This window comes from Streptomyces sp. NBC_01198 (genome assembly GCF_036010485.1).
Lineage (GTDB): Bacteria > Actinomycetota > Actinomycetes > Streptomycetales > Streptomycetaceae > Actinacidiphila.
In genome coordinates this window covers 2,360,687-2,591,372 of the sequence record NZ_CP108568.1, presented here as the reverse complement: position 1 = coordinate 2,591,372, position 230,686 = coordinate 2,360,687, and the positions used below count along the sequence as shown (strand labels likewise).

Below are 230,686 nucleotides of genomic sequence, written 5' to 3'. Positions count from 1 at the left end.
CCGCACCTGGTCGACCACCTGGTGCCGTACCCGCCGCCGCCCTTCGGCCCGCAACCGCCCCCCGCGGAGGCCGCGCTGGTGCGCGCGCTCGGCGCCGACGCCACGGCGACGCAGCGCGAGGTCTACGCGCGGGGCCTCGGCGGCTCGCTGATCCACCAGGTCAACATCGTGCACGCGGCCCTCGACGGCACCGGCCGCCGGCTCCACGGCAACCTGGAGCACAGCATGCAGTGGGCCGGCGGCAGCGCGGTCAGCTGCCGCTGGCGCCCCGACGACGACCTGGTGGTGGAGGCCAGCCATCTGCGGCTGCCGGCGCACCGGCGCTACCGCGAGACGCTGGAGTTCACCGGCACCGACTCGGTCGCCACGCTCACCCTTCCCTCGCCCTACGCCCGCGACGAGGGCGCGACCCTGCAGATCGACACCTGGGACGCCGACGGGACCTCCACCCGGCGCACCCACCGGGCGGCCGCGGCCAGGATCGGCTTCCGCGAACAACTGCGGGCCTGGACCCGCAGCGTGTCCTGGATCCCCAACCCCGGCCCCCGCCCGGCCCCCCGCCCCGGCATCTGGCCGCTGCCGGGCCTGCGCGAGGTGCGCGAGGACGCGCTGGCGGTACGGGAGGCGGCGCTGCGGCTCGGCTGACCCCGCCCGGCGCTGCGGCTCGGCTGATCCGGGCCCGCGCTACTCCGGCTCGGCCGCCAGCGCGGTCGGGTCGGGCACGTGCGGCAGGACGTCGGCGAGGTAGCCGGCGACGGCCGCCTCCAGGCCGACGTCGTGCCCGACGGCCTCCGACAGGTACCAGCGGTGCTCAAGCAGCTCGTGGTAGACCTGCGCCGGCTCCATGTGGCGGCGCAGCTCGGCCGGGACCATCCGGACCGCCGGCCGGAAGACCTGGCGCACCCAGCGGTGCGCAAGCACCTCGGGGCGGGCTCCGAGGGAGTCGCCTGGGGCGTAGTCGTCCTGGGTGGTCATCCAGGAGTCCAGGTCGTTGAGCAGGCTGCGGGCCTGGTTCTCCTCGGTGTCCAGGCCGGTCAGCCGCAGCAGCTGGCGCTGGTGGTGCCCGGCGTCCACCACCTTCGGCACGAAGGTCACGCTGTCGCCGCCGGGCGATCGCTGGATCTGCATCTCGGCGACGTCGAAACCGAGGTCGTTGAGGCGGCGGATACGGCGGTCGATGTAGTGCCGCTTGTCCGCCGGGTAGACCGACTCGCGGGTCAGCTCGTGCCACAGGTCGCTGTAGCGGGAGCAGATCGCCTCGGCGAAGGTCACCGGGTCCACCGACGGGTGCAGCGAGCCGCCCGCCTCCAGGTCCATCAGCTCGCCGGCGATGTTCACCCGGGCGAGCTCGATGTCGTAGTCCCGCTGCCCGGCGGTCAGTTCGGGCTGGATCTGCCCGGTCTCGGCGTCCACCAGATAGGCGGCGTAGGCCCCGGCGTCGCGGCGGAAGAGGGTGTTGGACAGCGAGCAGTCCCCCCAGGCGAAGCCCACCAGGTGCAGCCGCACCAGCAGCACCGCGAGCGCGTCGAGCAGCCGGCTGACGGTGCCGGGGCGCATCGTGGTCTCGAACATCGAGCGATACGGCAGCGAGCCGTTCAGATGCCGGGTGATCAGCGCCGGCTCCAGCGCCGAGCCGTCCGCGGCGACCCGCCCTGTGACCACCGCGATCGGGTCGACCGCGGGTATCGCGAGCCGGTCCAGGTCCCGCAGCAGCCCGTACTCGCGCACCGCCGCCCACTCGCTGACCTCCTTGACCGCGACCACCTGGTCGCCGGCCCGGGCGAAGCGCACCACGTGCCGCGAGATGCCGCGCGGCAGCGCGACCAGGGACTTGTCCGACCACTGTTCGAGCGGCAGGTGCCATTCGAGGTCGAGCAGGTCGGAGGGGTGGTCGGCGTCGAAGGCCCTGATCTGCAGCGGCATGGCGCGGCTCGTCTCTGTCGTCTGCGGTTCGGCAGCTCCGATGCTGCCATGCGCCTGCCGCGGGCTCCGGGGCCGGGTTGCGCCCGGGGCCCGCGCGGGCGGCCGCGGCCCGGGCGATTGTCTTACGCGGGCAGCGCCGACCGGGCGGCTGCCTTACGGGCGCCGCGGCCAGGGGCCGTCGTGTTACGCGGGCACCGCGGCCAGGGCGGTCGCGGGACGGGACGTGACCAGGAGGTCCACCAGCCGGCGTACGGCCGTCACGTCGCCGCCGACCGCCAGCTCGCCGCTCTGCGCGGCCTCGGCGATCGGGCGGCGGCCCTGGAGCACCTCCGTCAACGTCGCCAGGTCACCCGCCAGGGTGGCGTCCGGCCGCTCGGGCACCCCGCGCTCCACGGTGAGCCGGCCACCGCCGACCCGTACGGCGAAGCGGTCGTCGCCGATCCGCACCGCGAGGACCGCGGCGAGCTCCCCCCTGCCCTCGGCCGCGGCGTCCCCGGCGAAAGAGCCGAAGCGTGAGCACAGCCAGAGCAGCAGCGAATCCGCACTGCGGTAGGGGTCGGCGGTCGCCACCGGCGTCCGTCCGCCCCAGCGGCCGAGGCCGATCAGCAGCGGCTCCAGCTCCCGGCCCCACTCGGTGAGTTCGTAGATCCGCGCCCCGGTCGGCGGCCCCAGCGTCCGGCGCCGCAGCACCCCCGCGCCCTCCAGCTCGCGCAGCCGCTGCGCCAGCACGTTCGGGCTCACCCCGGGCAGCCCCGCGTGCAGCCCGGTGAACCGCTTCGGCCCGAGTACCAGCTCCCGCACCACCAGCAGCCCCCACCGCTCCCCGACCAGGTCGAGGGCGCGCGCGATGCCGCACCCGTCGCCGTAACTGCGCTTCGACGCCATGGAGATCAACTCCCGCGGTCGAGAAGAGCCTGCGAATCGAGAGGAGCTTCTTCCTCAAGACTAACCGCTGGCTTTTCAGGAGTCGCGGGCCGAGGCCTGCCGCCCTGGTGTGCGGGCCGGTCTAGGCTCGCCGCCACCCCCGGCGCCGGCCGGTAATGCGGTCGACAACGGGCGGCCCGATCGAAGACGATGCGTCCTCATGACCAGAACCGATGTGCCGGCCACCGGCGACGAGCGCGCCTCCCTCGTCACCTTCCTCGACTACGTCCGTGACACCGCCCGCATGAAGTGCGACGGCGTCTCCGCAGAGGACGCCCGCGGAGCCCCGCTCCCAGGGTCCCCGCTGATGACCCTGTGCGGCCTGATCAGCCACCTGCGCTGGGTGGAGGCCTGGTGGTTCGACGTCATCTTCCTCGGCGGCGAGGACCAGGGCCCCTGGACCGACGAGGACCCCGACCGCGAGATGACCATGGCCGTCGACATCCCGCTGGCCGAGCTGCTCGCCGACTACGAGACCCAGAACGCCCGGCACCGCGAGCTGGTGGCCGCGCACTCCCTCGACGAGCTCGCCAAGCGCCCCATCCGCGACGGCCGCCGGATGAATCTGCGCTGGATCCTGCTCCACCTGATCGAGGAGACCGCCCGCCACAACGGCCACCTCGACATCCTGCGCGAGCTGGCCGACGGTACGACCGGCTCCTGACCGCCGGGGCGGCGCCCGGCGGGCCCACTCCTTCCCGCCCTCGTCTTCTCCTGCCCCGACGGCACGGGTGTGCGGCGTGACCGCACGGGGCTCAGCTGTCGTAGCGGGGCGGGGCCTGGTCGGAGGAGGCCGGGACGACGTCGACGTCGGTCCTTGCGGTCAGCGACTCGATCGCCGCCGCGCTCGCGCCGATTCCCGCCCAGTGCGGATCGACGTCGCTGGTGAAGCACCAGCGGTGATCCGCCGGCCACACGAACGCCGGCGGTGCGCACGGCCGCCCGCCGCCGAACTCCGCCTCCCACCGCTCGATGTCCGCCAACTCACCGGCGAACAGCACGTATCGGCGGTGCGGCAGCACGAGCAGGGGGCCGTTGGCCAGCAGTTCCGGGTCGAGGAACGACCCGGAGTAGCCCTCCCACACGCAGAAGTAGCACCGCTCGGGCGCCTGAGTGTGCCCCGCCAGGCCCCGGAGTACAGCCCGCGCCTGCGCGATCTCCGACGGGTGGTCCTCGGGCAGCTCGACATCCGCCTCGGACAACCCCGGCCCGTCCGGGTCCGGAATGAAGCGCAGTCTCGCGTACGCCGCGAACCCTGCGGGCCCTAACGTGAGCAGGCGCATCGGATCGGCCCCGGTGCGGGTGAGCCAGCCGGCCGCTGACAGGTCTTCGCTGCGGTGCACTCTCGGTTCCTCCGCTACTGAGGGGGCGCAGGCGGTCGCTCGATGGTGAACGCGCGGGTGACCGGATTGACCCGGGCCGGCAGCACCGTCCCCTGCGTGGCACTGCCGAACCGGTACTTCGGGACTTCACTGCCGCACTCGAACGATTCGAAACCGGGGCCGCTGATTCGCATCACGAGCCGGACCTGCTCGTATTCGTCGTTGCTCGGCGGGGCGGCGGCGACCGCCAGAACCAGCGCGGTCGCGTCGACGCCGAGGGCGGCGAGCTGGAGCGTGGCCCGCCGATCCTCGCGGGCGCCGAGGACGGTGGACAACCCGACGCAGGCGACGAACGCCGCGACCAGGGCGACGCCCGCCCCGGCCCACACCCAGCCACTGCTGGTCTCCCCGACGTCGGCGGCAGTGCGGACGGTGGCATAGAGGGAGGCGCCTCCCGCACCCAGGAAGAGGACCGCGCCCACGGTGTACGCGACCGCTGTGATCGCCGGTCCCCTGGGGTCCAGCAGGACAGGTTCGTGGACGCGGGCGCTGGCCATGGTCGCACCCTAGTGCTCCGACCGAAGGAGTTCTCGGGGTGGGCTGCTTCGGGGGTACGTCAGAGGGCGCGGGCGAAGCTGATGAAGGTGGCCCACTCGGTGGAAGAGAAGGCGAGTTGGGGACCTTCCTTGTCCTTGGAGTCGCGGACGTGGACGACCTCGGGGCAGGTCGCGACCTCGACGCAGTCGCCGGAATCACCGCTGCTGTGGCTGGACTTGTGCCAAGTAAGGGCGACCTCAATGCAGTTGTCGCCCTGGCCGCTGCTGTAGCTGCTCTTGAACCAGGCCAGTTCGTCGGTGCTCATAGCTCTCCTCGCAGTCGCAACAGCAGGCTCTTGGACTCCTCGGGGCTGAGGGCCTGCGAGCGCAGTTTCGCATACCGCATCTGGAGGATGCTGACCACCTTGGGATCAGGGATGAGCTGCCCGGTCTGTTGCCCTTCGCCGTACGCGAGCCACCTGTTGTCAGGCGTCTCCAACAGCTGGATCGGGCCGTTTAGCCCGGGGTGCACGCTGGTAGCCAGCGGCAGCACCTGGCTCTCGATGTTCCTCCGCCGACTCACCTCAAGCACATGGTCGATCAGCTCTCGCGTCACCTCTACGCCGCCCGTCCGGCGTAGGAACAGATGCTCATCGAGCACAAAGCTAAAGGCGGTGTTGGGACGTTCGCTCAAGAATTGCTGACGCTCAGCCCGTGCAGCCCACTGACTCTCGATCTCCTCATCGCTCAACGGCGGCAGGCGCTCATCGAACAGCGCCCGCGCGTAGGCCTCGGTCTGAAGCAGCCCCGGGATGACGCGACACTCGTACGTGTACAGGCTGATCGCCGTCTCTTCCTTCTTCGCCCACTGGCGGAACCAGGTCGCGAGCCCCGGGCGCCGGGCAACGTGCTTGAGGGCATTGCGCAAGGCCCCCGTGTCGCCCAACACCGGCTCAGCCCGCTCAGCGAAATCCGGGTCGGGCATGCGCCGCCCCACCTCGATAGAGGTGACCGTGTGCTTCGAGAGGCCGATCAGGTGGCCGAACTCCTCCCGGCTCAAGCCGGCATGCTCCCGTAAGGCCTGGACGAACGCGCCGAACGTCCGCAAGCTGTCGGAGGGTTCGGGCTCGCCGCCGCCCGCGCTCGTACCGCTGCTGCTGCCGCCGCCGCCCGCACCGTTGGCCGTCATCGGCCACCTCCCGCGCCCTTGCCCCTGGGGTCACTCCCAACCGGGACATGCTTACGGTCGGTGATGTGTACTGTCCACCCTTGGTGCATGTACGCTCGCGCAGCGTACATGGCGAGGTGCTGGCAGGGCGGTGTTCGCGCAGGCCACATTGGGCATCATGACAACTCCAGCTATTCAGCAACTGCCGTGTACGGAAGGTGAGTTCAGCCAGCAGTTCAGCTCCACGCGGCGTGGTGCCCGGCTCGCACGGCACTTGGCGCTGCACCAGCTGAGCACGTGGGGAATCGCGTACGGCTCCGACGTCTTCGAGGCGGCCGAGACCGTAGTGGCCGAGCTGGCCGCGAACGCGGTGACGCACGGCTGCGTCTCCGGGCGGGACTTCGAGCTGCGGCTGGCGATCAGCCGGACCACGCTGCGGATCGAGCTCTCCGACACCCGTACCGAACGCCGGCCGCCGGGTCCCGGCGACCTGGCACCACCCGGGTCGCTCGCCGAGTCCGGGCGCGGGCTGCTGCTGGTCGAGGCGGTGGCCGACCGGTGGTCGGTGCTCGACCGCTTCCCGGTCGGCAAGACCGTCCGCGCCGAACTCGACCTGCCCGCCGCCGCGGACGGAGGCGGCGCGTGATGCCCGAGGACACCACGGCTCTGCGCCGCCGCCTTGAGCACTACCTGCACACCGCCGACGCGGCCAGAGCCTGGCTCGCACCCGCCGAACAACGCCTGCCCCTCAACGGGGCGCCCGTGCCCGCCTTCCCCGACTACGACGCGGCGGTCGACTGGGCCGAACGCGAACAGCCCACCCTCGGCGTCCTGGTCCGGGCCGCCGCGTCCGCCGGACTCGACCGGATGGCCTGGCAGTTGGCCGAAACGACATGGCACGCCTGGCCCTCGACAGCCGCCGACGCGGACTGGCTGGAAGTCGGCCGGGCGGGCCTGGCGGCAGCCGAACGGGAAGGGGACACGACCGGGCAGATCCGCCTGCTGATAAGCCTCGGCACGGCCTACCGGGCCGCGAACCGGCTGGACGACGGCCTCCGTACCCTCGCCCGCGCCCTCGAACTCTGCCGCGCCACGGACAACGCCCCGGACGAGGCCCACGCGCTCAACCTCATCGGCCTCCTCCACCTCCGCGCCCGCCGCCTGGACAGCGCGGCCGCGTGCTTCGAGTCGGCGCTGAGTACATTCCGTGAACTGGGCGAGGAGCACTGGGCGGCGGTCGTGCTGTCCAATCTGGCCTCGACGCGTTTCAGCGCGGGCCCGGCTGCTGATGCGCGGGACGCCGTGCGGCAGGCACTCGCCGCCCACCGTGCTCTGGGCAACCGGCGGGGCGAGGGCAATGTCCTGCGTATCGTCGCCGCTCTGCACAACGAGTGCGGGGAGCCCGACGAGGCGTACGCGGCCGCCCGTGAGGCACTGACGATCGCAACGGCCCTGCGTGACCGCACGCTGGAGGCGTACTGGCTGCTGCCCCTCGGCGACGTCCAGCGCGCCACGGCTGCGTACGGCGACGCGTTGATCTCGTACCAGCGCTCGGCGCCATTGCACCGCCGCCTGGGCGACCGCAGCCGCGAGGCACTGGCGTGGCGCGGGGCGGGACTGACGTACGCGGCCCTCGACCGCCCGGCCGAGGCGGCGGCCTTCCACCGCCGAGCCGCCACCGTCCACGCGGAACTGGGCGACGCGTGGGAGCACGCGCTCGACCTCACCCACCTGGCAACCGCCCTGGTCCCCACGGATCCCGCATCCGCCCGCACCCACGTGACCCAGGCCCGCGCCTGCCTGACCCCCTTCACCGACCCCCGCGCCGACGCCGTCCGCGCCGAGATCGACTGCCGCCTCAGCCAGCTCCCCTGACCTCCGCCCCTCCAGCTCCGGCACAGCAATGGCCGATTCCGCCCCGCACCCGGACCACCACTCCAGGTAACATCAACGAGCACAGTCTGTGACATCGGGGTTGCTGGGAGGCAGTCATGGCTCGCTCGTGGGAGGCCGACCCGTCGGCGTTATTCGTGCGGCGACTGGGCAAATCGGCTGCGGAGCTGGGGAATTCACAGGGCGACGACGACTGCCCCGACATCTGGCAACTGGACAACGGCGACATCGCGGTGATCGGCCGGGATCTGACCACGGCCTATGCGCCCCACCTGCCCGACGGCGTGACGCTGGGAACGGATGAGCGGCTGGTCGTGATCCCGGGCAACATGCTGAGTGCGGCAAGAGTGGACATCCCTGATGCTTGATCTTCGCGTGCCGTTGCTCCCGGCGGACCAGGGCGAACCACTCAGGCACGAGGAATATGGACGGGACTTCCGCACCCGTCGCGCGGCGCTCCGCGACAGCGAGTCGTGGAAGCTCGAACGGCGCCAGCACTTCGAGGAGTTGGCCAGCCCGAGCCGCGAAGCACTCAGGCAAGGGGACTGGCCGGAGGTCCTGCGCCAGTTCGAGGCACTGCGGGATGCCTCGCGGCAGATCGCGTCGACCGACACACGGCACCGCTCGCCGTTTCGTCGGCTGCGCGTGGTCGAGGAACCCCTGACGCCCTACGTGCAATGGGAGTTGTACTGGCTCCGGATGCGTGCGGAGGTCGGGAACCCCACTCGCGTCCTCCTCGCCGATGCCGTGTCCGCGGCGGAGGAACAGGGCCGGCTCCCGGAGATGGTCGTGCTGGGCGGCCGCACGCTCTACCAGGTGCTGTATTCCGAGGCCGGGGCCCCGTCCGGTGCGACCCGCTGGACCGATCCTGACGTGGTCGGGCCGTGGGACGCGTATATCCGTGACGCCTACGCGCAGGCCGAGGACGTCCTGTCGTACTTCGACCGGGTGGTGGCCCCCCTTCCGCCGCCTCCCGCGGCCTGACCACGATGGCGGGCGGCGTGGACGAGTCACGGAACGATCTGTCGGGGTCGTCCAGGGATGTGGTGCAAGCCGGGAACGTGACCGGGGACATCCACTTCCACCGCGGAGCTCCCGAGCGCGGGCATCCGACCCCTCGGCAACTGCCGGCCGACGTCCACGGCTTCGTCAACCGCACCGACGAACTCGGCCAGTTGGACGCGGTACTGACCGGCCGGGACGGCGGTCAGGTCGTCGTGTCGGTACATGTGCTCGCCGGGACGGCGGGCGGCGGCAAGACGTCGCTCGCGCTGCACTGGGCGCACCAGGTCAAGGACCGATTCCCTGAAGGCCAGTTGTTCGTGAACCTGCGGGGCTACGACCCGGGAGAGCCGGTCACCGCCGAGCAGGCGTTACGCGGCTTCCTGCGCGCACTGGGCGTGCCCGCCGCCGAACTGCCGGGGGATGTGGACGCCGCTGCCGCCATGTATCGGTCGCTGCTCGCCGAGCGGCGGGTGCTGGTGCTGCTGGACAACGCAGCCAGTGCGGGGCAGGTGCGGCCTTTGCTGCCCGGCGGCGGGGACAGTCTCGTGCTGGTGACCAGCCGCAGTCGCCTGTCAGGGCTGGCGGTACGGGATGGCGCACGACGAGTGACGCTCGGGACGCTCCCCGAGGCGGAGGCCGTGGCATTGCTGCAGGCGGTCACCAGCGGGTATCGGGTGGGCGACGCTCCGGAGCGGCTCATCGAATTGGCCCGCCTCTGCGCCCGCTTGCCTTTGGCCTTGCGGATAGCGGCCGAACGCGCGGCCAGCCACCCGCACATGTGCCTTGAGGAGCTGATAGCCGAACTACGGGACGAGTCGGCACTGTGGGACGCGCTGAGCACGGGCAGCGAGGACGAGGCGGACGCGGTGCGTACGGTCTTCGCCTGGTCGTATCGGGCGCTGTCCGCGCCCGCCGCCAGGCTGTTCCGGCTGCTCGGCCTGCATCCGGGGGCCGAGTTCGGGCTGCACCCGGCGGCCGCGCTGGCGGACCTGACGATCAGCCGTGCACGGCAGTTACTGGACGACCTGGTCGGCGCGCATCTGGTGGAGCAGACCGCACCGGACCGGTATCAGTTTCACGACCTGCTGCGGGCGTATGCCACCGAGCAGGCACAGACCGAAGAGCCTCCCGGGCAACGGGACGGGGCCCTGCGGCGGGTCCTGGACTGGTATCTGGGGACGGCTGCCGCCGCCCAGGGCTGGATCAAGCCACGCGAGCTCCGCCTGTCACTGCCCGAACCGGTCACCGCCGTGGAGCCGCTGGTCTTCGCGGACTACAACGCCGCCGTCGACTGGGCAGAGCGCGAGCATCCGACGCTGCCCGCTCTGGTCCGCGCGGCGGTTACCGCGGGACTCGATCAGCATGCGTCGTGCATGGCGGAGGCGGCGTGGCGGGCCATGTCGCCGTCGGCCGCCCGGACCGACTGGCTGGACAGCGGCCACCTGGGGCTGGAGGCCGCGGAACGGTCCGAGGACGCGGACGCACAACTCCGCCTGCTCACCTGTCTCGGAATGGTCTACCGGGAGGCGAACCGCTTCGAGGAGGGTCTGGAATGCCTGAGCCGCGCGCTGGATGTCGCGCGCCGGACAGGCGGGCGGTTCAGCGAGGCCCGCGTGCTGAACACCGTCGGCCTGATCCACCTGCGCAGGCGGCAACTCGGCCTGGCCGAAGACCATTTCAGCCTGGCCGGATCGATCCTCCACGAGCTGGGCGACCGCGGCCTGGCCGCAGCCGTGTTCGCCAACGTGGCGACCGCGGGCCACAAGGCGGGACGGCTGCCCGAGGCGTCGGCCGCCCTCGAACAGGCGATGGAGATCCAGCGGTCCGCGGGCGACCAGCCGGGCCTGGGCAACGCACTGCGCCTGTCGGCGTCGATCCAGCTGGAGTCCGGGCAGACCGACGCGGCCCTGCGGTCGGCTCAGGGGGCGTTGGACATCGCGCTCAACCTGCGCAACCACACGTTGGAAGCGTATTGGTTGTTGACCCTCGGCGACGCCCACCGCGCCACCACCGCCTACGGCGACGCCCTTGCGGCGTACCAGCGTTCAGCGATGCTGCACCGCCGCCTCGGCGACCGCAGCCGTGAGGCGCTGGCCTGGCGCGGGGCCGGGCTGACGTACGCGGCGTTCGACCGCCCTGCCGAGGCCGTCGACTTCCACCGGCGGGCCGCCGCCGTGCACGCCGAACTCGGTGACGGCTGGGAGCACGCGGTCGAGCTCGACCACCTCGCAACCGCCGTCCTCCCCACCGACCCCGGCGAGGCTCGCACCCATTGGGCGCAGGCGCTGGATCTGCTCACGCCGTACATCGACCCCCGGGCGCGGGCCGTTCGGGCGAGGATCGAGCGGGAGTTGACGGCGGGCGGGTGACGCCCGCCGCGGCCACCGGGGTAGTCGGTGTTACAGGCGAGCGTTACATCAGACCGGCTGGCCGGGCCGCGCCGCGGACGTTGCAGGAGCCTTGACACGTCAAGGCCCAGGCGGCTTTTCTGTGGGCACGCCCCGCCCGTTTCCGGAACGTTACAGGTGTTTCATGGCCGACGCACCGCCTAGGAGACCCCGATGAGACGCGCCCTGGGCGCGGCGGCCTTCACCGCCGCCGCGCTGTGCCTGACCTGCCTGCCGGCCACCGCAACGGCCACGTCGGCCCCGGCCCCCGCCCCGGCCACAGCAACCGCGGCCCCCGCCCACCACCCCGCGCCCCCGCCGCAGGCGAGAGTGTGGCTGACCACCGCGGACGACTCCGTCCAGCTCCAGCCGCAGGCTCCCGTCGCCTTCCACCCCGGTGCCTCCGACCTCACCACCATCACCGTCGACCCGAACCGGTCCCTCCAGCGGATGGACGGCTTCGGCGGCGCGATGACCGACTCCTCGGCCGCGGTGCTCAGTTCGCTGCCGCGGGGTGCCCGTGACGCGGCGATGCGGAAGCTGTTCGACCCGCGGAGCGACGACGGCACCCACTGGCGTACGGCCGCCACGGGCGCGGGCACGGGCCAGCTCACCACGGTCGACCTGCGGTCCGCTCGCGCCCGGTACGTCCGCGTGACGCAGACCGCCACCTCGCCCAACTGGTGGAGCCTGGCGGACCTCCGCCTCTACCGCTGACGGGGCGCCGGGGGGCGCCGCACAAGTCGGCGCCCCCCGCCACGGCGGCCGGAAACTGTCCCGGTCCTGCTGTCATCCGAGGGCGAGCCGGACGGGGTTGTGAAGGGTAGGGAGGTTCGCTCCTCCCGATGATCGCTTCGACCCGCAGGGAGTTCGTTCCATGACCCGAATGAAGCAGTATCTGGCCGCAGCGGCAGTCGCCGCCGCACTGGCGGTCAGCGCGCCGGCCATGGCCCAGGCCGTCAGCCCCGCACACGCGTCGGCCCGCCCGGCGCAGAACCGGTCCGCGTCCGTCCACCAGGGAGCCGGGAAGGCCGGATCCGCCTCCGCGGTGCGGGCGTTGGCCCCGGGTGAGCGGGTGGCCGTCGGGGAGGGGCTGTCGGTCTGGCTGACGGACGAGGGCAAGTACACCTCTTCGCCCTCCCAGGGGACGCAGTTCACTCCCAAGGCCGACGGTGGGCAGTCGAGCGGGGTGAACCTCCAGGCCGAGCCGGTGTCGGGGAAGTGGTTCGTCTCCGGCGTCTACCTCGGGCAGGGCACCCCGTCGAAGGTGGAGGTCACCACGACGAACGGCGGCGTACTGGCCGGTCACGCCCTGCAGTTGGCGGGCGAGGACACCTGGGGGGCCTTCTACCTCGACCCGACCAGCGCCCTGCCGGTCTCCACGAACCCCCACCCCCACCTGGGCATCGCGAAGGTGACCGTCTACGACGCCGCAGGACACGTCATCACCAGCAGCACCTTCCACGGCTGAGCCGTCCGACATCGGGTGGGCCCGGTCGATCCGGGCCCACCGCCGAATCCGACGCCGGCAGCGGCAATCTGGAAGGAAGCAGCCGCCTTGACGTACGAGCGCCACAGCGATCACACCGAGACCGCGGACTCGGCAGCCTTCGCGGCGTTCGCCGCCCAGGCGTGGCCGCGGCTGGTCCGCACCGCGCACCTGCTCACCGGTGACTTCCAGGAGGCCGAGGACCTGGTCCAGCACACCCTGGCCAAGGTGTACGGCCGGTGGCGGAGCATCCCGCGCGACGAGGTCGACACGTACGTGCGGTCCGCGCTGGTCAACAACAACCGCAGCCGCGTACGCAAGCGGCGGGTCACCGAGTTGCTCATGCCGTTCCTGGCCGGGCAGAGCGAACCGAGCGGGCAGAGCGAGCGGCCGCCTTCCGGACACAGCGACGCGCTGGACGAGCGTGCGGCCGTCCTGGAGGTGCTGAAGGTCCTCTCGGCCCGCCAGCGCACCGTGCTGGTATTGAGGTTCTACGAGGACATGAGCGAGCAGGAGATCGCCTGGACGCTGAACTGCTCGGTGGGCACCGTCAAGACACACACCCGGCGCGGCCTCGCAGCGATGCGCGCCCATCCCTCACTCTCCCGCAACCCGACTTCGGAGCCCGCCCGATGAACCGCGAATCCGAGACCGAACGGCTGCGTGCGGTCCTCACCCGGGCTGCCGAGGACATCTCCCCCTCACCGCTGCCGCTGGCGGCCATCGAGCGCGCCGGCCGCACGCGCCGGCGTGTCCGCACGGCCGGGACGGCCATCGGCAGCGCCGTGCTGGTGACGCCGGTCATCGCCGTCGCGATGCATCTCGGGTCCGCGCTGCCCTCGCCGTGGCACCGGCACGGGAACCCGCCCGCGGCAACCGGGAACGGCGCCACGGGCGTTCCCGCGGCGCGGGTGGTGGCCGCGGGTGAGCGGGTGGATGTCGGTCCCGGGCTGTCGGTCTGGCTGACGGGCAAGGGGAAGTACGTCTCTTCGCCGTCTGAGGGGACGCAGTTCACCCCGAAGGTCGACGGTGACCAGACCGGCGGGGTGAACCTGCAGGCCGGGCAGGTGTCCGGCAAGTGGTTCGTCTCCGGCGTCTATCTCGGGCAGGGCACCGCGTCGAGGGTGGAGTTCCGTACGGTCGACGGGCGCGTGGTCGCCGGTCACGTGCTGCAGTTGGCGGGCGACCGTACCTGGGGGGTCATCTACCTCGACCCGAGCGCGGTCCTGCCGGTCGCATCGGACCCCGAGCCCCGTCTGGGCGTCACCAAGGTGACCGTCTACGACAACGCCGGGCATGTCATCAGCACCGGTGCGGCCGGCGCCCGCAGCTGACCGGGGCCACGGCCCCGGGACCGGCGGCCTCCCCGCCCCCTGTCGTCGGCCTGGCCTTTGACGGACTGGGCGGCGGGGAAGGCCCGGCCGTAGTCGGCCTCCGCGTCACCGGCGCCGTCGCCCTGGCTGGGGTCCTCCGGGTCGGCGGTGGTGCCCTTGGTCACGCCGTTGAGGCAGGTGAGGTTCTTCGGGTCGAGGTTGCCGAAGGCGTAGTTGACGACGTCCAGCTTGGCGGCGGCGCCCGAGGTGTGGAGGTTCTTCACGAGGAGGGGAGGCCGGCCGGCGCGGTCGGCGGGACGGTGTCGGTCGCCGGGGCGAAGCTCGGCGCTGGGCTCCCCGGCGTTGCCGCGGCCGTCCTTGGCCCGCACGGTGAACTGGTAGGCCGTGGCCGGTGACAGGCCCTGGACGGTCGCACCGGTGGTGGCGCTGGACGCCACGACGGCCCCGGCGCGCAGCACGTCGTAGGAGGCCACCGGGAAGTCCTCGATGGCGGCCGCCGTCCACCGCAGGCTCACGGTGTGGGCGGTGGCGTCGGCGACGGTGACGCCGGTCGGCGCGTGCGGCGGCACGGCCGGGCTGCTGTCGCACTTGTCGCCGTTGACCAGCCAGCCGGTCGGAGTGCCCGGCGGGCCGGAGGCGGTGAAGGTGTAGGTGTACGGGTACGTCGAACCGCCCGCCGAGACGGTGGAGTTGTAGTAGGCGGGCGAGGCGACGACATGGGAGCCGCTGACGGTCGAGGTGCCGTACGTCTCGTCGGTGATCTTCACGCCGGCCGGCAGGTCGAACTCCAGGGTCCAGCCGTTCACCGCGGCGGCGGTGCCGTTCTTGACGGTGTAGGTGCCCGTCCATGACGAGCCGCTGCGGCTGCTGCTGAACTGCGCGGTGAGCGCGGCTACGGCCTGCGCGGCCTGCGCGGCCGGCGCGCCCAGGCCGGTGAGCCCGGCCAGCGCGAGCGCCGGCGTGGCCACGACGGCGGCCCCGGCGGCCGGCCACCGGCGTCTGCGGTCGGAGGTGCGGGACGATCTCCATAATCCCGGTCCGGGGGACACGGCTCTCCTCGGTGTGTGGGGGAAGAGCGAGGGCGGCTCTCCCAGGACAACCGAGATCCCCGGCGGCAATGCACCGAACGAGAATTGGACTGGACCAATCCCGAGGGCCGGGCGGCGTCGTCGCTGATGGAGTGGACTAGACCAACTCCGGTGATTTACCCGCACTTGACCCGGCGCCCGGGGTCAGTCCTCGGCGTCCCCGAGCGTCCGCGGCGGCGGCAGCGGCCTGCCGGACTCCCAGCTGCGCCGCCAGGACCCGGCGGCCGGCGGGCCGGCCGGCCGCGCGACCGCGGACTCCCGCGGCTCGCGCAGGGCGCCGTACCAGCCCAGCTCCTCCTCGTTCCACAGCCGCGCCACCGCCGTGGCCAGCCGGGTGTTGAAGTCCCAGGCGTTCTCGCCCGGTTGCGGGTGCAGTGGATCGCCGTAGCGCACCGAGACGCGCGGCCGGCCAGGGATCGGCCAGCCGCGGCCGCGCGGCATGGCGGCGTACGAGCCGCGGACCGCGATCGGCACCGCGGGGATGCCGAAGCCGCAGCACAGGTGGGCGCTGCCGGCCCGCACCCGGTTCATCCAGCCGTCCTCCGAGCGGGTGCCCTCCGGGAAGAGCAGCAGATTCCAGCGCTCGGCGACGAGTTGCGGCGCCAGGCTCCTGAGGCGGTTCGAGCCCTTGCGCTCCACCGGGAAGCCGTTGATGGCCAGCGCGGTCAGCACGGCACGCCACGGGGTGTCGAAGAAGTAGTCGGCGGCGGCGCCCACCGCGATCCTGCGGGCGAACCTGGGCGGCAGCGAGCCCAGGATCAGCGGGGTGTCCAGATGGCTTGCGTGGTTGGCGACGAAGACCACCGGGCCGCGCAGCCCTTCGAGCCGTTCGACCCCCTCGACGTCGGGCGCGCAAACCGACCAGGCGGTGGGCTTGAGCAGCCCGCGCTGCAACCCGTAACGCACCGCGCCCGCCACCGGCGTACGGGCCCAGGCGGTCGGGAAACGCGTGCGCTCCGGCGTCTCCTCCCACTCCTCGGCGGAGCGCGGCACCCTCGCCCGGCCGCGCAGGTCCCTGCCGTGCGCGAGCAGCCGCAGACTCCCGACGACGCCGGTGCCGCCGCCCGCGCCGCTTCCGCCGTTCGCCCGCAGGCCCTTCGCCGGGCGCCTCATCGGACGTCCGCCAGGGTGAGCGGCGGGCTGCGGTGGTAGGTGATGGACGGGCTCGACCCGACCGTCTCGCGGGCCATCTCCAGCGCGTCGCCGAGCGTGCTCGCGGTGCGGAAGCCCAGCCGGGAGGCGGCGCCGCGGTCGGCGCCGACGAAGATGACGTCGCCCAGGTGCTGCAACGCGTGCGCGCCCCAGTACCACATGTAGAGCGGGTGGACCCCGTGGTAGGCGTGGCTGGTGCGGTAGAGGTGGGTGTACCAGGGGTCGGTGGCGAACTGCTCCTCGTACTTCTCCTCGATCAGCGCCGGGTCCTTCGTCCTGGACAGCACCGACTCGTAGAAGTCGATGTAGCTGGGGTGGTGCACCGGATGGAACTCCTCCGGCATCGGGTGGTAGAAGATCCCGACGCCGCCCTGCCGCACGATCGGCTTGTTGCGGTAGAGGTTGAAGAAGTAGCCGAGGCCCAGCGACATGACCAGGATCGGGTTCATGACCGAGTTGACGTTGTAGGGGCAGATGAACGGCAGGCCCCACACCCCGATGTCGCTCTGCCCGTCGATCTCGGTGAGCTGCTGGCGGTGCACGTTGGCGAGCGTGTACGGGTGGACGTCGGCCGGCGCGCCCGCGTGGACCCCGGTGATGCCGTAGGGGGCGTAGCTGCGCTGCCACATCTGGCGCCGCATCTTGGCCGGCGCCATGCCGTTGAGCTTCCTGAAGGCCAGATACGACGCCAGGTCGGCCGGCGACCACTCCCACTCGCGCTTGTTCATGAAGCCGACCTGCGGCGGGTACGAGTCGCCGTTCACCGTCGACTCCACGGTGAAGACCCTGACGTGGTCGGCCAGCACGCCGGCCATCCGGTCGTAGGAGTGGTGCATCGCCGAGTTCGGCGGGTCGTTGAAGGACCGCGAGTGCCGCAGCGTGTGCACGTTGTGGTGGTGCCGCAGGCTGCGGTACGAGGCGAGCCCGACCGCGACCGACTTGCTGCCGCCGCTCATGCCGGTCAGCGTGATGTTGACGTAGACGATCAGGTCGCTCTCCGCGGCCCGCCGGTTGATCTCGACGACCTCGCCGTGCCGGGTGGTGCCGACCTCGGTGAGATTCGCCCGGTCCTCGGCGTCGTGGTTGTTAAGGCGGGCCGGGAAGAACGACCTGAACACCCGCTCGCCGACGGTCCGTTTGAGCTCCGCGGCGGTCATCCGCCGGTGCAGCGCGTTGGCGGCGAGCAGCTCGACGTCGTCCACCCCGGCGGCCGCGGCGAGTTCGAGCACCTGCTCGATGATCCGCTGCCGCATGTCGGGGGTGCGCATCTGCGGCAGCGGCAGCGAGATGTCGTCGAAGACGATCGTCAGCCGCATCCCCGGGCGCAGCAGGGTGGGCAGCGGGTCCTCGCCGTGCGGGTGCAGCAGCGCGTGCCGGATCGCACCGCCGACGTCCCTGATGCCGGGCAGCGAGTCCGGCGGATACACCACCCTGGTGCCCGGCGGGAACCGCTCCAGGCGGGCCCCCTCGCCCTCGTTGACCAGCAACGCCGGTGTGCGTTCGTCGACTTCGAGCACAAAACCCGGTCTGCCCACGTGGTGCTCCTAGCTCCGGTTCGGATCAAAAGCGACTTTGACGCTGCCCAGCCGGCCGGCGGAGAGCGCGTGCCCGATCGCCTCGCGCCAGCGGGCCAGCGGGTAGACCGCGTCGACGAAACCGCCCAGCGCCCCGGCCCGGCCGGCGAGTCGCACCGCCTCCGCGAAGTCCGGCGCGGAAGGCTCCGGCCGGTCGGCGCCCTCCGCGCCCGCCGGGCCGCCGGCCGACGCGTAGGAGCCGATCAGGTGCAGCTCCCTGAACCACACCGGCGCCAGGTCCACCGTCCCCGACGGCATTCCCGACATCACCACCGTGCCGCCGGCCCGCACCGTGCGCAGCGCCGTGTCGAGGCCGCCGGCGCCGCCCGTGCAGTCGAAGGCCGCGTCCACCCCGCCGAGCAGGAACTCCGAGCCGAGGTCGGGGTGTTCGAGGGTGCCGCCGGTCAGCATGCGCAGCGCCCGCGCGATCCGCCGCACCCCGAAGGTCTCGGTCGCGCCCAGCGCCTCGGCCATCGCCCGCTGGTGCGGGTGCTTGGCCACCACGTAGACCGGCCCGGCGGCGGTGAACTCGCGCAGGGCCAGGATCGTCAGCAGCCCGACCGTGCCCGCCCCGACGACCAGCACCGACGCGCCGGGAGTGATCGCCGCCCGCCGCACCGAGTGGACCGCGCAGGCCAGCGGCTCCACCAGGACGGCCGTGCGGTCGTCCAACGTGTCCGGAATCGCGTGCAGTTGGGAGACGTGCGCGACCACGGAACGGCTCCAGCCGCCGCCGGTGTCGGCGCAGAAGCCGGTCTGCAGACCGGCCTTGAGCGCGCCGGTGGTGATGTGCCCGCAGCGGTTCGGCCGGCCCGCCCGGCACTCCGCGCACGGCCCGGTGGCGCGGGCCGCGCAGGACAGCACCGGGTCCACGACCACCCGGCTGCCGGCCGGCAGCCCCCGGGCGTCCCCCTCGGTCACCGCCACGATCTCGTGCCCTGGCACGAACGGCAGCGAGGCCAGCGGCGTCAGATAGGGCGAGGAGTGGCCTCCGAGCAGCGACAGGTCGGACCCGCAGATCCCGGACAGTTGCGGCCGCAGCCGTACCCAGCCCGGCTCGTCGCGCCGCACCGCCGGCCGGTCCACCAGCCGCAGCGGCGACACGGAACCGGCGACCGCGCCGGCCAGCCGCCCGCCCGCACCGGTCGCGGCGATACCGCGGGCGGCGAGATAGCGGGCCGGCGAGCGGTAGAACTCCAGTGCCTGGCTCATCGCAGCGCCTCCGCCGGTCCCGACAGGGCGGTCAGCGCCGCGTCGATCCGGCCGCCGGTGTGCGCGCCCCACTCCTCGACCCGCCAGGCGCGCCGGGCCGCGTGCCGGTGCAGCCGGTGGTCGGGGTTGACCGCGACCGGGTTGCCGACCACGCCGAGCAGCGCGCTGTCGGAGAAGCTGTCGCCGTAGGCGTACGAGCGCTTCAGGTCGATGCCCGCCGTCTCGGCGTACCGCTTCGTCCAGGCCGCCCGCGCCTCGCCGACCACCGGCGGCCGCTCCAGGCGCCCGGTCAGCACCCCGTCGCGCACCTGGAGGCGGCTCGCGGCGATCTCGTCGAAGAGCGGGCCCAACGGCTGCACGAACAGGTCGGCGGTGCCGGTGATCAGGACGGTGCGGTGGCCGGCCGCCCGGTGCGCGCGGATGCGGCGGACGGCCTCGGGGAAGGACCGGTGCAGCAGCGCGTCGCCGATGCGGTGCCGCACCAGGGCCCGCAGTTCGGCCTCCGAGCAGCCGGCGTAGCGGCGCATGAAGGCCCGGACGAAGTCACCGCGGTCGCGGCGCTCGGCCTGCAGGTAGCCGGGCACCGACAGGGCCAGCGAGGCGATCTCGCCCGCCCACGACGAGCGCGGGCCGCCCACCAGCCGGGTCCACAGGAAGACCTCGACGAGGTTGGAGGCCAGCACCGTGCCCTCCAGGTCGAAGACCGCCGCGATGTCCTTGCCCGGCGGCAGCCCGTCGGAGCCGGCCCGCTTCCTGCGCGGCGCCGAGGTGCGCCGGGCCACCGCGGTGACCGCCGGGCAGTAGACCTCGCCGACGTAGTGCGGCCAGGAGATCCCGGCGACGTCGAAGCCGGGGCTGCCTTCCGGCCGGGCCCGGTGCAGCGCGATGACGTTGGCGTCGCCGTAGACCGCCTCGACCCCGCCGTAGCCGCCGTAGAGGTCGAGCAGCCGGCGCAGGGCCCGGGTGCGCTGGGTGTCGGCGCGGGCCTTGTCCACCCGGTCCCTGACCCTCGCGGTGGCCGGCAGCAGCGGCAGCGCCCTGTCGACCAGGCCGGCCGCCCGCTCGCCGGCCTTCAGCGTCCGTTCCACGGTGGCGGCGCCGGGGAAGCGCCACGGCGGCACCTTGACGTGGCCGCGTCCGGCGTCGGGCAGCGGGTGCGCGGTGAAGTAGCGCGCCACATGCCGGTGCAGTTCCTGCTGGGTCAGCGGGTTGCGGGCGCCGGTGCCGACGTGGAAGTACGCCGGTTCGCCGGGCGGGGGCGGTGCGGCGGCCACAGCGAGGGCGGCGGCGGTGACGAAGTCCACCGGCACGATGTCGACCACGCTCTCGGCGTGGACCGGGAATTCGGGGATCTCGCCGCGCCCGTAGGCGAGCGTGATCGGGTCCATCATCTTGTACGACTCGAACCAGCCGGGGTACGGGCGCTCCAGCGCGGCCTGCACGATCGTCGGCCGCAGCACCGACAGCGTCAGGCCCGCCCCGCGCGCGTACTCCTCGGCGACACGCTCGCCCAGCGCCTTGGTGAAGGTGTAGACGTCCGTCCACCCCAGGCTCTGCCCGCGTAACCGCCCGGCCGCGACCAGCCGTTCGTGCACCCAGTCGCGGCGGGCCCGCTCGGCGGCCTGCGCCGTCGCGGTCGCCCCGGCCTTGCCGTGCTCGGCGCGGGCCGCCGCCAGCAGCGGCCGCAGCACGCCGGACGTGCGCGACAGCTGCTCGGCCTCCTCTCGCGCGGCCAGCGCGTGCCGCAACTCGGAGCGCCAGTCGACGTCGTGGTCGAGCGCCCGCTCGGCGACGACGCCTCGGTGCAGCGCGGAGACGTACGCCGTCGAGACGTGCACCACGTGCGGCCGGCCGCCGCAGGCGGCGACCGCCTCGTAGAGGTCGCGGGCGCCCTGGACGTTGATCCGGAACGCCTCGTCCACCGGCGGGTCGAAGGAGACGGTGGAGGCGCAGTGCAGGACGCTGGTCAGCGTGCCGGGCAGCGCCGGCATCCCGCTGCCGAGGTCGCCCTCCAGGCTGTCCACCCGCTCGGCCAGCGCGGCCTGGACGCCGGCGTAGCCGATACGTTCGCGCAGCGTGCGGAAGACCGGCTTGCGTGCCAGACCCGCAAGCCGGTCGGCCGCCGAGGCGTCGCCGCGTCGCCTGGCCAGCACGGTGACCCGGGTGTCCGGGTGCTCGACGATCAGCCGCTCCAGCATCGCCTGCCCGAGGAAGCCGGTCGCGCCGGTGAGCAGGACATGGCCGCCGGGTGACGCGGGTCCCGCTGCCGGCGGCATCCCGTCCGGGACAGGTGGCGCCACGGCAGAACCTCCCTACGGATTCCATCAGGTGGGTGGGGCGGGCGGTGTTCCGGCCCGCACGAGGCCCTGGAGAGGCGGGAACACGTGAGGAGGTGCCGCCCCGTCGACGCGCTCAGGTTAGGCCAACGCTCGGAAGGGGGGCAATGGCCACCGCTCGCACGGGAGTCGGTGTCGCCGCAGGTCAGCGGCCGATCAGGGGGTGTTCATGGAACCCGACCTGAACACCTCCACGGTGACCGGGACATGGGCGAAGCCGGCCAGCCGGACCGCGTCCACCAGCGGCGGGTGGGCGGCCGGGTCGGCCGCGATCCGCGGATCCACCTCGATCCGCACCGCCTCGCCGAGGTCCCTGACCCGCACGTCGGTACGGTCCGGGTGCGGGGCCGGCACCTGGGGTGCCGCCCCCGGTGCCGCCGCCTGCACGGCCTGCGCGTCGCCCGCCAGGGACTCCCGCCCCAACGCGCGGCGTACCAGCGGGTCCTGCCCCAGCGTCTCGCGCACCAGCACCTCGGCGCGCTCGACCCGGGCCAGCCGCCCCGGAGTGATCTGCAGCCCGTACGCGATCCGGCTCGACAGGCAGGCCATCGCCGGCTTGTCCCAGGTCGGCAGCGACCACAGCCGGGCGACGTCGCGCACCGCCGCCTTGCCCAGGCCCGCGTCGGCCAGCGGTGTGCGTGCCCCGCGCCGGGCCGCCGCCGCGATGCCGGGGCGGAAGCGGTCCACCACGTCGGTGGCGTTCGTCCCCGTCGCCACGCACCCGAAGCCCAGCCGCGAGGCCACGTCGAGGGCCGCGTCCAGCAGGGTGCTCTTGCAGAAGAAGCAGCGCTGCGGGCCGTTGTCGCGATAGCCGGCGACGTCGAGCTCCCGGGTGTCCACCAGGTGGTGGGTCACTCCGAGGCCGTCGCAGAATCGTCGGGCCGCAGCGAGTTCCGCGGTGGGCAGGGCGGGGGAGACCGCGGTCACCGCCGCCATGCCGTCCGTGCCGAGCGCACGGGCGGCGGCCGCGACGACGACGCTGGAGTCGACGCCGCCGGAGAAGGCGACCAGGGTGCCGCCGTAGCCTGCGGTCTCGGCGAGCAGCGCACGCGCCGCGTCCGCCGCGGAACCGAACTCCACCACGTGCACCTCCGGAGAGTGGCAAACCGCGCCGGCCGGGGCCGGAACGAAGGGTCTGAAACACGATGGATCAGAAAGCCGCAGGCCACAAGCCGGTCCGGCCGGCTACCGGCGCGGACGGCCCCGGGCCGGTCCGGCCCGCGACGGCCGGCGCCGCCCGTCCCGAGCCGGTCCCGCCGCCGGGCGAGGCGGACCGCACGGTCCCGCGAGACCGCGAACTCCCGCCCGCCGGCGCCGAGGTGGACCTCGGGTACGCCAGGCTCGACGTCGACCGCGCCGCCCGCACCGGCGACCCCGAGGTCGTCTACGGCGCGGGCAAGACCCCGGCGCAGATCGTCGGCGCGATGGGCGCGCTGGCCCGGGCGCACCCCGACCGGCCGGTGCTCGCGACCCGGCTGTCGGACGAGGCGCGGGAGTGGTGCCGCCGCGACCTGCCGGGCGTCACGGTGGACGACGTCGGCCGTACGGCGACCCTCGGCCCGCCAGCGCCCCGCAACGGCCTGGTGGCGGTGGTGTGCGCCGGCACCGCGGACCTCCCGGTGCTGCGCGAGTGCGCGGCCACGGTGAACGTCTTCGGCGCCCACACCGACGAGATCGTGGACGTCGGCGTGGCGGGCCTGCACCGGCTGCTGGCGCAGCGCGACCGGATCGCCGCGTGCGACGTCGTCGTGGCGGTCGCCGGCATGGAGGCCGCGCTGCCCTCCGTCCTCGGCGGCCTGGTCGGCCTCCCGCTGATCGCCGTCCCGACCAGCGTCGGCTACGGCTGGCACCTCGACGGCCTGACCGCCTTCCTTGCCACCCTCAACACCTGCGCCCCCGGCGTCCTGTCGGTCAACGTCGACAACGGCTTCGGCGCGGGCGTGGCGGCCGCCCGCATCGCCCGCCGGGCGGGGGTGGCCCGGTGAGCCCGCTGCTGCCGGTGCCGCCTGCCGAGTGCGTGCCCGGCCCGCGCCGGGAGCGCGGGTCCGCCGCGGCCTCCGGGCCGTGCGCGGCGCACGGGCGGGGTGCCCGATGAGGACGCTGTGGGTCGACCCGGCCAACGGGGCAGCCGGGGACATGCTGCTGGCCGCGCTGCTCGACGCGGGAGCCGAACTCGCCGCCGTCGAGGCCGCGTTGGGCTCGCTTGGAGTCGAGGCGATCCGTCTGGAGCTGCGGGAGGTCAGGCGGCACGGCTTCCGGGCCGCCCACGCCGGCGTCAGCACCGCCGAGTCCGCGGCCCGCCGCGGGCTCGACGACGTCCTGGACGTCATCGCCGGCGGCGAACTGCCACCCGAGGTGGCGGACTTCGCCGAGGAGGTCTTCCGGCGGCTGGCCGCCGCCGAGGGCCGGGTGCACGGGATCGCCGCCGCGCAGGTGCACTTCCACGAGGTCGGGGCGCTCGACGCCATCGCCGACGTCGTGGGCTGCGCGACCGCCCTGCACAGCCTGGGGCTGCTCGCACCGTCCGTACGGCGGATCGTCGGGCCGGTCGCCGTCGGCGCGGGAAAGGTGGCCGGTGCGCACGGCACCATCCCGATCCCCGGGCCCGCCGTCCTGGAACTGCTCACCGCCGCCGGGGCGCCGATCGCCGCGCACCCGGCGGCGATGGAGCTGTGCACCCCCACCGGCGCCGCCCTGCTGTGCGCCCTGGCCACCGGGTGGGGGCCGCCGCCCGCGCTGACCCCGCTCGCGGTCGGCGTCGGCGCGGGCACCGCGGACCCCCGCACCCACCCCAACGTGCTGCGCGTGCTGGTCGGCGAGAGCGCCGGCGAGCCCGCGCACTGGGCGACCTCGGCACTGCACCGGGTGGACACCACCGTGGACGACCTCGACCCGCGGATCTGGCCCGACCTGCTGGACGCCCTGCGGGCGGCAGGCGCCGCCGACGCGTGGTGCACGCCCGCACTGACCAGGAAGGGCCGGCCCGCCCAGCTGCTCAGCGTCCTGGTGGACGCCGAACGCCTGGACCTGGTCTGCGGGTTGGTCTTCGAGCAGACGACGACGCTGGGCGTGCGGGTCTCCCCGGTGACCCGCCGCTCGCTGCCGCGCGACCGGGTGGAGGTCACCGTCGCCGGCAGCCGGATCGGGGTGAAGCGCGGCTATCTCGCCGGGCGGATCGTCACCGTCCAGCCGGAGTACGACGAGGCCGCCGCGGCCGCGCGCCGTGCCGGGCTGCCGCTCGCGGCCGTGCTGGACGAGGCCCGCCTGCTCGGCGAGCGGGCGGGCCCCGCCGCGCCCGCCGGAGGCTGAACCGGGCCGTGCAACCGCGGAAATTCCGACGTCGCACAACCTCGCCCCGCCCGCCGGGACACCGGTGTGCAACCGCAGGGACGGCGTGCCATGGGAGCGCGGCCCGTGCCAGGGTGACGGCCTGTAGGGACCTTCGTACAGGCATGCGGCCACGAATCAGGAGTCGGTGTGTTCGAGACGATACGTGACGCGGTCAAGGCCGCCTTGACCGAGATGAACTACGACGTCAGCGAGTTGACGGACACGATGGTGCTCGGCCCGGCCGGGCTCGACCTGGAGTCGCTCGCCGTCGCGGAGCTCGCGGTGCGCATCGAGGACGACTTCGGGGTGAAGTTCTCCGACGAGGAGCTGCCAGGGATGGCGGACCTGACCCTGGACGAGTTCTCCTCGCTGGTGGCCGAGCGGGTGGGTGCGACCTCGGCCGCGGGTCCCGCGGTCTGACATCGGAAGGCGGCGGGGGAGTGGACAGCACAGCACCGCGTGCGGTGGTGACCGGCATCGGCCTGGTCACACCGCTGGGCACGGACGTGGCGGAGTTCTTCGATGCGCTGTGCCTGCCGCGCTCCGGGCTCGTACGCCCGCCTGAGGGCCATGTGGCGGCCGGCATCATCGACTCGGCCGGCATCGCCCCCGACCTCGACCCCGCCCCCCTGGTGCCGCGGCACGACAGGGGCGTGGTCGACCGCTTCGCGCTGATGGCCGTCGCGGCCGCGGACGCGGCGCTCGCCGACTCCGGGATCAAGATCGGCGAGGACGTGGACCCCTACCGGGTCGCCGTCATCGCCTCCACCGGCGCCGGCGGCATGATCACCTTCGAGCGGCAGGCCCGCGCCTCGGGCGAGCGCGGCCACACCGGCGTCAGCTCGTACCTCTACTCGGCCTTCCTGCCGAACATGGCGACGGCCAGGATCGCGCTCAAGCACGGGATCCACGGCTTCAGTTCCACCATCACCACCGCCTGCGCGGCGAGCGCGCACGCCATCGCCGAGGCCTTCCGGCTGATCTCGGCCGGCGACGCCGACGTCGTCGTCTGCGGCGGCACCGAGGCCACCCTCGGCGGCCTCACCGGCATCGCGGGCTTCCGCAACGCCCGTGCGCTGGCCACCGGTTGGGCGGACGATCCGACCGCCGCGAGCCGGCCCTTCGACTCCCGCCGCAACGGCTTCGTCCTCGGTGAGGGCGGCGGCATGCTCGTGGTCGAGCGCGCCGACTTCGCCGACGCGCGCGGCGCCGCCGGATACGCCGACCACCTGATCATGCCCAACCCGGACGGGTCCGGCGTCGCCGCCTGCCTGCGCAGCGCGGTCAGCCGGGCCGGCCTCGACCTCGCCGACATCGGCTACGTCAACGCGCACGGCACCGGCACGAAGATCGGCGACATGGCGGAAGCCGCCGCCATCCGGCAGGTCTTCGGCGACGACCAGCCCGCGGTCAGCTCGACCAAGGGCGTCACCGGGCACCTGCTCGGCGGCTCGGGCGCGGTGGAGGCGGCGGCCACCATCCTGGCGCTGGCCGGCGGCACGCTGCCGCCCACGCACAACCTGGACGACCCGGACCCCGCGTGCGACCTTGACCACGTGCGCGGCACCGCCAGGCCCGCGCAGGTCAGGGCCGCCCTGTCGACGTCCTCGGCCTTCGGCGGCCACAACGTCGCCCTGGTCTTCCAGCCGCCGAGCACCCGGCAGGCCAGAACCGGCGGTACGGACCATGGGCGGTGAATCCGCCGGCCCGCCACCGGGGCAGGTTCCGCCACCGGTGCAGGTCCCGCCGCCCGCCGGGCCGCCAGAACCGCCGCTGAGCGCCGTCATGGTCGGCGAGCACGCGCTGCTCGCCGAATGCGTGCGCCTGTGGCGGGAACGCGGCCACCGCGTCACGGCCCTGGTCTCGCCCGAGGCGGCCTTGCGCGACTGGGCCGGGGAGCGGGGCATCACCAGCCTGCCGCGCCTCGACAGCCTGGAAGCGGCCCTGGACGGTGAGCCGTTCGACTACCTGTTCAGCATCACCAACATGCGGATCGTCCCGCAGCGGCTGCTCGACCTGCCGCGGCGGATGGCGGTCAACTTCCACGACGCCCTGCTGCCACGGCACGCCGGTGTGCAGGCCACCAGCTGGGCGCTGCTGGAGTCGCCCGCCGAGCACGGGGTGACCTGGCACGTGATGACCGCGGGCGCCGACGAGGGCGACGTCCTGCTGCGGCGGTGCTTCGACGTCGGCCCGGACGACACCGCCTACGACCTCAACACCGCCTGCTTCCAGGCCGGAACGGACTCCTTCGCCGAACTCGCCGACCTGCTCGCGGCGGGGCGGGCGGCGCCCGAACCGCAGGACATGCGGCTGCGCACCTACCACGGCCGCGGTGACGTGCTGCCGGGCGGCGGGCTGCTGCGCTGGACGCGCGGCGGCCGGGGGCTGCACGCGCTGGTGCGCGCTGCCGCCCTGGGCCGCAGCGAGAACGCCTTCGGCACGGCGAAGCTCCCGCTCCCGGGCGGCGGTTACCTGGTGGTCGGCCGCAGCCGGCTGTCCCCGGCCGCCCCCGGCGCCCGCCCCCCGGGCACGCTGCTGGCCGCCGACACCACCGGCCTCACGGTCTCCACCGCCGACCAGGCCCTCACGGTGGGCGACCTCCGCGACCCCGACGGCACGCCCGTCCCCGTCGCCGCCCTCCTCGCCCGCCACGCCCTCCGCCCGGGAGACCTGCTGCCCGTCCCCGACCCGGCCACGGTCGCGGCCCTGGTGTCGCGGATGGCGGCGACCCGGCCGGGGGAGTCCCGCTGGGCACGCCGGCTGGCGAGGGTCCGTCCGTACGAACTGCCCTACGCAGGCGGGGCCCGCGGGCCGGCTCACCCGTCCCCGGGTCCCGGGGACGCCGAGGGTTACGACCTGTCGGTTCCCGCCACGCTCGCCGCCGCGGCCGGCGGCGCCCCGCCCGAGGTGGCCGCGCTCGCGGCAGTGCTCCTCTTCCTGGCGCGGACCGCCGACGCACCCCAACTCGACGTTGGGTTCCGGCCGTCCGGGGCGCCGGATCCGTTCTTCGCGGCGACGCTGCCCCTGCGGGTACCGGCGGCGGAGCCGGGGCGTACGTTCGCCGACTACTGCGCCGAGGTCGCCGCCGCCACCGCGGCGGACGACACGCATCTGAGCGACCTGCCTGCCCGCCGGCCCGCGCTCGCGGGCGCGCCGGGGCGCGGGGGGCTGCCCGTGGTGGTCGGCATCGGCGGGACGGCGGATGTGCCCCCCGGGGCCTGCGCGCAGGTCGTGGTGGCCCCCGGCGGCGACCGCTGCCGGCTGCTGCTCGCCGCCGACCGGGTCGAGCCGGGGGCGGCGGACGCGCTGCGCACCGACATGGCGGCATTCCTCGGCGCGCTCTGCGCGGCACCAGGCGACGTGGCGGGTGTGCCGCTGCTGTCCGGCGCGCGCCGGACTCAGGTCCTTGAGGACTGGAACGCCACCGCGACCAGCACCGCGCCGGAGGCGTGCGTGCCCGCCCTGGTCTCCGGGCAGGCGCTCCGCCGCCCCGCGGCCACCGCGGTGGCCGCCGCCGACGGGACGCTGACCTACGCCCAACTCGACTCCCGGGCCGACCGGCTGGCGGCCGCGATGGCCGCCGCTGGCGTCCGCCGCGGCTCGCTGGTCGGCGTCTACCTCGACCGCTCCGCCGACCTGGTGGCCGCGCTGCTCGGCGTCATGAAGGCCGGCGCCGCGTACGTGCCGCTCGACCCGGTCTACCCGCCCGACCGCATCCGCGCGATGGCCGAGGACGCGGGCGTGAGCCTGTTGCTGACCGGCAGGGGGCTGCCGCTGCCGGACGCCGTGCGGGGCCTGGGCGTAAGGGAGTTGGACGTCACGCAGGCGGCCGCGGCCCCGCAGCCGCCTGCGGCCGCCGTGACGCCGGACCCCGGCGACCTCGCCTACGTCATCTACACCTCGGGCTCGACCGGCCGGCCGAAAGGCGTCCGCATCGCGCACCGCGCACTGGCCAACTTCCTGCGTGCGATGGCGGCGGAGCCGGGCTGCACGGACGCCGACCGGCTGCTGGCCGTCACCACGGTGTGCTTCGACATCGCGGGCCTTGAGCTGTTCCTGCCGCTGGTCACCGGCGGCTGCGTGGAGCTGGTGCCCGAACAGGTGGCCTCCGACGGATACGCGCTGCGCGCGCGGCTGGAGCGGTCGCGGCCGACCGTGATGCAGGCCACCCCGGCCACCTGGCGGCTGCTGATCGCCACCGGCTGGGAGGGCGACCCGGCGCTGCGCGCCCTGTGCGGCGGCGAGGCGCTGCCGGCCGACCTGGCGGCCGGACTGCTCTCCCGGGTCGGGGAGTTGTGGAACCTCTACGGCCCGACCGAGACCACCGTCTGGTCGGCCGCCGTCCGCATCCGGCCCGGCGACCGGGTCACCCTCGGCCGGCCGATCGCCAACACCCGCTGCTACGTGCTCGACCCGGGCGGGCGGCCGCTGCCGCCGTACGTGGCGGGTGAGTTGTACATCGGCGGAGCCGGGGTGGCCGACGGTTACCACGGGCGTCCCGAGCTGACGGCCGAGAAGTTCGTACCGGACGCCTTCGCCCGGAGCGGGCGCCTCTACCGCACCGGCGACCTCGTACGGTGGCTGGCGGACGGCCGGCTCGACTACCTGGGCCGGATCGACGACCAGGTGAAGATCGACGGCTTCCGTATCGAACTCGGCGAGATCGAGGCGGTGCTGCAGCGGCACGCCGGGGTGCGGCGGGCGGTGGTGGCGGCCCGCGAGGACACCGCGGGCACCAGGCGGCTGGTCGGCTACCTAATCCCCGAGGGCCCGGTGGCGCCCACCTCCGCCGAGCTGCGCCGCCACCTCGCCCGCGACCTGCCCGGCTACATGGTCCCTGCGCTCTACGTGCCGCTGGCCGAGATCCCGCTGACCCGCAACGGCAAGGTCGACCGCAAGGCCCTCCCGGCCCCGCCCCGTACCACCGCCCCCGTCCCCGCGACCGCCCGTCCCAGGCCAGGGACGGAGGAGGCGGTCGCCTCGGTCTGGCGCGCCGTGCTGGCCCGCGACGACATCGGGGTCGACGACAACTTCTTCGACGCGGGCGGCAATTCGCTGCTGCTGGTGGAGGCGGTCAAGCGGCTGAACGCGGCGCTGGCGCTGCGCCTGACGTCGGTCGACATGTTCCGCCACCCGACGGTCCGCACGATGGCGGCCAGCCTGACCGCCCCTGCCCCCGCCCCCGCCGCGCGCACCGGCACCCCGGCGCGCATCGACCGCACCCTCCTGCACCGCCGCCGCCACCGCGCCTGACCCCGGCCGGGCGGCTCCCCGCCAGGGTCCGGCACCGGCACATGCCGCGGCGGTCGCGCCCGGCGGGCGCGCCGGCGGCGACCGTGCCGCCGCATGCTGTTGCGTCCGCGGTGGGTGGCCGCTGTGTGGCTCGGCCCGGCCACGGACTGCGCCAGTGGGGCCGGCCTGCGTCGGCACGTATCGTCCCTGGATTCGTGCCCGGGCGTGGCGGCGCTCCCGCGTGCGCCGACACAGGCGCGCGGCGCGGCGGTCGTGCCCGGCGGGCGTGGGTGAGCGCTGGGTGTCCGGCTCAACACGTCGGCCGGCTCGGACCGCTGTGTCCGCGCCGGGCGTCCCCGGCCCCCGTTCGGGACCGGGGACCGTCGTTCCGGTGGGGACCGAGGTCAGTCAGCGATGGCGCCGGCCGCCTGCATCTCCTCGAAGAGGTTCTCCACGAAGGAGTCGATCGTCGGATAGTCGATGAAGCCGGTTGCCGGAACCGGGTAGGCGAGTTCGTCGCCGAGCTTCGCGGTCAGCTCGATCAGCATTAGCGACTCCGCGTTCAGGTCGAACAGTTCGGCCGCCGGGTCGGGCAGACCGTCCTCCGTGGGCTGGGGGCCCAGCGCTCGGCCGATCTCGTCGCGGAGGTATTCGGTGAGCAGGGAGATCTGGACCACGACCGGGCGGCCGGTCAACTGGTCGCGCAGGGGCGTGCGCTCGCTCGTGGCGGCGGCCGTGCGCGGGGCGGGGTCGTACCAGAAGCGCTCGCGTTGGAAGGGGTAGGTCGGCAGGGAGGTGCGCAGGAAGGGGCGGTCGGCGTAGAAGGCCGCCCAGTCCACAGCCAGGCCGGACAGCCAGGCCCGGCCCACCGAGGCGAGCAGGGCCGGCAGGCCGGGGGCGTGGGCGGAGTCGGGGGCCAGGTCGAGGCGGGTCCAGCCGGCGCCGTGCAGGGCGGCCTCGGGGGAGGCCGCGGCGCCACCGGGCGGACCGCCGGGGCCGGTCCAGCCCCCCGCCGACCACAGCGGCAGGGACGGACTCGGCGCGGAGGGGGGCGTCGCCGCCGGATCGAGCATGGTCGCCGGGGAGATGGCGCCCGCCAGACAGCCCGCCGCGCGCCAGGCCTCGGGCCCGACAGCGAGCACCGCGGCGGGCACGATGCCCCAGGCCCGCAGGACCTGCGCGGTCGCGTACTCGGCAAGCGCCGCAGCCACGGCGTCGCCCGCCGTAAGCACGGAACCCGCGACCGCCGGGTCAGCGCTCGCCTGCGCCAGGCAGTCGTCCACCGCCGTGCGGAAGGCCGGGGACTGCTCGTAGAGCGCCGCCGCGTGGGCGCCCCCGTCGGGGGAGGTGCCCGTGCAGAGGAAGGCCGCCGCCGTGCCCTCGGCGGTCGCCTCGCCCGCGGGTACGCGCTCGCGGCCGCCCACCGCGAGTGCCATGGCCGCGTCGCGCGGGTCGGTCGCCACGACGAAGCGCCGGTGCGGGTGGACGCGGCGGCCCAGCGCCAGGGTGCCGGCGATGTCCTCGAAGGGCGTGCCGCCGTGCCGCCGCAGGTGCCGGGAGAGGTCAGCGGCGGCGCGGTCCGCGGCCGCCGCGGTGGCCGCGGACACCAGCAGCAGCGCCGGGCCGCCGGGTCGGCCGGTGGCCGGCCGGAGCGGCGCGGGGGCCTCTTCGAGCACGACGTGCGCGTTGGTGCCCCCGATCCCGAAGGCGCTGACGCCCGCCCGCCGGGGCCCGGCCCCCTCCGGCGCCGGCCAGTCCCGCAGCTCCGTGTTGACCTCGAACGGCCCCCCGGCGAAGGGGATCTCCGGATTCGGCGCCTCGAAGTCCAGCGTCGGGACGAGCGTGGCGTGCCGCAGCATGAGCGAGGTCTTGATCAGTCCCGCCATGCCGGCGGCGGTGTCCAGGTGGCCGACGTTGGACTTCACCGAGCCCAGCGCGACGGGGTGCCGCGGCCCGGCCGATCCGCCCGCGGCGAACGCCTCGTTCAGCGCGGCGACTTCGATCGGGTCGCCGAGCGCCGTACCGGTGCCGTGCGCCTCGACGTAGCCGATCGTACCGGGCTCGCAGTCCGCGACGCCGAGCGCGTCGGCGATCACGGAGGCCTGCCCCCGGATGCTCGGTGCGGTGTAACTGGCCTTGACCGAGCCGTCGTTGTTGACCGCCGAGCCCTTGATGACCGCGTGCACCCGGTCGCCGGCGGCCAGCGCGTCGGTGAGCCGCTTGAGCAGTACCACCCCGACGCCGCTGCCGATGACCGTGCCCTGGGCCTTGGAGTCGAAGGCGCGGCAGTGGCCGTCGGGGGAGAAGATCATGCCCGGCTGGTGCAGGTAGCCCTGGTCCTGCGGGAAGCGGATGTACGCGCTGCCGGCCAGCGCCGCGTCGCACTCGCCGCCGAGCAGCGCCAGGCAGGCCAGGTGGACCGCCACCAGCGACGTGGAGCACGCGGTGCCGACGTTCACGCTCGGTCCGCGCAGGCCGAGCTTGTACGACACCCGGGTGGCCAGGAAGTCCTTGTCGGTGGCGATCATCAGCCGGTAGCGCTCGACCTCGGAGGCGTCCCGGTAGCGCTCGGCCAGCTGGTGCAGCGCGTAGGCGTTCAGCCCGACGCCGGCGTAGACGCCGATCGGGCCCGCGTGCCGGTCCGGGTCGCAGCCGGCGTCCTCCAGGGCGGTCAGTGCGCATTCGAGGAAGATCCGCTGCTGCGGGTCGAGGACTTCCGCCTCGTCGCGCGGGACGCGGAACAGCCCGGCGTCGAACTGGTCGATGCCGGGCAGGATCTGCCCGGCCTTCACGTACTGCGGGTCGGCCAGGACGCGCGGGCTGACGCCCGCGGCCAGCAGCTCGTCGTCGGTGAAGTACGTCGTCGTCCTGGTGCCGTCACGGAGGTTCTGCCAGAAGCGCTCGGTGCTCTCCGCCCCGGGGAAGCGGCAGGCCATGCCGACGATGGCCACGTCCGACTCCCGGACGTCGTCTGTAGGGTCCACGCTGGGTCCTCAGTTCTTGTCGTCCTCGGCTAACGGTGGTTGCCGCGCGGTCGCTTCACGGCAGCCAGATGCCCACGTCCGCGGCGACCTGGGGCATGTCGACGAAGCTCGTGGCGACGAAGCGCGCCGCGTCCTCGTCCGCGTCGAGGTCGCGGAAGATGCCGGTCACCTCGCGCAGTTGCTGCTCGCGGTCGCCCTGCCCTGCGGCGATCTCCAGGGTGACCTTGCGCAGCCGCTCCTCGACCCGGGTGATGTCCAGCACCTGCGGGAATTTGATGCTGAACGTCGAGCGCTCGGTCCCGGTGCCGTTGCGCCGGACCGCACGGGCGTGGCTGGCGGCGTTGAGCTTGTAGAACATGCAGTTCCAGTGCTTGAACGCGTAGTAGTTCAGCAGCGGGAAGAGCGTGCAGTGGGTCTCCAGCGGCGAGGACTCGTAGAGGCCCTTGGCCTTGAGCTCGGCGACGATCGCGTCCGGGTCGTAGTCGTGCCGCATGGCGATGAACGGGAAGACGATCCTGGGCAGTTCGTCGTCCTCGGCGAAGAGGATCCGCTCCAGCTCGCCGCGGAAGACCTCGTCGGTCAGCCGGTCGCCGAAGCGCTGGTAGAAGCCGCGGACGATCTCCCGGACGTTCGACTCCATGGTCAGGATCTGCTGCGGGTCGGCGCACATCGCGATGTACGGGATGCCGTTGCGGTAGGCGTGCAGGACCGCCCGCAGCACGAAGAAGGTCCGGCAGGAGGCGCAGGGCAGCTTCTCGTCCAGGTACGAGCCCGGCTTGGCCGGTGCGGGCCGGTTGAAGACCTCCCGCATCACCTTCTTGATGTTCTCGTCGTCGGCGTCCAGCACGAAGTCGGCGGCGATCTTCTCCCGCGCCAGCCGGATGTTGTCGGCGGCGTGCGCGCTCTCGAAGGGCACGTCGAAGGTGTAGGCGAGCACCCGCTTGCCGTATTCGTTGACGAATTTGTCCAGCATGTAAGTGCTGTCCTTGCCGCCGCTGTACATGAACAGGCAGTCGTAGCGTGCGTCGGGATCCGGCGGCGCCTGCTGGAATTCGGCGAATACCCCGCTGGTGTAGCGGAAGTTCACCAGCAGGTCGCCTGCGATATCGAGGCGGCAGAGATTGCACAGGCCGGTCGCGTCGACGCTGATTCCGGGGTGGTCGCCGCTCAGCGAGCAGACATTGCAGTTCGTCACGATCGCTCCTGGTGGGCGACGGGAAGTACGGTACGTGCCGTTCTGCCGACGGCGCGCACCAGACTAACCACGGACGGCACGCGGCCCGTGAGGTTCAACTGCGGAGGCCGCGCAGTCAAACGGGCCGGGGTAATTTCCGCTGGCGGCGCGGCGGTTGGTGAACAGCCCGGTCAGAAGAAGTCGGCGGAGGACCGCCGGGATGGGTTGCCGCGGACAACCCTCATTGGGTATTCTCCCTCCGAGGGTTGCGACGTACAACTACGGGAGTCGTCATGTTATCCACCTGGGGCCGCCTCCTGGTCAGGTTCCGCTGGGCGGCCATCGCGGCCGGTATCGCGGTCGTCCTGGTCGGCGGCGGGTGGGGTGGCGGCGTCTTCAACACCCTCAAGTCCGGTGGCTTCGACGACCCGGCCAGCGAGTCGGGGCGGGCCTCGGCGCGGATCGCGGCCGACCTCGGAGCGCGCGACGTCGACGTGGTCGTGCTGTACACCAGCCGCACCGCCACCGTGGACGACCCCGCCTTCGCCGACGCCGTCCGCTCCACCGTCACCGGCCTGCGCGGCCGCCCCGAAGTGGCGAACGTGACGACCTACGCCGACAGCGGACTGCCCTCGCTGCGGTCCAGGGACGGGCACTCCACCGGGGTCCTGATCACCCTGAAGTCCCTCGACCAGGACGTCAAGAACAAGCAGTACAAAGCCATCAGGTCCGAGCTGGCCGCACCCGGCCTGACCCGGCAGGTCGGCGGCGTCGTACCGCTCGCGGTCGTCACCGACGACATGGCCAAGAAGGACATCAGCAAGGGCGAGATGATCGCATTCCCCGCCCTGCTGGTACTGCTGATCATCATCTTCAGCGGAGTGGTGGCGGCCGGCATGCCGCTGCTGGTGGGCGTCCTGGCGATCCTCGGCGCGCTCACCGCGACCCGGGTGATCGCCGAGTTCACCGACGTGTCCACCTTCGCGGTGAACACCATCACCCTGCTCGGCCTCGGCCTGGCCATCGACTACTCGCTGCTCATCGTCAGCCGCTACCGCAAGGAACTGCTGGAGCACGAGCCCGCCGAGGCCATCGTCCGCACCATGGCCACCGCGGGGCGCACCGTCCTGGTCTCCGGGCTGACCGTGGTGCTCGCGCTGTCCAGCCTGCTGATCTTCCCGCTGGTCTTCCTGCGCTCGATCGGATTCGGCGGCATGTCCGCGGTCTTCGTGGCCATGGTCAGCGCGCTGACCGTGCTGCCGGCCCTGCTCGCGGTGCTCGGCCGCCGGATCAACGCCTGGCACGTCCCCCTCCCCGGGCGGCGGCGCCGGGAGGCCGCGGCCGGGAGCGGCGGCGGCAGCTGGGAGAAGATCGCGCACACCGTGATGCGCCGCCCGGTCGTCTACACCGTGGGGGTGCTGGTGGTCCTCGCGGTCTTCGCCGCGCCCTTCATGAAGGTGCACTTCGCCGGCAGCGACGAGCGGGTGCTGCCCAAGTCCACCGAGGCGCGGGTGGTCTCGGAGCGGCTGGCCGCGGACTTCCCCGGCGGCTCCGAGGCGCCGATCGAGATCTACGCCGGCCATGTCACCGACCCGCAGCTGACCGACCTCACCGCCAGGATCGGCAAGGTGGCCGGTGTCACCGACGCCAAGGTCGTGGCCCGCAAGGGCACCTCGGCGATGCTCAGTGTCGGCTACCGGGGAGCGCGTACCGGTGACACCGCCTACGACGCGGTGCGCGGCATCAGGGCGCTGGACGAACCCGCGGGCGTACAGGTGCTGGTGGGCGGCAGGCCCGCGATGGACGTGGACCGGCTGGCGACGCTCGGCGACGGGCTGCCCTGGATGCTGGGCATCATGGCGGCCGCCACCTTCGTGCTGCTCTTCCTGTCCTTCGGCTCGATCGTGCTGCCGCTGGTCGCCGTGGTGATGAACCTGGTCTCGATCGGCGCGTCCTTCGGCGTCATCATCTGGATCTTCCAGCAGGGCCACCTGTCGGGCCTGCTGCACTTCACCCCGACCGGATTCCTCGAACCCACCGTCCCGGTGCTGATCCTGGCCACCCTGTACGGCCTGGCCACCGACTACGAGCTGTTCCTGGTCTCGGCGGTACGCGAGGCGTGGCCGACGGGCGCCGAGGGCAAGGGCGGCCCGGGCGCGCAGCGGGCGATCGCGGGCGGCCTGCAGCGCACCGGACGGATCATCACCGCGGCGGCACTGCTGCTGGGCGTGGTGGACGCGGGCTTCTCCACCAGCGGCATCGTCTTCACCAAGATGATCGGCATCGGCATGGTCATCGCGCTGATCGTGGACGCCACGCTGGTCCGCGTGGTGCTGATGCCCGCGGTGCTGCGACTGCTCGGCCACGCGGCCTGGTGGTCGCCCGGCCCGCTGGCGAAGCTGCACGGCAGGGTCGGCGTCCGGGAGACCCAGGAGCCGGAGGAGCGAGTGGAAGAGCCCGACCTGGTATGACCCCATGAACCGACAGCGGCCGGCCCCTTCCCCCGGGGGGTCGGCTGCTGTCCCGCGTACATCCCGGGTACGTCCCGGCCGTTCGGGGGAACGGAAGCGGCCGCCGAGACGCGGCACGCTCCCCCTGAGATCACAGGCAGGTTCCAAAGTCCTGAAAATATTCGGACACGAGGGGTTGGGAACATGTTGGATCTGGTCCGGATGCCGGACGAGGACTACGCCGGAGTCATTCCGGGGCGCAAGGACGCGGCGCCCGGGATCTCGGTGGAAAGTCACCCGATCCGTATCATTGAAATAGACCGCCTGGTATTGATCGGCTCGCCGCGGTCCACCGGTGAGGATCCCGTGCACACCCGGGCGCTGGCCGAAATCGCCGACCTGCCGCCGGTCCTCGTGCACCGGGCGACAATGCAGGTGATCGACGGAATGCACCGGGTGCGGGCAGCGCTGCTGAACGGCCGGTCCGTCATCAAGGCCCGGCTGGTCGACTGCGATTCCGCGACCGCTTTCGTGCTCGCCGTGCGGGCGAATGTCACCCACGGCCTGCCGCTCTCGCCGCAGGACCGCAGGACCGCCGCCGAATTCATCATCGCCCTGCACCCCAACTGGTCGGACCGCGCTGTCGCGGCGGCCGCCGGGCTCTCCGACAAGACCGTCTCCGCGCTGCGCGCCGCGCCCGCCTCTGAGGCCCAGCAGCCGCGCGACCGGATCGGCAGGGACGGCAGGGTCAGGCCGCTCAACAGCGCGGCCAGGCGCCGCCAAGCGGCCGTGATGATCGCCGAGCGCCCCGACGCGGGCCTGCGGGAGATCGCCAGGGCGACGGGACTGTCGCCCGCCACCGTCAGGGACGTCCGGCTGCGCACCGACCGGGGCGAGGACCCGGTCCCGGCGAAGTACCGCGAGGCGCCCGGGACGTCGGGCCTGGTCCCGCGGGCCTGCCCGGAACCGCAGGAGGCCGCGCCGGAGGCTGCCGCCCCGGTGCGCCGGCCGACCAACGGGCCCGGGGTGGACGGCAGGGCGCTGCTGGCCAAGCTGATGAGCGACCCCTCGCTCCGGTTCAGCGAGGCGGGCCGGGTGGCGCTGCGCTGGCTGCACCACCATGCGGTGGACCTCGACAGCTGCCGCGGGGTCGGCGGGACCATTCCCGACCACTGGTCCGCCCCCGTCGCCGACCTGGCCCGCAGCTGCGCCACGGCGTGGCTGACGCTGGCCGACGAGCTGGACGAACGCCGCTGATATCGCGGCCAGTTGGGCCCGCCGACCTGTATTGACAGGACACTGTGTTTCGAAAGAGTGCGGGATCGCACGTGACCCGGCGCCGGCGCGGCCGGCGCCGGTCAAGGAAGGGAGCCACCATGGCCGTTGTCCCCGACCCGGCGGAGCGGCCCGCGCCGATGGGCAGGACGGCCCTCGCGGCGTCGCTCGAACAGGCCCACGAGCGGGCCCACGCAGAGGCCCGCGACCAGGCCGGTGACCAGCCTGACGACCGGGCCGGCGCGCCGGGCTCCGCGGACGGGCGGGCGGCCGGGCCGGCCGCGCCGCCGGAGACCCCGCCGGACGCGGTGACCATCGCCATGGAACTGCTCTCGCCCGACGGCCGGGCGAACCCGTATCCGCTCTACGCGGCGGCCCACCGGCTCGGCCCGGTCTCCGGGATCGGCGGCGGCTGGTTCGTGGTGGCCGGCTACGACGCGGTCAACCAGGTGCTGCGCAGGACCGACTTCGGGGTCACCGGGGCACAGATCACCCGCGAGCGGCGGGAGGAGCACGCCTCGCTCGGGCTGCTGGCCCAGTCGATCCTGGAGACCGATCCGCCCGAGCACACCCGGGTGCGCTCGCTGATCGGCTCGGTCTTCACCCAGCGCCGCGTCATGGCGCTCGAACCGATGATCGCCGCGGCCGTCGACGCGCTGCTCGACCGGCTCGCCGAGTCCGGCGCGGACGGTGAACCCGTCGACTTCATGGCGGAGTTCGCCTTCCAGCTGCCGGTCACCGTCATCTGCGATCTGCTCGGCGTGCCCGCCGCCGACCGGCAGCGCTTCCGTACGCTGGCCGCCGGGCTGACCACGGCGCTCGAGTTCATGTCCGACCCGTCCGGCCTCGCGCCCGCCGACGCGGCCGCGACCGAACTGGCCGGTTACTTCTCCGCGTTGATCGCCGACCGGCGCACCGGCAGCCGCACGGACGACGACCTGGTCGGCGCGCTGCTCGCGGCCCGCGACGCGGCGGACGGCCGGCTGTCGGAGTCCGAACTGCTGGCCAACCTCACCCTGTTGCTAGTGGCCGGCTTCGAGACGACGACGGACCTGCTGGGCAACGGGCTCGGCGTGCTCTTCGACCACCCCGACACCGCCTGCTGGCTGCGGTCGCCGGACGGCGACGTGGCGGCCTTCGTCGAGGAGGTGCTGCGCTACGAGTCGCCGGTCCAGCTGACCTCCCGGGTGGCGCTCACGGACGGCCTGGAGGTGGCCGGCATACCGGTCCCGGCCGGCTCCCGCCTCATCCTGCTGCTCGGCGCCGCCAACCGCGACCCGTCCCGCTACCAGGCCCCCGACGCCTTCGACCCCTCCCGCACCACGATCAAGCCGCTGAGCTTCGGGGTCGGCGCCCATGTCTGCCTCGGCAACGGCCTGGCGCGGCTGGAGGCCGCCGTCGCCTTCCCCCGCCTGCTGTCCCGCTTCCCGGCGCTCACCGCGGCGGCGGCCCCGACCCGCCGGGACCGCGCGGTGCTGCGCGGCTACCAGACCTTCCCGGTCCTGCTCGGCTGAGGCGCCCGCGTACGGCGAGCTGACCGGCGGCCTCCGTCAGCCGCGCTCCATCACCTGCTTGAGCCGGGCGAGGTCCTCGGTCACCGCGTCCGCATCACGGCGGAAGTCCTCCTCGCTCGTCCCCGCAAGCCGTCGCAGGGTGAAGACCACCTCGCAGCCGCCGCCGTCCGCGATCACCCGTACCGGGTTGTGCACGGTCTGCCCGGAGGGCAGCGTGACGTCGTGGTCGAGCACGCCGAAGTCGTTCCTGGGCGCGAAGGCGACCACCACCCGACCCATGGGCGACTCGGCGACCCACTCACCGTCGACCTCCTCGACGGACTTCCCCAGCCCGTGCGCCCATTCGGGCAGCCGGGAGGGCGCCGACGCGAAGTCGTAGACGTCCTGGGCGGATCGGTCGATATGCGTGCTGATGTGCCGTGATGCGGCGGCGGAAGTCTCCATGCCGGCGACGCTACCGATCCGCGCCGCACGGCGTCATGAACGAAACGGTCATCACCACGTCCCACGCCACGACCGTTCCGCTCGGCCGCGGCCATCGGCGGGGAGCCGGGAGCCGCGGCAGCGCGCGGGGAATTCGGGTGAATACGCGGGCGGGGCGGGTGCTGTTCAGCGCCTCGGGCGTCGGCTTCGTCACGTTGACCATGAAAGTTAGGGATGCCTAACCTAAGTCGCCCGCTTCCCCGCGTACTCACCGAGGTGGTTCCCCATGCCCCTGCCCGATCTGTCGCCGCACGTCATGACGCTGTCGGCGGCGGCGCCTTCCACCCCGCTCGGGCCCTTCGAGGACAGCGCCGTGACGTGGACGACCTGGGTGACGCTCATCGGCTTCGTCGGCCTGACCGCGCTGGCGCTGACCGCAGTCGGGCCCGCCGCCCGTGCGCTCGGGGCCGCGGCCCAGGGCGCGCTGACCGCCAGGCTCGCCCGGGCCGCCGTCGTCCTCGGCGTGCTCGCGGTGCCCGCCGTCCTCAGCGACCTCGCACACGGCGCGTCCGCGAGCGGCGGCTACGACTACACCGCCGCCCGGGACGCCCTCTACGACGGCAGCAACGGCGGCCGCCTGCTCGGTCTTGAGGTGACGCTGATCCTCCTCGGCGCCGCGCTGCTCGCACCGCTGACCATGCGCAGGATCGCGGCGGGCCCGGCCAGGACGTGGCTGCTGGCCGCCGGGCTCGGCGCCGGAGCCGTCGCGCTCGGCACCACCAAATTCCCCGACGCGGTGCCCGAGGACTGGGGGCGTACCAGCTTCGAGACCGTGATGTGGATGCTGCACCTGCTCGGCGGCTCGGTCTGGCTAGGCGGCCTGGCGGGGCTGCTCCTGCTGCTGCTGCCCGGCGCGCTGCCCGCGGCCGTGCCGGCCGCCGGCCGGGGCGCCTTCTGGTCCCTGGCGATACGCCGCTTCTCCGCCGCCGCCATGACCTGCGTGGCCGCGATAGCCCTGTCCGGGCTGTTCCTCTACTGGGAGCACGTCGACGGGCTGTCCCAGCTCACCTCCACCATGTACGGCCGGGTGCTCGGCGTGAAGATCCTCATCTTCGGCACCCTGCTGCTGCTCGGCGCCTTCAACCAGTTCTGGCTGCACCCGCGGATCGACGCGCTGCGTGCCGCCGGCGACGACCGGCCGCTGCACAGCATCCTGGTCAGGAGGTTCCCCGCCACGGTCACCGCCGAGACGCTGCTCGGCATGGCGGTCGTCTTCGTCGCCCCCTTCCTGCACGGCTCGGCGCGCAACCAGGCGTTCCAGGCCGACGCGGCGAAGCACGCGGGCGCGGTCTCGGCCGACGACCTGCCCAAGATCCCGGCCAAGGAGGTCAGCGCGTCGACCTGGGTGTGGGGCACCTCGGAGACCGTCGTGGTCATCGCGGTGATGGTCGCCGCCTACCTCGTCTCCGGCCGGCTGGCCCGCCGCCGCAACGCCCCGGTCACTCCGCAGCCGGCGGTGGCCGTGTCGTGACCGGCCCCCACGGGAGGCGGCCGCCCCGTATCGTCGGCGGTGTGGTGAGCGGAGCTCCGGGTGACGGGTGTGGCGGCCGGCGACACCCCCGTCCCGTCACATCGGCGGGTCCCCGGCCGTCATTACCTCGCAGGCACCGGTGAGAGAATGTGACGAGATGAACGAACACGACTGGCTGGTCGAACGATTCGAGAGCGACCGACCCCGCTTGCGGGCGGTGGCGTACCGCATGCTCGGCTCGCTGGCCGAGGCGGACGACGCCGTGCAGGAGTCCTGGATCCGGCTGAGCCGCGCGGACGTCGACGCCGTGGAGAACCTGAGCGGCTGGCTCACCACGATCGTCGCCCGGGTCTCGCTGAACATGCTCAAGTCCCGCAAGTCGCGCCGCGAGGACCTGGTCGACACCACCGAGCCCGGCGGGACGCACAGCGCTGACGTGACCGCCGACCCCGAGCAGGAGGCGCTGCTCGCCGACTCGGTCGGCCTCGCGCTGCTCGTCGTCCTCGACACGCTCACGCCGGCCGAGCGGCTGGCCTTCGTGCTGCACGACATGTTCGCCGTCCCCTACGAGGACATCGCGCCCATCGTGGACCGCACCCCCGCCGCGGCGCGCCAGCTCGCCAGCCGGGCCCGCCGCCGCGTCCAGCAGGCCGGCTCGGGCGCGTCCGTGGAAGCGGCCAGGAGTGACGACGCGGTGGACGGCGCCGGCCGGGCAGACCTCGTACGCGCCTTCCTCGCCGCCTCGCGGGACGGCGAGTTCGAGGCACTGCTCGCGGTGCTCGACCCCGACATCGTCGTCCGTTCCGACCAGGCCGCGGTCAACATGAGCGCCGGCGCGGCGGTGAGCGTCGCCGCTGAGATCCGCGGCGCCGACGCCGTCACCCGCGCCTTCCTCAACCGCGTGTGGGCGCCGGTACCGGCCCTCATCGACGGCCGGGCGGGGCTGGCCTGGGCGCAGAACGGCGAACCGCGGGCCGTCTTCCGCTTCACCATCGCCGGCGACCGGATCACCGCTATCGACATCCAGGCCGATCTGGCCGGCCTGGACATCGACCTGCCGTGAGGGGGGCGAAAGGCGGCAGTACGCGAGCGTGGGCGAAAGGCGTCGGTCCGCGGGCGCCGGCGAAAGGCGTCAGTCCGCGAGGGAGTCGAACGCCTTCAGCAACTTCCGCTGGATATCGCTGATCTGGTAGTACGAGCCGAGCTTGTAATACTCCTCGCTCGGCGAGAGCGTCAGGCCGTAGACGAGCGTGCGCTTCTCACCCGCGTACGCGTAGGGCGCGTTGTTGGCGTAGGTGGAGAACTGCGCCAGGTCCGCGTCGTCCTGCGCGGGGGCCAGCGTCGGGTCGGTGGATATCACGGCGAAGCAGAGCCGCTCGATCTTTCCGGAGTCCCAACTGAGCGTCGGATAGACCGCGAAGGAGCGCGGCGCGAAGGCCAGGCCCTTCTCGACCGGCAGGTGGAGTCCCATCTCGCGGACCATCGACAGGACGGGCCCGGCTTCGAGGAATTCCGGGTTCAGATTGCTGAAGTACAGATTCACCTGGCGTTTCTTGTAGTCCAGCGAGATCATCTGCACTTTGTCCAGGCCGTACCTGGCGAAGAGGTCCGCGTTCTCGGCCACGCTCGGCGGCATCGACGGGATGTCGATGAGCTCGGCGAGACCGGGCATGTCGCGGGTGGGAAAGAAGGCGTAGGTCTTCTTGAAGCCGCTGGTGACCTCGCCGTCGACGGCGAACATCGAGACGGGCAGTGCCTTCTGGGTGTCGGCGAGCAGGTTGCCGACCGGGTGGTCGGTTTCCGGAATGGCGCCGGTCGCCAGTGCGGCGGCATAGGGGTCACCGTGGTCGGCCGGCACCGAGATGCTGAAGTCCAGCTCGGTCGCGTGCCGCCCGCTCGCCATCGAGAAGACGATCACGCTGTCGGCGAGAACGTCCTCGAACGCGGTCAGAATCGGCCAGACCTTCTCGCGCGAGCAGGCGACATCCAGCAGCCCGGCCGCTTCCTCCATGGCCGCGTACACGCGCGCGACTTCACCGGATCCGGACATTGAATCCTCCACGCATAGATCGTGACGGTCGGTCGGTTCAGCATTCGTCACGAGCCTTGGCGGGGGCTGGGCGGCCGGTTGGTGCCGGCTTGGTGTCAGCGCGAGCCGAGGACCGCGTCCTGGCTGCCGCGGCCGGAGACCGCCTCGGTGACCGACCTGGCGATGTCCCGGCCGGTGAGTCCGGCCTGTTCGAGGATGTCGGGCCGGGTGTCGTGGGTGAGGAACTCCTGCGGGAGGCCGTAGGTGACCACGGGCGTGTCCACCCCGGCCGCGCGCAGCGTACGGGCGACGGCGTCGCCGAAGCCGCCCGCGACGCCGTTGTCCTCCACGGTGACCACCAGCCGCGCGTCGCGCGCCGCAGGGACCAGCGCCGGGTCCACCGGCTTGACCCAGCGCGGGTCGAGCGCGAGCGCGCCGATGCCCTGGTCGGCCAGCCGGCCCGCCGCGTCGGCGCAGACGCCGGCCATCACCCCGGCGCCGACCAGCAGGACGTCCACCTCGGTCCCCTCGGCCGGCCGCGCCACCACGTCCATGCCGCCGAGCCTGCCGAGGCCGGGGACCTCGCCGCCGGCCGGGGCCTTGGGGAAGCGCAGCAGGGTCGGCCCGGTGGAGTCCTCGACCGCCTCGCCGAGCAGCTCGGCCAGCCGGACCGCGTCCCGCGGTGCGGCGACCCGCAGCCCCGGTACGAGCTGGCTGAGCGAGCCGTCCCACATGCCGTTGTGGCTGGCGCCGTCCGGGCCGGTCACCCCGGCCCGGTCCAGCACGAAGGTCACCGGCAGCCGGTGCAGCGCCACGTCCATCAGCAGCTGGTCGAACGCCCGGTTCAGGAAGGTCGAGTAGAGCGCCACCACCGGGTGCAGGCCGCCCATGGCCAGCCCCGCTGCGCTGGTCACCGCGTGCTGCTCGGCGATGCCGACGTCGAAGACCCGGTCGGGGTAGGCCTTCGCGAAGGGCGCGAGGCCGGTCGGGTGCAGCATGGCCGCGGTGATCGCGACCACGTCCCGGCGCCGGCCGCCGATCCTCAGGATCTCGTCGGCGAAGACGTGCGACCAGGTGCGCCCCGCCGCCTTGACCGTGGTGCCGGTCAGCGGGTCGGTGCCCGCCGCGACCTGGTGCAGGCAGTCCTCGTCGTTGTTCTCGGCCGGCGGATACCCGTGGCCCTTGAGGGTCAGCACATGGACGATCACCGGCCCGCCGAAGCCCCGGGCGTGTGCCAGCGCCCGCTCCACCGCGGCCTGGTCGTGGCCGTCGATCGGGCCGACGTACTTCAGGCCCAGGTCCTCGAACATCACCTGCGGCTGGAGGACGTCCTTGAGCCCCTTCTTGATCCCGTGCAGCGTCTCGTAGAGCGGGGCGCCCACCAGCGGGGCCCGCGGCAGCGTCGACTTGACCGAGTCCAGGACGCTCTCGTAGCGCCGGGTGGTCCGCACCTGCGCCAGATGGGCGGCGATGGCGCCGTGGGTGGGGGCGTACGAGCGGCCGTTGTCGTTGACCACGACGACCACCCGGTTGCGCTGGTCGGCGGCGATGTTGTTCAGCGCCTCCCAGGCCATACCGCCGGTCAGGGCGCCGTCGCCGATGACGGCCACCGCGGTGCGGTCCAGCTCGCCGCGCAGCCGGAACGCCTTCGCCAGGCCGTCGGCGTACGACATCGACGTCGACGCGTGCGAGTTCTCCACGTGGTCGTGCGGCGACTCCGCGCGGCTCGGGTAGCCGGACATGCCGCCGGGCTGCCGCAGGGTGGCGAACTCCGGCTGCCTGCCGGTCAGCAGCTTGTGCACGTAGCTCTGGTGGCCGGTGTCGAAGACCAGCGGGTCGCGCGGCGAGTCGAACACCCGGTGCAGCGCGATGGTCAGCTCCACCACCCCGAGGTTGGGCCCCAGGTGCCCGCTGTTCGCCGACACCGTCGAGATCAGCCGGCTCCTGATCTCCGCGGCCAGCGACGTCAGCTCGTCCGGTCGGAGATCCTTCAGATCCTGCGGGCCGCGAAGCGAATCAAGGAGTGTCATACGGCAACACTCCTGGCGCCGGTGAAATACCGTCAACCGGTCGCCGGGGGCAACATATTGCCGCCGTTCCCCCGGATGACAGTTTCCTGTCACTCGACCTGGGCGCGACAACCGTATCCGGCCCCCGCCGGCCGCCCGAAGAAAACGGACCCCGAGGGCCTTCCCTCGCGAAACAGGACACCGTTCCCGTGCTGCCCGCTTAAGGTTCTTGGCCGGAACTCTCTGTCCACCAGAAGCGATTTATTCATTGCGCCGGGAATGGCATATGTGGGCGCCGCTACGGATTGTAAGTGACCCTTGACTGAGTATGGGTTCGCCGCTACACTCGCCCGGGCAGACTGGATAATGTAGCGCAGCGGGGGCGCGAAGTGCAATTATTTGGTGCATGGCTGGAACCCGACCGCGGGCGCAATGGCTGGAAGTTGACATTCTGGTGGCCCGGTCCGGTGGAAGTCGAAAGCAGCGGTTCTCCAGTCGCGGTTGCCGCTTCCGGCAACACATCGTGTCAGGGTCACGCATCCCATGAAGGGGTGCGTGACCTCTGGCTTGTTCCAGGCGTGGTGTGAGTGCGCTCTGAAAGTCGTCTCATGTGGACCGTTCGCGCGCGCTATACGGAGCGTTCGGTGACCGGATACTGCCTGGCCGAGGCGCCCGGCAGCCTGCCAGGCCGCAACCCGGTCCTGGTCGGGCGCCAGGATCAGGCGGTGAGATGTTGGGAGTTCGGGATGGCGAACGAGGAAATCAGCGTCGATAGGCCGGCCATAGGCATGGAGTTAGCCGGCGGCGGCCCCCCGCAGATCGATGGCGGGCGGCCGTCGGGAAGAGCCTACGGAGATGCGCGGCGCATCGCGGAGCTCGAACGCGAAGTGTGGGAGCTCCGCCGCACCAATGAGTTTCTGAAAGAGTATTACGCGAAGGATCTCGCCCTCGAAGCAAAACCTCCGCCGGCCGCCCGGGTAATGGGCGCAATCGGGGAGAGAAGTCCGGCGGAAGTCGTGGTAGCGCCCGCTGTCCAAGCGGGCGCGATCCGCTGGACGCCGGCGCAGTCCCCGCAGATTCCGGACACCCCGCGGCCCATGGCCGAGTTCCGGGCGCTCGGCCCGATCGAGGCGGTGGTCGGCGGCCGGCTGGTCGACCCGGGGGCCCCCAAGCAGCGCGCCCTGCTGGCGCTGCTGGTCAGCAAGGTGGGACAGCCGGTGGCCGTCGACATGATCGTCGAGGAGCTGTGGACCGGGAAGCCGCCGCCGTCGGCGGTCACCTCGCTGCAGGCCTACGTGGCCAACCTGCGCCGGGTGCTCGAACCCGGCCGGGTGCCCAGGACCCCGGCGACGGTGCTGCGCACCTACGGGCGCGGCTACCTGCTGGACAGCCGGGTGGTCGAGGTCGACGTGCACCGCTTCGGTGAACGCGCCGCCGCCGGCTGGCAGGCACTGGACTGGGGTGAACCGCAGCAGGCCGTCAGGGAGTTCGAGGCAGGGCTCGCGCTGTGGCGCGGCCAGGCCTACGCGGAGGTCGCCGACACCACCTACGTACGCCCGGACGTGGCCCGGCTGGAGGAGCTGCGGCTCTCGGTGGTCGAGGGGCGATGTGCGGCGCTGCTGGCCGTCGGCGCCCACGAGATGGCGGTGGCCGAACTGGAGGCGTTCACCCGGGCGCACCCCTTGCGCGAGTACGGCTGCGAGCTGCTGAGCCTGGCCCTCTACCGGGCCGGCCGGCAGGCCGACGCGCTGGGGGTGCTGCGGACCAACCAGAAGCGGCTGGCCGAAGAGCTCGGCATCGACCCCAGACCGGCGCTCCAGCACCTGGAGAACGAGATACTCAACCACGCCCCCGCCCTGGACTGGCGCCCGCACCCCCGGGTGGTCGCCAAGTCCGCCTGAGCCACCACCACCACCACCGCCGCCGCCGCCAAGCCGACGCCAACCTGCCGACCAGCGCGGGCCAACTCCCGCGGCTGATGCTGGGTGCCCTCAGCATCCGCCGCGGGAGTCGGTTCCTGCCGTCACGTCAGGAAAGGCCGAACATGGAGGCTATCGAGGTTCCGGTTCTGATCGTGGGCGGCGGCGGGTGCGGGCTGTCCGCGTCCGTCTTCCTGTCCGACCACGGTGTCGGCCACCTGCTGGTGGAGCGGCACACCGACACGTCGAAACTGCCGAAGGCGCACTACCTCAACCAGCGCACGATGGAGATCTTCCGCCAGCACGGCCTGTACGAGGCCGTCGTCGAACCGGCGGCGCCGCTGGAGAAGTTCGGCAAGGTCCGCTGGCAGACCACGCTCACCGGCGACGGACCGCTGGACGCCCGGGTGATCCACGAGATGGACGCCTTCGGCGGCGGCGCGCTCACCGAGACGTACGCGGCGGCCGGACCCGTACTGCCCATCAAGCTGCCGCAGCTCCGCCTGGAGCCGATCCTGCGCCGGCAGGCCGAGCAGCGCAATCCCGGGCGGGTGCTGTTCGGCCACGACCTGGTCGCCTTCACCGAGGACCCCGGCTCCGGCCGGGTCCTCGCCGAGATCCGCGACAGCGCGACCGGCGAGACCAGCACGGTGGCCGCCCGCTACGTCGTCGCGGCCGACGGCGGCCGCACCCTCGGCCCCGCGCTGGGCGTGCGGATGCAGGGCGTCTCGGCGATGGTCGACGTCACCACCGCGTACTTCTCCGCCGACCTGTCGCCGTGGTGGCACGAGGGCACGATCATCACCTGGCTGCTCAACCCCTACCGCCCCGACCTGTCGAGCACCCTGCTGGAAATGGGCCCCAGTTGGGGGAAGGCGTGCGAGGAGTGGGGACTGCACTTCATCCCCGGCGACGCCGACCGCTCCGACCCGCGGGCGGTCACCGCCCGGATCCGCGAGGTGCTGGGCTTACCCGGGCTGGATCTGACGCTGCACAAGGTGTCGCACTGGAGCGTGGAGGGCGTGCTCGCCGACCGCTACCGGGACGGCCGGGTGCTGATCGTCGGCGACGCAGCGCACCGCCAGCCGCCGACCACCGGCCTCGGCCTCAACGGCGGTATCCAGGACGTGCACAACCTGGCGTGGAAGCTCGCCGCGGTGCTGGCCGGCCACGCCGACGACGGCCTGCTGGACAGCTACGAGGGCGAGCGGCGCCCGCTGGGCAGGCGCAACGTCGAGTGGGGGCTGTCCACCTGGTTCCACCACCGGCTGATGACCGAGGCCGCCGTCGGGCTGGGCGCGCACATCCCGCCGGAGCGCCGGTCGTCGGCCTTCGCCGCGTACTTCGCCCCCTCACCGGTCGGCGAGGTGGTCAGGGCGCGGGCGGCGGAGATCTTCGGCACCCACCGCGCCGAATGCCAGGCGCACGACCTGGAGGTCGGCTTCGCGTACGAGGACGGCGCCGTCGTCCCCGACGGCAGCCCGCCGCCGGCCCGCTCCCCGATGGGCGACGCCCACCACCCCACCACCCGCCCCGGGCACGTGCTGGCGCACGCCTGGATCGAGCACCGGGGGCGCCGCCTGTCGACCCACGACCTGGTCGGGTCCGGGACCGGATTCGCCCTGCTCACCGGCGCGTCGGGCACCCCGTGGTGCGCGGCGGCCGCGGAGGTGGCCGAGAAGTTCGGCGTGCCGATCACCGTGGCCCGTATCGGCGACCCGGCGGACGGGGCGGAGTACACCGACGTCGAGGGCGGATGGGCGGCCGTCCGGGGGATCACCGACGCCGGCGCGGTCCTCGTACGCCCCGACAACCATGTGGCCTGGCGCTCCGCGGACGGCAGCGACAGCCCGGTGGACGTCCTGGGCCAGGCGCTCTCCCTGATCCTGGACCACCGGGCGACGGCCACCGCGGGGGGCCGGCTCCCCGCGGCCGGGACGGCCCGGTGACGGCGGAACCCACGTCACCGGGCACGGGCCCGGGCGGGGCGGGCCGCGTGTCACATCCGGTCGCCGCAGCCTGTCATACCGGCGGAGCCTGACGTCCTTTCACTGCGACTAGGAGACGACCATGTCAGCACGGAGCGCAGCCCCTGCGGCCGGACCGGGCTCGGGGGCGGCCGGGACCGCGGCCGGTGATTCCCGGCGGTGGCTGGTCCTCACCGTCATCTGCACCGCCTACCTCATGATCACCCTCGATGTGACGGTGATGAACCTCGCGCTGCCCTCCGCCCAGCAGGCGCTGGACTTCTCCAACGCCGACAAGCAGTGGATCCTCACCGCGTACGCGCTGTGCTTCGGCAGCCTGCTGCTCTTCTGCGGGCGGCTGGCCGACCTGGTCGGCCGCAAGGAGACCTTCCTGATAGGCCTGACCGGTTTCGCGGTCGCCTCCGCCGTCGGCGGCGCCTCTGGCAGCTTCGGCATGCTGGTGGCGGCCCGCGCCTGCCAGGGCGCCTTCGCCGCGCTGCTGGCGCCGACCGCCCTGTCACTGCTGGCCACCACCTTCACCGACCCCAAGGAGCGCGGCAAGGCCTTCGGCTTCTTCAGCGCGGTCGCGGCCAGCGGCGGCGGCCTGGGGCTGCTGATCGGCGGCGCGCTGACCTCGGGCCTGTCGTGGCGCTGGTGCATGTACGTCAACCTGGTCTTCGCCGCCTTCGCGCTGATCGGCGGCGCGACGCTGCTGACCCGGCAGCCAAGGACCGGCGCCAAGATGGACATCCCCGGCGTGATCGTGGTGTCCGGCGGGATGTTCTGCCTGGTCTACGGCTTCTCCAACGCCGCCACGCACAGCTGGCACGCGGCCTCCACCTGGGGGGTGCTCGCGGCCGGCGGCGTGCTGCTCGTGGCCTTCTCCTTCTGGCAGTTCCGCGCCCCGCACCCGCTGCTGCCGCCGCGCGTCGTCCTGGACCGAAACCGCGGCGGCGCCTACCTCACGGCGCTGATCGTCGGCGTCGGGATGTTCGGCATCCTGCTCTTCCTCATCTACTACATGCAGACCGACCTGGACTACTCGCCGATCACCTCCGGCGTGGCCCTGCTGCCGATGGTCGTGGTCACCGCGGTGGCGAGCAACGTCGGCAACATCGTGCTGATGCCGAAGGTCGGCCCGCGCCCCCTGGTCGGCGGCGGCATGCTGCTCAACGCGGCCGGCATGGCGTGGCTGACCCGGATCGCCCCGGACTCCGGCTACGCCTCGGCGCTGCTCGGCCCGACGATGGTGATCGGCCTGGGCATGGGCCTGATCTACGCGGCGGCGCTGCGTACCGGCACCGCCGGTGTGGCGCCGCACGACGCGGGCATCGCCTCGGCGGCGATCAGCACCGGGCAGCAGCTCGGCGGCGCGATCGGCACCGCGCTGCTCAACACCATCGCGGCCAGCGCCGCCACCGACTACCTGAGCAGCCACGCGCACGGCAAGCCGGGGGCGGCGCAGCTGCACCTGGCGACGATCCACGGCTACACCACGGTCTTCTGGTGGTGCACCGCGATCTTCGGCGTCGGCGCGGTCGTCTGCGGCGCCCTGCTGCGCGGCGGGCCGCTGCCGGCGCCCGCGTACGGCCCCGCCGCCAAGCCGGCCGCTCCGGCTGAAAAGGCGCGCTCCTGACCGCGGCGCAGCGCTGCGGACACGCCAGCGGGCCCGGCATCGTGCCGGGCCCGCCGTCGTGTCCGGCCGCCGGGCGTCCCGCCCGCGAGCGCCGGCCGGCCGCCACCGAGGGTCCCGGCGGACGTCGGTTTCGCGTCGCCGCCAAGTCGGCGCCAACTTGCCGAACAGTCCCGGCCAAGCGGCTTGATCAATGCTGAGGCGCCTGGAGCTGCGGGAAACGCGCCGGTCACCACCGTGACCGGGGCCGCCTTTCCGCGCCCCTTGCCGTTCATGCAGTCAGATCACCCGAATTCGGAGGAGCTGAGGCCAAGATGTGGCGTCTCAAAACGAGTCGGTTGCTGTTCGCCGGCGTGGCGGCGGCGACAGCGCTCGTCGGCGTGGGTGCAGGACCCTCAGGGCAGGAGGCCCAGGCGGCCGCCCATCCCGCCCATCTGACCAGCAACGCACCGGTCACCGTCGTGGCCAGTGGCCTGAACTCACCGAGGAGCCTGGTCTGGGGGCCGCGCGGACACCTCATCGTCTCCGAGGTGGGAGAGGCCCCGCCGACCTGCGTCGGCACCGGCTTCCCCACCCGGTGCTTCGGCTTCACCGGGTCGCTCGCCGACGTCTCCTCCGGCACCCCGGTGCGGATCGTGGACGGCCTGGCCTCCAACTTCAACCAGGAGGAGGTGGTCGGCGCCAACGGCCTGACCTACTCCGACGGGCACCTGTACGTCCTGGAGACCGGATCGTCGCAGCAGATCCCGGCCGAGATCCCCGCGGACCTGACCCAGCAGCTGCGCAAGCAGTACGGCGCCCTGCTCAAGGTCACCGGCCGGTCGGTGAAGGCGGTGGCGAACCCCGGCTACGTCGACTACGAGTGGACCCTGGCGAACACCGACCTCAACCCCGAGGACTTCCCCGAGGCCAACCCGTACGCGGTGACCACCAAGCCCGGCGGCGGCTTCTACCTGGTCGACGCGGCCTCCAACGTGCTGGACTCGGTCGACCGGTGGGGCAACGTCCACATCCTCAGCTACATCCCCGACACCTCGACCGGCCCGGACGCGGTGCCGTCCTGCGTCGCGGTCGGCCACGACGGCTCGGTCTACGTCGGCGAGATCACCGGCAAGCCCAGCTCGTCCACCGAGGCCAAAGTGTTCAAGTACAACCCCCGCAGCGGGCACCTGTCGGTGTGGCAGAGCGGCTTCAGCGCCATCAGCGGCTGCGGCTTCGGTGCCAACGGGGACTTCTACGTCACCGAGTTCGACACCACCGGCTTCCTGCCGACCGGTGACCCGATCGGCGACGTCGTCCAGATCGACCACCGCACCAACGCCCGCACCGTGCTGGCGTCGGGCAAGCTCTTCGCGCCCACCGGCTTCCTGGCCGGCCGCGACGGCGCCATCTACGTCGCCAACAAGACCATGATGTGGCCCGCCTGCGACGACGCCCCGGCGTGCACCACCGCCTCCGACGTCACCGCGCACGACGGCGAGATCGTCAGGATCGGCTGAGCCTGCCAGGTCACCCCGCAGCGGGCCGCGGCCGCGAGGTTCCGGCCGCGGCCCGCCGCGGGACCGCATGATCCGTTCGCTGTGTTCGCTGTGTTCGTGAGAGGACAAGAACGTGCGTGCTGGCATCTGGCTCATCGGCGCCCGCGGATCCGTCGCCACCACCAGCGTGGTCGGAGCGCTCGCGCTGCGCGCAGGACTGGCAGAACCGGTGGGCTGCGTCACCGCCCACCCCGACCTGGACAGCGCGGCACTTCCCGACTTCTGCGACCTCTACTTCGGCGGCCATGACGTGGCCACCGTACCGCTGGCCAAGAAGGCCGAGCAGCTGGCGGCCGCCGGCGTCGTACCCGCCCGGCTGGTCCAGGCCCTCGGAGCGGAGCTCGCCGAGGTCGACGCGGACCTGCGGCCGGCCCCGGAGGCCGCCACCCAGGCCGCCACGGCCGAGGCGATCGCCCGCGACCTCATGCGGTTCCGCACCCGCCACCGCCTCGACCGGGTCGTGGTGGTCAACGTCGCCTCCACCGAGGCCGCCGCACCGCCGCACCCCGCGCACGCCGGACTCGACGCGCTGAGCGCCGCGCTGAACGGCCCGGGCACGGTGCTGCCCGCCAGCTCGCTCTACGCCTACGCCGCCTTCACCGCCGGCTGCGGCTACGTCGACTTCACCCCCTCCACCGGCGCTCGGCTGCCCGCCCTGGCCGAACTCGCCGCCCACCGCGGCCTGCCCTACGCCGGCCACGACGGCAAGACCGGCGAGACGCTGCTGAAGTCGGTGCTCGCGCCGATGTTCGCCATGCGCAACCTCGCGGTGCGCTCCTGGTCCGGCGTCAACCTGCTCGGCGGCGGCGACGGCGCCACCCTGGTCGACCCCGGTGCCAACGCCGCCAAGTCGGCCAGCAAGCAGCGGGTGCTGCGCGAGACCCTCGGCTACGCCCCCGCCGGCGACACCCGGATCGACTACGTGGCCGACATCGGCGACTTCAAGACCGCCTGGGACCTGGTCACCTTCGCCGGCTTCCTCGGCACCGGGATGTGCCTGCAGTTCACCTGGCAGGGCTGCGACTCGGCGCTCGCCGCCCCGCTCGTCCTGGACCTGGCCAGGATCACGCTGGCCGCCCACGAGGCGGGGCACACCGGCCCGCTGGAGTCGCTGGCGTTCTTCTTCAAGGATCCGATGGGCGACGTCGACCACGCGCTGCCCGCCCAGTGGGAGGCGCTGCGCGGCTACCTGGCCGGGCTCGGCGGCGGACGATGAGCGCGCTGCGCGACCTCGCGGAACTGGTCCGCGCGCCCGCCGCCCTGTCGGTGCCCGGTGACGCCGTCGCCGGCGCCGCGTCCTGCGGTGTCCTCGGGCCCGCCACCGCCGGGCTGTCCGCGTCGGCGGTGTGCCTGTACTGGGCCGGGATGGCCGCCAACGACTGGGCCGACCGCGACCTGGACGCCAAGGAGCGCCCCGAGCGCCCGATCCCGTCCGGCCGCGTGTCGCCCACCACCGCGCTGGGCGTCGCGGCCGGCCTCTGCGCGGCGGGCCTGGCGCTGGCCGGACTGGCCGGCGGCCCGCGCGCGCTCGCGGTGGCGGTGCCGCTGGCCGGCGCGGTGTGGGCGTACGACCTGCGGTTCAAGGGCACGCCGGCCGGTCCCGCCGCGATGGCGGCCTGCCGCGGCCTCGACGTGCTGCTCGGGGCGACCTCGCGGCCGGGCCGGTGGTGGCCGGCGGTACTGCCCGCGCTCACCGTCGCCGCGCACACCTACGGCGTGACCGCGCTGTCCCGGCGCGAGGTCACCGGCGGCGGCCGCCTGCTGCCCGCCGCGACGCTGGCCGGCACCGCGGGCGTCGCCTACGCCGCCGCGCGGATCCCGGCCGCCGGGCCCGCGACGGCGCCGCGGACCTGGCTGCCGCGCGGGCTGGCCGGGTGGTACGCCGCCGCTTACGGGGCTCCGCAGGCGGGGGCGCTGGCCACACCGGACGCCGGCCGGACACGGGCCGCGGTCGGCGCCGGGATCACCGGACTGCCGGCCCTGCAGGGCGCGCTCGTCGCCCGCTCCGCCGGCCTGCTGCCCGCCGCTGCGGTGGCCGCCTGCGCACCGCTGGGCCGGGCACTGGCCAGAAGGGTGTCCCCGACATGAGCGTGCGCTTCGGCTACGGCACCAACGGCTTCGCCAACCACCGCCTCGACGACGCGCTCACCGTGATCGCCGACCTCGGCTACGAAGGGGTCGCGCTGACCCTGGACCACCAGCACCTCGACCCCTTCGCCCCCGGCCTGGCCCGCAGGACCGAGGCGCTGGCGGCACGTCTTGACCGGCTCGGGCTCGCCGTCGTCATCGAGACCGGCGCGCGCTACCTGCTCGACCCGTGGCACAAGCACGCCCCGACGCTGCTGGACGACGAACCCGGGGCGCGGCTGGACTTTCTGCGCCGGGCCGTCGGCGTCGGGGCGGACCTGGGGGCCGAGGCCGTCTCCTTCTGGGCCGGGATCCGCCCGGCCCAGGTCCCGGAAGCGGCCGCGTGGGACCGCCTGGTGCGCGGCTGCGACGAGGTGGTGGCGGCGGCGGACGCAGCGGGCGTGCGGCTGGGCTTCGAGCCCGAGCCCGGCATGCTGGTGCAGACGATCGCCGACTGGTCCACCCTGCACGGCCGGCTCGGCCGCCCCGGCTGCTTCGGCCTCACCCTCGACATCGGCCACTGCCGCTGCCTGGAGCCGCGGCCGGTCGCGGAGTGCGTGGCCAGGGCGGCCCCGCACCTGGTCAACGTGCAGATCGACGACATGCGCCGGAACGTGCACGAGCACCTGGAATTCGGCACCGGCGAGGTCGACTTCCCCGCGGCGCTCGGCGCGCTCGCCGCCGCCGGATACGGCGGGCTCACGGCCGTCGAGCTGCCCCGCCACTCCCATGCCGCCCCCGATGTCGCCCGCAGGTCGCTGGAGTTCCTCACCGGCGCCCTCGCCGATGCCCGGGTCGCGGGCGGACCCCGAGAACCCGAGGAGGCCGGACGGTGACCGGCGGACAGCTCGCGGACGTGCTCAAAGGCCGGGTCGCCGACCCGGCGTGGCTGGACGACGCGGTGGGCCGGGTGGCGCGTGACCCGGACGAGGTCGCCGTCCTCTTCCCCGCGGCCGGCCGCCGCTGCGGCCGCGGCCCGCTGCCCGACCCCGCACCAGGCTCCGACTACGGCCCGGCGCCCGCGGGTTGGACCGTGGACGACGCGGCCCGGGTGCTGCTGCTGACCGCGCTGCCGCTGCAGGGGACGGCGCTGGCCGCACAGGTCGGCGCGCTCTACCGGTACGGCAGCGCCGACGAGAAGCGCGCGGTGCTCCGGGCGCTGCCGCTGCTCGACGTCGGGGACGGCGGCCTGGACATCCTGCACGACGCGCTCCGTACCAACGACACCCGGCTGGTCGCGGCCGCCGTCGGGCCCTACGCCCGGCACCTGGAGATCCGGATGTGGCGGCAGGCCGTGCTCAAGTGCGTGTTCATGGACATCCCGCTGACCGCGGTGGCCGACCTGGACCGGCGGGCGGACGGTGAACTGGGCCGCATGCTGGCCGACCTGGCCGCCGAGCGACACGCGGCGGGGCGGCCGATGCGGGCCGACGCCGACGTCCTGCTGGCGCTGATCGGCGACCTGCCGGCGGCGGGCGGCGACCTCCCGGCTACCGCGGGCACCCCGGCGGGCCGGCCGGGCGAACGCGAGGGGAAGGCAGGCTGATGCGCATCTTCGACCCGCACATCCACATGACCTCACGGACCACCGACGACTACGAGCGGATGGCCGCGGCCGGCGTAAGGGCGCTGGTCGAGCCGGCCTTCTGGCTCGGCCAGCCGCGGACCAACGCCGGGGCGTTCACCGACTACTTCGACTCGCTGATCGGCTGGGAGCCCTTCAGGGCCGCCCAGTTCGGCATCCGCCACTACTGCGCCATCGGCCTCAACCCCAAGGAGGCCAACGACCCGCGTTGCCGCGAGGTGCTCGGCATCCTGCCGCGCTACCTGGCCAAGGACGGGGTGGTCGCGGTCGGCGAGCTCGGCTACGACTCCATGACGCCGGAGGAGGACGAGGTCTTCGCGGCCCAACTCGCCCTGGCCGTGGAGCACGAGCTGCCCGCGCTGGTGCACACCCCGCACCGCGACAAGCAGCGCGGCACCCTGCGCACCCTGGACGTGGTCAAGGAGTCCGGTATCGACCCCGGACACGTCGTCGTGGACCACCTCAACGAGGTGACGGTCGGCGCGGTGGCCGGCAGCGGCTGCTGGATGGGCTTCTCGATCTACCCCGGCACCAAGATGTCGCCCGACCGGATGGCGGCGGTGCTGCGCGAGTACGGCCCGGCGCGGATGCTGGTCAACTCCGCCGCCGACTGGGGCCGCAGCGACCCGCTGCTGACCCTGGCCACCGGGCAGGCCATGCTGGCGGCCGGCTTCACCGACGACGAGGTCGACCGGGTGCTGTGGCGCAACCCGGTGGAGTTCTACGGCCGGTCGGGGCGGCTGGATCTGTCCCCGGCGGACGGGCAGCCCGCCACCTTCGCCGGCAACTCCCTCGCCCGCGGGGGCAGCTGATGCGGCTGCGGCACCGCGACGGGCAGACAGTCCACCTCGGCTACTGCACCAACGTGCACGCAGGTGAGGAACTGCCCGAGATCATCGGCCAGCTGGACACCTACGCGGTCACCGCACGCCGGCTGCTGGGCGCCGACCGGCTCGGCGTCGGGCTGTGGCTGGCCGCACCGGTCGCCGCCCGACTGGCCGCCGACCCGGCCGAGGTGGCCCGGCTGCGCGACGAGCTGGACGCCCGCGGCCTCGACGTCGTCACCTGCAACGGCTTCCCCTATCGCTCCTTCCACGCCCCGGTCGTCAAGCACGCCGTCTACCACCCCGACTGGCTGACCGACGCGCGCATGGAGTACACCGTCGACCTGGCCCGGGTGCTGGCCGGGCTGCTCCCGGACGACGCCGTTCGCGGCTCGGTGTCCACCCTGCCGCTGGCCTGGCGCACCCCGTGGAGCGCACGGCACCGCGCGGCGGCGCAGGGGCGGCTGGCCGAACTCGCCGACCGGCTGGCGGCGGTGCACGCGAGCACCGGGCGGCTGGTGCGGGTGGGCTTCGAGGCGGAGCCCGGCTGCGTCATGGAGACCACCGAGCAGGTCGCCGAGAATCTGGCCGGGGCCGACACCCGCTACCTCGGGGTGTGCCTGGACCTGGCGCATCTGGCCTGCGCCTGGGAGGAGCCGGCGGCGGCGCTCGCCCGGCTGGCGCAGGCGGGCCTGCCGGTGGTGAAGGTCCAGGTGTCCGCCGCGCTGGGCGCCGAGCACCCGCAGGAGCCCGGTACGGCAGCCGCACTGCGCTCCTACGCCGAGCCGCGCTTCCTGCACCAGACCCGCTCCGCCGCGGGCCCGGCCGCCGACGACCTGGCCGACGCGCTCGACGCGGGGCTGCCGGGGCCGTGGCGGGTGCACTACCACGTACCGCTGCACGCGGCCCCGCAGCCGCCGCTGCACGCCACCGTCGAGGTGCTGCGGGCCGCGCTCGCCGAACTCGTCGGCGGCGAGCGGGCCGTGTGCGACCACCTGGAGGTGGAGACGTACACCTGGAACGTCCTGCCGCCCGGCCGGCGCCCGTCAGGCCCCGCCCAGCTCGCCGAGGGCATCGCCGCCGAACTGGCCTTCGCCCGCGACGAACTGCTCGCCCTCGGACTGCGGCCCCAGGGCCCGGACACCCCCGGCCCGGACACCCCCGGCCCGGACACCCCCGGCCCGGACGCCGCCCACGACCTGGCCGCCCCTGACCTGGCCGCCCACGACCTGGGCGAACGACCCGTGAGGGAGACGACCCGGTGAACCGACCGCCGAACCCGCTCGTCGTGCTCGACGTCGTCGGGCTCACCCCCCGGCTGCTCCGGCACATGCCGCGGCTGGCCGCGATCGCCGAGACCGGCTGGCAGGCCGGGCTCACCCCCGTGCTGCCCGCCGTCACCTGCTCGGTGCAGGCCACCCTGCTCACCGGCGCGCCGCCGCGCGAGCACGGCATCGTCGGCAACGGCTGGTACTTCCGCGACCTCGGCGAGGTCCTGCTCTGGCGGCAGCACAACGCGCTGATGGGCGGGGACAAGCTGTGGGACGCCGCCCGCCGCCGGCACCCCGGCTACACCGTCGCCAACATCTGCTGGTGGTACGCGATGGGCGCGGGCACCGACTGGACGGTCACCCCGCGCCCGGTCTACCACGCCGACGGCCGCAAGGACCCCGACTGCTACACCGACCCGCCCGAGCTGCACGACGAACTGACCGCGGCGCTCGGCACCTTCCCGCTGTTCAGCTACTGGGGCCCCACCGCGGGGCTGCCGTCGTCGGCGTGGATCTGCCGGGCCGCGCAGCAGATCATGGCCAGGCACGACCCGGACCTGACCCTGGTCTACGTCCCGCATCTGGACTACGACCTGCAGCGGTTCGGCCCCTCGGCCCCGCAGGCCGCAGCCGCCGCCGCGGAGTTGGACGCGGTCCTCGGCCCGCTGCTGGACATGGCGCGCGAGCGGGGCGCGACGGTGGTGGCGCTGTCGGAGTACGGCATCACGCCGGCCGCCCGGCCAGTCGACGTCAACCGGCTGCTGCGCCGGGAGGATCTGCTGCGCGTCCACACCCAGGCCGGCATGGAGTACCTGGACCCGTGGACCTCCCGCGCCTTCGCCGTCGCCGACCACCAGATCGCGCACGTCTACGTGGCCGACCCCGCCGACCTGCCGCTGGTGCGCAAGCTCTGCGCCGAACTCCCCGGCGTCGCCGAGGTGTTGGGCGAGGCGGAGAAGGCGGCGTACGGCCTGGACCACCCGCGCTCCGGCGACCTGGTCCTGGTCGCCGACGCGGATGCCTGGTTCACCTACTACTACTGGCTGGACGACGCCCGCGCACCGGACTTCGCCCGCCTGGTGGAGATCCACCGCAAGCCCGGCTACGACCCGGCCGAGCTGTTCTTCGATCCCGCCGCGCCCGGCGCCGCCAAGCGCCGGGCCGCGGTCGCGCTGGCGCGCAAGAAGCTCGGGATGCGCTACCTGCTGAGTGCCGTCGGCCTGGACGCGGGCGCCGCGGCCGTCCGCGGCACCCACGGCCGGCTGCCCGCCGACCCGCAGGACGGCCCCGTCCTGCTCTGCTCGGACCCGCACGGCGCCCGCGAGCGGTACGAGGCCACGCAGGTCAAGGACCTGCTGCTGGACCTCGCCTCGCACCGCCCGGGCCCGCGGTGACCGGCGCCGGCGGGCGGCGGGGTCAGGCGGTGATGACCTCCGGCTTGCCGGTGCGGCCCTCCGCGGTGGCCTCCTCCGCCAGCCGCATCGCCTCGTCGATGAGCGTCTCCACGATCTTCGACTCGGGGACGGTCGCGACGACCTTGCCCTTGACGAAGATCTGCCCCTTGCCGTTGCCCGAGGCCACGCCCAGGTCGGCCTCGCGGGCCTCGCCGGGGCCGTTGACGACGCAGCCCATCACCGCGACCCGCAGCGGCACTTCGAGCCCGTCGAGGCCCGCGGTGACCTCCTCGGCGAGCTTGTAGACGTCCACCTGGGCCCGGCCGCAGGACGGGCAGGAGACGATCTCCAGGCGGCGCTGCCGCAGTGCCAGGCTCTCCAGGATGGCGATCCCGACCTTGGCCTCCTCGGCGGGCGGCGCCGACAGCGACACCCGGATGGTGTCGCCGATCCCCTCCGCCAGCAGCACCCCGAAGGCCACCGCCGACTTCACCGTCCCCTGGAAGAACGGCCCGGCCTCGGTCACCCCGAGGTGCAGCGGGTAGTCGCAGGCCGCCGCGAGCTTGCGGTAGGCGGAGATCATCACCACCGGGTCGTGGTGCTTCACCGAGATCTTCAGGTCCTGGAACCCGTGCTCCTCGAACAGCGAGCACTCCCAGAGCGCCGACTCCACCAGCGCGTCCGGCGTGGCGCTGCCGTACTTGGCGAGCAGCCGCTTGTCCAGTGACCCGGCGTTGACGCCGATCCTGATCGGCACCTGCGCGTCGGCCGCGGCCTTGGCGATCTCGGCGACCTTGTCGTCGAACTCCTTGATGTTCCCGGGATTCACCCGTACCGCCGCGCATCCCGCGTCGATCGCCGCGAAGACGTACCGGGGCTGGAAATGGATGTCGGCGATCACCGGGATCTGCGATTTGCGGGCGATCTCCGGGAGCGCCTCGGCGTCGTCGGCCGACGGCACCGCGACCCGGACGATCTGGCAGCCGGACGCGGTCAGTTCGGCGATCTGCTGCAGCGTGGCGTTCACGTCCGCGGTCACCGTCGTCGTCATCGACTGCACGCTGACCGGCGCCCCGCCGCCCACCAGGACGGCCCGGTCGTCGTGGCCGAGTCTGAGCTGCCGGCTGACCCGGCGCGGGCCGAGGGACTGCGGGACGTGGGGTATGCCGAGATCCACCATCTGTGATCATCCTCTCCGTTCGGTCGTGCCGGGCCGGCACATCGGGTGCCCCGCCCGTTCCCGGTGGGCCGTCAGCGGCCCCGGTAGGCCACCTGCACTGCCATCTCGCCCAGGCGCTCCCGCCAGCCGTCCGCCAGCGCGGTCGCGTCCAGCGCGGTGCGGGCGCCCGCCACCAGCTGGTCGATCCGCTTCTCGATGTCCTCGCGAACGCCGGAGGCCAGCAGCGCGGCATGCAGCAGCGCCGGGTCGAAGTCGCCGTTCCTGCCCTCGTCGAGCAGCCGCGCCACCTCGGCGTCGCCGGTGGCGGCCAGGGCGAGCAGCAGGTTCATCTTGTGCTCGCTGACGTCCAGGCCGGCCGGTTTGCCGGTCGCCGCGGAGTCGCCGAACGCGTCGAGCAGGTCGTCGCGCAGCTGGAACGCCTCGCCCGCCGCGAGGCCGTACGCCTCGAACGCCGCCTGCAGGTCGGGCCGCCCGGCGATGGACGCGCCGAGGGAGAGCGGCCGGTGGATGGTGTAGCGCCCGGACTTGCAGACCGCGATCCAGCGGGCCAGCTCGGGGTCGGGCGAAGCCTCGGCGGCCAGCGCGATGTCGAGGTGCTGGCCGACCAGCATCTCGGTGCCCAGGTGCATCCAGATCTCCCTGGCCGCGGCGGGCAGCCCGCCGGCCAGCCGGTGGGCGTAGCTGAACGCCAGGTCCCCGGCCAGGATGGCGACGCCCTCGCCGAACCGGCGCGCCTCCCCGGTCCAGCCGAGTTCCGCGTGCACGCCGGCGTGCCTGGCGTGCACGGTCGGGACGCCGCGCCGGGTGGGGGAGTTGTCCAGGACGTCGTCGTGGATGAGCGCCGAGGCGTGCAGCAGTTCCAGGCCCGCCGCCGCGGCGACCACCGCGTCCGCGGCCGCGCTGTCGCCGAGGGAGCCGCCGGCCGCCAGGAAGCCGCTGACGCAGAAGGTGGGGCGCAGCCGCTTGCCGCCCGCCGCGACCAGTTCCCTGACCGCCTCGACCGGCACCGCCGCCCGGGCGTCCACCGAACCCCAGTGCGCGATCTCGGAGTTCAGCAGCTCCTCGATCCGCGCGCTGACCCGGTCGAGCAGTTCGGCACGGACGTCGTCGGCACCGTCCCCCGCCGCCGGCCGCTCCAGACCGGACGGCGGCCGGAAGACCACGTCCTCGACGGTGGTCACCTCGGTCTCGACGTCGGTGAAGCCCAGTGCCGCCAGCCGTTCGATGACCTCCTCGACCAGCACCTCGGGCGCGCTGGCGCCCGCGCTCAGCCCCACGGTCCGCACGCCCGCCAGCCACTCGGGGTCCAAATGGCCCGCGTCGGGCAGCAGTCGGGCCCTGGCGCCGGCGTCCTCGGCGACCTCCACCATCCGCACCGAGTTGCTGGAGTTGGCCGAGCCGACGACCAGCACCAGGTCGCTGCGCCCGGCGAGCGACTTCACCGAATTCTGCCGGTTCTGGCTGGCGTAGCAGACGTCGTCGGTGCCGGGGCCGGTCAGCCCGGGGAAGCGCTCGTGCAGGATGGACACGATCTCGGTGGTGTCGTCCACCGACAGCGTGGTCTGGGTGAGATAGCTGACCGGCACGCCCGGCGGCAGGTCGAGCCGCCTGGCCTCGTCGGCGTCCTGCACGATGACGGTACGGTCCGGCGCCTCGCCGAACGTGCCCTCGATCTCCTCGTGGTCGGCGTGCCCCACCAGGATCAGCGTCCGCCCGTCGCGGGCGTACCTGCGGGCCTCCTGATGCACCTTGGCCACCAGCGGGCAGGTCGCGTCGATGACCGTCAGACCGCGCTCGGCGGCGTTCGCGCGCACCTGCGGGGACACCCCGTGCGCGGAGAAGACGCACACCGCCCCGTTCGGTACCTCTGTCTCCGACTCGACGAACCTGGCTCCGCGCTCCTCGAGGTCCCGCACCACGTATTCGTTGTGGACGATCTGCTTGCGTACGTAGACAGGGGCTCCGTGGATCTCCAGGGCGCGCTCCACGATCTCCACAGCCCTGCGCACACCGGCGCAGAACCCGCGGGGCTCTGCCAGAATGACCTTCTTGCCGCCCGATTGCCGGTTGTTGTCCAGTGTGGTAGCCATATGGAAAAGGGTGGGGAACCGCGGAGACGAACACAAGGATCCCGGTGGGGCAGATTATTGTCACCCCGTCACAATGAGCTGACGTGTAAGCCGCGCCCGCGGAAGCCGTGCCCGGACTGTTCCGTGAGTTGGCAGCGGCTTGGCGGCATGCCCGCCCGACGGCAGCAGTGGTGGGCGCCGCCCGGTGCCAGATGCCGTGACCTGCGCCGACGAGATCGGGCCGGCATTTCCGCGCGCTGCCAAGTCGCCACCAAGCCGATCGCAAGTTAAATGGGAAACGATACGTTCCGTACACCCCGCAGGTGGCGGCATCTTTTACGCCGGCCTTGCTGTGACTCCGGGTGGGCAGTGTCGGGAGACTTCGGGGAAATCTCTACCCACAGAAGGTGGATGCCAGGCATGGCAACTCTGTGCAAGCCAGCGGTGAGCGTGCCGGAATACGTCATTACGATGGAAGACACCCTTGAATTCGCCAAGAAGGTGCACAAGGGAAAGCCACAGCTTCCGTTGGCGCTTCGGCTGATTCAGAAGACGGGGGTCAGGAAGCGGCATATCGTACAGCCCATCGAGAAGACCCTTCTCCACCCCGGTTTCGAGGAACGCAACCGCGTCTACGAGCTGGAGTCGAAGAAGAGGTGCCCCGCGGTCATCGAGAAGGCGCTGGCCAACGCCGGCGTGACCGCCCAGGACATCGACGCCATCATCTACGTGTCCTGCACGGGCTTCATGATGCCGTCGCTCACGGCCTGGCTGATCAACACCATGGGCTTCCGCTACGACACCCGGCAGATCCCCATCGCGCAGCTGGGCTGCGCCGCGGGCGGCGCCGCGATCAACCGCGCCTTCGACTTCTGCCAGGCGCACCCCGACTCCAACGTCCTGATCGTCTCCTGCGAACTGTGCTCGCTGTGCTACCAGCCGGTCGACGACAACGTCGGCTCGCTGCTGTCCGACGGCCTGTTCGGCGACGCGGTGGCCGCCGCCGTCGTCCGGGACACCGGCGGCACCGGCGTGCGGCTCGAGCGCAACGCCTCGTATCTCATACCGAACACCGAGGACTGGATCTCCTACGCCGTCCGCTCCACCGGCTTCCACTTCCAGCTGGACCGCCGGGTGCCGGGCACGATGGAGCCGCTCGCGCCGATCCTGCGCCAACTCGCCGCCGACCACGGCTGGAACGTGGCCGACCTGGACTTCTACATCATCCACGCCGGCGGCCCGCGGATCCTGGACGACCTGTGCAAGTACCTCAACGTCGACCGCAGCATGTTCCGGCACAGTTGGGCGACGCTGAGCGACTACGGGAACATCGCCAGCGCCGTCGTCCTTGAGGCGCTGCGCAGGCTGTTCGAGGAGGACGAGATGCTGCCGGGCGGCACCGGGATCATCGCCGGCTTCGGCCCCGGCATCACCGCCGAGATGGCGGTCGGCAGCTGGGTCGCGGACGTCCCCGCCATCCGACAGGCCGCACCGGTCGCCCTGTCCGCGACCCCCGTGGTGTGAGACCCGCGCACATGTTCGTTCCGACCGGAGCCCGCCGCACGCGGGCCCCCGGTCTCCTGAAGCGTCGCAGGAGGTGGCCACGTTGAACCCGATCCCCTTGGTTCACGCGAGTTTGGGCAAGCAGGAACTGGCGGCCGTCGAGGAGGTGTTCGCCTCGGACTGGACGGCAGGGCAGGGCCCGCGCGGCAAGGCGCTGGAGAAGGAGCTCGCCGAGCGCTACGGCGTCGCTGACGCGGTGACGCTCAGCAGCTGCGCCGCCGCGCTGCACCTGGCGCTGCTCGCGCTCGGCGTCCGGCCCGGCGACGAGGTGATCGTCGCCGACTACACCTTCCCCGCCCCGGCGCACGCGGCTCGCTACGTCGGCGCCGTCCCGGTCTTCGCCGACGCGCGCCCCGACACCGGCACCATCGACCCGCAGGCGGTCGCCGACCTGATCGGCCCGCGCACGGTCGGCGTGATCGCGGTCGACACGGTGGGCCTGCCCGCCGACTACGCCGAACTGCTCTCGCTCACCGAACGCCACGGGCTGTTCCTCATCGAGGACGCCGCCTGCGCGGTCGGCGCCACCTACCGCGGCCGCCCGGCCGGGGCGCTGGCACCGATCTCCTGCCTGTCCTTCCACGGCCGCAAGGGCATCACCAGCGGCGAGGGCGGCGCCCTGCTCGCCGCCGACCCGGCGATCGGCGCGGACGTGCGGCTGCGCTCGTCCTTCGGCATCGGCAGCATCTTCGACAAGTCGCAGATCGTCGGCCTGCCGATCCCGGAGTTCACCGAGATCGGCTACAACTACAAGCTCTCCGACATCGCCGCCGCGATCCTCCAGGTCCAGCTGGGCCGGATCGGCGAACTGCTGGAGCGCCGCAACGCGGTGGCCGCGCGCTACGCCGAACTGCTCGCCGGCGAAGAGCTGTTGACCCTGCCGCACGTCCCCGAGGACCGCACCCACGCCTGGCAGTCCTACCTGGTCGCACTCGACCCGTCCGTCGACCGCGCCGCCGTCGCCGCCGACCTGCGCGCCCAGGGCATCGGCTGCGGGCACGGTACGTGGGCGAGCCATCTGCAACCGGTCTACGAGTCCAAGCAGTCCTGCCCGGTCTCCGCCGACCTCTTCCGGCGGCAGCTCGCCATCCCCATGCACGCCGAACTCACCGTGGACCACGCGGAGCAGGTCGCGCACGCCCTGCGCGCCGCGGTGCGCGGCCACGCCGACCCGCGGCGGCGGTCCGCGGCCCCCGCCGAGAAGCAGCCCGCCACCCCGGGCGAGAACCAGGAAGGCACGTCATGACCAGCAGCGCCCCGACGTCGGACCGGATCATGCGGCTCATCACCGGCTACTGGGCCACCGGCATCGTCGGTGCGGCCGCGACCCACTCGGTGTTCACCCACCTGGAGGACGGCGCCACCACCGCCGACCAGCTGGCCGACCGCGCCGCGATCTCGCACCGGGGCGCCCAGGCCCTGCTGGACGGCCTGGTCAGCGTCGGCCTGGTCGAACTGCGGGACGGCCGCTACCACAACACCCCGGAGGCCTCCGCCTTCCTGGTCGAGGGCCGGCCCACCTGCCTGAGCGGCTTCGCCAAGCTCAAGGCCGGCCACATGGCCTCGCTGGCCGGGCTGCCCGACGTCGTGCGGGCCGGCGGCCCGCTGACCGACGCGGTGGTGGAGGTGGCCGACAACCCGCACTGGGAGGAGCTGGTCCAGGCCCTCGCCGCGCAGTCCGTCCCGGTGGCGCAGGCCGCCGCCGACACGCTGCGGATCGAGGAGGCCGGCGAGATCTCCATCCTCGACATCGGCGGCGGCTCCGGCGTCTACTCGGCCGCCTGGCTCGAGCGCAACCCCGCCGCCCGCTCCACCCAGCTCGACTGGGCACCGATCAACGCCATCGCCCGCCGGCTGCTCGCCGAGCGCGGCGTCGCCGACCGGGTCGACTACGTGGACGGCGACTTCCACTCCACCGACCTCGGCGAGGCCGCCGCCTACGACATCGTCGTCTACTCCAACATCGCCCACCAGGAGGGCCCCGAGGACAACATGGCGCTCTTCGCCCGGGTGCGCAGCGTCCTGAAGCCCGGCGGCACCCTGGTCGTCTCCGACTACGTGGTGGACGACGACCGCAGCGGGCCGCCGTACCCGCTGACCTTCGCCTCGGAGATGCTGCTCAAGAGCCGGCACGGCAGCACCTGGCGGCGCGCGGACTACCACGGCTGGCTGAGCAAGACCGGCTACGACGACATCACGTTCGAGACCACGCTGTCGCCGACCACGCTGATCTTCGCCCGGTAGCGGTCACCAGGGGTGAGAGCGGGGAGTCCGACGCACCACGGGAGGGCATGCGATGCCATGACCGGCGCCGTCACAGCTCCGACGAAAGGGCACGAGAACACCTCCGGCCTCGGCGACCTGCTGCTCAGCCGGATGACGACTCCTGCCGGATACATCGGCACCACCCCGACGGCGCTCCTCGGCCGCTCCCGCGACCTGGAGCGGCTGGCCGCCGTGACCGCCGCCCCGGACGCCGGCCTGGTCACCGTGACCGGGCCCGCCGGGGTGGGCAAGAGCCGGCTGGTGATGGAGTTCTTCCGCCACCGGGGGACCGGCCCCGGCGGCGGCGTCGAGGTCTTCGACTTCGCCCAGGTGAGCGACACCTCGGTGGCCGGCCTCATGCTCCGCCAGCTCAGGGAGCAGTGTTACGAGGGTTCGCCGGCCGTCAGGAAGGCCCTGGAGCGGGTCGCGGCGGGCAAGCACACCCTGCTCTTCGACCACTACGAGGACGTCGCCGACGACCTCGCGCCGCTGCTCGCTGAATTCCGCCGCTGCTGCCCGCAGTTGCGCATCGTCTGCGTCGGCACCGCCCGCCTCGGCCTGTACGGCGAGCGGGTCGTGCGGATCGGGCCGCTTGCGACCGGCAGCCCGGCGGAGGACATGCCGTCCGCCGTCGCCCGGATACCGGCCGTGGAGCTCTTCGTGCAGTGCGCGCGGTCGGTACGGCCCGAATTCGCCCTGACGCCGGAGAACTCGCGCTTCGTGCTGGCCCTGTGCCGGCAGGCCGGCGGGCTGCCGCTGGCCATCGAACTGGCCGCCTCCCAGGTCACGCTGGCCGAACCCGACCTGATCCTGGAGCGCTTCGAGCGCGGCCCCGGCGACCTGCACAGGATCGACCACCACCCGTACTCCCGGCACTCCAGCATCGGCGACATGGTCTCCTGGGTGTTCGCCAGGCTGCACCCCGACGAGCGCACCCAGCTGATCCATCTGGCCGTCTTCCAGGGCCCGTTCACCATGCGCGCGGCCGTCGGCGTCCTGGACGGCTTCCACCGCGCCGCCTACCGGACGATGGAAGGGCTCATCGACAAGAGCGTGCTGGTCCCCGACGAACGGCCGCGGGGCGAGCTGCGGTTGAGCGTCCCGCACGCCGTACGGCTGGCCGCGGCCGGCCTGCTGGCCCGGCTGCCGGTGCACGCGGCACTGCGGCAGGCGCACGCCGAGCACTTCCGCGCCGCCGCCGACGCCGCAGCGACCGGCGGCCGCCCGGCGCCGGGGCCCGAGACCCGGGCGGACCTGCTCGCGGCCTTCGACCACTGGCGCGAGGCCGGCGACGGCCGCGCGATGGCGGTGATCGCGCACGCCCTGCGGGCCCGGTGCGCAGGCCAGGCGCAGGCCCGGCAGTGCCTGCGGCTGACCGAGGAGGTGCTGCGCACCGGCGTCGACGACCCCCGCCTGCACGCCCGCACCCTGGAGGCGGCGGGCGCGCTGGCGCTGCGCCTGTGCGCCCCGGCCGCCCGCGACCACCTCACCCGGGCGTGCGACGCCCACCGCACGGCCGGCGACGAGCCGGGCGCGCTGCGCTGCCTCGCCCTGCTCGGCGAGGAGGCCTACGCGGCCGGCGACCTGGACCGGGCGCGGCGGCGCTTCGAGGACTGCCTCGCCTCGGACGCCGCCGCGCCCACCCGCCGGCACCTCACCCGCCGCCTCGCGGCCGTGCTGCGGGACGCCGGTGACCTGCCCCGCGCCGCCGAACTCGCCCTGACGGCGCTGGAAGCCGAGCTCGGCGGCGCGGCGGACGCGGGGGAGCAGGCCGGGGCCGCGCCGCCCGACGGTTACCGCGACGAGGCCGGCGGGGCGGTGCTCGCCAGATACGTCCTGGCGACCGTGCGCTGGCTGGAGCACGACTCCGCGCAGGCCCGCGCCCTCTTCGCCGACGCGGCCGGACAGATCGGCGCCCTGCCCGACACGGCGCCGGAGCGGCCCGAGTGCCTGGAGATCCTGGTCATCGCGCTGCGCAAGTGGCGCCGGGTCACCGACTGGCGGCTGCTCACCGCGACCCTGGCCCTGGCCGACCACCTGCGCCGCCACCAGGACGGCCCGCCCCGCCCGAAGCCCCTGCACGACCTGGTCGCCGGGACCCTCGCCCAGGCCGCCCAGCAGCTCACCGCCGCCGAATACGCCTGCGCCCGCCGGTCCGGCCCCGACCTCCCCTGGCAGACCCCGCTGCGCCTGATCCCGCCCGCCCCGGCCCCCTCGCCCGCCCCGCCGGTCCCCGGCGCACCCCGGGACGTACCTCCCGACGTCGCCGCCGCGCTGACCAAGCGCGAACTCGAAGTCGCCCTCCTGGTCGCCGAGGGCCTGACCAACCGCATCATCGCCCGCGACCTCGGCATCGCCGAGTGGACGGTGGTCAACCACCTCCGCAAGGTGATGCGCAAACTCAGCTGCCAGTCCCGCGTCCAAGTCACCCGCCGCCTCTCCGCCCCCTGACCCGGCCACCCGTCTCCTTGCCGGCTCCGCCGCCCGGACCCCCTCCGCCGCCCACGCCCCCCACCCGATCACCGCCGGTGATTTTCGGGTTGTGGCACTCGGGCCGGTAGGCGGGGTTCTAGGCTGATGTGCCCGACTGATCGCCGGTCAAGGAGGACACAGTGCTGGTCGAGGGATCGTTGGCGTTGGCGGCGGCGACCGGTGGCGCCGTCGTGCAGGCAGCCGGTACGGACGCGTGGAACGCGGTACGCGGTGGCATCGCCCGCGTGCTGGGCCGCGGCGAGGAGGCGGGGGAGCGGCGGGAGCTGGAACGCCTGGACCGGACCAGCGCCGTGCTGGAGGCCGCGGCCGAGGGCGAGGCCGAGCAGGTCAGGGCGGCGCAGGCGGCGGTGTGGCAGAGCCGTCTTGAGCTGCTGCTCGAGGAACTGCCCGAGGAGCAGCAGCAACAGGTCGCAGCGGAGCTCCAGGCGTTGATCGACCAGGCCGCCGCGGCCGCCCAAGGGCAACCCGTGCACAACGACTTCAGGGGATCGACCTTCGAGAAGTCGGCGGTGCAGGGCAGCGGCACGCAGCACAACACCTTCAACTGACGGGCGGGGGAGCGGATCCGGTGGGGGGCAAGAGCAACAGGTCCAAGGGGCGCAACCGGAAGAGCGGGGTTCCGGCCCAGCGTCCCGGCGCACGGCCCGGCAGCGCCCCGGTGCAGCGGGGCGGCTTCTCGGGCAGCCAGTTCAGCCACGCCGCCGCCCAGCAGCAAGGGACGCAGTACAACACGTTCGTCCAGCAGTACGCCCCCGCCCCCTCCGCGCTGGACGCGCTGCCGGACCTGCCGGCGGAGTTCACCGGCCGGGACGAGGACCTGGCGCCGCTGCTCGAACTGCTCGCCCCGGACTCCGCCGCCGGGCGCCCGGTGGCGGTGGTGTCCGGCATGGGCGGCGTCGGCAAGACGACGCTGGCCTACGCCGCCGGCCACGGAGTGCTGAAACGCGGGTGGTTCACCGGGGTGCTGCTGGTGGACCTGCGCGGCTACGACCCGCAGCCGGCCCAGCCGGAGCAGTCCCTGGACGCCCTGCTGCGCCGGCTCGGGGTGCCGCCCGAGCACATCCCGCCCACCGGGGCCGACCGGGAGGTCTTCTACCGCTCCCACCTCGCCGACCGCGGCCGCAGGGGCGAGCGGCTGCTGGTCATCGCCGACAACGCCTCCAGCGCCGCGCAGGTCAAGCCGCTGCTGCCGCCCGCACCGCACGGCCTGATCGCCACCTCCCGCCGGGCGCTGCCCGGTCTCGGCCGCCCGCGTACCCTGCACCAGCTCCAGCCCGAGGACGCGGTCGCGCTGCTCGACCTCGCGCTGCGCGAGGCGAACCCCGACGACCGGCGGGTGGCCGAGGACCGGGAGGCGGCCGAGCGGGTGGCGATGGCCTGCGGGTGCCTGCCGCTTGCGCTGCAGATCGTGGCCGCGCTCCTCGTGCAGGACTCCGGCCAGCCGCTCGCCGAACGCGCGGAACGCCTCTCCGCCGGCGAGGGCCGTCTCGACAGCATCAACGACGGCGAACGCGACCTGCGTGCCGTCTTCGACCAGACCTTCGACAGCCTGCTCCCGCAGCAGCAGGACCTGTTCCGGATGCTGTCGCTCAACGCCGGCCCCGACATCTCCACGGCGGCGGCCTCGGCCCTCACCCACCAGACCGAGACGGCGATCGACAACCAGCTCGGCCAGCTGGCCGCGGCACATCTCATCAGCCGCGGCAGCACCCGGGGCCGCTGGAAGATGCACGACCTGCTGCACGACTACGCCAAGGAGCAGACCAGGAAGCACCTGGACGGCAACCGCACCGGCCGCCGCAAGTACGACCAGGCCCGCGAACGCCTCGGCGACTACTACGCCAAGCGGGCCGAGAGCGCCAGAAGCCACATCGACTTCTCCGGCCAGTTGCAGCCGACCCCGGACTTCGGCGACCGGGAGGAGGCGCTGCGATGGGTGGACGAGGAGCGCGCCAACCTCATCGCCACCGCGCACGCCGAGGCCCCCTCGGTGAAGTCCGCGCGCCTGTGCTTCGCGCTGACCGAATACCTGCAGTACCGCGAACTGCACCATGACGCACTGGCGGTGAGCGCGCTGAGCCTGGACTCGCTGCGCGCGCTGAAGGACCACCGCAACGAGCCCGGAGCGTGGGGGAACCTCGGCTACGCCCTCCAAGGCCTGCACCGCTTCGACGAGGCCCTGGAGGCGCACACCACCGCCCGCACCCTCTACGAGCAGACCGGCGACATCAACGGCCAGGCCAGCGGCTGGGACAACATGGGCAACACCCTGGAGTTCCTGCATCGTTGCGACGAGGCCCTGGAGGCCCACACCACCGCCCGCGCCCTCTTCCAGCGGGTCGGGAACGTCAACGGCGAGGCCGGCAGCTGGAACAACGTCGGCGACACCTTGCGCCAGCTGCACCGGCACGAGGAGGCCCTGGAGGCCCACGCCACCGCCCGCGCCCTCTACGAACGGACCGGGAACATCAACGGCCAGGCGGGCGCCTGGAACAACACCGGCAACGCCCTTGAGATCCTGCACCGCTACGACCAGGCGCTCGCCGCCTACGCCACCGCGCGCACGCTCTTCGAGCAGACCGGGAACACCAACGGCCTGGCCGGCTCGTGGAACAACACCGGCGACACGCTGAGCCGGCTCTACCGCGACGAGGAAGCCTTCGACGCCTACATCACCGGCCGCACGCTCTCCGAGCAGACCGGCGACACCCGCGGTCAGGCGGCGGGGTGGGACAACATCGGCAGCGTCCTGCGGGGTCTGTTCCGCTACGAGGAGGCGCTGGAGGCGCACATCACGGCCCGCACCCTCTTCGAGCAGACCGGAGCCGTCGGCGGCCAGGCCGGCGCCTGGGACAACATCGGTACGGTGCTTGCCCTGCTGTTCCGCTATGAGGAGGCGCTTGAGGCGCACGTCACGGCCCGCACCTTCTACGAACGGTCCGGCGACGTCAACGGCCAGGCGGTCAGCTGGGACAACATCGGCAACGCGCTTGCCCTGCTGTTCCGCTACGAGGAGGCGCTTGAGGCGCACGTCACGGCCCGCACCCTCTTCGAGCAGACCGGCAACGTCCGTGGCCAGGCGTCCGCCTGCGACAACGTGGGCGACATCCTGGAGTTCCTGTTCCGCTACGAGGAGGCGCTTGAGGCGCACAGCAGGGCCCGCGCGCTCTTCGAGCAGCTCGGCGCCGTCCGCGGCCAGGCCGTCGCCTGGAACAACCTCGGTGACACGCTGCGGGGTCTGTGCCGCTTCGAGGAGGCCCTGGCCGCGTACACCACGGCCCGCACGCTCTTCGAGCAGGCGGGGGACATCAGCGGCCAGGCGGCCGCCTGCGACAACGTCGGCAACGCCCTGGAGGTCCTGTTCCGCTACGAGGAGGCCCTGGAGGCGCACGTCACGGCGCGCGCGCTCTTCGAGCGGAGCGGGAACGTCCGCGGCCTGGCGGCCACCCTGAGCAACTGCGGTGACGCCCTGCAGGGGTTGCACCGCTTCGACGAGGCACTGTCCGCCGCCGCCACGGCCCGCGCGCTCTTCGTGCGGTCCGGTGACAGGAACGGCGAGGCGTACGTGCTGACCAACAGCGGCGAGGCACTGCGGCGGCTGGACCGCCATGAGGACGCCCTGGCCGCCCACACCACCGCCCACACCCTCATGGACAGCGTCGGCAACGGAAACGGCCGGGCGAGCGCCCTGGACAGCATGGGGTCCGCGCTGCGGGAGTTGGGGCGCTTGGAGGAGGCGCTTGAGGCGCACACCACCGCCCGCACCGACTTCGAGCGCTTCGGCAACGTCCGCGGCCAGGCCTTCGCCGCCGACAACACCGGCCAGGCGCTGCGGGAGTCGGGGCGCGTCGAGGAGGCGCTTGAGGCGCACGCCACTGCCCGGGCCCTCTTCGAGCGGACCGGCAGCGTCCACGGCGTTGCCCTCACCTGGGACCACACCGGCATCGCGCTGCGGGACCTTCGCCGGTACGGGGAAGCCGAGACGGCCGCCCGCCGGGCGGTGGAAGTCTTCGAGGAGCTGGGGGACTTCACGGACGCCGCCGAGGCCTGGGGCGAGCTGGCGACCACCCTGGAGGCGGCCGGCGCCGACCCCGCGGCGGTACGGGAGGCCTGGCGGCGCTCCGCCGGCGCCTACGACACGGCCGGTGCGACGGCGAAGGCGGAGACGTCACGCGCGAAGGCGGCCGGCGACGCCTGACGCGGGAGCGCCGACTGCCCCGCTGAGGTGCGCTCTCCGCGGCGGAGACGGTGGTGACACGGCGGCCGCATCCGTACCAGGATGGCCCGCATGGCCAACCCCCGTACCCCCGGCGGCAGTCGCCTGCCCCGCCAGGTCGCCGACGCCTACGTCGACGCCCTGGTCGAACTGGACCCGATCACCGGCACCTTCCTCGGCGTCGCCGAGAGCTCCGGCCGGCTCCCCGACTTCTCCCCGGCCGGTCGGGAAGCGGTGGCCCGGCTCGCCCGCACGACGCTGGAGGCGCTGACCGCGGCCGAAGCCCAGCCGGGCGGTGACAGCGTCGCCGAGCGGCGCTGCGCCCGGCTGCTGCGCGAGCGGCTCACCGCCGAACTCGCGGTGCACGAGGCGGGCGAGGAGCTGCGTACGGTCAGCAACCTCAGCTCACCGCTGCACCGGGTCCGCGAGGTCTTCACGATCACCCCCGCCGACACCGACGAGGACTGGGCGGCGATCGCCCGGCGGCTGCGGGCCGTACCGGACGCGCTGGCGGGCTACCGGGCCGCGCTGAGCCTGGGCCTGGAGCGCAAGCTGCTCGCAGGGCCCCGGCAGGTCACGGCCGTCATCGGCCAGTTGGCGGAGTGGATCGGCACCGGCCGCGGCTGGTTCGCGGAGTTCACCGACCCCGGCCCCGACCAGTTGCGCGACGATCTCACCGCGGCCGCCGCGGTGGCCACCGCCGCACTGGCCGAGCTGCGCGAGTGGTTCGCCGGCACCTACGCCCCCGCCGTCGAGGGCGCACCGGACGTCGTCGGCCGCGAACGCTACGGCCGCCTCGCGCGCTACTACAACGGCGCCGACCTCGACCTGGACGAGGCCTACGCGTACGGCTGGGCCGAGTTCCACCGCCTGCTGGCCGAGATGCGGACCGAGGCGGCGAAGGTGCTGCCGGGCGCGGGGACACCCTGGGAGGCGATGGCCTGGTGCGACGAGCACGGCCAGGCCGTCGAGGGCGTGGAGGAGACCCGGCAGTGGCTCCAGGCGCTGATGGACGAGGCCATCGACGCCCTGGACGGCACCCACTTCGAACTGGCCGAGCGAGTACGCCGGGTGGAGTCGCACATCGCGCCGCCCGGCAGCGCCGCCGCCCCGTACTACACCGAGCCGTCGCTGGACTTCTCCCGCCCCGGCCGCACCTGGCTGCCGACGATGGGCGAGACCCGCTTCCCGGTCTACGACCTGGTCACCACCTGGTACCACGAGGGCGTACCCGGCCATCACCTCCAACTGGCCCAGTGGGCACACGTCGCCGGCAGCCTCTCCCGCTACCAGACCACCGTGGGCTGCGTCAGCGCCAACGCCGAGGGCTGGGCGCTCTACGCCGAGCGCCTGATGGACGAGCTGGGCTTCCTGACCGAACCCGAACGGCGGCTGGGCTATCTGGACGCGCAGATGATGCGGGCCATCCGCGTCGTCATCGACATCGGGATGCATCTGGAGCTGGTGATCCCGCCGGAGTCCCCCTTCCACCCGGGCGAGCGCTGGACGCCCGCCCTGGCCCAGGAGTTCCTGGCCGGGCACAGCAGCCGCTCGGCCGACTACGTCGAGAGCGAGGTCATCCGCTACCAGGGCATGGCGGGCCAGGCCATCGGCTACAAACTCGGCGAGCGCGTCTGGCTGTCCGGCCGGGACGCGGCCCGCGCCCGCCACGGCGCCGGCTTCGACCTCAAGGCCTGGCACATGGCGGCCCTCTCCCAGGGCTCGCTGGGCCTGGACGACCTGCTGACCGAGATCTCGACCCTCTGACCACCCCCGGGTCCCCGCCGCCCCCGCACCCCCGTTTACCGCGTGTGGGGCCCGGGCACGATGCGACCGTGCCAGGAGGCGTCCCCGTGCGTCGCGCGGACCGAACGACCTGGGACTCGATCCGGACCATCAGAGGTGGCGGGGAAGCGCGTTGGACGATGTCGTGGACAACGGACCTCTTCCGCCCTACCTGCAGGTCGCGGAAAGGCTCCGGGACGAGATCCGCAGCGGCCTGCTCCCCGTCGGATCGCGACTGCCGAACCATGCGGGCATCGGGCAGCGGTTCGGGGTGTCGCGTGCGACGGTGCAACGCGCGTTGCAGGAGCTCCGAAAGGACGGTTACATCGACTCGAGGCAGGGCTGGGGGACGGAGGTCCTGAACTGGGGGGAATCGGGGACGGCGGATCCCTACCGAGTGGCGCCGGCCTTCCAGATCCTCTCCGAGCGTGTGGCGGCAGGGTTCACCGCGCGCGACGTCACCCTCGACACTTTCTCTCTGACGACAGAGTCGCTCTCCGGCGCGTTGAACCCGGTGGTACCGGGGCTGTTGACCCAGGAGACCCCCATGCCCCGCTCAGCCACCCTGCGGATTCTGATCCCCAACCGCGACGAATCCGTGCTCCCGACACGCGTCGATGATCCCTCCGACGGCAGGCCCCGCCGGCGCCTGCTGCAGCTCCAGCGTGCCCACCTGGTCTCGTTGCGATCAGCCCTGTCTTCCCTTGAGCAGCTCAGGCCCGAATTGGCGGTGTCCGTCGAGTTCCGCTCGGTGCCGTTCACCCCCATGCAGAAGCTCTACATCATCAACAAGACGCTGGTCCTGCAGGCGTTCTACGAGGTGTTGCAGCGCGAGGTGATGCTCGGCGACGCAGAGCCGCAGGCCATCTACGACGTGGTGGGGATCAGCGCTCCGACCCGCGCCTACACCTCAGGCCCGGACAACACCGCCGAGCTGAATTCGGTCTTCGTCAGCCGGGCCCAGAGGTGGTTCGACTGGTGCTGGTCCCAGGCGGCCGGCCCGCTGACCCTCGAGTGAACGGAGTCTGCCGAGGGGGATTCGCGAAATTCGCCGACCGCGCCTGCTCAGCGCCCGGCGGAAGCTAGAGTTTCGTCTCTGCGGAGCCGAGCAAGGGGGGGCAATGCGGATCCTGTTCGTGCACGGCACCGGTGTCAGGCGCAAGCAATTCGACGAGTTGTCGGCTCTCGTGGGGAGCAGCCTGGCGGCGCACTTTCCCGGCGCCGAGGTCGAGGCGTACTTCTGGGGGGCCGAGTTCGGCGCGACCGTCACCGGCGGACTGAAGTCGGTCCCGGGCCGCGGCCGTTCCAGCCGGGCCCCGGCGGGCCGCACCGAGCCGGTGGACGAGGACGTTGCCGCCTGGTCACTGCTGCTGGCCGATCCGCTGTGCGAACTGCGGGTGCTCGCGCGGCTGCCCGAGGATCCGGAGGGGGCCGGTCCACCGCCGGGAATCGATCCGGCAGGGCAGGCCGTCGCCGACGACCTCACGGCCCTTTCCGACTCCGAGGCGCAAGCGGAGGAGGGCGGGGAGCTGGCAACGGCTCTGCAGGCGACCGGACTTGCGCAGGCGCTGCCCGAAGCGGCGCGGTTCGTGGCCGGCTCGGCGGAGTTCACCGAGGCCTGCGCCTCGGCGGACAGCGGGCCCACGGTCGCCGAACTCACCTACCGCACCGCCCGCGCGGTGACGGCCCGGCTTCTGGCGGAGGCCGACGACCAAGCGGTGGTCACCGCGGAGGAGCGCGAGCGGCTGGTCGAGTCGGTGGCCGGCGCCCTGGGCGGCATCGGGCGCTGGCCCGGCGAGCGGGTGGCGGCCGTGCTGGGGACCCTGGCGCTGCGGGTCGCCGTACAGCCCGCGCTCAACCACTGGCGCCAGCCGATGACGTACGGGTCGGCGCCCGCCCTGGGGGACATTCTGCGGTACCAGGCCCGGGGGGAGGCCCTGCGAGACCACCTGCTCGGCATCATCTCGGCGCGCGCCACGCCGACCGTCGTCCTCGCCCACAGCCTGGGCGGGATCGCCGCCGTCGACCTGCTGGCGATGGCGGCCGCCCGCCGCACACCGCTGGAGCACGTCGCCCTGCTGGTCACGGTGGGCTCCCAGGCGCCCTTCCTCCACGAGTGTGGGGCGCTGGCCGCCCTCGATCCCGGTTCTCCGCTGCCGCCCGGTTTCCCGCGCTGGCTGAACGTCTACGACCGGCAGGACCTGCTGGCGTTCCGTGCCGAGCCCGTCTTCGTCGGCGACGTACGGGTCACCGACCGGGAGGTGTCCAGCCGCCAGCCCTTCCCACTGTCCCACAGCGCCTACTGGAAGAACGATGCGGTCTACCAGGCGATGGCCGAGGCACTGGATCCGGGGACCACCGGGTGACCTCGGCCGAGCCGGTGCCCGACGTCGATCCCTCCCGCATGTACGCGCTGGTCGTCGGCATCGAGGACTATGCCGTCGGCCCGGACTGGCGGCTGCCTGGAGCGGTGGCGGACGCCGTCGGCTTTGCGACCTGGCTGACCCGCCCCGGGCAGGTACCGGTCAGGAACGTGCGGCTGTTCCTGTCCCCGGACGCCCGCACCGGCGGGCAGCCCGAGTTGGGTCCGCTGACCAGCAGGCCGCCGACCGAGAACGACATCTACGACGCGGCCGTCGACGATCTCCCCGCCTGCGACGGGGACCTGCTGTGGATCTTCTGGGCCGGCCACGGATTCCTCAACGAGCGCAACGAGGCGCTGCTGCCGTGCGGCGACGCGACGGCCAGGAACATGCACCACTGCAACCTGCAGAGCCTTCTGCGCTTCTGGGAGTCCGACATGGTCGACCGGGGCCGCTTCCCGAGCCAGGTCGCGATCTCCGACACTTGCCGTGTCGACCGGCGCCGGAACAACAGACTCCGCTGGCCGGTACGGGATCCGCCATTTAGCGGGAAGGTGCCCGGCCGCAGGCAGTTCGTGCTGTACGCGGCAGGGGAGGGGGAGACCGCGCGCAACATGCGGGACCGCAGCGCGGGCATGTTCACCCACACCCTGTTGGAGCAGTTGGAGACCATGACGGTCGCCGAGAGCGTCCCCGTGCTGGTGGAGACGGCACGCCGGGTGCAGGGCACCCTCGCGGCGTTGCGGGGTCAGCGGCCGCAGTTCGTCATCAACCGCAACTGGGATGGGTCCTCGCTCTTCGGCGACCATTGGGACACCGCCACCGGGACCGACGGACCCGCCCCCGACGGAAGCCCCGCGCTGGACCAGGTGGGGTGGAATCAGCTGGGGCCGCTCGTCGTCGGCCGCGCCCTGCCCGCGTATGCCTTCGAGGCCTACCAGTGGGCCTTCAAACAGGCCGAATGCGCCCTGCCGGCCACCCCCGGCCTGCCGGACGACGAACTCACCGAGGTCGTACGCGTGCTGGACGGCTATCAGGGGCGCCACGGGGCCTCCCTGGCGCTGCTGTTCCTCCGCCACGTCGCGGCGCACGCGGACGACCGGCCGTGGGGCGACGCGCTCGACGCGTGGGTGGACGTCACTCGCGAACGCCTCGGCGCCCGGCCGATCCCGCCTGCGCCGGTCAGACCCGCGCCCGCGCCGACGCTGTACGTCCGGCTGACCGAGTCCGCCCTCCCTGGCGCGTTCCTCACGCACGTGTGGCGGAGCGACGACGACGGCGCCTTCGAGCCTGTGTGGCGGTCGGACACGGCACTGGGCCTGGACGCCGTCCGCGGCCGACTGTCAGGCCTGCTGGACGCCTCGGCGGCCGGCGTCGGCCGGCCCGGCGTCGCCCGGCTGGTGTTCAGCGTCCCTTACGGCCTGCTCACTGAGGAGTTCGAGAACTGGGCGGTCGCCGGGGGCCGTTCGCCGTACCTGCTCGGCCATCGTCACGCCGTCCTCGTGTGCAGCCCCGCGGAACGCGACGGCACTCTCGCCCAGTGGCGAGAACGCTGGCAATGGCTGCAGTCCAACCGCGGTGGGAGCTGGCAGCCCTTCACCGCGGACGCGGACACCCCCCGCAGGCCCGTCCTGGTGCTCCAGGCCGACGCGGTCCCGCAGAGACTCGGCGACCAGCTCCAGGCCGACCGGCTGCCGGTCTGTCTGCTGGTGGAGGGCGGTCGGCAGGACACCGACACCGCTCTGAACGCGGCCCTCGACGCGGGCGTGCCCGTCGCGGTGTGGCGGCGCGGTGGCCCACCGCGGACACGTTCGGCGGACGGGGGACTGGTGGCGGCCCTCACCGGCGACAGCCCGTGGCTTGACCTCAAGGCGCTGCCCGACCGGCTGCGGCGGCTGCGGCTCGAAGGCAGTGCGGCGTCCTCGCAGCAGCAGAGCTGGCGCCACCCGCTGGCCGTGCTGTGGGACGAGCCGGACAGCGAACCGGAGTCACCCCGGCGATTGGGATGACACCACGGCGAGCGCGGCCGCCGCCTGGACGAACCGATCGGCACGACAGGAGAGGGCAACGTGGAGGACTGGTGGATCTACCGGGGTGCGGGAAGCACGCACGAGCGGCTGGCACGCCTGCGGTCGCACATCCCGCCGTGGCGGCAGTTCACCGGCAGCCCCGAACGCGAGCACCGGCCCGCGCGCACCGGCCCCGCCTGGCAGGAGACCCTGCGGCGCGGCCAGGGCTACATCCCCGACGACGCGGAGACCGACATCGTCAACACCGCGCTGTACCTGCGCCGCCCGCTGCTGGTCACCGGAAAGCCCGGGGTGGGCAAGTCGACGCTGGCCTTCAGTATCGCGGCCGACCTCGGGCTGGGACCCGTACTGCGCTGGCCCGTCACCAGCCGTACCAGCCTGACCGACGGCCTCTACCATTACGACGCCATCGGCCGGCTTCACGACGCCAACCTCGCGGCGCTGGAGACGAGGAGCACCGACGCGACGCGGACGGCCCACGCCCCGCGCGAGACCGAATCGACAGCCGGATACGTCCGCCTCGGGCCGCTCGGCACCGCGCTCGTCCCGCAGGAGGACCCCCGGGTCCTGCTCGTCGACGAGATCGACAAGGGCGACATCGACCTGCCCAACGACCTGCTGACGGTGTTCGAGGAAGGCGCCTTCGAGGTCATCGAACTGGCCAGGGCCGCACGCCAGGAGCCGCATCCGCGGGTTGGCACCGCCGACAGCCCCGACCCCACCGCCCACGTGGACCGCGGCTGGGTGCGCTGCGCGGCCTTCCCGATCATCGTGCTGACCAGCAACGGGGAACGCGACTTCCCCCCGGCCTTCAGGCGTCGCTGCATCCACCTGCAGATCCAGCCGCCGACTCGCGGAAAGCTCGAACAGATCGTCAGGAACCGTCTGGAGATCGACCCGGACGCCCAGAGCGACCTGATCGAGGCCTTCCTGGAACGGCGGACCGAGGGCGACCTCGCCACCGACCAACTGCTCAACGCCATTCAACTCCGCCTCAGCCGCGTATGGGAGGGCCCGGCCGACGCCGAACGGCTGCTGGACGCGATCCTCCAGCACCTGACGGGAGCCCCCGAGCTGTGACCCGCCGATGACACACCCGCGGCGTACGGACATCGGGCCGGAGGAAGTCGCCGACATCCTCTGGCTGGCAGGCATCGTCCCGCCCCGGCCGCGCACCGCCGGCCGAGCCGGCGGGACCCCGACGGTCCCGCCACCCGAGTCGCAGCCAGCCGCCGGCACCCTGCCGCCCACGCCCACACCGCTGTATGCCGCGACCCAACCGGCGGCGCCGTCCGTGCTGCCACCGCCATCCGGAGCGTCCACCGCACCGCGGGCCATCGCCGCCCGGGGCGTGCCCGTACGCGTGGCCCACGCCCCCTGGCTGGACGACCCCCTCGGCGTCATGCGCGCGCTGCGCCCCCTCGGCGCGCGCCGGATCCCCGGCAACCCCCTCGAACTGGACGAGGGCCGCACCGCGGCGGCCGGCATCGAGCAGGGGATCCTGATACCGGTCATGCGCCCGGCCCGCCGCAGGTGGCTCGACCTCACCCTCGTCGTGGACACCCACCACTCCATGGCGCTGTGGCGGGCGCTGGCTGCCGACCTGCACAAAGTCCTGCTTCAGACGGGGCTGTTCCGTACCGTCCGGCTCTGGTTCCTGCGCCCCGCCGCCGTTGCGGACGGCACGCCCTTCACGGTGTCGGCCACGCCCGGCGGAGCCGCGCGCGACCCGCGGGAGCTCGTCTCCGGCGGCCACAGCCTGATCCTGCTGGTCACCGACACCGTCCACGAGGTCTGGGAGCACCCGCGACTCCGTGCCGTGATCAAGCGCTGGAGCGCGCACAGCGCAGTGGCGCTGCTCGACCTGCTGCCCGAACGCCTGTGGCCACAGACCGCGATCCGTCCCGCACCCCAGTTGCTCCGCGTCACCTCGCCCGCGTCGCCGACCGCGTCCTGGCAGGTGGCGCCCACCTCGCTGGCCCGCCGCCGTGCCGGACGGTCGCGCACCGCGCCGCGTACCGTTCTTCCCGTCGTGGACACCCTGCCCTCGTCGCTGGCGGCCCTTGCGGCCCTGGTCGGCGGCGACGGAGGCTGGCACCAGATGTCGTGCCTGCCGTTGGACGACCACCCCGCACCGCCGCCCGGCCCCGGCGAAGCGCCGCCGCAGACGCCGCTGCAGGCGCTGCGCCGGTTCGAGGACAGCGCCTCGCCGACCGCGCGGGAACTGGCCGGCTACCTGGCCGCCGTACCGCTCACCTTGCCGGTGATGAACCTCGTACGGCACGTCATGCTGCCCGAGGCGGACCACGGGCACCTCGCGGAAGTGGCGCTCGGCGGCCTGCTCGAAGCCTGGCAGGCCACCGCGGCCACGGACATGGCACGCTTCGAGTTCCGCTACCTGCCCGGGGTCCGCGACATGCTGCTTGGCGGCCGGCTGCGCGGCGACATCACCGCAGTCCAGCAGATCGTGAAGACCTCGCTCGGCGCGTATCTGGCCGCGCCCCGCTCCGCCAGCGGCGACTTCGTCGCCATCCGGGTGGGGGAGCCGGGGCGCGGCATCGCCTCCGCCGCACCTTTCGCCGAGATCACCGACCTTGCCACCCGCACCGGCGAGGACCCTGCCCCCCGCAGCGTGGAGGCGGACGAAGCGGTCGCTCCGAGCGCGCCGGAAACCGCGCCCCCGCGCCCCGGTCCGGACGACCCCGGCGCCGCGGGCCACCCCGTCCCCGCGGTCGGGCCGCCGGGCCTGGATGGCGGCCCCGAGATCGACCTCATCGCCGCGATGGCCGCGGCGTTCGAGGTCGACCACATCACTGTCGACGCGCTCCTCCCGCACGCGGGCCCCCTGCTGAACGCGCTGTCGCCGCAGCTCACCCGCATCTCCCGCGGCGACCTGTCTCCGGCCTCGCTGCGCGTGCGGCTCGTGCTCGCCACCTGGCAGAGCGAACCGGCGCCGGCTGCGCCCACGTCAGCGGCGCAGGACACCCGCACCGCCTTGCGACTGATGACCGAGCCGCTGCGGGGCACTCCCGTGGACGTCACCATCGAGGTACGGGAATCGGCCGGGCTGCCCTTGGCCGTCCTCTACCTGCTCAGTGGTCGCACCACCGTCCTGACCTCGTACTTCTACCTCCCCGAGGAGGGCGGCGACAGCCCGTTGTACGCCCAGCCGGAAGAGCAGCGCCAGGAGACCGCCGACTGGTTCGAGTCCTGGTGGCACGTCTTGGAGAGCCCTGGCGGATGACGTGCGGTGCCGCCGTGCCCGGCGGATGGCTGCCGGCCGGTGTAGTTTAGCAGTGACTATAAATTCGACGCGGAACCGGGAGGCGGCCATGGCAGGGGGACGACCACGCACCTTCGACAGTGACGCCGCTCTCGACCGGGCGCTCGAGGTGTTCTGGCGGCAGGGCTACGAAGGCACCGGGATCTCCGACCTGCTCAAGGCGATGGGCATCAACAACGCGCCCAGCCTCTACAACGCCTTCGGGAACAAGGAGCAGCTGTTCCGCAAGGCCCTCGACCGCTACGCCGACGGCCCGGCCGGCTACATCCGCGAGGCGTTCGAGGAGCCGTCGGCGCGGGCCGCCGTGGAGACCCTGCTGCACGGCGCCGCCGACGCGACGACCAGTCCCGACCACCCGCGCGGGTGCATCACCGTGCAGGGCGCGCTGGCGTGCTCGCCCGGCGCCGAGGCCGCGCGGGACGAGCTGGTGGCGCGCCGGGCCGCCGGCGAGGCGGCGCTGCGCGGGCGGCTGGAGCAGGCCGCCAGCAGCGGTGAACTCCCCGCTGGTCACGACCCGGAAGGGTTCGCACGCTACTTCGCGACCGTCTACCAGGGAGTCGCCGTCCAGGCGGCGAGCGGCGCGACCCGGGAGCAGCTGCATCAGATCGTGGACATAGCCATGACCGTCTGGCCGCGGCAGCCGGCCTCCTCCTGACCGCGCCCCCGGCGCCGGCGGGCGCTTCGTCCCCGCGGCCGCCCGCCTGAACGGCGTCCGGCAGGCACACCTCACCCGCTGTTTGACATGCGTCCCTGGCTGACCTAGTTTTTTAGTGACCAGTAAAAATCCTGTTCGCGCCACGAGGAGCACCACCATGGGACAGCTTGAGGGCAAGACGGCCGTCGTGACCGGCGGCACCACCGGCATCGGCCTGGCCACCGCGGAGCGCTTCGCTGCGGAGGGCGCGTACGTCTTCATCACCGGCCGCCGCCAGGAGGCACTCGACGCGGCCACGGCCAGGATCGGCCACAACGCGGTCGGCGTGCGGAGCGACATCTCCGACCTGGCCGACCTGGACCGGCTCTACGCGGCCGTGGCCGAGCGGGACCGCCGTATCGACGTGCTCTTCGCCAACGCGGGCGTCGGCGAGTTCGCCACCCTGGAGCAGGTCACCGAGAAGCACTTCGACGAGACCTTCGGCATCAACGTCAGGGGCACCCTCTTCACCGTCCAGAAGGCGCTGCCGCTGCTGAACGACGGCGCCTCGGTCATCCTGACGTCCTCCACCGCGGGCAGCGTCGGCAACGAGGCCTTCGGCGTCTACGGGGCCTCCAAGGCCGCGATCCGCTCCTTCGCCCGCACCTGGGCCGCCGAGCTCAAGGGCCGCTCGATCCGGGTCAACGCCTTCAGCCCCGGCACGATCGACACCCCCGGCATCGACGGCCTCGCCGCCGACCCCGAGGGCGCCGAGCAGCTCAAGTCCCACCTGGTCGGGTCCATCCCGCTGGGCCGCATCGGACGGCCGGACGAGGCCGCCGCCGCCGTCCTCTTCCTCGCCTCCGACCAGAGCTCCTTCGTCACCGGCATCGAGCTCTTCGCCGACGGCGGAACCAATCAGGTCTAGCCACCGCCCCCGCCCCCCACCGGGCCGGGAGCCGGCTCACGGAACGGAACGCCGCCGTGCCGTGCGGGCTCCGCGGCCGGTGGGCGGTCACCACCGACAGCCGGCGACAAACCTTCGACGATGGGCCACACGACATGCGACTGGGACTGACGGGGATCTGGAGCATCGAGCTGCGGATGGCGGATCCGCACGAGATCGCCGACGCCGCCGCCGAGCTGGACGAGCTGGGCTGGGGCGCGCTGTGGATCCCGGGCCTGGGTGGCGGCGACATCCTCGGCGACTCCGAGCACCTGCTGCGGGCCACGCGCTCGGCGGGGGTGGCCGTCGGGGTCGCCGGCATCTGGCGCCACCCGGCGGCCGACATGGCCGCGGGCCACGCGCGCCTGCAGACTGCCTACGGCCGGCGGCACCTGCTCGGCCTCGGCGTGAGCGACCCGGCGGCCGCCCAGGACGCCGGACGCCCGTTCCGGCCGCTGGCCGACATGGCCGGCTACCTCGACAGCCTCGACCAGGCTCCCGTGCCGGTCCCGGCGGGGGAGCGGATGATGGCCGCGCTCGGCCCGAAGATGACCGAGCTGGCGGGCCGGCGCACCGCCGGGGTGCACCCGTTCATGGTCACCCCGGAGTATTCGGCCGCCGCACGGGAGCAGCTGGGCGACGGGCCGCTCATCGCCCCGTACCAGGCCGTCGTCCTCGAACGGGACCCGGCGAAGGCCCGTACCGCGGCACGCGACTTCCTCGGCGCCTTCCTCGGCATGGACCACTACGCCCGGAGCCTGCGCCGCCAGGGCTTCACCGAGGACGACCTCGCCGGCGGCAGCGACCTGCTGATCGACAGCGTCGTGGCCTGGGGCGACACCGACGCCATCGGCAGGCGCGTCCGCGCCCACCACCAGGCCGGCGCCGACCACGTCTGCCTGCACGTGGTGGGCGCCGGCTCGGGGATGCCGCTGCCGGAGTGGCGCGCACTCGCCCCGCTCACCGGAGCCCGGCCCTGAGGATCCGGCGCGGTGGGTCCGAGGGGGCGCAGGGAGGCCTGCGCACCGCGGCGACGCACCGCCTGACGGGCACCCCGCGGCGATACCGCAACCGCCCGGCGGCCGCACCGGCGGCGATCGTCACCGCCGGTCGCGGTCCCGGTCGAGGACGCGCGAGCGGAAGAAACCGACCGGATCGAAGCCGCCCTCGGCCCACCCGCCGGCGAGAGCGCCGACCGCGCCGACCACCGCCACGACCACGAACGCGCCGAACCCGACGAACCAGCCGGCGAAGCCGAGAGCGATGCCGTAGATCATCCCTGCCAACGCGTAGCTCATCCGGCGCTCTCCGTAGGTTCGGCACTCCCTGTCGCCCGCCGTGCGGCCCGCGCGGCGGGACCGGCCGCGCGCACGGCGCCCTGCCTCCCGCTACTGCACACGCTGCTCTCCGTCGTCGTCGTCCTGCTCGTCGGGGAGCTTCACATCGCCGATCGCGATGTTGACCTCGACCACTTCGAGCCCGGTCATCCGCTCGACCGCCGCGATCACGTTCTCCCGCACCTCGCGGGCGATATCGCTGATCGAGACGCCGTACTCGACGACGATGTCCAGGTCGAGCGCCGTCTGCACCTCGCCGACCTCGGCCTTGACACCGCGGGAGACCGAGGTCCTGCTGCCGGGCACCCGGTCCCGGACCGCGCCGAAGGTGCGGGTCATGCCCACACCCATGGCGTGCACGCCGGGCACCTCCCGGGCGGCCATGCCGGCGATCTTCTCCACCACGCTGTCCGCGACGGTGGTACGGCCGCGACTGGCCGGGGGGCCGAGCGCCTTACGGCCCGAGGCGCCCTTCTCCGCTGCCCTTCCCTCGGCGGGAGAGGGGCCACGGTCCTGCTCCTGCGTACCTCGCTGAGCGTCTGTCATCGCGAGTCCTCCCTGCGTCCGTACTGCTCCAGGCGCCACGCTAGGCCGATATGTCCCGTAGCGCTCCGGGGATACGGCCAGGAGGTGCCGGACCGCCCGCCGAACGGGTGGTGAGCGCGGAGCCGGCGGGACGCTGCGCCGCACGGCGGGGCCGGCACGGGTGGCCGGGCGACTCTGTCGCCGCCACGGGAGATATCCGCTCTCGGAGTGGCGTCGCGGCATGCGGTCGGATCTTCCGCGAGCCTTCGGCGGGCGCGGGCCGAGCGGAACGGAGGGGGGCCGCGGCGGGAATCCGCCCCCGGGTCCTGGCTGCATACGCCCGGGCGATGAGTAAATCTGACGTCCCAAGTACAGAAATCCCGGCGGGCCGCAGTGAGCCTTTTACGTCCCCGGCGGCATGGCAATCAAATTTCTGAACGCCACCACTCCCACGTGCTAAGGTTTGCATCAGTTGCAGTTGTGGTTCCCAAAGACTTCAAGTGCCCTCGCCGCCATCCGCAGTGGGAGCGCTTTTGTATTTCCGGTTGTTTTTTTCCGGATGGGGTAATCATCGCGGCGACGCGGCGTCCGCACAATGCGGATTCCGGGTACTGCCCCTGAAGGAGAATGTGATATGGCATCTGGCACCGTGAAGTGGTTCAACGCGGAAAAGGGTTTCGGCTTCATCGAGCAGGACGGTGGCGGCGCTGACGTCTTCGCCCACTACTCGAACATCGCCGCGTCCGGGTTCCGCGAGCTGCAGGAGGGCCAGAAGGTGAACTTCGACGTCACGCAGGGCCAGAAGGGCCCGCAGGCGGAGAACATCGTTCCCGCCTGACGCTGACGCGTTCAGCAGGCCGGGTCCCGCACCTAGGGGTGCGGGACCCGGCCTGCTGCTTTGGAGGGCGGCGGCCTTCGTACATTCATTTCCATCGGTTCGTTCTTGTGCTCCTGGTCGCGGCTTGCAGCCGCCCGGGATTCCTCGACGTACCGCATCGAGGAAAGGTTCTCCATGAACCGCACATACCGCACGACGGATCGAACTTCCCGTACCCGCTCCACCGGCTCGGGCTCCGGCTCCGGCTCAGGCCGTGGCGGCTACCGCGGCCAGGCCCCCAGCCGCTCCGGCGGCCAGTCCCGCTCCGGCGGCTACGGCGGCCGCAGGCCCTCGGCCCCGCAGGGCGAGTTCGCCCTGCCCGTCACCCTGACCCCCGCGCTGCCCCCGGTGGAGACCTTCGCCGAGCTCGACCTGCCGGCGGCACTGCTGACGTCACTGGGCAGGCAGGGGATGGCCGTGCCGTTCCCGATCCAGGGCGCGACGCTCCCCAACTCCCTGGCGGGCCGCGACGTGCTGGGCCGCGGCCGCACCGGTTCCGGCAAGACGCTGGCCTTCGGCCTGGCACTGCTGGCCCGTACCGCCGGTCAGCGCGCCGAGCCCGGCCGTCCGCTGGCCCTGGTGCTGGTCCCGACGCGGGAGCTCGCCCAGCAGGTCACCGACGCGCTCACCCCGTACGCCAGGGACCTGCGGCTGCGGCTGACCACCGTCGTCGGCGGCATGTCCATCGGCCGCCAGGTCAGTGCCCTGCGGGCGGGCGCCGAGGTCGTCGTGGCGACTCCCGGCAGGCTCAAGGACCTCATCGACCGCGGTACGTGCCGGCTGGACCAGGTCGCCATCACCGTGCTGGACGAGGCCGACCAGATGGCCGACATGGGATTCATGCCGCAGGTCACCGCCCTGCTCGACCAGGTACGCCCGGACGGCCAGCGGATGCTGTTCTCCGCGACGCTGGACCGCAACATCGACCTGCTGGTGCGCCGGTACCTCAGCGACCCGGTCGTGCACTCCGTCGACCCCTCCGCGGGCGCGGTCACCACGATGGAGCACCACGTCCTGCACGTGCAGAGCACGGACAAGCAGGCCACGACGACCGAGATCGCGGCTCGCGACGGCCGGGTGCTGATGTTCCTTGACACCAAGCACGCCGTGGACAAGCTCACCGCGCACCTGCTCCACAGCGGGGTACGGGCGGCCGCGCTGCACGGCGGCAAGTCGCAGCCGCAGCGCACCCGCACGCTCGCACAGTTCAAGAGCGGCCACGTGACCGTGCTGGTCGCCACCAACGTCGCCGCCCGCGGCATCCATGTCGACGACCTCGACCTGGTCGTCAACGTCGACCCGCCGAGCGACCACAAGGATTACCTGCACCGCGGCGGACGCACCGCCAGGGCGGGCGAGTCCGGCCGCGTCGTCACCCTGGTCGTCCCCAGCCAGCGCCGCGAGATGACCCGGCTGCTGGCCACGGCCGGCATCACCCCGCACAGCGCCCAGATCCACTCCGGCGAGGCCGAGCTGAGCCGTATCACCGGCGCCCGCACCCCCTCCGGTGTGCCCGTCACCATCACCGAGCCGGTCGCCGACCGCCCCAGGCGCAGCACGTCACCGTCCTCGCGCGGCCGCCGCAGCCGCCCCGCGCAGGCCAGGCGCGCCACCCGGCCGGCCCTGGCCACGGGTAACCCGCCGCGCCGCAGCGCCCTCAGCCCGGCGGCGTGAAATCTGCCGGGCGGCGCACCTCCCGGCCGCCCGGCTCCCTCCCGCCCCGTCCCCCGCCTCCTCCCCCTTCATCTGCGAGGTCCCATGCGCTGCATCATCGCCCGCTTCGCCTTCGACCTGACCAAGTCCGACGTGCAGGCGTCGATGAAGGGCGTCAAGCCCGAACTGATCACGGGGGAGTCCGTGATCATCAGCCGGCGGCACTACCCCGTCAAACAGGTGGGAGAGGTCATCACCCGCCAGGACCGGCGTGACTTCAGCGCCGCCGAGGTGACCCGCGCCCTCCACCGCCTCGGCTTCACCTGCCGCAGCACCGACGTGACCGCCGGGCTCGGCTGAAGCAGACCGCTTCCACGCGCGAGCCGTCCCCCCCCACGGTGTGCGCCCGCTTTCCCCGGCCCGAGTGCGGACAGACGACGAATTCCCCCGGAGACGCGCGACTCGCGAAGAACTGCCCACCGCACCTCGACAGCCCAGGAAGGTACAAAATGGCCACCGGTACGGTGAAGTGGTTCAATTCCGCCAGAGGTTTCGGTTTCATCGAGCAGTCGGACGTCGGTACGGACGTCTTCGCGCACTACTCGAACTTCGTCGACCGTGAGCTGCCCGGGCTGACCGAGGGCCAGAGGGTGACCTTCGACATCGCGCAGAACCCGAAGGGGCTGTGCGCGGAGAACATCGCCTGTTCCTGACACCGAGCGGGCGCGCCGAGCTCCGTGCTCGCGCCTGATGCGTTCAGGACCGGTCCTCCGGGTACTGGTCCTCCGAGCACTGGTCCTCCGAGCACTGGTCCTCCGAGCACTGGTCCTCAGGACCTCCCGGGAGCGATCTCGGCGAGCAGGCCCTCAACGAGCACCCTGATCGCGTCGCGGATCGGGCGCACGGCCTCGACGCCCTGCCCGGCCGGGTCGTCGAGCGTCCAGTCCAGGTAGCGCTTGCCGGGGAAGACGGGGCAGCTGTCGCCGCAGCCCATCGTGACGCACACGTCGGACTCGCGGACCGCGTCGGCGGTCAGCACCTTCGGGATCTCCGCCGAGATGTCGATGCCGACCTCGGCCGTCGCCGCCACGGCGGCGGGGTTGACGGCCTCGCCGGGAGCGGACCCGGCAGAGCGGACCTCGACGCGGTCGCCGCCCAAATGGGTGAGCCACGCGGCGGCCATCTGCGAGCGCCCTGCGTTGTGCACGCAGACGAACAGGACGGACGGCCTGCCGCCCGGGGTCCCGGACACGACAGTCCCTGCGGTGGTCCCGGGCACGAGCGGCCCTTCCGTGGTCCCGGGCACGAGCGGCCCTTCCGCCCCGCGGGCGGCACGGGCCACCCACGGCGTCAGCGCCCGCTCCCGTCAGCGGACGACGGTGTGACGGTATCCCGAGGTCCAGCCGGGACTTCCGGCGCACCTCGCCGAACGGGCTGCCACCGGCCCCGCTAATGCTCCTTGAGAGTGACCTTTGCGGGTGACCTTCCCCCCGCCCCCGTGTTGAGGCCCGCCCGGACGGCCGACGGTCACGAAGCTGGTGCGTCCCGCCTGCTGTCCCAGCGGGCGCCAGGAGAGATGGGGCGTGATGGGCGGAGAACACCTCGACACCCGACTGCTCGAGGAACTGACCGAGCAGTCGCAGGACCTGAACAGCGACGCCGTACGCATCACCCGAGCGGCGCTCGACGACTTCGCGGACGCCACTGGACCGCAGCCGCGGCGCTGGTGGCGGCGCGGCAGCACGGTCGCCGCCGCGGCCGGCGCCGCGGCCCTGACGACCTCGATGCGCGCCGCCGCGGCCACGTCGAACACCGACGTCATGGCGCTCCAGACCGCCGCGTCGATCGAGAACCTGGCGATCAGCGTCTACCAGACCGCCTCGGGCCTGCCGTTCATCAAGAACGGCAACAAGACGATCGCGGCCTTCATCACCAAGACCACCACCCAGCACCAGGCGCACCTGTCGGCGTTCAACGCCGCGGTCACCCAGGCGGGCGGCGCGACGCAGAACGCCCCGGACCCGAAGTACGCGGCGGTGGTGAAGAAGGCGCTGCCGACCCTCAAGACCTCCGCCGGCGTGGTGGCGCTCGCCATCACCCTGGAGGACGTGGCGGCGCAGACGTACACCAAGAACGTCAGCCAGGTCAGCAGCGCCCAACTGCGCAAGCTCTTCGCCTCGGTGGCCCCCGTGGAGGCCCAGCACCGGGCGACGCTGCTCGCCGTCCAGACACTGCTCGCCGACAACCTGGGCGACCTGATCGCCATCCCGACCGACGTCGCCAAGCTTCCCGCGGCGGTCGGCAGCGTCGGCTTCCCCGACGCCTTCTACCCGACCAAGAACGCCTCGCCGATCACCGAGGGGGCCGTGAAGTGACCACCGCACGCGACAGCTGGGAACTGCCGATCACCGAGGGCCAACTCGCCCGGCTCACCCGCGAGATGGAATCCGCCCACCGCGAGACGCTGCCCGCCATGCGCGCGGGTGCGGTGGATCTCGCCGAGGAGGTCCACGAGCGCGGCGCCCGAAGCGGCGACGGCCCGCTCGACGCGGGCCGGCGCCGCTTCCTGGCCGGCGCCGGCGGTCTGGCCGCAGCCCTTGCACTGGCCGCCTGCTCCAGCAGCGACAAGAACACCTCGTCGTCGGTCAAGGGCGTCGGCGCCGCCTCGACCTCGCCCTCCTCCTCCGGTGGCAGCACCTACACCGGTGACCTGAAGATCGTCGCCCTCGCGGTGGCCCTGGAGAACCAGGCGGTCGGCGCCTACCAGTCCACGCTGACCGCGGCCAAGGCGGGCACGCTCGGTACGGTGCCGCCCGCCGTGACCTCCTTCGTGACCACCGCGATGGCCCAGCACGCCGACCACGCCAAGGTATGGAACGCGGTGCTGACCGGCGCGGGCAAGCCCGCGATCACGAACGTCCCGCTGTCCAACCAGCCCGCCACCCTCGCGGCCCTGAACAAGGCCACAACGGTCGCCGACATCGCCAAACTGGCCCTGCAGCTGGAGAACCAGGCCGCGCAGACCTACCTCTTCGCCACCTTCAACGTGAAGTCCGCCGCCGGTATCGCCACCGCGGCGACCATCGCCCCGGTCGAGGCGATGCACGCGGCGATCCTGCACTTCGTCCTCGGCCAGTACCCGGTCCCCGACGACTTCCTCCCGACCGACAAGGCCGCCAGCCCCGCACTCCTGACCGTCTGAGCACGCCGGGCCCGTACGCATTGCTGCCCCGCCGGAGATCCGGCGGGGCAGCAATGCGTACGGGCCCGGGGGCCTTTTGCGGACACGGAGCCTTTTCCAACCTGCCAAAGGAGCTGCGCACTTGGGGTGACAGCGAGGTGAAGCCCCTGGTAGATGGGTTTTCGACCAAGAGAACCGTGTCCACCAGAGGCTTCGCATGCTTGTCTACCCGTCCGGCGTGGACGTGTCCAGTTCCGCTCTCCGCTTCCTTGCAGATCAGTTGCGGCGGCACCGCCGTGCCATCAACTCCCGCTGGCGGCGGCACCGCCGTGCCATCAACTCCCGCTGGCGGCGGCACCGCCGTGCCAGCAACTCCCGCTGGCGACGGCTGACCGCCGGCCGCCAAGCCCTTCTCACCCTCGCCCACCTGCGCGTCGGACACACCTACGCCCAGCTCGCCAGCGGGTTCGGCGTGGGGACCACGACGGCATACCGCTATGTCGCCGAGGCCGTCGACCTCCTGGCCGTCCTCGCTCCCACCCTGGCCGATGCCGTCCGCACCGCCTCGACGAAGGCGTTCGTGCTCCTGGACGGCACGCTCCTGCCGATCGACCGCACCGCCGCGGACCGGCCCTTCTACTCCGGGAAACACAAGAAACACGGCATGAACGCGCAGGTTCTCACCGATCCGTTCGGCCGACTGCTATGGGCCTCGCCGGCCCTGCCCGGAGCCGTCCACGACATCCGAGCGGCCCGCGAGCACGGCATCATCGACGCCTTCGATCGGGCCCACGTCACCTGCTGGGCCGACAAGGGCTACCGCGGCGCCGGCGGCACGGTCCGCATCCCGTACTGGGGCCGATGGGAGACGCTCTCCCCGGGACAGAAGGCGGTGAACCGCTCCCACGCGAAGATCCGTGCCCTCGTCGAACAGGCCATGGCGACCCTCAAGAGCTGGCGGCTCCTGCGCAAAATCCGGTGCTCCACCACCCGGATCACCGCCCTCGTCCAGGCCGTCCTCGCCCTGCATCTGGCCAGCTCAGACCGATGATGGAAAAGGCTCAGTTTCCGCCCAGAGCGACCGCCAGGGCCACGTCCAGCAGGATCTTGCCCGGATCGTGCACCGCCCTCGCGCGTCGCCACGGCGTCAGCGCCGCCGATATCGCCTGGTCAAGCCCCACCTTGCGAGCCGTTCCGATCGGCAAAACAGCCCCGGCCTGGGACACCACCTCCCGGCCACCGCCTCAACGCGGATACGCGGGTAGGACCCTATACGCTGCTTCACCTGGGAAGTGCCTCCGGCGATGGCGGGAACAAGGATCTCGACAATCCTCATTCTTGCTGGTCAGAGGCGCTTTCTGTTGTCCTGACCACCCGTCGGACAACCCGCTCATGAAAGCCCGAGGTTAGCGATCCGCCTCCGTGCCGTTGCTGTCAACGCTGCTGGCTTGACCGGACCTTGAGCCAACCGGGGACAGTGGCGATGTCGGGCCCGATTCGCCGGTCTCTCGACGGCGGTCCCGCCACTCGAAACCTTCGTACATCAGGACCCCGAAGACGAACGTACCGACTCCCCCGATCACCAGACCCCGCGCGTGAATGCCGCTCTCCCAGACGTTCAGGGCATCGATCCACACGGCCATGAGCAGAGCCCTGCCAACATTGGCCAAGCGCAACTTGCCACCCCTCTCCCATAGTTCAGATCGCGTCTCCGAGTCAGGCCGCCCGACCAAGGTCTCTCCGGCGGCGGGCCCCGCGCGCCTGGAGGCGAACGGGAGACCGCCAGGATGCCCTACTCGAATCGTCCGCGCTCTTGGAACACCGGCCCTCAGCCCTCCGGCGACGCTGAACCGTCAAGGACGCGATCACCGCCACCATCACGACGCTGCCCGAGCAACTGCGCAAATCGCTGACGTGGGACCGGGGCACGGAACTGGCCCAGCACGCCCAACTCCGCGTCGACGCCGGACTCCAGATCTTCTTCGCCGACCCGCACAGCCCCTGGCAACGGGGCACCAATGAGAACACGAACGGTCTGCTGCGGCAGTACTTTCCCACGTTCGCGTGTGAGGCAACTTTCCCGCTACCGGATGGCGTGGTCGGTGTGGGTCTGGTCGTACTGGTGTCGTGCCTCGGCAATGATGGCGCGGTGCGTGAGAGACCAGTCGGCGAGTGCTTTGACCAGGTGGGTCAGGCTGGCCCCGGTCTCAGTAAGGCGGTAGTCGACCTGGGCCGGGACGGTCGGGTACACGGTGCGGAGGACGAGTCCGTCGCGTTCCAGTCTGCGCACGGTGAGGGTGAGCATGCGCTGGGAGATTCCGTCGATCGCGCGCTGCAGCTCCCGGAAGCGGCGAGGCCCGCTGGCGAGTTCGACGATCACGAGTACCGACCACTTGTCCCCGATGCGGTCCAGGACATCGCGGATCCCACAGTCCGGGTGATCTTCGTGCCCGCAGGGATCGAGGTCGGCGGGTGCGGCGGTTACCTCAGTGTGCGTGGGTGACATCAAACTGCCTCCTTGTGGCTGGTACATGGGCGGATAAGGATCAAGCGTAGTTGCCGAAGAGAACCACAACGGAAGACTGTGACTGACATGATCTTGGTGACCGGAGCTAACGGGAACCTCGGCTCGGCCACTCTGGCAGCGCTGCGTGCCCGTGGTGCGACCGCTATAGGCGGCAGCCGCACCCCGGGTGACGGGATGCGGCGGCTCGATTTCGACGACCACTCCGGCATTGGCCTTGGCGGTGTATCGACCCTGGTGCTGATCTCCGCCGGCTATGCCGAGGACGACCAGGTCATCGGGCGGCACGCGGCTGTCCTGGACGCTGCCGCACGAGAGGGCGTCCGGCATGTCATCTACACGAGCCTGACCCATGCCGGCGACCATCTCGGTTTCGCACTGGCACACCGTGTGACCGAACGGCTCGTGTGCGCTTGCGGCTTGCCGTGGACGATCCTGCGCAATGGCCTCTACGCCGAACTCTTCGGCGGTCTGCTGATGTGGTCCGACAACGGGGTGGAGTCCGCATTCGGCGACGGTGCCCTGGCCGCGGTCGCTCGTGCGGACCTCGCCGAGGCTACGGCGATCATCTCAGCGGATCCGACACAACACAGCGGGCGCACCTACGATCTGGTCGGCACGCCGATCACAGCGGCGGACGTAGCCGACCGGCTCGGAGTCCCGCACCGGACCATCGGCCTTGGCGAGTACCGGCGCAGGCTTCTCAACGAGATGCCGGAGTTGCTGCCGTTCCAGCCGCCCATGCTCTCCTCGATTGCGACCAGCATCCGGCACGGCTTCCTGGACGGCATCAGCCCCGATCTCACTGACGTCCTCGGCCGCCCAGTTTGCGACCCACTGGCTACGGCTGTCGCAGCCGCTTCTGCTACGAGACCGGGGCCAGCCAGATAACGGCGGGCAGCACACGTCCTGCAACGACATGACTTCTCCCGGTGATCGTCCTGGGAGAACCCACGAGCGTCATCACGGAGTTGCTCACCACGACGAGGCCCGCCGTCCGTCCGCCGATCGTGGAACCGATCGGCATCCGGTGTTCCCCGTGACAGCCATGTGGTGCCTGCTCAGAAAGACACTTCATGCATCACTGCAGTCGGGTGGGCAAGGGCATACGTCAGGGGCGTGGGGTCGGCTCCCACTATGGCCGAGACGGGGGGAGGATCGCGCGGAGCAGCCCTGGAAACGAGGCTTCCATTTCCGCGGTGCGCAGCACGTTGAGGGCTTGCCCGCCTTGACGGTGGGTGGCGATGATGCCCGCTTTGCGGAGGATCTTGAAGTGGTGGCTGAGGGTGCTCTTGGCCACCGTGGTATCGAATCGGCCGCACGCGATCGCTGTGTCCGACCCACTTAGCTGCCGGACGAGATCCAGGCGCACCGGGTCGGCAAGGGCATGCAGGACAGTGGTGACCTCCAGAGAAGCAGAGGCCTGCGGGTCCGATGTCATGGTTCCTCCTCGGCTTTCAGACTACCCCCCTTGTTCCATGAACGTCGAACTCGCTCTAAAGTAGTTCTATGACTATAGAACTCCGTCGTGGTGTCGTGGTGCTCGCGCTGATCGCGGCCTTCATGGTCTTCGTCGACGGCACGATCGTGAACCTCACACTCGCTCAACTTGCCTCGCGCCTGCACGCCTCCCGCTCCGAGCTGGAATGGGCTGTAAACGCCTACACCCTTACCTTCGCTGCGGTAATGCTCGGTGCCGGCGCGATCACGGACACCCTCGGTGCGAAGCGGGCGTTCGTGACAGGCTTGCTGGTCTTCACCGCGTCCTCTGCGATCTGCGCGGCCGCCCCCTCGATGCTGGTCCTCAACGTCGCCCGACTGGTCCAGGGCGCAGGCTCCGCCCTTCTTCTGCCCAGTGCGCTCGTCCTGGCCACCGCATCCGCGACCGATGAGCAAGTACGGCACCGGCTCGTCGGCTGGTGGGCCGCTGCAGGGGGCATCGGAATGGCCGCTGGACCGCTGTTGGGCGGGGCGCTCGTCGCGCTCGCCGACTGGCGGGCCGTGTTCGCCGTCAACGTGGTCATCGGGATCCCCGCCGCAGTCTGGAGCATTCGCTCGATGCCTGCCATCGCGCGTGGCAGTCGGCGCCTCGACATCGCCGGCATGGGCGCCGCGACCGTACTGATCGGCGGGCTGGTCTTCGCGCTCATCGAAGCCCCCACGCAGGGTTGGCTGAGCCCCATGGCCATCACCTCCGCCGCGCTGAGCGGAGCCGGGCTCGCCGGCTTCGTCTGGGCCGAACGGTCCACCCGGACACCACTTTTGCCGCCGGGCGTCTACTCTGACCGCGGATTCGTCGCAACAGCCGCACAAGGCGCATTGTTCAACTTTGCCTTCTACGGGCTGCTGTTCGCGATGAGCCTGATGCTCCAGCAAGGCCGCGGGCTCAGCTCCCTGGTCAGCGGGCTGCTGTTTCTGCCTCTGACCGGCCTCATCTCGATCGGCAGCGTCTGCGCCGCCCCATTCGCCCAACGCATCGGACGTCGCGCTGTTCTGGGCATCGGCCAGGCCGTCCTGACCACCACGTTCCTCGCGATGGCTTGGGCCAGTACCTCACCCGCGCTGTGGCCACTGGTGCTTGCGCTTCTTCCCGCCGGGTTCAGCTCGGGACTGCTCGTGCCCACCATGACCTCGCGGTCCATCGCGGCCGTCGAACCCGCCCTGCACGGTGCCGCCTCCGCAGTGTTCAACACCTCCCGCCAGATCGGTGCAGCCATCGGCATTGCCACCTTCGGCCCACTCCTCGGCGCCACGCACAACCTCAGGGCCGGGTTCATCACCTGTCTGGTCGTCGCCGCCGCCGCCGCCGCGGCCTCCCTCCTACTGACCGCGCTTACACGGCCGGCCACCGTTGCCGCGCCCACAGGCAGCCTGAATGCCCAAGCACCATGTGCAACATCGGCCCATGACACTCCCGACAACCTGTCCGAACACGCCTGACAGTCCAAGAGGAACTGCGCTTGATCCGCTTTGACGGACATTCGAGATCAGGGGTTCTGCCCCGGGAGGATGTCCATCATGGAGAGCATGGGGAAGAAGAAGCCTCGCCCTCGCCGCTCGTTCACGCCGGAGTTCAAGGCCGAGATCGTGGAGCTTTGCCAGCGCGGTGACCGCTCGATGGGTCAGATCGCGAAGCTTAGATTCAACCGGTCGGAGCAACAGTGCTGGTTGAGGACGGTATACGTGGCGAGACTGGGTCGGCCGGGGATGTCGGACGAGATGAAGTCCGACCTGTGGCGGCGGTGGAGGGCCGGGGAGTCGATCAGCGTCATCTCACGGCAGATCGGCAAGCCGCCCGGCTCGGTGTTCACCGTCCTCAAGCACCACGGAGGAATCGCTCCAGCGGCTCGCAAGGCGCGGCCTGGAAGCCTGACCGTGGGCGAGCGGGTGTCGGCGTACAAGTGAACGTGCACCACCGCGTACGGATGAAAGTGCACCGTTGTTGATGCGGTGAGGTAGGTGTCGCGGGAGTCTTCTGTCGTCTTGTTCTGGGTCGGTGGAGGGCGGCGAGGGTGGTCTTGGATCCGCATCGCTGGTTGGAGCTGAGGCGGTTTCGCGGTCTGTATGAGTCCGGTGCGATGAGCTTGCGGGAGATCGCGAAGGAGACGGGGCTGAACCGTCGCACGGTCGGCAAGTACTTGTCGGGCGAGACGCCGGTCGCGCCGCCTCGGCGGGCTCCCAACGGTCAGACGTATCAGCGGGTGGTGGACGAGGTCGCGCCGTTGATCGACGCGATGCTGCGGGCCGAGATCCTGCTCAAAGGGGCGGTGATCCACGAGCGGCTGGTGGCGGAGTACGGGTTCACCATCAACTACCAGCGGGTCAAGATCTACTTGCAGGAGGCCCGGCCTCGGATCGCGGAGGAACTGGGCATCAGCCCGGGTGAGCTGGCGGGGCTGCACCGAAGGTTCGAGGTGGTGCCCTGGGCCCAGGCCCAGGTTGACTGGGGTGGTGCGACACGAGGTCTCGTATATGAGTGAACTCGCAGATTGGAGGCCGGTTATGCCGGTTGCGTAGTTCTCGGTCAGTGTTCGAGACCGATCTCCGCTCTGACGTGCGTTCGCGGGTCCTGCCCGTCGAGGGTGCGAAGCTCAGGGAAGACGCCCAAGGGCCCCCGATCCGTCAGGGGGAGCAACCGGGCAAGGAGAAGGCCGGACGGACGAACGCGAGTGAACCCCCTGTGATGCCTCGTCATCGACAAGCCCGGGAAGACGGGATGAATACCGGGTGATAGGACCTGGCCGCTGGAAGAGGCGGCGAGCGACGACCGGAGCCTGCCCCGTCGGTCGTGTGAACACCGCTGGTCCCGGGGTTTAGGGGGCGTCCTCCCCGGTCGCGTCTTGTATGCGTGGAACGTGGAAACCCCGTCGGGGTCCCGGCCCTGAGGCCGGGTAGGCCGATCGTGAGAGGGGCGTAAGTCCCCGGCGGGACAGGAAGTCCAAGAAGCGGATGCCGGCTGCCGAAAGGCAACGGGACTCGTGACATCACGGCTGCCCCTCCAGGCGGCTGTCACGGGGAACCGGCCGGATGCCGGTCGAGACGACCGGGCCCGAAAGGGCGCTGACGTGGACTGGTGAGCCTTTGAACGCCTAGTACTCCAGTTCGACTTCGTGATCTAGGTGGGCGAGAAGGCGGCAAGACGTCGTCGGTAGTGGCAGCGTCTGGCCTGTGCTTGGTGGCGTCTGCGCCAGATTGACCAGGCCAGCAGCGTGGTCACTGATGCGGCTGGTCGTTTCTGCAGGGCGCCGAGCAGGTGGCGGATCTCCGGGATGGTCAGGTCGATCGGGTCGCTGCTGCGGGCGGGACGGTTCGGATCCGCGCTTCTGGCGGGCTTCGTGCTGGCTGCGACGGCGGCCAGGAAGGCCAGCGCGAGCATGGCGAGTGTGATGTGGCGGTGCCAGGCGGTCCAGTGGCGGACCTGGTAGTGGTCCAGGCCGACCTGGCCTTTCGCGGCTTGGAAGCACTCTTCTATGCACCACCTGATCCCGGCGACGCGCACCAATGCTGACAGGGCTACTTGTCCCGGTGACCAGCACAGATAGAAGGCGAGTTCACCGGTTGCGGGGTTGCTGCGGATCAGCAGGCAGCGGTTGGCGTCGGGGCCGATCTGTACCCAGGCCCAGTCGTAGTAGCGCGGGCCCTTCGCCCCGGCGCCGGCGCTCTGTCGGTGCCAGGCGTCCGGGGGCAGGGCGGTTGCCGCGGCGTCGGCCCGCAGGACGGTGCGGTCCTGGTTGATGTGCACGCGGGTGGTGCAGGCGACCGCCAGGACGTAGCCGACCCCCCGCGCCTCCAACGCGGAGCGAAGCTGCGGGTCCTGGCCGTAGACCTCGTCGCCGGTCACCCAGGAGGACTGGCATCCCGCGTCCAGGGCAGCTTCGATCATCTGCAGGGCCAGGCGGGGCTTGGTCGCGAACTCGATGTCCTCGGGAACGCCGGAGCCCGAACGGCGCTCGGAGTCCTTGCACCAGGTGTGCTCGGGCAGGTAGAGCCGACGGTCGATCAGCGCCCTTCCCTGGTCGGAGGCGTAGGCGAGAAACACTCCGACCTGGGCATTCTCGATTCTTCCGGCGGTGCCGGTGTACTGCCGCTGGACGCCCGCCGAGCGGTCGCCCTTCTTCAGGAACCCCGTCTCGTCCACGATCAGCACCCCACCGCCGCCCAGGTGCTCCAAGACATAGGAGCGGACCTCGTCACGCACCTCGTCGGCATCCCAGCGTGCGCTTCGCAGTAGTCGCTGCATCGCGCCGGGGCGCTTGTGTCCTGCCTGTTCGGCCAGCAGCCAGCAGTTCTTGCGTTCGACGCCGGACAACAGTCCCAGAACGAACGCCCTTGCCGTCGCCCGGGGTTCAACGCGCTGGAACCGGCCCGCGATGCGGGCCATGGCCTGGTCGAACATCGCCCGCCAGCGGGCAGGGTCTACGCTATGGCCCGCGGCCACCGCACCATCCTCAGGAGTCCACACAACCTCTGATGATCATGCGGTGGCCGTACCTATTCCCAGCCCTGCTCCTGCGTCGCTTCGGACGTGATGCGACGCCGTGTCCTATTCGGAGCCGGGGCCGTCGAGGAAGCGATGCAGTACGGCGGCCTCCGTGCGGAGCCGCGCGGCTCGATCAGCGTGCGCGGGCGCAGTCAACTGCGCTGCAACCTCCAGTCGCTCGGCGGCCTCGGCGCGCACGATATCCACCACACTGCGCTCGCTCAGCTCACGCCGCGCTGCTTCGGTGGTGCCGACACCAGCCGGCGAATGCTCAAGGGCCACGCCGCGGAGCTCAGCTTCGTCGACGGGCACCGCCTCAGCGTTGCCCAGCGCAGCAAGCGTTGCGCGCAGGGCACTCACCGCGGCCTTGTCACGGGCGCGCATCGCTTCCGGCAGTGCTTGACGCATACGAAGACGTAGAGACATGCCGGTGACCTTATGGCGGCACCGCCGAACCCACAACGCGATATACGTGCGCCACCAGACTTCCCGCCAGGTGAGGCGCTACAGCCCCGACAAGATCGCAAAGTCAGACTGTAGTACTAGGCGATGACCTTCTGAGGTCGAGAAGAGCAACGGTCAGGAGACCGTGTGCGTTTTGGCAGGTACAAGAAAGGCTCTGACCGGCATCTCTGCTGGTCAGAGCCATTTTCCGGAAGTGCCCCCGGCAGGATTCGAACCTGCGCACACGGCTCCGGAGGCCGTTGCTCTATCCCCTGAGCTACGGGGGCGACGGGAAGAACAGTACCAGTTCGGGGAGGGTGGGCCCGACAGGGTTTGGGTGGGGTGGTGGGGGGTGCCGGGGGAGGGGGGTCACTCCTCGCGGGGAAGAAATGGGCAAAACGCGGACGCATCAGTAGTCGCCCGCTTACGCTTCGGGGTGTGGCGGGTGCGTCCGGCCGGGTGCTTGTTGTGGATGACAACAAGGTGATCCGGCAGTTGATCAGGGTCAACCTGGAGCTGGAGGGCTTCGAGGTCGTGACCGCGGCTGATGGTGCCGAGTGCCTGGAGATCGTGCACAGCGTGCGGCCGGATGTGGTGACGCTGGACGTCATGATGCCGCGGTTGGACGGGGTGCGCACGGCGGCACGGTTGCGGGCGGACGCGGATCCGTGGACGCGGGACGTCGGGATCGTGATGGTCAGCGCCGGGACGCTGCCGGAGGGGACCGGGGGGCCGCGTGGGGTGGACGCGTATGTGGGGAAGCCCTTCGAGCCGGCCGAGCTCGTGGAGACCGTACGGCGGTTGATACGGCGCGGGCCCGAGGCGCGAGAGCAGCCTGCGGCCGGCCAGGAACCCGATCCGGGGGCGGACGCGGACGCCGAGGCGGAGGCCGACGCGGATTCGCGTGGTCAGAGGGGACAGCGGGGACAGACCGCCGCCGCCCCCGGGGGCGGCTGAGCTCCCGGCGATCCGGGTAGCCACCCGGGCCAGCGACACCCCTCCGGGAAGGCGCCCACGTCGGGCACGTGCCTCGCCCGGCTGCCCGCCCGAGCGAGCCCCGCAACCGCTGGCCCGCACGAGCGAGCCCGGTTCCGCGCCCCCGCGCGCAGGACGCCGCCGCCGCAGGCGGCGCGCCCCGGGGGCCCGGGCCGACGCACCGGCACCCCCGGCGCCCGGGGGAAAACCCGGTCGCCGTCAGAGGGGTCGTCTCGCCTACGCTTTGAGCGTGACCCCCGCCGAACTGTCGTGGACCGTGCTGAGCACGGTCCGGCGTGCCGTCGCGGCGGAGGAGTTGCAGGTCGCGGTGCCGGAAAAGGTCGTGGTGCAGCGGCCGCCCCGGCCGGGGTGCGGGGACTACGCCACCAACGTGGCGCTGCAGCTCGCCGGGCAGGCCGGGCGGAGCGCGTACGAGGTCGCCGAGATCCTGGCCGTGCGGCTCGCGAAGGAGCCGGGCATCGCCCAGGTCGAGATCGCCGGCGCCGGCTTCCTGAACATCACGCTCAGCGCCCGGGCGTACGCCGACGTCGTCCGGCAGGTGCGCGAGCAGGGGGCGGGCTACGGGCGCGGTGACGCTCTCGCGGGTGACGCGGTCACGGTCGTGGCCGAGCCGCCGGGGGCAGTACGCGCCACCCTGGTCGCCGAGGCGGTCAACGCGCTGCTGCGGGCCGCGGGCGCCCCGCCCGGCGGCCGCCGGGAGAGCCTCAGCGTGGCCGAACCCGAACCCGAACCCGAGCCCGCCCGCCAAGAGCAGCCGCACGACCCCCACCGCCTCGGCCCGGACGCCGCCCGCTGGGCCCTGCTCCGGCCCCCCGCCGAGGACGCGCCCCGCCCCACCTCCGCCCTGCTCGACCAGCGCGAGGCGAACCCGCTCTTCCGGGTCCGCTACGCCCACTCCCGCACCCGCGCGGTGCTGCGCAACGCCCACGACCTGGGCGTACGCGTCGAGGCCGCGGCCCGGGACCCGTATCGGCACCCGGCCGAGACGGAACTGCTCGGGCTGATCGCCGACTTCCCCCGGGTCGTCGAGACCGCCGCCCGCCGCCGCGCGCCCGATCGGCTCGCACGGCATCTGGAGCGGCTGGCCGACGCCTATCTCAGGTTCCAGGACGAGTGTCCCGCGCTGCCCAAGGGGGACGAGAAACCCTCGGCCGTCCACGCAGCACGGGTACGCCTCGCCGACGCGACCGGCATCGTGCTGGCGGGCGGCCTGCACCTGCTGGGCATCAGCGCCCCGGACCACCTCTGACGCCCGTAGCCACCCCGCCGCTGCCCCGCTTCAGCCCCGACCACCTCTGACGAGTTACGCACCAGAACGAGAGAGCCAGCCGTGAGCCGATCAGCACACCCCGCAGGGCCCCGCCACGCCGACGTCCTGCCCGAGGGCCACTACGCCGCCCCGCCCGCCGACCTCAACCGGCTGGACGCGCACATCTGGTCCCGTACCGTCACCCGGAACGCGGACGGCGCCGTCGAGGTCGGCGGGATCGACGTACGGGATCTGGCGGCCGAGTTCGGCACGCCGGCGTACGTCCTGGACGAGGCGGACTTCCGGGCGCGCTGCCGGGCGTGGCGGGCGGCGTTCGGGCCGGACGCCGACGTCTTCTACGCCGGCAAGGCGTTCCTGTCCCGGGCAGTGGTGCGCTGGCTGCACGAGGAGGGGCTGAATCTCGATGTGTGCTCGGGCACCGAGCTGGCCGTCGCGCTGGACGCCGGGATGCCCGCGGAGCGCATCGCGATGCACGGCAACAACAAGAGCAACGCCGAGATCGACCGGGCGGTCGGGGCCGGGGTCGGCCGGATCGTGCTGGACTCCTTCCAGGAGATCGTCAGGGTCGCGGCGGCCGCCGAGCGGCACGGGCGGCGGCAGCCGGTGCAGATCCGGGTGACGGTCGGCGTCGAGGCGCACACCCACGAGTTCATCGCGACCGCCCACGAGGACCAGAAGTTCGGGCTCGCGCTGGCCGGCGGGCAGGCCGCGGAGGCGGTGCGCCGGGTGCTGAAGCTGGAGAGCCTGGAGCTGATCGGCATCCACAGCCACATCGGCTCGCAGATCTTCGACATGGCCGGTTTCGAGGTGGCCGCCCGCCGGGTGGTCTCGCTGCTGGCCGGGATCCGCGACGAGCACGGGGTGCAGCTGCCGGAGATCGACCTGGGCGGCGGCCTCGGCATCGCCTACACCGCAGACGACGACCCCGCCGAGCCGCAGCAGATCGCCAAGGCGCTGAGCGAGATCGTGGCCCGCGAGTGCGAGGCGGCCCGCCTCGACCTGCCGCGGCTGTCGGTCGAGCCGGGCCGGGCCATCGTCGGCCCGACCGCCTTCACCCTCTACGAGGTCGGTACGGTCAAGCCGCTCGAAGGCCTGCGCACCTACGTCAGCGTCGACGGCGGGATGTCGGACAACATCCGTACCGCGCTGTACGACGCCGAGTACAGCGTCGCGCTGGTCTCCCGGCGCAGCGACGCCGAGCCGATGCTCAGCCGGGTGGTCGGCAAGCACTGCGAGAGCGGCGACATCGTGGTCAAGGACGCGTTCCTGCCCTGCGACCTGGCGCCCGGCGACCTGATCGCGGTGCCGGCGACGGGCGCGTACTGCCGCTCGATGGCCAGCAACTACAACCATGTGCCGCGTCCGCCGGTGGTGGTGGTCGCGGACGGACGGCCGCGGGTGATCGTCCGCCGGGAGACGGAGGAGGACCTGCTGCGGCTCGACGTCGGCTGAAAGCGGCCGGACCGCGCCCACCAGTCGGTAAAGAGGATCTGCGGCAGGTGCGCGCCCGGCGCGACGAAACAGCGCGAGATCGCCGGGCGGACGGTAAATCTCACGGTCCGCCCGGCCGGTCTCGCAATCCGGACAAGGCGTGGCTTCTCCCATCCGGTGCGTGAGACTGGTTCCCTCCACGCTGTACGGGACCGGGGAGCCGGGACCGTACCCACGCGACACGAGAGTTGTACGAGAGACGAGGTCGGATGATGCGTACGCGTCCGCTGAAAGTGGCGCTGCTCGGTTGCGGTGTGGTCGGCTCCGAGGTCACGCGCATCATCACGACGCAGACGGCGGACCTCGCCGCCCGGATCGGCGCGCCCATCGAGCTGGCCGGTATCGCGGTGCGCCGCCCCAACCGGGTCCGCGAGGGCGTGCCCGCCGAACTGCTCACCACCGACGCCACCGCGCTGGTCAAGAGCGGCGACATCGACGTCGTGGTCGAGGTCATCGGCGGCATCGAGCCGGTGCGTACGCTGATCACCACCGCGTTCGAGCACGGCGCCTCCGTGGTGTCGGCCAACAAGGCGCTGCTCGCCGCGGACGGCGCGAGCCTGCACGCCAAGGCCGCCGAGCACGGCGTCGACCTCTACTACGAGGCCGCCGTCGCCGGTGCGATCCCGCTGATCAGGCCGCTGCGCGAGTCGCTGGCCGGCGACAAGGTCAACCGGGTGCTGGGCATCGTCAACGGCACCACCAACTTCATCCTCGACAAGATGGACTCCACCGGCGCCGGCTACAGCGAGGCGCTGGACGAGGCCACCGCGCTGGGTTACGCCGAGGCCGACCCCACCGCCGACGTCGAGGGCTTCGACGCCGCCGCGAAGGCCGCGATCCTGGCCGGCATCGCGTTCCACACCCGGGTCACCATCGACGACGTGCACCGCGAGGGCCTCACCGAGGTCACCGCGGCCGACATCGCCTCGGCGAAGAAGATGGGCTGCACGGTCAAGCTGCTGGCCATCTGCGAGCGCGCCCGCGACGGCCGCTCGGTCACCGCCAGGGTGCACCCGGCCATGATCCCGCTCAGCCACCCGCTGGCCTCCGTACGCGGGGCCTACAACGCCGTCTTCGTCGAGGCGGAGGCGGCAGGGCAGCTGATGTTCTACGGTCCCGGCGCCGGCGGTGCACCCACCGCCTCCGCCGTCCTCGGCGACCTGGTGGCCGCCTGCCGCAACAAACTGGCGGCGACCACCGGTGCCGGCGAGTCCGCTTACACGCAACTGCCGGTGAGCCCGATGGGGGATGTGGTCACCCGCTACCACATCAGCCTCGACGTGGCGGACAAACCGGGCGTCCTCGCACAGGTCGCCACGGTGTTCGCCGAGCACGACGTGTCCATCGACACGGTGCGTCAGCAGGGCAGAAATCAAGGCAGCGGCGACGACGCCGCGGTCGAGCAGGGCGACGCCGGGCGCCGCGGGGCCGGGGAGGCCTCCCTCGTCGTCGTCACCCACCGCGCGCATGACGCCGCCCTCTCGGCGACCGTCTCCAGCCTGCGGAAACTCGACACGGTGCACGGCGTCGCCAGCATCATGCGTGTGGAAGGGGAGTAGACCCGCAATGAACGGAACAATCGACCAGCCCCGAATGTCGGGCACCCACCAGTGGCGCGGCATCATCGAGGAGTACCGCGACCGGCTCCCGGTCGGCCCGGACACCCCGGTGGTCACGCTGCTGGAGGGTGGCACCCCGCTGGTACCCGCCCAGCTGCTGTCGGAGCGCACCGGCTGCGACGTGTACCTCAAGGTCGAGGGCGCGAACCCGACCGGGTCCTTCAAGGACCGCGGGATGACCATGGCCATCTCCAAGGCCAAGGAGGACGGCGCCCAGGCCGTCATCTGCGCCTCCACCGGCAACACCTCCGCCTCGGCCGCGGCCTACGCCGTACGCGCCGGCATGGTCTGCGCGGTGCTCGTGCCGCAGGGCAAGATCGCGCTCGGCAAGATGGGCCAGGCGCTGGTGCACGGCAGCCGCATCCTCCAGGTCGACGGCAACTTCGACGACTGCCTCGACCTTGCCAGGGGGCTCAGCGAGAAGTACCCGGTGGCGCTGGTCAACTCCGTCAACCCGGTGCGGATCGAGGGGCAGAAGACCGCGGCCTTCGAGATCGTCGACGCGCTCGGCGACGCGCCCGACCTGCACCTGCTGCCGGTCGGCAACGCGGGCAACATCACCGCGTACTGGCGGGGGTACCGTGAATACGCGGCGGACGGGATGGCCACCCGCAAGCCGCGGATGTGGGGCTTCCAGGCGTCGGGCTCCGCGCCGATCGTCAACGGCGCCCCGGTGCGCAGCCCGCAGACGATCGCCACGGCGATCAGGATCGGCAATCCCGCGTCCTGGCAGTACGCGGAGGAGGCCAGGGACGAGTCAGGCGGTGCGATCGAGGCGGTGACGGACCGCCAGATCCTGTCCGCGTACCGCCTGCTGGCGGCGAAGGAGGGCGTCTTCGTCGAGCCCGCCTCCGCGGCGTCGGTCGCCGGCCTGCTCAAGGCCCTCGAAGAGGGCCGCGTCGACCCGGGCCAGCGCATCGTCTGCACGGTCACCGGCAACGGCTTGAAGGATCCGGACTGGGCGGTGGCGGGGGCGCCGCGACCCTTGACGGTCCCCGTCGACGCCGACACCGCTGCGCGGAGCTTGGGCCTCGTCTGACCTGGCCCCTTCCGCCCCGGGCACCCATCCGCTGGCCGCGGCGGCCTGACGGTTCCCCTTCGCAGGGGGTGCCCTTCCGCGGGGCGCGGTGGCCGTGCGGTTCCCCTTCGGCAAGGGGGTGCCCATCAGGGGCGCGGGGAACTGCGCGACCAGCCCGCCACCGGGCGGTGGTCCGGATCGGACCGAACGGCCCCTTTGGGTCGGTGCCGACCCGCGCCCCCGGTGGGGGCTTGTCGCGCAGTTCCCCGCGCCCCTTGGGGTGGTGGCGGTCCGTCGCCACCCGACGGTCGTGGTGGGTTGCGCGCGCCGTTCCCCGCGCTCCTGGAGCGCACCGCCCTGCGTAAGGGCGGCCGGGGGAAGCGCACCGTCCTGCGCCAGGGCAGCCGGGGAAGCGCACCGCCCTGCGGAAGGGCAGCCGGGGGGAGGGCCCCCGGGGGAGAGGGGACGTACGGACGGGAACGCGGCCGGGGGAAGCGCGCCGCAGGCGAGGGGCGCACGTCGCCGCGTGCGACACGCATCAAGCGCTGTGCGTGCGCCCTATGTCGCAGGAGAACCTTCCTTCGATAAGCTGGGCCCAGCGGCACCGCAGTGTGCCCCGAATCCGGCGGATGCCACCCCGCATCGCCACTCCCCGCCCCGCCGCCCGGCAATGGTGCCGCGCCCGCAGGGCGAACCGCACAAGGAGATTCGTCGAAAGATGGCCGGTCCCGCGTTCCGCGCTGCCGCAGTACGAGTGCGCGTCCCCGCGACCAGCGCCAATCTCGGGCCCGGGTTCGACGCCTTCGGACTGGCGCTGGGGCTCTACGACGACGTCGTGGTGCGGGTCGCGGACGCCGGCCTGCACGTGGACATCGCCGGCGAGGGTGCCGACACGCTGGCGCGCGACGAGAAACACCTCGTCGTGCGCTCGCTGCGGACCGCTTTCGACCTGCTCGGCGGCCAGCCGCGCGGCCTTGAGGTGGTGTGCGCGAACCGCATTCCGCACGGCCGCGGCCTCGGGTCCTCCTCCGCCGCGATCTGCGCGGGCATCATCGCCGCCCGCGCGGTGACCATAGGCGGCCCGTCCGTCCTGGACGACACCGCGCTGCTCGAACTTGCCACCGAGATCGAGGGGCACCCGGACAACGTCGCGGCGTGCCTGCTCGGCGGCCTGACCGTGGCCTGGAGCGAGGGCGGTGCGGCCCGGGCGGTCCGGCTCGACCCGGCGGCCTCGCTGGTCCCGGTGGTTTTCGTCCCCGCCACGCCGGTGCTGACCGAGACCGCGCGCGGCCTGCTGCCGCGTACGGTCCCGCATGTCGACGCGGCGGCCAACGCGGGGCGGGCGGCGCTGCTGGTGGAGGCCCTGACCAGGCGCCCCGACCTGCTGCTGCCGGCCACCGAGGACCGGTTGCACCAGGACTACCGGGCGCCGGCGATGCCCGAAACCCTGGCGCTGGTCCACCGGTTGCGCAACGAGGGCGTCCCCGCCGTCGTGTCGGGCGCGGGACCCACGGTCCTGGCGTTCACCGACGAGGGGGCCGCCGACAAGGTCTCCCGGATCGCGGGTGAGGGCTGGGCGGCGAACCGTCTGGCACTGGACGCGTCCGGGGCATGTGTGCTGCCGCTCGCCGGGGGGCAGTGACACGATTGCCGGTCGTGAGAGGGGGAATGTTTGTTGGATCCGGTAGTGTTAACCTCAAGCCTGCATTCGATGCCCGATGGGCGCGATGCACTGTGTCCCTTCCGTGGGACCGCTTTTCTTCCGGGAGCCTCCCACACCGCATAAGGCAAGGTCCGAGCCGTCGGATTCTGCCCGAGCGGTGTTGAGCACGCTCCGGAGTTTCGGTACGAGTTCCCTCCGTGCCGAAGGCACGTATGTATTTCTGCCGCCATCAGGCGGACCACCGCCCCGGTTCTGAGCAGCGGAAACGCCCAGATCCGGACAGCACGACCGGTCGCCGAGCCAGACAGGCCGACGTCCGCTCCAGGGAAGGACCCTTCGTGAGCGACACCACCGATCTGATGGGCGTGCGCGCAGATGACACTGTCGCCTCGTCCGACGCCGCCGCGCCTGCTAACGGTGCTGCCACGGCCAGTGCGTCGCGGCGCCGCCGGACCGGGACCGGCCTGGACGGCATGGTGCTGGCCGAACTGCAGCAGCTCGCCTCAGGCCTCGGTATCAAGGGCACCGCGCGGATGCGCAAGAGCCAGCTGATCGAGACCATCAAGGAGCGCCAGGCCGGCGGCGGCACGTCCGCGCCCGCCGCACCCGTGGCCGCCGACAACGGCGTCGCGGACAAGCCCAAGCGGCGCACCACCTCGAAGGCCCGCATCGAGCAGACCGCTGAGGCGCAGGCCCCGGTCGCCGCGGCGACGACCACTGTGGCCCCCGAGCAGCGGCAGGAGCACAAGCAGATCGAGATCCCCGGCCAGCCGGCCGGTGAGCAGGCCAAGGCCGCGAAGACCGAGCGGGCCGACCGGGCGGCGGAGGCCGCCGCGGACACCGCTGAGGCCAAGGGCGACGGCAAGCAGCAGGGCGGCGGCGACGACCGCCAGGACCGCCAGCGCGGCCAGCGCGGCGACCGCAGGGAGCGCCAGCGGGACCGCCAGCGCAACCGCGAGGACGGCGCCGGCGACGGCGGCGGCAACCGGCAGGGCCGGGACCGCGGCGACCGCCAGCAGCAGGGCGGCGGCCAGGGCCAGGGCCAGGGCCAGGGCCCGCAGCAGGGCGGCCAGGGCGGTCAGGGCGGCGGCCCCCAGGACGACGACGAGTTCGGCGACGGCCGCGGCCGTCGCAGGGGCCGTTACCGCGACCGCAGGGGCCGCGGCAACCGCCGCGAGGAGTTCGGTGGCGGCGGCGAGCCGCAGGTCGCCGACGACGACGTGCTGATCCCGGTGGCCGGCATCCTCGACATCCTCGACAACTACGCGTTCATCCGCACCTCCGGCTACCTGCCGGGCCCGAACGACGTGTACGTGTCGCTGGCGCAGGTCCGCAAGAACGGGCTGCGCAAGGGCGACCACGTCACCGGTGCGGTGCGGCAGCCCAAGGACGGCGAGCGCCGCGAGAAGTTCAACGCGCTGGTCCGGCTGGACTCCGCGAACGGCATGGCCGCCGACTCCGGGCGGGGCCGTCCCGAGTTCAACAAGCTCACCCCGCTGTACCCGCAGGACCGGCTCCAGCTGGAGACCGACCCGGGCGTGCTGACCACCCGGATCATCGACCTGGTGTCGCCGATCGGCAAGGGCCAGCGCGGTCTGATCGTGGCACCGCCGAAGACCGGTAAGACCATGATCATGCAGGCCGTGGCCAACGCGATCACCACCAACAACCCCGAGTGCCACCTGATGGTGGTGCTGGTGGACGAGCGTCCTGAAGAGGTCACCGACATGCAGCGGTCGGTGAAGGGCGAGGTCATCTCCTCGACCTTCGACCGCCCGGCCGAGGACCACACCACGGTCGCCGAGCTGGCCATCGAACGCGCCAAGCGCCTGGTGGAGCTGGGGCACGACGTGGTCGTGCTGCTGGACTCGATCACCCGCCTGGGCCGTGCGTACAACCTGGCCGCGCCCGCCTCCGGCCGCATCCTGTCCGGTGGTGTGGACTCCACCGCCCTCTACCCGCCGAAGCGGTTCTTCGGTGCGGCGCGCAACATCGAGGACGGCGGTTCGCTGACCATCCTGGCCACCGCGCTGGTCGAGACCGGCTCGCGGATGGACGAGGTGATCTTCGAGGAGTTCAAGGGCACCGGCAACATGGAGCTCAAGCTCGACCGCAAGCTCGCCGACAAGCGCATCTTCCCCGCGGTGGACGTGGACGCGTCCGGTACCCGCAAGGAGGAGATCCTGCTCGGCGGCGAGGAGCTGGGCATCGTCTGGAAGCTGCGCCGGGTGCTTCACGCGCTGGACCAGCAGCAGGCCATCGAGCTGCTGCTGGACAAGATGAAGCAGACCAAGTCCAACGCGGAATTCCTGATGCAGATCGCGAAGACCACGCCGGGGCAGAACAACGACTGACCCGCCCCCGCGGTATCGCGCAGCGACGGCCCCGCCCGCCGGATTTTCCGGCGGGCGGGGCCGTTCGGCTTGGCCAGGGCTTTTCTTTGCCCAAAGTTGCCGTCGGTAAAACCTCCGAGCCTGGTACTTCCTCGATCGCCGGCCATATGATCGGCTCGCCGCAGGTGGGGGGGAATCCATCTCCGGGACAAGCCCCTGCGTCGGGTGGCGTTCTCGCCTGCCCGTGACCTGCGGCTCCCGGTGTTGCCGTACTCCGCTCCTGTCGGCTTCCTGCCGCTGCCCGCTGTGAATCCGCTGTGGGCGGCGGCTCATGTCCTCAACGACAGGAGTCGTGGATGTTCCCTGCTCGCAAGGGTGCCGGCCACCGACGACGACGGCGTGGTCCGATCGCCGTCGGCGTGGCCGCGCTCGGCGGCGGTACCGCCGCTGTGCTGCTGATGTCGTCGGCTCACGCCGGCACCGTGCAGCCGCCGGCGTTCCGCACCGCCGCGCACCCCAAGGCGCCGGCCTCGGCCGCGCTGAGCGCCCGGATAGCCGGCGCGGTGAAGGCCGACCACGGCCGCTCCCGCGCCTCGCTCTCCGCCCCGACCACCACGTCGGGCAAGGCGGCCACCAAGGTCGACCCGAAGATCATCGGCGGCACGCCGACGACGATCTCCACCGCACCCTGGATGGCCCAGCTCTGGTATTACGACGACAAGGGCACCGCGGACACCGCGGACGACGTCGGCTTCTTCTGCGGCGGCACCGTGGTGTCCCCGACGAAGATCCTGACCGCCGCCCACTGTGTGCACGGTTTCGACTGGTACGACTACGGGGCCGTGCTGACCGGCACCGACCAGCTGCCCACCGACAACGGCGACGGCACCAGCGACCTCCACGGAGGCACCGCCACCGCCGTCTGGCGTCAGTGGAATCACCCGTCGTACAGCACGGTCACCTACGACAACGACGTGGCCGTCCTGACCCTCGACGGTTCCACCACGGCCACGCCGCTGCCGCTCACCACGGCGGACGACAGCGCCTCCTACGTCGCGGGCACCAACGCGACCCTGTACGGCTGGGGCCGCACCACCTCGACCAACGAGGACCTGTCGCAGACGCTGAAGAAGGCGTCGCTGCCGATCACGTCGAACACCGCGTGCTCCGCGGAGTACGGCAGTGACTTCGTGGCCGGCCACATGGTCTGCGCGGGCGCTCCGGCGACCGGCTCGGACGCCGGGACGACGTCGGCCTGCAACGGTGACTCCGGCGGCCCGCTGGTGGTCAACGGGCGGATCGTCGGCGTGGTGTCCTGGGGTGTCCAGGACTGCGTCGAGGAAGGCGCGTACAGCGTCTTCAGCCGGGTCAGCACCTTCGCGGGCGCGATCGACCCCCGGCTGGACGACACGAACCTCAACGGCGACGACAAGGCGGACCTGTTCGCCGTGACGCCGGCCGGCGAGGGGTACGAGTACGACTCGACGGGCTCGAACTTCGCGGGTCGCGCGGACGCGGGCGCCTTCCAGGGCCTCTCCGTGGTGCGGCAGGCCGACATGAACCGGGACGACCTCCAGGACCTGCTGGTCCGCACCACCGGCGGTCAGCTGTACTTCCTCGGCGGCACCGGTTCGCAGGTGCTGATCGGCGGCGGCTGGAACTCGATGGCCTCCATCGTGATCCCCGGCGACCTCAACGGCGACGGATGGCCCGACCTGGTCGGCACCGACACCGGCGGCACGTCCTGGCTGTACCCGGGCAACGGCAAGGGCACCCTGGGCGCCCGCACCAAGATCGGCGCCGGCTGGAACACCTACAGTGGCGCGATCTACGGCAAGGGGGACCTGACCGGCGACGGCAGGCCCGACGCCGTGGCGCGCGACACCTCGGGCAACCTGTGGCTGTACAAGGGCACCGGCAACGCCGCGGCCCCGTGGGCGGCACGTATCAAGGTCGGGGGCGGCTGGAACACCTACAACGCCTTCGCCGCCGTCGGTGACATCACCGGCGACGGGCACGCCGACCTGGTCGCCAGGGACTCCGGCGGGACCCTGTGGCTGTACAAGGGCACCGGCTCCGCGTCGGCGCCCTACGCGGCCAAGGTGCGGATCGGCTCCGGCTGGAATGTGTACAACCTGTTCGGCTGAGCGAGCGCTTCGTCACCCTGCGTGACGAAAAAGTCGTCCGCGTACCCCCTGACCTGGGAGTACGCGGACGACTCGCGTTTCCCCCGGATGCCGACCCGGGCAGGAGCGGCGCACGATGGAGGAATGCCCGGTACAGCTGACCCCCAGCCGTCCCCCGGCGCCACCCCCCTCGGGGCCCGGCGCCGGCGCCGCGGCCTGCGGATCACCGCATGGGTCGCGGCCGGCGTGGTGCTGGCGGGCGCGGGCGGCGCCGGATATCTCTACTTCCGCCTCAACGGCAACATCCACAGCGTCGACATCGACCGGGCACTCGGCACCGACCGGCCGGTCAGGCTCGGCAACGGCTCGATGGACATCCTGGTGCTCGGCTCGGACTCCCGCTCCGGCGCCAACCGGGGCTACGGCCACGACAGCGGCACCGCCCGCTCGGACACCGCGATGATCGTGCACCTGGCCAGGGGCCACAAGAGCGCCAGCGTGGTCAGCATCCCGCGGGACACCCTGATCAACCGCCCGGCCTGCACCAAGCCCGGCGGCGGCACCGCGCCGGCGGTCCGGCAGGTGATGTTCAACAGCGCCTACGAGGTCGGCGGGCCGGCCTGCGCGGTCAAGACGGTGGAGTCGCTGACCGGGCTTCGGATGGACCACTACGTCGAGGTCGACTTCACCGGCTTCAAGGACCTGGTCAACAGGCTCGGCGGGGTGCCGCTGACCACCACCACGGCCATCGACGACACCAAGAGCCACCTGAAGCTGGCCGCGGGCACCCACCAGCTCGACGGCGACCAGGCGCTCGGCCTGGTCCGCACCCGGCACGGCGTCGGCGACGGCAGCGACCTGGGGCGTATCCAGCTGCAGCAGGCGTTCCTCAAGGCGCTGATGGACCGGATCAGCGGCCTGGGACTGCTCAGCAGCCCCACCAAGCTGTTCTCCGTCGCGGACACCGCCACCAGCGCGGTCACCACCGACACCGGGCTGGGCTCGGTCGGCAGGCTCATGGGCCTGGCGCAGAGCGTCCGCAACCTCAAGTCCGGCCACATCCACATGGTCACCCTGCCCGTGCGCTACGACCCCGCCGACCGCAACCGGGTGCAGCCCATAAACGCCAAGGCCGCGATGGTGTGGTCGGCGCTGCGCGCCGACAAGCCGATCCCCGCCTCGGCCCTCAAGGGCTCGGCGGCCGACAAGGTCGACGCGGGCAAGGTCGTCGACCCGCCGTCGGGCCCCGGCGCCGGCCGCTGACCGGCCCGCCCGCGCCACCGGCGGGGCGCCGCACGTACGCCGCCGGCCCGCGGACGAGCGGAACGGTACGGCGTGGGAATTATCCCGTCGGGGGCCTGGTTTTGGGAGATGCGGCCAGTGCTGGCAGACTGGTCCGCTGGCCCCGGTTCACGTGACGCAAACCCGCGGAGCGACCCGGCGCCCTCCCGAACCTAGGAGCATCCTTGAAGCGCGAGATCCACCCCGAGTACGTCGAGACCCAGGTCACCTGCACCTGCGGTGCCTCGTTCACCACCCGCAGCACCGAGTCGAGCGGTCAGATCCGCGCCGAGGTGTGCTCCGAGTGCCACCCGTTCTACACGGGCAAGCAGAAGATCCTCGACACCGGCGGCCGCGTGGCCCGCTTCGAGGCCCGCTTCGGCAAGGCGGCCGCCGGGTCCGCGAAGAAGTAGCGACCCGAAAGCGCCGGTTCCCGGTCGCCCGGCCCAGGGCGACCGGACCGGCGCTTTGTCGTCCCACCTACTCCTTCCAGACTCCTTCCAGCTAGGGACTGATGATGTTCGAGGCGGTCGAGGAACTGATCGGCGAACATGCCGACCTCGAAAAGCAGCTTGCCGACCCCGCGGTGCACGCCGACCAGGCCAACGCCCGCAGGCTCAACAAGCGGTACGCGGAGCTGACGCCGATCGTCAGCACCTACCGCGCCTGGCGGCAGACCGGCGACGACATCGAGACCGCGCGCGAACTCGGCGCCGACGACCCGGAGTTCGCAGCCGAGGTCAAGGAGCTGGACAAGGAGCGCGGCGACCTCACCGAGCGGCTGCGGCTGCTGCTTGTGCCGCGCGACCCCAGCGACGACAAGGACGTGATCCTGGAGGTCAAGGCGGGCGAGGGCGGCGAGGAGTCCGCGCTGTTCGCCGGCGACCTGCTGCGGATGTACCTGCGGTACGCCGAGCGGGTCGGCTGGAAGACCGAGATCCTGGACGCCAACGAGTCCGACCTCGGCGGCTACAAGGACGTCCAGGTCGCCGTGAAGGCCAAGGCCAGCCACGAGCCCGGCAACGGGGTGTGGGCCAGGCTCAAGTACGAGGGCGGCGTCCACCGCGTGCAGCGGGTGCCGGCGACCGAGTCCCAGGGGCGTATCCACACCTCCGCGGCCGGCGTGCTGGTCACCCCGGAGGCCGAGGACGTGGAGGTCGAGATCGGACCCAACGACCTGCGGATCGACGTCTACCGCTCGTCGGGGCCCGGCGGCCAGTCCGTCAACACCACCGACTCCGCGGTCCGCATCACCCACCTGCCCTCCGGCCTGGTCGTCTCCTGCCAGAACGAGAAGAGCCAGCTGCAGAACAAGGAGTCGGCGATGCGCATCCTGCGCTCCCGGCTGCTGGCCGCAGCCCAGGAGGAGGCCGAGCGCGAGGCGTCCGACGCCCGTCGCAGCCAGGTGCGCACCGTCGACCGCTCCGAGCGCATCCGCACCTACAACTACCCGGAGAACCGCATCTCCGACCACCGGGTCGGCTTCAAGGCCTACAACCTCGACCAGGTGCTCGACGGCGACCTGGACGCGATGATCCAGGCCTGCGTGGACGCCGACTCCGCCGCCAAGCTGGCCGCGGCCGGCGACGCGGGCTGAGGGGGCGGACGGTGAACCTGCTGCTCGCCGAGGTGGCGCAGGCCGCCCAGCGGCTCGCCGACGCCGGGGTGCCGTCGCCGCGTTTCGACGCCGAGGAGCTGGCCGCGTACATCCACGGCGTCAAGCGCGGCGAGCTGCACAGCGTCGCCGACAGCGAGTTCGACGCGCGCTACTGGGAGGCCATCGCCCGCCGCGAGGCCCGCGAACCGCTGCAGCACATCACCGGCCGGGCCTTCTTCCGCTACCTGGAACTGCGGGTCGGGCCGGGGGTGTTCGTGCCGCGCCCGGAGACCGAGTCGGTCGTCGGCTGGGCGATAGACGCGGTACGTGCCATGGACGTCGCAGAACCGCTGATCGTCGACCTGTGCACCGGCTCGGCCGCCATCGCGCTGGCACTGGCCCAGGAGGTGCCGCGCTCCCGGGTGCACGCCGTGGAGCTGTCCGAGGACGCGCTCGACTACGCCCGGGCCAACGTCGAGGGCAGCAAGGTGGACCTGCGCCAGGGCAACGCGCTGACCGCCTTCCCCGAACTCAACGGCCAGGTCGACCTGGTCATCTCCAATCCGCCCTACATCCCGCTCACCGAGTGGGAGCATGTGGCACCCGAGGCCCGCGACCACGACCCGGAACTGGCACTCTTCTCCGGCGAGGACGGCCTCGACACCATCCGCGGCATCGAGCGCACCGCGCACCGGCTGCTGCGGCCCGGCGGGGTCGTCGTGATCGAGCACGCCGACTCGCAGGGCGGCCAGGTGCCGTGGATCTTCAAGGAGGACGCGGGCTGGGCGGACGCGGCCGACCACCCCGATCTCAACAACCGCCCGCGCTTCACCTCGGCCCGCAAGGCCCTGCCGTGACCAGGCGGGCCCACCGGGCACCGGACCCGGCAGCACAGCATCTTTCGGAGGTCATCTCATGGCACGGCGATACGACTGCTCGGATGCGACCGACCGGGCGACCGGCCTGCGCGAGGCCACCTCGGCGATCAAGCGCGGCGAACTCGTCGTGCTGCCGACCGACACCGTCTACGGCATCGGCGCCGACGCCTTCGACGCCGAGGCCGTCGGCGACCTGCTGGAGGCCAAGGGCCGCGGGCGCAACATGCCCTCCCCGGTGCTCGTCGGCTCGCCGACCACCCTGCACGGCATCGTCACCGACTTCTCCGAGCAGGCCTGGGAGCTGGTCGACGCCTTCTGGCCGGGCGCGCTGACCCTGGTCACCAAGCACCAGCCGTCGCTGACCTGGGACCTGGGCGACACCCGCGGCACCGTCGCGGTACGGATGCCGCTGCACCCGGTCGCGATCGAACTGCTCACCGCCACAGGCCCGATGGCGGTCTCCAGCGCCAACCTCACCGGAATGCCCTCGCCGCAGGACTGCGACGCCGCCCAGGGCATGCTGGGCGACTCCGTGGCGGTCTACCTGGACGGCGGCCCCACGCCCGCCGCCACGCCGTCCTCGATCGTCGACGTCACCGGCAAGGTGCCGGTGCTGCTGCGGGCCGGGGCGATCAGCGCGGAAGAGCTGCGCAAGGTCGTACCCGACCTGGAGGAGCGCAATTGACGACGCCCGACGGGCGCGGCATATGGGGGCACACGCAGTACGTCCAGCGCGTCGTCCCGGGGGACAGCGGTGACGTCTTCCGCATCCTGCATGTCTGCACCGGCAACGTCTGCCGCTCGCCGATGGCCGAGCGGCTGACCCGGCACGGGCTGGCCCGGCGGCTGGGCGGCGGCGCGGCCGGCATGGTGGTCGAGTCGGCGGGCACCTGGGGGCACGAGGGCGCCCCGATGGAGGCGCACGCCGCCGCGGTGCTCGCCGAGTACGGCGCCGACCCGTCCGGCTTCACCGGCAGGGAACTGCTGGACGACCACGTCATCGACGCCGACCTGGTGCTCACCGCGACCCGCGACCACCGGGCCCAGGTCATCTCGATGGGGCACGCGGCGGGCCTGCGGACCTTCACGCTCAAGGAGTTCACCCGGCTGGTGCGGGCCATAGACACCACCACGCTGCCCGAGGGCAGCGTGACCGAGCGGGCCAGGGCGCTGGTCCGTGCCGCGGCCGCGCTGCGCGGCTGGCTGCTGGCCCCCAGCCCGGACGCCGACGAGGTGCACGACCCGTACGGCGCCCCCCTTTCGTACTTCCGCAGTATCGGCGAGGAGATCCACACCGCGCTGGACCCGATGGTGACCGCGCTGACAGGTGTCGGCGCCACCGTCCGGCCGTCCTGAAGCCGCTGTCGTGCCGACTGCAACCGCGCGGACTGCCTGTGAGTCTCACCAGGTGTTCGCCGTCCCGGCCCGGCCACCACTAGGGTGTGACGCTGTGAGGTACCACCCCCGGACGTGTGCGCAGCATCGCTACGCCCCCGAAACCGTCGGAGGCGGCTCGTGCGCGAGTATCTGCTGACCCTTTTCGTCGCTGCTGCGGTGACGTATCTGCTCACCGGGCCGGTGCGGAAGTTCGCCATCGCCGCCGGCGCCATGCCGCCCATCAGGGCCCGTGACGTGCACCGCGAGCCGACACCGCGGCTCGGCGGCATCGCCATGTTCGGCGGCCTGTGCGCCGGCCTGCTGGTCGCGGCGCACCTGTCCAACATCGGCGACGTCTTCTCGCTGTCCAACGAGCCGCGCGCGCTGCTGTCCGGGGCCGGGCTGATCTGGCTGCTCGGGGTGCTGGACGACAAGTGGGGCGTCGACGCGCTGGTCAAGCTCGGCGTGCAGATGATCGCGGCCGGCGTGATGGTGCTGCAGGGCCTGACCATCCTGTGGCTGCCGGTGCCTGGCATCGGCCCGGTCGCGCTGACCCCGGTGCAGTCCACGCTGCTCACCGTGGCGCTGGTGGTGATCACCATCAACGCGGTCAACTTCGTGGACGGCCTGGACGGTCTGGCGGCCGGCATGGTGTGCATCGCCTCGGTCGCGTTCTTCATGTACGCCTACCGCATGTGGTACGGCTACGGCGTCGAGGCGGCCGCGCCCGCCACGCTGTTCAGCGCGATCCTGATCGGGATGTGCCTGGGCTTCCTGCCGCACAACATCCACCCGGCGCGGATCTTCATGGGCGACTCGGGGTCGATGCTGATCGGCCTGGTGCTCTCCTCGTCGGCGATCTCCATCACCGGGCAGGTCGACCCCGACGCGATCACCTCCTTCACCGGATCGACCCGGGAGACCGTGCACTTCATGGTGCCGGTCTACATGCCGCTGCTGCTGCCGCTGACGATGATCGCGATCCCGGCCGCCGACCTGGTGCTCGCGGTGGTCCGCAGGACCTGGAAGGGGCAGTCGCCGTTCGCCGCCGACCGCGGCCACCTGCACCACCGGCTGCTGGAGATCGGCCACTCGCACAGCCGGGCGGTGCTGATCATGTACTTCTGGTGCGCGCTGTTCGCCTTCGCCGCGGTGGCCTTCTCGGTCAACTCCTCCAGCCTGTGGATCGTGCTGGTGATCGTCTCGCTCAGCGCGGTCGGCCTGGTCGTGCTGCTGCTGCCGCGCTTCAAGCCGGCCGCCCCCGACTGGGCGGAGTCCGTCGTCCCGCCGCGCTACCGGCGCCGCCGGCGGCGGCTGGCGGCCGGCGCGGCCGCCGCGGAGCGGGAGATGAGCGCGCCCGACCACCCGGCGCTGCACGGTTCGACGGCGATCGGTGACCGTTCGCGACTGCCCGATCGCAGGCCGGACCGGCGTTCCGACCGCAATCCGGACCGGCGCAGCCCGGTCGAGACCGGCAACTGAGGTCACGGCGGCGGACCGCACCCGGCACAAGTCCGGAAAATCGGACGGCGTGTCGGGAGCACAGTCCTGTGACAGGCAGCACATCTCCATGGTAAAGACCGCATCAAATACTTTGTGATACCGTTCACGAAAGCAGGGAACGTGCCGAAGGACCGGAAGAGCGGTCTTCCGGCGCGAGGTCACATCCTCGGTCCCTGACTACGCTCGTCTCCGACGACATCCGCTTGCCCCAACTCCCGCCGGAGGAGCCGATCATGCAGCAGAACGACGCCCGAATCCTCAAGGGAGCCGCGCTTGTCGCCGCCCCTGTCGGTGTTGTCGCCACCGTTGTCAGCGCCGTACTCGCAGGCGAACAGGGCCTCGTCGGCGGACTGGTGGCGATCCTGGTGGTGGGGGTGTTCTTCGCCTTCGGCTCCTGGGTGCTGATGACCATGACCGAGGACCGGCCCCAAATCGCCATGGCCGCAGGCATGCTGGTCTACGCCGTGCAGATCCTGATGATCGGCGTCTTCGTCGTCGTCTTCAAGGACACCACCCTCTTCAGCGGCCGCGCCTTCGGTCTGACCCTGCTCGCCACCGCGCTGTCCTGGGTGGGCGGCCAGGTCAAGCAGAGCCTCACCTCGCGGATGCTGTACGTCGACCCCGTTCCCTCCGTGCCTCCGGCCGAATGATGCGCGGTGCCAAGGGGCGGGTAAAGGGGCTGCAATTCCATCTGCTATCGTCCGGAAACGCATCTGGACGTGGAGGCCCCTCGCGCTTGAGGAAGGTGCTGCCCCCGCGCCCATCGGTGTACTCGGACCCGGGGCCGCGGACGCGGCGCGGAGCCCAGGTGCCCGGTCTTCGATGCGGGCTCCCAGCGGACCGTGGTGACTTCGCCACGCCTCGTCCGCCGTGCCGACCAGCGGCTTCACCAGCCGCGCTGACACACAAGGTTGCCGTTTCTTATGCGTCACGACGAAGGAGTCACGGGTGAGTGCCCACACGCTGCTCGCTGAGGCTGGATGTCACATCCAGCACGACTGCGCATTCCCCGCTCCTGGCCTCAACTCGTTCGACTTCAAGCCGATCTTCAGCGTCGGCAGCTTCGACTTCACCAAGCCGATGCTGCTGGCGGTCATCTGCATGCTGCTGGTGGTGGGCTTCTTCTGGGCCGCGTTCAGCCGGCCCAAGCTGGTCCCCGGGAAGCTGCAGCTGGTGGGTGAGGTCGGCTACAACTTCGTGGCCCGGAGCATCGCCCGCGAGGTGATCGGCAAGAAGGGCGACAAGTACGTCCCCTTCCTCACGTCGATCTTCTTCTTCGTGTGGATCATGAACCTGATGTCGATCATCCCGGTCGCGCAGTTCCCCTCCACCTCGCGCTTCGCGTATCCGGTGGCACTGGCCGCGCTGGTCTTCATCACGTACATGTTCCTGACGTTCAAGACCCACGGTTTCGGCGGCGGCGTCAAGAACCTGGTGTGGATCGACGGTCTGCCCAAGCTCCTGGTGCCGCTCATCGTCGTGCTGGAGTTCTTCACGAACGTGATCCTGCGGCCCTTCACCCTCGCGGTGCGGCTGTGGGCCAACATGTTCGCCGGGCACCTGCTGATCGTGATGTTCAGCGCCGCCAGCTGGTACCTGCTGACCCCCTCGCTGCTCACCGCGGTCGCCGGCGGCTCGTTCCTGCTCGCGATCGCCATGACCCTCCTGGAAGTGCTGATCCAGTTCCTCCAGGCGTACATCTTCACGCTGCTCGCCTCGATCTACATCAGCGGAGCGCTCGAAGAGGGTCACTGACCCCGCCGACGCCCCGCCGGATCCGCACCACCAGCCCCATCAGACTTCCGCTGGGAAGCCCCCCAACGGACCCCATCAACACAGGAAGACAGGGAAATGTCTGCCGAGCTCGTTAACCTCGCCGCCTCCACCTCCGTTGCGGGCCGTCTGGGCGCTGTCGCCTATGGCCTCGCCGCCATCGGTCCCGGCGTGGGCATCGGTCTGGTCTTCGGCCACTCGATCGAGGCCATGGCCCGCCAGCCCGAGGCCATGCCGATCATCCGCACCAACATGTTCCTCGGTTTCGCCCTTTGTGAGGTGCTCGCGCTCCTCGGCCTGGTCGTGCCGTTCGTCTTCAAGTCCTGACGCCCAGCCCGACAGCCACACTCGACGAAAGGTTCAGACATGATGTCCTTCCTGGCGGCGGAGGGAGCGCAGAATCCGCTCATTCCCGAGTCCTCGGAACTGATTGTCGGCCTGCTCTGCTTCTTCATCGTCTTCGGCGTCCTCGGAAAGAAGCTCCTGCCGAACATCCAGAAGACCCTCGCGGAGCGCCACGACGCGATCGAGGGTGGCCTGGAGCGCGCGGAGAAGGCGCAGACCGAAGCCAACCGCACGCTTGAGGAGTACAAGGCCCAGCTCGCCGAGGCCCGCCACGAGGCGGCCAGGATCACCGAGCAGGCCCGTGAGCAGGGCGCCGTGATCATCGCGGAGATGCGCGAGGAGGGCCAGCGCCAGCGCGAGGCCATCGTCGCCGCGGGCCACGCCCAGATCGAGGCGGACCGCCGGCAGGTGACCGTCACGCTGCGCCAGGAGGTCGGCAGGATCGCCACCGACCTGGCCGGCAAGCTGGTCGGCGAGTCCCTGGAGGACAGCGCCCGGCAGAGCCGCACCATCGACCGCTTCCTCGACAGCCTCGACGGTTCGGCAGGCGCCGGAGCGGGCAACGGGGCAGGCGCCGGGGCGGCACGATGAACGGCGCGAGCCGTGACGCACTCGCCGCCGCGCGGGAACGCCTGGACGCGCTGACCGACAACACGTCGGTGGACGCGACCGTGCTGGCCGACGAGCTGGCCGCCGTGACCTCGCTGCTGCACCGCGAGTCGTCGCTGCGCCGCGCACTGACCGACCCGGCGCAGTCCGGCGAGGCCAAGGCCGGGCTCGCCCGGCGGCTGCTGGGTAACCAGCTGGGCACGGACAGCATCGACCTGGTCAGCGGGATGGTACGGGCCCGCTGGTCGCGCTCGCGCGACCTGGTGGACGCCCTGGAGGAGCTGGCCGACACCGCCGACCTGACCGCCGCAGAGCGGGACGGCACGCTCGACGAGGTCGAGGACGAGCTGTTCCGCTTCGGGCGGATCACCTCCGGCAGCGTCGACCTGCGGGCCGCGCTCAGCGGCCGGGCCGGCGACGCCGGCGGCAAGTCGGCCCTGCTGCACACGCTGCTCGGCGGGCGCGCCAAACCGGTCACGGAACGGCTGGTCACCCGGCTGGTCACCGCGCCGCGAGGACGTAGCCTTGAAGGCGGGATCGAATCCCTGTCCAAGCTGGCCGCGGCCCGCCGCGGCCGGACGGTCGCAGAGGTGGTCTCGGCGACTCCGCTGAGCGAGGCGCAGAAGCGCCGGCTCGGGGACGCCCTGGCCAGGATCTACGGCCGCCCGGTGCATCTGAACCTGGACGTGGACCCCGAGGTCCTCGGCGGGGTCCGGGTGCGGATCGGCGACGAGGTCATCAACGGCTCCATCGCGGACCGCCTCGACGAGGCGTCCCGCCGGATGGCCGGCTGACAACAGCATCGACGGCAGCATCATCGGTACATCGACTAGCACTGCAAGCACTGACGGCCCGCGTTGGGCCGACGCCCCCCAAAGAAGACTTCGGGCCCAACAAGGAGAGCAGGGAACCCAGATGGCGGAGCTCACGATCCGGCCGGAGGAGATCCGGGACGCGCTGGAGACGTTTGTCCAGTCGTACCAGCCGGACGCGGCCTCGCGCGAGGAGGTCGGGACGGTCAGCGTTGCCGGAGACGGCATCGCGAAGGTCGAGGGCCTGCCCTCGGCGATGGCGAACGAACTGCTGCGGTTCGAGGACGGCACCCTCGGTCTCGCGCTGAACCTGGAAGAGCGCGAGATCGGCGCGATCGTCCTCGGCGAGTTCAACGGCATCGAAGAGGGCCAGCCGGTGCACCGCACCGGTGAGGTGCTGTCGGTGGCGGTCGGCGAGGGCTACCTGGGCCGGGTCGTCGACCCGCTGGGCACCCCGATCGACGGCCTCGGCGAGATCGAGACCGACGGCCGCCGCGCGCTGGAGCTGCAGGCCCCCACGGTCATGCAGCGCAAGTCGGTGCACGAGCCGATGCAGACCGGCCTGAAGGCCGTCGACTCGATGACCCCGATCGGCCGCGGTCAGCGCCAGCTGATCATCGGCGACCGCCAGACCGGCAAGTCCGCCCTGGCCATCGACACGATCATCAACCAGCGCGACAACTGGCGCAGCGGCGACCCGAAGAAGCAGGTCCGCTGCATCTACGTCGCTATCGGCCAGAAGGGCTCCACCATCGCCGGCGTGCGCGCCGCGCTGGACGAGGCCGGCGCGCTGGAGTACACGACCATCGTCGCCGCCCCGGCGTCCGACCCGGCCGGCTTCAAGTACCTGGCCCCCTACACCGGCTCGGCCATCGGCCAGCACTGGATGTACCAGGGCAAGCACGTCCTGATCGTCTTCGACGACCTGAGCAAGCAGGCCGACGCCTACCGCGCCGTCTCGCTGCTGCTGCGCCGCCCGCCGGGCCGCGAGGCCTACCCCGGCGACGTCTTCTACCTGCACTCCCGCCTGCTCGAGCGCTGCGCGAAGCTCTCCGACGACCTGGGCGCCGGCTCCATGACCGGCCTGCCGATCGTGGAGACCAAGGCCAACGACGTGTCGGCGTTCATCCCGACCAACGTGATCTCCATCACCGACGGCCAGTGCTTCCTGGAGTCCGACCTGTTCAACGCCGGCCAGCGGCCCGCGCTGAACGTCGGTATCTCGGTCTCCCGGGTCGGCGGCTCGGCGCAGATCAAGGCCATGAAGAGCGTCGCGGGCCGGCTGCGCGTGGACCTCGCCCAGTTCCGCGAGCTGGAGGCCTTCGCCGCCTTCGGTTCCGACCTGGACGCGGCCTCCAAGGCGCAGCTGGAGCGCGGCCAGCGGATGGTCGAGCTGCTCAAGCAGGGCCAGTACGCGCCCTACGCGATCGAGGACCAGGTCGTCTCCATCTGGGCCGGCACCACCGGCCAGCTGGACGACGTCCCGGTGGAGGACGTCCGCCGCTTCGAGCGCGAACTGCTGGACTACCTGCACCGCGAGAACAAGTCGCTGCTCACCGGCATCGTCGAGACCGGCAAGCTGGAGGACGGCACGATCGACGCCCTGACCTCCGCGGTCGCCGCCTTCAAGAAGCAGTTCGAGACGTCCTCGGGCACGCTGCTGGACGAGGGCTGATCGCATGGGCGCACAGATTCGGGTTTACAAGCGCCGGATCAGGTCCGTCACCGCCACGAAGAAGATCACCAAGGCGATGGAGATGATCGCCGCCTCGCGCATCGTCAAGGCGCAGCGCCAGGTGGCGGCCTCGTCCCCGTACGCGGATGAGCTGACCCGGGCGGTCACGGCGGTCGCGACCGGCTCCAACACCAAGCACCCGCTGACCACCGAGGCCGAGAACCCGACCCGTGCCGCGGTCCTGCTCGTCACGAGCGACCGCGGCCTGGCCGGCGGCTACTCGTCCAACGCGATCAAGGCGGCCGACCGGCTCATCGAGCGGCTGCGCGCGGAGGGCAAGGAGGTCGACAGCTACCTGATCGGCCGCAAGGCGGTGGCCTACTACGCCTTCCGCGAGCGCGAGGTCACCCAGTCCTGGACCGGCTTCTCCGACAGCCCGTCGTACGCCGACGCCAAGGCGGTGGCGACACCGCTGATCGCGTCGGTGCTCGCGGACTCGGCCGAGGGCGGCGTGGACGAGCTGCACATCGTCTTCACCGAATTCGTGTCGATGATGACCCAGACCCCGGTCGACCGGCGGCTGCTGCCGCTGGCGATCTCGGACAAGGCGGATCGCGGCGAAGGGGAGCAGTCCAAGCCCCAGGCGCTGCCGCTGTTCGAGTTCGAGCCGTCCGCGGAGGGCGTGCTGGACGCGCTGCTGCCGCGGTACGTCGAGAGCCGCATCTACAACGCCCTGCTGCAGGCCGCCGCCTCCGAGCACGCGGCCCGCCGCCGGGCGATGAAGTCGGCGACCGACAACGCGGAAGATCTGATCAAGTCGCTCACGCGGCTTGCCAACGCGGCCCGACAGGCCGACATCACCCAGGAAATCAGCGAGATCGTCGGCGGTGCCAGCGCTCTGGCCGACGCGAACGCGGGGAGTGACTGACCACTATGACCACCACTGTTGAAACCACCGCCACCGGCCGGGTGGCGCGGGTCATCGGCCCGGTCGTCGACGTGGAGTTCCCCGTCGACACCATGCCGGAGATCTACAACGCGCTGAAGGTCGACGTCGCCGACCCGACCGAGGCCGGCGCCAGCAAGACGCTGACCCTGGAGGTCGCGCAGCACCTCGGCGACGGCCTGGTCCGCGCCATCTCCATGCAGCCCACCGACGGCCTGGTCCGCCAGTCCCCGGTCACCGACACCGGCAACGGCATCACGGTGCCGGTCGGCGACGTCACCAAGGGCCGCGTCTTCAACACCCTCGGCGCGATCCTGAACGAGCCGGAGGCGGAGTCCGAGGTCACCGAGCGCTGGCCGATCCACCGCAAGGCCCCGGCCTTCGACCAGCTCGAGTCCAAGACCGAGATGTTCGAGACCGGCCTGAAGGTCGTCGACCTGCTGACCCCGTACGTCAAGGGCGGCAAGATCGGCCTGTTCGGCGGCGCGGGCGTCGGCAAGACCGTGCTCATCCAGGAAATGATCATGCGTGTCGCCAAGCTGCACGAGGGCGTTTCCGTCTTCGCCGGCGTCGGCGAGCGCACCCGTGAGGGCAACGACCTCATCGCGGAGATGGCCGAGTCCGGCGTGCTCCCGCAGACCGCGCTGGTCTTCGGCCAGATGGACGAGCCGCCGGGCACCCGGCTGCGGGTCGCGCTGGCCGGTCTGACCATGGCGGAGTACTTCCGCGATGTGCAGAACCAGGACGTGCTGTTCTTCATCGACAACATCTTCCGGTTCACCCAGGCCGGTTCCGAGGTCTCCACGCTGCTCGGCCGGATGCCCTCCGCGGTGGGCTACCAGCCGAACCTGGCCGACGAGATGGGCCAGCTGCAGGAGCGGATCACCTCGACCCGCGGTCACTCGATCACCTCGATGCAGGCGATCTACGTCCCCGCGGACGACCTGACCGACCCGGCGCCCGCCACCACCTTCGCCCACCTCGACGCGACGACCGTGCTCTCCCGGCCGATCTCGGAGAAGGGCATCTACCCCGCGGTGGACCCGCTGGACTCCACGTCCCGCATCCTGGACCCGCGCTACATCTCGCAGGACCACTACGACTGCGCCATGCGCGTCAAGGGGATCCTGCAGAAGTACAAGGACCTCCAGGACATCATCTCCATCCTCGGTATCGACGAGCTCGGCGAGGAGGACAAGCTCACCGTCTTCCGCGCCCGCCGCATCGAGCGCTTCCTGTCGCAGAACACCCACGCGGCCAAGCAGTTCACCGGTGTGGACGGTTCCGACGTGTCGCTCGACGAGTCGGTGGCGGCCTTCAACGCCATCGCGGACGGCGACTACGACCACTTCCCGGAACAGGCCTTCTTCATGTGCGGTGGCCTGGACGACCTCAAGGCGAACGCCGCCAAGCTCGGCGTCAACTGACCGGTGGCCGTGGCGTGAGGGGGGCAGACGGTCTCTGCCCCCCTCTCGCAGCCCTTATTCTTTGTCTTACGCACCTCCCTCACCCGGTGGGTGCCGACCCGAGGAGCCGTCTTGGCCGAAATTCACGTCGAGGTGGTGGCCGCGGACCGCAGCATCTGGTCCGGGGAGGCCGCCATGGTCATCGCCCGCACCATGTCCGGTGACATCGGCATCATGCCGTCGCACGAGCCGGTGCTCGGAGTGCTGCAGTCGGGTCCGGTGACGGTCCGCACCAGCGAGGGCGGCACCGTGGTCGTCGCTGTGCACGGAGGCTTCCTCTCCTTCGCGGACAACAAGCTGTCGATTCTCGCCGAGATCGCCGAGCTGGCCGAGGAGATCGACGTACAGCGCGCCGAGCGGGCGCTGGAGCGCTCCAAGTCCGAGGACGACGCCGCGGCCGAGCGCCGCGCGGAGGTCCGGCTCGCCGCCGCGGCGGGCGCGCACTGAACCACCACCGGCGCGGCGCCGTTCAGGACGGCGCCACCGCGCAAGCAGGACCACGGTGCCGCGGGCTGCCCCCAGGGGCGGTCCGCGGCTCCGGCACAGCGAGACCAGCACACACAGGGCGCGCGGTACGGGCGGCAGACGGCCCCAGGAGAGGAGAGCGGTGGACGTGATCCTCTCGGTCGAGGCGATCGGCGCGGTGGTGGGCGCGATCCTGCTCGCCCTGTTCGTCCTCGGCCTGCGCCGCCGGCTGATCCAGCGCCCCGGCGGCACGTTCGACTGCAGCCTGCGGGTGGCCCCGCCGGAGGGCGCGGAGCCGACCGGCAAGGGCTGGGTCTACGGGGTGGCCCGCTACAACGGCGACCGGGTCGAGTGGTTCCGGGTCTTCTCCTACGCCCCCAGGCCCCGCCGGGTGCTGGAGCGCCCCTCGATCGAGGTCGAGGGCCGCAGGGAGCCGCGCGGCTCGGAGGAGCTGGCGCTGCTGTCCGACGCGGTCGTGCTGACCTGCGAGCACCGCGGCATGCGGCTCGAACTGGCGATGAGCGACGACGCCCTCACCGGCTTCCTCGCCTGGCTGGAGGCGGCCCCGCCCGGCCAGCGGGTCAACGTGGCCTGAGCGGTACCGCCGGAAGGCCGCGGCGTCAGCGGTTCTCCCCGGGCACCCACAGCACGTCCCCGCGCTCCTTGTTCGCGCTCCTTGCCAGGATGAAGAGCAGATCAGAGAGCCGGTTGAGATACGTCGCCGTCAGCGGGTTCATCACCTCGCCGTGCTCGGCCAGCGCCGCCCAGGTGGAGCGCTCGGCGCGGCGGACGACCGTACAGGCCTGGTGCAGCAGTGCCGCGCCGGGCGTACCGCCGGGCAGGATGAAGCTGCGCAGCTTCTCCAGGCCGGCGAGGAAGGCGTCGCAGTCGGCCTCAAGACGGTCCACGTAGGACTGCTCGACCCGCAGCGGCGGATACTTCGGGTCGGGCACCACCGGGGTCGCCAGGTCGGCGCCGACGTCGAAGAGGTCGTTCTGCACGCGGACCAGGACGGCCGCCACGTCCTCGGCGAGTCCGCCGAGCGCCAGGGCGGCGCCGATGACCGCGTTCGCCTCGTTGGCGTCGGCGTACGCGGCGATCCGGGTGTCGGTCTTGGCGGTACGGCTCATGTCGCCGAGCGCGGTCGTACCGTCGTCGCCGGTGCGGGTGTAGATGCGGGTGAGATTGACCATGTGACCGAGCGTAGGGCCTGCGCGAGCGGCCATGTGCGACCAAGGACACACGGTGACGCGCCCGACATCATGCTGCGCCGGGCCCCGAACCGGCGCTAGGGTCCGGCCAGATACCCCGATGGAGAGGTGTGTGCCGTGGCGAAGAAGCTCGCCGTCGTAGGAGCCGGACTGATGGGCTCGGGCATCGCGCAGGTGGCGGCCCAGGCGGGCTACGAGGTGATCCTGCGGGACGTCACGGACGAGGCACTGGCCCGCGGCACGGACGGCATCAAGGTCTCCTACGACCGCTTCGTCGCCAAGGGGAAGCTCGAAGCAGCCGACGCGGCAGCCGCGTTGGGCCGGATCAGCACCACCACCGACCTCGACGCCGTCGCGGACGCCGACCTGGTGGTGGAGGCGGTCTTCGAGCGGATCGAGGTCAAGCAGGAGATCTTCCGCACCCTGGACCGCATCACCGGACCGGGCACGGTGCTCGCGTCCAACACCTCGGCGATCCCGATCACCAAGATCGCCGCGGCCACCGAGCACCCCGAACGGGTGGTCGGCACGCACTTCTTCTCCCCGGTGCCGATGATGCAGCTGTGCGAACTGGTCCGGGGCTACAAGACCAGTGACGACACGTTGGCCCGGGCGCGCGACTTCGCCGAGAGCGTCGGCAAGACCTGCATCGTCGTCAACCGGGACGTGGCCGGCTTCGTCACCACCCGGCTGATCTCCGCGCTGGTGGTGGAGGCCGTCAAGCTCTACGAGTCCGGGGTCGCCTCGGCCGAGGACATCGACGTCGCCTGCAAGCTGGGCTTCGGCCACGCCATGGGTCCGCTGGCCACCACCGACCTCACCGGCGTGGACATCCTGCTGCACGCCACCGGCAACATCTACGCCGAGTCGCAGGACGAGAAATTCGCCCCGCCGGAGATCATGCGGCGGATGGTGGACGCGGGGGACCTGGGCCGCAAGAGCGGCCAGGGGTTCTACCCGTACTAAGCAGCGTCACTCACAGGAGTGAATTCGGTATCGGTTCGCTCACAGACGGCAACTTCTCTTTGCGACAGACCGTCAGTTGTGTGAAGACATACGGACGGGTGCCGCGATTCTTCGGGAGCGACTATGCACATCAGGGGCGACCACGCCGAGCTGGTCGTCGGGGGCCGCCTCGACGTCCGCAGCGCGGCGGACGCCCGTACGGCCCTGCACACGGCGGTCGACTCCGGCCGCGGCGACCTCGTACTCGACCTGACCGAGCTGGACTCGTGGGACGCGACCGGCCTCGGGGTGATCATGGGCGCCCACCGCAGGGCCGGCCGGGCCAACCGCCGGCTGGTGCTGCGCAACGTCCCGCCGCAGATGCAGCGGCTGCTGGTGGCCACCCGGCTGCACCGGATCCTCGCGATCGAGGCCGAAAGGTGACGTAAGGGCTGCCAGGCACCCCTGCGCTTCATTGATACGGTGCGAGCCCTTAGAGTTTGGACTCGGATTGCCCGCAGGCGTGCCACCCCGTACGCCGGACCAGGGGAATCGGGCCGCCCCGCACGGGCGGCGGCCCGCAGCGCCCCTGACGTGACGCACATGGGGGCGTTGGACATGGACCAGCACAACGGCGAGCCCGGCGAGCGACCCGGGCAGGACGAACCGTTCGACGCCTTCGGCGTCAGGAGCGGCGGGACCGGCGGCGGGACCGCCGACCGGGGCGCGCTGGTGCCGTACGAGCCGCCGGCCCCCGACCCCTACTTCGACGTCCCCGCCGACCCCACCGCCTTCGACGGCCTGCGCCCGGTCGAGCCCTCGCTCTTCGACGCGGCCGCCCCGCTGCCCAAGGCGGTACGGCCGGCCCGCGAGCCGCTGGAGCTGACCGCGGGCACCAGCACGCCCAGCGGCGGCAGCGCGCGAATACGACGGATCGTCACCCCCGACTACGTGCTGACCGTCAACCCGGTCGACGGCACCGAGGTCGCCCCCTGCCCGCCCGACGAGCGCAGGACCCCGGTGCGGCGCACCCGCCAGGAACGCACCGCCCACCTCGCCGCCCAGCGCCCCTCCCCGCCGCCCGGCCCGCCCGCCCCCGAACTGCCGCTGCTGGAACGGGACGAGGAGCGCGAGCGGCTCATCCGCCTGCTGGCGCGCGGCCGTTCGGTGCGCGTCAACGGTCCCTCGGGCGCCGGCCGGACCGCGCTGCTGGAGTCGGTGGCCAACGCCTGCGGCGACCTGGCGCCCGACGGCGTGCTGTGGCTTTCCGGCTACCGCCGGACCGTCGGCGACGTGCTGCACGCGCTGTACAGCACCGTCTACGCCGGCGACGACTACCGCCCCAGCCGCGCCCAACTGCCCGAGCTGCTACGGGAGACCGGGGCGGTCGTGGTGGTGGACGACCTCGAGTTCGGCGGCGCCGCACTGGAGGAACTGCTCGCCGCGGCCCCCGAATGCGCCTTCCTGATGTCGGCGACGCCCGACGTCCCCGCGGCGCCGGCCGAGTCGATGGTCGAGGAGGTCTTCCTCTCCGGCCTCACCCGGGTCGCCTGCGTCGACCTGCTCACGCTGGCCGCCGGGCGGACCCTGGAAGAGGACGAGACCGCCTGGGCGGCCGACCTGTGGTTCGAGTCCGAGGGCCTGCCGCTGCGCTTCGTCCAGGCCGGCGCCCTGCTGCGGCAGCGGGACGTGCTGCGCTTCCCGCCCGAGCCCGACTGGGACGACTCGGTGTGGGACAACGGCACCCCGGCCGACGCCGCCGGGCCCGCGGCCGACCAGATACCCGACCTGACCGGCTTCGACGCCCCCGCCGGGTCCGCCGGCCCGGTGTCGCCGCCGGAGACGACCCCGCCGGCACTGCCGGCCCCCCGGGTGCCCACCGCCGACGTGCCGCTGCCGTCCCTGGCGGAGAGCGCCGCCCCCGCCGACCTGCTGGCCTCGCGGCTCAGCGAGGCCGCCCGCGAAGCACTCGCCTTCGCCGTCGCCCTGGACGGCGAATGCCCGCACCCCTCGCACCTGCCGGCCCTGGTCGGCGACACCCACGGCGACGCCGCGCTCGGCGAGATGACCGCGGTGGGCCTGGCCGTCCCGGTCGCCGCGCACTACCGGCTCGCCGCCGGTGTCACCCCGCAGCTCGCCGCCGCCTTCACCGCCGAGGGCGAGCTGAGCGAGGTCCAGGCGCACACCGCGGCCCTGCACTACGCCTGGTGGACCGGCCACCCCTCGGTCACCGCGGCCCGCGCCGCCGCCGAGTCCGAGGCGATCATCGCCGCGATGACCGCCTGCCGCGACAACGGCAACCCGACGGCCGCGGTCCTGCTGGCCCGCACCGTCGCCCCCGTCTTCGCCGCCGCCCTGCACTGGGGTGCCTGGGAACGCGCGCTGCGGATCGGCCAGGAGGCCGCGCGGCTGTCCGGCGAGGTCGCCGAAGAGGCGTACTTCCACCACGAGTTGGGTGTGCTGGCGCTCTGCAACGGCACGATGGACCGGGCGCGGGCCGAGCTCGAGGCCTCCATCGCGCTGCGCGGCGCCCTCGCCGACCGCCAGGGCACCGTCGTCGGCCGCCGCACGCTGGCGCTGGTCGCCGACGCGGAGCCCGCGGGCCCGCTCGAACTCCTCCCGGCCGCTCCCGCCGACGCCGAGCCGGTCACCGCGGTGAGCCCGCCGCTGGCCGTCATCCACCACCGGCCCCCGGCCCACGCGGCGCCCCCGCCGGGCCCGAAGCGGCTCGCCGTGGTCGGCACCCGGCGCAACATGGTCGCGGCCGGCACGGGAGTGCTGCTGGCCGCGGTGCTCGGCACGATCGTCACGCTGGGGGCGACGTCCGGGGCCGGCGGCGACTCCGACCAGAAGAACCAGGTCAAGCCGCTGGAGTCGTCGCAGGAGGATGTCCCGGACGACGAGTCCACGGTCGCCCCGGAGACGACCGCCCCGACGTCGACGGCCTCGCCGTCGTCCACGTCCCCGTCGGTGAGCACGACGGCGACAACCCCGTCCGCCTCCACCACCGGCGGCACCCAGGGCGGCACCTCCACGACACCCCCGCCCGCGTCGTCGGGCGGCGGTTCCAGCCAGCCCCCGCCGCCCCCGTCCCACCCGTCGGGCGGGCACGGCCACACCTCCAAGCCGCCGACGACACCCACCAAGTCGCCGTCTTCCACGCCAGCGTCGACCTCCCCGTCACCGTCGTCCACGGCGACGTCGCCAACGGATTCGCCGACCACGCCTACCGACACGCACTCCCAACCCATTCCGAGTTCTCCCTGGATCACCCACACGGCCGCCGCGCCCACCGGTGCGGGCAGCGCCAGCCCCGACGCGACCGGCAGCGCGACGCCGTAACACGCAAGCCGGCGCGGCGGCCACAGGGCCGCCGCGCCGGTGGTGCGGGATCGTACGAGGGGTCAGCTTGCCTGGCAGGAGAAGGACGGCCAGGTCGTGCGCCCGTTCTTCTGAATCGTCAGACCCCAGTTGTTGCCGCTGCCGTTGGAATGGGCGACGAGCACGTACTGGCTGGGATAGCTGGCGCTGATGTTCCAGGTGGACATGACCACCTCGGGGGAGGGCATGTTAGCGGTCACAGTCCAGGTGCTGGAACCGGAGACCGAGACGTTGAGGTTGTACCGGTCGCTCCACTGGTCGCCGGCGGTCACGTTCACGGTGCAACTTCCGCCGCCGCCACCGGTGGTGCCGCCGTTGGTTGTGCTACCCGTCGTGCCGCCGTTGTTGCCGCCGCCGTTGGTGGTACCGCCGTTGGTGGTACCACCGTTGTTGCTGCCACCGTTGCTGCCGCCACTGCTGCTGCCGACGGTGATGTTTGAGCTACCGGAGGATCCGTAGCCCTCGGTGGCGAGGATCTGGTAGTTCGGGGTGCCGAGGTTCAGGCCCGCTTGCGCCCACGCGTTGAAGAAGTTGGACACGGTGATGGTGCCGCCGGTGCGCTTCGCCTGGCGGACCGCCCAGTACTGGTAGAACGTCGCGGTGCCCTGGATGGACGGCTGGTTGACGCGCTGCGTCCGGTACAGGTCGTACGTGCTGCCGTCGCTGGAGACGGAGCCCAGCCGGGAGGAGCCGGAACTCGGGTTGTAGCTCCCGTAGTTGTCGACGATGTAGTACTCGATGAGCGGGTTGGTGGTCCAGCCGTACAGCGACAGGTAGCAGTTGCCGTTGCAGTTCCACGAGCCCGAGTAGGTCACCGGCGAGGTGTTGCCCGGGTTCCAGCCCTTGCCGGCCACGAAGTTGGTCACGTTGTTCCACTGGGTGCTGTACTGGCCGCCAGAGCCCATGGTCATGGAGGCCTGGCCGCTGTTCTGGCTCCAGAACGAGTAGAAGTACCCGTTGTTGGTGCCGGTGCTGTTCGACGTGACGGTCGTGTCGGCGCTGGCGGTGCCCGGGAGCACCAGGGCTGCCACACCTACCAGCGCGAGGGTGCAGAAGCTGCTGATGAGCAGCCGGAAGCGGCTGAGCGCCCGGAAGCGGCCGCTTCCGCGGCTCTTCGGCTGGGTGGGGGGATGGTTCATGTGCGTGCTTCCTCCTCGTGAAGGCCGGCGTGGGGACCGGACTGCGCCCGCAGCGCAGTAGGGATTGCTCTGCCGACGGCGACAGTGTTGAACCGGCCAGACGCAGTGTCAATACTTTCGGCAGTCGCGGCGAAAGCTGCGCTCGGCGTCGGCTACCCGTGAGGCGGATACGCCCAGGTCATCGGCCTGTCTGCGGTGCAAGGGTGGGAAGCACGGAAAAGGAGCCCTGATTTCGCGATCAGGACTCCTGCCCGATTCTCCGAAACTTTCGAAAATTTTCCGGGCCCTGGTGGACCGCCGGCGTCAGAACAGCCGGAGCTTGTCGTCCTCGATGCCGCGCATCGCGTCGTAGTCGAGAACCACGCAGTCGATCCCGCGGTCGGTGGCCAGGACGCGGGCCTGGGGCTTGATCTCCTGGGCCGCGAAGATGCCCCGCACCGGGGACAAGTGGGGGTCGCGGTTGAGGAGTTCGAGGTAGCGGGTGAGCTGCTCCACCCCGTCGATGTCGCCGCGGCGCTTGAGCTCGATGGCGACCGTGGCGCCCGACGCGTCCCGGCAGAGGATGTCCACCGGGCCGATGGCGGTGGGGTATTCGCGGCGGATCAGGGACCAGCCCTCGCCGAGCACCTCCATCCGGTCGGCGAGGAGCTCCTGCAGATGCGCCTCGACGCCGTCCTTGATCAGGCCCGGGTCGACGCCCAGTTCGTGCGAGGAGTCGTGCAGGACCTCCTCTATCGAGATGATCAGCTGCTCGCCGGCCTTGTTGACGACCGTCCAGACACCGTCGTCGCCCTCCTTGAGCGTGCAGGGCGGGGACATCCAGTTGAGCGGCTTGTAGGCACGGTCGTCGGCGTGCACCGACAGGCTGCCGTCGGCCTTGATCAGCAGCAGCCGGGTGGCGGACGGGAGGTGGGCGGACAGCCGGCCCGCGTAGTCGACGGAGCAGCGGGCGATCACGAGGCGCATGGTGGGCCACGCTACTGGACGCGGACGGCGCTTCGCGATCCGGCCCCGGGCCGCCGGGACGGTACGAGTTCGGCCGACTACGGTCCGCCGCGACAAGTTGGCCGGTTGTCGGTGCTACCTGCTGGTGCGCACAGCCATCCGTCCCTACGGTTGGAGGCCGGTGGCCGGCGTGCGGGAGAGCGGCCGCGGCTGCCGGGTCCCGTCCGTACGACCCCGTGCGCCCACGGGGTCACCGAGAGGAGTACCCATGTCGCTCGACGTCTCTCCGGCCCTCCTCGAACAGGCCGAGCGAGGCGAGGTCGACGAGCAGGAATTCGTCGACTGCGTCAGGACGTCCCTCCCTTACGCGTGGGAGATGATCAGCTCATTGGTGGCACAACTCAAGGTCGATGGAGGGAACTTCGCGGACAACCAGGTGCCGCCGCCGAGTGAGAAGGAGCGCGGGCAACTGCTCCGCGCGCTGGCGAGCGACGCGATACGGGGGGCACTTCAGCGGCACTTCGGGGTGCGGCTGGCGTTCCAGAACTGCCACCGGGTGGCGGTCTTCCCGCTCGACCCGGCGGTCGGCGAGAGCTACGAGAGGTTCACCTCGATCCGGTCGCAGGTGCTCAACCAGTCACCGGAGTTCCGGGACTGCTGACCGTCCCGCGCCGTCGGCGCGGCAGCCGTAGTCGGGCAACGGGGCCCGGCACAACGGGGCGTGCTCCCGACACCGGCCGTGCACATGTGATCAGGCCAGTTCCGGGAGCACGTCACCACCGAGGCGTGCGACGTTGTGCAGGGTCGCCGCGAGGTCGCCCGAGCCCTCGACCAGCAGGGCGAAGCGGGTGATACCGGTGGCCTCCGCGGTCGCCGCCAGGCGGTCGGCGCACAGCCGCGGCGGCCCGACCGGGTGCAGGCCGCACAGCAGGTCGGTGTACGCGTACGGGTCGCGCATCGCCCGTGCCTGCCCGTCGACCGTACGATGCGCCGCCAGGCCCTGCTGGAGCCAGCCCGGCATCGCCTTGAGCAGCGTCTCGACCGCTTCCGCGCGGGTGTCGGCGACCTGGGCGACCCCGGCCGACACGTGCCCGGCCGCGGCGACCGCGTCGGGGGAGTGGCCGGCGGCCAGCGCGGCACGCCGCCACAGGTCCACCATCGCGGCCTTGTCCTCGTCGCCGCAGTGCATGCCGAGCAGCATCGGCAGCCCGCGCTCGGCGGCCAGCCGCACGGTGCCGGGGGACGTGCACGCCACCACCACCGGCGGCCCCTCGCCGGCGCCCGTCCGCGCCAGCTCGTCGGGCCGCGGCACCACCGGCACCTCGCGGAACGCGTAGCGCGGCCCCTGGGCGGCCACCGTGGGCTCCCGCAGCCAGCGCAGCAGCAGATCCAGCGACTCGGGGAAGCCGTGCTCGTACGCGGCCCTGCCGCCGCCGAAGACCTCCAGGTCCACCCAGGGGCCGCCGCGCCCCACCCCGAGGGTGAAGCGGCCGCCGGAGGCCAGGTGCAGCAGCGCCGCCTGCTCGCCCAGCGCCACCGGGTGCGCGGTCGGCAGCACGCTGACCGCGGTGCCGACGCCGATCCGCCGGGTCCTGCCGAGCAGCAGCGCGGCCAGGGTCGCCGCCGACGGGCACACCCCGTACGGCACGAAATGGTGCTCGGCCAGCCACACCGCGTCCAGCCCCGCCGCCTCCGCCGCCTCCGCGGTCGATATCGCCCGGTGCAGCGGCTCCGCCTGGCCCTGACCGGGGAACTGAGCCGCGAGTACGAACGTCCCAACGCGCATCGCCCACTCCCTCCTTGGTCATGACTAACGCCTGGCACGTGCCAAAGGCACGGCCTTCTGCGGCGTTTTCATGATTTTCGGCAGTAACGCGGCGGATGCGACCGTTCGGGTACCCGGGGACTTCCCGCGTACCCTGGATGCCGTCCGCGAAGCCAGCAGAGCGCGAGGTGTTCCCGTGTCGCCGCGACGTAACCACCCGCACGGCGCCCGGCGCCCCGCGGAGGGCAGCCAGGAGTCCGGGGTCGGCGGGGCCGGCACCGAGGAGTGGCAGGGCGAGGAGTGGGTGGTGCGGCCGATCGCCGGCGCCGCGTCCGCCAAGCACTACCGGTGCCCGGGCTGTGACCAGGAGATCCCGCCCGGCGTCGGGCACGTGGTGGCCTGGCGGGAGTACGACGGCCTCGACGACCGCAGGCACTGGCACCGGGCGTGCTGGAACGCCAAGGACCGCCGCACCAGCAAGGTGCAGCGGTCCCGTAACGCGCCCAGGTACTGACGGCGCCTCGCTCCCGCGGGGGCGCGGGCGGAACGGCTCAGGCGTCGCGCTGCCTGAGCACCAGGTAGCCGCCGAGCAGCGCCACCACGACCCACACGGCCATGATGCCGATACCGCCCCAGGGGCCGTAGGACGCGTGGCTGTCGGTGTCGGGCACCACCTGGATGATCTTCTGGCCCGCCTGGTCGGGGAAGTAGCGCGCGACCGTCTTCACCTTCGGCACCGCCGACAGGATCGGCGAGACCAGGAAGAAGAACGGCATCAGGATGCCCAGGCCCAGCATCGGGCTGCGCAGCATCGAGGCGGCGCCCACGCACAGCAGCACCAGCAGCGTCATGTACAGCCCCGCGCCGACCACCGCGCGCAGCACCCCGGGGTCGCTGATGTGCGCCCGGTGCGAGCCCAGCAGCGCCTGGCCGAGGAAGAAGACCACGAAGCTGGTGGCCATCCCGACCACCAGCGCCAGCGCGCCGGCCACCGCGACCTTGCTGGCGTAGAAGGAGCCGCGCTGCGGCACCGCGGCGAGCGAGGTGCGGATCATGCCGGTGCTGTACTCGCTGGAGATGACCAGCACACCGAAGACGATCAGCGCGAGCTGCCCGAGGTTCATCCCGAAGAAGCCGACGGCGGTCGGGTCGAAGGTGGCCTGGTCCTCGGGCGACAGCGAATGGAAGGTGTTGTTGAAGACCAGGCAGATGATCGCGCCGAGGGCCACGGTCACGATGAAGGCGAGGGCGAGGGTCCAGATGGTGGAGCGGACGGACCTGATCTTCGTCCACTCCGACTGGAGGATCGCGGCCGGTGCAGCCATCTCAACGCCCCTTTCCGGAGTTGGGGTTGCGCCACTGGGAGCCCCACTGCTGGGCGCCGGGCTGCTGCGGCGGCTGCCCGGGCTGCGCCGGCGGCTGGCCGCCCTGCGGCGGTGGTGGCGGCGCCGGCACCTGCTGCCCGCCTTGCTGCCACTGCGGCTGCCCCTGCCCGACGGGCACCGGCGCGGGCGCGCCCGGCGTCACCTCGCCGTGCGCGTGGTATTCGACCGACTCGGCGGTCAGTTGCATGAATGCTTCCTCCAACGACGCCCGCTGCGGGCTCAGTTCGTGCAGGACCAGCTGGTGCTGCGCGGCCAGGTCGCCGAGTTCGGCGGCGTCCGTACCGGTGATCTCGAAGGCACCGTCGCCGGTGGTCACCACGGTGTGGCCGGCCGCGCTGAGCACGTCCTTGAGCCGCTCCGGCTGCGGGGTGCGCAGCCGCACGTAGGAGCGCGAGTTCTTCTCGATGAAGTCCGCCATCGAGGTGTCGGCCAGCAGCCGCCCGCGGCCGATCACGATCAGGTGCTCGGCGGTCAGCGCCATCTCGCTCATCAGGTGGCTGGACACGAAGACCGTACGGCCCTGCGCGGCGAGCCCCTTCATGAGGTTACGGATCCAGTGGATGCCCTCCGGGTCGAGCCCGTTGACCGGCTCGTCGAACATCAGGATCTCCGGGTCGCCCAGCAGCGCCGCGGCGATCCCCAGCCGCTGGCCCATGCCGAGCGAGAAGCCGTTGGAGCGCTTGCGCGCCACCGCCGTGAGCCCGACGGTCTCCAGCACCTCGCCGACCCGGTGGGTCGGGATGCGGTTGGACTGCGCGATGCACAGCAGATGGTTGTACGCGGTCCGCCCGCCGTGGATCGACTTCGCGTCGAGCAGCGCCCCGATGTGCTTGAGCGGCTCGCTGAGCTGTGCGTAGTGCCTGCCGTCGATACGGACGTCGCCGCTGGTCGGGGAGTCCAGGCCGAGCAGCATCCGCATCGTGGTGGACTTCCCCGCGCCGTTCGGCCCGAGGAATCCGGTCACCACGCCGGGGCGCACGGTGAAGGTCAGATGGTCGACTGCGGTCTTGTCCCCGTACCGCTTGGTGAGCCCCTGCAACTCAATCATGGGGGCGAGGCTAGCAAGACGCGGCGGAACCCTCGCACGCGAGCGTACGAGGGTTCCGCGAAAACCGGTGGAACAGCGCTTTTCCCCAGGAGATCCGGGGTCAGCGGGACTGCTGGGCCGGGACGCCGCGCGAGATCGGCTCGTCGTCCGGGGAGCCGGCCGCGGCGACGGCCGCACCGGTCAGCGTGGCCAGCATCTCGCGGACGTTGGTCAGCTGCGCGTTGATGCTGTCGCGGCGGTTGGTGAGCGCCGCCAGCTCGCGCTCGGACTCGCTGCGGATCCGGTCGGCCTTCGCGTTCGCGTCCGCGACGATGTCCTCGGACTGGCGCTGCGCGGTCTCCACCGTCTGGCGGGCCCGGCGCTCCGCGTCCGTACGCAGCTTCTCCGCCTCAAGGCGCAGCTGCTCGGCGCGGTGCTCGATCTCCGCCAGGCGCTTCTCCGCCTTGGCCTGACGCGACGCCAGGTCGCGCTCGGACTGCTCGCGGCGCTTGGCCAGGTTGGTCTCGAAGTCGGCAGCGGCCTGGGCCGCCTTGGCGCGGGTCTCCTCGAACAGCGCGTCAGCTTCCTCGCGCTTGGCCAGGGCGTCCTTCTGGGCGTCGCTGCGCAGCTGCGTCGCGTCACCCTTCGCCTTGTCGACGATCCGGGCGCCCTCGTCCTCGGCCTTGGACTTGCGGTCCGACGCGTAGGCCTCCGCGTCGTTGCGCACCTGCGCGGCGGCGGAGTCCGCCAGCTCGCGGTGCTGCTCGGCGGCGCGACGGGCCTCCTCGCGAAGGTCCTTGGCCTCCTCCTCGGCCAGGCGGAGGATCTTCTCCACCCGGGCGCCGAGGCCGGCGTAGGACGGCTCGGAGTCGTTCACCTGAGCCGCGGCGTTCTGGGTCTCGAGATGCAGTTCCTCGATGCGCTTCTCCAGCGCGGTGATCCGGGTCAGTGCACTGTCACGGTCGGCGACGAGCTTGGTGATGCGGTCGTCCACCTGTCCGCGGTCGTATCCGCGACGCACGAGCTCGAAGCCGAAAGGGGAGGAAGTGTCGCTCATGGGGTTCCTGTCGATGATTCAGACCGGTGAGGTGATAGAGGGAATCCTAGGGGGCTCAGCGGCGTGTCACCGAGCCATTGCGCATTCGGCAGGGAGAATGTCCGCTCAATCGAGTGGAGCATCGTCGTTGCGCTTGCCGCCCGTCCGAGTGGAACCGGCGGCCGCTCCCGCGGAGACCGTACTCTTCGTGGATTTGGCTGCGCCACCCGGTGCTTCGAACGATTCCAGCGCCTCCAGCACGTCCTGGACGCGGCCGATCTCCGCGTTGATGTCCTCGCGCCTGCGGACCAGGGTGTCCAGCTCGCGCCGGCCCTCGCTCACGATGCGCTCGGCCTCGGCACGCGCCTCCCCCTTGACCCGCTCCGCTTCCCGCTCCGCCTCGGTCTTGTTCTGCTCCGCCTCCTTGAGCAGTCCTTCGACCTTCTTCACCGCCGCGATACGGACCTTGCTCGCCTCGGACGTCGCCGAGGACTTGATCTCGGCGGCCTTCTGCTCGGCCTCCCGCAGCTGTTCGGTCGCCGCGGCGACCAGCTTGTCGACCCGTTCACCGACCACCCGCATCGCCTCGGCCGCCTCCTTGCGGGAACGGTCGTGCAGCGCCTCCACTTCCGACTCCACCCGGCGGCGCAGCTCGTCGGTGCGCTCCCTGATGGTGGTGGCGTCCCTGCGGGCCTCGCCGAGCAGCGTGTCGGCGTCGGTGCGGGCCCGCTCCACCAGCCCGTTGCCCTCGGCGGTGGCCTCGTTGACCAGCCGCTCCGCCTCGCCACGGGCCGCGGCGACCATCGTGTCGGACTGCTCCTCGGCGGACTCGGCGACACGCCGGGCCTCGGCCTGCGCCTTGCCGACCAACTCGTCGGCCTGCTCGGCCGCTTCGCTGCGGCGCTTGTTGGCCGCCTCCCTGGCCTCGTCCAGGATCCGCTGCGAGCCGGCCCGCGACTCCTCGGCCTCCCGCTCCGCGCCCTGCAGCGCCTCCCTGGCCATCCGGCCCAGCCGGTCGGACTCCTCGCGGGCCTTGCCGACCAGCTGGTCGGCCTGGTTCGCGGCGTCCGTCCGCATCCGGTTGGCGTCGTCACGGGCCTCGGACCGCAGCCGGTCGGCCTCCTCGATCGCCTCGGTGACCGTACGGTCGGCCAGCGACCTGGCGGCCTGCGACTCCTCCTGGGCCTCGGTGCGCATCCGCGACGCGTCCTGACCGGCCCGCTCCCGCTCGGAGTTGGCGTCCGCGTGCAGCCGGTCGGCCTCGCCCTGCGCCTCGGTGCGCATCCGGTCGGCCGCGTGCTCGGCCGCGGAACGCAGCCCGGCGATCTCCTGCTCGGCCTCCTGGTGCAGATGCGCGACGGAGTCCCGCACCTGCTGCGCGGTCGACTCGGCCGCCGCGACCAGCTCGCTCGCCCGCTGCTCCGCCTCGGCCGCCAGCCGGTCGGCCTCGGCCGCCGCGTCCTCGACCCGCTTGCGGGCCGCCGCGAGCAGCTCGTCGCTCTCGCCACGGGCCCGCGCCCGCTCCTGCTCGGCCTCGCCCCGTGCGGAGGCCAGCAGTTCCTCGGCCTCCCTGCGCCGCCTTGACGCCTCCTCCTGGGCCGCGGCCAGCGCTTCCGCCGCCTCCGCCCCGAGGCGTTCCGCCGCGGCCGCGGCCTCGGCGCGTACCCGGTCGGCGGTCTCCTGCGCCTCGGTCCTGCGCTGCTCGGCCTCCGCCGCCGCGTCGGCCTGGACGCGCAGCGCGACGTTCTCGCCCTCCGCGCGGGTCTGCGCAGCGTCGGCCGCCGCCTCGTCGCGCAGCCGTACGGCCTCCGCCTCGGCCTGCTCCTGCAGCGTACGGACCCGCTCGGCGGTCTCCTGGCGCAGCCGCTCGGCCTCCTCGGCCGCCTCGGCGCGGATCCGGTCCGCCTCGGCGGACGCGTCCCGCAGGGCCTGCTCGGCCGCGGTGACCCGGGTCTCGGCCTCCTCGCGCAGCCGGGCCAGGTCGACCTCGGCCTCCTCGCGCATCCGTGCCACGATCGTGTCGGCCTCGGCCCGCTGCTCGGCGGCGGCCTGCTCGGCGGCCTCCTTGACCGCGGCGCCCTGCCGCTCGGCCTCGGCGCGCAGCTCGTCGGCTTCCGCGCGGGCGCCGCGCAGCGCCTCCTCGGCCTTGGTGTTCAGCACCGAGGCCCGCTCCAGGGACTCGGTACGCATCCGCTCGGCCTCGGCCGACGCGCTCTGCCGCTGCTCGTCGCCGTCCGCCTTGGCCTTGGCCAGCAGCTCCTCGGCCTTGCTCGCGGCCTCCTCGATCTGCTGCACCGCCTCGCGGCGGGCCTCGCCGCGGATCCGCTCGCCCTCGGCGACCGCGTCGGCCCGCAGCTGCTCGGCCTCGCCGCGCAGCCGCCTGGCCTCCTCCTGGAGCTCGACCGTCCTGGCCCGATACTCCTCGGTGTCGTCCTGTGCGGCGCCGCGCAGCTCCTGCGCCGAGGCCTCCGCCTCGCTGCGCAGCCGCTCGGCCTCGGCCTCCGCCTCCCGGCGGATCCGCTCGGCCTCCTCGCCGGCGCCCTTGGTGGTGGAGCGGGCGTCCTCGGAGGCCTTGGTCAGGATCTCCTCGGCGGAGCGGGCGGCCTGCGCCAGCTGGGCCGCGGCGTCCTCGGCCGCGGCGGCCCTGGCAGCCTCCTGGGCGTCGCTGCGGATCCGCTCGGCCTCGGCCCGGGCGTCGGCGACGGTCTGCTCGGCCTCCGCCTTGGCGGCCTCCGCCTCCCGCGTCGCCTCGTTGACCATCCGGGCGATCTCGGCCCTGGCGGTACGGGTGCGCTGCTCGTTCTCCGTCTCGGCGGCCGCCAGCCGCTTCGCGGCGCCCGCAGTGGCCTCCTCGCGCAGCCGCTCGGCCTCCGCGGTGGCCGCCCGCAGCGCCTCGTCGGCCTCGCGGACCCGCTCCTCGGCCAGCCGGGACAGCTCGGTGGCCCGGATCCTGGCCTCGTCGGACTCGCTGCGGGTCGAGGTGCGCAGCTGCTCGGCCTGGCTGGTGGCCTCCTGCGCCTGGGTGGACGCGGCGGTCAGCAGCCGCTCGGCGTCGGTGCGGGCCCTGCGCAGCAGCTGCTCGGCCTCCGCGCGGGCCGCCTGGGCGTCGGCGGTCAGCCGGTCCCTGGTCTGCTCGGCGACCCGGGTGGCCTCGGCGCGGGCGGCGGCCAGCGCCGCCTCGGACTCCGCCCTGGTCTCGTCGAGCAGTCGGCGGGCCTGCGACTCGCTGCGGGCCCGCAGCTGCTCGGCCCACGCCACGTTCTCGTTGACGTGCGTCTCGACGTTGGCCCGGCGCTCGGCGAGCTCCTCGTCCAGCTGGCGCCGCCGGGCGATGGCCTCGGCGTGCCACTCGGCCTCGAAGCGCGACTGGTGCTCGGCCTGCTCCTGGAGCAGCCGCTGGGTCTGCGCCCGGGCCTCGCGCAGCTCGCGCTCGGCGTCGGTGCGCAGCTGGTCGGCCTGGATCTGCGCGTTGCGCAGCAGCTGGTCGGCCTGGTGCCCGATGTTGTCGTAGGCAGGACGGGACGCCAGCATGCGCCGCGCCTCGTGCAGCTTGGCGCGCAGCACCTCGACCTGGTATCCGAGGTCGTCGGCGTGATCGACCGCTTTGCCCCGCTCGGTACGAAGCCGGTCCATCTCGGCTTCGAGCTGAGAGAGCTGGTCGTCAGCCCGGTAGCTGTCGTTGCCCCGCACTCCGCGGTCCCATCGGTCTCCTGGCGTCCTCACCCGCCAACCGGGTGAGATTCTTCGCGGCCCTGCGTGAATCCAGGGCCATAGGAAGAATGGTGTCAGATCAACGGCGCGGAGCGGGAGCGTACCCAGAGCCCACCCCGGTCGGCCCGGTCACTCTACCGGGCAGGACGGGGGTTGGGTCAGTGGTCCTGAGGGTCCTGGACGACCGCGGGACCCTCCTCGGGCCCGGTCCGGCCGTGCGCACCCGTGTGCGTACCGGCCGCCGTCACCAGTTCGGTGAGCACGCCGTGGCAGTCCTTCGGATGCAGGAAGGTGATCCTGGAGTCCATGGAACCGCGCCGCGGCTCGTCGTAGAGCACCCTGACGCCCTTGTCACGGATGGCCGCGGAGTCCGTGTCCACGTCCGCGGTGCCGAAGGCGACGTGGTGCACGCCCTCGCCGTTCTTCGCCAGCCACTTGCCGACCGCGGAGTCCTCCCTGGTCGGTTCGAGCAGCTGCAGGTACGAGGCGCCGCCGTCCGAGGTCCCGTTGATCTTGAGCATGGCCTCGCGCACGCCCTGCTCGTCGTTCACCTCGCTGTGGAACACCTCGAAGCCGTACGTGGCACGGTAGAACTCGACGGTCGCGTCGAGGTCGAAGCAGGCGATCCCGATGTGGTCGATGCGAGTCAGCATGCTGACAGTGCACCGCACGGGCCGGTGATTACGCAACGTGCGCGCCATCACACGTTCCGCCGGATGACGCGGGCTTTACCCGCCAGTACATTGACGCTAACCCTCGTTAACCTCCTCTCGTCAGCCGAAGGGGCCGCACCATGACCAACAGGACGCGTTCGGTGATCGTCGCGGGTGCCCGCACCCCGATGGGCAGGCTGCTCGGCAGCCTGCGCGGCTTCTCCGGGGCCGACCTCGGCGGAATCGCGATCAAGGCGGCGCTGGAACGGGCCGGCATCGGCGGCGACCAGGTGCAGTACGTGATCATGGGCCAGGTGCTGCAGGCCGGCGCCGGCCAGATCCCGGCCCGCCAGGCCGCCGTCAAGGCCGGCATCCCGATGTCGGTGCCCGCCCTCACCGTCAACAAGGTGTGCCTCTCCGGCCTGGACGCCATCGCGCTGGCCGACCAGCTGATCAGGGCCGGCGAGTTCGACATCGTGGTGGCCGGCGGCCAGGAGTCGATGACCAACGCCCCGCACCTGCTGCCCAAGTCCCGGGCCGGCTTCAAGTACGGCGCCATCGAGATGCTGGACTCGATGGCCCACGACGGGCTCACCGACGCGTACGAGAACGTCGCGATGGGCGCGTCCACCGAGAAGCACAACGCCAGGCTCGGCATCGAGCGCGCCCCGCAGGACGCCTTCGGCGCGCGGTCCCACCAGCGGGCCGCCGCCGCCCAGAAGAACGGCCTGTTCGACGCCGAGATCACCCCGGTCGAGGTCGCCCAGCGCAAGGGCGACCCGGTGATCTTCACCAAGGACGAGGGCATCCGCCCGGAGACCACCGCGGAGTCGCTGGCCCGGCTGCGCCCGGCCTTCGCCGCGGACGGCACGATCACCGCGGGCACCGCCTCGCAGATCTCCGACGGCGCCGCCGCCGTGGTGGTCATGAGCCGCGCCAAGGCCGAGGAGCTCGGCCTGCCGTGGATCGCCGAGATCGGCGCCCACGGCAACGTCGCGGGCCCCGACAACTCGCTGCAGTCCCAGCCCTCGAACGCCATCGCCCACGCGCTGGGCAAGGAGGGCCTGACCGTGGCCGATCTCGACCTGATCGAGATCAACGAGGCCTTCGCCGCCGTCGCGGTCCAGTCCATGAAGGACCTCGGGGTGGAACCCGAAAGGGTGAACGTGAACGGCGGCGCGATCGCCCTCGGCCACCCCATCGGGATGTCGGGAGCCCGTATCGTGCTGCATCTGGCCCTTGAGCTGCGCCGCCGCGGCGGCGGCACGGGCGCCGCCGCGCTGTGCGGCGGCGGCGGCCAGGGCGACGCGCTGATCCTGCACGTGCCGGCGAACTGACCGGCCGGCCCGGCAGCTGACCGGCCGACCGGCCGGCAGAGCGACAGACCGACAGGGCGACAGACCGATGGACGAGGGAAGGGCAGCGGCGATGGTGGACGTCCGCTCACTGGTCGAGCAGGCCCGGGAGGGCAGGCCGCGGGCGGTGGCCCGGCTGATCTCGCTGGTCGAGGGGGCGTCCCCGCAACTGCGGGAGGTGATGGCCGCGCTCGCGCCGCTGACCGGCGGCGCGTACGTGGTCGGCCTGACCGGTTCGCCCGGCGTCGGCAAGTCCACCTCCACCTCGGCCATGGTCAGCGCCTACCGCAAGGCGGGCCGCCGGGTCGGGGTGCTGGCGGTCGACCCGTCCTCGCCCTTCTCCGGCGGCGCCCTGCTGGGCGACCGGGTGCGGATGTCGGAGCACGCCTCCGACCCGGGCGTCTACATCCGCTCGATGGCCACCCGCGGCCACCTCGGCGGCCTGGCCTGGGCCGCCCCGCAGGCCATCCGGGTGCTGGACGCGGCCGGCTGCGACGTGATCCTGGTCGAGACGGTCGGCGTGGGCCAGTCCGAGGTCGAGATCGCCGCCCAGGCGGACACCTCGGTGGTGCTGCTCGCCCCGGGGATGGGCGACGGCATCCAGGCCGCGAAAGCCGGGATCCTGGAGATCGGCGACGTCTACGTCGTCAACAAGGCCGACCGGGACGGCGCCGACGCCACCGCCCGCGAGCTCAACCACATGCTGGGCCTGGGCGAGGCCCGCGGCCCCGGCGACTGGCGGCCGCCGATCGTCAGGACGGTCGCCGCCCGCGGCGAGGGCATCGAGGAGGTGGTCCAGGCGCTGGACAAGCACCGCGCCTGGATGGAGGAGCACGACGTGCTCACCGAGCGCCGCCGCAAGCGCGCGGCCCGGGAGATCGAGACCATCGCGCTGACGGCCCTGCGGGCCCGGATCGGCGACCTGCACGGCGACCAGCACCTGCCGACCCTCGCGGCCCGCGTCACGGCAGGCGAACTCGACCCGTACGCGGCCGCGGACGAGCTGATCGCGGGTCTGACCGGATCGTAGGCACTGACCGGATCGTAGGGTCTGACCGGCAGGTGGGCGTCAGGCCGTCCGCACCCTCGGCATGCCCCGGGTGCGCCGCACCGAGCGCAGCACCAGCAGCACGCTCAGCGTGCCGCCCACGCCCGAACCCGCGATGACCGCGTAGGGCGGCGCCCATTCGGCCAGGGCGCCGCCGATCGTGATGCCCAGGCCCTGCAGGGTCATCAGGCCGGCGCCGAGCAGCGACATGGCCTGCCCGCGCATGTGGTCGGGCACGTCGTTGACGAACCACCGGTCCATGCCCAGCGCGTAGGCCGCGCACAGCCCGGTGAGGATCAGCAGCACCAGGGCCAGCGGCAGCGACGGGTCGAGCGCGAAGAGGATCAGCGGCAGCAGCGAGATCCCGGCGAGCGGCAGCACGATGCGGTCCCGGGCGGACGGCGACAGCATCGTGCCGGCCAGCACCTCGCTCACCGCGGTGCCGGCCGGCATCGCCGCGAGGAAGAGGCCGAAGCCGACCGTGCCGATGCCGGCCGCCTTGGCGAAGGGCGCGGCCAGGCCCTCGGCGACGATGAAGAACATCGGCGGCACCCACCACATCAGCAGCAGCGCCCTGATCCGCGGGTCGGCCATCAGCCGGCCCGCCGACGCGATCGACTCGCGCATCAGCCGCCCGCTGCCGGTGACCCGGGCCGGGCGGTCGGCGGTGCCCAGCCGCAGCAGCAGCGCGGACCCGGCGAACGTACAGGCCGTCAGCAGCAGCGCGGAGCGCGGGGAGAGCCACACCAGGACCAGGCCGCCGAGCCCGAAGCCGGCGATCTGCGAGCCCTGGGCCACGATCCGCACCAGGGACCGGCCGAGCACGTAGCGCTCGCCCTCCAGGATGTCGGCCAGGCTCGCCGCCCGGGTGCCGGTGAACAGCGGGGCGATCAGCGAGACGGCGACCCGCAGCGCGAACAGCACCGCCACCGGCGCGCCGGGTATCGCCATCGCGGCCACGCAGCCGCCGGACAGCACGTCGCAGGTCACCAGGACGCGACGGGACGGGTAGCGGTCGGCGATACCGGACAGCAGCAGGCCGCTGAGCGCGTAGGGCAGGTAGGTCAGGGCGAAGACCAGGGCCGACAGGACGGCCGAACCGGTCTCGGCGAAGATCAGGACGGCGAGCGCGACCTCGGCGAGTACACCGCCGAGCAGGGACAGCACGTGCGCGGCGAAAATCGGCCGGAATTCACGAACGGAAAAGACGGCACCGTATCCAATTGAGGTGTCGCTGTCGCCGCCGGGGGTGGTGGAGGCGTTCTCCGCGTTGTTCACGTGCTCTTCTCCGGCCGGCGAAGCGTGGTCGAGACCGCGTGGAGGGTGCTCGCTGTCCGTTGTCATGTCATCACCCTGGAGCCACAGGGACCCCACGTGTAGTCTTTCGCCTGCATCCGAATCTTGGGGGTCATGATGTCGCTTCGCATGCGTTTTGCGGCTGAGGACCTGCTGAGGTGCCGTTTTGCCATCTCGCCGCTGCGTGAGGCGCAGGGTGCGGTGCGCACCCTGTCCCGCCCCGACCGGCACGGCCACCACCTGCCCTGGCTGCGGCAGGTCAGAGCCGCAGCGGCCGGTCTCGACCTCGCCGCGCTGTGGCTGCTGGCCCCCGAGCACGGCTACGGCCCGGACTTCCTGCAACCCATACCGGACGTGCCGCTCGCCGGTCTCGACGAGGAACTGGACGTCGTCAGGGCCACCCGTCCCGACGTGGCCAGGCGGCAGATCGCCACCGCGCTGGCCCAGACCCCGGGCGCCGCCGAGACCCGCAGGGGCCGGGCGATGCTGGCCGATCCGGCGGCGACCGTGAAGCAGGTGGCGGGGCTGTACGAACACGTGTGGGCGGCGCTGCTCGCCCCGCACTGGCCGCGGCTGCGGGCGGTGCTCGAAGCCGACGTCGCCTACCACGCCAGGCGGCTCGCGGACGGCGGAATGCAGCGGCTCTTCACCGGGCTGCACCCGAAACTGCACTGGTCGGAGGGTGCGCTGACCACCGCGGGAGCGATGGGTCCGCTGCCCGAGCCGGGCGGGCGCGGCCTGGTGCTCGTGCCCAGCGTCTTCTTCTGGCCCGAGGCGGGCAGCGCCTTCGACCCGCCCTGGCAGCCGCTGGTGATCTACCCGGCGCGCGGCATCGGCGGCCTGTGGGCACCGGGCGGACCGACCGCGTCCACCACTCTCGTACGGCTGCTCGGCGCCAACCGGGCGGCGATCCTCAGCGGGCTCGACGCCCCCAGCACCACCACCGCGCTCGCGCACCGGCACGTGATGGCGATGTCGTCGGTGTCTGCCCATCTCGCGGTGCTGCGCGACGCGGGCCTGCTGACCTCGCGCCGCTACGGGCACCAGGTGCTCTACGAGCGCACCGCGCTGGGCATCGCCCTCGCCACCGGCGGGCCGCTCTAGACCGTGCCCAGCCCGTCTCCGGCACCTCCCGCCCGCCCGCGGCGAGTGGATCACCGTAGTCCGCTTGTAGTCCCCGCCCGGTTCGCGCGTGACGGAACCGTGACCGATGTGCTACGGGAAGATGTCCGGAAACGGACCTCATCCGGCCAGATAACGCTCCACCGTGGCGACCTTGGAGTCCAGGCCGGCCGTGACGCCGGGCCGCAGATCCGCCTTGAGGACCAGCGACACCCGCGGCGCCCGCTCCTCGACCGCGGCGACCGCCCGCTTCACCACGTCCATCACCTCGTCCCAGTCGCCCTCGACGGAGGTGAACATCGCGTCCGTACGGTTCGGCAGCCCCGACTCGCGCACCACCCGCACCGCGTCCGCGACGTATTCGCCGACCTCCTCGCCGACGCCCAGCGGGGTGATCGAGAAGGCGACGATCATGCGCCGACCGCCTGCTGGGCCTCCGCGCGGGCGGCGACGACCACGTCCTCGCACTCGCGGGCCAGCGTGCGCTCGGCGAAGAAGCCGCCGGTGGGCAGCACCGACAGCACGAGCAGCCACGCCGCCCGCAGCACGCCCCAGCGGGTCTGGTTCCAGGCCAGCGCCCACAGGACGACGTAGCCGATGAACAGCACGCCGTGCACCATGCCCATCACCGGCACCGCGTCGAAGTCGGTGGTGCGCTTGAGCACCGAGCAGACCAGCAGAAGCAGGAACGAGACCGCCTCCACGGCAGAGATCAGGCGCAGCCTGCGCAGAGCGCCGGCGGTCTTCAGATCCACGGGAACCTCACTGTCGGGACGGTGGGAGGAAAGCGGACAAGCGGACTGCCCGGATCCTGCGAGCACGATCTCTTGTGAACGTGATCACAAGGATCGTTCCATTATCACCGCCGGGAATCGATGACCGGCCCCGGGGGTAGGAAACCGCGTGGCGGGCGCTAGCGTCCATGTCCACGACATCTGTACGCACGCGACGGGGACCGGGACACGATGAGCATCGACTGGGATCGCAGACACTGCTCCCGCAAGGGTCACATCACCTACGCACCCGACGAGCTGCGGCTGCGCAGCCGGCTGCACGCCAGCACCGCCGTCGGCGAGGTGTGGCGCTGCCTGCGCTGCGGCGACTTCGTGCTGGGCGAGCCGCACGGCACCGGTCCCGCCGACCAGGCGCCGCTGGTGCCGCGCGGCCGGGCGCTGCGCGACCTGTTCATCCTGCGCTTCCTGGCCATCGAGCGGGTGCTGCGCGGCCTGCTGATCGTGATCGCCGCCTGGGCGGTGTGGAAGTTCAGCAACTCCCAGGACGCGGTGCACAAGCTGTTCGAGGACGACCTCACCGCCTTCAACCCGGTCGCCGACCACTTCCACTACGATCTGGACCACTCACCGGTCGTGGACACCATCCGCAAGACCTTCGACTACAAGAAGTCCACGCTGCAGGTGGTCGCCTCCGCGCTGCTCGGCTACGCGCTGATCGAGATCGTCGAGGGCTTCGGGCTGTGGTGGGCCAAGCGCTGGGCCGAGTACCTGACGGTCGTCGCCACCGCCGCCTTCCTGCCGCTCGAGGTCTACGAGCTCACCGAGAAGATCAGCTACTTCAAGATCGGCACGCTCGCGCTCAACGTGCTCGCCGTCCTCTACATCCTGCTCGGCAAGCGGCTGTTCGGCCTGCGCGGCGGCCACCGGGCCTTCGAGGCGGAGCGCCGCAGCGCCTCGCTGCTCGAAGTGCGGGACGCCGCCGGCGAGAGCGGCGAACCGCCCGAGCCGCTGCCGGTACGCCCGCGCACGACCGCCGACAGCGGCTGAGCCGTGGCGACCTTCCGGCTCCAGAGCACCCGGGTCCTCGCCGTCGACCTGGCCGGCGACGCGGTCAGGGCCAAGAAGGGCGCCATGGTCGCCTACGACGGCGAGATGACGTTCAAGAAGATGACCGGCGGCGGCGAGGGCCTGCGCGGCCTGGTCACCCGGCGGATAACCGGCGAGGCGATGGAGGTGATGGAGGTCAAGGGCCGTGGCACCTGCTGGTTCGCCGACCGCGCCACCGAGATCAACCTGGTGGGGCTGGCCGGGGACAAGCTCCACGTGGAGGCGAGCAACCTGCTGGTCACCGAGCCCTCGCTGCGGACCGGCACCACCTTCACCGGGCTGCGCGGCGCCTCGCAGGGCAACGGCCTGTTCACCACCACCGTGGAGGGCACCGGACAGGCCGCGATCATGTCCGACGGCCCGGCCATCGTGCTGCGGGTGACCGCGGGCACCCCGCTGGTGGTGGACCCCGGCGCCTACGTCGCCCACACCGGCAGCCTGCGCCAGCAACTGCGCTCCTCGGTCGGCCTGCGCACCCTGATCGGGGAGGGGTCGGGCGAGAGCTTCCAGATCCACTTCGAGGGCGAGGGCCTGGTCTACGTCCAGCCCAGCGAGCGGATCACCGTGGGAGGGCAGATCTAGATGGCCTTCACCCGTGTCAACTCCAAGCTGGTGGAGGCCCGGATCGTGCCCGGCCTGCGGATGTTCAGCCAGCGCGGCGCGATGCTCGCCTACCGCGGCGAGGTCACCTTCACCCCCAGCATCGTCGGCGGCCAGGGCGGGGTGATGTCGATGATCGGCCGCCGGGTGGCCAACGAGGCGACCCCGCTGATGACCGTGGAGGGCGACGGCCTGGTGATGTTCGGCCACGGCGGCCACCACATCCACACCGTCGACCTGACCGGCGAGACCCTCTACGTGGAGGCCGACCGGCTGCTCGCCTTCGACGGGTCGCTGGCCCAGGGCACCATGTTCATGGGCTCCCAGGGCGGGGTGATGGGCGTGATCCGCGGCCAGGTCACCGGCCAGGGCCTGTTCACCACCACCTTGCAGGGCAAGGGCTCGGTCGCGGTGATGGCCCACGGCGGCGTCTTCGAGCTCCCCGTCTCCCCGGGCCGGCCCGTGCACGTCGACCCGCAGGCCTACGTCGCCCACCGCGGCGAGCTGCGCAACAAGCTCGCCACCGCCGTCGGCTGGCGCGAGATGGTCGGCCGCGGCTCCGGTGAGGCCTTCCAGCTCGAACTCAGCGGCCAGGGCACGGTCTACGTACAGGCCTCGGAGGAGAAGCTGTGAGCCACCCCGAAGGCCCGGTCGTCCACGACCCGTACACGCTGCCCGCCAACGACAACGTCAACCCGTACGCCTTCAGCGTCGACCTCGACGGCCAGTGGTTCCTGCAGAAGGGGAAGATGATCGCCTACTACGGGCAGATCGACTTCCACGCCATCGGGCACGGCCCGCTGGACCACCTCGTCGCCGCGAACTTCCACTCCCCGCTGCACGCCACCGCCTGGGTCGTCGCGCAGGGCCGCGGCAAGATGCTGCTCGCCGACCGGGCGTACGACATCAACTCCTACGACCTCGACGACGGCAACCTCACCATCCGCTCCGGCAACCTGCTGGCCTTCCAACCGGGCCTGGCGCTCAAGCAGTCCATCATCCCGGGCTTCCTCACCCTGATCGGCACCGGCAAGTTCGTCGCCGCCTCAAACGGCGCGGTGTACTTCGTGGAGCCGCCGATCCGGGTCGACCCGCAGGCCCTCGTCGGCTGGGCCGACTGCCCGAGCCCCTGCCACCACTACGACCACGCGTACATGCGCGGCGTCCTCGGCGGCATCAGGGCGCTGACCGGTATCGGCGGCGCGTCGGGCGAGGAGCACCAGTTCGAGTTCACCGGCGCCGGGCAGGTCCTGCTGCAGTCCACCGAGGAGTTGATGGCCGCGACCGACACCGGCGGCGTCCCCGGCACCGCGGGTCCCGGCGTGCCGGGAGTGCCTGGCGGGCGCTGAGGGCCTCTCCGCTGCGGAACGTGACCGCCCCGCTACCCTGGCGGTCATCCAGCATTCAACGGACGGTAGAATTCCCGGTATGACAACCGAGACCGCGGACAGCGCCGCCACCTGGCTCACCGAGGACGAGCAGCGCGCCTGGCGCATCCACCTCGATGTCAGCCGGCTGCTGATGTACCAGCTGGAGCGCGACCTTCAGCCTTTCGGGCTGACCAACAACGACTACGAGATCCTCGTCAACCTCTCGGAGGCCGACGAGCGGCGGATGCGGATGAGCGACCTGGCGCGGGCGACGCTGCAGTCCAAGAGCCGGCTCTCGCACCAGATCACCCGCATGGAGGCCGCCGGATTCGTCCGGCGGGAGAACTGCGAGTCCGACCGGCGCGGGCTGTACGCGGTGCTCACCGAGCAGGGCTGGGAGACGATGCGGCAGGTCGCGCCGCGCCATGTCGCCTCGGTGCGCGAGCACTTCATCGACCTGATCCCGGGCGACGCGCTGGCCTCCTACCACCAGGCACTCACGCCGGTGGCCGCGCACCTGCGTGAGGCCCGCTCCCGCTGAGCGGGCGCCGCCCGCGCCCCGGGTGACGCTCACCCTCCGCGGCAGCGGGCACCGCCGGTCCGGGTACGCTCGGGGCCGTGTCAAAGCCGCTGAGCCTGCCCTTCGACCCGATCGCCCGCGCCGACGAGCTGTGGGAGCGCCGCTGGGGCGGCGTGCCGTCGATGGGTGCGATCACGTCGATCATGCGCGCCCAGCAGATCCTGCTCGGCCAGGTGGACGCGGTGGTCAAGCCGTACGGGCTGACCTTCGCCCGCTACGAGGCGCTGGTGCTGCTCACCTTCTCCAAGGCCGGCGAGCTGCCGATGTCCAAGATCGGCGAACGCCTGATGGTGCACCCGACCTCGGTCACCAACACCGTCGACCGGCTGGTCGCGGCCGGCCTGGTCGACAAGCGCCCCAACCCCAACGACGGCCGCGGCACCCTGGCCTCGATCACCGGCAAGGGCCGCGAGATCGTCGAGTCCGCCACCCGGGACCTGATGGCGATGGACTTCGGCCTGGGCGTCTACGACTCCGAGGAGTGCGGCGAGATCTTCGCGCTGCTGCGCCCGCTGCGGATAGCGGCAGGGGATTTCGACGGGGAGTAGCCCCGGAGGGGGCGGAAACGGGGGCCTGAAACGTACCGGTTAGGCTGCTTCGCATGAAACGAAGCGTGCTGACCCGCTACCGCGTGATGGCCTACGTGACGGCCGTCCTGCTGGTCGTGCTCACCCTCGGGGTCATCGGCAAGTACCTGCTGGACATCGGCGGGGCCGACGACCTCGTCCTCTACGTCGGCACCGCCCACGGCTGGCTGTACCCGGTGTATCTGATCTGCGCCTTCGAGGTGTGCTACAAGGCGAAGTGGCCGCTGGGCCGCATCGTGTGGGTGCTGCTCGCGGGCACCATCCCGACCGCCGCCTTCTTCGTGGAGCGCCGGGTCACCCGGGAGCTCACGCCCAGGATCGTCGAGCCGGAGACGGCCGAGCCGGTCAAGGTCTGAGTCACGGCTCACCCTGATGGTGGGCCGTGCCGCATCGACATTTACTTGGACGTCCTAGTAAATTCGAGGTATGGACGCTTCCGGGATCGAGACAGGCCGCCAGCGCTGGCAGGCACGGTACGACGCAGCCCGCCGGCGGGAGGCCGACTTCAGCACGCTGTCCGGGGACCCGGTCGAGCCGGTGTACGGACCACCGCCGGGCACCGACGTGCCCGGCTTCGAGCGGATCGGCTGGCCGGGGGAGTACCCCTTCACCCGCGGGCTGCACGCGACGGGCTACCGCGGCAGGACGTGGACGATCCGGCAGTTCGCCGGGTTCGGCAACGCCGAGCAGACCAACGAGCGCTACCGCACCATCCTGGCCAACGGCGGCGGCGGGCTGTCCGTGGCCTTCGACATGCCCACCTTGATGGGCCGCGACTCCGACGACCCGCGCTCGCTCGGCGAGGTCGGCCACTGCGGGGTCGCCATCGACTCGGCCGCCGACATGGAGGTGCTCTTCCGGGACATCCCGCTGGGCGACGTCACCACCTCCATGACCATCTCGGGACCCGCCGTCCCGGTCTTCTGCATGTATCTGGTCGCCGCCGAGCGGCAGGGCATCGACCCCGCGGTGCTCAACGGCACCCTGCAGACCGACATCTTCAAGGAGTACATCGCCCAGAAGGAGTGGCTCTTCGAGCCCGGCCCGCACCTGCGGCTGATCGGCGACCTGATGGAGCACTGCGCCAGGTCCATCCCGGCGTACAAACCGCTGTCGGTCTCCGGCTACCACATCCGCGAGGCGGGCGCGACGGCAGCGCAGGAGCTGGCCTACACCCTCGCCGACGGCTTCGGCTACGTGGAGCTGGGGCTGAGCCGCGGCCTGGACGTGAACGCCTTCGCGCCCGGCCTGTCCTTCTTCTTCGACGCGCACCTGGACTTCTTCGAGGAGATCGCCAAATTCCGCGCCGCCCGCCGGATCTGGGCGCGGTGGATGCGGGACGTCTACGGCGCCACCTCGGACAAGGCGCAGTGGCTGCGCTTCCACACCCAGACCGCCGGGGTCTCGCTGACCGCCCAGCAGCCGTACAACAACGTGGTGCGCACCGCGGTGGAGGCGCTGTCCGCGGTGCTCGGCGGGACGAACTCGCTGCACACCAACGCGCTGGACGAGACCCTGGCGCTGCCCAGCGAGCAGGCCGCCGAGATCGCGCTGCGCACCCAGCAGGTGCTGATGGAGGAGACCGGCGTGGCCAACGTCGCCGACCCGCTCGGCGGCTCCTGGTACGTCGAGGCGCTGACCGACCGGATCGAGCGGGACGCGGAGCAGATCTTCGACCGGATCAGGGAGCTGGGGGACCGCGCCGTCCCCAGCGGCCGGCACCCGGTCGGCCCGATCACCTCCGGCATCCTGCGCGGCATCGAGGACGGCTACTTCACCGGGGAGATCGCCGAGTCCGCCTTCCAGTACCAGCGCTCGCTGGAGAAGGGCGACAAGCGGGTCGTCGGCGTCAACTGCCACCTCGGTTCCGTCACCGGCGACCTGGAGATCCTGCGGGTCGGCCACGAGGTCGAGCGCGACCAGGTGCAGGTGCTGGCCGCCCGCCGCGCGGCCAGGGACGAGGCGGCGGTACGCGCCGGGCTGGACGCGATGCTGGCCGCCGCCCGCTCCGGCGGCAACATGATCGCGCCGATGCTGGACGCGGTACGGGCCGAGGCCACCCTCGGTGAGATCTGCGACGCGCTGCGCGAGGAATGGGGCACGTATACCGAACCCGCCCGCTTCTGAGCGCCCTCCGCGTCCCTCCGTCCGCCCCGTCCGGCGCTGACCTGGCGCTGCCGTCGCTCGGTAGATTCGTCGCCGACCGACCCGCTCTCCAGGAAAGGACGTGTGTGGCGCTCGAAGCGACCGTCGGCGACGACGGGATGGTCTACATCAGGGAGACAGAGCAGCCGGACGTGGTGGCGGTGACCACCGCGGCGAAATGGGAGGCGTTCGTCAAGGGCGTCATGGCGGGGGAGTTCGACCACTTCGTGGCGGGGGTGGCCGAGCCGGTAGGTGTGGCCGGAGGGGAGGCGGCTGCTCACCAGCGGACCTGTGGTGCCGTTCACCGGTCCTGAGCGGTGTGCAGGCCGGCGAGACCGACGACGAGGAGCACGGCGAGCCGGCCCGCCCACTCCTCGTCGACCGGCTCCGAGCTGACCATCACCCGGTGCACCACCGCGCCGGCGACCACGTCGAAGATCAGGTTGTCCCGCGCCGGCCCCCCGGCGCTGTCCTCCGCCGGGATCTCGCCGCGCTGCTGCGCCCGCTCCCTGCCGAGCACCACCAGATGCCTCTGCCGGTCCACGATCGCCTCGCGGATCCGCAGCCGCAGCGCGTCGTCGTGCGCGGCCTCGGCGATCACCGCCATCAGCGCGGTCCTGGTCTCCGGGCGGTTGAGCAGTTCCGCGAAGCGCAGCACCACGCCCTGGATGTCGGCCTGCAGGCTGCCGAGGTCGGGCAGTTCGAGCTGCTCCTCGAACAGCGCGGCCACCGCGTCGACCACCAGCTCGTTCTTGCCCGCCCAGCGCCGGTAGAGGGTGGTCTTGGCCACTCCCGCGCGGGCCGCGACATCGCCCAGGGTGAGCCTGCCCCAGCCCTGCTCAGCCAGCGCGGTCCTGGTGGCCGCCAGGATCGCCCGGTCCGCCTCGGCACTTCGCGGGCGTCCGGTGCGTTTGGTGATCGGGACGGGGCACATAGGGCGGACCATACCGGCCGGTAATCAGCGTGACGAGTGAGCGGTATCACAGCGGACGGCGCCGCGGCGAAGATCCCCGCCCAGTTACGCTACGGGTCGTAGCGAAACGTGACGCGGCACCCAGCGACGACCACACCGGTGCGGATGGGGATCCGTACCACCGCGGCAACGCCGCAGCATGACACGACCGGGTGGTCGGCGCCCCGCAAACCGGCGGGGAAGCCGGTCCTGATCCCGGGTCTGTGCACGTTCGGGTCCGGGAGGGGGGAGGATTGCTCCATGCAGCCACGGAACATGTCCATGAGCGGCGTGGTCGACCTCGCCGCGGTGAAGGCGGCCGGTGAGGCCAAGGTGAAGGCCGAGCAGGCCAGGGCGCAGCGGCAGGACGCCGGCGCCGACGCCACCACCGCTTCCCCGCTCGTCATCGAGGTGACCGAGGCGACCTTCGAGAGCGATGTCCTGCAGCGCTCCGCCGAGGTCCCGGTCGTCATCAGCTTCTGGGCCGACCAGGCCGAGCAGAGCAAGCAGCTCAACGCGGTACTGGAACGGCTCGCCGGTGAGTACCGCGGCCGGTTCGTGCTCGCCACCGCCGAGGTGTACGCCAACCAGCTGCTCTTCCAGCAGTTCGGCGTGCAGGGCGTGCCCGCGGTCTTCGCGGTGCTCGCCGGGCAGGCGATGCCGCTCTTCCAGGGCCTGGCGCCGGAGGACCAGGTCACCGAGGTCCTCGACCAGCTGATCGCGGTCGCGGAGGAGCGCTTCGGCATCGTCGGCGACGAGGTCGACCCCGGTACCGCGGTTCCCGCGGATGTCCAGGAGCCCGCCCCGCCGCGCCCGGCCACCCCGCAGGAGCTGGCTCTGACCGCCGCGCACGACGCGCTGGACGCCGGCGACCTGAGCGGTGCCATCCGCGCGTACCGCAACGTGCTGGCCGACGAGCCGGCGAACGCCGAGGCCAAGCTGGGTCTCGCGCAGGCCGAACTGCTCGACCGGGTCCAGGGTGTCGACCCGCAGGCGGCCCGCAGCGCCGCGGCCGACGCGCCGGCCGACGTGCAGGCGCAACTGACCGCGGCCGACCTGGATCTGGTGGGCGGTCACGTGGAGGACGCGTTCGCCCGGCTGGTGGACGCCGTCCGCCGGACGTTCGGTGACGAGCGCGACACCGTACGGGTGCGGCTGCTCGAACTGTTCGAGGTCATCGGCCCCGACGACCCCCGGGTGATCAGCGCGCGCACGGCGCTGGCCAGGGTGCTGTTCTGATCCCGGCCGGCCGGCGCCGGCTTCGCGCACCGGCTGGACGCGCGGGGATTTAGCGATACGGCGACCGCTCTTTATCAAACCGTGACAATGAGCGGTCGCCGTAACCATCGGTAAGACCTCGGCCCCGATTTGCCGGTCGATGGTCATATTTGCCGGACTTCACCACCCCCGATTCCACTACGCGGTGTGAGATCACTCCGCGTGGCGATCTCGCCTGCGACACGCATCCGTTACTCGCTAGTAATGAGCCCCTTGTGCGTCGGCCGGGAATGGACCACGATCGGCCAAGCTCGGTCCGTAGCCATTGCCCGGCAGCCAGTCGGCGCCACGGCCAACGGGTCCCCGCCGAGCGGGAGTGCGCGGCAACCGCCGCGCCTCCGGGACAGGGGGGTCTCCGTCCAGCGGATGGAACCGGATGGAGCCTGTCCAGCAGGTTGCGCGAGAGCGTGGCCAGTGGTTGTCGCTCGGGGGTGATCGCCGACGTCTCGGACGCCGCCGTCCGGACTCCGCAGGGAATCCCGCACGGGGCTCCCTTCCGGAGGGACGGCCTCGCCCGACGCGGCGCTCTCCTTCCCGAGGACGTAGCACTTCTCCCATCCCAGGCCAGGACCCGAACTCCCGGCCGGAGATGTACGTCCGAGAAGGAGGAAACATGGAATCGCATCTTCGTGGCGGTACCAGATGGCGGCGGTTCGCCGTCGTCATGGTGCCGAGCGTTGCTGCCACCGCCGCGATAGGCGTGGCGCTGGCTCAGGGCGCGCTTGCCGCGTCGTTCAGCGTGTCGGGCCAGCAGTTCAAGGTCACCGCGAAAACCCTCGATGGTCACGGGTTCGAGCAGTACGGCGCGCTGGACGTGCCCAGTGGCAAGGGTCCGGTGCCCGTCGCGGTGTCGGCGTTCACCGACGCCACCATCACGGGCCTGTGCCAGTCGGTGGTGATCCCGACGCCGATCGGCGACGTGACGCTCAAGCTGAAGGCCGGCAACGACAAGAACCACAAGGTCAAGGCGACCAATCTTTACATCGACCTCGACCAGCTCGACGCCAACGCGACGTTCTACGGCATCAACATCGGCGTCGCCGCCGGTTCCTCGACCAAGGGACCGGGGATCGACAACAAGAAGACCACGGACCCGGGTTCGTTCGCCCAGGAAGCCGACCGCGCGTACCTGACCGACGTGCGCCAGACCGCATGGGGCACCAGTGCGGGCACCTTCAAGCTCTCTGGCCTGAGCCTGCGCCTGCACATGGGCTCCGGCAAGGATGTCGAGTGCTACTAGGCACGGTCTGAGTGGCTTTGGGCGAGCCGCGCGGGGCGCGGCTCGCCCAGGCACCGACCACTTCTTCTGTACCGCCAGTTCCAGGGAGCTGTTTTCCATGAGCGCCGAGTCGACAGGGCTGAGTGCCCACCTGAGCCGCGGCCGTATCGCGTTCCGGCACTGGCGGTGGCAGCGTCCGTTCTGGGCGGGGCTGCTGACCATCCTGGCCGGCTTCCCGATCGGGTACCTGCCGTACAACAACGTGACGTTCGGTCAGCTGACCATCCGGATGGCCACCACCGCGGGAGCCGGCGCTCTGATCATCGGCGTGCTGCTGGTCGTGCTGGGACTGACCATGTGGTTCCAGTCCGCGGTACGCGTCTTCGCCGGTGTCGCCACCATCCTGCTCGGCCTGGTGTCGCTCCCGGTGGCCAACTTCGGCGGCCTCGTCATCGGCTTCGTGCTGGCCCTGTTCGGCGGGGCGCTGAGTGTCTCCTGGGCGCCCGGCACCCCGGTGTCCGACGAACCGGGTGAGAAGGCGGAGCTGCCCGACGGCGACCCGCACCCCGAGAGCGACGCGGCGGACCCCGACGCACCCGCCCCCACCGTGCCCGCGCCCGCGCTGCCCGCGGACCCGTTCACGCAGCCCGAGCCGGTGCACGCCGGTGCGCGGGCCGACGAAGAGACCACCGAGGAGAACGGGAGGCACCGTGCTGGGTGACGAGGCTCAGCCGGCCGGGAGCGACGTGGAGAGCAGGGCGACCGGGCCGCGGCACGCGGCCCCGCGCAAGTCCCTGCTGACCAAGCTGCACATGCCCGCGGGCAAGGCGGTGGCGCTGGCCGCCATGCCGACCGCGGTGCTGATGGGCATGGGCTTCACCCCGCACCTGGCGCAGGCGGACGAGCTGCCCAAGAGCCCGTTCAAACCGGGTCCTTGCGTGACGCAGTCGGACACTCCACCGCCCTCCTCGACGGACAAGGCCAAGACCGGTGAGCCGGGCAGGACGGCGGCCAGGCCGAAGCCCGATCCGACGACCAGCCCCAGCGCGTCGTCGAAGTCCACCAGCTCTTCGGCCGCGCACAAGCCGGCGGCGTCGTCCCCCCCGGCCGACACCGGCAAGCCGGCCGTCAAGGCGCAGCCCGAGTCCCAGCCCCGGACGCAGCCGAGTGCCGACCCGAGCCCGGCGCCGAGCTCCACCAGGGCCACCAACCCGCTGGACCCGCTGGGCCTCGGCGACGTACTCGGCGGCCTGCTGGGCGTGGGCGGCTCGTCCGGCTCCTCGACGCCCGCCCCGACGCCGACCACCAAGGCGCCCACGCCCGACCCGACCACCAGCACCCCGAAGCCCGCCGACCCGGTGAAGTCCACGGCGGACAGCGCGGGCAAGACGGTCAAGGACACCGCCAAGGGCGTCACGGACACGGCGAAGAACGTCGTCAAGAAGACGACCAAGAAGGCCGCGGACGGCGTCCACAAGACCGTGAAGACGGCCAAGGACACCGCCACCGAGCCCGCGTCCGGCGAGCAGGGCTACCCCTGCCCGACCACCGACGCGAAGGCGCTGGCCGACGCCGAGACGGAGCAGGGCATACCGCTGCTGCCGGACGAGCCGTGGACGCTCAAGAGCTCGCTGCTCACCCTCTACGGCCTTGAATACGACGGCATCGTGCAGGTCAAGACGCACAACGGCCACGTCAAGGACGTCCTGAAGTTCAAGGCCACCGGCGTGGACATCGGCGACCTGCACCAGATCGTGGACGGCCCGGGCGGCTCCAAGACCCACGTGACGGCCCGTTCCGGCTCCACGTCCACGATCCGCAACGGCACGGTGACGATGTACACCGAGTCGCTGAGCGGCAATCTGCTGGGCGCGGTGCCGATCACCTTCACGCCGAAGTTCCCGCCGCCGATCACCGTCCCGGTGCTCTTCTTCACCGACGTCACGGTCATCCAGGCCGGCCAGTTCGGCGGCGACCTCACCGTCCCCGGCATGAAGGTGCTGCCCGGCCAGTCCTCCTGACCCGCGGCCACACCGCGCGCCCGCCCCGAACAGCCCCGGGGCGGGCGTTCTCCGCTTGCGTCAGCCGCCCAGGTGGTGGACCCGGACCAGGTTGGTCGTGCCCGGGAGGCCGGGAGGGGAGCCGGCGGTGATGATGACCGTGTCGCCGTCTGTGTAGTCGGAGAGCTTGAGCATCTCGCGGTCGACGATCTTGACCATGTCGTCGGTGGTGTCCACGTGCTCGACGACGAAGGCCTCGACGCCCCAGGTCAGCGCGAGCTGGTTGCGGGTCGCCGGGTCGGTGGTGAAGGCGACCACCGGCTCGGGCACCCGGTAGCGGGCCAGCCGGCGGGCGGTGTCACCGGACTTGGTGAAGGCGACCAGCGTCTTGGCGTCCAGGAAGTCGGCCAGCTCGGCCGCGGCGCGGGCGACGGCGCCGCCCTGCGTGCGGGGCTTCTTGCCGGGGGCCAGCGGCTGCAGGCCGCGGCACAGCAGCTCCTCCTCGGCCGCCTCGACGATACGGGCCATCGTCTTGACGGTCTCGACCGGATACTTGCCGACCGAGGACTCCGCGGAGAGCATCACCGCGTCGGCGCCGTCCAGGATCGCGTTGGCCACGTCGGAGGCCTCGGCTCGGGTGGGCCGGGAGTTGGTGATCATCGACTCCATCATCTGGGTCGCCACGATCACCGGCTTGGCGTTGCGGCGGCAGAGCTCCACCAGCCGCTTCTGCACCACCGGCACCTGCTCCAGCGGGTACTCCACCGCCAGGTCGCCGCGGGCCACCATCACGGCGTCGAACGCCATGACGACGTCCTCCATGTTGTTGACCGCCTGCGGCTTCTCCACCTTGGCGATGACGGGGACCCGGCGGCCCTCCTCGTCCATCACCCGGTGCACGTCGCGGACGTCCTTGGCGTCGCGCACGAAGGACAGCGCCACCATGTCGACGCCCATCCGCAGCGCGAACCGCAGGTCGTCGATGTCCTTGTCGGACAGCGCGGGCACGTTCACCGAGGCGCCCGGCAGGTTGATGCCCTTGTGGTCGGAGATGACGCCGCCCTCGACCACCAGCGACCGCACCCGGGCGCCGTCGACCTCTATGACGCGCAGCGCCACGTTGCCGTCGTTGATCAGGATCGGGTCGCCCTGGGAGACGTCACCGGGCAGGCCCTTGTACGTCGTCCCGCAGACGGTCTTGTCACCGGCGACGTCCTCGGTGGTGATGGTGAACTCGTCACCCGCGACGAGCTCCACCGGGCCGTCGGCGAACTTGCCCAGACGGATCTTGGGACCCTGCAGGTCGGCGAGTACGCCGACGGCCCTGCCGGTCTCCTCGGCCACCTTGCGCACCCGCTGGTAGCGGTCCTCGTGCTCGGCGTGGCTGCCGTGGCTGAAATTCAGTCGGGCCACGTTCATGCCGGCCTCCACCAGTGTCTTCAACTGGTCGTAGGAGTCAACGGCGGGACCCAGGGTACAGACGATCTTGGCTCGGCGCATGGGCGCTATCCTATCGGTTTGTTCCGCTGCGGAATATTCCTGGGGGTTCGCGCGGCCGCGGGACGGTCAGCCATCCTGTTCCGCCAGTGCGTACGTCTCACGGGCGATCTCCAGCTCCTCGTCGGTGGGGACGACGGCCACGGCGATCCGCGACGAGTCGGCCGACACCAGGCGGGGCGCCGTGCCGCGCACGGCGTTGCGCAGCGGATCCATGGTGACACCCAGATTGTTAAGACCCGACAAAGCCGCTTCGCGAACGGCAGCCGAATTCTCGCCGACACCCGCGGTGAAGGTGATCGCGTCGACCCGGCCGAGCACCGCCGTGAAGGCCCCGACGTAGCGGCGGATCCGGTGCACGTACACGTCGAAGGCCAGCTGGGCGGCGCTGTCGCCCGCGGCCATCCGGCGGCCGATCTCCCGCATGTCGTTGTCACCGCACAGGCCGAGCAGCCCGGACTTCTTGTTCAGCAGGGTGTCGACCTCGTCGGTGCTCATACCGGCCACCCGCTCCAGGTGGAGGACCACCGCCGGGTCCAGGTCGCCCGAGCGGGTGCCCATCACCAGGCCCTCCAGCGGGGTCAGGCCCATCGAGGTGTCCACGCACACCCCGCCGCGCACCGCGGAGGCCGAGGCGCCGTTGCCCAGGTGCAGCACGATCACGTTGACCTCGGTCGGCTCCTTGCCGAGCAGCGCCGCCGTGGCTCGTGAGACGTAGGCGTGCGAGGTGCCGTGGAAGCCGTAGCGGCGGATGCCGTAGCGGTCGGCGGTGGCCAGGTCGATGGCGTAGCGGGCCGCGGCCTCGGGGAGGGTGGCGTGGAAGGCGGTGTCGAAGACCGCGACCTGTGGCAGGTCGGGCCGCAGCTCGCGGGCGACCTTGATCCCGGTGATGTTCGCCGGGTTGTGCAGCGGCGCCAGCGGCACCAGGTCCTCGATGCCGGCCAGCACCTCGTCGGTGATCAGCGTCGGCGCGGTGAAGCGGGTGCCGCCGTGCACCACCCGGTGGCCGACCGCGGCCAGCTCGGGGGAGTCCAGGCCCAGACCGCGGGCCTTGAGGTCCACCGCCGCCTGGCGCAGCGCCCGCGCGTGGTCGGCGACCCCGCCGGGCTCGCCGATCCGCTCCACCACCCCGGCGGCCAGCCGCTGCCCGTCCGCCATGTCGATCAGCTGGTACTTCACCGACGACGAGCCGGAGTTCAGCACCAGCACCCGTGTCGCGCCGCTCATTCCGCGTCCCCCTGCTGTGCCTGGATCGCGGTGATCGCGACCGTCGTGACGATGTCCTGGACCAGGGCGCCCCGCGACAGGTCGTTCACCGGCTTGCGCAGGCCCTGCAGCACCGGGCCGACCGCGACCGCGCCGGCCGAGCGCTGGACGGCCTTGTAGGTGTTGTTGCCGGTGTTCAGGTCCGGGAAGATCAGCACCGTCGCCTGCCCGGCGACCGCTGAGCCGGGCATCTTGGTGGCCGCGACCGACGGCGCCACGGCGGCGTCGTACTGGATCGGGCCCTCCACCAGCAGTTCGGGGCGCTGCCGCCGGACCAGCTCGGTGGCCGCCCGCACCTTGTCCACGTCGGCGCCGCTGCCGGAGGTGCCGGTGGAGTACGACAGCATCGCGATCCGCGGCTCGACGTTGAAGCGGGACGCGGTGGCCGCCGCCTGGATCGCGATGTCGGCCAGCTGCTCGGCGTCCGGGTCGGGGTTGACGGCGCAGTCACCGTAGACCAGCACCTTGTCGGCCAGGCACATGAAGAAGACCGACGAGACGATGGCCGCCCCCGGCCGGGTCTTGATGATCTCGAAGGCCGGCCGGATGGTCGCCGCCGTGGAGTGCACGGCGCCCGACACCATGCCGTCGGCCAGCCCCTCCTGGACCATCAGCGTGCCGAAGTAGGAGACGTCGGCCACCATGTCGTAGGCCAGCTCGTAACTGACCCCGCGGTGCGCCCGCAGCTCCGCGTACCGCTCGGCGAACCGTTCCCGAAGCGGCGAGGTCTGCGGGTCGACCACCTGCAGGCCCGGGTCGTCCAGCGTGATGCCGAGGTCGCCGGCCTTCTTGCGTACCGCGTCCTCCTCGCCCAGCAGTGTGAGCTCGCACACGCCCCGGCGCAGCAGCACCTCGGTGGCCCGCAGGATGCGCTCCTCGGTGCCCTCCGGCAGGACGATCCGCCGCTTGTCGGCCCGCGCCCGCTCCAGCAGCGCGTGCTCGAACATCATCGGGGTGACCCGGGAGGAGCGGGCCACCGACAGCCGCTCGGTCAGCTCGGCGGTGTCGACATGGGTCTCGAACAGCCCGAGCGCGGTCTCCGCCTTGCGCGGGGTGCCCGCGCCCAGCTTTCCGTCCAGGGTGAACAGCCGGGTGGAGGTGGTGAAGGAGTCGGTGGCGACCGCGAGCACCGGGGTGCCGGGGGCCAGCCGGTTCGCCAGCGTCAGGATGTCCTGGCCCGGCTTCTCGTCCAGCGTCAGCAGCACCCCGGCGATCGGCGGTGAGCCCGCCGAGTGCGCGGCCAGCGCGCCGACGATCAGATCGGCCCGGTCGCCTGGCGTGATCACCATGCATCCCGGGGTCAGGTTCGGCAGGAAGGTCGGCAGCATCGCCCCGCCCAGGACGAAGTCCAGCGCGTCCCTGGACAGTCCGGCGTCGTCGCCGAGCAGCACCTGCGCGCCCAGCGTCTCGGCGATCTGCGCGACCGTCGGCGCGGCCAGCGCGGGCTCGTCCGGCAGCACGTAGACCGGGACGTCGGGCGTGCGGGCGAGCCGCTCCGCGGCCTCCGCGACCTCGGCCGGGTCCACCCGGTTGGCGACCATCGCGATCACGTCGCAGCCCAGGTTGGTGTAGGCGTGGTGGGCGTTGCGCACCTCGGCGACCACTGACTCGGCGCTCTGCGCCCGGCCGCCTATCACCGGCAGCACCGAGGCGCCGCACTCGTTGGCCAGCCGGGCGTTGACCCCCAGCTCGGCCGGCAGGTTGGTGCCGGCGAAGTCCGAGCCGAGGATCAGCACGGTCTCGTAGTCCTCCGCGACCCGCAGATAGCCCTCGACCAGCCGGGCCGTCAACGCCTCCTGACCCTGCTCGGCCTGCAGCGCGGCGGCCTCCTCGTAGCCCATGCCGAACACCGTCGCCGGGTCCTGGACCAGCCGGTAGCGGCTGTGCAGCAGCTCGAAGATACGGTCGGGGGTGTCGTGCACCAGCGGCCGGTAGATGCCGACCCGGTCCACCTGCCGGGTCAACAGCTCCATCACCCCCAGCTCGACCACCTGCCGGCCGTCGCCGCGGCCGATCCCCGTGACATAGACGCTGCGCGTCACCCCATGACTCCGATCCCTCAGCCCCTGCGCGATGTACCTCATGACGCTAACGTGCCCGCCCGCGCCACGCCCGCCGAGTCCCCCGCCCGGCACGCCGGGGCGCCGCGGCCGTAGCGCGCCGCCCGGGTGCGGGCTGCCGGGGATCGCCGCACAGTGCACGTAGGGTGAGGGGGAACGAGCGAGGAGGGCCGTGCGATGGACGTCCTGGCCACCGGAGTGCAGCGCGACGAGCGGCCCCTGCTGGAGGCCGCGTTCGCCGGGCGGCACGACATCCGCTGCCTCGAAACCACCCTCACCGCCGACACCCTGCCGCTGGCCGCCGGCTACGAGGCGGTCTCCACCAGCGTCAACAGCGTCCTGGACGCACCCGTCCTGGAGGCGCTGGTACGGGGCGGCACCCGGCTGATCGCCCAGCGCTCCACCGGGTACAACAACATCGACCTGGCCCACGCAGAACGGCTCGGCATGACCGTCGCCCGGGTCGCCGCCTACTCACCGTACGCGGTCGCCGAATTCGCCTGGACCCTGGCGCTCGCCCTGAACCGCAAGATCGTCCGGGCCGCGAGCCGTACCCGCGACTTCGACTTCCGCCTCGACGGCCTGCTCGGCGAGGACTTCCACGGCCGCACCGCCGGCGTCGTCGGCACCGGCCGGATCGGCACCGCCTTCACCGCGATCGCCCGCGGCTTCGGCATGCGGCTGCTCGGCTGGGACATCACGCCGAACCCGGAGTGCGAGGAGCTCGGCATGCAGTATGTCGAGCTGGACAGGCTCTTCCGCGAGGCGGACCTGCTCACCCTGCACCTGCCGCTGATGCCGTCCACCCACCATCTGGTCGGCAGCAGGCGGCTGGGCGAGATGAAGGACGAGGCGATCCTCGTCAACACCAGCCGCGGCGCCCTGATCGACTCCACCGCCCTGGTCGAGACGCTCCGTGAAGGACGGCTCGGCGGAGTGGGCCTGGACGTGTACGAGGAGGAGGCGGGGGTCTTCTTCTACGACAAGTCGCTGGAGATCATGACCGACGACGTCCTGGCCAGGCTGCTGACCTTCACCAACGTGCTGATCAGCTCGCACCAGGCCTACTACACGGTGGACGCCGTCGAGGAGATCGTGGCGGCGACGCTGCGCAATGTGAACGACTACGTGGCCGGCCGGATCACCGACAGCACGCTGATCCCGCGCAGCCCGTGACCCACTTCCCGCTTCCTGGAGACACCCGCTCATGCGTATCGGAGTCCTCACCGCCGGCGGCGACTGCCCCGGCCTCAACGCCGTCATCCGGTCGGTCGTGCACCGCGCCCTGACCGGGCACACGGACGAGGTCATCGGCTTCGAGGACGGATTCGTCGGCCTGCTCGAAGGCCGCTTCCGCCCGCTCGACCTCAACTCCGTCAGCGGCATCCTGGCCCGCGGCGGCACCGTCCTCGGCTCGGCCCGGCTGCAGCGCGACCGGCTGCGCGAGGCGGCGGACAACGCCGACGACCTCTGCTCGCGCTACGGCATCGACGTCCTCATCCCGATCGGCGGCGAGGGCACGCTGACCGCCGCCCGGATGCTGTCCGACGCCGGCATGCCGGTGGTCGGGGTGCCCAAGACGATCGACAACGACATCAACGGCACCGACCGCACCTTCGGCTTCGACACCGCGGTCACGGTGGCGACCGAGGCGATCGACCGCCTGAAGACCACCGCGGAGTCCCACCAGCGGGTCATGGTCGTCGAGGTGATGGGCCGGCACGCGGGCTGGATCGCGCTGGAGGCCGGCATGGCGGGCGGCGCCCACGGCATCTGCGTGCCGGAACGCCCCTTCGACCCGGCCGACCTGGTCGGCATGGTCACCGAACGCTTCTCCCGCGGCAAGAAGTTCGCCGTCATCTGCGTCGCCGAGGGCGCCCACCCGGCCAAGGACACGATGGACTACGGCGTCGGCGAGATCGACAAGTTCGGCCACGAGCGCTTCAACGGCATCGGCACCACCCTGGCCCGCGAGCTGGAACGCCGCCTCGGCAAGGAGGCCCGCCCGGTCATCCTCGGCCACGTCCAGCGCGGCGGCGTCCCCACCGCCTACGACCGCGTGCTGGCCACCCGCTTCGGCTGGCACGCCGTCGAGGCAGCCCACAAGGGCGCCTTCGGCCACATGACCGCCCTGCACGGCACCCGCGTCGACATGGTCCCGCTGGCCGACGCCGTCACCTACCTCAAGACGGTCCCCGACGACCGGATGGAGGAGGCCGAGTCGGTCTTCTAGCCCGGCACGGGCGGGGCACCGTCCCCGGCTCGCCGGCCTGGTCCCCGCACCGGAGGGCCCCGCCGGTACCCGCTGCCGTCCACGCATGTCACGACAGGTCAGGGGAAGACGCCCGGCATGGGCATCATCGGATGGATCGTACTGGGACTTGTCGCCGGCGCCGTAGCCAAGGTCATCCTGCCGGGGCGTGACCCCGGCGGCGTGTTCGGCACCGCGGTCATCGGCTTCATCGGCGCACTGCTCGGCGGCTGGCTGTCGGCCAAGCTGCTCGACAAGCCGATTCCGCACCACTTCTACGACGGCAAGACCTGGTTGGCGGCCATCGCCGGCTCGCTGGTCCTGCTGATCGCCTACCGCGTCTTCTTCGGCGACTCCCGGGCGCCGTCCCGGTCGCGCTCCCGCTCCCGGTCCCGTCGTTCCCGCCGCTGACCCACCCAGGCCGGCCCGTCCGCTCAGCTGCCGCCCGCCCCGGGGACCTCCTCACCGAGGTTCCCGGGGCGGGCTCTTGCGCGGGTGGCCCGCCCCGGGGGCCGGTCAGCCGTGGTCGGGACGCAGCCACACCGTGGACAGCGGCGGCAGCGTCAGGGTGAGGCTGTGCGGGCGGCCGTGCCAGGGCGACGCCTCGGTCTTGATCTGGTCGGGAAGGGCCACCCCGCTGCCGCCGAAGCGCAGCTCGTCGGTGTTGAGCACCGGCGTCCACACCGCGGCGGGGGAGCCGAGGCGGTAGCCGTCCCTGACGACGGGGGAGAAGTTGCTGACGCACAGCACCGGTTCGCCGGCCGCGTCGAAGCGCAGGAAGGCGAAGACGTTGTCCTCCGCCGCGCCCCCCTCGATCCACTCGAAGCCGCCGGGGTCGGTGTCGCGCTGCCACAGCGCGGGCGTGGCCGTGTAGACGGTGTTCAGCTCGCGCACCAGGTCGCGCACCCCGCGGTGGTCGCCGGCCGCTGAGTACTCCGGGTCCACCAGCCACCAGTCCGGGCCGGTCTCGTGCGACCACTCCGAGCCCTGGGCGAACTCCTGGCCCATGAAAAGCAGTTGCTTGCCCGGGTGGGACCACATGAAGCCCAGGTAGGCGCGGACGGTCGCCCGCCGCTGCCACCAGTCGCCCGGCACCTTGCCGACCAGCGAGCCCTTGCCGTGCACGACCTCGTCGTGCGAGATCGGCAGCACGTAGTTCTCGCTGTACGCGTACACCATCGAGAACGTCATCTCGTTGTGGTGGTACTTGCGGTGCACCGGCTCGTGGCCGATGTAGCCGAGCGAGTCGTGCATCCAGCCCATGTTCCACTTCAGGCCGAAGCCGAGGCCGCCGAAGCCGGTGTGGCCCACATGGTGGGTGGCGCGGGTCACGCCGTCCCACGCGGTGGACTCCTCGGCGATCGTGATCACGCCGGGGCAGCGGCGGTAGACGGTGGCGTTCATCTCCTGGAGGAAGGCCACCGCGTCCAGATTCTCCCGGCCGCCGTGGACGTTGGGCAGCCAGTCGCCGCCCTCGCGGGAGTAGTCCAGGTAGAGCATCGAGGCGACCGCGTCCACCCGCAGGCCGTCGATGTGGAAGTCCTCGCACCAGTAGACGGCGTTGGCGACCAGGAAGTTGCGCACCTCGGTCCGGCCGAAGTCGAACTCCAGCGTGCCCCAGTCCGGGTGCTCGGCCCGGCGCGGGTCGGCCGGCTCGTACAGCGGCTCACCGTCGAACCGGGCCAGCGCCCAGTCGTCCTTCGGGAAGTGCGCGGGCACCCAGTCCATGATCACGCCGATGCCGGCGCGGTGCAGCGCGTCCACCAGGTGCCGGAAGTCGTCGGGCGAGCCGAGGCCCGGCATCGGTGCGTAGTAGGAGGTGACCTGGTAGCCCCACGAACCGCTGAAGGGGTGGCCGGCGACCGGCATCAACTCCACGTGCGTGAAGCCGAGGTCCGCCACGTAGGCGGGCAGCTGCTCCGCCAGCTCGCGGTAGGTCAGGCCGGGCCGCCAGGACGGCAGATGCACCTCGTAGACCGAGAAGGGGGCGCGGTGCACCGGGACGTCCGCGCGGCGCGCCATCCAGTCCGTGTCCCGCCACGCGTACGCCGACTCCGTCACGATCGACGCGGTGGCCGGCGGCACCTCCGAGGCGCGTGCCATCGGGTCGGCCTTCATGCCGTGCGAGCCGTCCGGGTGCGCGATGTCGTACTTGTACGCCGTTCCCGGCCCGACGCCCGGCACGAACAGCTCCCACACGCCGGTGGATCCGAGCGAGCGCATCGGCAGCGAAGTGCCGTCCCAGAAGGTGAAGTCGGCGGCGAGCCGGACGCCGCGGGCGTTGGGCGCCCACACCGCGAAGCGGGTGCCGGTGACACCGGCGTGCGTCATCGGCTCGGAGCCGAGGGCCTTCCAGAGCTGCTCGTGGCGGCCCTCGCCGATGAGGTGGAGGTCCAGCTCGCCGAGCGACGGCAGGAAGCGGTACGGGTCGTCCACGACGACCTCGCCGCTCTCGTACGTCACCGCCAGCCGGTACTCCGGCACGGGGCCCTGCGGGAGCAGGGCGGAGAACAGGCCGTCGCCCTCGTCGGTCATGGCGACGCGGTCGTCGCCGACGACGAGCGAGACGGCGCGGGCGTACGGGCGCAGCGCCCGTACGCGCACGCCCTTCCGCTCGGGGTGCGCCCCGAGCAGCGCGTGCGGGTCGTGGTGCTCCCCGGCCAACAGCCTCCGGCGGTCCTCCGCATCGAGGGCACCCTCGCGCTCCCGGGTGCCCCCGGTGGCGGGGGTGTCCTCGCGCTCCCGGGGACTTTCAGGGGCGCGGGGAACTGCGCGCTCGGCTCCCGCGGTGGCGCGGGTCGCCACCGGCCGGGCGGGGCTGTCGCGGTCGTCCCCGGACCACCGGCGGGTGGTGGGCTGGGCGCGCAGTTCCCCGCGCCCCTGGGACGTGTCCTCTGCGGCGGGTGCGCCGCTGGTACGGGGTGCGCTCCCGGGGGCGGAGGCCTCGCGGCCCTGGGACGTGCCCTCTTGGGCAGATTCGCCGCTGGTGCGGGTGGCGGTCTCCGGGGCCGGCGACGTCGGGCCCTGGGCCGCGGCGGGGATCGGCGGCCTGGGGGCGGTGCCCGAGGCGGCAGGGTGGGGCGTGGTGGCGTCGTAGCCGCGAGCCGCGGCCTCGGGGAGGTCGCCGCTGGCGGGGGTCGGTTCGGGGCTCACGGGCGGGGTCTCCTCGGGCTGCGGGTTCGATGCCTGCGGGGTCGGGGGCGGGTTCATCGCGGGGTGGTCGTGGACAGCCTGGCCAGGGCGGACAGCGGGATCGGGAGCCAGGCGGGCCGGTGGCGGGCCTCGTAGCGTGCTTCGTAGACGGCCTTGTCCGTTTCGAAGGCCCGTATCAGCACGGGCTGTTCACGCGGGTCGGTGCCCGAGACGTCGGCGTATCCGGTGCAGTAGGCGTCCCGGTGCCTGGCCGCCCAGGGGCCGTTGCCGCTGTGGTGGGCGGCGTAGTCGAAGGAGCGGAGCATGCCGGCCACGTCCTGCACCGGCGGTGCCGGCTTGCGGCGTTCCGCCAGCGGGCGGGCCGGCTCGCCCTCGAAGTCGATCAGCACCCACTCCCCGCCGGGCCGGCGCAGCGCCTGGCCGAGGTGCAGGTCGCCGTGGATGCGCTGGGCGGTGACCGCGTGGCCGGGCAGCGTGACGGCGCCGAGCTTGGCGAGGTCGTCGAAGGCGGAGCGCAGCGCGTCGGCGTACGGGCGCACCGCGGGTACCTCGGCGGCGGTCTCGTCCAGCCTGCGCGCCATGCCGGCGGCGATACTTTCCAGCGCCGCGCCGCCCAGCGCGCGTACCGGCAGTGCGGCGGCGAGCGAGGCGTGCACCTCGGCGGTGGCGCGGCCGAGCGCCGCCGCCTCGGCGCGGAAGTCGCCGTCCTCGGCGACCGAGGCCAGCGCGAGCGCCCAGCCGTCGGACGAGCCGGGCAGGAAGCGCTGCAGCACGCCGAGTGTGGTGGGCTCCTCGGCGGCGGGCCCCGGGCCGGGTTCCAGCGACTCGAACCACGCGACCGGCTCGGCGACCCGCCGCGACCCCGCCCTGGCCAGGGCCAGCGAGAGTTCGAGGTCGGGGTTGGTGCCGGGCGAGACGCGGCGGAAGAGCTTGAGGATATAGGTGTCGCCGTAGACCACCGAGGTGTTGGACTGCTCGGCGGTGGACACCCGCGGGGCGAGCCCGGGCGGGAAGACCGCGTGCGGCTCGGTGGTGAAGCGCAGCCGCCCGGTGCGGCCGGGCAGCCGCAGGCGTTCGAGCAGCAGCGAGGCCAGCCGGGGGTCGTGCGGGGCGTCGTAGAGGGTCAGCCCGTCGTAGGGGCCGCCGACGGCCGGGCCCAGCGCGGTCGGCACCAGGGCGGACGGCAGCAGCGGATGCGCGCCGAGCAGCAGTTGGTAGCAGTCGGCGGGACGCCCCGGCTGCTCGACGTCGATCAGCACGTGCAGCAGGCCGAGGGGTCCGAGCCGGCCGCCGGGAGGCATCAACTCGGTCGCCGCGGCCAGCCGGAAGCCGCCGATCGGCAGCCCCTTGCCGGCGAACCAGCGCTGCCGCGGCAACCAGCCGCGCAGCAGTGGTTCGAGGGAGCGCAGCAGTCCGGGCGCGGTGTCGTGCCCGCCAAGCGGCGACCCGGACGGCGTAACGGGGCTGTGAGTGGAGTGGGTGGTGGGAGTAGGGGACACAGGAGGGACGGAGGGCACGGGGGGAACACGGGTCCAGGAGCTGTCCGACATGACGTCCTTTCCCCGGGGAGTCGCGCACCCGGCCGCTTCGTCGAACGGCAGGGGCGCCAGCCTCCCGGATGACGGGTTCGGGCTGTCCGGCGACACGGGGAGCCTGCCCCGGGCGGGTGACAGGAAACCGCCGTACGGCCCGCCCGCGTAACGTTCCGGTTGCCACTTCGCGCACCGGTCGTGCGGTCGGCCCGGCGGAGCCTGGCATGCTGCGAACGAGGTACGTCCGGGTAAATCCCGGTTACGCCAGGATGCGTCTGGATACCTCTGGATACTGCCAAAGGTGCGTCAGGCCCGCTACTCGGGCGCGCTCCCCCGGGGTCCTTCGGGTGCGGGGGGCCGGACCGGCCGGCCCCCCGCCGTCATGACGGGTTGCGGCGCAGCCGGAACCAGTAGAAGCCGTGTCCAGCGAGGGTGAGCAGGTACGGCAGTTGGCCGATCGCCGGGAAGCGGACCCCGCCGATCAGTTCCACCGGGTGCCGGCCCGCGAACTGGCGCAGGTCCAGCTCGGTGGGCTGGGCGAACCGGGAGAAGTTGTTCACGCACAGCACGAGGTCGTCGCCGTCCTCCCGCAGGAAGGCGAGCACGGCCGGGTTGCTGGACGGCAGCTCGGTGTAGGAGCCCAGGCCGAACGCGCGGTTCTGCTTGCGGATCTCGATCATCCGCCGGGTCCAGTGCAGCAGCGAGCTGGGTGAGCTCATCTGCGCCTCGACGTTGGTGACCTGGTAGCCGTAGACCGGGTCCATGATGGTCGGCAGGTAGAGCCGTCCGGGGTCGCTTGAGGAGAAACCGGCGTTGCGGTCGGGCGTCCACTGCATCGGGGTGCGCACGCCGTCGCGGTCGCCCAGCCAGATGTTGTCGCCCATGCCGATCTCGTCGCCGTAGTAGAGAATGGGCGAGCCGGGCAGGGACAGCAGCAGAGCGGTGAACAGCTCGATCTGGTTGCGGTCGTTGTCGAGCAGCGGTGCCAGTCTGCGGCGGATGCCGATGTTGGCCCGCATGCGCGGATCCTTGGCGTACTCCGAGTACATGTAGTCGCGTTCTTCGTCGGTGACCATTTCGAGGGTCAGCTCGTCGTGGTTCCGCAGGAAGATGCCCCACTGGCAGGTGTCGGGGATGGCCGGGGTCTTGGCCAGGATTTCCGAGACCGGGTAGCGGGACTCACGCCGTACCGCCATGAAGATGCGCGGCATGACCGGGAAGTGGAAGGCCATGTGGCATTCGTCACCGCCCTTGTGGAAGTCGCCGAAGTAGTCGACGACGTCCTCCGGCCACTGGTTGGCCTCGGCGAGCAGCACGGTGTCCGGATACTGCGCGTCGATCTCGGCGCGCACCTTCTTCAGGAAGTCGTGCGTGCGCGGCAGGTTCTCGCAGTTGGTGCCCTCCTGCTGGTACAGGTAGGGCACCGCGTCGAGCCGGAAGCCGTCGATGCCGAGGTCGAGCCAGAACCGCAGCGCCGCCAGGATCTCCTCCTGCACCTGCGGGTTCTCGTAGTTGAGATCCGGCTGGTGGGAGAAGAAGCGGTGCCAGTAGTACTGCTTGCGCACCGGGTCGAAGGTCCAGTTCGACGCCTCGGTGTCGACGAAGATGACCCGGGCGTCGGGGAACTGCTTGTCGTCGTCGGCCCAGGTGTAGTAGTCGCCGTAGGGGCCTTCGGGGTCGCTGCGGGACTGCTGGAACCACTCGTGCTGGTCGCTCGTGTGGTTCATGACGAAGTCGATGATCACGCGCATGCCGCGTTGGTGGGCGGCGTCCACGAACTCCACGAAGTCGGCCAGGTCGCCGAATTCCGGGAGCACCGCGGTGTAGTCGGACACGTCGTAGCCGCCGTCGCGCAGCGGGGAGGCGAAGAACGGCGGCAGCCACAGGCAGTCGACGCCCAGCCATTGCAGATAGTCGAGTTTGGCGGTGATGCCCTTCAGGTCGCCGACACCGTCGCCGTTGCTGTCCTGGAAGGAGCGGACGAGGACTTCGTAGAACACCGCCCGTTTGAACCAGTCGGGATCACGGTCCTTGGCCGGGGTGTCCTCGAAGGTGTCAGGTACGGGTTCGTTGACGATCAACTGAGTGACCCTCCGATCGATGGAGACGGTCGCAGCGACAGGACGTGCGCGGGCGCGCGGCCCGGTTCAAGGCGCACATAGTTGTCTCTGCCCCAGTGGTAGGTCTCGCCGGTGAGCGCGTCGCGCACCGGGAAGGACTCGTGCCAGGAGAGGCCGAGTTCCGGCATGTTCAACGACACGGTCGCCTCCTGGGTGTGGAACGGGTCCAGGTTGACGACCACCAGTACGACGTCGTCGCCGCGGCGCTTGGAAAAGGCGAGCAGCGCGTCGTTGTCCACCGGATGGAATGTGATGTCCCGCAGCTGCTGGAGCGCCGGATGACGGCGGCGCAACCGGTTGAGCGTGGTGATCAGCGGGGCCAGCGAGCGCCCCTCGGCCTCCGCGGCCGCCCAGTCGCGCGGCCGCAGTTCGTACTTCTCCGAGTGCAGATACTCCTCACTCCCGGGCTTGGCGGGATCCGCCTCGCACAGCTCGAAGCCCGCGTAGACCCCCCAGCTGGGGGACAGGGTCGCCGCGAGCACCGCCCTGACCTCGAAGGCGGGGCGGCCGCCGTTCTGCAGATAGGCGTGCAGGATGTCGGGGGTGTTGACGAAGAAGTTCGGCCGCATCCAGGCCGCCTTCTCCCCGCTCAGCTCCCGCATGTAGTCGGCGAGCTCGGCCTTTTCTGTGCGCCAGGTGAAGTAGGTGTAGGACTGCTGGAAGCCGATCTGCCCGAGGGCGCTCATCATGGCCGGCCGGGTGAAGGCCTCGGCCAGGAAGATCACATCCGGGTGCGTGCGGTTGATGTCGGCGATCACCTTCTCCCAGAAGACCACCGGCTTGGTGTGCGGGTTGTCGACCCGGAAGATCCGCACCCCGTGCGCCATCCAGTGCCGCAGCACCCGCAGCGTCTCGCGGACGATGCCGGGGAAGTCCTCGTCGAAGGCGACCGGGTAGATGTCCTGGTACTTCTTCGGCGGGTTCTCCGCGTACGCGATCGTGCCGTCCGCCCGGTGCGCGAACCACTCCGGGTGCTTGGCGACCCAGGGGTGGTCGGGGGAGCACTGCAGCGCGAAGTCCAGCGCGACCTCCAGCCGCAGCTCCTTGGCGGTGGCCACGAAGTGGTCGAAGTCCTCCATGGTGCCCAGGTCCGGGTGGATCGCGTCGTGCCCGCCCTCGGGTGAGCCGATGGCCCACGGCGAGCCGACGTCGTCGGGACCCGCCGTCAGGGTGTTGTCGGGGCCCTTGCGGAAGGCTGCGCCGATCGGGTGGATCGGCGGCAGGTACACCACGTCGAAGCCCATCGCGGCCACCGCGGGCAGCCGCTGCGCGGCGGTGCGGAACGTGCCGTGCTGCGGCGGGGCGCCCTGCTGGACCACCGCGCCCTCCGAGCGCGGGAAGAACTCGTACCAGGACCCGAACAGCGCCCGCTGCCGCTCCACGTGCAGCGGCAGCGGCCGGGACGCGCTGACCAGTTCGCGCAGCGGGAAGCGGTCGAGCACCGCCACCACGTCGGGGGTCAGCGCCGCCGCGTGCCGGGAGGCGATCGGCCGGGCGGTGTCCCGCAGTGCGTCGGCCGCGGCCAGCACCACGGCCCGCCCGTCGGCCTTGGGCACCCCGGCGGCGGCACGCTCGTACAGCAACGCGCCCTCGGTCAGCACCAGGTCGGTGTCGATGCCGGCCGGGATCTTGATCCCCGCGGTGTGCCGCCAGGTCGCGACCGGGTCGGACCAGGCCTCCACCGTGTACGACCAGCGGCCCTCCGCGGTGGGGGTGACCCTGGCGCCCCACCGGTCGGTGCCCGGCTCCAGCTCGCGCATCGGGGTCCAGGGCCCCGACCGGCCGGCGGGATCGCGCAGCACCACGTTGGCGGCGACCGCGTCATGCCCCTCCCGGAACACGGTGGCGGTCACCTCGAAGGTCTCGCCCACCACCGCCTTGGCCGGCCGGCGGCCGCCGTCCACCAGCGGCCGGACATCGAGAACGGGAATGCGACCGATCATTTCCTCACCTGACAGCGCTGGGTACGGGACGACGACTTCCGCTCTTTTTAACTGTTCTTGGCGTTGTCGGCCTGCCTGCGTGGCCGCGGACCTCCGCGATCACCCGGGTGGCGGTGGCGGGGCCGTACGGGTGCCCCCGCCGGGGCCGGACGAGCCGTTCGGGCGCGGTGCACCGGGGAGCCTGCCCACGGTCTACGCGCGACACGCACCACCTGACGGCGTTTCGGGAGCGCGCCCCCGGTGCTCTGTTCTCTGCCCCCGCAACCCCGGTGGAACCAGGAGCGGGAGAGCGCCCGGGGCGTCCCGGCAGGTCCGCTTTGACACCCCTGTGCGCGCCGCTCATTGCGCCCCGTCGTGCGCCCCAGGCGGCCGCGGAGCCGCAGTTGTGCTCCCTGCGGGCCGTGTGATCCAAGCCATCAGCATCGCATCCACCGGCCGCGTGTGCACGGCTGTCCGCCCCTCTGACCGGCGGCCCGGCGCGCCCGAAACCCGCTGGACATTTCCCCGCCCCCTCTCGTACACCCGGCTGAACGCGCCCGCGCTCGCGCACCGGTGACGCTCACTCCCGTGAGCCGCCGTTCGAGCGTTTGAACCACCGGATCGGGGACTCCACCCGCGAGCCCCCCGCCCGCCGGGCTACGGTCGAAGGGTGAAGGCTATCCGTCGTTTCACCGTGCGCACCGTCCTGCCGGAACCTCTGCGCCCGCTGGGGGGTCTGGCCCAGAATCTCCGCTGGTCATGGCACCAGGAGACCAGGGAGCTTTTCCAGAGCGTCGATCCCGAGGGCTGGCGGGCAGCCCAGGGCGACCCCGTACGGCTGCTCGGCACGGTCGGCAAGGACCGGCTCGCCGCGCTCGCCGACGACCGGCGCTTCCTGCGCCGGCTGACCGCCGCCGCGGAGGACCTCGCCGACTACACCGGCAGCCCCCGCTGGTATCAGGAACAGAGCGACCTGCCCGCCGCCATCGCCTACTTCTCCCCCGAGTTCGGGATCACCTCCGCGCTGCCGCAGTATTCCGGCGGCCTGGGGATCCTCGCGGGGGACCACCTCAAGGCCGCCAGCGACCTCGGCGTACCGCTGATCGGCGTCGGCCTGCTCTACCGGCACGGCTACTTCCGCCAGACCCTCTCCCGTGAGGGCTGGCAGCAGGAGCAGTACCCGGTGCTCGATCCCAACTCGCTGCCCGTCAGCCCGCTGCGCGAGGCCGACGGCACCCCGGCCCGGATAAGCCTGGTGCTGCCCGGCGGCCGCGCGCTGCACGCCAGGATCTGGAAGGCCCAGGTCGGCCGGGTGCCGCTGCTGCTGCTCGACTCCGACGTCGAGGGCAACCAGGCCGCGGAGCGCGACGTCACCGACCGCCTCTACGGCGGCGGCAGCGAGCACCGGCTGCTCCAGGAGATGCTGCTCGGCATCGGCGGGGTCCGTGCGGTCCGCGCCTACTGCCGGATCACCGGCCACCCCGAGCCCGAGGTCTTCCACACCAACGAGGGCCACGCCGGCTTCCTCGGCCTGGAGCGGATCCGCGAGCTGTCCCTGGAAGGCCTGGACTTCGACGCGGCGCTCGAAGCGGTCCGCGCGGGCACCGTCTTCACCACCCACACTCCCGTCCCGGCCGGCATCGACCGGTTCGACCGCGAGCTGGTCGCCCGCCACCTCGGCGACGGGGGCGAGCTGTCCGGCGTCGACACCGGACGCATCCTCGGACTGGGCATGGAGACCCACCGGGGCGGCGACCCCAATCTGTTCAACATGGCGGTGATGGGCCTGCGGCTGGCCCAGCGCGCCAACGGGGTGTCCACCCTGCACGGGGCCGTCAGCCGGGGGATGTTCGCCGGCCTGTGGCCGGGCTTCGACCCCGAGGACGTGCCGATCACCTCCATCACCAACGGGGTGCACGCCCCCACCTGGGTGGCCCCCGAGGTGCTGCGGCTCGCCGCCAAGCAGATCGGCGTGCAGCGCGCCGAGGACGCGCTGATGATCGGCGGCACGGACCGCTGGGAGGCGATCGGCGCCATCCCCGACACGGCCGTCTGGGAGCTGCGCCGCGAGCTGCGCGAACAGCTCGTGGACGACGTACGCCGCCGGGTCCGCGCCTCCTGGCGGCAGCGCGGCGCCGGCGACGCGGAACTGGGCTGGACCGACCACGTCCTCGACCCGGACGTCCTGACCATCGGCTTCGCCCGCCGCGTCCCCTCCTACAAGCGCCTCACCCTGATGCTGCGCGACCAGGACCGGCTGATGGAGCTGCTGCTGCACCCCGAGCGGCCGATCCAGATCGTCGTCGCCGGCAAGGCGCACCCCGCGGACGACAGCGGCAAGCGCCTGGTCCAGGAGCTGGTCCGGTTCACCGACGACCCCCGGGTGCGGCACCGCATCGTCTTCCTGCCCGACTACGACATGCGGATGGCCCGGCTGCTCTACCCCGGCTGCGACGTCTGGCTCAACAACCCGCTGCGCCCGCTGGAGGCCTGCGGCACCTCCGGGATGAAGGCCGCGCTCAACGGCTGCCTCAACCTGTCGGTGCTCGACGGCTGGTGGGACGAGTGGTTCGACGGTGACAACGGCTGGGCGATCCCCACCGCCGACGGCATCACCGACGAGGACCGGCGCGACGAGCTGGAGGCGGCCGCGCTCTACGACCTGCTGGAGAACCAGGTCGCCCCGCGCTTCTACGACCACGGCTCGCGCGGCCTGCCGCAGCGCTGGATCGAGATGGTCAGGCACACCCTGGCCACCCTCGGCCCCAAGGTGCTGGCCGGCCGCATGGTCCGCGACTACGTCACCCGGCTCTACGCCCCCGCCGCCCGCTCGCACCGCGCCATACAGGGCTCAGCGGCGGCCGAGCTGGCCGAGTGGAAGGGGCGGGTGCGCCGCGAGTGGCAGCAGGTGTCGGTCGACCACGTGGAGACCGACTCGATCGAAGGCACGCCGGAACTGGGGTCCACCCTCACCCTGCGCACCCAGATCAGCCTGGGCGGGCTCGACCCCGCCGACGTCGACGTCCAGCTGCTCTCCGGGCGGGTGGACGCCGCCGACCGGATGGCCGAGCCCACCGTGCTGTCCCTCAAGCCGACCGGGCGGTCCGACATCGCGGGCAAGCACGCCTACGAGGGTCCACTGACCCTGGACCGCACCGGCTCCTTCGGCTACACCGTCCGGGTGCTGCCGGCCCACCCGCTGCTCGCCGGGCCGGCCGAGCTGGGCCTGGTCGCGGTGCCGGCCGAGACGGCCGGCATGACGGCGGGCATCCTGCGGTAGGTCCCGCCGGGGTCAGGCGGCGCGGGAGCCGCGGGCGCGGCGGCCCGCCGCGCCGCCGCGGCCCGCGGCCGCGCCGGGACCGGTGCGGCGCCCCGCGGGGTTGCCGGTGCGGCGGCGCTGGGGCGTACCGGCCGAGGCCTTCGGCTTCGCCGGTGCGGCCTGCTCGGGCGCCACCGGCAGCGCGACCGGCGTGCCGGACGGCTTGCGGGCGCCGGTGATCCTGACCAGGTCGGGGTCGCCGGGCCGCACCCGGGCGCTGGCCGGACGGATCCCGGCCTGCGCCATCAGCTTGGCGTTCTCCCGCCGCTGCTCGGGCAGCACGAGGGTCACCACCGTCCCGGACTCGCCCGCCCTGGCGGTCCGCCCGCCGCGGTGCAGGTAGTCCTTGGCCTCGGTGGGCGGGTCGACGTTGACCACCAGGTCCAGGCCCTCGATGTGGATACCGCGGGCGGCGACGTTCGTGGCGATCAGCGCGTCGGCGGTGCCGGTGCGGAACTGGTCGAGCGCCCGGTTGCGCTGCGGCTGGGACTTGCCGCCGTGCAGGGCCACCGCCCGTACGCCCTGGCCCAGCAGGTGCTTGGTGAGCCGGTCGGCGCCGCGCTTGGTGCCGACGAACATGATCACCCCGCCCTTGCGGGCGGCGATCTCCGCGGTGACCGCCCGCTTGGTGGCCTCGTCGACGTGCAGCACGTGGTGCTCCATCGTGGTGACGGTCGCCGCGGAGGGGTCCACCGAGTGCGTCACCGGGGCGTGCAGGAAGCGCTTGACCAGCTTGTCGACATTGCGGTCCAGCGTGGCCGAGAACATCATCCGCTGCCCGTCGGCCCGCACCTGCTCCATCAGCCTGGTGACCTGCGGCAGGAAGCCCATGTCGGCCATCTGGTCGGCCTCGTCCAGGACGGTCACCGCGACCTTGTCCAGCGAGCAGGCCCGCCGGTCGATGAGGTCCGCGAGCCGCCCCGGGGTCGCGACAAGCACCTCGGCGCCGGCCTTGAGCGCGGCGGTCTGCCGGTTGATCGACGCGCCGCCGACGACCGAGGTGATCCGCAGGCCGAGCACCTTCGCGTACGGGTCGAGCGCCTCGGTGACCTGCCCGGCCAGCTCACGGGTGGGCACCAGCACCAGCGCCAGCGGCTGCCTGGCCTCGGCCCGCCGCCCCGCGGCCTTCGTCCTGGCCAGCAGCGGCAGCCCGAACGCCAGCGTCTTGCCCGAGCCGGTCCTGCCGCGGCCGAGCACGTCCCGGCCGGCCAGCGAGTCGGGCAGGGTGGCGGCCTGGATCGGGAACGGCTCGGTCACCCCGTGGGCTTCGAGAGCGGCGACGAGCGCCGGGTCCAGCGGCAGCTGGGAGAAGAGCGTGACGGGCGACACAGGTGACACGGGCGTTTCCTTCCTCGGGCCGCCGGTGCGGCGGCTGCATGCGAGAGGCCCGCACCACGCGGTGCGGGCCTCCCAAGACCGGACGCAGCGGCCCGGTGACGCCGGTCAGAGCGCCCGGATGTTCTCCGCCTGCGGGCCCTTCTGGCCCTGGGTGACCTCGAACTCGACCTTCTGGCCCTCAAGCAGCTCGCGGTAACCCTGCGACTGGATGTTCGAGTAGTGGGCGAAGACATCGGAGCCGCCGCCGTCCTGCTCGATGAAGCCGAAGCCCTTTTCCGAGTTGAACCACTTCACGGTTCCGGTAGCCATAATCCATCTCCTACTGGTGGGGCAGTTTCCAGATCCGCACTGTACGGATCCGGGTCGCTGTAGATGATCACCCCACACCGGAGAATTCCGGCAAAAACAAAAGTGCGCCCGGAGATCGCAATCATCCAGGCGCACGCAAAGTTCTGGGTCCCACAACTGCAACAACGTCCACTCTACCAGACCCCCATGGGCCACCACCCGGACCGGCCACGGCGGGCCGGCCCGGGTGCGTTCCGCCGTTCGGGCGGATCGGCGGTGCCGTGTGTGTCAGCTGACGTTGACGGCGGTGTCGTCGATGAGGAACGAGGTGGCCAGGGAGGAGTCCTCGGTCCCGGTGAACTTCAGGGTGACGGTCTGGCCGATGTAGGGGGTGAGGCTGACGGTGCGCTGGACGTAGCCGGTGCCCTTGTTGATGTTGGAGTAGGAGGCCACGGTGGTGGTGCCGGCTGCGACGGTGAGCTTGTCGTAGGCGGTGGTGGTGGTGGTCTCGCTGGAGTCGACGTAGAGGTAGAAGGTGAGGGTGGCGCTGGTGCAGCCGGCGGGGATGGTGACGGGCTGGGAGAGGGTGTCGGTGTGGGTGGTGCCGTAGCCGTCGAGCCAGGCCTTGTAGGAGCCGGCGTGGGCGGGGGCGTCGGTGCTGCTGTCGATGACTCCGCTGGAGGAGGTCCAGCTGGTGGCGCCGCTTTCGAAGCCGGGGTTGGCCAGGAGTTGGCCGGCGGTGCAGCCGCCGCCTCCGCCGCTGCTGGTGACGGACCAGGTGAAGGACGCGGTGCCGGTGGCGTTGGTGGAGTCCTTCGCGGTGACGGTGACGCTGTAGGTGCCGGTGGTGGCGGAGGTGGTGCCGGAGATCAGGCCGGTCGAGGAGCTGATCGACAGACCCGGCGGCAGACCGGTCGCGGTGTAGGTCAGGGCGCCGCTGTTGCTGCTGGACGCGTGGATCTGCAGGCTGACCGCGGTGCTCACCTTGGTGGACTGGTTGCCCGGGTTGGTCACCGTCACGCCGGTCGGGGTGGTCACCCGGCTGCCGACGCCGATCGCCGCGAAGGTGTTGGCCACCGTGTTGTACGTGGCGCTGTTGGCGCCCCACAGGTCGGCCGCCGCCTGCAGCGACTGGGTACGGGCCGCCGCGTAGTTGGTGGTCGAGGTGAAGCGCTCGGTCAGTGCCTTGTACCAGAGCTTGAGCGCGTTGTCCCGGCCGATGCCCGGCACCGGCAGGTTGTCGTACGTCGGGCTGTTGTAGCTGACCCCGCCGACGACCTTGGCGCCGCTGCCCTCGGAGAGCAGGTAGAACAGGTGGTTGGCCGGACCGGAGGAGTAGTGGACGTCCAGGCCGCCGAGGCTGGAGGACCAGTAGTCCTTCGAGCCGCCGTCCTTGCTGGGCTTGTCCATGTACCGCAGCGGGGAGCCGTCACCGTTGATGTTGATCTTCTCGCCGATGAGGTAGTCGCCCGGGTCGGCGGAGGTGTTGGAGTAGAACTCCACACCGGTGCCGAAGATGTCGGACGTCGCCTCGTTCAGGCCGCCGGACTCACCGGTGTAGTTCAGGCCCGCGGTGTTGGCGGTGACACCGTGGCTCATCTCGTGGCCCGCGACGTCCAGTGCCGTCAGCGGGTGCGCGTTGCCGCTGCCGTCGCCGTAGGTCATGCAGAAGCAGGAGTCGTCCCAGAAGGCGTTGACGTAGCTGTTGCCGTAGTGGGTCCTGGAGTACGCCGCCCGGCCGTCGTCGGCGATGCCGTTGCGGCCGAAGGTGTTCTTGTAGAAGTCCCAGGTCTCCTGGGCGCCGTAGGCCGCGTCCACACCCGCGGTCTGCGCGGTGGTGCCGCTGCCGTCGCCCCAGGTGTCGTCCGCGTCGGTGAACAGGGTGCCCGTTCCTGACGTGGCGTGGTTCAGGTTGTACGTCTTGTGGCCGCCACGGGTGTTGTCGGTCAGCTGGTAGGTGCTGCCCGACAGCGTCGTGGTGATGCTCACCTGGCCGCTGTACTCACTGTTGCCGACGCCGGTCTCGATGCCCTGGTACTCGTAGAGCTTCGATCCGGTGGTGGCGTCGGTGATCACGTGCAGCTGGTTGGGGGTGCCGTCGTCCTGCAGGCCGCCGATCACCGACTCCCAGGCGAGCACGGGGGTCCCGGACCCGGCCCAGACCACCTTGCGCGGCGAGTTCACCGCGGTCGGGGCCTTGGCGCCGTCGGCCTTCGCCCGCGAGATGGCGAAGGACTTCGCCGAGTCGGCGGTCTTGACCGCGCTCGTCGAGGCCACCGCGATCGACGCGTTGGTCGCCTTCTCCACGCCGGTGGTCGCGCCCAGCGGGCTCTGGTGGACGATCAGGTCGCCGCCGAGCACCGGCAGTCCCTGGAACGTGCGCTCGTAGCGGGTGTGGGTGCTGCCGTCGGCGTCCTGGGACACCGACTTGACGACCAGTTTCTCCTGGGCGCCCAGATGCAGCGACGACGCGGTCGTCGCCGCCTGCGACGCGGCCCGCGCGGTGAGCGCGGCCTGCTGCGCGGGGGTCAGCGAGGCCGGCAGGGCGCCCGGCCTGGGCTGCGCATGGGTGTTCCCGGCCTGCGCCGAGCCGGTCTGTGCGGCGGGTTCTGCCGCCGCGGTACCGGCCGGCAGCGTCACGGCGACCATCGCCGCACCGGCGATCAGCGCGCCGACGGCTGCTGCCGTGCGGGCCGTACGGGGGGATCGTGCCACTCGTCACTCCTTCTGCGGCGGCCGCGGGTATGCGGCCGGTGACAGTCCCGGCGGGTGGGGTTGGTGATCCGTCCGGGTAGAGCTGTGGTTCTGCTGTGGAACGGGGCACAGAGTGGCACCCTTTACCTGTTCATGTCAGTCCTGTGGTGTCAACTTGGCCGAAATTCGTCCGGTGTCCGGAGGGTCGCGTCCGCATAACGGTGACATGTGAGAACCGTGTTGCGGGCGCAAGAAGTTTGCCCGAGATTTGACGCGGGGCAATCCCGGCCAACCCGGCCATTCGTACGGAGTGTGCGGCTCCGCTGTCTACAGTGGCCACCCTCGGCGGGGGCAGGGGCCCACGCCGGTGCGGCCGAATACCGAGGTGGCGATGTCCCGGATATCAGAACTGTCCAGCGAGTCCGGCCTGCCCCGTGCGGCGGAGGGCACGGGGCAGGCCGAACTCGCCGCGCAGACCAGGCTCTACATACCGGCCCACCCCCGGTATCCGGCCGACCCCGAGCAGCCGCCGGGCGTCGGCTTCGAGTTCCTGACCGAACCGGACACCGGCGCCCCGGTCCCGGTGGCCTTCACCACCCTCGATGCCCTGGTCACGGCGCTCGGCGAGAGCCAGCCCTGGATCGCGATGCCCGCAGGGCCGTTCACCGAGCTCATGCGCCGCAACGGCTTCGGCCGCGTCACGGTCGACCCGGCCGTCGCGCCAGGGACCGAGCCGTACTGGACCCCCGAGAACATCCGCGCCTACACCGAGGCGGTGCAGCGATGAGCGCCGGATACAACGTCATCCTGGGCGACCTGGCCGGTATGGCCTCCACCTTCCACACCCAGGCGACCGACTACGCCGCCCTCAAGGCGGACGTGGCGCCGCCGATCGCCGCGTCCGGCGACGCCGGACTCGACGACTCCATCGCCTCGATCATGGACGCCATCGCGGGCCTGCACGCCAAGCTCGCCGGCCGGATCGAGGAGCACGCCAACGGCCTGGACTACGCCCACGGCTCCTACCAGCGCCATGACATCGACGTACACGGCCTGTTCGAGGATCTGATGCCCGATGAGTGACAGCTGGATAGGCGGGGACATCGGCGGTCTCCACACCATGGGGACCACCCTGAGCGGCGCCAAGGAGCAGCTCGACGGCGTGGTCAAACCGCTCGGCGAAGGCGTCGAGACGCTGGTCTCCGACGCGGGCTGGAAGGGCGAGGCCGCCGAGGAGTTCCGGTCCCGCTGGGCGGAGGACTCGATGGCCGCCGGCGGCTTCGCCGAACTGGTCAAGGCCACCGGCGAGGCCATCACCGAGCTCGCGCACGCGCTCGGCGAGGCCAACAGCGCCCTGCAGAACGCCGCGGACGTCGCCACGTCCAAGGGCGTCCCGGTCGGCAAGATGGGCGAGCCGGGCAACATGGTGACCGCCAGGCCGCCCACCGCGGACGACCAGAAGGCGATCGGCGACCTCAACGAATACGCCGGCGTCTACAAGGAGATCATGCACAAGGGGCAGGCGGCCCGGATCGCCTGCGCCAAGAAGCTCAACGCGCTCTACGACTCGCTCGACCCGAAGGAGCCCATGCACAAGGGCGACAAGATCGTCGTCGCCGACTACCTGCGGGCGCTGTGGACCTCCAAGGCCGACGACGAGCGCAAACTCGGCCTCGACGCGGGCAAGAAGCTCACCGAGGCGGAGAAGAAGCACGAGGAGGCGCTCAAGGCGATGAGGGAGGAGGAGGCCAAGTTCCGCACCGCGGAGGCCGACCTCCCCAAGGCCTTCCGCCTCAAGGGCGAGTACCAGCGGCTCGGCACCCAGATCGACGCGCTGGACGCGGAGGTCGCGGCCAGCAAGAACGGCAGCCCGTTCCTGCCCTACGACCGGGTGCTCAACTACAAGGTCGCCGACGCGCTCAAGGGCTTCAGATTCGTCGAAGGAGCACCGGAGTTCCTCAAGGAGATCCCGGTGGTGGACGTCCTCGCGGTCGGCGCGATCGGCCTGGTGGAGGCCAAGGAGGACCACGACAAGGGCTGGTCCTGGAAGCACTCGGTGGCCGTCGACGTCGGCGCCGGAGTGGTCGGCCTGGCCGCGGGCGCGGCCGCGGTGGCGGCCGCCCCCGAGATCGGTATCGGCCTGGGCGCCGCGGCGACGGCGGCCACCGCCGGCGCGGTCTTCGTCGGCGTAGGGTATTTCACGGACGAGGCCTTCCACGAGCACTGGAGCGAGGACATCCACGACCACGGTGTCGTCGCGGGCATCGGGGACGGCACCTGGAACGTCACCAAGAACACCGGTGAGGACATGAAGAACCTGGCAGTGGGCACCGCCAAGGGCATCGGCAACGCCGGAAAGTCGGTCTGGCACCATGCCACCGGCTGGCTCTGACCCCGGCGTTCCCGCCGTCGAGCCGTTCCCGCAGCCCTTCCTCGGCACGAGCTGGCTGCACCGCGGGTTCGGCTACGGGGTGCGCCGCGGCCTGGTCGTCCTGGGCTCGCTGCTCTTCGTCGCCGTGGTGGGGCTGGTGGCGGTCGCGCTGTATCTGGGCTTCGTGTCGCTCTTCCCACCCCGGGCGCGGATCGTCATCCACGTCCTGGAGGGCGCCGCCGCGGTGGTGGCGCTGGTCGTCGGGTGGGTACGGCAGCGCCCGGTGAACCGGGTGCCGGTCACCCCGGCGCAGGTGGCCGAATCCCGGCACCGGGCAGCGCGCACCGGCGCCCGGGCGTACGGCAACCAGGGCCTGGCGATCCTGCTGGCGCCGGTGCTGCCGGCGATCGCCGCGCGGTTGCTCGGCAGCGTCCTCGCGGCGCTCTTCGTCCGCGAGACGCCCCGCGAGACCGGGGCGCGGCAGGACTACGAGCGCCGCCTCGCCGAGGCCGGAGGCGGCGCGGCACGGCAGATCCGCCGCGGCGCCGAGCGGCGACCGCCGCGCGGCGGCCCCGCCGGGCGCCGGGCCCGGCGCCAGATCCGGCGAACGGACACGTCCTAGGCGCCGCGGGCCAGGCGGGATCTGTCGGGCCCGGCCTAGGCCAGACCGTCCCGCCAGGCCGCGTCCAGCTGGGCGTAGTGGCCGTCACCCGCGATGAGTTCGGCCGGGGTGCCGTCCTCCACGACGCGCCCGTCGCGCATCACCAGGACGCGGTCGGCGATCGCCACGGTGGACAGCCGGTGGGCGATGATGACCGCCGTGCGGCCGGTGAGCACCGTCTGCATGGCGTACTGGACCGCGCGTTCGCCGGGGATGTCCAGGGACGAGGTCGCCTCGTCGAGGATCAGCACGCCCGGGTCGGCCAGCAGCGCGCGGGCGAACGCGACGAGCTGGCGCTGGCCGGCCGAGATCCGGCCGCCGCGCTTGCGGACGTCCGTGTCGTAGCCGTCCGGCAGCGCGGCGATGAAGTCGTGCGCGCCGATCGCGCGGGCCGCGGCCTCGACCTCCTCGCGGGAGGCGTCGGGACGGCCGATGGCGATGTTGTCCGCGACGGTGCCGGAGAAGAGGAACGCCTCCTGCGTCACCATGACCACCCCGCGGCGCAGGTCGACCGGTGACAGGTCGCTCAGCCGGACGCCGTCCAACAGCACCCGGCCGCCGCTCGGGTCGTAGAACCTGGCCAGCAGCTTGGCCAGGGTGGACTTGCCCGCGCCGGTCGCGCCGACCACCGCGAGGGTCTGCCCGGCGGGCAGCCGCAGGTCGAAGGCGGGCAGCACCTCGCCACCGGTCCGGTAGCCGAACCGCACCCGGTCGAAGACCACCTCGCGCCCCGGCCGGCCGCCGGCCGTCGGCGGCAGCGCGACAGGGTGCTCGGGCATCGGCACGGTCGGGCTCTGGGCCAGCAGGCCGGCGATCTTCTCCAGCGAGGCCGCGGCCGCCTGGTAGGAGTTCAGGAACATCCCCAGCCGGTCGATCGGGTCGTACAGCCGCCGCAGGTAGAGCACGAACGCGGCGAGCACGCCCAGCGCCATCCCGCCGCCGGCCACCCGGTAGGCGCCCCACACCACGATCCCGGCGACGGCGACGTTGGCGATCAGCCGGGAGATGACGACGTAGCGGGCCATCTCCAGGATCGCGTCGCCGTTCGCCCGGTACTGCCGGTGGTTGAGCACGTCGAAGGCCGCCTCGTTCGGCGTCTCGCGGCGGAAGGCCTTGACCGGGCGGATGCCGTTCATCGTCTCGGTGAACTTCACGATGACCGCCGCGATGGCGGTGGAGCGCCTGCGGTAGGCGACCATCGAGCGGCGCTGGAAGCGGCGGATCGCCAGATACAGCGGCAGGTACGAGACCAGCGTGACCAGGCCGAGCCGCCAGTCGAGGAAGACCAGCAGCACCGAGATGTAGACGACCGAGAGCACCACACCGATCAGCTCCTCCAGGCCGTCGGTGAGCAGTTCCCTGATCGACTCGACGTCGGAGGTGGCCCGGGCGATCAGCCGGCCCGAGGTGTAGCGCTCGTGGAAGTCCAGGTCCAGCGACTGGGCGTGCCGGAACATCCGGGCGCGCAGCTCGATCAGCACGTCCTGGCTGATCAGCGCGGCGACCCGGATGAAGGTGCGCTGCAGCGCGCCGGCGGCCAGCCCGCACCCCAGGTAGGCGCAGGCCACCACGACCAGCGCGGTGTGCCGCCCGTCGCGCACCTGCGGGATCGCGTTGTCGATGGCGTACGCGACCAGCAGCGGCCCCGCCTGCACCGCCGCCTGCTGGACCAGCAGCAGTACCGAGGCCAGCCAGACCCTGCGGGTGTGCGGGCGCAGCAGCGAACGCAGCAGCAGCACCTGGGCGTTCCTGGGCGCCGGCAGCTTGTCCAGGTCGAAGGCGTCGGGCTCCGGCGGCGCCGTCGCCGGGCCCGGGTCGCCGGCCGGCCGCGGGCCGGGCTCCTCCGGGTCGCTGAGCTGCTGCTCGGTGGCGGACGTCATCGCGCGTCGCTCCTTTCCCGGGGCTCCACGACGGTGTCGAGGCCCGACATCAGACGGCGGTATTCGGCGTTGTCCCGCAGCAGTTCGGGGTGGGTGCCGACCGCGGTGATCCGCCCGCCGGACAGCAGCGCCACCCGGTCGGCGAGCTGGACGGTCGACGGCCGGTGCGCCACGACCAGTGCGGTCGTCTCCCGCAGCACGTCGCGCAGCGCCGCCTCGACCAGTGCCTCGGTGTGCACGTCGAGCGCGGACAGCGGGTCGTCGAGCATCAGGAACTGCGGTCGCCCGACGACCGCCCGGGCCAGCGCGAGCCGCTGCCGCTGCCCGCCGGACAGGCTCAGGCCCTGCTCGCCGACCTGGGTGTCCAGGCCGTCGGGCAGCGCGTGCACGAAGCCGCACTGGGCGATCTCCAGCGCGCGCCGCACCTCCTCCTCGCCGGCGCCGACCGGCCCGGCGCCCATCGCCACGTTCTCCCGTACCGTCGCGGAGAACAGCGTCGGCTCCTCGAAGGCCACCGCGACCAGTTCGCGCAGCCGCGCGACCGGCATGCCCGCGGTGTCCACGCCGTCCAGGGTGATCCGCCCGCCGGTGGGCTCGTGCAGCCGCGGCACCAGCGCGGTCAGCGTGGTCTTCCCGCACCCGGTCGCCCCGACGAGCGCCATCGTCTCGCCGGACCTGATGTGCAGGTCCACCCCGTGCAGCAGCGCCGGGCTGCCGGCGGGGGCGTCGGGGTAGCGGAAGGCCACCCCCTCCATCCGCAGCCCGCCGGCCGCGCCGGCAGCCGGCGGCCCGGCCGGTTCCGTCGCCTCGCCGCCCTCGGCGCCGCTCGCGTCCATCGGCTCGAAGTAGCGGTCGGCGGCGGTGGCCGCCTCGTTGCTCATCGCCAGCAGGAAGCCGATCGACTCCACCGGCCAGCGCAGCGCCAGCGCGGTGGTCAGGAACGCCACCAGCGTCCCGGCCGAGAGCTTGTCGTCGGAGACCTGGAGCACGCCGATCACCAGGGCGACGCCGATGGCCAGCTCCGGCAGCGTCATGATCAGCGCCCACAGGTCGGACAGCAGCCGCGCCTTGTGCAGTTCGGTGCCGCGCAGCCGGCGGGCCTGCCGGTGGAAGGCCCGCGACTGGCTGCGGTGCCGCCCGAAGGCCTTGATGATCCGCACGCCGAGCACGGACTCCTCGACCAGGGTGGCCAGGTCGCCCGCCTGGTCCTGGGCGCGCCGGGCGGCCAGGGCGTACCGCGTCTCGAACCGCGAGGACAGCACCACCATCGGCACCGCGGGGCCGAGCAGCACCAGGGTCAGCAGCGGGCTCTGCGCCAGCAGGATGCCGAAGCCGAGCAGCATCGTGGTGGCGTTCACGAACAGGAAGACCAGCGGGAAGGCCAGGAACATCCGCAGGATCTGCAGGTCGGTGGTGGCCCGGGAGAGCAGCTGGCCCGACGCCCACCGGTCGTGGAAGGCCACCGGCAGGCGCTGCAGCCGCCGGTAGAGGTCGGCGCGCATCGAGGCCTCGACGCCGGCCAGCGGCCTGGCCACCAGCCAGCGCCGCAGCCCGAACAGGATCGCTTCAAGCAGCCCGAGCAGCAGCACAAGACCGCCGCCGAGCCACACCCCGGACGGGTCCTGGTCGGTGACCGGGCCGTCGACCAGCCACTTGAGCACCAGCGGGATCAGCAGGCCCATGCTGGAGGCGACCACGCCGACCACCGCCGAGGTCGTCAGCCGGCCGCGGATCGGGCGGACGTACGGCCACAGCCGCAGCAGCGAGCGGACCGAGGACCGCGGGCGGGCGGGGGACGCGGGGTCAGGGGAGGCAGCCATCACTCCTGACCCTACGGTTGCCCACTGACACGATTCACCTGGTTTTCGCCACCGCACCGCCTGCCCCGGAGCAGGCGGCCCGGGGCGCGCCCGGGGTCCCTGCGGTCAGACCGTGAAGCCGCCGTCCACGTGGACCGCCGCGCCGGTCACGTACGAGGCCGCGTCCGACGCCAGGTGCGCCACCACCGCGGCGATCTCGTCCGCCCCCGCGTACCGCCCGAGCGCGGTGAAGCCGCGGACGGTGTCCGCGTAGGGGCCGTCCGCCGGGTTGGAGTCGGTGTCGGTCGGGCCCGGGTGCAGCAGGTTCACCGTGATGCCCAGCGGGCCCAGATCCCTGGCCAGGCCCTTGGTCATACCGGTCAGCGCGGTCTTGGTCAGGGCGTAGAGAGTGTGGCCGGGGAAGGTGGTGCGGTCGGCGACGTTGCTGCCGATGCTGATGATCCGGCCGCCCTCGCGCATGTGCCGGGCCGCCGCCCGGGCCGCCAGATAGGGGCCGCGGACGTTGACCGCCACCGAGCGGTCGAACTCCTCGGCGCCCAGGTCCGCCACCGGGCCCACCACGTAGGCGCCCGCGTTGTTGACCAGGATGTCGAGCCGCCCCCACTCGGCCGCCACCCGGTCGACCGCGCCCTCGACCGCGGCGGGGTCGCCGCTGTCCGCGCGCAGCGCGAGCGCCCGGCGGCCCGTGCCGCGGATCTTGCCGGCGACGGCCTCCGCCGCCGGCTGGTTGTGCTGGTAGGTCAGAGCCACGTCGGCGCCGCCCTCCGCGAGCCGCAGCGCGACCGCCGCGCCTATCCCGCGGGCCGCCCCGGTGACCAGGGCGGTCTTTCCTTCGAATTCGGTGGTGTCCATGCCCATGATCCTGGTCGTGCCCGGCGGCGGAATCTGGCGGGAATCAGCCGTCGAGCCGTCAGGCCGGGCCGCCGCACCCCGGTTTGCCGGGGGCGGCCCGGCGCAGACCGCGTACCGCGGGGATCGACAGCAGGGTGGCGCCCACCACGAGGGCCATGACGCCGCCGGCCTGGAGCACCTGCCGGGTGCCGAACAGCGCGGCGGCCGGCCCGGCGAGCGCCTGGCCGACCGGGAACATCGCGACGGACCCGGCCACTTCGTAGGCGTGGATGCGGTTGAGGATGTCGCCGGGGACCTGGGTCTGCACGCTGGTCGCCCAGTTGACGCCCCAGAACGCCCCGCCGGCGCCCGCGAGGAACAGGCAGCCGCACAGGCCGGGCACCGGCAGGTCCAGGCCGACGGACGCGGGCATCAGGGCGACCGCGAAGATGCCGCAGCTGCCCGCCCGCAGCGGCCGGTCCGCGCGCAGCCGCATCGCCAGCAGCGCGCCGGCCGCGGTGCCGGCGCCGAGCGCCGAGTTGACCAGGCCGTACGCCCCCGCGCCGTGCTCGGGGATGATCTCGCCCGCCGCCAGTGGGGTGAAGGGGCCCATCACGCACAGCGTGTAGAGCGTCCACACCAGGATCACCGACCACATCCAGGTCCGCGCCCTGAACTCCCGCCACCCCTCGCCGAGATCCGCCCTGAAGGTGGGGCCCGTCCCGGCGCCGGTGACCCGCGGCGGCGCGGGAGCCAGCCGCAGCAGGATCAGGCACAGCCCGCTGGTCAGATACGTCGCCGCGTGCACCGCGAAGACCGCGCCCGCTGAGCTGAAACCGACCAGCACGCCGGCCAGCGCCGGCCCCGCCAGGCTCGCCGCCGACTCCGCGGTCCTGATCACCGCGTTGGCGCCGTGCACGTCGTGGGCGACCCGCACCACCGTGCTGGCCACGCCCGGCTGGAAGGCCGCAGCGCACGTGCCGTTGACCACCGCGATCACCAGCACCTCCCACAGCCGCACGCTGTGGGTCAGGAAGAGGACGGCGGCCGTCGACTGGGTGCACACCCGGATCAGGTCGGCGCTGATCATCAGGGACCGGGCGGCGAAGCGGTCGGCCAGCACCCCGCCGAAGATGACGAAGCCGGCGAAGCAGGCCGTGGTGGCGGCCATCACCAGCCCGATGTCACCGGCCGAGTAGCCGTAGGAGAGCAGGCCCGCGGACAGCGCGACGGGCAGCATCGTGTCGCCGAGCATCGCCACCGAGCGCGCGGTGAAGTACAGCCGGAAGTCCGGCGACCAGAGCGGTCCGGCCGGCGGCAGGTGCGCCGGCGGGCCCGGCACGGCCGCGGCGGCCTGCTCGGGGCCGGGTGCGGAGAAGGTCACCGGGCTCATAGTGGACTGGACCACTTGCGCAGTCCAGCCGATTCCCGGGCAGTCGGCCCGGCGGCCGCGCGCGCCGGCTCCCGGTGCCTCAGCGCCCTGCCGCCGCCCCCTCGCGCACCGCCCGGTAGAGCCGCACGGACCGCGCGGCGACCCGCACCGCGGTCCCGGCCGGGGCGGGCGGCACCGGCGGGGGCGCCGACTGGGGCTCCACGCCGGTGTCGAGCAGCAGCTCGTACGACGAGCCCCACGGCATGCCCGGCAGGGTGAAGGAGACCGGGCGGTGGTGGGCGTGCACGATCAGCAGGAAGCTGTCGTCGAGCACCGGCTCGCCGCGGGCGTCCCGGTGCGGGATGTCGGCGCCCGACAGGTACATCCCCAGCGTCGCCGAGCGGGCGAACCACTCCTCGTCGGTCAGCTCCCGCCCCTGCGCGCCGAACCAGGCCACATCCCGCAGCCCCTCGGGCGCCGAGGCGAGCCCGGAGAAGAAGCCGCCGCTGCGCAGCACCGGATGCGCCCGGCGCAGCGCGATCAGCCGTGCGGTCAGATCGCGCAGCGCCGCCCAGCCGGGCTCGTCAAGCAGCGACCAGTCCACCCAGCTGGTCTCGTTGTCCTGGCAGTAGGCGTTGTTGTTGCCGCCCTGCGTCCGGCCCATCTCGTCACCCGCGACCAGCATCGGCACCCCGGTCGACAGCAGCAGCGTCGACAGGAGGTTGCGCAACTGCCGCCGCCGCAGCGCCGCCACGGCCGGGTCGTCGCTCGGACCCTCCACCCCGCAGTTCCACGACCTGTTGTCGTCGGTGCCGTCCCGGCCGTCCTCGCCGTTGGCCTCGTTGTGCTTGCGCTGGTGGCTGACCAGGTCGCGCAGCGTGAAACCGTCGTGCGCGGTCACGAAGTTCACCGACGCGTACGGGCGCCTGCCGCCCCAGTCGTAGAGGTCGCTCGACCCGGACAGCCGGTAGCCCAGGTCGCGCACGTCGGAGGTGGCGCCCCGCCAGAAGTCCCTGACGGTGTCGCGGAAGCGGTCGTTCCACTCGGTCCACAGCGGGGGGAAGGCGCCCACCTGGTAGCCGCCGGAGCCGACGTCCCACGGCTCGGCGATCAGTTTCACCCGGCGCAGCACCGGGTCCTGGGCGATCACCGCGAGGAAGGGCGAGAGCATGTCGACGTCGTGCATGGAGCGGGCCAGCGCCGCCGCCAGGTCGAAGCGGAAGCCGTCGACGCCCATCTCGGTCACCCAGTAGCGCAGCGAGTCGGTGATCAGCCGCAGCACGTGCGGCTGCGTGACCGCCAGGGTGTTGCCGCAGCCGGTGTAGTCGGCGTAGCCGCGCGGGTCGTCGCCGAGGCGGTAGTAGGTGCGGTTGTCGATGCCGCGCAGCGACAGCGTCGGGCCGCCCTGGCCGCCCTCGGCGGTGTGGTTGTAGACCACGTCGAGGATCACCTCGATGCCGGCCGCGTGCAGCGCCCGGACCATTCGCTTGAACTCCCCGACCTGCTGGCCGCCCGAGCCGCTGGCGCTGTAGCCGGCGTGCGGGGCGAAGTAGCCGATCGAGTTGTAGCCCCAGTAGTTGCCCAGGCCCCGCCGCTCCAGGTGGTCCTCGTGCGCGAACTGGTGCACCGGCAGCAGCTCCACGGCCGTCACCCCGAGCCCGGTCAGGTGCGCGACCGCCGCCGGGTGCGCCAGGCCGGCGTAGGTCCCGCGCAGCTCGGGCGGGATGCCGGGGTGGCGGCGGGTGAAGCCGCGGACGTGCAGCTCGTAGATCACCGTGTCCGCCCACGGCGTTTTCGGGCGGTGGTCGTCCACCCAGTCGTCGTCGTCATCCACCACCACGCCCTTGGGGACGAAGGGCGCCGAGTCCCGGTCGTCGCGCACGGTGTCGGCGACCGCCGCCTCCGGCCAGTCGCGCGCGTGCCCGTACGTCTGCGGGACCAGCACGAAGTCGCCGTCCACCGCGCGCGCGTACGGGTCGAGCAACAGCTTGGCCGGATTCCACCGGGCGCCCGTCCACGGGTCCCAGCGGCCGCCGACCCGGTAGCCGTACCGCTGTCCTGGCAGCACCCCCGGCACGAAGCCGTGCCACACCTCGTGCGTCAGCTCGCTCAGCGGCGCCCGCGTCTCGGTGCCGTCCGGCGCGAACAGGCACACCTCGACGGACTCCGCGCCGCCCGCCCACAGCGCGAAGTTGGTGCCCGCCACGCCGTCGGGGCCGGCGTGGAAGCGGGCGCCCAGCGGCTGCGGCGAGCCGGGCCACACGGCGGCCTGCCGCGGCTCCGGGCGCGGGCGGCGCCCGCCGGGCGCCGGGGCGGTGCGCGGCGGCGGGGGAGCGGCGAGCGTGCCGGTGCCCGCACCGCCGCCCGGTATCCGGTGGCCGTCCCCGTCCTGGCCGTGGCCGACCGCCGGCTCCTGCACCGCGGCGGGCAGCGGGGAGGCCTGAGCCCACCCGGATACGCCGAATTCGCGCGTCTCCGACACGTGTTTCCTCCCGCGGCTCGGACACGGCTGTGGCTTCGCCTGGGCGTCCCGTGCCCGGCGGCCCGCCGTGTCCCTGCACCATTCCTTCCCACCGGCGGCCTCGGACTCACCCCCGGCGGCCGGCAGGCCGCACCGATACGCGCCGCGTGACGCGTTTCCCCGGCGGCGGTGCCGTCGTTGACGGGACGTGAGCAAAGCGGTGAGGCGCGCGCTGCGCGCGGGTGCGGGTGTGGGCGCAGTGCTGTGCGCGATGGCGATCGGCGGCTGCGGTGCGGGAGCCGGCGGCGGTGGCGGCCCCGACGCCAAACCGGCGGCCCGGACGACGACCGCGGCCTCCCAGCTGTCCGAGGCGGTGATCACCGTGGCGCCCGGCGACGGCGCCAGGGACGTCCCCGCCGACGGCGGCCTCGCCGTCACCGTCGACCAGGGCACCCTCACCCAGGTCACCGCGCAGACCGACGACGGCGCCACGGTGGCCGGTGCCCTGTCCGCGGACCGGCGCAGCTGGCGGCCGGCCGGCCGGCTCGCGCTGGCCACGCAGTACACGGTGGACGCCCTCGCGGTGGACCCGCAGGGCCGCGCCGCCGCCAAGCACGCGGTCTTCACCACGGTCGTGCCGCAGCACACCGTGATCGGCTTCTTCACGCCCGAGGAGGGCGCCACCGTCGGCGACGGCATGATCGTCACCCTGCGCTTCAGCCGCCCGGTCACCGACCGGGCCGCCGTCGAACGCGGCATCACCGTCGCCGCCCAGCCCGCCGCCACCGTCGTCGGCCACTGGTTCGGCGACCAGCGGCTCGACCTGCGGCCCGCCGACTACTGGCGGCCCGGCACCCGGGTCACGCTGCGGCTGCGGCTGCGCGACGTCCAGGCCGCCCCCGGCGTCTACGGCACCCAGTCCAAGGACGTGCACTTCACCATCGGCCGCGACCAGCGCTCCACCGTCGACGCGGCGGCGCACACCATGACCGTACGCAGGGGCGGCCAGGTGGTCCGCAGCCTGGACGTCTCCACCGGCGCCCCCGGGCACACCACGTACAACGGCGTCATGGTGATCGCCGAGAAGTTCGCGGTGACCCGGATGGACAGCAGGACCGTCGGCTTCGGCGGCGAGTACGACATCCCCGACGTCCCGCACGCGATGCGGCTGACCCGCTCTGGGACCTTCGTGCACGGCAACTACTGGTCGGCGCCAGGCGTCTTCGGCCGCACCAACGTCAGCCACGGGTGCATCGGGCTGCTCGACACCAAGGGCGGCGGCGCCGACACCCCGGCCGGCTGGTTCTTCTCCCACTCCCTGGTGGGCGACCCGATCCGGGTCGTCAACTCCCACGACGTCACCGTCGCCGCCGACAACGGCATGAGCGGCTGGAACCTGACCTGGCAGCAGTGGACCGCCGGTTCCGCCCTGTGAATTGCGCGGTGAACCTGTGAACTCCCGCCAGAGGGAACCGAATCACTCTTTCGTGCGTCGATCTTGACGACCAGGTGTTCGGATGCCGCAGCCTGCCGCGGCACCCGAAGCACACGGTTGTACCTGCACGACAGCACAAGGAGTGACGCACATGTCCTGCTCGAATCCGGACTGCCGGAAAATGGGGTGCAGCACCGACCCGAAGCCTCGCCCGTCCCAGCCGACCGGACCACGTAAGGGCTGATGACGGTCCCGAACCCGGTGGTCCGCACGTCCGTACGACCCGCCCCGCGGGGGCTGACACCCGCCGTGCCCGGGTACACAGCTGTCTGGGACGCGATGGTGACATAACAGGGTGCCCCAGCACGCTCCAGGTGTGGTTGTCTTGCGCCAGCCGGGGGAGTCCAGGGCAGTGAGCGCGGGCAGGGGAGCAGCAGAAGTGAAGCCGATAGGTGTGTCGCCTGGCATCAGGAGAAACGTGACGGCGCTCGCGCTCGGCGCGCTGCTGCTGCTCGCGACGGCATGCAGCGGCGGCGGCGGGAGTTCGACCGCCGGTGACGCCAAGGCGGCCGGCGGCGGCTCCACGGCCTCCGCGGACACCGTTGCCTCGACCGCGGTCGTCTCCATAGTGCCCGACGACGGCACGGCCGACGTCGCCACCACCGGCACCCTCAAGGTCGCCGCGGCCGGCGGCAAGCTGTCCGCCGTGGTGGTCAAGGACGGCAAGGGCACCGTGGTGCCCGGCCAGATCAGCGCCGACGGGCTCGGCTGGACCCCGACCGGCCATCTGGACACCTCGACGCAGTACACCGTGGACGCCACCGCCAAGGACCCGGCCGGCCGCGAGTCCGACAAGCACGCGACCTTCACCACGGTCACCCCGAAGGACACCTTCGTCGGCTACTTCACACCGGAGGACGGCTCCACGGTGGGCGTCGGCATGGAGGTCTACCTCAAGTTCAACCGGCCGATCACCAACAAGAAGGCCGTCGAGGACGGCGTCCGGGTGAGCGCGTCCCCGTCCGTCCCGGTCGCGGCCCGCTGGAACGGCAGCGAGGAGCTCTACATCCGCCCGGCCGACTACTGGGCGGCCGGCACCAAGGTCACCCTCGACCTGGACCTCAAGGGCGTCGAGGGCGCCCCCGGCGTCTACGGCAAGCAGCACAAGCAGGTGCACTTCACCATCGGCCGCCGCCAGGTGAGCATCGTGGACGCGGCGAAGCACTCGATGACCGTCTACCGCGACAACAAGGCGATCAGGACCATCCCGATCTCCTCCGGCGCCCCCGCGCACACCACCTACAACGGCAAGATGGTGATCTCGGAGAAGTACCTCACCACCCGGATGAACGGCGACACGGTGGGCTTCGGCGGGGAGTACGACATCAAGGACGTGCCGCACGCCATGCGGCTGACCACCTCGGGCACCTTCATCCACGGCAACTACTGGGCCGCGCCCTCGGTCTTCGGCCACAGCAACACCAGCCACGGCTGCGTCGGCCTACGCGACACCCGCGGGGCGGGGGACACGAGCACGCCCGCCGCCTGGTTCTACAACAGCTCGATGCTCGGCGACGTGGTCCAGGTCATCAACTCCAAGGACAAGACGGTCCAGTGGTACAACGGCCTCAACGGCTGGAACCTCTCCTGGAGCCAGTGGAAGTCCTGACCGTTCGGCCGGCAGCGCCCGGCGGTGCCCGCGGGTCGGCGCGACCTTCGTCGTAGTCTCACGGCATGACTGTGACCCTCGAAGTCGACGACGGCGTCGGCACCGTCCGCCTGGACCGGCCGCCGATGAACGCGCTGGACAGCGCCATGCAGGACCAGCTCAAGGAGGTCGCCCGGGAGGCCGGGGCGCGGCCCGACGTGCGGGCCGTGCTGCTGTGGGGCGGTGAGAAGGTGTTCGCGGCGGGAGCGGACATCAAGGAGATGCAGGCCATGTCGTACGAGGACATGGTCGACCGCTCGGGGCCGCTGCAGGAGGCCTTCACCGCGGTGGCCCGGATCCCCAAGCCGGTGGTGGCCGCGGTGACCGGCTACGCGCTCGGCGGCGGCTGCGAGCTGGCGCTGTGCGCGGACATCAGGATCGCCGCGGAGGACGCCAGGCTGGGCCAGCCGGAGATCCTGCTCGGGCTGATCCCGGGCGCCGGCGGCACGCAGCGGCTGGCGCGGCTGGTGGGGCCGTCGCGGGCCAAGGACCTGATCTTCACCGGGCGGATGGTGGGCGCCGCCGAGGCGCTGGCGATCGGCCTGGTCGACCAGGTGGCGCCGGCCGCCGAGGTGCACGCGAAGGCGCTGGCCTGGGCCGGACGGCTGGCCCGCGGGCCCGCCTACGCGCTGCGGGCCGCGAAGGAAGCGGTGGACGCCGGCCTGGAGACCGACCTGGACAGCGGGCTCGCACTCGAACGCGCGCTTTTCGCCGGGCTGTTCGCGACCGCGGACCGCGAGACCGGAATGCGCAGCTTCATCGAACACGGACCGGGCAAAGCCGAATTCCGCTGACCGGGAGTCGCGGGAGCCGTGTACGATTCCCGCACAGACGATCGAACGGCAGTAGCCCGCCGGTGGCGGCCCACCTTAAGACAGCCTTATGGCAGCCTTAAGGAATTTCGGGCCGCCACTGATCACCGGGATGGTTGGCTTTACCATCACCGCAGGCCGGACGGGTTGCGCGGCGATGATTTTTGCCACGGGAATATGCCGGAGTGACTGAATGGAACCGGGTATTCCCCTTCGCCAATTCCCTCAGTTGCGCCCCGCAACGCGGCGTCGGCGGCCATGATGAACCCATGGCGGGCAGGGGAGGTTCCGAGCAGCCGCAGCGGGTGGAATGCGACACCGCAGCGGTTGCCGTACCCGTACTCCCCGAGGACGGCACATGCGCCGCGAGCAGCGTGCTCGACCTGCTGGGCGACCCGTCGGTCCGCGAGGTGCACCTGACCTCGCGCCCCGAATCGGCCTCCACCGCCCGCCGGTTGGCGCTGTCGGTGATCGGGGTGTGGGGACTGCCGCAGTTCGGCGACACCGTGGAGCTGCTGGTCTCCGAGCTGGTCGGGAACGCCGTCCGGCACACCGGCGCCCGCAGCTTCGGGCTGCGGATGCGCCGGCGGCCGCGCTGGGTGCGGGTCGAGGTGCGCGACCCCTCGCGGGCGCTGCCGTGCCTGCTGCCGGTGCGCGAGCTGGACACCAGCGGACGCGGGCTGTTCCTGGTCGACCGGCTCTCCGACCGCTGGGGCGTCGACCTGCAGCCGCGCGGCAAGACCACCTGGTTCGAGCTGCGGGTGCCGGAGCGCTGAGTTCGCCGAGAACTGCGAAGAGGCCCTTCGCGTCGGGTTACGACGGCGGAAAGGGCCTCTTCGTGACCGCCGCGAAGCAGGGGGGGTGTGGTCCGCGGCGTTTGTGGAACGGCCGTGCTCGGGTCATGCGGCCGTTGCTCCGACTCTGGCACGCCACCCGCACCGAAGCAAGCGGTCATTTCCCTTATATCGGTCATAAGCCGCAACTCATCGAGTGATGTGCGGGTGACGTGTGACACTCACCTTGAAAATCACGGGAAATTCTCCTTATGGGCTTCTAATATTTTGACTGCTGATATGACTCAGGTCCGACCCTGAGACGGGGGTGGGGGTAGCCCCAACCCGCAATGGGGGATCCGCCGGATGGGCCGGGACCACCTGCTGCGACACAGTCGTCCATGAGCCGGTCGCCGCCCAGCGGCCGCCCCCGACCGAGGAGTTGACCATGGCCGCGCCGACGGCTCGCAGCGGACCCGTGGCCGCCTTCGTCCGCTTTGTGATCTGCGGCGGCGGCGTCACCCTGCTGGCGAGCGGCCTGCTGCTGCTGATCGGTCACCGGGTGCCCTTCGCGCTCGCCAACGCCGTGATCACCGTGGCCTCCACCGTCCTGGCCACCGAGCTGCACGGCCGCTTCACCTTCGGGAGCGGCCGGGCCGGCTGGAGCGACCACGCCGCCAGCGGGCTGACCGTCGCGCTGTCGTACGGCTTCACCACCGGCGCCATGCTCGCCTTCGACGGGATCCACCCGGGTGGCGGTGCGCTGCTGCGGCAGGGCGTCTACCTCGGCGCCTCCGGGCTCGCCGGGATCGCCCGGTTCCTGCTGCTGCGCCAGCTGGTCTTCGCCGCCCCCGGCGCCCCCCGGGTGCCCGAGCGGCTGCGGCGCGGGGCGGCGACGATGGGGAGTGCCGGGCGCAGTGCCGTCCCGTACCCCTCAGGTTCCCGACTGCTGCAAGGATCGTGAGACCCATGACCAAGGCCAAGGGCATCGCCTTCTCCGAGTTCGGCGCGGCCGACGTGCTGCGCCCGCTGGACCTCGACGTGCCGGACCCCGGGCCGGGACAGGTGCGGATCGAGGTGCGCGCGGCCGGCGTCAACCCGCTCGACACCAAGATCAGGTCGGGCGCGATGAAGCAGGCCTTCCCGGTGGAGCTGCCGCACGTGCCAGGCACGGAGGCCTCGGGAGTGGTGGAGTCGGTCGGCGCGGACGTCACCGGTCTGGCGGTCGGCGACGAGGTCTTCGGGCCGACCGCCTCCGGCGCCTACGCCGGGCTCGCCCTGGCCGAGGCGGTCAAGCTGGCCGTGAAGCCGCCCTCCCTCGGCTTCCCCGAGGCAGCCGCCCTGCCGGTCGCCGCGGAGACCGCTTTCCGCGGCCTGGACGAGCTCGGCGCCCGCGCCGGGGAGACGCTGCTGGTGCACGGCGCCGGGGGCGGCGTCGGCACGGTGGCCGTGCAGTTCGCTGTCGCCCGCGGGCTGCGGGTGATCGGCACCGCGAGCCCGGCCAACCACGACCGGCTGCGCGCGCTCGGCGCGAACCCGGTCACCTACGGCGCCGGGCTGGTCGACCGGGTACGGGCGGCGGCTCCCGAAGGGGTCGACCTGATCTTCGACACCACCGGGCTCGCCGAGTCGCTGGCCGCCTCGATCGAGCTGATGGACGGCACTGAGCGGGTGCTGAGCATCGGCGACGCGGTGACCGCCGGCCAGTACGGCGTCCCGTTCAGCGCGAGCGGCGGGCACGGCCAGGACGCCTTCGCCGAGGCGCTGGCGCTGCACGCGGAAGGCACCCTGGACGTCGCGATCCACCAGACCTACCCGCTCGCCGAGGCGGCCGACGCCCAGCGCGCCAGCGAGGCCGGGCACCTGGCCGGCAAGATCATCCTGCTGCCCTGACACCCCCGGTACGCCGAAGGGCGGGCCGGACACCGGGTCCGACCCGCCCGTCAGGCGGGGCTCGCGCTGCTCAGCCGATCACGGCGGGTCAGCTGCCGAACACCTGGAACTCGTACAGCGAGTATCCGTACGCGGTCGCGCGCTGGGTGCCGTAGACGCGCACGTAGCGGCCGGTCCCGCTGACGTTGAGCGTCTGGTTGCCACCGGTGCCGGTGGTCGTGCTGTAGACCGTCGTCCAGCTGGTGCCGTTGGCCGAGGTCTGGATCTGGAAGGCCTTGCCGTACGCCGCCTCCCAGTTGAGCTTCACCTGGCTGATGGTGTGGCTGGCGCCCAGGTCGACCTGGATCCACTGCGGGTCGCTGAACGCGCTGGACCAGCGGGTGCCCGTGTTGCCGTCCACGGCGTCGGCGGCCGGGAAGCTGCCGTTCTCGGTGGAGGACGCGGTGGCCGGCTTGCCCTGCGACAGGTTGCCGCCGGACGGCGGCGGGGTGGTGCTGCCCGGGCCCTTGTTGTAGACGGCCACGTAGTCGACGTTCATCTGACCGCCGGAGACGGTGGCCGAGTTCGGGCCGCCACCGAAGGCGTCGGGGAAGCCGCCGCCCATCGCCAGGTCGTAGATGATGAAGAACGGGTGGTCGACGGCGCTCGCCCAGGTCGCGGCGGGCACCTGGGTGGAGTTGACGGTGAAGTAGTTGTTGCCGTCCAGATACCAGCGGATCTGCTCGGGCGAGACCGAGCGGTCGATCTGCACCGCGTAGGTGTGGTAGCCGGTCTGGCAGCCGGAGCAGGCGCGTTCACCGCTGCCGATGCCCGTCGACTCGTTGCAGGGGCCGCCAGGGCTGGTGCCGCAGTGCAGGGTGCCGAAGACGGAGCTGCGGGAGTTGATGTCCTCCAGGATGTCGACCTCACCGGAGGTCGGCCAGCCCACGCCGCTGCGCAGCGTCGAGCCGAGCATCCAGAACGCCGGCCAGTAGCCCGCGCCGTTCGCGGTCGTCAGGTTCGGCTGCTGGATCGACGACTGCATCATCACCACGCCGCCGGCCGGCGCACCGAAGGTCGCCGCCTGCGTCTCGATCCGGCCCGACGTCCATCCCGAGCGGGGGTCGCTGCCGCTGTGCAGGGCCTTCAGTACGAGGTGGCCGTTGCCGTCCTGGTAGACGTTGGACGTGCTGTTGGTCATCGTCTCGATCTCGCCGGTGCCGAAGCTGCTGCCGGGGCCGGTGTCGTACTTCCAGTCGCCGGTGTTCACGCCGGTGTTGGCGGCCCCGGTGAAGTCGTCGCTCCACGTGGTGGTGAACCCGCTCGGCGGGGCCGGTACTGCGGCGGGCGCCAGCGCCTTCGCGGCCGGTGCCTTCGCGACGGCGGCGGAGGCGGCCGGGGTGGCCGCGCCGCCGGGCGCCGCGGTGACCGCGAGGCCCGCCAGGCTGAGGGCGCCTACGGTGAAGGCGGCCAGGCTCAGCCGCGCCTTGGTGCGCAGCCGGCGGTGGCCGGTGGGGGGTGTTGGTGCGTGTCCGCTGGACATGCGTGGTCTCCTGTCCCGATGTGCCCGATGTGGGGGGTGCGAGGCAATCCGCTGGGACTTGCGTGAAAGCGCTCTCTACTGCGGCCTGAGAGCGCTCTCTTCGAGCAGGAGTTTTCTAGTACCTCGCCGATGCGGCGTCAAGGTCTTGCACACGATGCCCCCTCCCGGGGGGTCACCCGACGACGCACCCCGGCCCACCACCGGCCCGGCGCCCCCGGGTGGCTCCCCTCTACGGCAGGCGGCGCCCTTCGGGGGCGTGGGGAACCGCGGGCGGTTTCTAGGGGTCGTCACCGGCCGGGAGGGGCGTACGGCGGGGGATCAGGCGGCCTCACGTTGCGCCTGCGACGTCGCTGCGTCCGGATCGGGCGGCGTACCGTAGAGCCACCATCCTTTACCGGGGGGTAGACGTGGGCGTATTCGAGTCCGGAATGGGCGACCGCATCGCCGAGCTTCGGCTGCGGCGCAGCCTGTCCCAAGAGGGCCTGGCTGACAAGGCAGGCCTTTCGGTCGACGTCGTACGGAAACTGGAACAAGGTCAGCGGACTTCAGCAAGGCTGACCACGATCAATGCTCTGGCCAGGGCGTTGGACACCGAACCGTCGGTTCTTGTCGGCCAGCCCTCGACGTTCGAGGGTTCTCACGCAGTGGAGGCCGAGCCGCCCTCGGTGCTCGCGTTGCGCCAGGCGGTGTCCCCGCTGACTGACCTCCTGGGGGGCGAAGTGGACCCGGAGGATCCACCCTCTATCGCTGACCTGCAAGCCTCGCTTGTCTCGACCGAGGTCATCCGGCGAGAAGGACGTATGGGCGAAATCGGCTCTCTGCTTCCCCAGTTGATCCGTGACGCCCGTGCCGCTGTGCATGCCTACACCGGTGTTGACGCTGCCGCCGCCCAGTCGGTGCTGGCGGTGGCGTACCAGGTGGCGGCCACGACGCTGACGGCGCTGGGTAAGGAGGACGCCGCGTTCACGGCGATGGAACGTTCGTGGGCTGCTATCAGGTGCTGCGATGACCCGGACCTTGAGACGCTGGCCGCGTCGACGCTGTCGTGGGTCTTCGCCAAGCAGGGGCGCCTTGAAGACGCCGAGCGTGTTGCGCTGGTTCGCGCCGAGCAGATTGAGCCGGGCTTCCGGTCCTCGCCGCGGGAGCTGGCGCTGTGGGGGGTTCTGCTGTTACGTGCCGCTACCGCTGCCGTACGACAAGAACGCCAGGTGAGCGACCTACTGAATATGGCGACCGGCGCGGCGGCCAGCATCGGCGAGGATCTGATGGTGTACGCAACGCCTTTCGGCCCGACCAATGCCGGAGTCGCCAAGGTCAACTTCCTTGTCGAGTTGGAGCGCAGTGACGAGGCGATCCGCGTTGCTCGTACCGTGCCGGGCCTCGATTCGCTGCCGCCGACATGGCGGGCGCGCTTCCACGTCGACCGAGCGCTGGCCTACTCGGATCTCGACAACGACGCGGCTGCGACCCGGGCTCTGCTGTCCGCTGAACGCGACGCTCCCGAGTGGATGAGCTACCACTCGACGTCGCGGCGCTTGGTTGAGGACCTGCGTGGCAGGGCACGCCGCCGAGATGCCCCGGTGCTGGCGCTCGCTGACCGTCTCGGTCTCAACAGGTAGGACGCCGCGTCCTACCTGATCGCAAAGGTAGGGCGGTTCGTCACTGTGGCGCTGAAACAGGCGCTCCTAGCGTGAGCTGCGGCAGACCCCCGCGACCGTGCTGTCGGCCGGGGGGCGTGGTTCAACGCTGGATTGGAGCGTCAAGCATGCGTGACTTCATCGGACTTCGGTTCGGGGAGTTAGGGATCACTGTCCGCCCGGCCCTCTCTCTTGTCGGGGCGGTGGCCTGATGGGAATGCGCCTGTTGCCGTGGGTCGGCGAGGCCGGTCAGTCCTGTTACCTGAGCACCGAACGAGGGGACTCATTCATGTCGCATCTGGCCGACGACCTTGAATCCGACCACCCGGACACGGCTGAAGACCTTCCCGACTGCGCCGGGACGAGGGCAGAGGAAAGGCGGCAGGCTGAGGCCACGGACGCTCCAACGCCGAGTCGACGTGACCTTCGCAGCGACTTGCCGCCGACCCTGGTGTACCGGTGGCGGCGTGACCCGGTCATCGCGGCCAGGGTACGGCGGCTGCTGGTGTGGCATTTGGCCGCGTGGGGCCTGCAGGACCTGGCCGACGTGGCCGAACTGGTGGTCTCGGAGCTGGTCACCAACGCTGTACAGCATGCCCACGGACCGGAAGACACTCTGCTTGAGACGCGGTTCGAGCGGCTGCCGGGGGGTGATCTGCGGATCGAAGTGCACGACGCGAACGAGAACAAGCCGGAGCTTCGGCAACCGTCCGCGGATGCCGAGTCAGGGCGTGGCCTGGCGCTGGTGGATGCGCTCACCGGTGGGCGCTGGGGGGCGAGCGGCCGCGAGGGGGTCGGGAAGGTCCTGTGGGCCGAATGTTCAGCCGGGGACGGCTGCCAGGACCGCCGCTGAGGGACCAGCCCCCACCGGGCGCGCGGGTCGTCGCCGGCCGAAAGGGGCTGTTGCTGTCGATCTCGGACCACCGGCCGGTGGTGGGTTGCGCGCGCAGTTCCCCGTGCCCCTGGGGGCCCCTGCCGCAGCGGGACCGTAGCCCCCGCGGCAGCGGGGTTGGCACCCCCCTGCCGCAGCGGGACCGCGCCCCCGCGCCGGCGGGAGTTGCGCCGGCGCGGGGGCGGGGTGCGGGGCGGTGACCCGGGGGAAAGGGGAGGTTACGGGCGCAGGCGGACGACCTGCGGATCGTGGTCGCTGGTCTGCGCGGCGAATTCGGAGTTGATGTGCACCACGTCGTAGTCGACGTGCTTCCCCAGCGCCGGGCTGACCAGGATGTGGTCGAGGACCTGCGAGTTGCCCTCGTAGACGTATGAGTACCGCTCCTTGGCCGGCAGCGTGTTGACCAGGTCGGTCAGCACCGTGCCGTTCCCGGTGAGGCTCTGGACCGCCGGGGAGAACTGGTAGTCGTTCAGGTCGCCGAGCACCACCACGTCCGCCTTGGGGTCGGCGGTCTCCAGCTGCTGGACGAAGTCGTGCTCGACGATCGCCTGGCGGACCCGCTGCACCTCGGAGCTGCGGACCGGCGGCTGCAGGTGGCTGTCGATGCCCTGGTCGCCGCCCTTGCTGTCGAAGTGGTTGGCGATGACGAACAGCTTCTTGCCGCGGAAGGTGAACTCGCCGGCCAGCGGCTTGCGGCTGCTGTTCCACGCCTGGTCGGCGGGCGCGATCCGGCCGGGGGAGGCGGTCAGCGAGGTGCCGGCGCCGGTGCCGGTGATGCCGACCGGGGTGGTCGAGTCGCCGCCGGGGATGTCGACGAAGCCTGCACGCTGCGGGTTGAACAGGAACACCGACCGGATGTTGCCGCCCGGCTCGCCGCCGTCCTTGTCGTTGACCGGGTCGATCTCCCGCCACTGGTAGCGGGGGCCGCCGGCGGCGACGATCGCGTCGGTGAGCTTGGTCAGCGTCTGGTCGGCGGCGACGGTGCCGTCGTCGGTGGCGCCGTTGTTGTCCTGGATCTCCTCCAGGGCCACGATGTCGGGCGAGCGCAGATTGTGCACCAGGCCCTGGGCGAGCGCGTCGAACTTCGACTGCGGGTTGCCCGGCGCCAGGTTCTCCACGTTGTACGTGCCCACGGTCGCCTGGTCGGACGACGCCTTGGCGGTGACCTCGGGCTGCAGGCCACCGCTCTTGACGGTGCCGAGCGTGCGGGCCTGGAGCGCGTACGTGCCGGCGAACTGGTTGTAGTCCAGCGGGCCGGCGGTCGTGCCGCGCAGGGTGTCGCCGACGTTGGCGGTCGGGAAGGCCGAGGTCGCGGTCGGGATGAGCGACTGCACCATCAGGCGGCCGGAGTTGGGCTGGTCGTAGCCGGTGTAGAGGGTGCCGCCGCGCTTGGTCGGGTTCTGCTGCGGCTTGACCGTGACCCACAGCTCCGAGTACGCGTCGGACGCGCCGACCACCCGGCTGTCGTCGATCTGCACGTTCATGCCTTCGAGCGACGCGTAGAGGTCGAGCGCGTACTCCGTGGGCCGCAGCGGCAGGTCCTCGATGCTGCCACCGCCGGCGCTGGGCACGAAGGCGTCGGGGACGCTCTTGTCGTCGAGCACGACCGGCGCGGGCAGCGGGTTGCCCGAGGACACCTTGGTCACGGTGGGCTTGGTGAGCTCGGTGATCGGCTGCGCACCGGTGTCGGCGCCGCCCGGGTAGTACTGCGAGACGGTGCCGGCCACCGACACGCTGTCGCCGACGGCGACGGTCGGGCTCGCGCTGGTGTAGACGAAGATGCCCTCGCTGGTACGGGGGTTGGCGTCCGGCTTCGGGTCCTGCATCCAGAAGCCCTTGGACGAGCCGTAGTCCCGCACGCCGGTGACGACGCCGGTCGCGCCGGTGACCGCCTTGCCGGCGAAGGGCGAGTTGCGGGTGTCGCCCTGGATGTCGTGGATCTTCGCCTCGGTGCCGGTCGGCGGCGAGGTGGGCGGCGTGGTCGGCGGGGTGGTGGGCGGCTGCGTCGGGCCGCCGCCGCCACCGGAGTTCTGCGGGGTGGGCGCGCCGGCGGTGAAGTCGGCCGCGTTGTCGTCGGTGTCGGCGAGGGTGGCGCCGCGGGTGACCGAGTCGCTGTTGCTCGCGCCTGCCGCCGGGCCGCTGCCCTCGCGTACCAGCGCGGTGCCGTAGCCGACCAGGTCCTTGACCCGCGGGTCGGCGGCGCAGTCCGCGGCGGTCAGGCAGGTCAGCGGGTCGGCGCCGGAGACCAGCGCGACGGTGCCGGTGGTGCCGGACATGTTGATGGCGCCGCTGGCGTCGGGGGTCGGCAGCGCGGTGCTGCCGCCCGTTCCCGCGCCCTCCTGGACCAGGTAGCGGCCGCCGCCGGCCAGCGAGCCGGTGAGCGCGGTGGCCTGCCACTTGGACGTCGGGGACGGTGCTCCCGGCAGGTACTGCACGCTGTAGGCGCTCAGGTCCACCGGCGCCGCACCGGCGTTGGCCAACTCCACGAAGTCGTTGGTGTAGGTGGCGCCGGAGTTGCCGCCGCCCCCGTAGACCTCGGCGACCAGCGCGTCGGCGGAGGGCGCGGCGAAGGCGGCGTGCACGCCGAGCCCGGCGAGCACCATGGCACCGGCTATGCCGATCGGCAGGAATCGCTTGCGGAGCCCCGGGTTGAGGGGTCTGGTGGGGCGGGGTGATGCCTCGGCGGCCTCAGAGGGGTGCGACACCGGAGGGGTTCTCCTTCTGGGGGAGCGGCTGATGGTGACGGCACGTCACCCCGGGCGGGGGCGGGCGCGATCGGCCCTCAAGATACGCGCGTAGATCCGGTCACAGAAGGAGTTCTGAGGTTAAATCTGGGTGTTGCGTGCCGTGCCCGTGCCTTACCGGCTGATACGTCCGGCTGATCGCGGGTGACCGCCTGTCACAGCCACCCCTGGTGCCCGGGCGGGCGCTCCACCGTTCGGCGTAGGGTCAGTGCGCGGCGGCGGCCTCGGCCCGGGCGGCGTCCCGGATGCCGGTGACGATCAGGTCCACGCCCCGGTCGAAGTACAGCTCCTGGTCGGCGCAGGCCGCCAGCGCGTCTGCGGCGGCGACGATGTGCGGGTAGCGGCGGGGCGAGAGGGCGAGCAGGGTGGCGCGCCTGGCGCGTACGGCGTCCTCGTTGGCCTCAGGGTCCGGGCCGAGGTCGCGCCCGGGTTCGGCGATGGCCAGCGCCACCAGCGAGCCGAGGATCTGGCTGGCGGTCTCCGCGCTGCGCTCCACCGACATGCCGCCCTGGGCCATCAGGGCGAGCGCCCGCTCGGTGACGGCCAGGCCCGGCTCGGTGGTCACCATGCCGTTGAAGACCAGCACCGCCGCGTTGGGGTGCGGCCGCAGGGCGTCCAGGAAGCCGCTGAGCACGTCGCGCAACTGCTCGTGCCAGGGCCGGTCGTCGGGCTCGGGCACCACGGCGCCGGCCAGCAGCCGCTCCGCGAGGGCGAGCAGCAGGCCATCCTTGTCGGGGAAGTGCCGGTAGAGGGCCATCGGGGTGACGTCGTGGAGCTGGGCGACCCGGCGGATGGTCACCGCGTCGAGCCCCTCGGCGTCCGCGACGGCCAGCGCGGTGGTGATCAGCTCGTCACGGTTCAAACGCTTCTGGGCCGCCATGTCCGCCCAACCCTTCCGTCGCCATCCGCCCCCCGGTGTGGTGTACAGCGTACACATCCAACTCGTGTGTACAAAGTAAGCAATGCCTGTATGGTGTCGCCGTAAGCATACGCCGTAAACATCCCTTCCGAGGTTGCTATGCGACGAAGTCCCTGGGCCACCCTGACCGTGCTGGCCCTCGCCCAATTCATCGTGGTGCTCGACGTGACGATCGTGAACGTCGCACTGCCGCACATCCAGGACGACCTCGGCTTCACCGCCGACGGCCTGCAGTGGGTGATCAGCGCCTACACGCTCGTCTTCGGCGGCTTCCTGCTGCTCGGCGGCCGGGCGGCCGACCTGCTGGGCTCCCGCCGGGTGTTCGTCACCGGCCTGGTGCTGTTCGGCGTGACCTCGCTGGCCGGCGGCCTGGCAGGATCGCCCGGGCTGCTCATCGCGGCCCGTTCCCTGCAAGGCCTCGGCGGGGCGCTGCTGTCGCCGGCCGCGCTGGGCATCCTCACCGTGACCTTCCCGCACGGCAAGGAGCGCAACATCGCCATGGGCGTCTGGGGCGGCCTGGCCGGTCTCGGCGGCACCCTCGGCGTGGTCGCCGGCGGATTCCTGGTCGACTCGCTCAGCTGGCGCTGGGTCTTCATCGTCAACGTGCCGATCGTCATCGCCCTGGTGATCGTGACCCCGCTGATCGTCCCGCACGTCGCGCCGCACGCCGGCCGCCGCGTCTTCGACGCGCTCGGCGCGGTCCTCGCCACCAGCGGGGTGCTCGGCGTGGTCTACGCCGTCGTACGCGCCGAGCCGCTGGGCTGGACCTCGGCCGAGGTCATCGGCTGCCTGGCCGGCGGGCTGCTGCTGCTGGCCGCCTTCCTGGTGGTCGAGACCCGGATCGAGGCGCCCCTGGTGCCGATGCGGCTGCTCAGGTCGCGCGCCCTGAGCAGCGCGGGCGGCACCGTCGCGCTGACCGGCGCGGCCTTCCTGTCGATGTTCTTCCTGACCGCGATCTTCCTCCAGCAGGTGCGCGGCGACACCGCCCTGCGGGCCGGGGTGGAGTTCCTGCCGATGGGCGGGGCCGCCATCGGCGCCGCGGTACTCGCCACCCCGCTGATCACCCGCTTCGGCACCCGGCCGGTGCAGACCGCGGGCACCCTGCTCAGCGTGGCCGGCCTGCTGCTGCTCTCCCGCGCCGACGCCACCGGGCCCTACGCGAGCCAGATCATGCCCGGGATCATCCTGTTCGGCGTCGGCGTCATCGCGGTGTCGGTGCCGGCCCAGATCGCCGCGGTGGTCGACGTCACCCACGCCGACGCGGGCGCCGCCTCGGGCGTCTTCACTGCCTTCCAGCAGGTCGGCGGCGCGGTCGGGCTCGCCGTCGTCACCACTCTGGCCACCTCGCGCACCACCCACGCGCTGGCGGGCGGGGCGTCGCAGTCCGACGCCCTGGTGGACGGCTTCCACCGCGGCCTGCTGGTGGCCGCCGCCTTCACCGCCGGCACGTTCGTGATCACCCTGCTCTCGCCGCGGCTGGCACCGAGCGCCGAGCAGATCGCCGGGGCGGCTGCGGCGGCGTGATGAACGCTCCGCGGGCGGGGGATCCGCCGCTGCCCGGCGCGGCTGTGCAGAGCAGCCGCGCCGGGCACGGGCGTCGCCCTAGCCGGTCGACGAGCCGGTCGTGCAGACCGGTAGGGGCAACGGGGAGCCGGGCGTCCCGGTCGCGGTGAAGCCGAAGGAGACCGAGGCCCCGGGCGAGACGGCGCCGTTGTAGGGGGCGTTGGTGACGGTGACCGCGGCGCCGCTCTGCGCGAGGGTGCCGTTCCACAGGCTGGTGATCGTGGCGCTCGGCGCCGACCAGCCGACCCGCCAGCCGCTGAGCGCGGACGTACCCGGGTTGGCGACGGTCACGTCCGCCTGGAAGCCGCCGGACCAGGAGTTGGTGACGGTCAGCCGGGCGGTGCAGCCGGTTCCGGTGGGCGGCGGGGTCGTCGGGGGCGGCGTGGTGGGCGGGGGAGTAGTCGGGGGCGGGGACGTGGGCGGCGTCGTCGTGGCGTACGTCAGCCCGTAGCCGTACGGGAAGAGCGGCGTCTTGCCGTCGCCGTCGTTGACCGGCTCCTGCGACGCGCTCTGCATCCACGACACCGGCAGCTTCCCGGTCGGCGCGTAGTCGCCGAAGAGCACGTCGGAGACCCCGTTGCCCTCGGTACCCGGCAGCCACGCGGCCACCAGGGCCTTCCAGTCGGGGAGTTGGGCGGCGATGTCCAGCGGCCGGCCCGACACCAGCACGGTGACCACCGGCACGCCGCTGGCCTTGAGCTTGGCCAGCACGGCCAAGTCGGCCTGGTCCAGCCCCATCGCGCCGGTGCGGTCGCCCTGGCCCTCGGCGTACGGGGTCTCGCCGACGACCGCGATCGCGGCCGCGTAGGACCCGTCGACGCCGTCGCCGGTCTTGTTGTACGTCACCTGCGACGGGCTGTTCACCGCCGCCTTGATGCCTTGCAGGACGGTCGTCCCCGGAGTGATGGCACCGCTCGAACCCTGCCAGCTGATCGTCCAGCCACCGCTCTGGTTGCCTATGTCGTCGGCGGACTTGCCGGCCACGAAGACCTTCGCCGACTTGGCCAGCGGCAGCACGCCGCCGTCGTTCTTGAGCAGCACCTGCGACTCGCGCACCGCCTGCCGCGCGACGGCCCGGTGCGCGGCGGACCCGACCGTGGAGGTGTACGACCGGTCGGTCAACGGATGCTCGAACAGGCCGAGTTCGAACTTCCTGGTGAGGATCCGCCGGTTGGCGTCGTCGATCCGCGCCACGGTCACCGCGCCGCTGTTGACGTCGCTCTTCAGGTCCGCGACGAAGGACTTGTAGTCGGTGGGCACCATCACCATGTCGATACCGGCGTTGACGGCGGTTGCCACCTCGGCCGCCGTGAAGCCGGTCCGCCCGTCGATCTTGTCGACACCCGCCCAGTCCGACACCACGAAGCCGGAGAAGCCGAGCTCGCCCTTGAGCAGGTCGGTGATCAGGTAGCGGTTGGCGTGGTCCTTGACACCGTTCCAGCTGCTGTACGACACCATGACCGCGCCCACCCCGCGGTCGACCGCGGCCTTGAACGGCGGCAGGTGGATCGCCCGCAGGTCCGCCTCCGACAGCGTCGCGTTGCCCTCGTTGACCCCGCCGTCCGTACCGCCGTCGCCGATGTAGTGCTTCGCGGTGGCCAGCACCGACGCCGGTCCGCCGAGCGTCGTGCCCTGCAGCCCGGTGATCTCGGTGGTCATCTGCGAGGGCAGGTCCGGCGTCTCACCGAACGACTCGTACGTCCGCCCCCAGCGGTCGTTGCGTGCCACGCACAGGCACGGTGCGAAGTCCCAGTCGACCCCGGTCCCCGACACCTCCTCCGCGGTGACCCGCCCGACCAGCTGAACCAGCGCCGGGTCGCGGGTCGCGCCGAGCCCGATGTCGTGCGGGAAGACGGTGGCGCCGTAGACGTTGTTGTCGCCGTGCACCGCGTCGATGCCGTAGATCATCGGGATGCCCAGCGGCGTGCCGAGCGCGGTCCGCTGGAAGCCGTCGTACATGTCGGCCCAGCTCCCCGCGTTGTTCGGGCTCGGCGCCGACCCGCCGCCCGACAGCACCGAGCCGATGCGGTACGCCGCCAGGTCCGCCGGGGCGGCGGCCAGCGCGGTCCTGTCGACCTGGGTCATCTGCCCGACCTTCTCGTCGAGCGACATCCGGGACAGCAGGTCGTCCACCCGCTGCGACACCGGCAGCGAGGGGTCCTGGTAGGGCAGTCCGGCCGCCTGCGCGGCGGCGCGGCCGGCGGTCGTGGCGGCGGTGGCGTTCACCGCGGCGTTGGTGAGGGAGAGCATCGCGAGGACGGCGCCGGCGGCGACGCCCGCTCTGCGGAGGCTGGGTCTGGGCATGGGGACTCCGGGTGGGGGGAGGCCGTGGGGGGCCTGGGAGTGTGGCGCTGGGGGTGGGACCGGCAGTGGGGGAGTGGGAGCGCTCCCATAGATGAGGCCAGCGCGGACGGAGCCCTGTCAAGGGTGCCGACGCCGATCCGGGCGGCGGCGGCAGCCCGTACGGCGGCGGCCGGCCGCTCGCCGCTTCGTGGGCGTAGCCTGAAAGGAATGGAGCAGGTCACCGGGAGGTCCGCGTGTTCAACATCCTCGACGACTTGTTCGCGCCCGGGCGCAAGCACACCGACGACGAGCGCAACCGCCTGGAGCTCTTCCGGGACGACGAGAGCAGCGGCGACCCGTCCCGCGGCCCGATAGACCTCGCGTCCGGCAAGGTCGTGGTCCGCCCGCCCCGTACGTCCCCCGAGGGCTCCGGCAGCTGAGACGGCCCGACTGGGGGTGCCGCGCGGCGGCAGGTGGCGTTCGGGTTCGGAACGCTCAGAACGGTCAGGTACCGGGCCGGGAATGCCTGCTCCAGGCGCGTGCACGGCGTGTCGTGCGCGTGCGGGACGAGGGCGGGGGTGAGAGAAAGGGCGCATGTCGGATCGCGAGTCAGCCCATCGCGAGCTGGTGGAGGAGATCACCCGCCAGTTCGAGGAGTCCCCCGAGGACGAGGACACCAGGCTGGCGCGGCTGGTCGAGGACATGCTCGCCATCGGTGGGGACCTGGACCTGGAGTCCGTCCTGCAGCGTGTGGTGGAGGCGGTGGCCCGTGCGGTCGACGCCCGCTTCGGCGCGCTGGGCGTGATCGACGCGGAAGGCAACTTCACCGACCTGTTCACCACCGGTGTCGACCCGGGCGTCCGGGCCGACGTGGGCCACCTGCCGCACGGCGAAGGGCTCCTGGGCGAGCTGATCCGCGAGCCCGCGCCGATCCGGGTGGCGGACCTGGCAGCCGACCCGCGCATCGTGGGATTCCCGCCGGGCCACCCGGCCATGCACAGCCTGCTCGGCGGTCCCATCCGGATCCGGGACACCGTCTACGGCAACCTCTACCTCACCGACCGCCGCGACGGTGAGCCCTTCAGCGCCGCCGACGAGAATCTGCTGACCGCCCTGGCGAAGGTCGCCGGCGGAGCGATCGAGAACGCCCGCTACCACGAGCGGCTCAAGCTCGCCGCCGACGAGTTGCAGCGTCACCTGCTCCCCGAGCTGCCCGACCTCGGTCCGCTCCAGGTCGAGGCCCGGTATCAGCCCGCCCACACCACCCCGCAGGTCGGGGGCGACTGGTATCAGGCGTTCCCCGGCCCCGCGGGCGCCTGGTCCATCGTCGTGGGCGACGTCATGGGCCACGACACCGGCTCCGCCCTGACGATGTTCCAGCTCAGCAGCATGCTGAGCGTGCTGGCCATGGACGATCCGCGCGCACCGGCCCGGATCGTGCAGCGCCTCGACCAGGCACTGCACCACGGCGGCTCGGAGACCATGGCCACCCTCGTGGTGGCGACCCTCCACCCGCGGCCCGACCACTCGTGGAAGCTGCGCTGGACCAACGCCGGCCATCCGCCTCCGCTGCTGCTCGGCCCCGACGGACGGGCGTCCTTCCTCGCGTCGGACGAGGCGCAGGGCATCATGATCGGCGTCGACCACACCCGCCCGCAGCCCGAGCACACCTCCACCCTCATGCCGGGCTGCTCCCTGCTCCTCTACACCGACGGGCTGATCGAGGATCCGGACAGGTCCATGACGGAGTCCCTGGACGCCCTCGCACGCCTGGGGGAAGCACTCGCCGGCGCGCCCCTCGACCGGCTCTGCGACGACCTCATCGCCGCCCGCCCCGACCGCCTGTACCGCGACGACGCGTGCCTGCTCGCCCTCCGGGTCCCCGGCCCGGTCTGACGCCCGGCTGCTGCGCCGTCAGCCCGCAGGGCGGCCGGTGTCCTCGGCGATGCGCTCCCCGAACCCCCGCGTTCGCAGGGGGAGTTGTCGAGCCGGGCGGGCGGGCATAAGGTCCCGGCGAGGGCGTTGTGGCGGGCGGCGCGGGGTCGTGGGCGGGCGGCGCCGGTCGGGAGACGAAACGTGCGGCGCAACGACGGGATCTCGCTGCCCCAGCCATTCTCCGGAATCGCGCAGAGCCGGCGCATGGGCGGGCTCGTGCGCGCCATGAGCGGCGGCTCGGGCTTCCAGGCCTGGCGCAACAAGCTGCTGGTGGTCGCCGTGTACGAGCAGGGCAGCGTGGTCGGCCTCGCCGACGACCCCGGGCCCTTCCACTTCCGCTACGACGAAGTGGCCCGCTTCGTCGTCCACGTGGCCAAGCGGTACGTCAACCAGAGCTATCGCGGCCTCGTCACGAACTGCTGGGTCGGGCTCGAGGACGACCGCAACCACCGGTTCCAGGGGCAGGGCACCAGGAACGAGCTGAGCGTCGTCGAGGACTTCCGGCAGCTCGTGGACCCGCGGATCGCCGCGGCCCAGCTCCCCAGGATGCTCGGGGCCCTCCGCCAGGGCCGGCCCGTCGACTTCGGCGCCTACGTGCTCGACCAGCGCGGCATCACCACCGGGACCGGCAACAAGCAGAAGCAACTGCCGTGGGCCCAGGTCGGCCAGGTCGGGGTGGACCTCGGCTCCGTCGAGGTGAAGGAACGCGACCGGCGTCGCGCCTGGGCCACCGCCAACACCACCAGAGTGCCCAACCTCACCGCGTTCCTGACGTTGGCGCGGGAAGCGCAAAGGGGCCTGTGACCGTTCGGTCGTCCGTCGATCGTTCAGGGTACGGACGAGCGTCCACGCCGTGCGCCTCCAACCGGGCCGAGGGGGAAGGCCGGTCCGCACCTGCCCCTGCTACCAGCTGCTCAGCAGCAAGTGGTTGACGAGGAGCGCGACGACCGCCTGGGCGGCCAGCCAGGCGCGATGGTCACGGCGGGGGAGGAGGGCGGCGGTGGCGGGGAGCCAGAGGACGAAGGGGAGCCAGATCCGTTCGGTCTCGGCCTTGCTCATGCCGGACAGGTCGGCGACGAGCATGGCGAGGAGGAATCCGCAGGGGAGCAGGACGCCCGCGACCGCCCGGCGGTCCCCGCGCAGCCACCAGCCCCGTAGCTCCCTGGCCGCCCCGACGGGCGTGCGGTCCCCGCCCGCCCACCAGTTCCGCACTCCGCCGGGCGCCCCGGCCAGCGTCCTGCGCAGTCCGGCCGCGGAGGCGAGCCCGGCCGACACCACCAGGGTGGCGAGGTCCCCGAAGAACCAGTAGCTGTACGGGCGTACGCCGCCGTAGCCCTGGTAGTAGCGGGTCCTCAGCAGTCCGTATGCCTCCCACCAGTCGAAGCCCACGGCGGTGAACGCGGCGGCCACCGCGGCCGCCCCGGCGAGCACGTACGGGACTGGGCGTGCGGTCCGCGCGCACAGCAGGATCACCAGGCCGGGGACGGCCAGCAGGGTCAGGCCGTAGGAGAGGTAGGCGGCGGCGCCGAACAGCAGACCGGCGCCGACGCCCGCGACGGCCGTCCCCCAGCGGGAGGCGCGGGTGGCCGCGATCGCGAGCAGCGCCAGCGCCCACGCGGCGACGGCGGCGAAGTAGCCGTCCGCGGAGACGCCCACCCAGACCGCGCCCGGGGCGAGCGCGACGAAGGGCGCCGCGGCCCGCGCCCGCTCCTCGCCGGTGAGCAGGCGCAGCGTCAGCAGGACCGCCGCGGCCAGCGACGTGCCCACGGTGATGGTGAAGGCGGCGGCGAACGCGCCGCCGCCCAGCCCGATCCGGTCCAGGCCGACGAAGGTGAGCACGGCGCCCACCGGATGCCCCGCGACGTGGGTGGCCCAGCGGTCCGGTGAGTTGATCAGGATGTGGTCGGTGAAGGTCCGTACCGCCGGGCCGGCGTCGCGGAAGCGGGGGACCTCCGTCAGGTATTCGCTGGAGACGGTGAGCCGCCCGGCGACGCCGCGCTGCCATCCGTCCACCAGGGCCAGCGACCATGTCCACGCCATCGCCGTGCCCCACGCGGACCACAGCAGCCCGCGCCAGGGCAGCCGGGCGGCGAGGCCCGGCCCGTAACCGGCGACGAGCAGCGCCACGACCACGGCCAGCGGGGTGCCGGGTCCGGCGTGCGGCTGCCACCAGGCCTCCAGCGGTGGCCACGGCGACTTGAGCAGCGAGCTGTCGCGTTGCAGCCAGGCGCCGATACCCGCCATGACCAGGAAGAACAGCGCTGCCGCACCGGCCGCCAGCACGTCCGGACGCCGGGTGGACGACGTCGCTGGGCCGTCGTCGTCGAGTGGGTGCGGGCCGGCGCCGTGCAGCGGGGAGGGGGAGAGAGTCACGCGTCGCACCCTAGGCAGCGGCCGGCCCGCTGCGGCTGTGTCGCGGCAGGACGTCAGAGTTTCGTCATGAGTTGCCGACCCTGAAGGCCCTCCTGACGGCCCTAGTGTCGCCAGGCATGAAAGTTCCCTCCCGCCTCCCTCCGGGTCCTTGGCGCAGTCCGCTGCGCGGCCCGTGGCTCACGTCGGTCCTCGGGCTGCTGCTGCTCGTGGGCGTCCCGCTGCTGTTCGTCACCGGCCTGCTGTCGTACGCCGCGTACAACCCCGGGCTGTCGCCTTTCAACGACAAGACGCCCGGCAAGGGCCTGCTCGGTTTCTACCTGTTCTCCTGGCCCACCCACCCGTACTGGCTCTACCGCTTCACGCAGGGGCTTCATGTCACGCTCGGAGTGGCGCTGGTCCCGGTGCTGCTTGCCAAGCTCTGGTCGGTGGTGCCGAAGCTCTTCGCGCTGCCGCCGGTGCGCTCGATCGGGCACGCCCTGGACCGGCTGTCGCTGCTGCTGCTCGTCGGGGGCGGGATCTTCGAGTTCGTCACGGGCCTGCTGAACGTCCAGCTGGACTACATCTTCCCGGGGTCGTTCTACCGTCTGCACTTCTACGGTGCGTGGGTCTTCGTGGGGGCGGTGTCCGCCCACGTCGCCCTGCGCATGCCCCGGGTGGTGCGGGCCCTGCGCAGCCGGGACTTCCGCGCGGAGCTGCGTACGCCGACCTCCCGGACGGAGCCCGAACCCGCCGACGACAGCGGCCTGGTGTCCACCCACCCCGCCGCCCCCACGATGTCCAGGCGCGGCGCGCTGGGCATGGTCGGCCTGGGCTCGCTCGTGCTCTTCCTGGTGACCGCCGGCCAGAGCATCGGCGGACCGCTGCGCGGGACCGCCCTGCTGGCACCGCACGGCCGCAGGCCGGGCGACGGCCCCAACGGCTTCCCGGTCAACAAGCCCGCCCTGGCCGCGCACGTCCGCCCGCAGGACATCGGTGAGAACTGGCGGCTGACGGTCCGTGGCGCGTCCGGCCGCAGTGTGGACCTCACCCTCGACCAGCTCCGGCGCCTGCCCCAGTACGGCTCCGCGCTGCCCATCGCCTGCGTCGAGGGATGGTCCACGGAGAACCAGCACTGGCAGGGCGTACGGCTGCGGGACCTCGCCGCACTCGTGGGGCACGAGGCAGACCCGCCAGGGGTGTTCGTGGAGTCCGTGCAGCTCGCCGGGTCCTTCCGGGCGGTGGCGCTGCGCGCCAACCAGGTACGCGACGGCCGCTCCCTGCTCGCGCTGCGGGTCAACGGCGCCGAGCTCTCCCCGGACCACGGCCGCCCCGCCCGGATCATCGTGCCGGACGCCCCGGGCGTGATGAACACCAAATGGGTACGCCGACTGACCTTCGGCGCACCGGACGTCGGGGCGCGCGCATGAGACGCCTGTTCCGCGCCGTGTACGGCGAGTCCGTCCTCCACCTGCTGGTCCTGCTCGCCTCCTTCGCCCTGTGCGGATACGCGATCACCCGGCTGCTGGAGCGCGACGCGTGGGGCGTGGCGGAGTGGGTCGTCGGCTCGGCGCTGATCCACGACGTGGTGCTGGTGCCGCTGTACGGCGGCGCCGACTGGCTGCTGCACATGGCGGCCCGAGGCCGCCGGCCGGGATCACCGGCGCGGATCGCGCTGGTCAACCACATCCGCGTCCCCACGTTCATTTCCCTGCTGTTGCTGCTCGTCTACTGGCCGCTGATCTCGCACGACGCCGGGGCGACGTACCGGAACGCGACACTGCTGTCGCCCGGAGTGTTCCTCGGCCGCTGGCTGCTGATCACCGCCGTGCTCTTCGCCGCCTCCGCCCTGCTCCTGGTGTTCCGCAGGTGGCGGGCGGCTCGCGGGAACCGCGGGTGAATCCTTACGAACCTGTGGTGCCCGTGGTGGTGATGCCCCGCCAGGCCACTGGTCACCCTAGGGTCCGATCCATGCGCGTACTCGTCACCGGCGGCGCCGGCTTCATCGGATCCCACATCGTTGCCGCCCTCGCCGCCCGCGGCCACGAACCGGTCGTCCTCGACGCCCTGCTGCCCACCGCCCACGCCGTCCCCCCGACCCGGCCGCCGGCCGGGACCGCCGAGTTCATCGCCGAGGACGTGCGGAACCCCGAGGCCCTGTCCCGTGCGCTGCGCGGTGTACAGGCGGTCTGCCACCAGGCCGCCATGGTGGGTCTCGGCAAGGACATCGCCGACACCCCCGCCTACGTCAGCTGCAACGACCTCGGCACTGCCCACCTCCTCGCCGCCATGGCCGCCGCCGGTGTCAAGGACCTGGTGCTCGCCGGATCCATGGTCGTGTACGGAGAGGGCCGCTACGACTGCCCGCGGCACGGCAGGGTGACCCCCGGGCCGCGCACGGTGGCGGATCTGGACGCCGGGCGCTTCGAACCCCGCTGCCCGCAGTGCGGCGCCGACTTGACGCCGGGGCTCGTCGACGAGGACGCCCCCCTCGACCCGAGGAACGTCTACGCCGCGACCAAGCTCGCCCAGGAACACCTCGCCGCAGCCTGGGCCAGGGCCACCGGCGGACGGGCCGTCGCGCTGCGCTATCACAACGTGTACGGCCCCGGCATGCCCCGCGACACCCCGTACGCGGGCGTCGCCTCCTTCTTCCGCTCGGCCCTCGCCCGCGGCCAGGCACCGCAGGTCTTCGAGGACGGCGCCCAGCGGCGGGACTTCGTCCATGTGCGGGACGTGGCCGAGGCCAACGTCCTTGCGCTGGAGAGCATGGCGACCCGTCCGGACGGAGCGCTGCGCGCCTACAACACCGGCAGCGACACCCCGCACACCATCGCGGACATGGCGACCGCCCTCGCCGCCGCTCACGACGGACCGGACCCCGAGATCACCGGCGCATACCGGCTCGGCGACGTCCGGCACATCACCGCCACCTCCGGCCGGCTGCGCGCCGAACTGGGGTGGCGGCCCGAAGTGGGCTTCGCCGAGGGCGTCACCGAGTTCGCCCACGCGGCTCAGCGGGAGGGGCTGCCGGTGCCCGCCACGCGCTGACCGCCGAGGTCCCGCCCGCTTGTCCGTTCCGCCCCACCCCGATCCCTCGAAACGACTGGACCCCTCGTGAACCCCATCGCCGACGTCGTCCTGCCCTGTCTCGACGAAGCCGAGGCCCTGCCCCGGGTGCTGGAACGCATCCCGCCCGGCTGGCGGGCCATCGTCGTCGACAACGGCTCCACCGACGGCTCCGCGCGCATCGCCGCCGATCTCGGGGCGAGCGTGGTGCACGAACCGCGCCGCGGCTTCGGCGCCGCCTGCCACGCCGGACTCCTGGCAGCCCAGGCCGACTTCGTGTGCTTCTGCGACTGCGACGCCTCCCTCGACCCGGCCCTGCTGCCCGACTTCGTCGGCCGGCTCCTCGCGGGAGAGGCCGACCTGGTCCTCGGCCGCCGCCGGGCGGTCGCCCGCGGCGCGTTCCCGCCGCACGCCCGCGCCGGGAACATCGCCCTCGCCCGCATGCTGCGCCGTCGTACGGGTCTGCGGCTGCACGACCTCGGACCGCTGCGGGCCGCACGACGCGAGGCCCTGCTCGCCCTCGGCCTGACCGACCGGCGCAGCGGCTATCCGCTGGAAATGGTGGTCAAGGCCGCTGACGCGGGCTGGCTGATCACCGAACGCGAGGTCCCCTACCACCCGCGCACCGGCCGCTCGAAGGTCACGGGTACCTGGCGGGGCACCTGGCACGCGGTACGGGACATGCGGGCGGTGCTGGGGGCCCCGCCGGCGTCCGGAAGCCGGCTGGCCGGTGCGGTGCCGGGGAAGGCCCTGGATCCGCAGGGTGCGACCCCAGCTGTGGTGACCGGCCCTGCGGAGGCCCGGTGACCACGCTGATGGTGATCGCCAAGGAACCGCGGCCCGGACGGGTCAAGACACGGCTGACCCCGCCGTACACGCCCGAGGAGGCGGCCGCGCTGGCCGAGGCGTCACTGGCCGACACCCTCGCGGTCGTCGTGGCGAGCCCGGCGGAGCGGCGGCTGCTCATGCTCGACGGGCGTCCCGGCCGCTGGCTGCCGGACGGTATCGAGGTGATCCCGCAGACCGGCGGCGGGCTGGACCAGCGGCTCGCCGCCGCCTTCGCGCTGTGCGACGGCCCGGCGCTGCTCATCGGCATGGACACCCCGCAGATCACCCCCGAGCTGCTGCGGCCCGCGCTGCTGGCCGGCGAGGACCCGGCCGACGCGTGGTTCGGGCCGGCCGCCGACGGCGGGTTCTGGGCGCTGGGCCTGCGGAAACCCGACCCGGTCCTGCTGCGCGGAGTGCCGATGTCCACCCCGGACACCGGTCGGGTGCAGCGCGGCCGGCTCACCGGCGCAGGGCTGGTCGTCCGCGACCTGCCCGAGCTGCGGGACGTCGACACCGCGTCCGACGCCGAGGCCGTCGCCGCGCAGGCGCCCGGCAGCCGCTTCGCCGCGGCTGTCGCCAGGTTCGCCCCGGCGGGCACACGGTGAGCGTGCCCGTCGCGGTGCCCACGGCCCGGGCCTGGTCGACCGCCGACCCGTACGCCACCGCGCTGCGCACCGGCCGCGGCCCCCTCTTCCTGCGCCGCTCCGACGGCTGGTTGCTCCCGCTCGACGTCGAACGCTGGTGCGCGCAGCCCGACGCGGCCGACCGGTCCGCGCTCAGCGCATGCCACGGGCCGACGCTCGACATCGGCTGCGGCCCCGGGCGCCTCGTCACCGCCCTGGCCGCGCAGGGCCTGCCCGCCCTGGGCATCGACGTCAGCCCCGAAGCCGTGCGCCGCACCCGGGCCGGCGGCGGTACCGCTTTGCTCCGCTCGGTCTTCGACCCCCTGCCCAGGGAAGGCCGCTGGCAGACCGCGCTGCTCGTCGACGGCAACATCGGCATCGGCGGAGACCCCGTCGCGCTGCTCACCCGGGTGCGCGGCCTGCTGCACCCGCACGGCAGGCTCATCACCGAGGCGGCGCCCTGCGGCATCGCCGACGACCTCGACGAGCACTCGGTGGTCCGTCTCCACGACGGCACCGGCGTGGACGGCGTCACTTTCCCCTGGGCCCGGGTCGGACCCGCCGCCCTCGACCGGCACGCCGCCGCGGCCGGCTGGGTCAGGGAAGCGGCATGGTCGGTCGAGGGCCGCCGCTTCGTCCAGCTGCGCGGGCGGCACCTCGCCGGGCGGCCGGCGGAGATCTGACCGGCATCCGGCCACTGCTCGACCAGGGGCGCTCGGCGGTCGGCGCTGCCGTGGGCGGTGTCCGCCGGTGACTGCCCCCGGTCAGCCGCCCACCGCGGCCAGCAGGCCGTCGAAGTCCTCTGCGCAGGGCCCGCAGGCGCGCAGGTGGGCCGCCACGCCGGGATAGCGTGCCTGCGCGCCGCCACCGGCCGCCGCCAGGTCGACGTAGATGTGCAGCATCTCCATGGCCTGCTCGCAGCCGACGTCGCGGGGATCGGTGCGCAGGAAGCGCTCGATCCGTGCCGTTGACTCGTTCACGTGTCCTCTCCCTTCCGGTCCAGGGACCCGTTCTTCCCGTCCAGGTACCCGTTGGCGACGAGTTGGGCCCGGAGCTTACGCCGCGCGTCGAAGACGGTTTTGTAGATCGCGTTGCGGTTGGTGTCCCAGCGCACCACCAGGGCGTCGAGGGGAGTCCCGTCGAGCACCACGGCGACGAAGACCTGGCGCTGGTGGTCGGTGAGCACGTCGTCCACCGCCTGCCGGAAGGCGCGTATCAGCTCGCGCCACTGCGATTCGCCGGCCGGGTCCAGGCCGAGGCGGTCGGGCAGCTGGTTCCAGTCCTCCGCGGCCAGTGCCTCGGTCGGTCGGCGCCAGAAGTGGCGGCCGAGCTTGGCGGAGACCTCCAGGATCACGAAGCGGTAGGCCCAGGTGGTGAAGCGGCTGTCCCCGCGGAAGTCCGGCAGTTTGCGGGTGACGGCCAGCAGCGCGTCGGCGGCGGCCTGGTGGGCCAGGTCATCCAGTTCCGGGCCGGTGATCCGGGTGTCGGAGCCGCGGCGGCGCAGCTCGCTCCTGGCAATGCGGAGCAGCAAGGCGTGCAGACGCTCGTACGCCTCCTCACGCGTCCTGGCGGAGGTGTCGCCCAGCGACGCCACCCACGCGGCGGACTCCGGGTCGAGGCCCGACACCGCGGTGGTGGTACCGCCGCCTTCGAGGTCCCTGTGTCCCATGGCGGCAACCGTAACAGCGGCCCCCACGGCCCCGGCGCCGGCGCTGTGGCCCATGGGGAAGGTCAGTTGGCACCTGTCCACCAGCGCACGGGTCGAGAACCCGCACGGCACCGGGCGCGAGAGTCTGTGGGGAAACGCTGTCCGGTTGTGCGGGTGGGAGCGTGCGGTGCCAGAGGCTGGGGTGATGACACAACCTGTTCACGCACCGGGTGGGCCAGAGGGCAGGGCCACGTCGTTCGGCGCGCAGCGCGACCCCTCCCGGGTGCTCGCGTTCAGCGACGGTGTGATCGCCATCTCCATCACGTTGCTGGTCCTGGAGATCCGGCCGCCGCGGGACACCCGCCACCTGCTGGAGGGCCTTGGCAGGCTCTGGCCGTCCTACCTGGCCTACATCCTCACCTTCCTGCTGATCGGGCAGGTGTGGGCCAACCACCACATCATGTTCGACCATATCCGCAGCGCGGACCGGGTGGTGCTCTTCCTGAACACCCTGGTCCTGATGGACATCGCGTTCCTGCCGTTCGCCGCCTCTGTGCTGGCCGAGGCGTTCCGGGACGGACACGGGCAGCGCACGGCGGTCGTCCTGCACGGGGCGGCCTTCGAACTCCTGGCCGTGCTGTTCAACACGATCTGGTGGTGGGTCCGCCGCGACCGCTGGCTGCTCAACGACACCATCGACGACGCCGGGGTGACAGCCGTCACCCGGCGCTTCCGGCTCGCCCTTGTCTGGCTCGCCGCCGGAACCGCGCTCGGTGCTGTGATTCCGGTGCTCGGCCTGGCCTCCATCGGTGCCTTCATCGTCTACTACTGGCTTCCCGTCGCCGGCGAGATCTCCGAGGCGAAACGCCGGCGCCGGCGCGGACACCGCGCGTGAGCGCCCATGTCCGGCGGCCGCCTTGCGGAAACGAGCGCAGGTGGCGGTGACGCCGGTCGGCGGTCGGCGGCGCGAGCGCGGCCGGCGTAAGGGTTGCGTTATGTAAGAGGGAGGCCCCGGCAGGCAGCAGACGAGGTGATGGGGAACGGCGCCCGCCGCCGACTCCCCGGATCCGCCTTCCGAAAGGGACGATCATGACCTCCACCGCATTCCGCGCCGCGGGCCTCCTGACCGCGGCCCTCGCCTCCGCCGTGGTCTTCGCCGGCCCGGCCAGCGCGCACTCCCCGCACGGCGGCTCGACGGTGTTCGTCCAGACCGACAACCTCCAGGGCAACTCCGTCGTCGCCTACGACCAGTCCGCCGACGGCTCGCTCGTCCAGGCGGGTAGGTATCCCACCGGCGGCCTCGGCGGCCAGCAGCCCGGCACCGGCCCTGACCACCTGGCCTCCCAGGGCGCGCTGACCTACGACCGCGCGCACCACCTGCTGTTCGCGGTGAACGCGGGCAGCGACACCCTGACCGTCTTCTCGGTGGACGGCGACCGTCTCATCCGGCGTCAGACCCTCTCCTGCGGCGGCAGCTTCCCGGTCAGCGTGGCCGTCCACGGCAGTGCCGTCTACGTCCTGAACGCCGATGGCGGCGGCTCCGTCCAGGGCTACCTGAGCGTCGGGGGCCTGCTGGTCAAGGTGCCGTCCTGGCACCGCGGGCTCGGCCTCCCCTCGGGCACCACCCCCGGCCAGGTGGGCGTCACCCCCGACGGCGGCAAGCTCGTCGTCACCACCAAGAGCGGCAACAGCATCGACGTCTTCCCGCTGGGCCTGCTCGGCCCCGCCGCCAAGCCCGTGGTGACCAGCACCCCCGGGCAGGGGCCGTTCGGCTTCACCTTCGACGCCGCCGGCCGGGTGGTCGTCACCGAGAGCGCCACCAACTCCGTGGCCACCTTCACCCTCGACCGCGACGCCAAGCTCACCAAGGTCTCCGAGGCCCCCACCGGCCAGGCCGCCACCTGCTGGGTGATCGGCTCCGGCGACCACTTCTACGCCTCCAACGCCGGCAGCGGCACCCTCACCGGCCTGCGCGAGGACCAGCACGGCTCACTCACGGGCATCGGCAACACCGCCACCGCGGCGGGCACGGTCGACGCGGCGGTCACCTCCGACGGGAAGTTCCTCCACGCCCAGACCGGTGCCGGCGGCGGCATCGACAGCTTCCGGATCAACTCCGACGGCTCCCTGACCAGGACCGGCACCGTGACGGTGCCGAACGCCGCCGGCGGCGAGGGCATCGTCGCCCCCTGACCCCCCGACCCCCCGACCCCCCGACCCCCCGACCCCCTCGGCAGGGCCGGGGCCCGTGGTGTCGCCCAACGCACCACGGGCCACCGGGGCCCCCGGGCCTGCCAGCCGAACGGCGTCGCCTGCCGGACGCCGCTCGGCTGGCCTCTTCCGCAGGGCCCCGGGGAGGGTTGGGGTAGCGTCCGTCACCATGCCGTTTCCCGATGAGCGTCGTCAGGTCGCAGTGGTCGATCACCGGCCGGAGTGGACAGCGGAGTTCGAACGGTTGGCCGAGCAGTTGAGCGGGGTGCTGGGCGACCTGCCGGTGGCCATCGACCACGTGGGGTCGACCTCGGTGCCGGGTCTGCCGGCCAAAGACTGCATTGATGTGCAGGTCCGGATGGAGTCCATCGACGAGGCCCGGGATGCGGGGCTGCTTGCCGCGATCGGCTTCCGATGCCGACCCGAGCCGTGGAATCGCTCCGAAGTCTCACGCGGGATCCACTGCCACAAGCTCGTCTTCGCTCCGCCGGCCGCTGCCCGTTCCTGCAACGTCCACCTCCGGGAGAGCACCGGCCCCAATGCCCGCTATGCGCTCCTGTTCCGCGACTAGCTGCGCGCCGACGAGCCCGCTCGCCGCGCATGGGGTGCGTTCAAGCAGCGGCTGGCGGTGAGCGTTCCGGACCTCATGGACTACGGACAGATCAAGGCTCCCGCCACCGACATCCTGATGGCTGCGGCAGAGCGCTGGGCGAATGACACCGGTTGGAACGTCATGTGACCTCCTGCTTGCCTTCCGGGCGGCGGCGCTGCCCGGCAGGATCGCAGGCAGTCGCCCACGTCCGAACTCGTCGGTTCTTCCACCGCCCGGGACGTCGCAGCCGCCCTCGTTACGCCGTGCCCCGGGGGTGACGACCACGACGCTGCTGCTGGCACACTCATCGTGCGGCTCGACGCCGACATCGTCCTCTCCTGACGTGCGCCCCGTGACGATCAGGGCCTAGGATCGCCTGACATCCGGGGGTTCCGCATTAAGCGAGCAGCAATTGCACAATCTCGTCGATCCCATTGCGATGGAGAAATAGCGTGACCAGCTCTGCCGCATTCTACCTGTCCGACAGTCAGCACACAGTGCTTTCCGGCACTTTGATCGCCGCCATACCGATTGCGATGCTCGCAGGACTGGTCTCCTTCTTCTCTCCGTGCGTGCTTCCGCTCGTGCCTGGATACCTCTCGTACGTGACGGGAATCGCTGGGAGCGATCTTGCTGAGGCCAGACGCGGTCGGATGGTTGCCGGTGCGTTCTTGTTCGTGCTCGGGTTCAGTGCGGTCTTCGTCTCCACTGGTGCACTGTTCGGCAGCTTCGGTTGGGCGTTGCAAACTCACCGGCAAGCGCTGACCAGAATTTTCGGAGTGCTTACCATAATTCTGGGTCTGGCATTTATGGGTGTCATTGGTGGCATCACCCAGCGCGAACTACGCTTCCACTACAGGCCGAGCGTGGGCTTGTTCGGTGCACCCCTGCTCGGCGTGTTGTTCGGTCTGGGATGGGCTCCCTGTACTGGGCCGACACTGGGCTCGGTAGAATTCCTCGCCAGTAGTAACGGCGGCGCGGGGCGCGGGGCGCTCCTGATGGTTTTTTACTGCCTGGGCCTTGGTGTTCCGTTCATGGTGGGAGCGGTTGCCTTCAGGCGCACACTCGGCGCTTTTGGATGGATAAAGCGCCATTACGCGTGGGTTATGCGACTGGGTGGCGGAATGCTGGTAACGGTTGGCGTTCTGCTGGTGACCGGCGTATGGGACCACATCACCTACCAGATGCAGATCTGGACCTCGAACTTCCAACCAGGAATTTAGAACTCCGCCTCCTCCGGGGCCAGGGTGAGCTGGGGCCAGGCGTGGGGTCAGCCATTTTCCCGGCCCGGCAGGGGCGCGCCCTCCAGGAAGGCGTGGTAGGTCTCGACGGCTTCCGGCTCGATTTCAGGGCTGGAGGGGCCGTAACGGGTGTCGGTGCGGTCCCGCTTGGGCCCGGAAACCCAGAACTCCTCATCGGTCTGCACGTCGTAGAAGTTCGCATCGAACAACCCCGGTGCCCGGCGCAGCGTCCTGCCGTGGAAGTACGCAGTGCTCCAGGTCTTCGAGAAGTCCACCCACCCGATCCACGAGGGGCCGCGGTCGGTGTTGAAACCAGTCTTCAACTGCACGAACATCAGACGTCGAGGCATGCGCTCAGGGTCCTGCACAGGACGCACCCGCGACCAGCCATTTGCGGGCGCCGCAGGTCAGGGCCTATCGCGTCAGCACTCGATGA

General features: G+C 72.1%; 197 protein-coding genes, 1 tRNA gene and 2 pseudogenes (2 of these 200 cut by a window edge). 135 read left to right on the top strand and 65 right to left on the bottom strand.

Annotation, left to right across the window (positions count from 1 at the left end; translation table 11 throughout):
• Window positions 1-645, top strand: the 3' portion of a protein-coding gene (locus OG702_RS11465) for a Gfo/Idh/MocA family protein (RefSeq protein ID WP_327288763.1). Its footprint begins 603 nt before the window's first position; only the last 645 of its 1,248 coding nucleotides appear in the window; its start codon lies off the left edge, out of view; it ends in the stop codon at window positions 643-645.
• Window positions 646-684: 39 nt separating this feature from the next.
• On the opposite strand, the gene OG702_RS11460 is transcribed toward OG702_RS11465, so the two are convergent.
• Together OG702_RS11460 and OG702_RS11455 are read right to left on the bottom strand one after the other, a co-directional pair.
• Window positions 685-1,923 carry a DUF4032 domain-containing protein gene (locus tag OG702_RS11460; RefSeq protein ID WP_327288762.1) on the bottom strand — a complete coding sequence of 413 codons (1,239 nt, stop codon included), beginning with the start codon at window positions 1,921-1,923 and terminating at the stop codon, window positions 685-687.
• 183 nt (window positions 1,924-2,106) lie between these two features.
• On the bottom strand, window positions 2,107-2,808 hold the full coding sequence (locus OG702_RS11455) for a winged helix-turn-helix transcriptional regulator (RefSeq protein WP_327288761.1): 702 nt from the start codon (window positions 2,806-2,808) through the stop codon (window positions 2,107-2,109).
• A 199-nt stretch (window positions 2,809-3,007) separates the two neighbouring features.
• Here OG702_RS11455 and OG702_RS11450 point away from each other — a divergent pair, with 199 nt between their 5' ends.
• A complete protein-coding gene (locus OG702_RS11450) occupies window positions 3,008-3,511 on the top strand; it encodes a DinB family protein (RefSeq protein WP_327288760.1) in 504 nt (167 codons plus the stop codon).
• A 91-nt stretch (window positions 3,512-3,602) separates the two neighbouring features.
• Here the strand turns inward: OG702_RS11450 and OG702_RS11445 are convergent, their stop codons facing one another.
• From OG702_RS11445 to OG702_RS11430, 4 genes are read right to left on the bottom strand one after another with little or no spacing between them, the layout of a single operon-like run.
• Window positions 3,603-4,190, bottom strand: a complete 588-nt coding sequence (locus tag OG702_RS11445) for a hypothetical protein (RefSeq protein WP_327288759.1) — start codon at window positions 4,188-4,190, stop codon at window positions 3,603-3,605.
• Window positions 4,191-4,204: 14 nt separating this feature from the next.
• On the bottom strand, window positions 4,205-4,726 hold the full coding sequence (locus OG702_RS11440) for a hypothetical protein (RefSeq protein WP_327288758.1): 522 nt from the start codon (window positions 4,724-4,726) through the stop codon (window positions 4,205-4,207).
• Window positions 4,727-4,785: 59 nt separating this feature from the next.
• Window positions 4,786-5,031: a DUF397 domain-containing protein gene (locus OG702_RS11435; protein ID WP_327288757.1), complete on the bottom strand. Its 246-nt coding sequence runs from the start codon at window positions 5,029-5,031 to the stop codon at window positions 4,786-4,788.
• Window positions 5,028-5,894: a helix-turn-helix domain-containing protein gene (locus OG702_RS11430; protein ID WP_327288756.1), complete on the bottom strand. Its 867-nt coding sequence runs from the start codon at window positions 5,892-5,894 to the stop codon at window positions 5,028-5,030. The genes OG702_RS11435 and OG702_RS11430 overlap by 4 nt, the downstream gene beginning before the upstream one ends.
• Before the next feature lie 157 nt (window positions 5,895-6,051).
• Between OG702_RS11430 and OG702_RS11425 the strand changes: the two genes are divergently transcribed.
• From OG702_RS11425 to OG702_RS11385, 9 genes are all read left to right on the top strand, one after another.
• Complete coding sequence (locus OG702_RS11425) at window positions 6,052-6,519, top strand: ATP-binding protein (RefSeq protein WP_327288755.1); 468 nt, start codon at window positions 6,052-6,054, stop codon at window positions 6,517-6,519.
• Window positions 6,519-7,748, top strand: coding sequence for a tetratricopeptide repeat protein (locus OG702_RS11420; protein ID WP_327288754.1), 1,230 nt, complete (start codon window positions 6,519-6,521; stop codon window positions 7,746-7,748). Before OG702_RS11425 ends, OG702_RS11420 begins: the two co-directional genes overlap by 1 nt.
• A gap of 116 nt (window positions 7,749-7,864) precedes the next feature.
• Window positions 7,865-8,134: a hypothetical protein gene (locus tag OG702_RS11415; RefSeq protein ID WP_327288753.1), complete on the top strand. Its 270-nt coding sequence runs from the start codon at window positions 7,865-7,867 to the stop codon at window positions 8,132-8,134.
• The gene (locus tag OG702_RS11410) at window positions 8,127-8,750 is read left to right on the top strand and encodes a DUF6879 family protein (RefSeq protein ID WP_327288752.1); all 624 of its coding nucleotides are present in this window, start codon (window positions 8,127-8,129) and stop codon (window positions 8,748-8,750) included. The genes OG702_RS11415 and OG702_RS11410 overlap by 8 nt, the downstream gene beginning before the upstream one ends.
• Before the next feature lie 5 nt (window positions 8,751-8,755).
• Window positions 8,756-11,140, top strand: coding sequence for an ATP-binding protein (locus OG702_RS11405; protein WP_442814383.1), 2,385 nt, complete (start codon window positions 8,756-8,758; stop codon window positions 11,138-11,140).
• 192 nt (window positions 11,141-11,332) lie between these two features.
• Window positions 11,333-11,875 carry a hypothetical protein gene (locus OG702_RS11400; RefSeq protein ID WP_327288750.1) on the top strand — a complete coding sequence of 181 codons (543 nt, stop codon included), beginning with the start codon at window positions 11,333-11,335 and terminating at the stop codon, window positions 11,873-11,875.
• Window positions 11,876-12,035: 160 nt separating this feature from the next.
• Entirely contained in the window at window positions 12,036-12,629 is a 594-nt protein-coding gene (locus OG702_RS11395) for a hypothetical protein (protein ID WP_327288749.1), read from the top strand.
• Between the two features lie 87 nt (window positions 12,630-12,716).
• Window positions 12,717-13,283, top strand: a complete 567-nt coding sequence (locus tag OG702_RS11390) for a SigE family RNA polymerase sigma factor (protein WP_327288748.1) — start codon at window positions 12,717-12,719, stop codon at window positions 13,281-13,283.
• Window positions 13,280-13,981 carry a hypothetical protein gene (locus tag OG702_RS11385; protein WP_327288747.1) on the top strand — a complete coding sequence of 234 codons (702 nt, stop codon included), beginning with the start codon at window positions 13,280-13,282 and terminating at the stop codon, window positions 13,979-13,981. Before OG702_RS11390 ends, OG702_RS11385 begins: the two co-directional genes overlap by 4 nt.
• On the opposite strand, the gene OG702_RS11380 is transcribed toward OG702_RS11385, so the two are convergent.
• The 6 genes from OG702_RS11380 to OG702_RS11355 all read right to left on the bottom strand — a co-directional run bounded on the left by OG702_RS11380 (window position 13,927) and on the right by OG702_RS11355 (window position 22,423).
• Window positions 13,927-14,949 carry a cellulose binding domain-containing protein gene (locus OG702_RS11380; RefSeq protein ID WP_327288746.1) on the bottom strand — a complete coding sequence of 341 codons (1,023 nt, stop codon included), beginning with the start codon at window positions 14,947-14,949 and terminating at the stop codon, window positions 13,927-13,929. The two genes, OG702_RS11385 and OG702_RS11380, sit on opposite strands and share 55 nt — an antisense overlap.
• A 264-nt stretch (window positions 14,950-15,213) precedes the next feature.
• Window positions 15,214-16,182 (bottom strand): lysophospholipid acyltransferase family protein, encoded by a 969-nt coding sequence (locus tag OG702_RS11375; protein ID WP_327288745.1) that lies wholly within the window; start codon window positions 16,180-16,182, stop codon window positions 15,214-15,216.
• On the bottom strand, window positions 16,179-17,756 hold the full coding sequence (locus OG702_RS11370; protein ID WP_327288744.1) for a lactate racemase domain-containing protein: 1,578 nt from the start codon (window positions 17,754-17,756) through the stop codon (window positions 16,179-16,181). Before OG702_RS11370 ends, OG702_RS11375 begins: the two co-directional genes overlap by 4 nt.
• A 9-nt stretch (window positions 17,757-17,765) precedes the next feature.
• On the bottom strand, window positions 17,766-19,007 hold the full coding sequence (locus OG702_RS11365) for a zinc-dependent alcohol dehydrogenase (RefSeq protein WP_327288743.1): 1,242 nt from the start codon (window positions 19,005-19,007) through the stop codon (window positions 17,766-17,768).
• Complete coding sequence (locus tag OG702_RS11360) at window positions 19,004-21,307, bottom strand: HAD-IB family hydrolase (protein ID WP_327288742.1); 2,304 nt, start codon at window positions 21,305-21,307, stop codon at window positions 19,004-19,006. Before OG702_RS11360 ends, OG702_RS11365 begins: the two co-directional genes overlap by 4 nt.
• 192 nt (window positions 21,308-21,499) lie before the next feature.
• A complete protein-coding gene (locus OG702_RS11355) occupies window positions 21,500-22,423 on the bottom strand; it encodes an asparagine synthase-related protein (protein ID WP_327288741.1) in 924 nt (307 codons plus the stop codon).
• 65 nt (window positions 22,424-22,488) lie between these two features.
• Between OG702_RS11355 and larB the strand changes: the two genes are divergently transcribed.
• The 5 genes from larB (at window position 22,489) to OG702_RS11330 (ending at window position 29,929) form a co-directional block, all read left to right on the top strand.
• Complete coding sequence (larB, locus tag OG702_RS11350; protein ID WP_327288740.1) at window positions 22,489-23,328, top strand: nickel pincer cofactor biosynthesis protein LarB; 840 nt, start codon at window positions 22,489-22,491, stop codon at window positions 23,326-23,328.
• Window positions 23,329-23,434: 106 nt separating this feature from the next.
• Entirely contained in the window at window positions 23,435-24,652 is a 1,218-nt protein-coding gene (gene larC, locus OG702_RS11345; protein ID WP_327288739.1) for a nickel pincer cofactor biosynthesis protein LarC, read from the top strand.
• 168 nt (window positions 24,653-24,820) lie between these two features.
• The gene (locus OG702_RS11340) at window positions 24,821-25,093 is read left to right on the top strand and encodes an acyl carrier protein (RefSeq protein WP_327288738.1); all 273 of its coding nucleotides are present in this window, start codon (window positions 24,821-24,823) and stop codon (window positions 25,091-25,093) included.
• A 20-nt stretch (window positions 25,094-25,113) separates the two neighbouring features.
• On the top strand, window positions 25,114-26,370 hold the full coding sequence (locus OG702_RS11335; RefSeq protein ID WP_327288737.1) for a beta-ketoacyl-[acyl-carrier-protein] synthase family protein: 1,257 nt from the start codon (window positions 25,114-25,116) through the stop codon (window positions 26,368-26,370).
• Window positions 26,371-26,407: 37 nt separating this feature from the next.
• Entirely contained in the window at window positions 26,408-29,929 is a 3,522-nt protein-coding gene (locus OG702_RS11330) for an amino acid adenylation domain-containing protein (RefSeq protein ID WP_327288736.1), read from the top strand.
• Between the two features lie 383 nt (window positions 29,930-30,312).
• On the opposite strand, the gene OG702_RS11325 is transcribed toward OG702_RS11330, so the two are convergent.
• Together OG702_RS11325 and OG702_RS11320 are read right to left on the bottom strand one after the other, a co-directional pair.
• Entirely contained in the window at window positions 30,313-32,892 is a 2,580-nt protein-coding gene (locus tag OG702_RS11325) for a type I polyketide synthase (protein ID WP_327288735.1), read from the bottom strand.
• A gap of 55 nt (window positions 32,893-32,947) precedes the next feature.
• Window positions 32,948-34,087, bottom strand: a complete 1,140-nt coding sequence (locus tag OG702_RS11320; protein ID WP_327288734.1) for an OzmP — start codon at window positions 34,085-34,087, stop codon at window positions 32,948-32,950.
• Between the two features lie 272 nt (window positions 34,088-34,359).
• Between OG702_RS11320 and OG702_RS11315 the strand changes: the two genes are divergently transcribed.
• From OG702_RS11315 to OG702_RS11305, 3 genes are all read left to right on the top strand, one after another.
• Window positions 34,360-36,537, top strand: coding sequence for an MMPL family transporter (locus tag OG702_RS11315; protein WP_327288733.1), 2,178 nt, complete (start codon window positions 34,360-34,362; stop codon window positions 36,535-36,537).
• Between the two features lie 183 nt (window positions 36,538-36,720).
• The gene (locus OG702_RS11310; RefSeq protein WP_327288732.1) at window positions 36,721-37,773 is read left to right on the top strand and encodes a ParB N-terminal domain-containing protein; all 1,053 of its coding nucleotides are present in this window, start codon (window positions 36,721-36,723) and stop codon (window positions 37,771-37,773) included.
• Window positions 37,774-37,892: 119 nt separating this feature from the next.
• Window positions 37,893-39,305, top strand: a complete 1,413-nt coding sequence (locus OG702_RS11305) for a cytochrome P450 (protein ID WP_327288731.1) — start codon at window positions 37,893-37,895, stop codon at window positions 39,303-39,305.
• A gap of 36 nt (window positions 39,306-39,341) precedes the next feature.
• Here the strand turns inward: OG702_RS11305 and OG702_RS11300 are convergent, their stop codons facing one another.
• Complete coding sequence (locus tag OG702_RS11300; RefSeq protein ID WP_327288730.1) at window positions 39,342-39,749, bottom strand: SRPBCC family protein; 408 nt, start codon at window positions 39,747-39,749, stop codon at window positions 39,342-39,344.
• Between the two features lie 265 nt (window positions 39,750-40,014).
• Here OG702_RS11300 and OG702_RS11295 point away from each other — a divergent pair, with 265 nt between their 5' ends.
• Entirely contained in the window at window positions 40,015-41,259 is a 1,245-nt protein-coding gene (locus OG702_RS11295) for a copper resistance D family protein (protein ID WP_327288729.1), read from the top strand.
• A 157-nt stretch (window positions 41,260-41,416) separates the two neighbouring features.
• A complete protein-coding gene (locus tag OG702_RS11290; RefSeq protein ID WP_327288728.1) occupies window positions 41,417-42,322 on the top strand; it encodes a sigma-70 family RNA polymerase sigma factor in 906 nt (301 codons plus the stop codon).
• 69 nt (window positions 42,323-42,391) lie between these two features.
• Here the strand turns inward: OG702_RS11290 and OG702_RS11285 are convergent, their stop codons facing one another.
• Window positions 42,392-43,309: an aromatic prenyltransferase gene (locus tag OG702_RS11285; protein ID WP_327288727.1), complete on the bottom strand. Its 918-nt coding sequence runs from the start codon at window positions 43,307-43,309 to the stop codon at window positions 42,392-42,394.
• A 95-nt stretch (window positions 43,310-43,404) separates the two neighbouring features.
• On the bottom strand, window positions 43,405-45,318 hold the full coding sequence (gene dxs, locus OG702_RS11280; RefSeq protein ID WP_327288726.1) for a 1-deoxy-D-xylulose-5-phosphate synthase: 1,914 nt from the start codon (window positions 45,316-45,318) through the stop codon (window positions 43,405-43,407).
• A 1,076-nt stretch (window positions 45,319-46,394) separates the two neighbouring features.
• Between dxs and OG702_RS11275 the strand changes: the two genes are divergently transcribed.
• From OG702_RS11275 to OG702_RS11225, 11 genes are all read left to right on the top strand, one after another.
• The gene (locus OG702_RS11275; protein WP_327288725.1) at window positions 46,395-47,198 is read left to right on the top strand and encodes an AfsR/SARP family transcriptional regulator; all 804 of its coding nucleotides are present in this window, start codon (window positions 46,395-46,397) and stop codon (window positions 47,196-47,198) included.
• Window positions 47,199-47,341: 143 nt separating this feature from the next.
• The gene (locus OG702_RS11270) at window positions 47,342-49,165 is read left to right on the top strand and encodes an FAD-dependent monooxygenase (protein ID WP_327288724.1); all 1,824 of its coding nucleotides are present in this window, start codon (window positions 47,342-47,344) and stop codon (window positions 49,163-49,165) included.
• A gap of 121 nt (window positions 49,166-49,286) precedes the next feature.
• Entirely contained in the window at window positions 49,287-50,819 is a 1,533-nt protein-coding gene (locus OG702_RS11265) for an MFS transporter (RefSeq protein WP_327288723.1), read from the top strand.
• A gap of 311 nt (window positions 50,820-51,130) precedes the next feature.
• The gene (locus tag OG702_RS11260) at window positions 51,131-52,315 is read left to right on the top strand and encodes a ScyD/ScyE family protein (protein ID WP_327288722.1); all 1,185 of its coding nucleotides are present in this window, start codon (window positions 51,131-51,133) and stop codon (window positions 52,313-52,315) included.
• Window positions 52,316-52,427: 112 nt separating this feature from the next.
• Window positions 52,428-53,570 (top strand): inositol-3-phosphate synthase, encoded by a 1,143-nt coding sequence (locus OG702_RS11255; protein ID WP_327288721.1) that lies wholly within the window; start codon window positions 52,428-52,430, stop codon window positions 53,568-53,570.
• On the top strand, window positions 53,567-54,442 hold the full coding sequence (locus OG702_RS11250) for an SCO3242 family prenyltransferase (protein ID WP_327288720.1): 876 nt from the start codon (window positions 53,567-53,569) through the stop codon (window positions 54,440-54,442). The genes OG702_RS11255 and OG702_RS11250 overlap by 4 nt, the downstream gene beginning before the upstream one ends.
• Window positions 54,439-55,317 carry a sugar phosphate isomerase/epimerase family protein gene (locus OG702_RS11245; protein ID WP_327288719.1) on the top strand — a complete coding sequence of 293 codons (879 nt, stop codon included), beginning with the start codon at window positions 54,439-54,441 and terminating at the stop codon, window positions 55,315-55,317. The genes OG702_RS11250 and OG702_RS11245 overlap by 4 nt, the downstream gene beginning before the upstream one ends.
• Complete coding sequence (locus OG702_RS11240; protein WP_327288718.1) at window positions 55,314-56,027, top strand: EboA domain-containing protein; 714 nt, start codon at window positions 55,314-55,316, stop codon at window positions 56,025-56,027. Before OG702_RS11245 ends, OG702_RS11240 begins: the two co-directional genes overlap by 4 nt.
• Window positions 56,027-56,878: a TatD family hydrolase gene (locus tag OG702_RS11235; protein WP_327288717.1), complete on the top strand. Its 852-nt coding sequence runs from the start codon at window positions 56,027-56,029 to the stop codon at window positions 56,876-56,878. The genes OG702_RS11240 and OG702_RS11235 overlap by 1 nt, the downstream gene beginning before the upstream one ends.
• On the top strand, window positions 56,878-58,155 hold the full coding sequence (eboE, locus tag OG702_RS11230; RefSeq protein ID WP_327288716.1) for a metabolite traffic protein EboE: 1,278 nt from the start codon (window positions 56,878-56,880) through the stop codon (window positions 58,153-58,155). Before OG702_RS11235 ends, eboE begins: the two co-directional genes overlap by 1 nt.
• Complete coding sequence (locus OG702_RS11225) at window positions 58,152-59,555, top strand: alkaline phosphatase family protein (protein WP_327288714.1); 1,404 nt, start codon at window positions 58,152-58,154, stop codon at window positions 59,553-59,555. Before eboE ends, OG702_RS11225 begins: the two co-directional genes overlap by 4 nt.
• Before the next feature lie 22 nt (window positions 59,556-59,577).
• On the opposite strand, the gene ispG is transcribed toward OG702_RS11225, so the two are convergent.
• Both ispG and ispH read right to left on the bottom strand, forming a co-directional pair.
• On the bottom strand, window positions 59,578-60,735 hold the full coding sequence (ispG, locus tag OG702_RS11220) for a flavodoxin-dependent (E)-4-hydroxy-3-methylbut-2-enyl-diphosphate synthase (RefSeq protein WP_327288713.1): 1,158 nt from the start codon (window positions 60,733-60,735) through the stop codon (window positions 59,578-59,580).
• A gap of 71 nt (window positions 60,736-60,806) precedes the next feature.
• Window positions 60,807-62,825, bottom strand: a complete 2,019-nt coding sequence (gene ispH, locus OG702_RS11215; protein ID WP_327288712.1) for a 4-hydroxy-3-methylbut-2-enyl diphosphate reductase — start codon at window positions 62,823-62,825, stop codon at window positions 60,807-60,809.
• A 399-nt stretch (window positions 62,826-63,224) separates the two neighbouring features.
• On the opposite strand from ispH, the gene OG702_RS11210 reads away from it, so the two are divergent.
• From OG702_RS11210 to OG702_RS11140, 15 genes are all read left to right on the top strand, one after another.
• On the top strand, window positions 63,225-64,328 hold the full coding sequence (locus OG702_RS11210; RefSeq protein ID WP_327288711.1) for a type III polyketide synthase: 1,104 nt from the start codon (window positions 63,225-63,227) through the stop codon (window positions 64,326-64,328).
• An 82-nt stretch (window positions 64,329-64,410) separates the two neighbouring features.
• Entirely contained in the window at window positions 64,411-65,613 is a 1,203-nt protein-coding gene (locus OG702_RS11205; RefSeq protein ID WP_327288710.1) for a DegT/DnrJ/EryC1/StrS family aminotransferase, read from the top strand.
• Window positions 65,610-66,611: a class I SAM-dependent methyltransferase gene (locus tag OG702_RS11200; RefSeq protein ID WP_327288709.1), complete on the top strand. Its 1,002-nt coding sequence runs from the start codon at window positions 65,610-65,612 to the stop codon at window positions 66,609-66,611. Before OG702_RS11205 ends, OG702_RS11200 begins: the two co-directional genes overlap by 4 nt.
• Window positions 66,612-66,668: 57 nt before the next feature.
• Window positions 66,669-69,083 (top strand): helix-turn-helix transcriptional regulator, encoded by a 2,415-nt coding sequence (locus OG702_RS11195; RefSeq protein WP_327288708.1) that lies wholly within the window; start codon window positions 66,669-66,671, stop codon window positions 69,081-69,083.
• Window positions 69,084-69,244: 161 nt separating this feature from the next.
• Window positions 69,245-69,673, top strand: coding sequence for a hypothetical protein (locus OG702_RS11190; RefSeq protein ID WP_327288707.1), 429 nt, complete (start codon window positions 69,245-69,247; stop codon window positions 69,671-69,673).
• A 20-nt stretch (window positions 69,674-69,693) separates the two neighbouring features.
• A complete protein-coding gene (locus tag OG702_RS11185; RefSeq protein WP_327288706.1) occupies window positions 69,694-73,323 on the top strand; it encodes a tetratricopeptide repeat protein in 3,630 nt (1,209 codons plus the stop codon).
• A gap of 81 nt (window positions 73,324-73,404) precedes the next feature.
• Entirely contained in the window at window positions 73,405-75,108 is a 1,704-nt protein-coding gene (locus tag OG702_RS11180) for a DUF885 domain-containing protein (protein ID WP_442814382.1), read from the top strand.
• A gap of 151 nt (window positions 75,109-75,259) precedes the next feature.
• Entirely contained in the window at window positions 75,260-76,144 is an 885-nt protein-coding gene (locus OG702_RS11175) for a winged helix-turn-helix domain-containing protein (protein ID WP_327288704.1), read from the top strand.
• A gap of 103 nt (window positions 76,145-76,247) precedes the next feature.
• Window positions 76,248-77,492 (top strand): hypothetical protein, encoded by a 1,245-nt coding sequence (locus OG702_RS11170; RefSeq protein ID WP_327288703.1) that lies wholly within the window; start codon window positions 76,248-76,250, stop codon window positions 77,490-77,492.
• The gene (locus OG702_RS11165) at window positions 77,489-79,498 is read left to right on the top strand and encodes a VMAP-C domain-containing protein (RefSeq protein WP_327288702.1); all 2,010 of its coding nucleotides are present in this window, start codon (window positions 77,489-77,491) and stop codon (window positions 79,496-79,498) included. The genes OG702_RS11170 and OG702_RS11165 overlap by 4 nt, the downstream gene beginning before the upstream one ends.
• 60 nt (window positions 79,499-79,558) lie before the next feature.
• Window positions 79,559-80,599 carry an AAA family ATPase gene (locus OG702_RS11160; protein WP_327288701.1) on the top strand — a complete coding sequence of 347 codons (1,041 nt, stop codon included), beginning with the start codon at window positions 79,559-79,561 and terminating at the stop codon, window positions 80,597-80,599.
• A 7-nt stretch (window positions 80,600-80,606) separates the two neighbouring features.
• Window positions 80,607-82,763: an SAV_2336 N-terminal domain-related protein gene (locus OG702_RS11155; RefSeq protein WP_327288700.1), complete on the top strand. Its 2,157-nt coding sequence runs from the start codon at window positions 80,607-80,609 to the stop codon at window positions 82,761-82,763.
• Window positions 82,764-82,851: 88 nt separating this feature from the next.
• A complete protein-coding gene (locus OG702_RS11150) occupies window positions 82,852-83,457 on the top strand; it encodes a TetR/AcrR family transcriptional regulator (RefSeq protein WP_327288699.1) in 606 nt (201 codons plus the stop codon).
• Between the two features lie 157 nt (window positions 83,458-83,614).
• Entirely contained in the window at window positions 83,615-84,364 is a 750-nt protein-coding gene (locus OG702_RS11145) for an SDR family oxidoreductase (protein WP_327288698.1), read from the top strand.
• A gap of 134 nt (window positions 84,365-84,498) precedes the next feature.
• Entirely contained in the window at window positions 84,499-85,362 is an 864-nt protein-coding gene (locus OG702_RS11140; protein ID WP_327288696.1) for a TIGR03620 family F420-dependent LLM class oxidoreductase, read from the top strand.
• A 120-nt stretch (window positions 85,363-85,482) separates the two neighbouring features.
• Here the strand turns inward: OG702_RS11140 and OG702_RS11135 are convergent, their stop codons facing one another.
• Window positions 85,483-85,680: a hypothetical protein gene (locus tag OG702_RS11135; RefSeq protein WP_327288695.1), complete on the bottom strand. Its 198-nt coding sequence runs from the start codon at window positions 85,678-85,680 to the stop codon at window positions 85,483-85,485.
• A gap of 90 nt (window positions 85,681-85,770) precedes the next feature.
• Window positions 85,771-86,265: an Asp23/Gls24 family envelope stress response protein gene (locus OG702_RS11130; RefSeq protein WP_327288694.1), complete on the bottom strand. Its 495-nt coding sequence runs from the start codon at window positions 86,263-86,265 to the stop codon at window positions 85,771-85,773.
• A gap of 613 nt (window positions 86,266-86,878) precedes the next feature.
• Here OG702_RS11130 and OG702_RS11125 point away from each other — a divergent pair.
• The 4 genes from OG702_RS11125 (at window position 86,879) to OG702_RS11110 (ending at window position 89,487) form a co-directional block, all read left to right on the top strand.
• Entirely contained in the window at window positions 86,879-87,082 is a 204-nt protein-coding gene (locus tag OG702_RS11125) for a cold-shock protein (RefSeq protein ID WP_033176054.1), read from the top strand.
• A gap of 174 nt (window positions 87,083-87,256) precedes the next feature.
• Window positions 87,257-88,795: a DEAD/DEAH box helicase gene (locus OG702_RS11120; RefSeq protein ID WP_327288693.1), complete on the top strand. Its 1,539-nt coding sequence runs from the start codon at window positions 87,257-87,259 to the stop codon at window positions 88,793-88,795.
• Window positions 88,796-88,879: 84 nt separating this feature from the next.
• The gene (locus OG702_RS11115) at window positions 88,880-89,134 is read left to right on the top strand and encodes an SCO5918 family protein (protein WP_442814380.1); all 255 of its coding nucleotides are present in this window, start codon (window positions 88,880-88,882) and stop codon (window positions 89,132-89,134) included.
• Between the two features lie 149 nt (window positions 89,135-89,283).
• Window positions 89,284-89,487, top strand: coding sequence for a cold-shock protein (locus tag OG702_RS11110; protein ID WP_327288692.1), 204 nt, complete (start codon window positions 89,284-89,286; stop codon window positions 89,485-89,487).
• Window positions 89,488-89,603: 116 nt separating this feature from the next.
• Here OG702_RS11110 and OG702_RS11105 read toward each other — a convergent pair whose 3' ends face one another.
• Window positions 89,604-90,026 (bottom strand): arsenate reductase ArsC, encoded by a 423-nt coding sequence (locus tag OG702_RS11105; protein WP_327288691.1) that lies wholly within the window; start codon window positions 90,024-90,026, stop codon window positions 89,604-89,606.
• 334 nt (window positions 90,027-90,360) lie between these two features.
• On the opposite strand from OG702_RS11105, the gene OG702_RS11100 reads away from it, so the two are divergent.
• From OG702_RS11100 to OG702_RS11090, 3 genes are all read left to right on the top strand, one after another.
• The gene (locus tag OG702_RS11100) at window positions 90,361-91,149 is read left to right on the top strand and encodes a ferritin-like domain-containing protein (RefSeq protein WP_327288690.1); all 789 of its coding nucleotides are present in this window, start codon (window positions 90,361-90,363) and stop codon (window positions 91,147-91,149) included.
• Entirely contained in the window at window positions 91,146-91,976 is an 831-nt protein-coding gene (locus OG702_RS11095) for a ferritin-like domain-containing protein (RefSeq protein ID WP_327288689.1), read from the top strand. The genes OG702_RS11100 and OG702_RS11095 overlap by 4 nt, the downstream gene beginning before the upstream one ends.
• Before the next feature lie 196 nt (window positions 91,977-92,172).
• Entirely contained in the window at window positions 92,173-93,006 is an 834-nt protein-coding gene (locus tag OG702_RS11090; RefSeq protein WP_327288688.1) for a transposase family protein, read from the top strand.
• A 13-nt stretch (window positions 93,007-93,019) separates the two neighbouring features.
• Here OG702_RS11090 and OG702_RS11085 read toward each other — a convergent pair.
• Window positions 93,020-93,240: pseudogene (locus tag OG702_RS11085) on the bottom strand (transposase); the annotation flags it as partial.
• Window positions 93,241-93,807: 567 nt separating this feature from the next.
• Between OG702_RS11085 and OG702_RS11080 the strand changes: the two are divergent.
• Window positions 93,808-94,011 (top strand): annotated as a pseudogene (locus OG702_RS11080) (IS30 family transposase); the annotation flags it as partial.
• 27 nt (window positions 94,012-94,038) lie between these two features.
• On the opposite strand, the gene OG702_RS11075 reads toward OG702_RS11080, so the two are convergent.
• Complete coding sequence (locus OG702_RS11075; RefSeq protein WP_327288687.1) at window positions 94,039-94,461, bottom strand: winged helix-turn-helix transcriptional regulator; 423 nt, start codon at window positions 94,459-94,461, stop codon at window positions 94,039-94,041.
• A gap of 87 nt (window positions 94,462-94,548) precedes the next feature.
• Here OG702_RS11075 and OG702_RS11070 point away from each other — a divergent pair, with 87 nt between their 5' ends.
• Window positions 94,549-95,370, top strand: a complete 822-nt coding sequence (locus OG702_RS11070; RefSeq protein ID WP_327288686.1) for an NmrA family NAD(P)-binding protein — start codon at window positions 94,549-94,551, stop codon at window positions 95,368-95,370.
• A 244-nt stretch (window positions 95,371-95,614) separates the two neighbouring features.
• Here OG702_RS11070 and OG702_RS11065 read toward each other — a convergent pair whose 3' ends face one another.
• The gene (locus tag OG702_RS11065) at window positions 95,615-95,920 is read right to left on the bottom strand and encodes an ArsR/SmtB family transcription factor (RefSeq protein ID WP_327288685.1); all 306 of its coding nucleotides are present in this window, start codon (window positions 95,918-95,920) and stop codon (window positions 95,615-95,617) included.
• 68 nt (window positions 95,921-95,988) lie between these two features.
• Between OG702_RS11065 and OG702_RS11060 the strand changes: the two genes are divergently transcribed.
• The 3 genes from OG702_RS11060 (at window position 95,989) to OG702_RS11050 (ending at window position 98,459) form a co-directional block, all read left to right on the top strand.
• Window positions 95,989-97,419, top strand: coding sequence for an MFS transporter (locus tag OG702_RS11060; protein WP_327288684.1), 1,431 nt, complete (start codon window positions 95,989-95,991; stop codon window positions 97,417-97,419).
• An 87-nt stretch (window positions 97,420-97,506) separates the two neighbouring features.
• Complete coding sequence (locus OG702_RS11055; RefSeq protein ID WP_327288683.1) at window positions 97,507-97,884, top strand: transposase; 378 nt, start codon at window positions 97,507-97,509, stop codon at window positions 97,882-97,884.
• Window positions 97,885-97,991: 107 nt separating this feature from the next.
• Window positions 97,992-98,459, top strand: a complete 468-nt coding sequence (locus OG702_RS11050; RefSeq protein WP_442814379.1) for a hypothetical protein — start codon at window positions 97,992-97,994, stop codon at window positions 98,457-98,459.
• Window positions 98,460-99,094: 635 nt separating this feature from the next.
• Here OG702_RS11050 and OG702_RS11045 read toward each other — a convergent pair.
• The 3 genes from OG702_RS11045 to OG702_RS11035 form a co-directional block, all read right to left on the bottom strand.
• On the bottom strand, window positions 99,095-100,375 hold the full coding sequence (locus OG702_RS11045) for an IS701 family transposase (RefSeq protein ID WP_442814378.1): 1,281 nt from the start codon (window positions 100,373-100,375) through the stop codon (window positions 99,095-99,097).
• A 147-nt stretch (window positions 100,376-100,522) separates the two neighbouring features.
• Window positions 100,523-100,843, bottom strand: coding sequence for a hypothetical protein (locus OG702_RS11040; protein ID WP_327293184.1), 321 nt, complete (start codon window positions 100,841-100,843; stop codon window positions 100,523-100,525).
• A 275-nt stretch (window positions 100,844-101,118) separates the two neighbouring features.
• A tRNA-Arg gene (locus OG702_RS11035) sits at window positions 101,119-101,190 on the bottom strand.
• A 151-nt stretch (window positions 101,191-101,341) separates the two neighbouring features.
• Between OG702_RS11035 and OG702_RS11030 the strand changes: the two genes are divergently transcribed.
• From OG702_RS11030 to OG702_RS10910, 25 genes are all read left to right on the top strand, one after another.
• On the top strand, window positions 101,342-101,860 hold the full coding sequence (locus OG702_RS11030; protein ID WP_327288682.1) for a response regulator transcription factor: 519 nt from the start codon (window positions 101,342-101,344) through the stop codon (window positions 101,858-101,860).
• A gap of 268 nt (window positions 101,861-102,128) precedes the next feature.
• Window positions 102,129-103,148 carry an ArgS-related anticodon-binding protein NrtL gene (nrtL, locus tag OG702_RS11025; protein WP_327288681.1) on the top strand — a complete coding sequence of 340 codons (1,020 nt, stop codon included), beginning with the start codon at window positions 102,129-102,131 and terminating at the stop codon, window positions 103,146-103,148.
• A gap of 81 nt (window positions 103,149-103,229) precedes the next feature.
• A complete protein-coding gene (gene lysA / locus OG702_RS11020) occupies window positions 103,230-104,621 on the top strand; it encodes a diaminopimelate decarboxylase (protein WP_327288680.1) in 1,392 nt (463 codons plus the stop codon).
• A gap of 248 nt (window positions 104,622-104,869) precedes the next feature.
• A complete protein-coding gene (locus OG702_RS11015; RefSeq protein WP_327288679.1) occupies window positions 104,870-106,219 on the top strand; it encodes a homoserine dehydrogenase in 1,350 nt (449 codons plus the stop codon).
• Window positions 106,220-106,226: 7 nt separating this feature from the next.
• Window positions 106,227-107,318 (top strand): threonine synthase, encoded by a 1,092-nt coding sequence (gene thrC, locus OG702_RS11010; RefSeq protein ID WP_327288678.1) that lies wholly within the window; start codon window positions 106,227-106,229, stop codon window positions 107,316-107,318.
• 697 nt (window positions 107,319-108,015) lie between these two features.
• Window positions 108,016-108,939 (top strand): homoserine kinase, encoded by a 924-nt coding sequence (gene thrB, locus OG702_RS11005; protein WP_327288677.1) that lies wholly within the window; start codon window positions 108,016-108,018, stop codon window positions 108,937-108,939.
• A gap of 359 nt (window positions 108,940-109,298) precedes the next feature.
• Window positions 109,299-111,314 (top strand): transcription termination factor Rho, encoded by a 2,016-nt coding sequence (gene rho, locus OG702_RS11000; RefSeq protein WP_327288676.1) that lies wholly within the window; start codon window positions 109,299-109,301, stop codon window positions 111,312-111,314.
• 335 nt (window positions 111,315-111,649) lie between these two features.
• Window positions 111,650-113,440 (top strand): trypsin-like serine protease, encoded by a 1,791-nt coding sequence (locus tag OG702_RS10995; protein ID WP_327288675.1) that lies wholly within the window; start codon window positions 111,650-111,652, stop codon window positions 113,438-113,440.
• 123 nt (window positions 113,441-113,563) lie between these two features.
• Window positions 113,564-114,682 carry an LCP family protein gene (locus tag OG702_RS10990; protein ID WP_327288674.1) on the top strand — a complete coding sequence of 373 codons (1,119 nt, stop codon included), beginning with the start codon at window positions 113,564-113,566 and terminating at the stop codon, window positions 114,680-114,682.
• 203 nt (window positions 114,683-114,885) lie between these two features.
• Complete coding sequence (rpmE, locus tag OG702_RS10985; RefSeq protein WP_327288673.1) at window positions 114,886-115,113, top strand: 50S ribosomal protein L31; 228 nt, start codon at window positions 114,886-114,888, stop codon at window positions 115,111-115,113.
• Window positions 115,114-115,217: 104 nt separating this feature from the next.
• Window positions 115,218-116,297, top strand: coding sequence for a peptide chain release factor 1 (prfA, locus tag OG702_RS10980; protein WP_327293183.1), 1,080 nt, complete (start codon window positions 115,218-115,220; stop codon window positions 116,295-116,297).
• An 11-nt stretch (window positions 116,298-116,308) separates the two neighbouring features.
• Window positions 116,309-117,154 carry a peptide chain release factor N(5)-glutamine methyltransferase gene (prmC, locus tag OG702_RS10975; RefSeq protein WP_327288671.1) on the top strand — a complete coding sequence of 282 codons (846 nt, stop codon included), beginning with the start codon at window positions 116,309-116,311 and terminating at the stop codon, window positions 117,152-117,154.
• Between the two features lie 58 nt (window positions 117,155-117,212).
• Window positions 117,213-117,860 carry an L-threonylcarbamoyladenylate synthase gene (locus OG702_RS10970; RefSeq protein ID WP_327288670.1) on the top strand — a complete coding sequence of 216 codons (648 nt, stop codon included), beginning with the start codon at window positions 117,213-117,215 and terminating at the stop codon, window positions 117,858-117,860.
• The gene (locus tag OG702_RS10965; RefSeq protein WP_442814377.1) at window positions 117,857-118,531 is read left to right on the top strand and encodes an arsenate reductase/protein-tyrosine-phosphatase family protein; all 675 of its coding nucleotides are present in this window, start codon (window positions 117,857-117,859) and stop codon (window positions 118,529-118,531) included. Before OG702_RS10970 ends, OG702_RS10965 begins: the two co-directional genes overlap by 4 nt.
• Before the next feature lie 159 nt (window positions 118,532-118,690).
• On the top strand, window positions 118,691-120,034 hold the full coding sequence (locus tag OG702_RS10960) for an MraY family glycosyltransferase (protein WP_327288669.1): 1,344 nt from the start codon (window positions 118,691-118,693) through the stop codon (window positions 120,032-120,034).
• 254 nt (window positions 120,035-120,288) lie between these two features.
• The gene (locus OG702_RS10955) at window positions 120,289-120,705 is read left to right on the top strand and encodes a hypothetical protein (RefSeq protein WP_327288668.1); all 417 of its coding nucleotides are present in this window, start codon (window positions 120,289-120,291) and stop codon (window positions 120,703-120,705) included.
• 298 nt (window positions 120,706-121,003) lie between these two features.
• Entirely contained in the window at window positions 121,004-121,810 is an 807-nt protein-coding gene (gene atpB, locus OG702_RS10950; protein WP_327288667.1) for a F0F1 ATP synthase subunit A, read from the top strand.
• A gap of 96 nt (window positions 121,811-121,906) precedes the next feature.
• Window positions 121,907-122,155: an ATP synthase F0 subunit C gene (atpE, locus tag OG702_RS10945; protein WP_327288666.1), complete on the top strand. Its 249-nt coding sequence runs from the start codon at window positions 121,907-121,909 to the stop codon at window positions 122,153-122,155.
• Window positions 122,156-122,194: 39 nt separating this feature from the next.
• Window positions 122,195-122,764 carry a F0F1 ATP synthase subunit B gene (locus tag OG702_RS10940; protein WP_327288665.1) on the top strand — a complete coding sequence of 190 codons (570 nt, stop codon included), beginning with the start codon at window positions 122,195-122,197 and terminating at the stop codon, window positions 122,762-122,764.
• Window positions 122,761-123,576, top strand: a complete 816-nt coding sequence (locus OG702_RS10935) for a F0F1 ATP synthase subunit delta (protein ID WP_327288664.1) — start codon at window positions 122,761-122,763, stop codon at window positions 123,574-123,576. The genes OG702_RS10940 and OG702_RS10935 overlap by 4 nt, the downstream gene beginning before the upstream one ends.
• 121 nt (window positions 123,577-123,697) lie before the next feature.
• Window positions 123,698-125,269 carry a F0F1 ATP synthase subunit alpha gene (atpA, locus tag OG702_RS10930; RefSeq protein ID WP_327288663.1) on the top strand — a complete coding sequence of 524 codons (1,572 nt, stop codon included), beginning with the start codon at window positions 123,698-123,700 and terminating at the stop codon, window positions 125,267-125,269.
• Window positions 125,270-125,273: 4 nt separating this feature from the next.
• The gene (locus tag OG702_RS10925) at window positions 125,274-126,197 is read left to right on the top strand and encodes a F0F1 ATP synthase subunit gamma (RefSeq protein ID WP_327288662.1); all 924 of its coding nucleotides are present in this window, start codon (window positions 125,274-125,276) and stop codon (window positions 126,195-126,197) included.
• 5 nt (window positions 126,198-126,202) lie between these two features.
• Window positions 126,203-127,642 carry a F0F1 ATP synthase subunit beta gene (gene atpD, locus OG702_RS10920; RefSeq protein WP_327288661.1) on the top strand — a complete coding sequence of 480 codons (1,440 nt, stop codon included), beginning with the start codon at window positions 126,203-126,205 and terminating at the stop codon, window positions 127,640-127,642.
• 111 nt (window positions 127,643-127,753) lie between these two features.
• Window positions 127,754-128,128, top strand: coding sequence for a F0F1 ATP synthase subunit epsilon (locus tag OG702_RS10915; protein ID WP_327288660.1), 375 nt, complete (start codon window positions 127,754-127,756; stop codon window positions 128,126-128,128).
• Between the two features lie 166 nt (window positions 128,129-128,294).
• On the top strand, window positions 128,295-128,741 hold the full coding sequence (locus OG702_RS10910) for a DUF2550 domain-containing protein (protein WP_327293181.1): 447 nt from the start codon (window positions 128,295-128,297) through the stop codon (window positions 128,739-128,741).
• A 25-nt stretch (window positions 128,742-128,766) separates the two neighbouring features.
• Here the strand turns inward: OG702_RS10910 and OG702_RS10905 are convergent, their stop codons facing one another.
• A complete protein-coding gene (locus OG702_RS10905; RefSeq protein WP_327288659.1) occupies window positions 128,767-129,339 on the bottom strand; it encodes a cob(I)yrinic acid a,c-diamide adenosyltransferase in 573 nt (190 codons plus the stop codon).
• 135 nt (window positions 129,340-129,474) lie between these two features.
• Here OG702_RS10905 and OG702_RS10900 point away from each other — a divergent pair, with 135 nt between their 5' ends.
• The 3 genes from OG702_RS10900 (at window position 129,475) to OG702_RS10890 (ending at window position 133,644) form a co-directional block, all read left to right on the top strand.
• Entirely contained in the window at window positions 129,475-130,323 is an 849-nt protein-coding gene (locus OG702_RS10900) for a 3-hydroxyacyl-CoA dehydrogenase family protein (protein WP_327288658.1), read from the top strand.
• Between the two features lie 123 nt (window positions 130,324-130,446).
• Window positions 130,447-130,746, top strand: coding sequence for an STAS domain-containing protein (locus tag OG702_RS10895; RefSeq protein WP_033176582.1), 300 nt, complete (start codon window positions 130,447-130,449; stop codon window positions 130,744-130,746).
• 174 nt (window positions 130,747-130,920) lie between these two features.
• The gene (locus tag OG702_RS10890) at window positions 130,921-133,644 is read left to right on the top strand and encodes an ATP-binding protein (RefSeq protein WP_327288657.1); all 2,724 of its coding nucleotides are present in this window, start codon (window positions 130,921-130,923) and stop codon (window positions 133,642-133,644) included.
• Between the two features lie 62 nt (window positions 133,645-133,706).
• On the opposite strand, the gene OG702_RS10885 is transcribed toward OG702_RS10890, so the two are convergent.
• A complete protein-coding gene (locus OG702_RS10885) occupies window positions 133,707-134,822 on the bottom strand; it encodes a glycoside hydrolase family 11 protein (protein WP_327288656.1) in 1,116 nt (371 codons plus the stop codon).
• Between the two features lie 303 nt (window positions 134,823-135,125).
• The gene (gene nucS, locus OG702_RS10880; RefSeq protein WP_327288655.1) at window positions 135,126-135,788 is read right to left on the bottom strand and encodes an endonuclease NucS; all 663 of its coding nucleotides are present in this window, start codon (window positions 135,786-135,788) and stop codon (window positions 135,126-135,128) included.
• 247 nt (window positions 135,789-136,035) lie between these two features.
• Between nucS and OG702_RS10875 the strand changes: the two genes are divergently transcribed.
• Window positions 136,036-136,428 carry an SCO5389 family protein gene (locus OG702_RS10875; RefSeq protein ID WP_327288654.1) on the top strand — a complete coding sequence of 131 codons (393 nt, stop codon included), beginning with the start codon at window positions 136,036-136,038 and terminating at the stop codon, window positions 136,426-136,428.
• Window positions 136,429-136,518: 90 nt separating this feature from the next.
• Here the strand turns inward: OG702_RS10875 and OG702_RS10870 are convergent, their stop codons facing one another.
• Window positions 136,519-137,553 carry an LLM class flavin-dependent oxidoreductase gene (locus tag OG702_RS10870; RefSeq protein WP_327288653.1) on the bottom strand — a complete coding sequence of 345 codons (1,035 nt, stop codon included), beginning with the start codon at window positions 137,551-137,553 and terminating at the stop codon, window positions 136,519-136,521.
• A 175-nt stretch (window positions 137,554-137,728) separates the two neighbouring features.
• Here OG702_RS10870 and OG702_RS10865 point away from each other — a divergent pair, with 175 nt between their 5' ends.
• Complete coding sequence (locus OG702_RS10865; RefSeq protein ID WP_327288652.1) at window positions 137,729-138,046, top strand: ATP/GTP-binding protein; 318 nt, start codon at window positions 137,729-137,731, stop codon at window positions 138,044-138,046.
• Between the two features lie 37 nt (window positions 138,047-138,083).
• Here the strand turns inward: OG702_RS10865 and OG702_RS10860 are convergent, their stop codons facing one another.
• From OG702_RS10860 to mce, 5 genes are all read right to left on the bottom strand, one after another.
• Window positions 138,084-138,857, bottom strand: a complete 774-nt coding sequence (locus OG702_RS10860) for an ABC transporter permease (protein ID WP_327288651.1) — start codon at window positions 138,855-138,857, stop codon at window positions 138,084-138,086.
• A 1-nt stretch (window position 138,858) separates the two neighbouring features.
• Window positions 138,859-139,965 (bottom strand): ABC transporter ATP-binding protein, encoded by a 1,107-nt coding sequence (locus tag OG702_RS10855; protein WP_327288650.1) that lies wholly within the window; start codon window positions 139,963-139,965, stop codon window positions 138,859-138,861.
• A 100-nt stretch (window positions 139,966-140,065) separates the two neighbouring features.
• On the bottom strand, window positions 140,066-141,001 hold the full coding sequence (locus tag OG702_RS10850) for a cellulose-binding protein (RefSeq protein WP_327288649.1): 936 nt from the start codon (window positions 140,999-141,001) through the stop codon (window positions 140,066-140,068).
• Window positions 141,002-141,106: 105 nt separating this feature from the next.
• Window positions 141,107-144,670, bottom strand: coding sequence for a polarized growth protein Scy (gene scy / locus OG702_RS10845; protein WP_327288648.1), 3,564 nt, complete (start codon window positions 144,668-144,670; stop codon window positions 141,107-141,109).
• A gap of 179 nt (window positions 144,671-144,849) precedes the next feature.
• Entirely contained in the window at window positions 144,850-145,344 is a 495-nt protein-coding gene (gene mce / locus OG702_RS10840) for a methylmalonyl-CoA epimerase (RefSeq protein ID WP_327288647.1), read from the bottom strand.
• Between the two features lie 161 nt (window positions 145,345-145,505).
• Between mce and OG702_RS10835 the strand changes: the two genes are divergently transcribed.
• Both OG702_RS10835 and meaB read left to right on the top strand, forming a co-directional pair.
• Window positions 145,506-146,681 carry an acetyl-CoA C-acetyltransferase gene (locus OG702_RS10835; protein ID WP_327293180.1) on the top strand — a complete coding sequence of 392 codons (1,176 nt, stop codon included), beginning with the start codon at window positions 145,506-145,508 and terminating at the stop codon, window positions 146,679-146,681.
• Between the two features lie 91 nt (window positions 146,682-146,772).
• Entirely contained in the window at window positions 146,773-147,729 is a 957-nt protein-coding gene (gene meaB / locus OG702_RS10830; RefSeq protein ID WP_327293179.1) for a methylmalonyl Co-A mutase-associated GTPase MeaB, read from the top strand.
• Window positions 147,730-147,768: 39 nt separating this feature from the next.
• Here the strand turns inward: meaB and OG702_RS10825 are convergent, their stop codons facing one another.
• Complete coding sequence (locus OG702_RS10825; protein ID WP_327288646.1) at window positions 147,769-149,091, bottom strand: MFS transporter; 1,323 nt, start codon at window positions 149,089-149,091, stop codon at window positions 147,769-147,771.
• A gap of 69 nt (window positions 149,092-149,160) precedes the next feature.
• Between OG702_RS10825 and OG702_RS10820 the strand changes: the two genes are divergently transcribed.
• On the top strand, window positions 149,161-150,147 hold the full coding sequence (locus tag OG702_RS10820) for an ArsR/SmtB family transcription factor (RefSeq protein WP_327293178.1): 987 nt from the start codon (window positions 149,161-149,163) through the stop codon (window positions 150,145-150,147).
• A gap of 138 nt (window positions 150,148-150,285) precedes the next feature.
• On the opposite strand, the gene OG702_RS10815 is transcribed toward OG702_RS10820, so the two are convergent.
• Window positions 150,286-150,579: an MTH1187 family thiamine-binding protein gene (locus OG702_RS10815; RefSeq protein WP_327288645.1), complete on the bottom strand. Its 294-nt coding sequence runs from the start codon at window positions 150,577-150,579 to the stop codon at window positions 150,286-150,288.
• A complete protein-coding gene (locus OG702_RS10810) occupies window positions 150,576-150,920 on the bottom strand; it encodes a DUF3817 domain-containing protein (protein WP_327288644.1) in 345 nt (114 codons plus the stop codon). The genes OG702_RS10815 and OG702_RS10810 overlap by 4 nt, the downstream gene beginning before the upstream one ends.
• 210 nt (window positions 150,921-151,130) lie before the next feature.
• Here OG702_RS10810 and OG702_RS10805 point away from each other — a divergent pair, with 210 nt between their 5' ends.
• From OG702_RS10805 to OG702_RS10765, 9 genes are all read left to right on the top strand, one after another.
• On the top strand, window positions 151,131-151,946 hold the full coding sequence (locus OG702_RS10805) for a DUF2127 domain-containing protein (protein WP_327288643.1): 816 nt from the start codon (window positions 151,131-151,133) through the stop codon (window positions 151,944-151,946).
• A gap of 3 nt (window positions 151,947-151,949) precedes the next feature.
• Entirely contained in the window at window positions 151,950-152,588 is a 639-nt protein-coding gene (locus OG702_RS10800) for an AIM24 family protein (protein ID WP_327288642.1), read from the top strand.
• A complete protein-coding gene (locus OG702_RS10795) occupies window positions 152,589-153,239 on the top strand; it encodes an AIM24 family protein (RefSeq protein ID WP_327288641.1) in 651 nt (216 codons plus the stop codon).
• Window positions 153,236-153,955, top strand: coding sequence for an AIM24 family protein (locus OG702_RS10790; RefSeq protein ID WP_327288640.1), 720 nt, complete (start codon window positions 153,236-153,238; stop codon window positions 153,953-153,955). Before OG702_RS10795 ends, OG702_RS10790 begins: the two co-directional genes overlap by 4 nt.
• A gap of 79 nt (window positions 153,956-154,034) precedes the next feature.
• Window positions 154,035-154,517 (top strand): MarR family winged helix-turn-helix transcriptional regulator, encoded by a 483-nt coding sequence (locus OG702_RS10785; protein ID WP_327288639.1) that lies wholly within the window; start codon window positions 154,035-154,037, stop codon window positions 154,515-154,517.
• Between the two features lie 77 nt (window positions 154,518-154,594).
• Window positions 154,595-155,104 (top strand): MarR family winged helix-turn-helix transcriptional regulator, encoded by a 510-nt coding sequence (locus OG702_RS10780; RefSeq protein ID WP_327288638.1) that lies wholly within the window; start codon window positions 154,595-154,597, stop codon window positions 155,102-155,104.
• Between the two features lie 53 nt (window positions 155,105-155,157).
• Window positions 155,158-155,499, top strand: coding sequence for a DUF3817 domain-containing protein (locus OG702_RS10775; RefSeq protein ID WP_327288637.1), 342 nt, complete (start codon window positions 155,158-155,160; stop codon window positions 155,497-155,499).
• Window positions 155,500-155,569: 70 nt separating this feature from the next.
• Complete coding sequence (locus tag OG702_RS10770) at window positions 155,570-157,270, top strand: acyl-CoA mutase large subunit family protein (RefSeq protein WP_327288636.1); 1,701 nt, start codon at window positions 155,570-155,572, stop codon at window positions 157,268-157,270.
• A 104-nt stretch (window positions 157,271-157,374) separates the two neighbouring features.
• Window positions 157,375-157,602, top strand: a complete 228-nt coding sequence (locus OG702_RS10765; RefSeq protein WP_327288635.1) for a hypothetical protein — start codon at window positions 157,375-157,377, stop codon at window positions 157,600-157,602.
• Here the strand turns inward: OG702_RS10765 and OG702_RS10760 are convergent.
• The gene (locus OG702_RS10760) at window positions 157,590-158,222 is read right to left on the bottom strand and encodes a TetR/AcrR family transcriptional regulator (protein WP_327288634.1); all 633 of its coding nucleotides are present in this window, start codon (window positions 158,220-158,222) and stop codon (window positions 157,590-157,592) included. The genes OG702_RS10765 and OG702_RS10760 overlap by 13 nt on opposite strands.
• 279 nt (window positions 158,223-158,501) lie before the next feature.
• Between OG702_RS10760 and OG702_RS10755 the strand changes: the two genes are divergently transcribed.
• The 4 genes from OG702_RS10755 to OG702_RS10740 all read left to right on the top strand — a co-directional run bounded on the left by OG702_RS10755 (window position 158,502) and on the right by OG702_RS10740 (window position 162,758).
• Window positions 158,502-159,479, top strand: a complete 978-nt coding sequence (locus tag OG702_RS10755; RefSeq protein WP_327288633.1) for a tetratricopeptide repeat protein — start codon at window positions 158,502-158,504, stop codon at window positions 159,477-159,479.
• A 652-nt stretch (window positions 159,480-160,131) separates the two neighbouring features.
• A complete protein-coding gene (locus OG702_RS10750; protein WP_327288632.1) occupies window positions 160,132-160,758 on the top strand; it encodes a DUF6230 family protein in 627 nt (208 codons plus the stop codon).
• 97 nt (window positions 160,759-160,855) lie between these two features.
• Window positions 160,856-161,458, top strand: a complete 603-nt coding sequence (locus tag OG702_RS10745) for a DUF6114 domain-containing protein (protein ID WP_327288630.1) — start codon at window positions 160,856-160,858, stop codon at window positions 161,456-161,458.
• Window positions 161,448-162,758, top strand: a complete 1,311-nt coding sequence (locus OG702_RS10740; protein WP_327288629.1) for a hydrogenase expression protein HypF — start codon at window positions 161,448-161,450, stop codon at window positions 162,756-162,758. Before OG702_RS10745 ends, OG702_RS10740 begins: the two co-directional genes overlap by 11 nt.
• Before the next feature lie 60 nt (window positions 162,759-162,818).
• On the opposite strand, the gene pyk is transcribed toward OG702_RS10740, so the two are convergent.
• The 3 genes from pyk to pta all read right to left on the bottom strand — a co-directional run bounded on the left by pyk (window position 162,819) and on the right by pta (window position 167,542).
• The gene (gene pyk, locus OG702_RS10735; protein WP_327288628.1) at window positions 162,819-164,237 is read right to left on the bottom strand and encodes a pyruvate kinase; all 1,419 of its coding nucleotides are present in this window, start codon (window positions 164,235-164,237) and stop codon (window positions 162,819-162,821) included.
• A gap of 66 nt (window positions 164,238-164,303) precedes the next feature.
• A complete protein-coding gene (locus OG702_RS10730; RefSeq protein WP_327288627.1) occupies window positions 164,304-165,461 on the bottom strand; it encodes an acetate/propionate family kinase in 1,158 nt (385 codons plus the stop codon).
• The gene (gene pta, locus OG702_RS10725) at window positions 165,458-167,542 is read right to left on the bottom strand and encodes a phosphate acetyltransferase (RefSeq protein ID WP_327288626.1); all 2,085 of its coding nucleotides are present in this window, start codon (window positions 167,540-167,542) and stop codon (window positions 165,458-165,460) included. Before pta ends, OG702_RS10730 begins: the two co-directional genes overlap by 4 nt.
• A 195-nt stretch (window positions 167,543-167,737) precedes the next feature.
• Between pta and OG702_RS10720 the strand changes: the two genes are divergently transcribed.
• The 3 genes from OG702_RS10720 to OG702_RS10710 all read left to right on the top strand — a co-directional run bounded on the left by OG702_RS10720 (window position 167,738) and on the right by OG702_RS10710 (window position 170,222).
• Window positions 167,738-168,736, top strand: a complete 999-nt coding sequence (locus OG702_RS10720; protein ID WP_327288625.1) for a 2-hydroxyacid dehydrogenase — start codon at window positions 167,738-167,740, stop codon at window positions 168,734-168,736.
• A 31-nt stretch (window positions 168,737-168,767) separates the two neighbouring features.
• Window positions 168,768-169,793 carry an ATP-dependent 6-phosphofructokinase gene (locus tag OG702_RS10715; RefSeq protein ID WP_327288624.1) on the top strand — a complete coding sequence of 342 codons (1,026 nt, stop codon included), beginning with the start codon at window positions 168,768-168,770 and terminating at the stop codon, window positions 169,791-169,793.
• A 117-nt stretch (window positions 169,794-169,910) separates the two neighbouring features.
• Entirely contained in the window at window positions 169,911-170,222 is a 312-nt protein-coding gene (locus OG702_RS10710; protein ID WP_327288623.1) for a GlsB/YeaQ/YmgE family stress response membrane protein, read from the top strand.
• Between the two features lie 105 nt (window positions 170,223-170,327).
• On the opposite strand, the gene glgB is transcribed toward OG702_RS10710, so the two are convergent.
• The 4 genes from glgB to OG702_RS10690 form a co-directional block, all read right to left on the bottom strand.
• Window positions 170,328-173,021 (bottom strand): 1,4-alpha-glucan branching protein GlgB, encoded by a 2,694-nt coding sequence (gene glgB, locus OG702_RS10705; protein WP_442814375.1) that lies wholly within the window; start codon window positions 173,019-173,021, stop codon window positions 170,328-170,330.
• Window positions 173,018-174,514 (bottom strand): maltokinase N-terminal cap-like domain-containing protein, encoded by a 1,497-nt coding sequence (locus OG702_RS10700; protein WP_442814374.1) that lies wholly within the window; start codon window positions 174,512-174,514, stop codon window positions 173,018-173,020. The genes glgB and OG702_RS10700 overlap by 4 nt, the downstream gene beginning before the upstream one ends.
• Before the next feature lie 362 nt (window positions 174,515-174,876).
• Complete coding sequence (gene treS, locus OG702_RS10695) at window positions 174,877-176,577, bottom strand: maltose alpha-D-glucosyltransferase (protein WP_327288621.1); 1,701 nt, start codon at window positions 176,575-176,577, stop codon at window positions 174,877-174,879.
• Window positions 176,574-178,559 carry an alpha-1,4-glucan--maltose-1-phosphate maltosyltransferase gene (locus OG702_RS10690; RefSeq protein ID WP_327288620.1) on the bottom strand — a complete coding sequence of 662 codons (1,986 nt, stop codon included), beginning with the start codon at window positions 178,557-178,559 and terminating at the stop codon, window positions 176,574-176,576. Before OG702_RS10690 ends, treS begins: the two co-directional genes overlap by 4 nt.
• Window positions 178,560-179,208: 649 nt before the next feature.
• Between OG702_RS10690 and glgP the strand changes: the two genes are divergently transcribed.
• A complete protein-coding gene (glgP, locus tag OG702_RS10685) occupies window positions 179,209-181,818 on the top strand; it encodes an alpha-glucan family phosphorylase (protein WP_327288619.1) in 2,610 nt (869 codons plus the stop codon).
• 12 nt (window positions 181,819-181,830) lie between these two features.
• Here the strand turns inward: glgP and OG702_RS10680 are convergent, their stop codons facing one another.
• The 3 genes from OG702_RS10680 to OG702_RS10670 form a co-directional block, all read right to left on the bottom strand.
• Window positions 181,831-183,195 (bottom strand): DEAD/DEAH box helicase, encoded by a 1,365-nt coding sequence (locus OG702_RS10680; protein ID WP_327288617.1) that lies wholly within the window; start codon window positions 183,193-183,195, stop codon window positions 181,831-181,833.
• A gap of 105 nt (window positions 183,196-183,300) precedes the next feature.
• A complete protein-coding gene (locus tag OG702_RS10675; protein WP_073502624.1) occupies window positions 183,301-183,504 on the bottom strand; it encodes a cold-shock protein in 204 nt (67 codons plus the stop codon).
• Between the two features lie 267 nt (window positions 183,505-183,771).
• Window positions 183,772-186,132 carry a M4 family metallopeptidase gene (locus OG702_RS10670; protein ID WP_327293176.1) on the bottom strand — a complete coding sequence of 787 codons (2,361 nt, stop codon included), beginning with the start codon at window positions 186,130-186,132 and terminating at the stop codon, window positions 183,772-183,774.
• A gap of 436 nt (window positions 186,133-186,568) precedes the next feature.
• Between OG702_RS10670 and OG702_RS10665 the strand changes: the two genes are divergently transcribed.
• Genes OG702_RS10665 through OG702_RS10650 form a run of 4 tightly spaced genes read left to right on the top strand, consistent with a single transcriptional unit; the run spans window position 186,569 to window position 189,170 of the window.
• Window positions 186,569-186,964 (top strand): SAV_915 family protein, encoded by a 396-nt coding sequence (locus tag OG702_RS10665; RefSeq protein ID WP_327288616.1) that lies wholly within the window; start codon window positions 186,569-186,571, stop codon window positions 186,962-186,964.
• Window positions 186,961-187,260 carry a DUF6317 family protein gene (locus OG702_RS10660; protein ID WP_327288615.1) on the top strand — a complete coding sequence of 100 codons (300 nt, stop codon included), beginning with the start codon at window positions 186,961-186,963 and terminating at the stop codon, window positions 187,258-187,260. The genes OG702_RS10665 and OG702_RS10660 overlap by 4 nt, the downstream gene beginning before the upstream one ends.
• On the top strand, window positions 187,253-188,569 hold the full coding sequence (locus OG702_RS10655) for a WXG100 family type VII secretion target (protein WP_327288614.1): 1,317 nt from the start codon (window positions 187,253-187,255) through the stop codon (window positions 188,567-188,569). The genes OG702_RS10660 and OG702_RS10655 overlap by 8 nt, the downstream gene beginning before the upstream one ends.
• Window positions 188,550-189,170 carry a hypothetical protein gene (locus OG702_RS10650; RefSeq protein WP_327288613.1) on the top strand — a complete coding sequence of 207 codons (621 nt, stop codon included), beginning with the start codon at window positions 188,550-188,552 and terminating at the stop codon, window positions 189,168-189,170. The genes OG702_RS10655 and OG702_RS10650 overlap by 20 nt, the downstream gene beginning before the upstream one ends.
• 35 nt (window positions 189,171-189,205) lie before the next feature.
• Here OG702_RS10650 and OG702_RS10645 read toward each other — a convergent pair whose 3' ends face one another.
• The 5 genes from OG702_RS10645 to glgX all read right to left on the bottom strand — a co-directional run bounded on the left by OG702_RS10645 (window position 189,206) and on the right by glgX (window position 197,483).
• Window positions 189,206-191,089: an ABC transporter ATP-binding protein gene (locus tag OG702_RS10645; protein WP_327288612.1), complete on the bottom strand. Its 1,884-nt coding sequence runs from the start codon at window positions 191,087-191,089 to the stop codon at window positions 189,206-189,208.
• Complete coding sequence (locus tag OG702_RS10640) at window positions 191,086-192,909, bottom strand: ABC transporter ATP-binding protein (RefSeq protein WP_327288611.1); 1,824 nt, start codon at window positions 192,907-192,909, stop codon at window positions 191,086-191,088. Before OG702_RS10640 ends, OG702_RS10645 begins: the two co-directional genes overlap by 4 nt.
• 105 nt (window positions 192,910-193,014) lie before the next feature.
• Window positions 193,015-193,761, bottom strand: coding sequence for an SDR family NAD(P)-dependent oxidoreductase (locus OG702_RS10635; protein ID WP_327288610.1), 747 nt, complete (start codon window positions 193,759-193,761; stop codon window positions 193,015-193,017).
• Window positions 193,762-193,819: 58 nt separating this feature from the next.
• On the bottom strand, window positions 193,820-195,124 hold the full coding sequence (locus OG702_RS10630; protein WP_442814372.1) for an MFS transporter: 1,305 nt from the start codon (window positions 195,122-195,124) through the stop codon (window positions 193,820-193,822).
• A gap of 88 nt (window positions 195,125-195,212) precedes the next feature.
• Window positions 195,213-197,483: a glycogen debranching protein GlgX gene (gene glgX, locus OG702_RS10625; RefSeq protein WP_442814704.1), complete on the bottom strand. Its 2,271-nt coding sequence runs from the start codon at window positions 197,481-197,483 to the stop codon at window positions 195,213-195,215.
• Window positions 197,484-197,781: 298 nt separating this feature from the next.
• Between glgX and OG702_RS10620 the strand changes: the two genes are divergently transcribed.
• From OG702_RS10620 to OG702_RS10595, 6 genes are all read left to right on the top strand, one after another.
• On the top strand, window positions 197,782-199,008 hold the full coding sequence (locus tag OG702_RS10620; protein ID WP_327288608.1) for a L,D-transpeptidase: 1,227 nt from the start codon (window positions 197,782-197,784) through the stop codon (window positions 199,006-199,008).
• 478 nt (window positions 199,009-199,486) lie between these two features.
• Window positions 199,487-200,677, top strand: coding sequence for a L,D-transpeptidase (locus OG702_RS10615; protein WP_327288607.1), 1,191 nt, complete (start codon window positions 199,487-199,489; stop codon window positions 200,675-200,677).
• A 65-nt stretch (window positions 200,678-200,742) separates the two neighbouring features.
• Window positions 200,743-201,510, top strand: a complete 768-nt coding sequence (locus OG702_RS10610; protein ID WP_327288606.1) for an enoyl-CoA hydratase/isomerase family protein — start codon at window positions 200,743-200,745, stop codon at window positions 201,508-201,510.
• Window positions 201,511-201,797: 287 nt separating this feature from the next.
• Window positions 201,798-202,304, top strand: a complete 507-nt coding sequence (locus OG702_RS10605; RefSeq protein WP_327288605.1) for an ATP-binding protein — start codon at window positions 201,798-201,800, stop codon at window positions 202,302-202,304.
• Window positions 202,305-202,749: 445 nt separating this feature from the next.
• Window positions 202,750-203,265: a hypothetical protein gene (locus OG702_RS10600; protein WP_327288604.1), complete on the top strand. Its 516-nt coding sequence runs from the start codon at window positions 202,750-202,752 to the stop codon at window positions 203,263-203,265.
• Window positions 203,266-203,270: 5 nt separating this feature from the next.
• Window positions 203,271-204,194: an NADP-dependent oxidoreductase gene (locus tag OG702_RS10595; RefSeq protein WP_327288603.1), complete on the top strand. Its 924-nt coding sequence runs from the start codon at window positions 203,271-203,273 to the stop codon at window positions 204,192-204,194.
• 88 nt (window positions 204,195-204,282) lie between these two features.
• On the opposite strand, the gene OG702_RS10590 is transcribed toward OG702_RS10595, so the two are convergent.
• Window positions 204,283-205,716: a discoidin domain-containing protein gene (locus tag OG702_RS10590; protein WP_327288602.1), complete on the bottom strand. Its 1,434-nt coding sequence runs from the start codon at window positions 205,714-205,716 to the stop codon at window positions 204,283-204,285.
• A 407-nt stretch (window positions 205,717-206,123) separates the two neighbouring features.
• Between OG702_RS10590 and OG702_RS10585 the strand changes: the two genes are divergently transcribed.
• Together OG702_RS10585 and OG702_RS10580 are read left to right on the top strand one after the other, a co-directional pair.
• Complete coding sequence (locus OG702_RS10585; protein WP_327288601.1) at window positions 206,124-207,335, top strand: helix-turn-helix domain-containing protein; 1,212 nt, start codon at window positions 206,124-206,126, stop codon at window positions 207,333-207,335.
• A 307-nt stretch (window positions 207,336-207,642) separates the two neighbouring features.
• Window positions 207,643-208,206 carry an ATP-binding protein gene (locus tag OG702_RS10580; protein WP_327288600.1) on the top strand — a complete coding sequence of 188 codons (564 nt, stop codon included), beginning with the start codon at window positions 207,643-207,645 and terminating at the stop codon, window positions 208,204-208,206.
• 257 nt (window positions 208,207-208,463) lie between these two features.
• Here the strand turns inward: OG702_RS10580 and OG702_RS10575 are convergent, their stop codons facing one another.
• Window positions 208,464-210,848: an endonuclease/exonuclease/phosphatase family protein gene (locus tag OG702_RS10575; RefSeq protein ID WP_327293174.1), complete on the bottom strand. Its 2,385-nt coding sequence runs from the start codon at window positions 210,846-210,848 to the stop codon at window positions 208,464-208,466.
• A 346-nt stretch (window positions 210,849-211,194) separates the two neighbouring features.
• Window positions 211,195-211,869 (bottom strand): TetR/AcrR family transcriptional regulator, encoded by a 675-nt coding sequence (locus OG702_RS10570; protein ID WP_327288599.1) that lies wholly within the window; start codon window positions 211,867-211,869, stop codon window positions 211,195-211,197.
• Between the two features lie 138 nt (window positions 211,870-212,007).
• Between OG702_RS10570 and OG702_RS10565 the strand changes: the two genes are divergently transcribed.
• Window positions 212,008-213,432, top strand: coding sequence for an MFS transporter (locus tag OG702_RS10565; RefSeq protein WP_327288598.1), 1,425 nt, complete (start codon window positions 212,008-212,010; stop codon window positions 213,430-213,432).
• Window positions 213,433-213,510: 78 nt separating this feature from the next.
• Here the strand turns inward: OG702_RS10565 and OG702_RS10560 are convergent, their stop codons facing one another.
• A complete protein-coding gene (locus OG702_RS10560; RefSeq protein ID WP_327288597.1) occupies window positions 213,511-215,775 on the bottom strand; it encodes a glycoside hydrolase family 3 N-terminal domain-containing protein in 2,265 nt (754 codons plus the stop codon).
• Between the two features lie 233 nt (window positions 215,776-216,008).
• Between OG702_RS10560 and OG702_RS10555 the strand changes: the two genes are divergently transcribed.
• From OG702_RS10555 to OG702_RS10545, 3 genes are all read left to right on the top strand, one after another.
• Window positions 216,009-216,194, top strand: a complete 186-nt coding sequence (locus OG702_RS10555; protein WP_327288596.1) for a DUF6191 domain-containing protein — start codon at window positions 216,009-216,011, stop codon at window positions 216,192-216,194.
• A gap of 154 nt (window positions 216,195-216,348) precedes the next feature.
• Window positions 216,349-217,650, top strand: a complete 1,302-nt coding sequence (locus OG702_RS10550) for a PP2C family protein-serine/threonine phosphatase (protein WP_327288595.1) — start codon at window positions 216,349-216,351, stop codon at window positions 217,648-217,650.
• A gap of 243 nt (window positions 217,651-217,893) precedes the next feature.
• Window positions 217,894-218,493 carry a DUF6585 family protein gene (locus OG702_RS10545; RefSeq protein ID WP_327288594.1) on the top strand — a complete coding sequence of 200 codons (600 nt, stop codon included), beginning with the start codon at window positions 217,894-217,896 and terminating at the stop codon, window positions 218,491-218,493.
• 99 nt (window positions 218,494-218,592) lie between these two features.
• Here OG702_RS10545 and OG702_RS10540 read toward each other — a convergent pair whose 3' ends face one another.
• Window positions 218,593-220,062, bottom strand: coding sequence for a hypothetical protein (locus OG702_RS10540; protein ID WP_442814371.1), 1,470 nt, complete (start codon window positions 220,060-220,062; stop codon window positions 218,593-218,595).
• Between the two features lie 116 nt (window positions 220,063-220,178).
• Between OG702_RS10540 and OG702_RS10535 the strand changes: the two genes are divergently transcribed.
• The 6 genes from OG702_RS10535 to OG702_RS10510 all read left to right on the top strand — a co-directional run bounded on the left by OG702_RS10535 (window position 220,179) and on the right by OG702_RS10510 (window position 225,241).
• Window positions 220,179-221,468, top strand: a complete 1,290-nt coding sequence (locus tag OG702_RS10535) for a molybdopterin-dependent oxidoreductase (protein WP_327288593.1) — start codon at window positions 220,179-220,181, stop codon at window positions 221,466-221,468.
• Window positions 221,465-221,938 carry a hypothetical protein gene (locus OG702_RS10530; protein WP_327288592.1) on the top strand — a complete coding sequence of 158 codons (474 nt, stop codon included), beginning with the start codon at window positions 221,465-221,467 and terminating at the stop codon, window positions 221,936-221,938. Before OG702_RS10535 ends, OG702_RS10530 begins: the two co-directional genes overlap by 4 nt.
• Window positions 221,939-222,009: 71 nt before the next feature.
• A complete protein-coding gene (locus tag OG702_RS10525; RefSeq protein WP_327288591.1) occupies window positions 222,010-223,089 on the top strand; it encodes an NAD-dependent epimerase/dehydratase family protein in 1,080 nt (359 codons plus the stop codon).
• A 66-nt stretch (window positions 223,090-223,155) separates the two neighbouring features.
• Entirely contained in the window at window positions 223,156-223,914 is a 759-nt protein-coding gene (locus OG702_RS10520; RefSeq protein ID WP_327288590.1) for a glycosyltransferase family 2 protein, read from the top strand.
• On the top strand, window positions 223,911-224,540 hold the full coding sequence (locus OG702_RS10515) for a TIGR04282 family arsenosugar biosynthesis glycosyltransferase (protein WP_327288589.1): 630 nt from the start codon (window positions 223,911-223,913) through the stop codon (window positions 224,538-224,540). The genes OG702_RS10520 and OG702_RS10515 overlap by 4 nt, the downstream gene beginning before the upstream one ends.
• A gap of 2 nt (window positions 224,541-224,542) precedes the next feature.
• A complete protein-coding gene (locus OG702_RS10510; protein WP_327288588.1) occupies window positions 224,543-225,241 on the top strand; it encodes a class I SAM-dependent methyltransferase in 699 nt (232 codons plus the stop codon).
• Window positions 225,242-225,322: 81 nt separating this feature from the next.
• Here OG702_RS10510 and OG702_RS10505 read toward each other — a convergent pair whose 3' ends face one another.
• The gene (locus OG702_RS10505; RefSeq protein ID WP_327288587.1) at window positions 225,323-225,538 is read right to left on the bottom strand and encodes a hypothetical protein; all 216 of its coding nucleotides are present in this window, start codon (window positions 225,536-225,538) and stop codon (window positions 225,323-225,325) included.
• Window positions 225,535-226,227: an RNA polymerase sigma factor gene (locus OG702_RS10500; RefSeq protein WP_327288586.1), complete on the bottom strand. Its 693-nt coding sequence runs from the start codon at window positions 226,225-226,227 to the stop codon at window positions 225,535-225,537. Before OG702_RS10500 ends, OG702_RS10505 begins: the two co-directional genes overlap by 4 nt.
• 184 nt (window positions 226,228-226,411) lie before the next feature.
• Between OG702_RS10500 and OG702_RS10495 the strand changes: the two genes are divergently transcribed.
• The 4 genes from OG702_RS10495 (at window position 226,412) to OG702_RS10480 (ending at window position 230,232) form a co-directional block, all read left to right on the top strand.
• Window positions 226,412-227,101 (top strand): TMEM175 family protein, encoded by a 690-nt coding sequence (locus tag OG702_RS10495; protein WP_327287900.1) that lies wholly within the window; start codon window positions 226,412-226,414, stop codon window positions 227,099-227,101.
• Between the two features lie 194 nt (window positions 227,102-227,295).
• Window positions 227,296-228,399, top strand: a complete 1,104-nt coding sequence (locus tag OG702_RS10490) for a lactonase family protein (RefSeq protein WP_327287899.1) — start codon at window positions 227,296-227,298, stop codon at window positions 228,397-228,399.
• Window positions 228,400-228,586: 187 nt separating this feature from the next.
• Complete coding sequence (locus OG702_RS10485; protein ID WP_327288585.1) at window positions 228,587-228,988, top strand: GrpB family protein; 402 nt, start codon at window positions 228,587-228,589, stop codon at window positions 228,986-228,988.
• A gap of 473 nt (window positions 228,989-229,461) precedes the next feature.
• On the top strand, window positions 229,462-230,232 hold the full coding sequence (locus tag OG702_RS10480; RefSeq protein WP_442814370.1) for a cytochrome c biogenesis CcdA family protein: 771 nt from the start codon (window positions 229,462-229,464) through the stop codon (window positions 230,230-230,232).
• Window positions 230,233-230,279: 47 nt separating this feature from the next.
• Here the strand turns inward: OG702_RS10480 and OG702_RS10475 are convergent, their stop codons facing one another.
• Both OG702_RS10475 and OG702_RS10470 read right to left on the bottom strand, forming a co-directional pair.
• Complete coding sequence (locus OG702_RS10475) at window positions 230,280-230,600, bottom strand: hypothetical protein (RefSeq protein WP_327288584.1); 321 nt, start codon at window positions 230,598-230,600, stop codon at window positions 230,280-230,282.
• Between the two features lie 72 nt (window positions 230,601-230,672).
• Window positions 230,673-230,686, bottom strand: partial view of an L-serine ammonia-lyase gene (locus tag OG702_RS10470; RefSeq protein ID WP_327288582.1) — the 3' end only. Its footprint extends 1,354 nt past the window's final position; only the last 14 of its 1,368 coding nucleotides appear in the window; the start codon falls outside the window, past its right edge; its stop codon occupies window positions 230,673-230,675.

Bases quoted from the DNA above. Each gene is read 5' to 3' on its own strand.
- OG702_RS11375 (WP_327288745.1), bottom strand. From the start codon at position 16,182: ATGAGGCGCCCGGCGAAGGGCCTGCGGGCGAACGGCGGAAGCGGCGCG.
- OG702_RS11295 (WP_327288729.1), top strand. From the start codon at position 40,015: ATGCCCCTGCCCGATCTGTCGCCGCACGTCATGACGCTGTCGGCGGCG.
- OG702_RS11120 (WP_327288693.1), top strand. From the start codon at position 87,257: ATGAACCGCACATACCGCACGACGGATCGAACTTCCCGTACCCGCTCC.
- OG702_RS11290 (WP_327288728.1), top strand. From the start codon at position 41,417: ATGAACGAACACGACTGGCTGGTCGAACGATTCGAGAGCGACCGACCC.
- OG702_RS10895 (WP_033176582.1), top strand. From the start codon at position 130,447: ATGCACATCAGGGGCGACCACGCCGAGCTGGTCGTCGGGGGCCGCCTC.
- OG702_RS10860 (WP_327288651.1), bottom strand. From the start codon at position 138,857: ATGGCTGCACCGGCCGCGATCCTCCAGTCGGAGTGGACGAAGATCAGG.
- OG702_RS10595 (WP_327288603.1), top strand. From the start codon at position 203,271: ATGACCAAGGCCAAGGGCATCGCCTTCTCCGAGTTCGGCGCGGCCGAC.
- OG702_RS11135 (WP_327288695.1), bottom strand. From the start codon at position 85,680: ATGAGCTACGCGTTGGCAGGGATGATCTACGGCATCGCTCTCGGCTTC.
- OG702_RS11090 (WP_327288688.1), top strand. From the start codon at position 92,173: ATGCTTGTCTACCCGTCCGGCGTGGACGTGTCCAGTTCCGCTCTCCGC.
- OG702_RS11245 (WP_327288719.1), top strand. From the start codon at position 54,439: ATGAGCGTGCGCTTCGGCTACGGCACCAACGGCTTCGCCAACCACCGC.
- OG702_RS10490 (WP_327287899.1), top strand. From the start codon at position 227,296: ATGACCTCCACCGCATTCCGCGCCGCGGGCCTCCTGACCGCGGCCCTC.
- OG702_RS10645 (WP_327288612.1), bottom strand. From the start codon at position 191,089: ATGACGTCCGCCACCGAGCAGCAGCTCAGCGACCCGGAGGAGCCCGGC.
- larC (WP_327288739.1), top strand. From the start codon at position 23,435: ATGAGGACGCTGTGGGTCGACCCGGCCAACGGGGCAGCCGGGGACATG.
- atpD (WP_327288661.1), top strand. From the start codon at position 126,203: ATGACCACCACTGTTGAAACCACCGCCACCGGCCGGGTGGCGCGGGTC.
- OG702_RS11055 (WP_327288683.1), top strand. From the start codon at position 97,507: ATGGGGAAGAAGAAGCCTCGCCCTCGCCGCTCGTTCACGCCGGAGTTC.
- OG702_RS11130 (WP_327288694.1), bottom strand. From the start codon at position 86,265: ATGACAGACGCTCAGCGAGGTACGCAGGAGCAGGACCGTGGCCCCTCT.
- OG702_RS10535 (WP_327288593.1), top strand. From the start codon at position 220,179: ATGAAAGTTCCCTCCCGCCTCCCTCCGGGTCCTTGGCGCAGTCCGCTG.
- OG702_RS11170 (WP_327288703.1), top strand. From the start codon at position 76,248: ATGCGGATCCTGTTCGTGCACGGCACCGGTGTCAGGCGCAAGCAATTC.
- OG702_RS10785 (WP_327288639.1), top strand. From the start codon at position 154,035: ATGACAACCGAGACCGCGGACAGCGCCGCCACCTGGCTCACCGAGGAC.
- OG702_RS11400 (WP_327288750.1), top strand. From the start codon at position 11,333: ATGAGACGCGCCCTGGGCGCGGCGGCCTTCACCGCCGCCGCGCTGTGC.
- OG702_RS11430 (WP_327288756.1), bottom strand. From the start codon at position 5,894: ATGACGGCCAACGGTGCGGGCGGCGGCGGCAGCAGCAGCGGTACGAGC.
- OG702_RS11045 (WP_442814378.1), bottom strand. From the start codon at position 100,375: ATGTTCGACCAGGCCATGGCCCGCATCGCGGGCCGGTTCCAGCGCGTT.
- OG702_RS10890 (WP_327288657.1), top strand. From the start codon at position 130,921: ATGGACCAGCACAACGGCGAGCCCGGCGAGCGACCCGGGCAGGACGAA.
- OG702_RS10675 (WP_073502624.1), bottom strand. From the start codon at position 183,504: ATGGCTACCGGAACCGTGAAGTGGTTCAACTCGGAAAAGGGCTTCGGC.
- OG702_RS11100 (WP_327288690.1), top strand. From the start codon at position 90,361: ATGGGCGGAGAACACCTCGACACCCGACTGCTCGAGGAACTGACCGAG.
- mce (WP_327288647.1), bottom strand. From the start codon at position 145,344: ATGCTGACTCGCATCGACCACATCGGGATCGCCTGCTTCGACCTCGAC.
- OG702_RS11270 (WP_327288724.1), top strand. From the start codon at position 47,342: ATGGAGGCTATCGAGGTTCCGGTTCTGATCGTGGGCGGCGGCGGGTGC.
- OG702_RS11450 (WP_327288760.1), top strand. From the start codon at position 3,008: ATGACCAGAACCGATGTGCCGGCCACCGGCGACGAGCGCGCCTCCCTC.
- OG702_RS11200 (WP_327288709.1), top strand. From the start codon at position 65,610: ATGACCAGCAGCGCCCCGACGTCGGACCGGATCATGCGGCTCATCACC.
- OG702_RS11015 (WP_327288679.1), top strand. From the start codon at position 104,870: ATGATGCGTACGCGTCCGCTGAAAGTGGCGCTGCTCGGTTGCGGTGTG.
- OG702_RS10755 (WP_327288633.1), top strand. From the start codon at position 158,502: ATGCAGCCACGGAACATGTCCATGAGCGGCGTGGTCGACCTCGCCGCG.
- OG702_RS11415 (WP_327288753.1), top strand. From the start codon at position 7,865: ATGGCTCGCTCGTGGGAGGCCGACCCGTCGGCGTTATTCGTGCGGCGA.
- OG702_RS11265 (WP_327288723.1), top strand. From the start codon at position 49,287: ATGTCAGCACGGAGCGCAGCCCCTGCGGCCGGACCGGGCTCGGGGGCG.
- meaB (WP_327293179.1), top strand. From the start codon at position 146,773: ATGGTGGACGTCCGCTCACTGGTCGAGCAGGCCCGGGAGGGCAGGCCG.
- OG702_RS10970 (WP_327288670.1), top strand. From the start codon at position 117,213: ATGGCACGGCGATACGACTGCTCGGATGCGACCGACCGGGCGACCGGC.
- OG702_RS11250 (WP_327288720.1), top strand. From the start codon at position 53,567: ATGAGCGCGCTGCGCGACCTCGCGGAACTGGTCCGCGCGCCCGCCGCC.
- OG702_RS10650 (WP_327288613.1), top strand. From the start codon at position 188,550: ATGCCACCGGCTGGCTCTGACCCCGGCGTTCCCGCCGTCGAGCCGTTC.
- OG702_RS10525 (WP_327288591.1), top strand. From the start codon at position 222,010: ATGCGCGTACTCGTCACCGGCGGCGCCGGCTTCATCGGATCCCACATC.
- OG702_RS11060 (WP_327288684.1), top strand. From the start codon at position 95,989: ATGACTATAGAACTCCGTCGTGGTGTCGTGGTGCTCGCGCTGATCGCG.
- OG702_RS10850 (WP_327288649.1), bottom strand. From the start codon at position 141,001: ATGAGCGACACTTCCTCCCCTTTCGGCTTCGAGCTCGTGCGTCGCGGA.
- OG702_RS10770 (WP_327288636.1), top strand. From the start codon at position 155,570: ATGGACGCTTCCGGGATCGAGACAGGCCGCCAGCGCTGGCAGGCACGG.
- OG702_RS10720 (WP_327288625.1), top strand. From the start codon at position 167,738: ATGGACGTCCTGGCCACCGGAGTGCAGCGCGACGAGCGGCCCCTGCTG.
- eboE (WP_327288716.1), top strand. From the start codon at position 56,878: ATGCGGCTGCGGCACCGCGACGGGCAGACAGTCCACCTCGGCTACTGC.
- OG702_RS10655 (WP_327288614.1), top strand. From the start codon at position 187,253: ATGAGTGACAGCTGGATAGGCGGGGACATCGGCGGTCTCCACACCATG.
- larB (WP_327288740.1), top strand. From the start codon at position 22,489: ATGGATCAGAAAGCCGCAGGCCACAAGCCGGTCCGGCCGGCTACCGGC.
- OG702_RS11180 (WP_442814382.1), top strand. From the start codon at position 73,405: ATGGCCCGCATGGCCAACCCCCGTACCCCCGGCGGCAGTCGCCTGCCC.
- OG702_RS10560 (WP_327288597.1), bottom strand. From the start codon at position 215,775: ATGCCCAGACCCAGCCTCCGCAGAGCGGGCGTCGCCGCCGGCGCCGTC.
- pyk (WP_327288628.1), bottom strand. From the start codon at position 164,237: ATGCGCCGAGCCAAGATCGTCTGTACCCTGGGTCCCGCCGTTGACTCC.
- OG702_RS10605 (WP_327288605.1), top strand. From the start codon at position 201,798: ATGGCGGGCAGGGGAGGTTCCGAGCAGCCGCAGCGGGTGGAATGCGAC.
- OG702_RS11285 (WP_327288727.1), bottom strand. From the start codon at position 43,309: ATGTCCGGATCCGGTGAAGTCGCGCGCGTGTACGCGGCCATGGAGGAA.
- OG702_RS11365 (WP_327288743.1), bottom strand. From the start codon at position 19,007: ATGAGCCAGGCACTGGAGTTCTACCGCTCGCCGGCCCGCTATCTCGCC.
- OG702_RS10485 (WP_327288585.1), top strand. From the start codon at position 228,587: ATGCCGTTTCCCGATGAGCGTCGTCAGGTCGCAGTGGTCGATCACCGG.
- OG702_RS10550 (WP_327288595.1), top strand. From the start codon at position 216,349: ATGTCGGATCGCGAGTCAGCCCATCGCGAGCTGGTGGAGGAGATCACC.
- OG702_RS11115 (WP_442814380.1), top strand. From the start codon at position 88,880: ATGCGCTGCATCATCGCCCGCTTCGCCTTCGACCTGACCAAGTCCGAC.
- OG702_RS10855 (WP_327288650.1), bottom strand. From the start codon at position 139,965: ATGATTGAGTTGCAGGGGCTCACCAAGCGGTACGGGGACAAGACCGCA.
- OG702_RS10825 (WP_327288646.1), bottom strand. From the start codon at position 149,091: ATGACAACGGACAGCGAGCACCCTCCACGCGGTCTCGACCACGCTTCG.
- OG702_RS10690 (WP_327288620.1), bottom strand. From the start codon at position 178,559: ATGATCGGTCGCATTCCCGTTCTCGATGTCCGGCCGCTGGTGGACGGC.
- OG702_RS10885 (WP_327288656.1), bottom strand. From the start codon at position 134,822: ATGAACCATCCCCCCACCCAGCCGAAGAGCCGCGGAAGCGGCCGCTTC.
- prfA (WP_327293183.1), top strand. From the start codon at position 115,218: ATGTTCGAGGCGGTCGAGGAACTGATCGGCGAACATGCCGACCTCGAA.
- OG702_RS10660 (WP_327288615.1), top strand. From the start codon at position 186,961: ATGAGCGCCGGATACAACGTCATCCTGGGCGACCTGGCCGGTATGGCC.
- OG702_RS11140 (WP_327288696.1), top strand. From the start codon at position 84,499: ATGCGACTGGGACTGACGGGGATCTGGAGCATCGAGCTGCGGATGGCG.
- OG702_RS11235 (WP_327288717.1), top strand. From the start codon at position 56,027: ATGCGCATCTTCGACCCGCACATCCACATGACCTCACGGACCACCGAC.
- atpE (WP_327288666.1), top strand. From the start codon at position 121,907: ATGTCTGCCGAGCTCGTTAACCTCGCCGCCTCCACCTCCGTTGCGGGC.
- OG702_RS10500 (WP_327288586.1), bottom strand. From the start codon at position 226,227: ATGGGACACAGGGACCTCGAAGGCGGCGGTACCACCACCGCGGTGTCG.
- OG702_RS11440 (WP_327288758.1), bottom strand. From the start codon at position 4,726: ATGGCCAGCGCCCGCGTCCACGAACCTGTCCTGCTGGACCCCAGGGGA.
- OG702_RS11075 (WP_327288687.1), bottom strand. From the start codon at position 94,461: ATGTCACCCACGCACACTGAGGTAACCGCCGCACCCGCCGACCTCGAT.
- OG702_RS11195 (WP_327288708.1), top strand. From the start codon at position 66,669: ATGACCGGCGCCGTCACAGCTCCGACGAAAGGGCACGAGAACACCTCC.
- OG702_RS10795 (WP_327288641.1), top strand. From the start codon at position 152,589: ATGGCCTTCACCCGTGTCAACTCCAAGCTGGTGGAGGCCCGGATCGTG.
- OG702_RS11410 (WP_327288752.1), top strand. From the start codon at position 8,127: ATGCTTGATCTTCGCGTGCCGTTGCTCCCGGCGGACCAGGGCGAACCA.
- OG702_RS10710 (WP_327288623.1), top strand. From the start codon at position 169,911: ATGGGCATCATCGGATGGATCGTACTGGGACTTGTCGCCGGCGCCGTA.
- OG702_RS11405 (WP_442814383.1), top strand. From the start codon at position 8,756: ATGGCGGGCGGCGTGGACGAGTCACGGAACGATCTGTCGGGGTCGTCC.
- thrB (WP_327288677.1), top strand. From the start codon at position 108,016: ATGGCCGGTCCCGCGTTCCGCGCTGCCGCAGTACGAGTGCGCGTCCCC.
- OG702_RS10925 (WP_327288662.1), top strand. From the start codon at position 125,274: ATGGGCGCACAGATTCGGGTTTACAAGCGCCGGATCAGGTCCGTCACC.
- OG702_RS10935 (WP_327288664.1), top strand. From the start codon at position 122,761: ATGAACGGCGCGAGCCGTGACGCACTCGCCGCCGCGCGGGAACGCCTG.
- ispH (WP_327288712.1), bottom strand. From the start codon at position 62,825: ATGGCTACCACACTGGACAACAACCGGCAATCGGGCGGCAAGAAGGTC.
- OG702_RS11110 (WP_327288692.1), top strand. From the start codon at position 89,284: ATGGCCACCGGTACGGTGAAGTGGTTCAATTCCGCCAGAGGTTTCGGT.
- OG702_RS10475 (WP_327288584.1), bottom strand. From the start codon at position 230,600: ATGCCTCGACGTCTGATGTTCGTGCAGTTGAAGACTGGTTTCAACACC.
- OG702_RS11455 (WP_327288761.1), bottom strand. From the start codon at position 2,808: ATGGCGTCGAAGCGCAGTTACGGCGACGGGTGCGGCATCGCGCGCGCC.
- dxs (WP_327288726.1), bottom strand. From the start codon at position 45,318: ATGACACTCCTTGATTCGCTTCGCGGCCCGCAGGATCTGAAGGATCTC.
- OG702_RS10995 (WP_327288675.1), top strand. From the start codon at position 111,650: ATGTTCCCTGCTCGCAAGGGTGCCGGCCACCGACGACGACGGCGTGGT.
- OG702_RS10545 (WP_327288594.1), top strand. From the start codon at position 217,894: ATGGGCGGGCTCGTGCGCGCCATGAGCGGCGGCTCGGGCTTCCAGGCC.
- nucS (WP_327288655.1), bottom strand. From the start codon at position 135,788: ATGCGCCTCGTGATCGCCCGCTGCTCCGTCGACTACGCGGGCCGGCTG.
- OG702_RS11125 (WP_033176054.1), top strand. From the start codon at position 86,879: ATGGCATCTGGCACCGTGAAGTGGTTCAACGCGGAAAAGGGTTTCGGC.
- OG702_RS10760 (WP_327288634.1), bottom strand. From the start codon at position 158,222: ATGTGCCCCGTCCCGATCACCAAACGCACCGGACGCCCGCGAAGTGCC.
- OG702_RS11385 (WP_327288747.1), top strand. From the start codon at position 13,280: ATGAACCGCGAATCCGAGACCGAACGGCTGCGTGCGGTCCTCACCCGG.
- OG702_RS11260 (WP_327288722.1), top strand. From the start codon at position 51,131: ATGTGGCGTCTCAAAACGAGTCGGTTGCTGTTCGCCGGCGTGGCGGCG.
- thrC (WP_327288678.1), top strand. From the start codon at position 106,227: ATGAACGGAACAATCGACCAGCCCCGAATGTCGGGCACCCACCAGTGG.
- atpA (WP_327288663.1), top strand. From the start codon at position 123,698: ATGGCGGAGCTCACGATCCGGCCGGAGGAGATCCGGGACGCGCTGGAG.
- OG702_RS11420 (WP_327288754.1), top strand. From the start codon at position 6,519: ATGCCCGAGGACACCACGGCTCTGCGCCGCCGCCTTGAGCACTACCTG.
- OG702_RS11155 (WP_327288700.1), top strand. From the start codon at position 80,607: ATGACACACCCGCGGCGTACGGACATCGGGCCGGAGGAAGTCGCCGAC.
- OG702_RS10495 (WP_327287900.1), top strand. From the start codon at position 226,412: ATGACACAACCTGTTCACGCACCGGGTGGGCCAGAGGGCAGGGCCACG.
- ispG (WP_327288713.1), bottom strand. From the start codon at position 60,735: ATGGTGGATCTCGGCATACCCCACGTCCCGCAGTCCCTCGGCCCGCGC.
- OG702_RS10670 (WP_327293176.1), bottom strand. From the start codon at position 186,132: ATGGTCGCCGTGACGCTGCCGGCCGGTACCGCGGCGGCAGAACCCGCC.
- glgB (WP_442814375.1), bottom strand. From the start codon at position 173,021: ATGAACCCGCCCCCGACCCCGCAGGCATCGAACCCGCAGCCCGAGGAG.
- OG702_RS10820 (WP_327293178.1), top strand. From the start codon at position 149,161: ATGTCGCTTCGCATGCGTTTTGCGGCTGAGGACCTGCTGAGGTGCCGT.
- OG702_RS11395 (WP_327288749.1), top strand. From the start codon at position 12,036: ATGACCCGAATGAAGCAGTATCTGGCCGCAGCGGCAGTCGCCGCCGCA.
- OG702_RS11460 (WP_327288762.1), bottom strand. From the start codon at position 1,923: ATGCCGCTGCAGATCAGGGCCTTCGACGCCGACCACCCCTCCGACCTG.
- OG702_RS11275 (WP_327288725.1), top strand. From the start codon at position 46,395: ATGGCCGAGTTCCGGGCGCTCGGCCCGATCGAGGCGGTGGTCGGCGGC.
- OG702_RS11425 (WP_327288755.1), top strand. From the start codon at position 6,052: ATGACAACTCCAGCTATTCAGCAACTGCCGTGTACGGAAGGTGAGTTC.
- OG702_RS11310 (WP_327288732.1), top strand. From the start codon at position 36,721: ATGTTGGATCTGGTCCGGATGCCGGACGAGGACTACGCCGGAGTCATT.
- OG702_RS11145 (WP_327288698.1), top strand. From the start codon at position 83,615: ATGGGACAGCTTGAGGGCAAGACGGCCGTCGTGACCGGCGGCACCACC.
- OG702_RS11435 (WP_327288757.1), bottom strand. From the start codon at position 5,031: ATGAGCACCGACGAACTGGCCTGGTTCAAGAGCAGCTACAGCAGCGGC.
- OG702_RS10700 (WP_442814374.1), bottom strand. From the start codon at position 174,514: ATGTCGGACAGCTCCTGGACCCGTGTTCCCCCCGTGCCCTCCGTCCCT.
- OG702_RS11150 (WP_327288699.1), top strand. From the start codon at position 82,852: ATGGCAGGGGGACGACCACGCACCTTCGACAGTGACGCCGCTCTCGAC.
- OG702_RS11065 (WP_327288685.1), bottom strand. From the start codon at position 95,920: ATGACATCGGACCCGCAGGCCTCTGCTTCTCTGGAGGTCACCACTGTC.
- OG702_RS11040 (WP_327293184.1), bottom strand. From the start codon at position 100,843: ATGCGCGCCCGTGACAAGGCCGCGGTGAGTGCCCTGCGCGCAACGCTT.
- OG702_RS11210 (WP_327288711.1), top strand. From the start codon at position 63,225: ATGGCAACTCTGTGCAAGCCAGCGGTGAGCGTGCCGGAATACGTCATT.
- OG702_RS10590 (WP_327288602.1), bottom strand. From the start codon at position 205,716: ATGTCCAGCGGACACGCACCAACACCCCCCACCGGCCACCGCCGGCTG.
- OG702_RS10955 (WP_327288668.1), top strand. From the start codon at position 120,289: ATGCAGCAGAACGACGCCCGAATCCTCAAGGGAGCCGCGCTTGTCGCC.
- OG702_RS10805 (WP_327288643.1), top strand. From the start codon at position 151,131: ATGAGCATCGACTGGGATCGCAGACACTGCTCCCGCAAGGGTCACATC.
- OG702_RS10875 (WP_327288654.1), top strand. From the start codon at position 136,036: ATGTCGCTCGACGTCTCTCCGGCCCTCCTCGAACAGGCCGAGCGAGGC.
- OG702_RS10750 (WP_327288632.1), top strand. From the start codon at position 160,132: ATGGAATCGCATCTTCGTGGCGGTACCAGATGGCGGCGGTTCGCCGTC.
- OG702_RS10580 (WP_327288600.1), top strand. From the start codon at position 207,643: ATGTCGCATCTGGCCGACGACCTTGAATCCGACCACCCGGACACGGCT.
- OG702_RS11305 (WP_327288731.1), top strand. From the start codon at position 37,893: ATGGCCGTTGTCCCCGACCCGGCGGAGCGGCCCGCGCCGATGGGCAGG.
- OG702_RS10815 (WP_327288645.1), bottom strand. From the start codon at position 150,579: ATGATCGTCGCCTTCTCGATCACCCCGCTGGGCGTCGGCGAGGAGGTC.
- OG702_RS10775 (WP_327288637.1), top strand. From the start codon at position 155,158: ATGAAACGAAGCGTGCTGACCCGCTACCGCGTGATGGCCTACGTGACG.
- OG702_RS11070 (WP_327288686.1), top strand. From the start codon at position 94,549: ATGATCTTGGTGACCGGAGCTAACGGGAACCTCGGCTCGGCCACTCTG.
- OG702_RS10530 (WP_327288592.1), top strand. From the start codon at position 221,465: ATGAGACGCCTGTTCCGCGCCGTGTACGGCGAGTCCGTCCTCCACCTG.
- OG702_RS10745 (WP_327288630.1), top strand. From the start codon at position 160,856: ATGAGCGCCGAGTCGACAGGGCTGAGTGCCCACCTGAGCCGCGGCCGT.
- OG702_RS10610 (WP_327288606.1), top strand. From the start codon at position 200,743: ATGACTGTGACCCTCGAAGTCGACGACGGCGTCGGCACCGTCCGCCTG.
- OG702_RS10665 (WP_327288616.1), top strand. From the start codon at position 186,569: ATGTCCCGGATATCAGAACTGTCCAGCGAGTCCGGCCTGCCCCGTGCG.
- OG702_RS11315 (WP_327288733.1), top strand. From the start codon at position 34,360: ATGTTATCCACCTGGGGCCGCCTCCTGGTCAGGTTCCGCTGGGCGGCC.
- OG702_RS10870 (WP_327288653.1), bottom strand. From the start codon at position 137,553: ATGCGCGTTGGGACGTTCGTACTCGCGGCTCAGTTCCCCGGTCAGGGC.
- OG702_RS10905 (WP_327288659.1), bottom strand. From the start codon at position 129,339: ATGGTCAATCTCACCCGCATCTACACCCGCACCGGCGACGACGGTACG.
- OG702_RS10715 (WP_327288624.1), top strand. From the start codon at position 168,768: ATGCGTATCGGAGTCCTCACCGCCGGCGGCGACTGCCCCGGCCTCAAC.
- OG702_RS11300 (WP_327288730.1), bottom strand. From the start codon at position 39,749: ATGGAGACTTCCGCCGCCGCATCACGGCACATCAGCACGCATATCGAC.
- OG702_RS10600 (WP_327288604.1), top strand. From the start codon at position 202,750: ATGGCCGCGCCGACGGCTCGCAGCGGACCCGTGGCCGCCTTCGTCCGC.
- OG702_RS10640 (WP_327288611.1), bottom strand. From the start codon at position 192,909: ATGGCTGCCTCCCCTGACCCCGCGTCCCCCGCCCGCCCGCGGTCCTCG.
- OG702_RS10570 (WP_327288599.1), bottom strand. From the start codon at position 211,869: ATGGCGGCCCAGAAGCGTTTGAACCGTGACGAGCTGATCACCACCGCG.
- OG702_RS10635 (WP_327288610.1), bottom strand. From the start codon at position 193,761: ATGGACACCACCGAATTCGAAGGAAAGACCGCCCTGGTCACCGGGGCG.
- OG702_RS10575 (WP_327293174.1), bottom strand. From the start codon at position 210,848: ATGGTGCTCGCCGGGCTCGGCGTGCACGCCGCCTTCGCCGCGCCCTCC.
- OG702_RS10990 (WP_327288674.1), top strand. From the start codon at position 113,564: ATGCCCGGTACAGCTGACCCCCAGCCGTCCCCCGGCGCCACCCCCCTC.
- OG702_RS10730 (WP_327288627.1), bottom strand. From the start codon at position 165,461: ATGAGCGGCGCGACACGGGTGCTGGTGCTGAACTCCGGCTCGTCGTCG.
- OG702_RS10565 (WP_327288598.1), top strand. From the start codon at position 212,008: ATGCGACGAAGTCCCTGGGCCACCCTGACCGTGCTGGCCCTCGCCCAA.
- OG702_RS10940 (WP_327288665.1), top strand. From the start codon at position 122,195: ATGATGTCCTTCCTGGCGGCGGAGGGAGCGCAGAATCCGCTCATTCCC.